This window comes from Acidobacteriaceae bacterium (genome assembly GCA_035944135.1).
Taxonomy (GTDB): domain Bacteria; phylum Acidobacteriota; class Terriglobia; order Terriglobales; family Acidobacteriaceae; genus Granulicella.
On the sequence record DASZBM010000001.1, the window covers coordinates 1 to 230,686 of the forward strand.

160 protein-coding genes and 1 tRNA gene (1 of these 161 cut by a window edge) are annotated in these 230,686 nt (G+C 58.8%); 54 read left to right on the plus strand and 107 right to left on the minus strand.

What is annotated here, in order from left to right; genetic code table 11:
- The first annotated feature begins 14 nt into the window (after positions 1 to 14).
- On the plus strand, positions 15 to 1,445 hold the full coding sequence (locus tag VGU25_00005) for a glutamine synthetase family protein (protein ID HEV2575562.1): 1,431 nt from the start codon (positions 15 to 17) through the stop codon (positions 1,443 to 1,445).
- A 244-nt stretch (positions 1,446 to 1,689) separates the two neighbouring features.
- Here the strand turns inward: VGU25_00005 and VGU25_00010 are convergent, their stop codons facing one another.
- From VGU25_00010 to VGU25_00055, 10 genes are all read right to left on the minus strand, one after another.
- A complete protein-coding gene (locus tag VGU25_00010) occupies positions 1,690 to 3,261 on the minus strand; it encodes a Do family serine endopeptidase (GenBank protein ID HEV2575563.1) in 1,572 nt (523 codons plus the stop codon).
- Positions 3,262 to 3,287: 26 nt separating this feature from the next.
- A complete protein-coding gene (locus tag VGU25_00015; protein HEV2575564.1) occupies positions 3,288 to 4,598 on the minus strand; it encodes a M56 family metallopeptidase in 1,311 nt (436 codons plus the stop codon).
- 3 nt (positions 4,599 to 4,601) lie between these two features.
- Positions 4,602 to 5,021, minus strand: coding sequence for a BlaI/MecI/CopY family transcriptional regulator (locus VGU25_00020; GenBank protein HEV2575565.1), 420 nt, complete (start codon positions 5,019 to 5,021; stop codon positions 4,602 to 4,604).
- Between the two features lie 665 nt (positions 5,022 to 5,686).
- Complete coding sequence (locus VGU25_00025; protein ID HEV2575566.1) at positions 5,687 to 7,468, minus strand: glycosyltransferase family 39 protein; 1,782 nt, start codon at positions 7,466 to 7,468, stop codon at positions 5,687 to 5,689.
- Between the two features lie 18 nt (positions 7,469 to 7,486).
- On the minus strand, positions 7,487 to 8,200 hold the full coding sequence (locus VGU25_00030; GenBank protein HEV2575567.1) for a class I SAM-dependent methyltransferase: 714 nt from the start codon (positions 8,198 to 8,200) through the stop codon (positions 7,487 to 7,489).
- Between the two features lie 172 nt (positions 8,201 to 8,372).
- Positions 8,373 to 9,413, minus strand: a complete 1,041-nt coding sequence (locus VGU25_00035) for a LacI family DNA-binding transcriptional regulator (GenBank protein HEV2575568.1) — start codon at positions 9,411 to 9,413, stop codon at positions 8,373 to 8,375.
- Positions 9,414 to 9,524: 111 nt separating this feature from the next.
- A complete protein-coding gene (locus tag VGU25_00040; protein ID HEV2575569.1) occupies positions 9,525 to 10,739 on the minus strand; it encodes a phosphatidylinositol-specific phospholipase C1-like protein in 1,215 nt (404 codons plus the stop codon).
- A gap of 92 nt (positions 10,740 to 10,831) precedes the next feature.
- Positions 10,832 to 14,353: a TonB-dependent receptor gene (locus VGU25_00045; GenBank protein HEV2575570.1), complete on the minus strand. Its 3,522-nt coding sequence runs from the start codon at positions 14,351 to 14,353 to the stop codon at positions 10,832 to 10,834.
- Positions 14,354 to 14,696: 343 nt separating this feature from the next.
- Positions 14,697 to 18,098 (minus strand): polysaccharide lyase family protein, encoded by a 3,402-nt coding sequence (locus VGU25_00050; protein ID HEV2575571.1) that lies wholly within the window; start codon positions 18,096 to 18,098, stop codon positions 14,697 to 14,699.
- Between the two features lie 55 nt (positions 18,099 to 18,153).
- Positions 18,154 to 19,557 carry a hypothetical protein gene (locus VGU25_00055; GenBank protein ID HEV2575572.1) on the minus strand — a complete coding sequence of 468 codons (1,404 nt, stop codon included), beginning with the start codon at positions 19,555 to 19,557 and terminating at the stop codon, positions 18,154 to 18,156.
- A gap of 661 nt (positions 19,558 to 20,218) precedes the next feature.
- Here VGU25_00055 and VGU25_00060 point away from each other — a divergent pair.
- The 6 genes from VGU25_00060 to VGU25_00085 all read left to right on the plus strand — a co-directional run bounded on the left by VGU25_00060 (position 20,219) and on the right by VGU25_00085 (position 31,244).
- Positions 20,219 to 23,500, plus strand: coding sequence for a carboxypeptidase regulatory-like domain-containing protein (locus VGU25_00060; GenBank protein HEV2575573.1), 3,282 nt, complete (start codon positions 20,219 to 20,221; stop codon positions 23,498 to 23,500).
- 612 nt (positions 23,501 to 24,112) lie between these two features.
- Positions 24,113 to 24,847, plus strand: coding sequence for a histidine kinase (locus tag VGU25_00065; protein ID HEV2575574.1), 735 nt, complete (start codon positions 24,113 to 24,115; stop codon positions 24,845 to 24,847).
- Positions 24,847 to 25,599, plus strand: a complete 753-nt coding sequence (locus VGU25_00070) for a LytTR family DNA-binding domain-containing protein (protein ID HEV2575575.1) — start codon at positions 24,847 to 24,849, stop codon at positions 25,597 to 25,599. Before VGU25_00065 ends, VGU25_00070 begins: the two co-directional genes overlap by 1 nt.
- Positions 25,600 to 27,148: 1,549 nt before the next feature.
- Positions 27,149 to 28,669 (plus strand): carboxylesterase family protein, encoded by a 1,521-nt coding sequence (locus tag VGU25_00075; protein ID HEV2575576.1) that lies wholly within the window; start codon positions 27,149 to 27,151, stop codon positions 28,667 to 28,669.
- Positions 28,670 to 28,814: 145 nt separating this feature from the next.
- Positions 28,815 to 30,314: a glycerol kinase GlpK gene (gene glpK / locus VGU25_00080; protein ID HEV2575577.1), complete on the plus strand. Its 1,500-nt coding sequence runs from the start codon at positions 28,815 to 28,817 to the stop codon at positions 30,312 to 30,314.
- Positions 30,315 to 30,368: 54 nt separating this feature from the next.
- Entirely contained in the window at positions 30,369 to 31,244 is an 876-nt protein-coding gene (locus VGU25_00085; protein HEV2575578.1) for an MIP/aquaporin family protein, read from the plus strand.
- Here the strand turns inward: VGU25_00085 and VGU25_00090 are convergent.
- Together VGU25_00090 and VGU25_00095 are read right to left on the minus strand one after the other, a co-directional pair.
- Positions 31,178 to 32,794 carry an FAD-dependent oxidoreductase gene (locus VGU25_00090; protein HEV2575579.1) on the minus strand — a complete coding sequence of 539 codons (1,617 nt, stop codon included), beginning with the start codon at positions 32,792 to 32,794 and terminating at the stop codon, positions 31,178 to 31,180. The two genes, VGU25_00085 and VGU25_00090, sit on opposite strands and share 67 nt — an antisense overlap.
- A 144-nt stretch (positions 32,795 to 32,938) precedes the next feature.
- Positions 32,939 to 33,559 (minus strand): glycerol-3-phosphate responsive antiterminator, encoded by a 621-nt coding sequence (locus VGU25_00095; protein ID HEV2575580.1) that lies wholly within the window; start codon positions 33,557 to 33,559, stop codon positions 32,939 to 32,941.
- A 200-nt stretch (positions 33,560 to 33,759) separates the two neighbouring features.
- Between VGU25_00095 and VGU25_00100 the strand changes: the two genes are divergently transcribed.
- From VGU25_00100 to VGU25_00110, 3 genes are all read left to right on the plus strand, one after another.
- Positions 33,760 to 34,710, plus strand: coding sequence for an FAD:protein FMN transferase (locus tag VGU25_00100; GenBank protein ID HEV2575581.1), 951 nt, complete (start codon positions 33,760 to 33,762; stop codon positions 34,708 to 34,710).
- 61 nt (positions 34,711 to 34,771) lie between these two features.
- Positions 34,772 to 35,956 (plus strand): Gfo/Idh/MocA family oxidoreductase, encoded by a 1,185-nt coding sequence (locus VGU25_00105; protein HEV2575582.1) that lies wholly within the window; start codon positions 34,772 to 34,774, stop codon positions 35,954 to 35,956.
- A gap of 56 nt (positions 35,957 to 36,012) precedes the next feature.
- The gene (locus tag VGU25_00110) at positions 36,013 to 36,972 is read left to right on the plus strand and encodes a PfkB family carbohydrate kinase (GenBank protein HEV2575583.1); all 960 of its coding nucleotides are present in this window, start codon (positions 36,013 to 36,015) and stop codon (positions 36,970 to 36,972) included.
- 29 nt (positions 36,973 to 37,001) lie between these two features.
- On the opposite strand, the gene VGU25_00115 is transcribed toward VGU25_00110, so the two are convergent.
- Positions 37,002 to 37,874, minus strand: a complete 873-nt coding sequence (locus tag VGU25_00115; protein ID HEV2575584.1) for an inositol oxygenase family protein — start codon at positions 37,872 to 37,874, stop codon at positions 37,002 to 37,004.
- A 278-nt stretch (positions 37,875 to 38,152) separates the two neighbouring features.
- On the opposite strand from VGU25_00115, the gene VGU25_00120 reads away from it, so the two are divergent.
- Positions 38,153 to 39,445: a GRP family sugar transporter gene (locus VGU25_00120; GenBank protein HEV2575585.1), complete on the plus strand. Its 1,293-nt coding sequence runs from the start codon at positions 38,153 to 38,155 to the stop codon at positions 39,443 to 39,445.
- Positions 39,446 to 39,448: 3 nt separating this feature from the next.
- On the opposite strand, the gene VGU25_00125 is transcribed toward VGU25_00120, so the two are convergent.
- From VGU25_00125 to VGU25_00145, 5 genes are all read right to left on the minus strand, one after another.
- Positions 39,449 to 40,993: a CehA/McbA family metallohydrolase gene (locus VGU25_00125; GenBank protein HEV2575586.1), complete on the minus strand. Its 1,545-nt coding sequence runs from the start codon at positions 40,991 to 40,993 to the stop codon at positions 39,449 to 39,451.
- 37 nt (positions 40,994 to 41,030) lie between these two features.
- Positions 41,031 to 41,276 carry a hypothetical protein gene (locus VGU25_00130; protein ID HEV2575587.1) on the minus strand — a complete coding sequence of 82 codons (246 nt, stop codon included), beginning with the start codon at positions 41,274 to 41,276 and terminating at the stop codon, positions 41,031 to 41,033.
- A 140-nt stretch (positions 41,277 to 41,416) separates the two neighbouring features.
- Positions 41,417 to 43,354 carry a beta-galactosidase gene (locus tag VGU25_00135; protein ID HEV2575588.1) on the minus strand — a complete coding sequence of 646 codons (1,938 nt, stop codon included), beginning with the start codon at positions 43,352 to 43,354 and terminating at the stop codon, positions 41,417 to 41,419.
- A 566-nt stretch (positions 43,355 to 43,920) separates the two neighbouring features.
- Complete coding sequence (locus tag VGU25_00140) at positions 43,921 to 46,587, minus strand: M1 family aminopeptidase (GenBank protein HEV2575589.1); 2,667 nt, start codon at positions 46,585 to 46,587, stop codon at positions 43,921 to 43,923.
- Between the two features lie 52 nt (positions 46,588 to 46,639).
- Positions 46,640 to 48,391, minus strand: coding sequence for a beta-L-arabinofuranosidase domain-containing protein (locus VGU25_00145; protein HEV2575590.1), 1,752 nt, complete (start codon positions 48,389 to 48,391; stop codon positions 46,640 to 46,642).
- Between the two features lie 274 nt (positions 48,392 to 48,665).
- Between VGU25_00145 and VGU25_00150 the strand changes: the two genes are divergently transcribed.
- A complete protein-coding gene (locus tag VGU25_00150; protein ID HEV2575591.1) occupies positions 48,666 to 50,813 on the plus strand; it encodes a beta-galactosidase in 2,148 nt (715 codons plus the stop codon).
- A 9-nt stretch (positions 50,814 to 50,822) separates the two neighbouring features.
- On the opposite strand, the gene VGU25_00155 is transcribed toward VGU25_00150, so the two are convergent.
- From VGU25_00155 to VGU25_00170, 4 genes are all read right to left on the minus strand, one after another.
- Positions 50,823 to 52,607, minus strand: a complete 1,785-nt coding sequence (locus VGU25_00155) for a hypothetical protein (protein HEV2575592.1) — start codon at positions 52,605 to 52,607, stop codon at positions 50,823 to 50,825.
- On the minus strand, positions 52,600 to 54,432 hold the full coding sequence (locus VGU25_00160; GenBank protein HEV2575593.1) for a hypothetical protein: 1,833 nt from the start codon (positions 54,430 to 54,432) through the stop codon (positions 52,600 to 52,602). Before VGU25_00160 ends, VGU25_00155 begins: the two co-directional genes overlap by 8 nt.
- Positions 54,429 to 55,694, minus strand: coding sequence for an SGNH/GDSL hydrolase family protein (locus VGU25_00165; protein HEV2575594.1), 1,266 nt, complete (start codon positions 55,692 to 55,694; stop codon positions 54,429 to 54,431). The genes VGU25_00160 and VGU25_00165 overlap by 4 nt, the downstream gene beginning before the upstream one ends.
- A gap of 80 nt (positions 55,695 to 55,774) precedes the next feature.
- On the minus strand, positions 55,775 to 59,218 hold the full coding sequence (locus VGU25_00170; protein HEV2575595.1) for a TonB-dependent receptor: 3,444 nt from the start codon (positions 59,216 to 59,218) through the stop codon (positions 55,775 to 55,777).
- Positions 59,219 to 59,556: 338 nt separating this feature from the next.
- Here VGU25_00170 and VGU25_00175 point away from each other — a divergent pair, with 338 nt between their 5' ends.
- Positions 59,557 to 60,645 (plus strand): LacI family DNA-binding transcriptional regulator, encoded by a 1,089-nt coding sequence (locus tag VGU25_00175; GenBank protein ID HEV2575596.1) that lies wholly within the window; start codon positions 59,557 to 59,559, stop codon positions 60,643 to 60,645.
- Between the two features lie 139 nt (positions 60,646 to 60,784).
- The gene (locus VGU25_00180) at positions 60,785 to 63,130 is read left to right on the plus strand and encodes a glycoside hydrolase family 2 TIM barrel-domain containing protein (protein ID HEV2575597.1); all 2,346 of its coding nucleotides are present in this window, start codon (positions 60,785 to 60,787) and stop codon (positions 63,128 to 63,130) included.
- 91 nt (positions 63,131 to 63,221) lie between these two features.
- On the opposite strand, the gene VGU25_00185 is transcribed toward VGU25_00180, so the two are convergent.
- The 32 genes from VGU25_00185 to motA all read right to left on the minus strand — a co-directional run bounded on the left by VGU25_00185 (position 63,222) and on the right by motA (position 93,204).
- Entirely contained in the window at positions 63,222 to 63,674 is a 453-nt protein-coding gene (locus VGU25_00185; protein HEV2575598.1) for a flagellar protein FliS, read from the minus strand.
- A gap of 33 nt (positions 63,675 to 63,707) precedes the next feature.
- Positions 63,708 to 65,402, minus strand: a complete 1,695-nt coding sequence (gene fliD / locus VGU25_00190) for a flagellar filament capping protein FliD (GenBank protein ID HEV2575599.1) — start codon at positions 65,400 to 65,402, stop codon at positions 63,708 to 63,710.
- A gap of 86 nt (positions 65,403 to 65,488) precedes the next feature.
- Positions 65,489 to 66,640 (minus strand): flagellin, encoded by a 1,152-nt coding sequence (locus VGU25_00195; GenBank protein HEV2575600.1) that lies wholly within the window; start codon positions 66,638 to 66,640, stop codon positions 65,489 to 65,491.
- A gap of 129 nt (positions 66,641 to 66,769) precedes the next feature.
- Entirely contained in the window at positions 66,770 to 67,663 is an 894-nt protein-coding gene (locus VGU25_00200; GenBank protein ID HEV2575601.1) for a flagellin, read from the minus strand.
- Positions 67,663 to 69,033, minus strand: coding sequence for a flagellar hook-associated protein FlgK (gene flgK / locus VGU25_00205; GenBank protein ID HEV2575602.1), 1,371 nt, complete (start codon positions 69,031 to 69,033; stop codon positions 67,663 to 67,665). Before flgK ends, VGU25_00200 begins: the two co-directional genes overlap by 1 nt.
- 378 nt (positions 69,034 to 69,411) lie before the next feature.
- Entirely contained in the window at positions 69,412 to 69,819 is a 408-nt protein-coding gene (locus tag VGU25_00210; protein HEV2575603.1) for a hypothetical protein, read from the minus strand.
- Positions 69,819 to 70,952 (minus strand): flagellar basal body P-ring protein FlgI, encoded by a 1,134-nt coding sequence (locus VGU25_00215; protein ID HEV2575604.1) that lies wholly within the window; start codon positions 70,950 to 70,952, stop codon positions 69,819 to 69,821. Before VGU25_00215 ends, VGU25_00210 begins: the two co-directional genes overlap by 1 nt.
- A 3-nt stretch (positions 70,953 to 70,955) precedes the next feature.
- Positions 70,956 to 71,594, minus strand: coding sequence for a flagellar basal body L-ring protein FlgH (locus VGU25_00220; protein ID HEV2575605.1), 639 nt, complete (start codon positions 71,592 to 71,594; stop codon positions 70,956 to 70,958).
- Positions 71,595 to 71,674: 80 nt separating this feature from the next.
- The gene (locus tag VGU25_00225) at positions 71,675 to 72,262 is read right to left on the minus strand and encodes a flagella basal body P-ring formation protein FlgA (GenBank protein ID HEV2575606.1); all 588 of its coding nucleotides are present in this window, start codon (positions 72,260 to 72,262) and stop codon (positions 71,675 to 71,677) included.
- Between the two features lie 18 nt (positions 72,263 to 72,280).
- The gene (gene flgG, locus VGU25_00230; protein ID HEV2575607.1) at positions 72,281 to 73,072 is read right to left on the minus strand and encodes a flagellar basal-body rod protein FlgG; all 792 of its coding nucleotides are present in this window, start codon (positions 73,070 to 73,072) and stop codon (positions 72,281 to 72,283) included.
- A 39-nt stretch (positions 73,073 to 73,111) separates the two neighbouring features.
- Positions 73,112 to 73,855, minus strand: coding sequence for a flagellar hook basal-body protein (locus VGU25_00235; GenBank protein HEV2575608.1), 744 nt, complete (start codon positions 73,853 to 73,855; stop codon positions 73,112 to 73,114).
- Between the two features lie 121 nt (positions 73,856 to 73,976).
- A complete protein-coding gene (gene fliN, locus VGU25_00240) occupies positions 73,977 to 74,765 on the minus strand; it encodes a flagellar motor switch protein FliN (GenBank protein HEV2575609.1) in 789 nt (262 codons plus the stop codon).
- Between the two features lie 13 nt (positions 74,766 to 74,778).
- Positions 74,779 to 75,708, minus strand: coding sequence for a FliM/FliN family flagellar motor switch protein (locus VGU25_00245; protein ID HEV2575610.1), 930 nt, complete (start codon positions 75,706 to 75,708; stop codon positions 74,779 to 74,781).
- Between the two features lie 58 nt (positions 75,709 to 75,766).
- Positions 75,767 to 77,833, minus strand: coding sequence for a flagellar biosynthesis protein FlhA (flhA, locus tag VGU25_00250; protein HEV2575611.1), 2,067 nt, complete (start codon positions 77,831 to 77,833; stop codon positions 75,767 to 75,769).
- Positions 77,830 to 78,936 carry an EscU/YscU/HrcU family type III secretion system export apparatus switch protein gene (locus VGU25_00255; protein ID HEV2575612.1) on the minus strand — a complete coding sequence of 369 codons (1,107 nt, stop codon included), beginning with the start codon at positions 78,934 to 78,936 and terminating at the stop codon, positions 77,830 to 77,832. The genes flhA and VGU25_00255 overlap by 4 nt, the downstream gene beginning before the upstream one ends.
- A gap of 3 nt (positions 78,937 to 78,939) precedes the next feature.
- Positions 78,940 to 79,776, minus strand: a complete 837-nt coding sequence (gene fliR / locus VGU25_00260; GenBank protein ID HEV2575613.1) for a flagellar biosynthetic protein FliR — start codon at positions 79,774 to 79,776, stop codon at positions 78,940 to 78,942.
- Complete coding sequence (locus VGU25_00265) at positions 79,707 to 79,976, minus strand: flagellar biosynthetic protein FliQ (GenBank protein ID HEV2575614.1); 270 nt, start codon at positions 79,974 to 79,976, stop codon at positions 79,707 to 79,709. The genes fliR and VGU25_00265 overlap by 70 nt, the downstream gene beginning before the upstream one ends.
- Positions 79,976 to 80,722, minus strand: a complete 747-nt coding sequence (gene fliP, locus VGU25_00270) for a flagellar type III secretion system pore protein FliP (protein HEV2575615.1) — start codon at positions 80,720 to 80,722, stop codon at positions 79,976 to 79,978. Before fliP ends, VGU25_00265 begins: the two co-directional genes overlap by 1 nt.
- A 191-nt stretch (positions 80,723 to 80,913) precedes the next feature.
- On the minus strand, positions 80,914 to 81,333 hold the full coding sequence (locus VGU25_00275; protein ID HEV2575616.1) for a flagellar biosynthetic protein FliO: 420 nt from the start codon (positions 81,331 to 81,333) through the stop codon (positions 80,914 to 80,916).
- Entirely contained in the window at positions 81,330 to 81,632 is a 303-nt protein-coding gene (locus tag VGU25_00280) for a FliM/FliN family flagellar motor C-terminal domain-containing protein (GenBank protein HEV2575617.1), read from the minus strand. Before VGU25_00280 ends, VGU25_00275 begins: the two co-directional genes overlap by 4 nt.
- A 305-nt stretch (positions 81,633 to 81,937) precedes the next feature.
- Positions 81,938 to 83,176, minus strand: coding sequence for a flagellar hook protein FlgE (locus VGU25_00285; protein ID HEV2575618.1), 1,239 nt, complete (start codon positions 83,174 to 83,176; stop codon positions 81,938 to 81,940).
- Between the two features lie 427 nt (positions 83,177 to 83,603).
- A complete protein-coding gene (locus VGU25_00290; protein HEV2575619.1) occupies positions 83,604 to 84,758 on the minus strand; it encodes a hypothetical protein in 1,155 nt (384 codons plus the stop codon).
- 469 nt (positions 84,759 to 85,227) lie between these two features.
- A complete protein-coding gene (locus VGU25_00295; protein ID HEV2575620.1) occupies positions 85,228 to 85,698 on the minus strand; it encodes a hypothetical protein in 471 nt (156 codons plus the stop codon).
- 20 nt (positions 85,699 to 85,718) lie between these two features.
- On the minus strand, positions 85,719 to 87,026 hold the full coding sequence (locus VGU25_00300) for a FliI/YscN family ATPase (GenBank protein ID HEV2575621.1): 1,308 nt from the start codon (positions 87,024 to 87,026) through the stop codon (positions 85,719 to 85,721).
- Positions 87,023 to 87,667: a FliH/SctL family protein gene (locus VGU25_00305; protein ID HEV2575622.1), complete on the minus strand. Its 645-nt coding sequence runs from the start codon at positions 87,665 to 87,667 to the stop codon at positions 87,023 to 87,025. Before VGU25_00305 ends, VGU25_00300 begins: the two co-directional genes overlap by 4 nt.
- Positions 87,660 to 88,682 carry a flagellar motor switch protein FliG gene (gene fliG / locus VGU25_00310; protein ID HEV2575623.1) on the minus strand — a complete coding sequence of 341 codons (1,023 nt, stop codon included), beginning with the start codon at positions 88,680 to 88,682 and terminating at the stop codon, positions 87,660 to 87,662. Before fliG ends, VGU25_00305 begins: the two co-directional genes overlap by 8 nt.
- On the minus strand, positions 88,679 to 90,277 hold the full coding sequence (gene fliF / locus VGU25_00315) for a flagellar basal-body MS-ring/collar protein FliF (protein HEV2575624.1): 1,599 nt from the start codon (positions 90,275 to 90,277) through the stop codon (positions 88,679 to 88,681). The genes fliG and fliF overlap by 4 nt, the downstream gene beginning before the upstream one ends.
- Positions 90,278 to 90,290: 13 nt before the next feature.
- The gene (fliE, locus tag VGU25_00320) at positions 90,291 to 90,602 is read right to left on the minus strand and encodes a flagellar hook-basal body complex protein FliE (GenBank protein HEV2575625.1); all 312 of its coding nucleotides are present in this window, start codon (positions 90,600 to 90,602) and stop codon (positions 90,291 to 90,293) included.
- Between the two features lie 9 nt (positions 90,603 to 90,611).
- Positions 90,612 to 91,067, minus strand: a complete 456-nt coding sequence (gene flgC, locus VGU25_00325) for a flagellar basal body rod protein FlgC (GenBank protein ID HEV2575626.1) — start codon at positions 91,065 to 91,067, stop codon at positions 90,612 to 90,614.
- An 11-nt stretch (positions 91,068 to 91,078) separates the two neighbouring features.
- Positions 91,079 to 91,432, minus strand: coding sequence for a flagellar basal body protein (locus tag VGU25_00330; GenBank protein HEV2575627.1), 354 nt, complete (start codon positions 91,430 to 91,432; stop codon positions 91,079 to 91,081).
- Positions 91,433 to 91,510: 78 nt separating this feature from the next.
- Positions 91,511 to 92,305, minus strand: coding sequence for a flagellar motor protein MotB (locus tag VGU25_00335; GenBank protein HEV2575628.1), 795 nt, complete (start codon positions 92,303 to 92,305; stop codon positions 91,511 to 91,513).
- Positions 92,305 to 93,204 (minus strand): flagellar motor stator protein MotA, encoded by a 900-nt coding sequence (gene motA, locus VGU25_00340; protein ID HEV2575629.1) that lies wholly within the window; start codon positions 93,202 to 93,204, stop codon positions 92,305 to 92,307. The genes VGU25_00335 and motA overlap by 1 nt, the downstream gene beginning before the upstream one ends.
- Before the next feature lie 4 nt (positions 93,205 to 93,208).
- On the opposite strand from motA, the gene VGU25_00345 reads away from it, so the two are divergent.
- The 3 genes from VGU25_00345 (at position 93,209) to VGU25_00355 (ending at position 98,214) form a co-directional block, all read left to right on the plus strand.
- Entirely contained in the window at positions 93,209 to 94,360 is a 1,152-nt protein-coding gene (locus tag VGU25_00345) for an alginate lyase family protein (GenBank protein ID HEV2575630.1), read from the plus strand.
- Positions 94,361 to 94,654: 294 nt separating this feature from the next.
- A complete protein-coding gene (locus VGU25_00350; protein ID HEV2575631.1) occupies positions 94,655 to 96,634 on the plus strand; it encodes a hydantoinase/oxoprolinase family protein in 1,980 nt (659 codons plus the stop codon).
- Complete coding sequence (locus tag VGU25_00355; protein ID HEV2575632.1) at positions 96,631 to 98,214, plus strand: hydantoinase B/oxoprolinase family protein; 1,584 nt, start codon at positions 96,631 to 96,633, stop codon at positions 98,212 to 98,214. Before VGU25_00350 ends, VGU25_00355 begins: the two co-directional genes overlap by 4 nt.
- Here the strand turns inward: VGU25_00355 and VGU25_00360 are convergent.
- The 10 genes from VGU25_00360 to VGU25_00405 form a co-directional block, all read right to left on the minus strand.
- Entirely contained in the window at positions 98,211 to 99,593 is a 1,383-nt protein-coding gene (locus VGU25_00360; GenBank protein ID HEV2575633.1) for a Gfo/Idh/MocA family oxidoreductase, read from the minus strand. The two genes, VGU25_00355 and VGU25_00360, sit on opposite strands and share 4 nt — an antisense overlap.
- Positions 99,594 to 99,633: 40 nt before the next feature.
- Positions 99,634 to 100,824 carry a Gfo/Idh/MocA family oxidoreductase gene (locus VGU25_00365; GenBank protein HEV2575634.1) on the minus strand — a complete coding sequence of 397 codons (1,191 nt, stop codon included), beginning with the start codon at positions 100,822 to 100,824 and terminating at the stop codon, positions 99,634 to 99,636.
- A 134-nt stretch (positions 100,825 to 100,958) separates the two neighbouring features.
- Positions 100,959 to 101,882: an aspartate carbamoyltransferase gene (gene pyrB, locus VGU25_00370; GenBank protein HEV2575635.1), complete on the minus strand. Its 924-nt coding sequence runs from the start codon at positions 101,880 to 101,882 to the stop codon at positions 100,959 to 100,961.
- On the minus strand, positions 101,879 to 103,132 hold the full coding sequence (locus VGU25_00375) for an amidohydrolase family protein (protein HEV2575636.1): 1,254 nt from the start codon (positions 103,130 to 103,132) through the stop codon (positions 101,879 to 101,881). Before VGU25_00375 ends, pyrB begins: the two co-directional genes overlap by 4 nt.
- The gene (pyrF, locus tag VGU25_00380; GenBank protein HEV2575637.1) at positions 103,119 to 103,952 is read right to left on the minus strand and encodes an orotidine-5'-phosphate decarboxylase; all 834 of its coding nucleotides are present in this window, start codon (positions 103,950 to 103,952) and stop codon (positions 103,119 to 103,121) included. Before pyrF ends, VGU25_00375 begins: the two co-directional genes overlap by 14 nt.
- The gene (pyrE, locus tag VGU25_00385; protein ID HEV2575638.1) at positions 103,949 to 104,599 is read right to left on the minus strand and encodes an orotate phosphoribosyltransferase; all 651 of its coding nucleotides are present in this window, start codon (positions 104,597 to 104,599) and stop codon (positions 103,949 to 103,951) included. Before pyrE ends, pyrF begins: the two co-directional genes overlap by 4 nt.
- Positions 104,596 to 105,660 (minus strand): hypothetical protein, encoded by a 1,065-nt coding sequence (locus tag VGU25_00390; protein ID HEV2575639.1) that lies wholly within the window; start codon positions 105,658 to 105,660, stop codon positions 104,596 to 104,598. The genes pyrE and VGU25_00390 overlap by 4 nt, the downstream gene beginning before the upstream one ends.
- Positions 105,661 to 105,735: 75 nt before the next feature.
- The gene (locus tag VGU25_00395) at positions 105,736 to 106,713 is read right to left on the minus strand and encodes a type I phosphomannose isomerase catalytic subunit (protein HEV2575640.1); all 978 of its coding nucleotides are present in this window, start codon (positions 106,711 to 106,713) and stop codon (positions 105,736 to 105,738) included.
- Between the two features lie 48 nt (positions 106,714 to 106,761).
- Positions 106,762 to 108,648 (minus strand): alpha-amylase family glycosyl hydrolase, encoded by a 1,887-nt coding sequence (locus VGU25_00400; GenBank protein HEV2575641.1) that lies wholly within the window; start codon positions 108,646 to 108,648, stop codon positions 106,762 to 106,764.
- A gap of 87 nt (positions 108,649 to 108,735) precedes the next feature.
- On the minus strand, positions 108,736 to 112,302 hold the full coding sequence (locus VGU25_00405) for a carboxypeptidase regulatory-like domain-containing protein (GenBank protein ID HEV2575642.1): 3,567 nt from the start codon (positions 112,300 to 112,302) through the stop codon (positions 108,736 to 108,738).
- A 237-nt stretch (positions 112,303 to 112,539) separates the two neighbouring features.
- On the opposite strand from VGU25_00405, the gene VGU25_00410 reads away from it, so the two are divergent.
- Together VGU25_00410 and VGU25_00415 are read left to right on the plus strand one after the other, a co-directional pair.
- Positions 112,540 to 114,747 (plus strand): winged helix-turn-helix domain-containing protein, encoded by a 2,208-nt coding sequence (locus tag VGU25_00410; protein HEV2575643.1) that lies wholly within the window; start codon positions 112,540 to 112,542, stop codon positions 114,745 to 114,747.
- A 122-nt stretch (positions 114,748 to 114,869) separates the two neighbouring features.
- The gene (locus tag VGU25_00415) at positions 114,870 to 116,231 is read left to right on the plus strand and encodes a sugar MFS transporter (protein ID HEV2575644.1); all 1,362 of its coding nucleotides are present in this window, start codon (positions 114,870 to 114,872) and stop codon (positions 116,229 to 116,231) included.
- Between the two features lie 15 nt (positions 116,232 to 116,246).
- Here VGU25_00415 and VGU25_00420 read toward each other — a convergent pair whose 3' ends face one another.
- The 3 genes from VGU25_00420 to VGU25_00430 all read right to left on the minus strand — a co-directional run bounded on the left by VGU25_00420 (position 116,247) and on the right by VGU25_00430 (position 120,125).
- Entirely contained in the window at positions 116,247 to 119,147 is a 2,901-nt protein-coding gene (locus VGU25_00420) for an IPT/TIG domain-containing protein (protein ID HEV2575645.1), read from the minus strand.
- On the minus strand, positions 119,137 to 119,775 hold the full coding sequence (locus VGU25_00425) for a hypothetical protein (GenBank protein ID HEV2575646.1): 639 nt from the start codon (positions 119,773 to 119,775) through the stop codon (positions 119,137 to 119,139). The genes VGU25_00420 and VGU25_00425 overlap by 11 nt, the downstream gene beginning before the upstream one ends.
- Before the next feature lie 149 nt (positions 119,776 to 119,924).
- Entirely contained in the window at positions 119,925 to 120,125 is a 201-nt protein-coding gene (locus VGU25_00430; GenBank protein ID HEV2575647.1) for an allantoinase, read from the minus strand.
- Between the two features lie 86 nt (positions 120,126 to 120,211).
- Here VGU25_00430 and trxB point away from each other — a divergent pair, with 86 nt between their 5' ends.
- Positions 120,212 to 121,165, plus strand: a complete 954-nt coding sequence (gene trxB, locus VGU25_00435; protein ID HEV2575648.1) for a thioredoxin-disulfide reductase — start codon at positions 120,212 to 120,214, stop codon at positions 121,163 to 121,165.
- An 86-nt stretch (positions 121,166 to 121,251) separates the two neighbouring features.
- Here trxB and VGU25_00440 read toward each other — a convergent pair whose 3' ends face one another.
- On the minus strand, positions 121,252 to 123,012 hold the full coding sequence (locus tag VGU25_00440; protein ID HEV2575649.1) for a beta-xylosidase: 1,761 nt from the start codon (positions 123,010 to 123,012) through the stop codon (positions 121,252 to 121,254).
- A gap of 42 nt (positions 123,013 to 123,054) precedes the next feature.
- Between VGU25_00440 and VGU25_00445 the strand changes: the two genes are divergently transcribed.
- From VGU25_00445 to VGU25_00470, 6 genes are all read left to right on the plus strand, one after another.
- A complete protein-coding gene (locus VGU25_00445) occupies positions 123,055 to 123,585 on the plus strand; it encodes a peptide-methionine (S)-S-oxide reductase (GenBank protein HEV2575650.1) in 531 nt (176 codons plus the stop codon).
- A gap of 218 nt (positions 123,586 to 123,803) precedes the next feature.
- Entirely contained in the window at positions 123,804 to 125,417 is a 1,614-nt protein-coding gene (locus VGU25_00450) for a peptidase S10 (protein ID HEV2575651.1), read from the plus strand.
- Positions 125,418 to 125,702: 285 nt separating this feature from the next.
- Positions 125,703 to 126,650, plus strand: a complete 948-nt coding sequence (locus VGU25_00455; protein HEV2575652.1) for a tetratricopeptide repeat protein — start codon at positions 125,703 to 125,705, stop codon at positions 126,648 to 126,650.
- Positions 126,651 to 126,689: 39 nt separating this feature from the next.
- The gene (locus tag VGU25_00460; GenBank protein HEV2575653.1) at positions 126,690 to 128,135 is read left to right on the plus strand and encodes a coniferyl aldehyde dehydrogenase; all 1,446 of its coding nucleotides are present in this window, start codon (positions 126,690 to 126,692) and stop codon (positions 128,133 to 128,135) included.
- The gene (locus VGU25_00465) at positions 128,135 to 128,257 is read left to right on the plus strand and encodes a hypothetical protein (GenBank protein HEV2575654.1); all 123 of its coding nucleotides are present in this window, start codon (positions 128,135 to 128,137) and stop codon (positions 128,255 to 128,257) included. Before VGU25_00460 ends, VGU25_00465 begins: the two co-directional genes overlap by 1 nt.
- 153 nt (positions 128,258 to 128,410) lie before the next feature.
- Positions 128,411 to 129,961 (plus strand): toll/interleukin-1 receptor domain-containing protein, encoded by a 1,551-nt coding sequence (locus VGU25_00470; protein HEV2575655.1) that lies wholly within the window; start codon positions 128,411 to 128,413, stop codon positions 129,959 to 129,961.
- 240 nt (positions 129,962 to 130,201) lie between these two features.
- On the opposite strand, the gene VGU25_00475 is transcribed toward VGU25_00470, so the two are convergent.
- The 4 genes from VGU25_00475 to VGU25_00490 form a co-directional block, all read right to left on the minus strand.
- Complete coding sequence (locus tag VGU25_00475; protein ID HEV2575656.1) at positions 130,202 to 130,654, minus strand: hypothetical protein; 453 nt, start codon at positions 130,652 to 130,654, stop codon at positions 130,202 to 130,204.
- 206 nt (positions 130,655 to 130,860) lie between these two features.
- Complete coding sequence (locus tag VGU25_00480) at positions 130,861 to 131,307, minus strand: VOC family protein (protein HEV2575657.1); 447 nt, start codon at positions 131,305 to 131,307, stop codon at positions 130,861 to 130,863.
- A gap of 81 nt (positions 131,308 to 131,388) precedes the next feature.
- Complete coding sequence (locus VGU25_00485) at positions 131,389 to 131,871, minus strand: VOC family protein (GenBank protein ID HEV2575658.1); 483 nt, start codon at positions 131,869 to 131,871, stop codon at positions 131,389 to 131,391.
- Positions 131,872 to 131,903: 32 nt separating this feature from the next.
- On the minus strand, positions 131,904 to 132,509 hold the full coding sequence (locus VGU25_00490) for a hypothetical protein (protein ID HEV2575659.1): 606 nt from the start codon (positions 132,507 to 132,509) through the stop codon (positions 131,904 to 131,906).
- Positions 132,510 to 132,809: 300 nt separating this feature from the next.
- Here VGU25_00490 and VGU25_00495 point away from each other — a divergent pair, with 300 nt between their 5' ends.
- Positions 132,810 to 133,763 (plus strand): tetratricopeptide repeat protein, encoded by a 954-nt coding sequence (locus tag VGU25_00495; GenBank protein HEV2575660.1) that lies wholly within the window; start codon positions 132,810 to 132,812, stop codon positions 133,761 to 133,763.
- Between the two features lie 16 nt (positions 133,764 to 133,779).
- Here the strand turns inward: VGU25_00495 and VGU25_00500 are convergent, their stop codons facing one another.
- The gene (locus VGU25_00500) at positions 133,780 to 137,349 is read right to left on the minus strand and encodes a carboxypeptidase-like regulatory domain-containing protein (protein HEV2575661.1); all 3,570 of its coding nucleotides are present in this window, start codon (positions 137,347 to 137,349) and stop codon (positions 133,780 to 133,782) included.
- A gap of 278 nt (positions 137,350 to 137,627) precedes the next feature.
- On the opposite strand from VGU25_00500, the gene VGU25_00505 reads away from it, so the two are divergent.
- The 3 genes from VGU25_00505 to VGU25_00515 all read left to right on the plus strand — a co-directional run bounded on the left by VGU25_00505 (position 137,628) and on the right by VGU25_00515 (position 141,670).
- On the plus strand, positions 137,628 to 138,803 hold the full coding sequence (locus VGU25_00505; GenBank protein ID HEV2575662.1) for a glycoside hydrolase family 27 protein: 1,176 nt from the start codon (positions 137,628 to 137,630) through the stop codon (positions 138,801 to 138,803).
- 31 nt (positions 138,804 to 138,834) lie between these two features.
- A complete protein-coding gene (locus tag VGU25_00510) occupies positions 138,835 to 140,577 on the plus strand; it encodes a glycosyl hydrolase family 28 protein (protein ID HEV2575663.1) in 1,743 nt (580 codons plus the stop codon).
- A gap of 76 nt (positions 140,578 to 140,653) precedes the next feature.
- On the plus strand, positions 140,654 to 141,670 hold the full coding sequence (locus VGU25_00515; protein HEV2575664.1) for a LacI family DNA-binding transcriptional regulator: 1,017 nt from the start codon (positions 140,654 to 140,656) through the stop codon (positions 141,668 to 141,670).
- Here VGU25_00515 and VGU25_00520 read toward each other — a convergent pair whose 3' ends face one another.
- From VGU25_00520 to rodA, 3 genes are all read right to left on the minus strand, one after another.
- Positions 141,671 to 142,198 (minus strand): hypothetical protein, encoded by a 528-nt coding sequence (locus VGU25_00520; protein HEV2575665.1) that lies wholly within the window; start codon positions 142,196 to 142,198, stop codon positions 141,671 to 141,673. It lies immediately after the preceding gene.
- Positions 142,199 to 142,375: 177 nt separating this feature from the next.
- The gene (locus VGU25_00525; GenBank protein HEV2575666.1) at positions 142,376 to 145,720 is read right to left on the minus strand and encodes an Rne/Rng family ribonuclease; all 3,345 of its coding nucleotides are present in this window, start codon (positions 145,718 to 145,720) and stop codon (positions 142,376 to 142,378) included.
- A 713-nt stretch (positions 145,721 to 146,433) separates the two neighbouring features.
- Entirely contained in the window at positions 146,434 to 147,537 is a 1,104-nt protein-coding gene (rodA, locus tag VGU25_00530) for a rod shape-determining protein RodA (protein ID HEV2575667.1), read from the minus strand.
- 85 nt (positions 147,538 to 147,622) lie between these two features.
- Here rodA and VGU25_00535 point away from each other — a divergent pair, with 85 nt between their 5' ends.
- Positions 147,623 to 147,853 carry a DUF433 domain-containing protein gene (locus VGU25_00535; GenBank protein ID HEV2575668.1) on the plus strand — a complete coding sequence of 77 codons (231 nt, stop codon included), beginning with the start codon at positions 147,623 to 147,625 and terminating at the stop codon, positions 147,851 to 147,853.
- Positions 147,850 to 148,215 carry a DUF5615 family PIN-like protein gene (locus VGU25_00540; protein HEV2575669.1) on the plus strand — a complete coding sequence of 122 codons (366 nt, stop codon included), beginning with the start codon at positions 147,850 to 147,852 and terminating at the stop codon, positions 148,213 to 148,215. The genes VGU25_00535 and VGU25_00540 overlap by 4 nt, the downstream gene beginning before the upstream one ends.
- Positions 148,216 to 148,217: 2 nt before the next feature.
- Here VGU25_00540 and mrdA read toward each other — a convergent pair whose 3' ends face one another.
- From mrdA to mreC, 3 genes are read right to left on the minus strand one after another with little or no spacing between them, the layout of a single operon-like run.
- On the minus strand, positions 148,218 to 150,161 hold the full coding sequence (gene mrdA / locus VGU25_00545) for a penicillin-binding protein 2 (GenBank protein HEV2575670.1): 1,944 nt from the start codon (positions 150,159 to 150,161) through the stop codon (positions 148,218 to 148,220).
- Positions 150,162 to 150,219: 58 nt separating this feature from the next.
- The gene (gene mreD / locus VGU25_00550) at positions 150,220 to 150,744 is read right to left on the minus strand and encodes a rod shape-determining protein MreD (GenBank protein ID HEV2575671.1); all 525 of its coding nucleotides are present in this window, start codon (positions 150,742 to 150,744) and stop codon (positions 150,220 to 150,222) included.
- 17 nt (positions 150,745 to 150,761) lie between these two features.
- The gene (gene mreC, locus VGU25_00555; protein ID HEV2575672.1) at positions 150,762 to 151,994 is read right to left on the minus strand and encodes a rod shape-determining protein MreC; all 1,233 of its coding nucleotides are present in this window, start codon (positions 151,992 to 151,994) and stop codon (positions 150,762 to 150,764) included.
- Positions 151,995 to 152,097: 103 nt separating this feature from the next.
- Here mreC and recG point away from each other — a divergent pair, with 103 nt between their 5' ends.
- On the plus strand, positions 152,098 to 154,560 hold the full coding sequence (recG, locus tag VGU25_00560; protein HEV2575673.1) for an ATP-dependent DNA helicase RecG: 2,463 nt from the start codon (positions 152,098 to 152,100) through the stop codon (positions 154,558 to 154,560).
- 132 nt (positions 154,561 to 154,692) lie between these two features.
- Here recG and VGU25_00565 read toward each other — a convergent pair whose 3' ends face one another.
- On the minus strand, positions 154,693 to 155,124 hold the full coding sequence (locus VGU25_00565; protein ID HEV2575674.1) for a response regulator: 432 nt from the start codon (positions 155,122 to 155,124) through the stop codon (positions 154,693 to 154,695).
- A gap of 643 nt (positions 155,125 to 155,767) precedes the next feature.
- Positions 155,768 to 156,694: a PhzF family phenazine biosynthesis protein gene (locus tag VGU25_00570; GenBank protein ID HEV2575675.1), complete on the minus strand. Its 927-nt coding sequence runs from the start codon at positions 156,692 to 156,694 to the stop codon at positions 155,768 to 155,770.
- Between the two features lie 356 nt (positions 156,695 to 157,050).
- On the opposite strand from VGU25_00570, the gene VGU25_00575 reads away from it, so the two are divergent.
- The 3 genes from VGU25_00575 to VGU25_00585 all read left to right on the plus strand — a co-directional run bounded on the left by VGU25_00575 (position 157,051) and on the right by VGU25_00585 (position 161,114).
- Positions 157,051 to 157,707 (plus strand): peroxiredoxin, encoded by a 657-nt coding sequence (locus VGU25_00575; protein HEV2575676.1) that lies wholly within the window; start codon positions 157,051 to 157,053, stop codon positions 157,705 to 157,707.
- 77 nt (positions 157,708 to 157,784) lie between these two features.
- Positions 157,785 to 157,860, plus strand: a tRNA-Cys gene (locus tag VGU25_00580).
- Between the two features lie 563 nt (positions 157,861 to 158,423).
- Positions 158,424 to 161,114: a serine/threonine-protein kinase gene (locus tag VGU25_00585; protein ID HEV2575677.1), complete on the plus strand. Its 2,691-nt coding sequence runs from the start codon at positions 158,424 to 158,426 to the stop codon at positions 161,112 to 161,114.
- On the opposite strand, the gene VGU25_00590 is transcribed toward VGU25_00585, so the two are convergent.
- Together VGU25_00590 and VGU25_00595 are read right to left on the minus strand one after the other, a co-directional pair.
- On the minus strand, positions 161,111 to 161,641 hold the full coding sequence (locus VGU25_00590; protein ID HEV2575678.1) for an ECF-type sigma factor: 531 nt from the start codon (positions 161,639 to 161,641) through the stop codon (positions 161,111 to 161,113). The two genes, VGU25_00585 and VGU25_00590, sit on opposite strands and share 4 nt — an antisense overlap.
- A 318-nt stretch (positions 161,642 to 161,959) precedes the next feature.
- The gene (locus VGU25_00595; protein HEV2575679.1) at positions 161,960 to 162,091 is read right to left on the minus strand and encodes a hypothetical protein; all 132 of its coding nucleotides are present in this window, start codon (positions 162,089 to 162,091) and stop codon (positions 161,960 to 161,962) included.
- Between VGU25_00595 and VGU25_00600 the strand changes: the two genes are divergently transcribed.
- The 4 genes from VGU25_00600 to VGU25_00615 all read left to right on the plus strand — a co-directional run bounded on the left by VGU25_00600 (position 162,081) and on the right by VGU25_00615 (position 171,068).
- Complete coding sequence (locus VGU25_00600) at positions 162,081 to 164,702, plus strand: Ig-like domain-containing protein (protein HEV2575680.1); 2,622 nt, start codon at positions 162,081 to 162,083, stop codon at positions 164,700 to 164,702. The genes VGU25_00595 and VGU25_00600 overlap by 11 nt on opposite strands.
- A gap of 66 nt (positions 164,703 to 164,768) precedes the next feature.
- Positions 164,769 to 165,545, plus strand: coding sequence for a prolipoprotein diacylglyceryl transferase family protein (locus VGU25_00605; protein ID HEV2575681.1), 777 nt, complete (start codon positions 164,769 to 164,771; stop codon positions 165,543 to 165,545).
- Positions 165,546 to 166,073: 528 nt separating this feature from the next.
- Positions 166,074 to 169,301 carry a carboxypeptidase regulatory-like domain-containing protein gene (locus VGU25_00610; GenBank protein HEV2575682.1) on the plus strand — a complete coding sequence of 1,076 codons (3,228 nt, stop codon included), beginning with the start codon at positions 166,074 to 166,076 and terminating at the stop codon, positions 169,299 to 169,301.
- A 678-nt stretch (positions 169,302 to 169,979) separates the two neighbouring features.
- The gene (locus VGU25_00615) at positions 169,980 to 171,068 is read left to right on the plus strand and encodes a 3-oxoacyl-[acyl-carrier-protein] synthase III C-terminal domain-containing protein (protein HEV2575683.1); all 1,089 of its coding nucleotides are present in this window, start codon (positions 169,980 to 169,982) and stop codon (positions 171,066 to 171,068) included.
- 82 nt (positions 171,069 to 171,150) lie between these two features.
- Here VGU25_00615 and VGU25_00620 read toward each other — a convergent pair whose 3' ends face one another.
- The 3 genes from VGU25_00620 to VGU25_00630 all read right to left on the minus strand — a co-directional run bounded on the left by VGU25_00620 (position 171,151) and on the right by VGU25_00630 (position 175,073).
- Positions 171,151 to 172,389 (minus strand): caspase family protein, encoded by a 1,239-nt coding sequence (locus VGU25_00620; GenBank protein ID HEV2575684.1) that lies wholly within the window; start codon positions 172,387 to 172,389, stop codon positions 171,151 to 171,153.
- A gap of 35 nt (positions 172,390 to 172,424) precedes the next feature.
- Complete coding sequence (locus VGU25_00625) at positions 172,425 to 173,759, minus strand: hypothetical protein (protein ID HEV2575685.1); 1,335 nt, start codon at positions 173,757 to 173,759, stop codon at positions 172,425 to 172,427.
- 105 nt (positions 173,760 to 173,864) lie between these two features.
- Positions 173,865 to 175,073, minus strand: coding sequence for a hypothetical protein (locus tag VGU25_00630; GenBank protein HEV2575686.1), 1,209 nt, complete (start codon positions 175,071 to 175,073; stop codon positions 173,865 to 173,867).
- Between the two features lie 434 nt (positions 175,074 to 175,507).
- On the opposite strand from VGU25_00630, the gene VGU25_00635 reads away from it, so the two are divergent.
- Genes VGU25_00635 through VGU25_00645 form a run of 3 tightly spaced genes read left to right on the plus strand, consistent with a single transcriptional unit; the run spans position 175,508 to position 181,218 of the window.
- Positions 175,508 to 176,698, plus strand: coding sequence for a GGDEF domain-containing protein (locus VGU25_00635; GenBank protein ID HEV2575687.1), 1,191 nt, complete (start codon positions 175,508 to 175,510; stop codon positions 176,696 to 176,698).
- A 56-nt stretch (positions 176,699 to 176,754) separates the two neighbouring features.
- Complete coding sequence (locus tag VGU25_00640) at positions 176,755 to 178,092, plus strand: erythromycin esterase family protein (GenBank protein HEV2575688.1); 1,338 nt, start codon at positions 176,755 to 176,757, stop codon at positions 178,090 to 178,092.
- Between the two features lie 39 nt (positions 178,093 to 178,131).
- A complete protein-coding gene (locus VGU25_00645) occupies positions 178,132 to 181,218 on the plus strand; it encodes an FAD-linked oxidase C-terminal domain-containing protein (GenBank protein HEV2575689.1) in 3,087 nt (1,028 codons plus the stop codon).
- A 43-nt stretch (positions 181,219 to 181,261) separates the two neighbouring features.
- Here the strand turns inward: VGU25_00645 and VGU25_00650 are convergent, their stop codons facing one another.
- The 6 genes from VGU25_00650 to VGU25_00675 form a co-directional block, all read right to left on the minus strand.
- The gene (locus tag VGU25_00650; protein HEV2575690.1) at positions 181,262 to 183,430 is read right to left on the minus strand and encodes a VWA domain-containing protein; all 2,169 of its coding nucleotides are present in this window, start codon (positions 183,428 to 183,430) and stop codon (positions 181,262 to 181,264) included.
- A complete protein-coding gene (locus tag VGU25_00655) occupies positions 183,430 to 186,519 on the minus strand; it encodes a carboxypeptidase regulatory-like domain-containing protein (protein ID HEV2575691.1) in 3,090 nt (1,029 codons plus the stop codon). Before VGU25_00655 ends, VGU25_00650 begins: the two co-directional genes overlap by 1 nt.
- A 101-nt stretch (positions 186,520 to 186,620) precedes the next feature.
- Positions 186,621 to 186,812: a hypothetical protein gene (locus tag VGU25_00660; GenBank protein HEV2575692.1), complete on the minus strand. Its 192-nt coding sequence runs from the start codon at positions 186,810 to 186,812 to the stop codon at positions 186,621 to 186,623.
- Between the two features lie 52 nt (positions 186,813 to 186,864).
- Positions 186,865 to 187,998: a TIGR03435 family protein gene (locus VGU25_00665; GenBank protein HEV2575693.1), complete on the minus strand. Its 1,134-nt coding sequence runs from the start codon at positions 187,996 to 187,998 to the stop codon at positions 186,865 to 186,867.
- Between the two features lie 198 nt (positions 187,999 to 188,196).
- Positions 188,197 to 189,114: a TIGR03435 family protein gene (locus VGU25_00670; GenBank protein ID HEV2575694.1), complete on the minus strand. Its 918-nt coding sequence runs from the start codon at positions 189,112 to 189,114 to the stop codon at positions 188,197 to 188,199.
- Between the two features lie 247 nt (positions 189,115 to 189,361).
- The gene (locus tag VGU25_00675; GenBank protein HEV2575695.1) at positions 189,362 to 190,180 is read right to left on the minus strand and encodes a TIGR03435 family protein; all 819 of its coding nucleotides are present in this window, start codon (positions 190,178 to 190,180) and stop codon (positions 189,362 to 189,364) included.
- Here VGU25_00675 and VGU25_00680 point away from each other — a divergent pair.
- A complete protein-coding gene (locus tag VGU25_00680; GenBank protein HEV2575696.1) occupies positions 190,179 to 191,030 on the plus strand; it encodes a TIGR03435 family protein in 852 nt (283 codons plus the stop codon). The genes VGU25_00675 and VGU25_00680 overlap by 2 nt on opposite strands.
- A gap of 123 nt (positions 191,031 to 191,153) precedes the next feature.
- On the opposite strand, the gene VGU25_00685 is transcribed toward VGU25_00680, so the two are convergent.
- Entirely contained in the window at positions 191,154 to 192,452 is a 1,299-nt protein-coding gene (locus VGU25_00685) for a carboxypeptidase regulatory-like domain-containing protein (protein HEV2575697.1), read from the minus strand.
- Positions 192,449 to 193,483, minus strand: a complete 1,035-nt coding sequence (locus tag VGU25_00690; protein HEV2575698.1) for a sigma-70 family RNA polymerase sigma factor — start codon at positions 193,481 to 193,483, stop codon at positions 192,449 to 192,451. Before VGU25_00690 ends, VGU25_00685 begins: the two co-directional genes overlap by 4 nt.
- A gap of 94 nt (positions 193,484 to 193,577) precedes the next feature.
- Here VGU25_00690 and VGU25_00695 point away from each other — a divergent pair, with 94 nt between their 5' ends.
- Complete coding sequence (locus VGU25_00695) at positions 193,578 to 195,674, plus strand: beta-galactosidase (protein HEV2575699.1); 2,097 nt, start codon at positions 193,578 to 193,580, stop codon at positions 195,672 to 195,674.
- A 6-nt stretch (positions 195,675 to 195,680) separates the two neighbouring features.
- Here the strand turns inward: VGU25_00695 and VGU25_00700 are convergent, their stop codons facing one another.
- The 3 genes from VGU25_00700 to VGU25_00710 form a co-directional block, all read right to left on the minus strand.
- Positions 195,681 to 199,295, minus strand: a complete 3,615-nt coding sequence (locus VGU25_00700) for a carboxypeptidase-like regulatory domain-containing protein (protein HEV2575700.1) — start codon at positions 199,293 to 199,295, stop codon at positions 195,681 to 195,683.
- Between the two features lie 276 nt (positions 199,296 to 199,571).
- A complete protein-coding gene (locus VGU25_00705) occupies positions 199,572 to 203,093 on the minus strand; it encodes a TonB-dependent receptor (GenBank protein ID HEV2575701.1) in 3,522 nt (1,173 codons plus the stop codon).
- A gap of 431 nt (positions 203,094 to 203,524) precedes the next feature.
- Entirely contained in the window at positions 203,525 to 204,292 is a 768-nt protein-coding gene (locus VGU25_00710) for a DeoR/GlpR family DNA-binding transcription regulator (GenBank protein ID HEV2575702.1), read from the minus strand.
- A 419-nt stretch (positions 204,293 to 204,711) separates the two neighbouring features.
- Here VGU25_00710 and VGU25_00715 point away from each other — a divergent pair, with 419 nt between their 5' ends.
- Complete coding sequence (locus VGU25_00715) at positions 204,712 to 208,287, plus strand: carboxypeptidase-like regulatory domain-containing protein (protein HEV2575703.1); 3,576 nt, start codon at positions 204,712 to 204,714, stop codon at positions 208,285 to 208,287.
- Between the two features lie 17 nt (positions 208,288 to 208,304).
- Here the strand turns inward: VGU25_00715 and VGU25_00720 are convergent, their stop codons facing one another.
- The 4 genes from VGU25_00720 to VGU25_00735 all read right to left on the minus strand — a co-directional run bounded on the left by VGU25_00720 (position 208,305) and on the right by VGU25_00735 (position 216,391).
- Positions 208,305 to 208,961: a CatA-like O-acetyltransferase gene (locus VGU25_00720; protein ID HEV2575704.1), complete on the minus strand. Its 657-nt coding sequence runs from the start codon at positions 208,959 to 208,961 to the stop codon at positions 208,305 to 208,307.
- 285 nt (positions 208,962 to 209,246) lie between these two features.
- Positions 209,247 to 211,184 (minus strand): tetratricopeptide repeat protein, encoded by a 1,938-nt coding sequence (locus VGU25_00725; protein HEV2575705.1) that lies wholly within the window; start codon positions 211,182 to 211,184, stop codon positions 209,247 to 209,249.
- A 255-nt stretch (positions 211,185 to 211,439) separates the two neighbouring features.
- Positions 211,440 to 215,315, minus strand: coding sequence for a carboxypeptidase regulatory-like domain-containing protein (locus tag VGU25_00730; GenBank protein ID HEV2575706.1), 3,876 nt, complete (start codon positions 215,313 to 215,315; stop codon positions 211,440 to 211,442).
- 560 nt (positions 215,316 to 215,875) lie between these two features.
- The gene (locus VGU25_00735; protein ID HEV2575707.1) at positions 215,876 to 216,391 is read right to left on the minus strand and encodes a hypothetical protein; all 516 of its coding nucleotides are present in this window, start codon (positions 216,389 to 216,391) and stop codon (positions 215,876 to 215,878) included.
- Between the two features lie 142 nt (positions 216,392 to 216,533).
- Between VGU25_00735 and VGU25_00740 the strand changes: the two genes are divergently transcribed.
- The 5 genes from VGU25_00740 to VGU25_00760 all read left to right on the plus strand — a co-directional run bounded on the left by VGU25_00740 (position 216,534) and on the right by VGU25_00760 (position 222,620).
- A complete protein-coding gene (locus VGU25_00740) occupies positions 216,534 to 217,121 on the plus strand; it encodes an ECF-type sigma factor (GenBank protein ID HEV2575708.1) in 588 nt (195 codons plus the stop codon).
- A gap of 93 nt (positions 217,122 to 217,214) precedes the next feature.
- Positions 217,215 to 217,664 carry a hypothetical protein gene (locus VGU25_00745; protein ID HEV2575709.1) on the plus strand — a complete coding sequence of 150 codons (450 nt, stop codon included), beginning with the start codon at positions 217,215 to 217,217 and terminating at the stop codon, positions 217,662 to 217,664.
- 221 nt (positions 217,665 to 217,885) lie between these two features.
- Positions 217,886 to 220,405 carry a protein kinase gene (locus VGU25_00750; protein HEV2575710.1) on the plus strand — a complete coding sequence of 840 codons (2,520 nt, stop codon included), beginning with the start codon at positions 217,886 to 217,888 and terminating at the stop codon, positions 220,403 to 220,405.
- 282 nt (positions 220,406 to 220,687) lie between these two features.
- The gene (locus VGU25_00755; GenBank protein ID HEV2575711.1) at positions 220,688 to 221,956 is read left to right on the plus strand and encodes a YcaO-like family protein; all 1,269 of its coding nucleotides are present in this window, start codon (positions 220,688 to 220,690) and stop codon (positions 221,954 to 221,956) included.
- Positions 221,949 to 222,620, plus strand: a complete 672-nt coding sequence (locus tag VGU25_00760) for a TfuA-like protein (protein HEV2575712.1) — start codon at positions 221,949 to 221,951, stop codon at positions 222,618 to 222,620. The genes VGU25_00755 and VGU25_00760 overlap by 8 nt, the downstream gene beginning before the upstream one ends.
- On the opposite strand, the gene VGU25_00765 is transcribed toward VGU25_00760, so the two are convergent.
- The 3 genes from VGU25_00765 to VGU25_00775 all read right to left on the minus strand — a co-directional run bounded on the left by VGU25_00765 (position 222,556) and on the right by VGU25_00775 (position 225,155).
- Positions 222,556 to 223,566 (minus strand): VOC family protein, encoded by a 1,011-nt coding sequence (locus tag VGU25_00765; GenBank protein HEV2575713.1) that lies wholly within the window; start codon positions 223,564 to 223,566, stop codon positions 222,556 to 222,558. The two genes, VGU25_00760 and VGU25_00765, sit on opposite strands and share 65 nt — an antisense overlap.
- Before the next feature lie 233 nt (positions 223,567 to 223,799).
- The gene (locus VGU25_00770; GenBank protein HEV2575714.1) at positions 223,800 to 224,228 is read right to left on the minus strand and encodes a DUF3291 domain-containing protein; all 429 of its coding nucleotides are present in this window, start codon (positions 224,226 to 224,228) and stop codon (positions 223,800 to 223,802) included.
- A gap of 90 nt (positions 224,229 to 224,318) precedes the next feature.
- A complete protein-coding gene (locus VGU25_00775; protein ID HEV2575715.1) occupies positions 224,319 to 225,155 on the minus strand; it encodes a heme-binding protein in 837 nt (278 codons plus the stop codon).
- A gap of 244 nt (positions 225,156 to 225,399) precedes the next feature.
- On the opposite strand from VGU25_00775, the gene VGU25_00780 reads away from it, so the two are divergent.
- Together VGU25_00780 and VGU25_00785 are read left to right on the plus strand one after the other, a co-directional pair.
- Positions 225,400 to 226,344 carry a carboxypeptidase-like regulatory domain-containing protein gene (locus VGU25_00780; protein ID HEV2575716.1) on the plus strand — a complete coding sequence of 315 codons (945 nt, stop codon included), beginning with the start codon at positions 225,400 to 225,402 and terminating at the stop codon, positions 226,342 to 226,344.
- Positions 226,345 to 226,389: 45 nt separating this feature from the next.
- Complete coding sequence (locus VGU25_00785) at positions 226,390 to 226,557, plus strand: hypothetical protein (protein HEV2575717.1); 168 nt, start codon at positions 226,390 to 226,392, stop codon at positions 226,555 to 226,557.
- 738 nt (positions 226,558 to 227,295) lie between these two features.
- On the opposite strand, the gene VGU25_00790 is transcribed toward VGU25_00785, so the two are convergent.
- Positions 227,296 to 228,579 (minus strand): hypothetical protein, encoded by a 1,284-nt coding sequence (locus tag VGU25_00790; protein HEV2575718.1) that lies wholly within the window; start codon positions 228,577 to 228,579, stop codon positions 227,296 to 227,298.
- 580 nt (positions 228,580 to 229,159) lie between these two features.
- On the opposite strand from VGU25_00790, the gene VGU25_00795 reads away from it, so the two are divergent.
- On the plus strand, positions 229,160 to 229,357 hold the full coding sequence (locus tag VGU25_00795; protein HEV2575719.1) for a hypothetical protein: 198 nt from the start codon (positions 229,160 to 229,162) through the stop codon (positions 229,355 to 229,357).
- A 23-nt stretch (positions 229,358 to 229,380) separates the two neighbouring features.
- Here the strand turns inward: VGU25_00795 and VGU25_00800 are convergent, their stop codons facing one another.
- Both VGU25_00800 and VGU25_00805 read right to left on the minus strand, forming a co-directional pair.
- Positions 229,381 to 230,043, minus strand: a complete 663-nt coding sequence (locus VGU25_00800) for a hypothetical protein (protein ID HEV2575720.1) — start codon at positions 230,041 to 230,043, stop codon at positions 229,381 to 229,383.
- Between the two features lie 182 nt (positions 230,044 to 230,225).
- A protein-coding gene (locus VGU25_00805) for an ATP-binding protein (GenBank protein HEV2575721.1) crosses the window boundary here: on the minus strand, positions 230,226 to 230,686 show its 3' portion. The gene runs 1,534 nt beyond the window's last position; the window shows 461 of its 1,995 coding nt (coding positions 1,535-1,995); its start codon lies beyond the right edge, outside the window; the stop codon is at positions 230,226 to 230,228.

The following is a 230,686-nucleotide window of genomic DNA, read 5'->3' on the forward strand; positions in this document are numbered from 1 at the left end:
CCCCAAGGAGTGCTATGTCGAGCGAATACCGCAACTTTCTCGAGCTGTCGTATGAAGAGCTTGAGGAGATGAATCTGAAGGCCAAGGACCAGCGTAAGAAGCGTGTCGCGATCGACAAGCTGCAGGAAGAGCGTGTGAAGTGGCTGACCGACACCAAGGGCGTGAAGGCGGTTACGGTGCTGTTCTCGGACCTTGAGGGTCGGCTGCACATGCTTGACTACGACAAGAAGTTTCTGATCAAGAGCTTCGACAATCTGACCTTCGACGGCTCGTCGATCCGCGGCTTCACCGCGCAGCGGGAGAGCGATCTTCGCCTGGGCCTGGACTGGAGCGCGTTCTACTACGCGCCGGCCGACGTGTTCGGCCCCGGCAAGGTGCTGGTGTTCGGCGAGGTGATCGACAAGAACGGATCGCCCTACACGGGCGATGTTCGCGGCCTGCTCAAGACCTTCGCCAACGAGCAGTTCACCCAGAACGGCTACACCCTCAATGCCGCCAATGAGATCGAAGGCTTCCTGTTCGACGGCATCGACGCCGAGCGCAAGTATCACGAGACGGGCAAGTTCGAATACGTCAACCAGGGCGGCTACTACCACTCGCTGCCCGGCGATCCGCTGCGCGAGTTCATCGACCTCACCGCCGAAGTGCAGCGCTCGATGGGCTTCGAAAACGAGAAGGACCACCCCGAGGTGGCGCCCTCGCAGTTCGAGATCAACTACAGCTACGGCGACGCCATCGCGGCCGCCGACCAGATCCAGCTCTACAAGCTGATCTGCCGCCAGGTGGCCACGCAGATGGGCATGACGGCCAGCTTCCTGCCCAAGCCCGTCACCGGCGTGAATGGCTCGGGCATGCACACCAACGTGTCGGTCACCAAGGACGGCAAGAACATCTTCTGGGATCCCAACGGTCTCGAGAAGGTCTCCGGCTTCGCATGGGACTTCGTCGACCGCATCCTCTCGGCCGGCAATGACATCTGCCTGCTGTTGAACGCTTCCGTCAACGCCTATCGCCGTCTCGACCCGCACTTCGAGGCACCGAACCAGATCATGGCTTCGCCGGTCGACCGTGGCTCCATGGTCCGCATCCCCATCGGCAACGAGAAGTCGGCGCGCGTCGAGGTTCGCTCCGTCGGCCCGGACGCCAACCCATACCTGGTGATGCTCTCGGTCTTCAAGACGGGCCTCACCGGCAAGATCGCGCAGATCCCCAACCTGCGCCAGGCCAAGCGCTATCTGCCGGACAACATCTACACCGCGCTCGACGACTTCCGCAACTCCGCGTGGACCACGGAGCTGCTCGGCGCGGACGTGAAGGCGCGTTACGCCGACCTCAAGCAGGGCTCGGCGGATCGCTGCCCGCGCCTGCTCGGAACCATCGTCAAGGGCTGCGAAGTCCAGTTCCATCACGACGTCTACAACCAGCTCCTCTGGGGTCAGTTCTAAACCCCTGAAAACCGCATCTCAACGGAGAGACCGGATCGTTCGGTCTCTCCGTTTTTATCTCTCGAAACGCCGGAATTCGCGATAAGTCTTTCGGCCTGCAAAAGACTGAGTTCCTGTCCAATTCTTTCTTGGCCGCGACAACGTGCAGGTTTAAAAGAAAAAGGCGGTGAATGGGTTGCACCCACCCACCGCCCGAAGAGGAATTCCGGCGACTGATCCGCGCCGATTTTACCGGTCACACTTGTCAGCCATTCTGGCCGCCATCCGAGTGAACGGTGCGGTAGCTCGCGTTGCCTTTGGACCAGACAAGCAGCAACAAATCGCTACTGTTCGTGTCCTGGTGGATCTGGCTGGCGAACTGGTTCGCCGAGCCGGTTGGCTTGCGGTTTACCTGCAAAATCACATCGCCAGGCTGTAGTCCCGCATCATCTGCCGGGCTGGCCGGACGAACGTTCTCCACGACAGCTCCGTGCACGTTGTCGGGAACCTGAAGCTGCTGACGAACGTCCTGCGTCAGGTCTCCAACCGCAAGGCCGAGCTTGCCGGTCTGAGAGCCACCCTCGCCGTCGTTGTCTGCGACTTCCTGGTGGTCGCCACCGTAGGTTCCAATCTTGACGTCAATAGTCGTCGGCTTGCCATCGCGCAGCACGCCAAGCGAAATCGAGGTTCCCGGCGCAAGCTCGCTGACGGCAACCTGCAAAGCGCTGCTGTTGGCGATCCGCTGGCCATTGAGCGTGGTGATGACATCACCCTGCTTCAGCCCCGCGCGGCTCGCTGGAGAGTCCGGCGTCACCTGTGCCACGATCGCACCGGACGCATCCTGCAGGTTGAAGAACCTGGCGTTGTCCGGCGTCACATCGTTCATTGCAATGCCAACGTAACCGTGCTCCACCTTTCCGTGCTCGATGAGCTGCGTCGAAATCGCACGCGCCATCTGCGACGGAATCGCGAAGCCGGCGCCGGCAAAGGAACCGCTGTTGGAGATGATGAACGTATTAATCCCGACCAGCTCGCCGTGCGCGTTCACCAGTGGGCCACCGGAATTGCCGGGGTTGATCGCCGCGTCTGTCTGGATGTAGCCGCCGGGCTTCCGGGCGTTATCGGAATATGGATTCGGCCGATTGACCGCGCTCACGATGCCGCGTGTGACCGAGAACTGGAAATAACCGAACGGGCTGCCAAATGCGAGCACCGTCTCTCCGGGCTCCAGCTTGCTGGAATCGCCCCAAGAGATCGCCGGCAAATCGTGCGCGTTGACCTTAACCACTGCAAGGTCCGTCAGCTTATCCACGCCCACAACCCGGCCGTTCAGCACGCGACGATCATGCAGCGTTACCTTGATGTCCTTCGCGCCGTCGACCACGTGATCGTTCGTCACGATGTAGCCATCGGGCGAGATGATCACCCCGCTGCCGATTCCATGCTCCAACTGAGGCTGCTGCGGCTGCATGCGACCGCCGCCAAACCCTCCCAACGGTCCGCCAGGTCCAAAGAATTGCTGCAGTCCCGGAGGCAGTCCCTGCATCTGGCCTTCACCGCCACCCTGCTGCTGTACCTCGTCCATGGAAGGTCTCGAGGTCACCGCAATGTTGACGACCGCGGGCGTCACACGAGCGGCCACCGCCTCCATCGCGCTGTCCAGCGCAGTCAGCGCGGCAACACTATGGTCGTCCAGCGGAGAAGCCGTAACTGCCGAAGCATGCACCGCGTTGTGATTCACCAGCGCGACGGCTCCAACAGCCACGGCAGCGGATAGAACAGCAGGCGCCACATACCGGCCAGCGCCTGTAACTAAAGATTTAGTTGATAGAGACATGCAAATACCCCTCCGGGTGGTTGTGGTTAGAGTTGAACTAAGATCCAGCCGCCCTGCACCGGGAAGGCTGCGTAAAGTTGTTGCGAATCGTCAGCCGAAGTGAGCGTCACCACGGGCCTCAGGTTGGTCATACGATCACGCCACACGGGCACTTGCATCGTCGGCTCTGTCTGCCCGGCGCGCAACGTCCGCCGCCGGACGGAATGCTTGTGCATCACCGATGTTGTCAACACTGCATGCGCACCGCCCGGAACTGACATCACAGCCTTGGCCAGCGTGGGCCTCGCGCCCTGAATTCGATTAACTCGGTTCACTGCGAGTGCCGGCGCTTCGAACGAGCTCGCAGCCGCAACGGTCGCTGACGCGCTGCCAAACTGGACCAGGCGTGGGCTTCGCGCGAGCACAACCGAAAAAGCCAGCGCCCCGGCCAGTACAGCTCCGGTTGCAGCCCCCAGGAATTTCGGCGCCGCGCCGGGCTCAGCCGTCGTGAGAATCCGCCGGACGCGGGTCACCAGCTCGGACTCGCGCGCCCGATATCCAAACGCTCCCAACGCCCCGAGCGTGAGCGAGATCCCTCGTCGCAACATCGAGTCTTCTGCCAATCGCACGAGGCAGGCCGCATAGGCCTTCCGCGCCTTTGTGGCCCGCAGAACCCGGTCGTCGCACGCCAGTTCACGCTCAAAGCAAAGCCGGCGGTTCAGCCACAAGACAGCCGGGTTCCACGGCAGCAGCACCAGGCTCACCTGCTGCAGCAGGTTGGTCCAATGATCGCCGCGGCGAAGATGCCCCATCTCGTGCAGAACAATCTGCTCCAACTCCGGCTGAGAAAGACTGCCCAACAACTCTGGCGAGAGGAGGATTCGCGGCTGCAGGAACCCGACGACACTCGGCCTGTCCACAAGCTCGGACGCGCAGAGCGGCACTCTACGCCTGCCGAACTGCAAGAGAGGCGCGATCGCCGGATCTACCTCGACCGGTTGCGCACTCCGGGCCAGCACACGCAATCTCGCGGCGCTCAGGCAGAGCTGTATACACCGGAATAGGGACAACAGACCCCACAGGCACATGAGCCCAAAGCCCCAGGCATCCGCCAGATGCAATGCGCTGCCGCCGCCCGTTCCTGTCCGGGGGACGATCACTGAAAGGCCTGCCAGAAACAGGATGAGCACAAGGACTGCCGTCCACACGGCGGATCTCATGCGGGCCGGCACTCCGGGTACGAGCCGGAAGCAGAGCCCGACAGCTCCCGTCAGCAAAACTCCCTGCCAAACCGACGCTACAAGTACGCCGGCTGCAGCCGGGGAGACCCCATGAAGCACATCGAGAACAGGCGCCATCGCTTACGCCTCCTCCAGCGCATCTGCCGGCTGCTCGTGCTCGCCCGGAGCGGCCTCGGCAATGGCTTTCTTCAATCGCTCCAGCTCTTCCGGCGTGGCATCCGCATCGCCCAATAGCGATAACACCAGCCGTTCCCGGGAGTTCCCAAAGAACCTCTGCAATACATGCCGAATCTCGCTCTGCCGAGCCTCTTGTTCCGCGACACAGGCGCTATACAGGAAGGCGCGCCCTTCCTGCCGATGCCGGACGTACCCTTTCTTCTCGAGGATCCGAATGGTCGTTAGCACCGAGGTATAGGCCAGCCGAGTCTCCTTGGGCAGCGCCTGCACCAAGTCAGAGACTGCCGACTCGCCGCGCGCCCATAACAGGCGCATGAGCCTCAGTTCAGCCTCGGTCAGCGTGTTGGAGCGCTTCGGCGGCAATTTCGTCCCTCAAATGCTCAGACGAGCAACTAATGGATTAGTTAGCACTATGTCGTCGACGTCTTTGAATCCTCTCCGCCGGAGCCCACCAGCAGGGTCGTGTCCGCCCGTGGGTGGTGTCCCACGCTAAGTAGTGAAGCGCTAAGCAGGGCCTGAACCGTGAGCGCAGAGTTTTCCGCTCCGGCCGCGCTCGGCCGAGGCCGTAACACCAGCAAAGTCGGTTGACTCAGCGTATGTAATGCGCGGACCTTACGTTCGAACCCACGCGCCCGCCGCAACCACAGACGCGAACAGAATCGTGAACTCAAAGAGGGAATCAATCTGCGGCAAGATGATCGCCTGTATGCGAAGCCAATGACGCGTGCGCCAAGGATAATATCCGCAAAGCTGCGAGGCGAGGCGCCGGTATTGCCGAGAGCCGTGAGCACGCAAGTAAACGAGATAACAGGCGAGTGCGCTCAGCGTGCGAATCGCATGTGCTCTTTATTTTGTGAACGCGTCTGTTCAGAAAATCGCACAGCGGCGATCCTCGGCGGGTTTGGGCCAGAATGTTCCACGTGGAACATATCTTTGTAAATAAGAAATTTGGAAAGCGCAGATTTCTGGATTGCGGCTCGCGAATAGCCGATTACTGACCAATCCTCTCGTGCTGGCGGGGCCAGCGATTAGCGGCCCGGCGGGAGGTAACGAACGGCGTAGAGGTTGATTGGCTTGCGGAGCGGCCAGGGGCGGTATTGGACGGGAGCAAATGGAGCTTCGCCGTAGCAGATATCCCGGAAAAGCGAGACGCCATAGAGAGCGTGGATGTGAGGCGTGTAGGCATACCAGGTGGCGAGGCAATCATCTGCCGGCTGAGGAGGCGGGGGGATGTATCCGTTCGCGGGGACTTTGAGAAGCCGGTTATTGAGGTGAGTCGCAATGTCCAATTCGGTGTCGAAATTGTAGTCCCAGCTGCCGTCGATGGCGGTGAATGGCACGCCGCTGGCGTGAATCTCATTGGCGAGATCAACGCGTGCGCGGTCAAGGGCGAAGGTGTTGTGAGTGACGAAAATCCCGTACACACACGTTATGGCTACCAGTGGGACGGACGCTAATGAGAGATGAGGTTGCATTCGCTCCTGGTAGAGGCGAACGAGGACGATCATGGCTGGACCGAGAAGGTTGAGGGCGTAGCGGTCGTAGATGTTGTAGGTGGTTCCGACGGTGGCTCCCAAGAGGACCAGGTAGGCGACAGAAAACGGCAAGAGGAGAACACCGAGCTGTTTCCAGGTCGGGCCGCTGCCGGCTGTCAACGGTGCGGACTTAGCGGTTCCCGCCTGAAATGCAACGGCTATGACGCCAAGCAGCCCCGCAATGCAAAGGGCGGTCAGGATGACTCTTGGCTTTGTGTGTAGGAAGTCGGGGATGCCTGCGAGTCCCGAAAAGACTCCAGAGACATTGACGAAGCTGCCCGCACTGGCTGCTGTCGGTTCGAGGCGGATGAGTGGCTCGAGCTCCTTGCGCCAGTGGAAGGCAATGGCGACATACGCGACCAGCACAGCCAAGAGCAGGTAACCGACGTAGCGCTTGGTCTTGAAGATGCCAGGAACAAAAAGTGCGATGACAGGAAAGACGAGGAAAGGGATCTCGAGAAGGATAAGGCTCAACTGCAATAGTGCGACCCGCAGAGGAAACGGCCTGACAATGAGCGGTACGGGAACTGCATAAGGCTGCCTGGCGAGCCAGTGCATGCAGCCAAGAATGAAGAGGAATGAAATCGCGGTGGCTGCCAGACCTGGCAGCAGTACGCGCCTGCGGGCGCGCAGCAACCAAAGTGCGCAAGGCACCATGACGATGTCGCCGAGCCATGCTATCTGACGGGATGTGCCGAAAACGGCACACGTTAAGACGGCAAAACAGACCCAACCGATTGCGGATCGATCGGAGGATGCTTCTATCGCACGAACACAGCCGTAGAGACAGAGAGTTGTGGCAAAGAGACCGGCGATGTCGGTCATGAATGTGACCGACAACATTAGATAAAGCGGCGAAAGGACGACAGCAAGAGTGGCAAGAGTGGCGTTCCGGCCGGAGCCGCCGGTTCTGACCAGCGTGCGATGAAAGACGAAAGCCGTGACCGCGGCAAGCAACAGTGTGCTCATGCGGACGCAGGTGGCGGAAAAGCCGAAGAGCTTTATAAAGACGGCAGCGATGCAGAGCTGAGCGGCCATCAGCGCGGCGCCCCAACCGTTGTAAACGATATGACCTGTATTCGCGAAGGTGTGAGCCATACGAATGTATGGCCCGTCGTCGCAAATGCTCATCGTAGTGAACGGCTTGCTGATCAGTTCGCAGACCACAACGCCCAATGCGCAAAGCACTGCCTCGATGCGAAACTCGCGAACGGCCTTGCCCTTGGTTACGGGAGCGATGAGTGTCACGGTTTGGGCAGCGGTCTCGATAGACATCTTCTAACGGTTAGAACTTCACTCGCCGCTGGGAGTGTTGTCGCTTAATACCGGCTTGCGCCCGACGACAAGAAACTGGCGGCCGAAGAGTTTCCAAGCCAGTGGGAGCTTGAGATAAAGACCGACCTTCCAAAGAGCCGGCTGCTGCCCCATGGACATGGTGTATGGCAGAAATCGATCAACTAACTGCTCGACCTGCAAGCCGCTCAGATTCATCAGCTCTGCAATCGACAGTTCGGTTAAGGGGAGGTAATGATCGAAGAAATCCCAGTAACTTCCGGGAAGAAATTTGACGTTCGGCCCCAGGGCGATCAAGCGGCCGCCGCGTTTGAGGCAGCGGTGGGCTTCCATCATGGTGAGCAGCAGGACTTTCTTGGTCGGGAGATGTTCGAAGAAGTTACTAGTGAAGACGATATCGAGGGAGTTGTCCTCAAATGGCCAGGGCATGCTGCAATCCTGCTCCAGGAACTCCACATTGGGTCCGACCTGCTTCCTGGTCGCTGGATTGAGATCCATCGCGTACTTCTTGTCCGCGGTGATGTTGTTGATGAACTCGCCGTAGCCGCAACCGAGGTCGAGCACGGCATCCGCGGGCTTCACCCACTTCGAGAAGAACTGCGAGGTGAGCAGCTTCCAGATTCGGTTCCGATAGTTCTCGTGACCAGTGAAACGCGTCGTGTATAGCTTTTGAAGGTCTTCGGGCAGTTCTGACCCGGGCCTGATTGGTTTCAAGAAGCCTCCCAGACTGACGCGATTTTCGTCTGTTCTGTGATGTCAGTGAAGATGAACTCGAACTTGTCGTCCCTAGAGAGGCGTTCGAGAACGTTATTCACCTCAGTATAGAAGGGTTCTCAGCAATGGGCGAGCGACCAGGTGTAGCTCCGAACTGCCAATAACTTGCGGCCTAGCGAAGCGGACCGACGGGTGAGCCCGGAAAATCGCGGACACTCGATTCCCGGACAACCAACTTCGGTGGCAAGAGGATGGAGCTGACAGGCAGATCAGGCGTTGCCACAATCTGCAGCGCAAGTTCTCCCGCGCGTGATCCCAGCACTTCGAGCTGTTGATCAACACTTGTGAGCGGCACGCGCAGGTATTTCGCATAGCGCAGATTGCCGGTACCGACGATGGCAACATCTTCGGGAACAGCGAGGCCAGCCGACCTCACCGCCTCGATAGCGCCGATGGCTGTGAGGTCGTTGTAACAGAAAACTGCATCAGGCCGGGTGCGGAGCTTCAGCAACTCCTGCATGGCCTGGTAACCTGACTCGTCGCCTGATTCCTCAACGCGCTCTCGTGTAACGATGAGCTCTTCGGGCGATTCGATTTCATGCCGGTGAAGCGTATCCCGATAGCCTCGCCGCCGCTCAATCGCGGGGCTCATAGAGCGGCCGCCGATGTGCGCGATGCGTTTTCGCCCGGTGGTGATCAGGTGCTCTGTCGCAATGCGGCCAATCTCGTAATCATCCGATCCGACGAAGTGAGCCGACAGGTAGGGGAAGTTTCTGTCAACGAGGAGAAATGGTGTCTTTTCATCGCCAAGCTGATAGAAGCTTTTGAGCTGTGCCTGACAAGATGCGATGAGCAGTACATCGACGCTGCGCCCGAGAAGAGTCCTGATCTCCTGCTGCTCCAGCTCGGGGTTCTCCTCCGAGGAAGCGAGCAGCAGGCCCATCTGAGCATGGCGAAGCGTGCCGGCTAGAGCCTTGGCGAACTCCGCAAAGAATGGATGCACGAGGTCCGGCACAACCAAGCCAACGGTATAGGTACGGCCGCTAGCCAGACCGCGCGCGAGCATGTTGGGCTTATAGTTCAGCTCTCGCATGCGTTTGAGCACACGCGCGCGCGTTCGTTCGCTGACGTCGCGATTGCCGCGGAGGACCTTGGAGACTGTGACTGTCGATAGGTCCAGATCCTTCGCGATATCTTTGAGACGAATGGCCAAGAAAGCTCTCCGCGCGAGGCACGACGAACGCATTGCACGCCGTTCAGACACTCGCAGTTGCTTGGTTACAAAGTATTGACGTCCACAGCGATGATATAGATTCAGCCCCGGTTACCGAGCGACTGTAGGATGATGCTCTGGCGAGGGTACGCCTCCACTCTTTGCACCAGGGGCAAGCAAATCATCCCGGCAACCTGGCGGTGCGTTGATGATGTTGCAGCGGGCAGGCAGGCCACCCGCGAAACCGACGCTATACCCGGTCCATTTCGATGGCTCCGAGAGCGGATAGTCGGTACTGATCATCTGCGCACCGGAGTGTAGCAGCTCATCTCTTCGAGTTGTGTCATTGGTGCGTGCGGCCATTGTGTTCTCGTCGGCGCGCGCGCGAACGATATAGCCCTGGCGGACGAGTTGATCGATAACCTGCGGCGAGCCCTCATTCTCTTCGACAAAAGCAGCGTCCGGCTTACCGGGGTTGGAGTTGGTAAACAACACACGTCCCTGCAGAAGAGGATGACCGGTGGTATAGGGCGGTCCAGCGTTCTTCTGGTCCATCAAAAAGATCACTCGGCCGCGGGATTTTGCAAGCGTGGGCCAATTCCCTGCCCGGACGGCGGCGTCCAGCGTGGGATAGCTTCCACGAACTTCGTCGGGCAGTATCATTTCTCGATCCGGGAAGACCGAACGAATCTCTTTGTCGAGCCGATCAAAGGTCTCGGTCGTGAAGAGCTCGGCTTCTACGCTGTTCGGGATGGATTGCGTGCGTCCATGTTTGGTCTCGATCAACAGAAACAGGGGAACGTGCTCAGGGTGCGCTTTCGACCATGCGCGAATCTCGCGCAGACAATCTGTGAGTAGAAGGCAGGAGCTGCGCTGGTTCAGATCCGCGATGTGAATGACCTTGAAGCCCGGCTTGTCCATCTCGTGATTTGGATCGAAGTCCGGATCGGGCGGCAGACCGGCCTGCTTCGTCAGTTCAACAATCTTGGGATGGGCGAAGCGGCCGCCTTTGGGATCCTGGGCGATGTCGATCTCGAGCTGCCGAACGCCGCCATCGAGCTGGGCGGTTAGCGACGCGTGGTGATACTCGAGACCTTCATATGCTTTCGGGTTTTGCCTGCGCGCGTACTTCTCTTCGCTGGGCGCAAACCCAAGGTTATAGCTGTTGTGCGACCCGATTACCTGGATCTGGTTCAGGTGTACCAGCTTGTCCTGCGCAGCGGTCGTTTGCGCTGCCGCGAACGTCGCGATCCCGCTGAATCCGACTAGAAGCGCAGCCGGAACCGTCCAATTGTTGAGCCCCTTTTTCAGTCGATCTGCAGGCAACGATGCTCGTCCTTTCGTTGTTGATCCAGAGATGTGCCGTGCACCAAGAAGTTTGGGAGCAGAATACTGCTCCCTGAGGAAGTGAATGCAGTTTAGAAGATGATCTTGCCGGCGAACTGCATCTGGCGCGCCGGGAAGTAGCTAGTGATAGAGCCGAACGAGCTGCCATCGGTAATGGCACTGTCGGGCGCCTGCCAATTGGTGACGTTGAACGCGTTGAAAACCTCCGCACGGAAATCGAGCTTCAGCCGTTCGAAGCCGAGGCCGAATTGCTTGTGCAGGCCGAGGTCGGTGTCGAAGTACTTGAAGCCGCGCAGGTTGTTGCGCGAGACGTTGCCATACGCGCTGGTGTTTCCGTAGAGCGCATAGGATGGGACAACGTAGCTAGCCAGTGGGAGGTAGTTTTGGAGGCCGGTGTACTTCGTCGGCTTCGCCCACGAGGACTTCCCGTTGCGCCACGGTGTTCCGGGCAGGTGCTGTGGCCGCAAAGTCGCGAGGTCCGTTGTGAACAGCGGACCGGCCGCGGTAGAGCTCGACGCGGAACTCGAATAGGTGATGTTGAACGGAAGGCCGCTGGTCATGGTGTTGATCATGGTAAGCTCCCAGCCGCCGAGCACCTGCTGCATCAGGCCGTTCGCATCATGCCCCCAACGCTGACCGTGACCGTAAGGCAGATCCCAAACGATCGAGGTGGTGTTATCAATCGGCTGGTCATAGCTTGATGGGCCGTAGTCATTGCGCGGGTTGGCAAAGTTCACGCGCGAGTTGTCGCCGTTGCCGGTTTCCAGATGGCCGGAAGCAAGATCGAAAGCCCGGCTGTAGGTGAATGAATTGAGCAGGTAGAGCGCGCCGAATCGCTTTTCGACTTTGAGCTGTAGTGCGTTGTAGCTGGCAGAGCCTTCATTCAGCGCAATCTCGATGTCACCGAAGGTCGGCACGGGCCGGCGGGCCTGATACGTCTGACCGGCCGCGTTGCACGCCGTGACCGAAGCCAGAAGGCATGGGGCAGCCTGGTTGTAGTCCGCCAGAACCTGAATGTGGCGGCCCACGTTGCCAACATAGGCCAAATCCAACAGGATGTTGCCAGGCAACTGGCGCTGCACGCCTGCGAAGTAGCTCTGCACATAACCGGTCGCAAAGTTCGGCGGGATGTAGCGAGAGGTAACGTTCAGCGGATTGAAGTAAGCGGGGCTGGTCAGGCCGGCGGCATAACCCTGCTGGGTCTGACGGAAGCAGTTCGTCTGCACCTGCGTATCGTTCACGCAGAGGTTGGATCCCACTGGCGTAACGAACGGAGTTGGGTTGTTGATGGAGGCGTTGACTACATCAGGACCGTTGTAGGTCAGGTTATTTTCGCCTCCCTCACGGTTGTACTGTACGAACACCAGACCATAGCCTGCGCGAAGAGCAGTCTTTGAGTCGAGCGCATAGGCGAGACCCAGGCGCGGCGCGAGGTTCTTAGAGGGGACATGCACAAGCGCGCGGTTGTAGATGCTGCCGTTTGAGGCCTGCGTGAGCGTGTTCGTGACTGGATTGAAGTTGGCGAGGTGATTGTCGCGCTCGAACTGAGGGGTCATCACTTCGTAGCGGAGACCGACGTTCACCGTCAGCTTTGGTGAGAGTGAGACGTCATCCTGGAAATAACCAGCGAAGTAGCGCTGACGAAGATTCACAATGGTGTAGTTGGTGAGCGAGTAGGAACTGCGGTTGCCGAAAAGAAAGTCGGCGACCTCCTGAGCCTGGGCGATCTGAGTATCAGTGGAAGCGGCCGGAAGGCAGGCAACGGCGGGGTTCTGGGCGCAGGTGGGGAAGAAGGGATTACCGCCAACCGTCGGCCCCGCGGCGAACCTACTGGCATAGTTGTCCTGACCGTAGCTTGGATTGAAGTCGTTTACCTGGGTGTGTATAAGCTGCTGCTCGTAACCGAACTTCATCGATTGTTTGCCGCGTACCCAGGTGTAGTTGATCTTGGGGTTGAAGATGGTGGGATCCTGGAACTGCGGGCTCGCAGGCTGATTGCCGAGCTGCGTAAAGCCGCTGATCGACTGTGCGTTCAGTGTGCGGACGATGTTCGGATCGGTTGGCAGGCCATCCGTGATGCCGTACTTGGTGAGAAGCGAGGGCTGTCCCTGCGTGTACGGCGATTTGGCACCAATGTTGCGGGTCCAGCCGAAGCGAATGTCCAGCAGCTTGTTCTGGCTGATGATCCAGGTTGCGCCGCCGGCGATCTGGCGGTTCTGGACATTGACGTTTGAGTTTGCGTTGCCGCCTGCAGGACCACCTACTGTGGGAGGATCAAAGATTTCTTCGCGGTGCTCGGTATAACGAGCAAACAGTTGCCAATGCGCGTAGTGCTGGTCAACGCGGATATCACCTTTGTCGTCGTTGATGCTGCCGCGCGGAGCGTTTGAATAGTTGTTGGTGTAGTAGTTGGAGGTGGTCGGATCGGAGCTTACATTATTCGCGGGCAAAGCGGCAAGTACAGCCAAGGCAAACGGCGTTGAACCGGAAGAGATATCGCCGCTCGTGTACGTAACGCCGGTGACTGGATTGTAGAGTGGGATCGGTTTGGTCGGATCGCCGTTGTAGAAGAAGTGACCGAGACGTTGCTGCGCGTTGGGCAGCGATACTGGCGCGAGCTGATAATTGAAGATCTGACGGAGCCCCTCATAGTCGGCGAAGGCGAAGATTTTGTCCTTGATGATGTGGCCGCCGAAGGTGCCGCCGAACTGATTGCGGATGAGCTTCGGCTTTTGGTTCGTGATCGGCTCAATCGGTCCAACGGCATTCAAGCTGGTGTTGCGAATGTAGTCCCAGGCATGGCCGTGGTATTCGTTGGTACCGCTGCGCGTGGACACATTGATGACCGCGCCGGGCATGCGACCATACTCGGCGGAGTAGTTGTTCGTCTCCAGGCGGAACTCGCTGACCGCGTCGGGCGATGGCGAGATGTTCTCGTTTTCGAAGCCCTGGTTCGATGTGCCGTAGTTGGAGTTCTCGAGGCCATCGATCAAAAACTCATTGAACTCCGAGCGCTGGCCGTTGATGTTGAAGGCACCCTCACGACTGGAAGCGGTCTGATTCTCCAACATTGATTTACGCGTGCCTGGCGCTAACAGCACGAGGTCAGCATATGATCTGCCGTTCAACGGAAGATTTTCGACTTCCTTCGTTCCGATGACCTGGCTTCGAGAGCTGGTCTGCGTCTCGAGCAGCTCGGCCGCCGAGGTAACCTCGACGACCTGATTTACCGCCCCTGGCTTCACGTCAATGTCCAGGCGCTGGCGTGCGTCTGTCGACAGATTGAAGGTGTCGGTTTTCGTGCCCTCGAAGCCAGAGGCTGCGGTCGAAATCTGATAATTCCCGATCGGCACGGAATCGAATTCGTACTTGCCTTCTTTGTCGGTCTGGGCGGTCTGGGAGACGTTCGTGCCGACATTGGTGAGTGTCACGGTTGCACCGGGCACCATAGCACCGGTGTTGTCGCGGACATAACCAAGCACCGACGCCGAGCCGAACTGAGCAGACGCGGGCACCAGCCCGCATGCGAGGCACAGCAATGCCAGCACTACCGTCCGTAGGAATCCCAAAACCGGATGCACATTTGCGTCCATGACTGTCTCTCCAAAGAGGTTCATCGTTGAGGCCGTGACACGTCACCGCCCATCTGCGTCAAAGCGCAGCAGCAGGATCGAGCCGACTAAATGCGACGAAACTACGCGCGGCGCAATGCTTCTGTCAAGATGCTTTACCGGTAACGCACAGCCACGGCTGTTGTTTCTTAACCTAAAGAATATGCACGGCTTATAAAACCAATGCAAATTGGAAACCGGTTACAACATTTTCGTAAAAGAAGTTTCGGAGTTCACGCCAACCTGTGTTTGGGTGCATCGACGCGAGTACGACGTCGCCGGAGCGTTTTCTGGCGTCTCAGCAGCGGCGACCACTCTCTGTTCTTTAATGAACGAGCCTTACCGTTACCACCTCGTTGGGCTTCATCGTAAGCTGGATCGATTGATCCTTTACCGGCAGGCTGCTTAGGTCATCTTCCATGGCGTTGCAAAGCGACGCAGAACGCAGGCTGGCACTCGAGAGATGGAGCGCAACCTGTTCTTGTTTGCCTGCGATCTCCTCCAACCGGACGATCGTCCCTTCCCCGTTCTCCGCGAGCTTCCAGGTTGTAAGCAGTACGTCCGGGTTACTTATTTGGAGAAAGCTTCCACCTTCGGCGGGGAGTGATCCGGTGGCGGGGCCAGTTTTGTCCTGGTTCGCGATTCGTTCTGCCGATAAGGCGCGCTGACTGTCGACTCCGAGCCGCGTGAGATTGGCGGGCTCAAAGCTGTGGGCGCTCGTGAGCACGTAACGGAAGTGAAACTCACCGCCCTGACCGGCTCGATAATTCGTATGCCAATAGTTGTTCATCGCATACGAAAACAGCGTGGCACTCTTCGGAACGAAGTTTACTGGCCACAGACCACGGTTAATGTCTCCGAAGGTAGCAAGAGGAGCATTGATGGGAACGATCCCGATCTCTAGGTTCGAATCGTACACCGCCATCCAGTGCTGCACGCTGAACCACTCCGCGTCGCCGCCAGGGAGAATATCGTGTGCAGGGTCAACCCAACCCACCTGCGAGGAATAGGCGAAGTTTGGATGTGCAACGGCGGAGGGAAAGGCGAAGTAAACGCCCTCTTTCTCTGTGGTTCCCGTTTTATTGACGTGATAGTCAAATTCAATCTTCTTCTCGCCGTCGAAGAGACGGATTTCCAGGGAGATCGTTGGAGTATTCACATTCGACGCTTGCAGCCGGATTACATGGCCCCAGAAAGTCTTCTGCTCACCTAAATACTTTCCATTGACCGACTGGTGAACGGTAAGATCCGCTACCGGGAACGCCTTATCCGGGTGAATCATTTGCGATTGCCCGTTGTGGTTCGGATCGCCGCCAGTGACATAGAGATATTCGCCGAACCGGTAGGGGCTGGCTGCATCGACTAACTCACGCTTTAGATCTTTGTCGAAGATACTGCGGATGGCCCCGGTGTCCGGATCGACCACGATCCGGTAGTAGCGATTTTCGATAGCCTTGTCAGGCTCGGTGGCGACTGCGGCCACAGCCTGATTTCCAGCGTGAATCTGGTAGCACTTATATCCTAGCTCTGGAATATCGCTCGCAAGGAACCGCACATGGAGGAAGTTTTCCTGATTCGTCATAATCTCGTACGGGACATCCTGATGCGAGTTCAGATCTTCAATTGCGTCCCCTTTACGAAGATCAGCTTCCACCAGGCCTGATCGCTTCCAATTCAGCGGATTGAATACGACAAGTCCACCGTTCCCGATACGAATGGCTCTTGTGAGTTCGAAAAGCGATCGATGCTGGACATCATCCAGCTCGAAGTGTGCCTGCGTGACAAAGTTGTCTTTGACGGCGAGTTGCTGCACAGCCTCCATGCTGTCGGGCTGTCCGATGGAATTCCCAGCGCCCCATGTGTGTTCGGCGAAGAGAAGAATGTGATTCCATGCAGCCTGAACTTCCTCTGCGGGCGGGTGATACTGCGGATTGATCGTGTGGGCCGCGGCTGATGCGATCTCGGTAGAGATGGCTTCTGACTGATTTTCGCGATCGAGGCCGGCGTAGTACGCGTCAGAGCCGATGCCGTCTTCCCAGTACGATCCGAGGTCACCGGAGCGCACAGGGAGTTGGTCGCCATAATGCTGGTCGATGTAATTGAAATAATCTGCAAAAAGCGCGTACTGCAGCTTTGGATAAGCGTACGCACTATTCCATCCAGGCACGAAGGTCGCAAGCGCAGGATGAAGGGCGGTATTTTCGTCCTGGGCACCGTACATTAACACGGCATCGGGCTTGTAGGACGGCCGATCAAATTGGGCCAGGAAGATCGGGAGTTGTGCGCGGATAATGGTGTTTGTCGGATCGAGCGAGAAAAATCGCCCTATTTGCGCGTAACCCCAGGAGTAGGAGAACAGGACCTTTTCGCCGTCGCGTCCCTTCCACCAGAAGGGCGATAACTGATTCCATTGCTCACCCGACAGAACGGGCGCGCGGTCCTGGTTTCCGCCGACTGCCCAATACTTGATGCCGGAACTGGCAAGAACGGTTGGGTAAGCGCCGGTGTAGGACGGGACATCCGTCGTATCGGCGTAGTTGAAGGGGATGTGTTGCGTAGCAGAGAGCCGCTTTGTATAGAAGAGGGACCGGTAAAGAGATTCCAGTGAAGCGTAACCAGTGAGCAGGTTGAAGTAGTCCGCGGGCACACCGAGCTTACCTGCCCGAATAAGATCGAGCATCTGCGTCTGCTCTGGTTGAGGGCGCGTGTTTAGAAACTGTTGTAGATTCCATGAACCGTCGGTCGAAAAGCGAAAATCCGGATTCTGTTTTATAAATCCCGAGGCCTCCTCCAACGCGACCGCCTGGCCCTCCGCCACTTTGCCCTGGAAGTCGGTGTATCCGATGTCGACATGGGTATGCGGAACGATGAAGACCGTCCACTTTCTCTCAGGCGTCAGAGAAACATGGAATGTCCTACGTGTCGGCGCTGAAACATCCAATGTGGCTGCGCTTGTTCCCTGCCATTCAGGTATCTGGTATTCGACAGCGAAATCCCCGAATCGCGGCTGATCTTCGAATGTTGCAGAGTATGTGTGCCCTTGCAACTTTAAGTCGACATTGCCCGACGGAATCTCGCCATTGAAATGCAAATCGGCATCGACTAGCTCGACCAACTCGCCGTCCGCCGCGCGACGGTAAAAGACCGAAGGTGTGACGGCAGCTTCCACTTCATCCTTTGCATATTTCGCGCGCGGGTCCTGAACGAGGCTCAGGTAGTCGTAGTAGAGCGGGCCACCCGGCGTCACTGTCTCGCCTGTAGGCCGTTTGTGCTCGACGGAGGTAAGAACGAGGGTATTCGTTCCCTTCACAAGGTACTGTGTTGGAAGAACAATGGACTTGTTATCCCATACGCCCACGTTACCGTTGTAAAAGAGCTGCGGATGGATGATTGCGAGTCCACGGTGACCATTAATCTCGACCTGCAGGTCGGGATTTTCATTTCGGAGCAGCAGGGCGGCTCTTAGCTCGAAGCGTCCCCGTGGGGCATCGTTGAGCGAGAATTGGATCTCGTAGGCTGCGCCCAAACGCTGCAGGGTCGGCCAGTCCCGATTCCAATCACTCTCTCCGACTCGATAGAGAATGTGCTGGGCCGGAGTTGCGTGAAACTCGTAAGAGGATTGATCGGGCTTCCCGATCTCCCAGAGCGTGTGATCTTCAGCCTTCGCTGGTTGGACGGCAGCGAAGAGCAAGACAACGAACAATGCAATAGAAAGACGGTAAAGCATTCGTAACCTCGGTTGATGTTGGCCTTAATGGAAGTAGTCGCTGCTGGAGGCTCCGTTATCGGCTGACCAGCTTCACGACGAGTGCCGATGCGGGAGGCACGAGCACCATCGCTCGATCTTCTTTACACCGCCCTAGCCTGCTCCAACGACCCGTCCATCCGCTCGGTGTAATCGCAGCACCTCCGAAGGTGATGTCTTCTCGTGCGGTTACGTTGGCTTGTGGAGCTTCAAGTAACATCCCTTCGGCTTCGCCCGTGAAATGTCCACCGTGGAGGGTTACAGAGGCGCTTCGCGCTCCCGGTCCATGCTCCTTATTGATCAGCGTCACGAAGATTTCATGTTTGGCGCGAACAGCGTACGCCGTGAGGTTGACACCTTCATTGTTCGAAATCGACACCGGATTTATCCGTCCCCGACTGCCAACATCGAATGCTTTGAATGCATACGCCTTTGGATTGAAGTGGAACGTTCCATCGGCTGAACGGTAAATGGTGTCAGTGAAAATCCAGCTCTTATTGTGAAAATTGACACCGGCAGCGCCGTGGGCAGCGTGCCAATGCAGGTAATCCAATGCCCAAAGAGCGGAGACGAACGCATTGCTTGCGCCATCGACGCCGCCCGTGTAGTCGTTCGCCTCGGTCATTCTGTAGGTGAGGCCTTCGCTCTCGACCGGCTCGAGAACGTGGTGAACGAGCACCTCATACCGTTCTTTGGGCCAGTCGCGAGACAGCATCGACTCAACGGCGGTATCGACGCTGACGCCGGCAGCGCTTTGGCCGGGGTAGTCGTGCTGCGTGACGAACAAGATCTTGCCGGAGTTTTTTTCGTCGTGAGCGAATCGCTGTGTCCAGGATTGACCTTCGAAGTCTGTGTCTTTTGTGCCGGGCACCGGATAATCCGACCCAGTGTCAGGGCCGGTGAATTTTGCGGCGGCCGTGGTTCGCTCAATTTCAGATGCGAAGCTTCGCCAATCGTGCAAAAAGGATGGATAAGCCGTGCCCGGTGTGTCAGGCGTGGTCTCTACGATGCGCGGGTCTCGCTCAAGGCCCCGCGACGTATGAAACGAATGCCAGTCGGGTTCATTGCCGATCTGAAAACAGATCAACTGAGGCGCGTAGTGCTTTTCGATGTATTGGGCAATAGCGGCATCCTGCTGCATGTCTCCGTTCAGCAATCGCAAGGTGTAGATCACCTTCACATCGGCCGCCTTTGCGAAGCCGAACAGCTCATCGATATCTGCGGAGCCAGGGATTTTGAACTCCGGACCGTCTGCGGTGCCACCGCCGACGCGCAGATTGCGGATTCCAATTGCGCGGAAAAGCTCAATCAACTGCTTGTCGTCGGGACTGAACAGATGCTGTCCCCGTTTGTCCGGATTAAGGTTTGAAGATTCGAAGCTGAGTCCGGCGAAGTCGTGAGGGATTCGAGGTCCGGGCTGGTCTGAAATCTTAACGGTCACACGTGATTGCGCGAAGGCACAGAAGGCGCCCACACTTGCCCAAACGACGGGCTGTGCAATGAGCTTCAAATTAAAGCGCAAAGAGAACCTCAAACATGTTGGCACTGCCGCGACCAGCAAACCCTCGATGAAAGCATCGTAAGTTCGCGCAAAGACAATGTCAATCTATTGTGATCGATTTTCGCTCTCAATCTCTGCCTATTGGCGATCACAGAAGCAGATCTACGGGTTACTGAATTTCAGAGGTGGACGCTGACAATTGTTGCCATGATGAAAAGCGCTTGTGTCACTCCTCTTCATTAGCAATCGATTCGTCCCAGGTACTGCGGCTTTGGTCCCTGAATCCGTGAATTTATACGCGAGCAGGACCCACCTACAGATATCCGAATGATCGCGGCTTGATTGCGATGCTCATACCCAAACCACAGGTGACGTGTCGCCGACTCATCCCAACGATGTCGCCTCTCGTCACGCGCCTCTGCGGCACGTCACTTCCACGCGCCGATGCGCCCAATAGGCGATATACATGCACAGCGCTTACGCAGGCCAGTGACGGCCCTGCGTACAGCCGCCCCGGGGAGGGAATGGAGTGCTGCTCAACAAAGAGTGCCCAGAGTGCTGTACGCAGGGCAATCAACTGGTGCGTACCCGGAGGGGAAAGATGAAGCCTTCATTCAGAGCACTCAGCCTGCTTTTGTTACTCGCCGCTTGCTCCTTCGCAGCTATGGCGCAAACCAGCAAAGGGATTCTTGCCGGCGTAATCCGTGATAATACCGGCGCCGTGATTCCGAGTGCTTCAATAACCATCACCGAGCAGGCTACGGGAGCCGCGCGCACTTCCCACTCCGACGCGCAGGGAACATTTCGCGTCGACGCGATGAATCCGGGACTCTACACGATACGAGTGGAGATGAACGGATTCGTCACGAAGGTCGTTCAGGACCTCAACGTGCAGCCCTCGATCGTGACTGACTATGACCCTGTGATGATTCCTGGCGGTGTGTCAGAGTCCGTACTGGTTGAAGCAAACTCGAACACGATCAACACGGAGAATGGTCAGCTTGCGGGAACGATCAGCAGCGCAGAGCTTTCGAGTGTGCCGATCTTCACGCTGAATCCTATTGAGCTCGCGACCACGATCCCCGGCGTTCAGGTTGTGGATTCCAATCTTGGACTCGGCGGGATCGGCGGCAACTTTGAACAGATCGAAGTCAATGGCACCCGTCCGCGCGCGAATAACTTCATGATGGATGGGCAGGACATAAACGATACCGGCATCGGTGGCCAGTCTTTCAATCCGCAGATCCCAGATGCCTTTGAAACCGTGACTGCCATCACCAACTCCGCTTCAGCAGAATACGGACGCGCAGGCGGAGCGATTGTGAACCTGGTTACAAAGAGCGGTAGCAGTAAATTTCATGGTGATGCCTGGGAGCTCTATTCAGGTTCTGGGCTAGATTCTCTTGATGGCATCACGCGTAAGGGCAAACCATATCCGAATAACCCAAAGGCACGTTACGACGAGCACCAGCCAGGTTTCACCGCAGGTGGTCCGATTTGGAAAAATAAGCTGTTCGCATTCGGCGGCTTGGTTGTTGAACGGTACTTTGGGAATTCGCAGCCGGGAGCGTTTGAATATCCAGATGCTGCCGGTTACGCACAACTGCAGGCGATCGGCGGACCACAGGTCACGTTGCTCGATAGCTACCTGTATAACGGGTCTTACCTCACCAGCTATGTCAACGTCGGCGAGGCGAATGCGTACGCGATCACTTCACGCCCTGGCTGTCCGAGTGGTTGCACCATCACTACGGCGCTGTTCGAGCGACCTGCCGTTGCACAACAAGCTCCTGAGACACAGTGGATCTATCGCATTGATTTCACGCCGCGGCAACAGGATCAGTTTTCTTGGCGCTATCTTCACGATCGGGCCAACTTCGTGCCCGATCTGGGCGTAAATTTCTCCGGCCTTCCCGGGTTCGATGGCGAGGTCGGCGGTCCTACGGAGCTGGGTCAGGGTGCGTGGACGCACATCTTCACCGCCAAGCTCCTGAACGAGTTCCGTGCGTCGGAAACTCGGCTGGACATTCTGTTCCAGGGAACGCCGCAGTCCCAAGCTAACCCGCTCTATACAGCTCCGAATATCACATTCAATGGACAAGGATTCGGAGGGGCAGCGACGCCGCTTGGCTTCGCCCAGACAATTCTGCCGCAGGGCACCATCCAGGACCTGTATCAGTACCAGGATACGGTGAGCTGGACCCACGGTCGGCAGACGTGGCGCATCGGTGCCGATGTCGGTCGCGACATTGAGATCGACCTCGTGGCTCAAAACGCCAATGGTGGCCTTCTCTACACGTCGGGTGGAGGCGCATCGGCCCTGGACAATTTCCTTGATAATTATCTAGGTTCTTCCGGGCAAGCCAGCAAGACCTTCGGACCTACGCGCGTGGATCCGCACAGCTGGCGCACGGCCACATTTGCGCAGGATGATGTCAAGCTCACACCGGAGCTGACGCTCAATCTGGGTTTGCGTTACGACTATCTGACAAATCCCGAGAACTCTCTGCCATATCCAGCGGTTGATATCAACAACCCATATCAACCCATCACGACCGTCGTTCCTGTGATCAACGACAAGAACAATATCGCTCCGCGGTTCGGCTTCGCCTGGAATCCGCATGGTAGCGTCTTTGCAGACGGCAAGACGGTTTTCCGCGGCGGCTTCGGCGGATTTTACGACACAGACTTCACGAACATCGTCACGAATGGGGCTCAAGCGGCGCCCAATGCGCCCACGGGAACGCTGACCTGCACAGGCAGCACATGCCCACGAGGATTGGGCAACTCCACCGGCCTGCTCAACACGATTTCACCAACCTTGACCGCCATGTCTACGGTGCAAACCGTGTCGAACCATATGGTCAATCCGCTCACATGGCAATGGAACTTCGGGATTGAGCGCCAACTACCGGGCCAGTTTAGGATCGCACTAAATTATGTCGGCAATCGCGGTGAAAAGCTGTTTGCTAACCAGCAATTGAACTACGAGGTGAATGGTGTCCGGATTAATCCGAGCCGGGGCATCATCAACATCCGTTCAAATCGAGCCGACTCCGAATACAACAGTGCGCAGGTCGAAGTTTCGCGGCAGTACTCGCATGGATTGTTCGTACGCGCAGTCTATGTTTACGGAAAGGATCTGGATGACGCGTCGGAGGTGTTTGGCACCTTTGCATCACCGACATCGTATTCGGCAAATCTTGCACCCAACGGTCTCCACCAGGACTGGGGACCCTCCGTCTGGGACCATCGTCAATATGCCTCGTTTATTTACTCCTGGACACCTGGGGGATTCCACTCCAGCAGGAAGGGCGTGAATACGGCACTCAGCGTCTTTACGCGACACTTCACGATCTCGGGAACGACGGAACTGCAGTCAGGTCCTTATACGACTTTCAACTTCAACGGTCTGGATATGAACGACGACGGTAGTTCCGCGAACGATCGTCCGCTCGTTGCCAATGCCAGCCAGCCTATCGATACGGCCGCCTTTGACGGATACTATTTCGGGCCGCCGTATACTCCCGGCGTCTATTATGATGCCGCCACCGGTAACCCTGTCCCTCCAACACAAGAGCATTGGCTTGTGCCGCATGGCGCGCAATATATGCCATTTGAGATCGGTCGGAACAGCTTTGAGAACCCAGGCACACAATATTGGAACCTCAGCCTTGAAAAGGACGTGCCCTCGTCGTGGTTTCACCTCGACCGCGGCATGCTTGTTCTCAGAGTGGAGGCGCAGAACTTTACAAACCACGACAATCTCGGCCCGCTGGATATCAATCTTCTTGATATCGGCACACCCGCTTACATGAATCGGTCGAATGCCACGGAGCCCATGAACCGGCACCTGCTTCTATGGGCCAAGTTCCGCTTCTGACCATTCTGTCGCAACCGCTCAGTGGCCGAAAGAATCTCTTTCGGCCACTCGTGTTTTGTGACGAATCGACGATTGGCGGGGACGAGGCGCCGATCACTCTCTTACGGCGCAAACTTTAAGTGGCCGACTTAATTATTCTGCTATCCGATAGCATGTTGCGTTGGTGACAATGGCTAATCATTCAGAACTACTGGAGGCTCCGAAGGAGGGCATTGTCTGAAACTGTCCTATACCTATTCCGTTGCACGTCGGCCGTTGTATATGCATCCGTTGCTGTTTGCGGCAGCCTGGTTGTTGATGGGCGTTCTGTTCTCTGTGCAGGACTGGGCGGAGATCCATCGCCTCAACGTGCATCTGCATTTCGGACAGATTCTATGGGCGTGGGAGGTGATGTACATCATCTGGGCTGCATTCCTCTGGATTCTGGTTCGGTTCTGGGGGGAATGGCTTCTGCAGGTGAAAGTCCTCCAAACGCTCCTTTACCTTCTTCCGCTGAGCATAGCGCTTACGGTCCTGGAGGAAATGCTTTGGCTGCTTTGTTTCCCGCAATATCCCATCAGCCCATCGCATTTGAGCTATTGGGTTCGGCTCGGGCAGGTCCTTCGCCAGGAGATGATCGATGGCATCATCATCTTTTGGGTGGCCTTCTTTTTCTATCGTGGCGCCACCTACTATACCCGGCTTCGTGAGAAAGAAACTGCCGCGGAGCAGCTCAAGACCGAACTCGTCCATGCCCAGATGAGCGCCCTGCGCACCAACCTCAATCCACACTTTCTGTTCAATACGCTCAATGGAATCTCCAGCCTGATGCGGACCGACGTGGGAAGTGCAGATGAAATGCTGGAACAACTTGCCAGTCTGCTGCGTATTACGTTGCAACGCGAGGACGTTCAGCAGATTCGGCTGAGCGACGAGATCGGGTTTGTCGAAATGTATATGGCGATGCAGCAACGAAGGTTTGCTGGGCGCGTTCGCGAGCACGTGCGAATTGCTCCGGAGCTGCATGATGCCCTCGTCCCTGCAATGCTTCTTCAGCCAATCGTCGAGAATGCATACACACACGGCATCTCGCGTGTGGATCGTGATGGTTTTCTGGAAATCGAGGCGCAAAGGATCGGCGACCGCGTGTGCATCAAGATCACGAACAGCGGCAGCGGGATCCAGGATGTCTCGAACGGTGGCGGCCGAGGGCTGACAAATGTAAAGAGTCGCCTGCAGTTGCATTACGGGGAAAGACAGAGCTTCATTCTGCAGGAGCGGGTGCCTGGGGTCGTGACAGCCATGTTGACCTTCCCCTTCCAGCGTGGCCCCGCTGAAACAGAGATGGCCGTGAACTATGGTGCGTGATGATCCCAACAGTTTTGGCAGATGATGAGGTGCTTGCGCGTCAGAAACTACGCCAGATGCTGCGCGAAGATCCGGAGATTGAGATCGTGGGTGAATGCGCCAGCCTGACGGAAACAATCGAGCTGGTGCGCAGCACAAGACCGCGTCTCCTCTTCCTGGACATTCGGATGCCTGGCGGCGATGCGTTTCAGGTGATCGATGAGCTCTCGAACCGTGGCAATTTTAAGATGCCGCAGATTATCTTTACCACTGCTTATGATAGCTACGCTCTCCGCGCATTTGAGATCGATGCGGCGGACTATCTTCTTAAGCCGTACACAAACGACCGGTTGCAGGTAGCACTGCAGCGTGTCTGCAGGCAGATCAAAGCCGATCAATTTGGGGTTTCCGAGACAACTCACTCGCCGAGGGAAAACGGATATTCGAAGCGCATCGTATTCAAGTCACGAGGTCGCATCATCTTTCTTCCCGTTTCGCAGATCCGGTGGATCGGCGCAGAGGAAAACTACGTCCGCATCTCCACCGACAATGAGATGCACCTATTGCGCGAAACAATGGCGCGGATCGAGGAGAAGTTGGACCCGCAAACATTCCTGCGCATCCACCGTTCGTCGATTGTGAATCTGCAGTTTGTAAAAGAGGTCCGTACTGAGGGGAATGGCGAGTCCGCCGTCGTACTGCTCAACGGGCAAAAGCTTGTGATGAGCCGCAGCTATCGCACACGTATCAACGAGTGGCTCGCGCGAAGTTGATCTGCATGCTTTTGACGCTCGTCACAAAACCAAACGCCCTGTCACACAATGATCGACATAGCTAGTATCGCTCGAAGAAGATGCTTCGCAGGAAGCTTGTCTAGTGCGTGGGGAGCTCTTCGATGAATTCATTGGCGCTCGAGGCCGAATCGATTTCGACTTTTGCCTCCGACCCTCTTAGCAGGCACTCGTTCGCAATTCATCTGTCCACAGAGATCGCCGCCGCCCAGCGTTGCCTCTTCTACGCTCTTACTCTGCCCGAGTACCTTGAAGCGTGGCTGCACATGCCAGACACTACTACCGTTCGTGCCAGCCTGTCGGATTGCCCTGATGAATTTCGGCTTGACCGATACTGTCATCTGCAGCACGTCGGCAGCATCCTGATCCGTTTTCATACGATGTCGGAGAACTCGATACACCTTGCCTGGCGGAGCTTCACGGACGTAACCACATCGTCCACCTCAGTCCAGGTCAGACTTCGGGGTAGGCGGCGGCTTTGTAGGCTCGACCTAACACACAGCGGGTTTCGCAGCGAAGAGGAGATCCACTGGTACGACGACATGTGGACGCGCTCACTCACAGACCTTAGTCGCTTAATGAGCCGCTAGCCGGACGGTGACTCGGTACGTATCGGTGTTTGTGTTACCTCAAAGCACCAGATGCGTGCCTTTTTAATCTGCGACGGGGACCCGATCGTTGATCGAAAGGTCGAGCTCGCGCCGGGCAAGCCTATTAATACCTCAATCGAGCGCATTTCGATTCCGTGAGCATATAAGAAGTTGGAACCGGGATGTCCGTGCCGGAGGCTATAGTCGACGCAGTAATAGCTATTGTGTGCGACGGGAAAATGAAGAGATCGCCCGCTTAGCGTGGTCGGGGCCACTAAGATCACATCCGACGGAAGGAACGCCTGATATTGATCATGGACGCGCACAGCCAGGTTGGCCGACCACAGAAACATCTGAGCGAGCGGCGTGCGATTGTACAGCCGGACCTTAGCGCCAACGATCGCCTCGCCTGGTGAAAGGTGAAGCCCACTATCCCCTTCATGCGGAGCATCGGATCTTGGCTGGCCCGAGAAAGCGTTGACAAGATGAAGAGCGATGCTCTAACGTCCTGTTGCGCGGTAGAGACCAGATAGAACCGCCCACGGGGGCCCTTTTGGGCGCTCTCGTGGGCGGTTTTTCATGCATCAATAGTGTGCGACCATGCGAAGCTAGATCGACTAAGGAATCTTAGAGTTGAATCACGTAAATCGGCGTCAGCTCGTTCAAGGGCCGCTTCGCTGTTCTCCACACAGCGCCATGAAGAAAGATTTGGGCGTCACGGGTTTCATTTAGGCAAAACATTAGGGTAGGCGCGCTAATTTTGCAGGTCGGCGAAGACTCTCTTAGGAGCGTCTTTTCGACGGCATCTTGATTCAGGGGAATAACAACGAATTGCAAGAGGTCCTTTCATGTTCATCTCTCGATCATCGTTGCGAATAAAGAAGTTGAGCTTGTACGTCTTCTGTGGTTTCGTTGTATGTTTCTCGTTGCACTGCAACGTAATGGCGGCTACCCTTCCTCAGCCGACTGCAAAGACCGCGCAAGGAGAGGTCGCGGGCAAGTGGATTCTTGATGACACACAGAAGGCGTTCTTGGGACTTCCCTATGCGGCTCCGCCAGTTGGGCAGTTGCGCTGGAGGGCTCCCCAGCCACCGGCCACTTGGAAAGGGATGCGCGATGCGACGAAGTTTGCGGGGCGCTGCGAACAGTGGCACATCTGGAATGACTACATCTTCCTGGACCCTGGACCTACAGAGGACTGTCTTTATCTAAACGTGTACGCTCCAGCGTCGGCGAATAAAACGAGCAACCTGCCGGTGATGATGTGGATTCACGGCGGCGGATTTGCTGCGGGCGCCAGCTCGGAACCGCGCTATACCAATTCCGCACTTGTCCCGAAGGGTGTCATCCTCGTGACGATCAACTACCGACTTAATGTCTTCGGCTTTCTGGCGAGTGAGAATCTTGCGGAGGAGTCTGGAGGGCACTCCGGCAACTATGGCCTGATGGACATGGTGGCGGCGCTCCGTTGGATCCACGCGAATATAAGCAGCTTCGGGGGCGATCCGGAGAATGTCACGATCTTCGGCGAGAGCGCGGGATCCTTCGCAGTGAATGCGCTGACGACTGCTCCTGAGGCCCGCGGCCTGTTCCAAAAACTTATCGGGGAGAGCGGCGCATTCTTCGGCAGCGCGATTCCAATGATGTCTACCGCTCAGCGGGTGAAACGCGACCAGCAGTGGGTTGACTCGCTTGGAGTAAAGAATCTCGATGAACTGCGGAAGTTACCTGCCGAGAAGCTAATCGAGGCAGCACAGAGGAAGGGGACGATAGGCTTCGCGCCAGTAGTCGATGGAGCATTTCTTCCAGAGCCGGTGGCCGAAGCTTATGCTGCCGGCCGGCAGGCGCATGTGCCGGCAATCATTGGCTGGAACCGTGATGAGAGAAGTGGAACCTTATCCAAGGACATGACTAGCGCGAAATGGAAGGCTTATGCCGATGAGCATTACGGAGAGCACGGGGCGCAGTTCCTGACTGCATTTCCAGGCGACAGCGACGCGCAGGCAGTACGCTCGGCGGACGACTTGACGACTGATTCCTTCATCGCAATGGGTGCTTGGAAATGGGCGGAGGTTGACGCAAAGACAGGGCGGGTTCCGGTGTATCGATACCGTTTCGATCACCCTGCGCCAGCGGAACCGAACCATCCGCAGGGCAAATATGCGTTCCACTCGGACGAGTTGGAATATGTCTTTGGAACGCTCGACGCGAGACAAGGGGCGGCGTGGGAACCTGCGGACCGCAAGCTGAGCGAAGAAATGATTGCGTACTGGACTAACTTCGCCCGAACCGGTGATCCGAATGGACCACGGCTACCGCAATGGCCACGCTACGACAAAGACGGTTTTGTGATTCACTTGGACGATCCGATTACTGCAGGCGCAGATGCCTCACGTGCTCAGTTTGAGTTTCTGTCGCAGCAGCCGCCATCCATGAATACTCCGTCAGCCGACACGAGATAGATGGTATAGAGGACTTGCTGCTGCTATGGTTTACCGGTGGTTACGCGGAGGCTAAGTCAGGCCGGCCAATGCAGCGCGAGACCGCAGGGCCGGATGCATTCCACGATCCGGAATAAGCTTCTTACTCCGCACGGAGGAATAACGGATGGCAAAATATCTGGGGGCGCTCGACCAGGGCACAACGAGCACGCGATTTATCATCTTCGATCGGATTGGGCGCGCGGTGAGCATGGCTCAGAAAGAACACGAGCAGATCTATCCCGCGCCAGGATGGGTCGAGCACAATCCCTGCGAGATCTGGCAGCGCACCCAGGAGGTGATTGCCGAAGCGTGCTCGAAGGGATCTGTGGCGTCCGAGGATATCGCATCAGTTGGCATCACCAACCAGCGCGAAACTACGGTAGTTTGGGACCGCCGAACAGGTGAACCCGTGACCAACGCTCTGGTTTGGCAGGACACGCGTGTAGGAGAGTATGTTGCGGCTCTCACTGCCGAGGGCGGTCAGGATAGATTCCGCGAGAAGACGGGTTTGCCGCTGGCGACATACTTCAGTGGCCTGAAGATCCGCTGGATACTCGACCACATTGACGGAGCGCGAGCCCGCGCAGAACGCGGCGATCTTCTGTTTGGCAACATCGACACGTACCTGCTATGGAACATCACAGGCGGCATCGATGGCGGCGTACACCGCACGGACGTGACCAACGCGAGCCGCACGCAGCTGATGGATTTATCAACCCTTGCATGGGACGACGAGATGCTGCGGGAGTTCGAGATTCCGCAAGCGATGATGCCAGAGATCTGCCCCAGCAGCCACGACTTCGGCGAGATAAAAGTTGGCTGCCTCAGCGGACTGCGGATTGGTGGCATCCTCGGCGACCAGCAAGCGGCCCTGGTCGGCCAGACCTGCTTTAAGCCCGGACAACTCAAGAACACTTACGGGACAGGCTGTTTTCTGGTGATGAACACCGGTTCAAACAAGGTGCTGTCGCAGAACGGACTGCTCACAACGATTGCTTATCAATTCGGCGATCAGCCGGTGGTCTATGCGCTCGAGGGCAGTATCGCAATCACGGGCGCACTGGTGCAGTGGGTGCGGGATAATCTCGGTCTGATCCAGAGGAGCGAGGAAATAGAGCCGCTGGCGAAGTCTGTCACAGACAACGGTGGAGTCTACTTCGTGCCTGCCTTCTCTGGGCTTTACGCGCCATACTGGAAAGATGATGCGCGGGGTGTAATCGTCGGGCTGACGCGTTACGCGAACCGCGGACACATCGCGCGTGCGGTGCTCGAGGCGACGGCTTTTCAGACACGCGAGGTGATCGAGGCGATGGAAGCGGATTCGCATATTCGGCTCGACCAATTGCGCACAGATGGCGGCATGGTCGCTAATGATCTGCTGATGCAATTCCAGGCTGACCTGCTGGACCGGCGTGTACTCCGTCCCTCTATGCGCGAGACCACGGCGCTCGGCGCAGCTTACGCTGCTGGCTTGCACTGCGGCTTCTACAAGGACACAGACGATCTCGTTGCAAACTGGTCTGTCGATAAAACGTGGGAGCCACGCTGTGACGAGCACGAACGTGAGCGGCTCTTCCGCCAATGGAAGAAGGCAGTTACGCGATCTTTCAATTGGGTCGACTGAACCGGTTTGCAAGTATTAGCAACAATAAAAGGCAAGATCACAGGACGAGCGCACATGAGAAAAACATTCTTGGGTGAACTGATATCAGAAGCCGTGGCGGTGGGCATCATTATCGCGATCGGCGACTCTGTCGCTGCGATGTACGGCCTCTACGACCCAAGCCCTTACCAGCAGGCCTACTGGGGCGTCTGCATCGCGTGGGGTCTGGCAGTCACGATTGCAATCTACACAACTGCCTCGGTAAGCGGCTGTCACGCGAACCCGGCTGTCACGCTTGCGCTAGCCCTCTATAGGAAGTTCTCGTGGAGAAAAGTACTGCCGTACTTTGGTGCGCAGACGCTGGGAGGATTCGCGGGCGCGTGCTTCGTGTATGCGATCTACGTCCCTGTTATCAATCTCTTCAACGCGACACATCATATCGCGCGAAATGCCGGCGGGGCTGCAGGCGTGTTTTTCACGCATCCTGGCCTTGCGGTCACGCCGCGCCATGCCTTCATGGATGAGATATTGCTAACCGCGCTCCTCATCTTCGGGATCTTCGCGATCACGGAAAAGTACAATGAACAGGCGCCCGGAGCGAACTCCGGCGCGCTCATCATCGGCTTTCTTGTCGCGGCGATCGGCGCTTCGATGGGCTATCTCGAGGCGTGGGCGTTGAATCCGGCGCGTGATTTCGGACCTCGTCTGTTCTGTTTCTTTGCGGGCTGGGGCGCCGCGGCCTTCCCTTCCCCGCAGAACTATTGGTGGATACCAATTGCCGGGCCGCTGCTTGGCGGGGCGCTCGGCGGCATAGCCTACCAAATCCTGATCCATCCATATTTACCTGCACGTATTCGGGCTTCGGCGCAGATCATCGCAGGCGATCAGCCGATGGGGATTCCCGCAGGTACACCGGAATTAGCATCGGCAGCCCTGCCAGAAACGAAGTAGAACTGCTGTGCAAGTTCGATGAAGCGCCGCGTTTCCCGCTCGACCCATTCGGGGCCACGGCCCAACTCGGCTGCTAGAAGTCTGGCGACGGCAGGTGCCGATCGCTGCGCCGCCCTGGCGTCTAACAGCAATGCACGCGTTCTGCGCGAAAGCACATCCTCGACGGTGCGAGCCATCTCATAGCGTGCAGCGAAGATCACTTCCGCGTGCGTGAAAGGCAATTCTGGATCCAGAAGGGTCGCCATCTGCGGATCGGATACCCACATATCAGAGATCTCGGCGGCTTCAGTGCCATAGCGCGACAACGGAGAAGTCGATGGACTCTGTTCGGGCGCGCCGTGCAGGCGAACTGAACGTGTAACGCAGGGCCGATCAGGTAAAACTCCGTGACCGATCGCAGTGGAAAGAGTGTCTTCCGCCATCCGGCGATACGTCGTCCACTTGCCTCCAGCCACTGTAATGAGGCCGCTCGCTGCAACCTCGATCGTGTGCTCGCGAGAGAGTTTGGAGGTCTTCGCCTGACCGCCAGTGACGAGCGGCCGTAGGCCTGAGAAGACGCTGAGGATATCGGCGCGCTCCAGAGGACGCGCAAGGTACGGATTGATCGTCTCGAGCAGGAAATCGATCTCGCGTGCCTCGTGACCTGGTTCGATCGCAACAGAGGAAGCAGGCAGATCAGTTGTGCCGATCACGACTTTGCCCAGCCACGGAATCGCGAAGATGATCCGGCCGTCGCGAGTTTTGGGCACCATGATCGCATTTCCATTCCCAAGTACCTCACCAGGCACAACAATGTGCGTACCGCGGCTCACCGACAGCATGTGTGGACTCGATGGCTGATCCTGCCTGCGCAAGTCATCTACAAAAATCCCTGTAGCGTTGATGAAAACACTGGCGTGAACCTCGACGGAATGGCCTGTCTCGATATCCTCCACTGTGACACTGCTAAGCTTAGCGCCTTGCTTATGCAGCCCCGTACAACGGGCATAGTTGAGCACGGTAGCTCCGTGATCCTCTGCCGTGCGCGCGAGTGCCAACGCGAGCCGGGCGTCGTCGAACTGGCCGTCGTAATACAACAGACTTCCTCTCAACCCTTTTGTAGCGATGCCAGGCACGCGCTCGAGCGTCTCTCCTGCTGAAAGGACACGCGTCGGACCAAGCGATGATTTACCGCTAAGCACTTCATATGCCTTCAGGCCAATGCTGTAGTAGGGCAGATCGAACCACTTGTAGGCAGGTGTGACGAATGGCAGCGCGTGAACAAGGTGCGGTGCGTTCTCTAGCATGATCTTTCGTTCGCGAAGCGCTTCATAGACCAGGTGCAACTGCCCGCTGACGAGGTACCGCACACCTCCGTGCACCAGCTTGGTCGCGCGGCTGGAAGTCGCCTGCGCGAAGTCTCCGGCCTCGACAAGAGCGGTGCGAAAGCCGCGGGTTGCGGCGTCCACAGCAAGTCCTAGCCCTGTGGCCCCGCCACCGACGATCACAATATCCAGCTTGTCCTTATTCGACTCTTCCAGCCGTGCGAACTTTTCGGCGCGTGTGCTCATTCAACTCTCCGCAATCGCGTGTCCACGGAAAAACAAGAAAGCCGCCCGTGAATTCTGCCAATTCCTGCAGAACTCTCGGGCGGCTTTCAGAACTCTGCCGCAGCAGCAGTGAGGCTACATGCTTTATCCCGTGAAACGCAAGTGCTAGGAGATTGACCATAGTTGCGGATTACCGGTGGAGACAGCATCCAGTCCTTGTCGGATCAGTGAATCTGCCTCTTCCAGCCCCGAGATCAGCCCGCCGCCAACAGCTGCAATGTTTGGATAATCCTGCCTCAATGCAGGCAACATTCGTGGCGCGACGGGAGCCGGCAACAACTCTAGTGCGTCGGGAACAAACCTGTGCAGAGATCGCATAGTGCTGCTCACCGAGTCCGAGTCGATCATGAATGTTCGCTGCACGGCATACAAGCCGTGACTGCGCGCAAGGTTCAACACATCGGTATGCGTGGAGATGATGCCTGCGCAGCCGCTCGCCGCGACGTATGCGACCGACTCACTGTGACGCGAAAGGCCGGCAAACAGGTCAAGGTTGACCAGCACCTCCTTATCCTGCTCACGCAGCGTATGCAGATATTCATCCAACGTCGAAAGGGCCGCGGCCAGCAAGTAAACCACGCGAGACGGTGCGGCAGCAGCAGCTGACAGATCGGTCAGCGAGCGAAGCGCCGGGATCACTGGATACGTGCGCAACAAATGCCGCAGCTGGCCCGGGTCGTGCTCCGAAATTCGCGGGCCGATCGCATCTTTAGTTCGACGAGTCATATCCATTCCTTTTGCACCAAGGTAGCAGGACGACGAAGGCCCATTTGCCGCGCAACGAGCCCGACCTGCAATTCGGGCGCTAACATGTGACCAACGGGAACACATCCCCTGACAGACTAATGAAATCCATGCTCTTCACGTTCGTGCTCCTGCTTCAAGCTTCTGGAGCTCAAGAGCCATTTCGCGAGACCCACTCCGCCATGGGAACCATATTCACTTTGGATATTTATGCGCGTGACGAGCCTAGTGCCGCACAACTCTCGCAGGATGCCTTCGATGTCATAGATCGCATCGACGAGGAGTTGAGCAACTATATGCCGTCCAGCGAGCTATCGCGCATCAGCCGCGACGCCGGCTCGCATCCAGTCACTACTGATCCAGAGACCTTCGCATTCATCGAACGCTCCCTCTACTGGAGCCGCGAGTCGAATGGAGCCTTCGACATCACCGTGGGGCCGCTACTGCGCGCGTGGGGATTCTTCTTCCACAGCGGTCGTGTGCCTTCAGATGCGGAGCTCCTGGCACTTCGCGACAAAATAGGCTGGCGTAACATCATGCTGGATAGCACAACGCGAACCGTGCGATTTCGCAACGGCATGCCGATGGACCTTGACCCCGGCAGCATCGGCAAGGGATTCGCTGTGGACCGAGCTGTTGCGCGTCTGCGAGAAGATGGCGTCACAGCAGCACTGCTTTCGGCGGGAGGCAGCACGCTTTATGCCATCGGTGCTCCGCCGGGTGAATTTGGATGGCCCGTGCTCGTCCCCGATCCACACAAAGCAGGTGCCGTGGCGAGCAAAGTCTTACTCAAAGACGAGTCTCTTTCTACCGGAGCATGCACAGAGAAATTCTTCATCCACGACGGCCACCGCTACTGCCATATCTTCAATCCGCACACGATGCGCCCCGTCGAAGGCATGCTTCAGACCACTGTCATCGATCCCAGTGCGACGGACAGTGACGCGCTATCCACAGTTGCTTTTGTGCTCACACCGGCAGAGTCGAAAGAATTCTTCTCGGCCCTCCCGAGGACACGAATGCTTCTCTTCACACAGACTCCCAATCCTGGTTGCCTGGCCGTCCACTGGCCGGAATCTCCGTGTCCTGATGTCAAACTCCGACCGCACAAGAAAGTATCCCCTCGTGAGTAATGTAATGATCGACCGTCGCGTTTTCCTCCAGACACTCTCTGCTTCCGCCGTAGGAATGACTATGCCGGCAGCCCTCTCGGCCGATCCGCAGGCGAGCCTTCCAGCCGATGTTGAGACAGCGCGCCAGACCGCCATTAACAATGAGAAATCGCCCGTACGCCTGGGTATCATCGGCGCGGGGAGCCGTGGCAAAGAACTTGTGCGCAGTTTCCTCCGAACTCCGGGCGTTCGCATTGCCGCTGCGGCGGACGTTTATCCCCCACGCTTTGCCGAGGTTGATGAAGTTTGTGGGTACGAGGTCCCCCGGCACGCGGACCACCGCCATCTACTGGAACGTAAAGACCTCGATGCAGTCGTTATCGCAACTCCTCTCGGTCTCCATGGAGAACACGTACTCGATTCGATCGCTGCCGGCCACCATGTCTACGGAGAAAAAGTCCTGGCATATACCCTTGCCGAGGCGAAGCAGATCGTCGACGCCACCGAGCAGCAGAAGCGCATCTTCCAGATCGGGCATCAATACCGCTACTCGCCATGGATTCGTGCAGCCGTCGCTCGTGTTCAGCGCGGTGAGATCGGCGAAGTCACGCTCATCCAGGGCTATTGGCACCGCAACAGCGACTGGCGCAGACCCGTGCCCGATCCATCTCTGGAACGCCTCATCAATTGGCGGCTTTACAATCAGTGGTCGCTTGGACTTATCGCTGAACTGGGTTCACATCACATCGATCTAGCCAATTGGGTGTTCGGTGCTACACCGGTAACCGCGCTCGGCTCAGGATCGATCTGTCGCTATCATGATGGCCGCGAGACCGACGACAACGCACAGGCCATCCTCACCTATCCCGGTGGCCGGCACTTCGTCTTCACTTCAGTCACAGACAACGCCAAGATGGGCGACCAGATCTGGTTTTATGGCTCCAAAGGGTCGCTGAACATCACACTTCAGGATGCAACCTTCTTCTACGAGCCGAAGAAGATCGAACGTATCGCGCGGGATGCCAAGGGCGTGATCACCACCGCTTCCTACAATCCCAGCAATGAGATGCCTTATCGCGGTGCCGGCAGTCCTGTGCAAGTAACCAACGAAGATCCCACGACCGCGGCGACGCGCGCATTCATCTACTGCGTCCGGCATAACGTCGATCCAATTGCCAACGTGCACGTCGGATATAACTCTGCCATTGGCGTGATTCACGCCTGCGAATCAAGGAAGACGCACGCTGAGGTCACAATCACGGTTTGAAGCCATTCAGCCGTGTTCTTCGCGGCGGTTGAGCCAGGCGCACTACAATTGAATTAATGAATTACCCCAAAAGCCTTGACCTCGTTGGCGTGGGCCTGAATGCGACGGACACTTTGATCCGCCTATCCGAGTTTCCCCAGCGCGGGTCGAAGCTCGAATATGACGCAGAATCTCTTATGCCTGGCGGACAGGTCGCATCGACCGTCGTTGCGTGTCAGACCTGGGGCCTACGCACGCGCTATGTTGGGAAGCTCGGCGATGACGACGCGTCGCGTTTGCACGGTCGTGAGTTCGACCGGACGGGAGTTGAAGCCAAGCTCATCAACGTAAAAGGCGCCGCAAGCCCAAAATCGCTGATCATGGTTGACCCAGAGGGCGAACGAACCGTGTTGTGCCGTCGGGATGAACGGCTGATTCTTCAACCCGAAGAGCTGCGCCGCGATTGGATTACGGATGCTCGTGCACTCCATGTCGATGGGCACGATACGGCTGCGGCGATCCAGGCGGCCAGTTGGGCTCGCGAAGCTGGACTCGCTGTAATTGCCGACCTCGATGAAATCTATCCAGGTGTCGATGCACTAATCGAGAAGATCGATTATCTGATCGTCAGCCGCGACTTCCCTGCCCGTTTAACCGGCGAAAGAAATCTTGTTAAGGCTCTTCGTGAGATCCAGGCCCGCTATGGATGCCAGCTCACAGCAGCCACTCTCGGGCCGGGCGGCGTGCTCGCGTGGAATGGAGAGAGCGTCCATTACGCGCCTGCCTATCGCGTTCCGGTAGTCGACACGACTGGAGCAGGCGATATCTTTCACGCCGGCTTCATCTTTGCGCTGCTGCACGGATGGCCGCTGGAGCGCCAGCTCGATTTCGCATGCGCCGCCGCCGCGATGAACTGCATGGCGGAGGGTGCGCGAGGCGGGATCAGCAGCGTGGATTCTATCCTCAACTTTATGCAAACAACTCCGCACTATGACGAGAGCGTCGAGCAGGTCCTGCAAACAGAATTGTCATTCTAACTTGAGTTTGCCCGCGCCGACGCGATAACTCACCAAGCGATCTTGTTCGGAAAGAACTCTGCAAACAGCTCGTCGTAATACGGCTTAAGCTCCTGCAGGTTGGGCTTGGTGTGACCCTTTGAATAAAGATCGTATGGGTTGAACTTCAGCACCCACGGCAACATCGCCCGGTCCTGCTCATTGCAAAGATAGTCATACGCACCGTGCCGGTGCCAGGCATAGAACGAGTGATAGCGCAGCATATAAAGCGCTTCCATCGGAAGATAACTCTTCATTACCTCGTAGATGTAGCCATCGTGACCGAAGGACAGCTTTACGTTGTCCAGGCCACAGTTCGGCTCGTAAATGCCGTACTTAGTCTGATAGGCCGGATTGTTATAGTCCGGATTATCGCGGAAATACTCGGGAAATACGACAGCCTCGGAGTACGCGCACCCGGTCGGAAATGTGTCGCCTACAACACCCCACTGCGGCTCGCCATATAGGCAGAGACACTTGCCAAGATCGTGCACGAAACCGGTAGCCACCATCCACCGCGGATGTCCATCCCGGCGAATCGCTTCGGATGTCTGCAAGAGATGCTCGAGTTGCGTGAGATCTGTATCCGGGTCGCTGTCGTCAACCAGTGTGTTCAAATACTCCGCCGCCTCCCAGATGCTCTTCTGCCCTCGGGTCAGCCCGAAATACTCTTTCTCCTTCGCCAGCACGTACTCATGGGTTTGAAACGTGTGGTTCAGGCGATAGAACTCGGCCACGCCAGGATTCGCCGTTGCATCGTATTGCCGAAACTCCTCCTGCGACTTGCCTTCCTTGTATCGACCTTCAAGGAACTCGTCCCACTCCTCCATATCGGCTGACAGGGGGTTCTGCTTGGCTGAATCGAGCTGCGTTGCTGTGCTCATCGATCGACTCCAGGGGATCTCAAAAAGATCCTACGTTACCGGTAACTATAAGGAGTTTGCTCTATAATTGGCAAGCGCTAAATCGGCCCACTAGCGACCTGGGCCGTTCCATTGCGCCCCGAACTGTGCCTGAAGGAGGCTCCGGCTTGCGAACCAGGAACACCGCGAAAGCTGTACTGACTGACGTGCAATTCTGGATTCCTCTCGGCGTGCTCATCTTTGGCATCGTCCTCCTGGTTTGGCTTCATTAATCCGACGGAGCAGATCGCGAACACTCTATGCCGACTCAAATCGACACCTCCTCCTCGCGATTCGCCGGATCCACTCACGTACTTGGAGTGCTCTGCGGCCTGACCGCCGGCGTCTGGCTGGGCGCAGCTGAAGCCCCCACAAAGCTCGTTCACGCTGGTTTTTCTCCTTTCGCGATCTCGCTCTGCATGGTGACTGGCGTCTTCACAGCGCGCTGGACCTTCCCCACCCTGCTTAAGGGAACGAGTTATGTCTTCCGCGACCTGATGTGCAGAGCGCATCTTTTGATCTGGGCAATCCTTGCTGGAGCGCTCTGGGCAGTGGCCAACACACTTACCGTCTTCGCTATCCGCGACGTTGGCCTCTCGATAGCCTTTCCCATGTGGAATACGAACTCCCTCGTCGGGCTTCTCTGGGGACGCGTGCTCTTCCGCGAACTCGATGGCGCCGACGGCCGAACGATCGCCAAAGTCGTCACCGGTGCAGCGTGTATTGTTGTGGCCGCGATCATGCTTGGCTTCAGCACGGTTCACGGAGGAAGTTCAACCGGTCACAACGCAGTCGGCGGCATTCTCGCAGCGTTCGGAGCCAGCCTGATGTGGGGCACAATGTACGTGCCCTACCGCAAGGCGTATCTCAGCGGCATGAATCCTCTCTCCTTCGTGACGGCGTTCACCGTCGGCGAGCTCGTCACCATGCTTCTCCTCACCTGGACACTCGACGGAGGGCGCCACTCCTCCGCTTTCCAGATCGTGCACTCCGGTCAGGTTCTCTTCTGGCTCTTCCTCGGCGGATTCGTCTGGGTCATCGGCGACATGTTTCAGCAGTTTGCCGCAAAATATCTCGGCATCGGCCGCGGCATTCCGCTGTCCAACACCAACCAGCTTTGGGGACTCGCCTGGGGTGCGCTGGTATTCGGAGAACTGGCCGGCGCTGATCATCTCCACAAGCTGCTCGTCCTGGGCGGATCGCTCATCATGATCGTCGGCGCTCTGTTTATCAGCACTGCGAAAGCATCTGCGGGAGAACATTCATCTCGTAATGACGCGCTTGAGCGAGAATGCAATCGTTACGGCCTCAACTATAACGAGGTGCTCGTCGCCCAAAGTGGAGACGAGTTCGGCCATGGCCCCGATCGCCGCCGTTGGTGGGACTACGCCATCGTCATTTCGGCTACCGCCATCTTTATCTGGCTTGCGTGTAGAGCTTCCATCCCTCCGCTTGCAATGAACTTGCATTGGATCGCCGTCCTTGCAGTCATTCTGATCGCAAGTCTGATCGGCTGCGGATACCGCCTCTATACGCAGACCCGCTTCAGCTAAACGCTACCGAGCGTTCCCCGCCGTAACCCAATTCACGTAAATCGGATTCCCTACCAGCGCGACCTGCCCCGACGCATCGTGAACCTCAAGGAGAAACCAGCTTCGGCTTGATCCCGCCGTCACGGTCCAATGCAGCGAAGCGTGATCACCATGGATCGTTTGTGCGGGAGCACTCGTGCCGCCGCCCTCGACGAGTTGCGCCGAATCGCCGTCACATCCGTCGATCCGAACATCAACGGCGATCTGTTCGCCGGCCTTTGCGTCAAGAAGACCGCCCATTACAGCCGAAGCCGACGAAGTGTGGCCGGACATGTCCAGCATCCGATTGCGCGTTCCGGCGACATCAATGAACACTCGCCCTGAGCGAATACCCTCGAGAATCGCAGGTGTCGACAAGTCTCTCGCGTACACCACCGTCGTCGGGTGACCGACCGCGTTGGTCGCATCAGGAGGAAGCAGAGGTTGATGGTTGTCGCTGCCTCCGATCGCGGTCAGCCGATGCCCAAGATTCAACTGCTCCTGCCAGAATGGAATGCCTGACTCCGCCGGATCTTCGCCCCCGCCGTTCACCGCCTCTATACCGGTGAAGTAATGCATCTGGACAGGACTCTCCGGCGTCCACCGACATCCCATACAAATTTCACCGCCCGGCGCGTTCGGGTGGTTAATAGACAGCAGCGCCCCAAGCCTTTGCGCATTCTGGAGGAGAACGTCCAGTGTTGGAACAGCTTTGCTGCCGACGCGGAAATCTAGAAAATCTGTCGTCCCCAGAAAGTTAATATGGCCCTGAAATGTCGTAATCTCGCGCCCCGGGATCAGCAGCACATTATTGAAATAAGGCTGCAGTTCGCGCATCGCGTCATATTGCGACATCGCGTTATGGTCCGTGATTGCAATGAAGTCGAGGCCGCGCCGCTCTGCCGCTTCGACCGTCATGAAGACGGGGCACGGCACCATCTGCCCAGATTGATTCGGGCAATGTCCGTCGCTGTGAGCAGTGTGCATGTGCAGATCGCCGCGGTACCAGGCTGGTCCTGAGCGCAGTGGTTCGCGCAAAATCGCCGGTTCGTCGCTGACCAACCCCGAACGAGAAAGAAAAACCGTAGCCGTGTAATGTGCCGTCACGTGAGCACGGATGTTAGGAACGCCGATAAGAATGTTCCACTCACCCGCCGGAATAGGACCGGGAAGACATGATGGAGTCGCGTCAGCCAGCCCCACCGTGAGTGTAGATTTGTTTCCACCGCTCCAGCATCTCAGCTCGGACGGATCCTCCAGCCCGAGATCAAGCGCAGTCTTCTGCTCGCGCCCCGTGTAGCTAAAGGTTATGGTGACGCGGTGCACGCCGCTCGGAACGTGGAAAGGAACTTCGATGTAACTGTGGTTCTGCGAGCCCAACACCACGCCATGGAGCGTGATGTCCGGCTTCGAAAGATCAGTCGATGAGACCGATTGTGCAGTGGCGACCCGCGCCTGATGCCACGCGAGCGGAAATCCGAGAGCGAGGAGCCACGCTTGCTTTGTCAGGAATCTCGACGAGACAAACATGTTCCTCGCTAACCCGGCCAGGTACTCGTGACGCTTGTTAGTAGACCAGCTTCAACGCGAACTGCAACGTGCGTGCGCCGTTATTGCCGTTGCTGTTCTTTGTACTGGTGATGGGACTGAATCGGCTGCCAATCGTGTTCGAGCCCAGCTTCGGGCTGGTAAAGTTCAGGTTCCCCGGTGTGCGAAGTCCGGCGCGTTCGTTGTGTTTAATGCCTCCGCACGGAATTCCACACGGAAAGATTCCGTTATCGCGAACGACAAAGCCTGAAAGTGAGTGCCGCATCCGACGAATTCTTGCGTTCGCTTTCTTTTGGCAACCCGACCATTAAAAATGGGTCTATATATATATGACTGTCAATAGATTATTTTCTATTCGATTAAATCGAACACACTGACGCGCCGCCCGGCTCTCCAACAATCAATTCAATGGGTTATGCGCCGCACATTATCGGCGCGGAGAGGCCGATACACTTCCGTTTCCACGATGCTGAGGATCGGCGGCTCAGTCTTCCCCACAACTTGGCCGTTGAGCTCGACAAGCCCCGGCGTGGGCGAGTCAAGGATGGGCTTCGTCAGTCCCGCGAGCTTCGGATGCGGATCGTTCTTGAGCAGCTCGAAAATGACAACGTCGTTCTTCCCTTTCTTCAACCACACTCCTGGGACGTAGAGAGTAGCCTGCGGGCCGATGTTCCAGAATCTGCCCAGAGCGTGGCCATTAATCCAGACTGCTCCCATGCCAAGTGCGCGCGTGTCGAGAAACGTGTCACCCACCTTCTTCAACGAGAACGTCCCTTGAGCAAAGTGCGGACCCGCAGCAAATGGCTTCGCATGCGCGCTCACTTGCGGTGCCGGATCCATCGGCAACGAATAAATCTGCCATCCGCGTAGCGGCTCTCCATCGAGAAGCGCGTCGTGGATGCCCTTCGTCTCATCGCGCATCCGCTTCGTTGAGTTCAGCCTGCCCATGTTCTCCACCAGAATGTCGAGCTGGGCTCCAACGGTCGCGCTAATCGTCATCTCGTCCTGGTGATAGTGACGGTTGAGCGTTCCCACTTGCTTGCCGTCAACATACACGACGGCGAAATCCTCCATGTGCTCAAGCATGAGCGTCGCACTCTGCGCAGCCTGCTTTAATCGAGTTCGGTAGAGGATCAACCCATAGGCCTGTCCGATCTGCTCCATCGTCTTCGGCGCGTCGCTCGCAATCGGCGATGGCAGCGCATCCCATAGCGACTCCGTGCGAGTGAGCGTGAACGCCGTTACAGCCAGCACCGCGGGAACCGGAGGAACAGGCTGCGCCTTCTCATGCGTGTATTTCAGAATGACGTCACGATAGGCGAAGAACTTCGCGGTTGGATGGCCAGCTTCATCGATCGGTGCGTCGTAGTCATAGCTTGTGACGTTGCCACGATACGCGCCGGTGGACTCGCTTGCACCAGCCATGAAACCAAAGCTCGTGCCTCCGTGCACCATATACAGGTTTAGTGACGCGCCGCGCGCCAGAATCGTATTCAGGTCCTCGAGTTGCGGACCAATGGGCCGTGTCTGGTGCGGATGCCCCCATAGATCAAACCAGCCCGGCCAATATTCGGTCGCAAAAAGCGGCTGTCCCGGGCGCACACGTTCAAGCTCATCGAGCGCCGCCCCCGCTCTTCCCGTTCCGAAGTTCACTCCGGAGTACACTCCATCAATTTCTCCGCGCTCCAGCGCCTTCGATGGATCGACTGTGTACAGAAGCGAGTGCGTGAAGCCGTCGTCGACAAAAATCTGATGCAGATGATCCAGATAGGCTGGGTCGTTGCCAAAGTTCCCAAACTCGTTCTCGATCTGGACCGCGAGGATCGGACCGCCAAGCCCGATCTGCAGCGGCGCTACCTCCTGCGCGAGCCGCTTCATCCACCGCTCCACGGGCACCATATACGCTGGATCGTTGCTGCGCAGGGCCGTCTTCATGCGCGGATTGGCCAGCAGCCACGCTGGAAATCCTCCGAACTCCCACTCCGCGCATGAGTATGGGCCTGCCCGGAGCAGCACATACATATGCTCCTCCTGCGCTGTCTTGATGAATGCCGCGAGGTCGTTCTGTCCGGTGAAGTCATAAACGCCCGGTTTCGGCTCGTGCACGTTCCAGAAGACATACGTGGCGATCGTATTCAGGCCCATAGCGCGAGCCATTCTGATTCGGTCACGCCAGTAAGCGCGCGGCACGCGAGTGTAATGAATCTCTCCGGAAAGAACCTGGAACGGTTTGCCATCCAGCTCGAAGTGATCCCCGGCGACCTTGAACGTGTGGGCTTCCGTCTGACGCTGCGCAACACAAGTCGGCCCGAGCAGTGCAACCGACGCAAGCAGCGTAGCCAAACAAGTACAAATGCGAAAGATGGGTGGCCTCCCTATAGCGGGATGCCCATATGGGCCCGCGTATTCGCCAACTTCTTGAGCATACCGCTGACGAAGAGTCACGAGCCGGCTGAACGCGCGGCCACTCTATAAATGGCTGCCCACGTGATCGCATTACTGTGCGACCGTCCGTGACGGTCGTGGAATCGCTCCCATACTTCGCTCCGCTCGAATACGTTGCTATGATCTTTTGACTTCCGACCGGAAGCGTCACCGTTGTGTAGCTCGCCTTTCCGCTGCTATCCACTGGGACCGTACTCAGAAGCGTCGATCCGTTGTAGAACGACACGGCACCAGTAGCACTCGGCGGTCCCGGGCTGCACCGTTCCGATCTGCGCCGGCGTGCAAAGCGGCGAAGCCTTGCGGCGCATCACATGCAACAGGTTGTGTCCCCTCCACCCATAGAAAACAAATTCCGAAGGCCTTCATCCTTACCATTTAATAGTGAGGGCAGTGAACACTTAAGTCCGAGCCTAACCCTTTTCATCTGAAGATTTTGCGCAAAAAGTACGGGGAGGGGGTCCCCCTTACTCCCCAAACTTTTTCCGTATCCGGACCGTCCGCTCCAGCTCGTCCGTATTCTCCAGAACCTTCCGTCGCAGGTCCGGATCGATGTTCGGCTGCGACAGCCAGGCGTGCACATCATCCAGCGCCGCCGCGCTTGTCTGTCCGCCCAGAAACGCTCCCAGCCAGGCCCCTAGGAAGAAAATCTTCCGGTCCCGCTTGATCTCCGGAAGCTGATCGAGCGCCCGCCGCAGGTAAGGCTCCGTGAGCTCCTGCTGATTCCACGCATTGAACGGCCGCAGCGACTGGGTCAGCCAGTCCTCCGGCTCCGCGCCCGCATCCTTCGGCGACTCAACATAGCTCGCGAAGTACTGCTGCTTCGTTTGCGCGTCCGGCCGCCCCGCCTGAACCGCCCACGCATACTTCAACCCGTCTGTGGACCTATCCGCCTTCTGCTCGGCAGCAAACGCATCCGCCGCCAGCGGTGAGCCGGACGAAATCAGCTTCCCAACTATATTCCAGCGGTCGAGCGGACGAAGCTCGAGGCCTGGAATCTTTTCCTGTCCAGTCAGAAGAGCGTCGAGGTCCATCCAAGCGCGGGGTGCATCCGCAAGGGAGACGAGACTGCGGAAATTGACGATGCGCAGTCCGAGCGTAGGAGCGTTGAGCATACGATCACGAAGGATCGCGTAGGCGATCACCCGAAGATTTCCCGGCCGGGACATGTACGCGTGGAATGTGGTCGCAAGATGTCCGCCCAGGATCCGGCTGATGGATTCGTCTTCTTCGCCGTCGAGGTCGAGTAGAGCGAGCCGCGCATAATCACTCGGAGAGAAATCGGCTTTGCGGAGGTTCTCCCAAAGTGAAGTCAAGAGTTGCGAGCGCAGAAACGGTTCAGGAATTCGAGTCAGGGGCACGTCGCGCGCATCGGTCTTATCCGCCGGAGCAAGATAGCTCGCCGATTTTGGGTCGAGCAGAAACCGGCCATACGCATAATCGCCGGCATTGGCATACACAAACGCTGGACAGGCAGTATGTGCCGGAATCGGAATCACTGCCTCTGCAGTGTCAAGCGTCGCGTGGACGGTCTGATGAGCGTCACTCCGTCCTTGCAGAAGAATGTTCGTACTGATCGGCCACACGTAGTTATCTGGCAGCACGTCGTGCTGATGCAACGAGAGCTCCGTGAGCTGGCCGTTGCTGCACGTGAACGCGGCGGTCACCTCCGGCATGCCACGACGAAGCACCCAGGCGTCCGCCCACGATTTCACGTCCTGTCCGCTCGCCGTGTGAAAGGCCTCGATGAGGTCGGACCACTCAGCGTTTCCGTAAGCATGCTGCGCGAGGTAGAGCTGCAAACCTCGCCGAAACGCATCCGGCCCAATCCGGAACTCAAGCTGCTTGAGAATGGCTGGCGCCTTCTGATAGACGATCGCGCCATAGGCTGACTTGGCATCCTTTAGATTGGGAATGTCCTGAAAGATCGGCGTGGTTCCCTCAGTCTCGTCGATTCCATAGGCCTGTGGCTTGATGTCTTCAAAGAAGTGCTTCCATGGATCTGTTTCCGGATGAAGTGCATCCATCGCACGGTACGCCATATATTGTGCGAACCCTTCCTTGAGCCACAGGTCGTCGAACCAGCGCATCGTCACAAGATCGCCGAACCATTGATGGGTGAGTTCGTGCAGCGTGGTGATGTCACGGCCGAAGCGATCAGCGGCGGTAGGTGCCTGCCGGAAGAGCATTGCATCTTCTCTGAGGAAGGTTGCGCCTGCGTGTTCCATTCCGCCAAAGGGAAATCCAGGGATAAGCACCATGTCGTACTTGGGAAATGGAAACGGCTGCTTGAAGTACTCCGCGAGCCAGGTCATTCCCTGCTGCGTGATGGTCTGGAGTTCCGGAACTTCCGGCTCGGCCCGCTTCACTTGCGACTTCCGCACATAGACATCCGGCGATCCCGGCGTGTGATGAACGCTCACCCATGGACCGGCAGCGAACGCGAACAGATATGTTGAAATCGGTTTTTTCTCAGAGAAGACAGTCTGGGAAACGCTTCCACTACTCGTTTTTCTAAGCGGTGCTGTGTTGCTGATGATGGTCCATTCGGTAGGAGCATCGATGGTCAGCGAGAAGCGGGCTTTGAGATCCGGCTGGTCGAAGCATGGAAACGCCATGGAGGCGTCCATTGGCACGAAAAGAGAGTAGAGATATTCGCTTCCATCTTCGTTGTCTTCATAGCGCGTAATCGCCGCGCCCGCAGTGTCCACGCGCGATCTGAAGCGAAGTGTGACGGTATCTTCGCCTAAGTGCAACAAGCCTGCGGGCAACAGCAGGTGACCGTCCTTAATTTCGGGCGCGAGTGCATGCCCGTTGAGCACAAGCTGGTCCAGCGTGCCGTCTCGAAAATCTATTGGCAGATCGGTGGATGCATCCGCGAGTTGAAATGTCAGCGTCTCGGTGCCTTGCATCTGCCGCACGCCGCGTTGCAACTCAAACTCAACGTTGTAACGGAGATCTGAAATTCGCGCCGCGCGACTCCGCTCCAGTTCCCGGGACACGCCGGCACCGGGAGCAAGGGATGCGGAGTTCTGGGCGGTCATCGACGCCGTGAACATGATCAGCAGTATGGCGCAACCGATGCTCCAATGCCTGCCATGGGACGGAACAGATCTCACATTATGAGAACGCATTTGACCTGATGCTACTGCACTCTGACTTTAGGCAGATCGCAGACTGTCCGGTTCAGGCCAGATTCAGGTAGGTCGTATAGGGCAGCTCTCCGAGCGCGGTAAATGGCAACAGCGTCAACGGCCCATCGGCCGAACGCACTTGCCACTCCCGCCCACTTACGCGTTGCGCGGCAAGTAGCTGCTCGCGTGTGACCTTTGGATTTGGGGCCTCCTGTTCCCGCTTCACAAGCATCAAGACCAACGGCCCGCGCAGCAGCGCGACCGTGTTCGGGTGTCGCGCATCGAGCGATTCCAGTCGCAATTTCAGCGGGAGTTCGAGCTCCAAGCGGTCGCCGGTCCTCCATTCCCGTCGTACCGCTGCGAACCGGCCGGGCTCCACGGCGGTCTGCTGAATTCTGCCGTTTACACGAATCGCTGCCCCTGCCGCCCATTCTGGTATGCGGAATTGCAGCGTCAAGTCAGTGGGTCGCGAACATGTAAGCGTAAACGCGACGGTGTCTTCGTATGGATATTCGCCTTCCTGCGTCAGGCTGAGCGCAGTTCCACTTTCCGTCCACCGCAGTGTCGACGGGACGTACAGATTCACGTACACAGACCGGGGCTGCCGCAGATAAATATTGATCCGGTAATCCGCAGCGACCTGCGGCAAGGTTCCAGAGCAACACGGCCAATGCGCGGGCTTGTACTCCCGCTTGGCATTGAAGTTGTAGTCGGAGTAATAGAATGCCTGGCCATTGTTCTGCAGTGGTTTCGCGCCGAGAACGGTGTTGTACATGACGCGTTCCATGCTGTCGCCGTACCGGGCATCGCGCGTGACGCGCAGCAGATACCGCGTCAGCTTGAACTGAGCGTAAGAGCCGCACGGTGTCTCAAAGCTGGCGTGCGTATTGGTAAGGCTGGCGTAAAGCTCGTCGCTGTCCGGCTTACACAGCGTTTCATATGGTCCCCATCCGCCAGTGGCGTAGCTTTGCGCAAGGAGCATCGCAAACGCGTTCCGAGCCGCCCGCAAGTGCTTCTCGCTGCCCGCCACCATATATGCCTTCATCGCGGAGCAGAGCGAGTTCACATAGCTGTAGGCGTGCCGTCCGCCGAAGACGTTTTCGTTTCGGGATAAAGGATCAAACCACGTCTTGTCGTCGAGGTACTGAAGACCCATCTCGTAATAACGTCGGCCCGCACCGCGCTCATAGGCGAGAAACAGATTCTCCGGCGACGTGTAGGACTCATCCCAGGTCCAGGTTGGGTCGTCTGCAGGCTTATCATTCCTCCACACGATGTCGTGCTCGATCGCGCGCCCGGGCAAATGCGGCAGTGCCGTTTGCGTCGTCTGCTCGAGAATAGCCATCGCCTGCGGATCTTGAGCATAAGTATGTGAATCGAGCAGGCCGAGCAGAAGTTTGTCGTAAATATAGGCGGGGAACCGGCTCTTTGCGTACAGGTCGCCTGAAATGGTCTGCGCGTATAGACGGTTCAGCCGAAATACTTTCTCGCGGGTCTTCTGGTCTCCTGTGATGGCATACATCCGAGCCAGCGACGAAACCCATTGACCGAATGTGCATCCGGGCGCGCCCACGGCATCAAAGCCGTGCCGAAAGTCCGGATCGGGGTCGTAGTGATACCAGCCGCCAAGGTCTTCACCCGGTGCGGGCATGCCGCCCATCTGACGGAATGGCTTGAGTAGGCTGTCCTCGTTGAGTTCCATGAGGACTGCGTGAGTGTTCATCAACTGCGATTCATGCAGGTCGCTCGAGATGAAGACGTCCCCATATCCAAACTCGGAGAGCGGAAGGCTATTGAGAGTCAACGCTCTTGCGGTTCGTACTCCGGTGCCGGATATCGCGCCCGTTGCCAGTAGAGCCTGCTGAAGAAATCTTCTCCGTGAAGTCGTTCTCAATTGAAATCGCCTCGTCCCGTTCAGCCGGAATCCGAGAATGCCGGGTTCCGGTTTTTTCTTTCCCTTCAGGCAGTGCGCTCACGTGAGATCACCGCAAGGGGCGCCGCGAGAAAACGTTTACTGCGGTCACTTAGCAGTGTACTCTTGACTCGACCAAATGTGGCCCAGGTGCACTCGCATATCCATGAAGAACATCTCTCGCCCGCTGTTTCTTGCTCTTTCCATTCTGCTGGGGACATCGACTGCGGCCTCCCGCGCGCAGACTCCGGCTTCGCCTACGCCCGCTTCCCTGCCCGCTAGTGTAGATTTTCCGACGATTCTTTATGGCGCGGCTTACTACCACGAGTACGAGCCGTATGAGCGGTTGGACGATGACGTGCGCCTGATGAAGCAGGCGGGGCTGAACGTCGTACGTATGGGCGAATCCACGTGGAGCCTTTGGGAGCCGGAGGATGGTCATTTCGAGTACGCGTGGATGGACCGCGTCGTCAACGCGATGGGGAAGGCCGGCATCAAGGTGATTCTTGGCACGCCTACTTATTCCATTCCGACGTGGCTTTATCACGAGCACCCCGAGATTCTTGCACGGCCGCTGGGTGGCGCGCCTGTTTTTTATGGCATGCGCCAGAATATGGATATCTCTGATCCGACGTACCGGCAATACTCCGAACGACTGATTCAGCATCTCGTCGAGCATTATCGGGATAATCCTTACGTCATCGGATGGCAGGTCGACAATGAGACGTCTTCCTACGGCGCGTCTAACCCGGAGGTCTTCCAGGGCTTCGTCGACCACCTGAAGAGAAAGTTCGGAACGCCGCAGAAGATGAACGAGGCTTGGTTTCTCCATTACTGGGGCGAGGACATCAACAAGTGGGAAGACATGCCGACCCGCGACAGTGCGCAGAGTACGGGGTACAAGCTTGAGTGGACACGCTGGGAACAGATGCGAGTGACTGACTTTCTGTCCTGGCAAGCTGCACTAGTGCGGAAGTATGGACGCGCGGATCAGTTCGTCACAACAGACTTCGCGGGTGGCATGAAGCCGGATGTGAATGAAGAGGAGGTCAGCCGCTCGCTCGATGTTGCGGCGATCAACGACTACCACGGCACGCAGGAAAACTATGACGGTTCGCAGCAGGCTTTGGTTGAAGATTACACGCGGTCGTTGAAGCGCAGTAACTTCCTCGTGACAGAGACGAATGCGCAGACGACGGATTGGACGTCCGCGTTCCAGTATCCGCCTTATGATGGTCAGCTTCGCGAGGATGTGTACACGCATATTGCGAACGGCGCCAACATGGTGGAGTACTGGCACTGGGCGTCAATCAACGCGAACCAGGAAACCTACTGGAAAGGCGTGCTCTCGCACGACTACGAGCCGAACCGCGCCTACGCTGAGGTCGCTCGCACAGCACACGAGTTGCAGCGGATTGGGCCGCAGCTCGTCGGAATGCAACATCACAATCAGGTTGCGATTCTGTGGAGCCGCGACTCAATGAACGCTATCAAGTTCATGCCGTTTACGTCGAGCGGACCGCAGTGGAGCTTCGCGCCGCCGACTGCAGACTACGGTTCGCTAGTCAACCAGTTTCACCACTCGCTTTATTCGCTAAATACGGGTGTCGACTTCATTTTCCCTGAGCATGCGGACTTCTCTCGGTACAAGCTCGTCATTATTCCTGCTTTGTACATTGCCGATGACGCGCTGCTCCAGAAGATTTCTGACTACGTGAAGGGCGGCGGCCACGTCGTAATGACGTTCAAGAGCGGATTCGCGAATGAGAACTCAGCGGTGCGGTGGGTTCGCGCACCTGGGCCGCTCCGCGAGGCTGCCGGGTTCAGCTACCAGGAGTTCTCCAACCTGGAGAAGCCGCTCGCGCTGAAAGGTGATCCGTTCCATGTTGGTGACGACAACAAGGTCATGTACTGGGCGGAATTCCTGATGCTGGATCATGCGAAACCGCTCGCTTTTTATGACCACCCTTTCTTCGGCCGCTGGCCCGCAATCGCGGAGAATAGGTTCGGCACGGGGACGCTACTGTACGAGGGCACTTACCTGAGCGATGGCCTGCAAACCGCCATGCTTCGGCGAGAGCTCCAGGAAGCCGGCATTGCTGTTGATCAGTCGTTGCCTGCAGGTGTCCACAGTGTCGATGGAATCGACCGACTCGGCAAGCAGCTCCACTATTACTTCAATTACACGGGATCGCCTGAGACGATTGCGTATATTCACGGCGGCGGAACAGATCTTCTTACCGGCAACCGCATAGCCGCTTCAGAGAAGATCACGCTGCAAGCGTGGGACCTCGCAATTATCGAAGAGCCATAGCGACGACGCTCAGTGGGTGACGGCGTACGCGCGGCCTTTGATCGTCACTGGATCTTTTTCTGTTGTTCGGAATGTGAGCTTCACGGGAGTTCCCGACTTCAAATCGCGATGGCTGATCTCGCCCTCTGCCCAGGAGAGGCCAGCCCAGACGAGGCGGTCATAGTCTTCATGTATTGGAAGCTCGCGTCCATCCTGCTCGGCTTTCAATATGAACACTTTGCCCATGGTTGTTCCGCTTGGTGGTCCACCAGCCCAGGTGCGGCGCAGAGTTCCGTCAGGCGAATACTGCTGCATGATCAGCCGCACGTCAGCGCCTGAAGGCACTTGGACTGTCGCTTCAATAACGCCTTTGCCGATACTGTGAAACTCAGTTGGCAATGGCTGGATCGTCCGAGGAATGACGACATCGTTCTGAACGCCGAGATCGTACTCGGATGCCGCATATTTTCCTAAGCCTATGACGGCCATTTGTTCCGGCCCCAGCACGACACTGTCTCCTGTGAGCTTAGGGACAAAGCCACTATCCCGAAATATTATTCTGCCGGCCTGGTGAGCATGTTGGATTTGAGACAACGCCGGTAGAGTGATCGTCGCAATGGTTTCGGTAGGATTCACAACGGTGTATACGCTGCCTTGGCCATCGAGTGCGCCAAAACCATAAGGCTGGAAGTCGCCGGGGATCCCACCGAACGTCTTAATCCGGCCCACAGATTGGAAGTGCAGAAAGAGCGATTGCACGCGCGCAAACCATCGCGCATCAGTATCACTCAGCAGTTCGAGGTTGCCATAAGTTGTGTTGATCCAGCCTCCACGGGCCAAGGTAAGCAGCAGCGATCCTTTCCATTCCTGAAAAGCGCGGCGGTAAATCGTACCGGTCTTGCCTGGCATGAAGCTCGTGGTGTCAATCCGCTCAAGTGGAACACCGCTTTCCTCGTACCGCCGCATCTGGTGGTCACTATAGGTATCGAGCGACCTCCAGAAGTCCATCGCCGGTATGTCGCTGGGCCTAGGATCACCACAGTACAGCGAATCGAAGACATCGAGCCAGCGCAGATCTACGGGGTCCTTGAATGGAAACGGATATGACGTAGTGTCCATAACGCCGCCAAACCCATTGAATGCTTCGAGCACGACGTCAGGATGTTTTCGGCGAAAATCGGCGAGCGCATTTCGGAGTGCGTTGGAGTTTCGCGCGACGATCTCCTGCTTGCTGAGCGTCGCCTGGGACTTCGGGGTTGCCGCGCTCATGTCTGCAAGGTCGAACAGAAACATGCGAATGCCGCGGGAATACCAGAATTGCAGGACGTCCATGAAGTCGGGCAGAAAGCCGCCCTCAAACATAGACATCGCGGTCCCATTCTTGTTCAGCGAATCTTTCCACTTCGCGGACGCATTTAGATGGACGAGCGTGTTGGTGCTAAACCACAGGCCAGGCAGTATGCCGTTCTTCTGACAGGTTTGTATCCAGCGGTCCGGACCTTCGGGCCAGTTAGGCTTCTTCCACGTGCGATAGCCGCCGTCCGGATCAAACCAGAACGCGTCCATGACGTAGTAGTCAAAGCGCACGCCATCACGCTCCAGACGGAGCACATTGTCCAGCTCCTTGAGAGACAGTTGCTCGGTCAGCGGAACGTTGTCTGAAAGTTCATCGTAGGCCGCCCAGTTGTCATACACAGAAATAGGATCGGGAATGAACGGGGATGCGAGCGCTGTCCGCGAGTAGTTCGCCTGCGCGATCACCTCAGAAGGCAACAGGCTTGCCGCAAGTGCCGCGACCACAAAGCATTTATTCACGGCCGTCTACATTCATCTGCGCGTAAGCAGGTTCTCCGAACACCTTGCGGAGTGCAAGTCCGAGGGGCACGGGTCCAACGGACTCCTTCCATACCGCTACTACCTTATCGGACCCACGGAGTGTAATTCGGATCGCAGCGCTAGCGTCAACCCGCTCGCTCACTTCGATTCCGCGCAGGTTGGCATCCGTGAGCGCGTTTCGAAACGCCTCGGTGTGAAACAGTCTGGAGTCGGCAGAAGACAGTTCTAACTTCACCCTCAAGCCTTGCGGCGCGTATTGCTGAGCAACGCTCTTCAATACGATTAACTGTCGCAGCGATGTGTCGGCTATCAAGCCTTTCTCATCAAGCGTGACGGGCAGCACACAATCTAGAGTCCACGCATGACTCGTCGCGTATGACTCTGGAAACAGCTGGTGCCAGGCGCTGAGCGGCACCTGCGTGAAGCCTGCACCACTCTCTTGCTTGGCATCGTCTTTCAATCCGCGCAGAGCAGAAAAACTCTTCCCGGCGTATTTCCATTCCGGAGCACCCGAGCCGAAGTACATGTAGGAGTTGCCGGACATGGCAAGATTGGCATTGCTTTCCACCAGCGACGGAGAAGTTGAGTAGATCGAATTCTCGTTGAACGCCGCGGTGCCTGCTTTGATGTTGCCTCTGTTGAGCAGCGGCGGCGCATTCTCAAACGGGTTCCAGTAAATTGCGTTCTTCGCCACCGTCAGTCCGTCGATGGAGCCCCCGTTCCAAGTCCACAGAAAGATGGCACCCTGGTATTTCGCCATGCGTGGGCTACGCCCGTTATTGATGCATAGATTGCCTCGCACTACGCTTTCGCGGGTAACAAAGCCCGCACCAAACACCGCAACACAATACCCCTGCGTGTCATGACCGTAACTATCCAGCACAGAGTTCTTCGTGTTCCCGTAATCGATGTCGAACGCCCCACCATCCACGCCCGGGCTGTCGGTCAGGTAGGCCTCGCTGCGCTGCACGGTGCAGTCGTCGCACATCCACGTCCAAATTGCGTTCGGCGTGCCTATCGTCTGCGTGTCCTGCATACCGATACTCCACGCAACGGTCGAATCAATCAGGCCTTTGCGTACTCGAAATAGTACGATCCCGTCACCCTGAACGTCATGAACAGTCGAGTTGCGAATGACGGCATTCGTATTCCATTCATTCTCCGGCGGAAACCCGAGATTGCCTCCGCCGACGAGAATCCCGACCCACTGATTCGTGTGCCAGGCATCGACGCCGTCCACCCGGACATCATCAAAGTGCGCGTTGGCGCTGCTGGGCGAGATCGCTACGAGCCCGCTTTCCTTGTGCTTCATCGTCCCGCCCAGCACATCGTGCACAGCGAGATTGGAGAGATAAATGTGGTGCAGTACTCCCTTGGCTCCGCTAATGAAAATCCCATAGACACTCCCGCCTGCAATGTCTAATGAATCGATCTCCCAGTACTCCTGGTTGAAGAGTCGAAGAGCTTCCTCCACATTTGCACTGGCGATGATCTTGGGCCGTGGTCCTTCACCGTAGGCCGTGATGCGGATGGGCTTGCCATCCGCGCCGAATCCATGAGGCGATAGCACTCCATGACAGGCCGTGCCTCGCCGCAGGTGGACTGTGTCGCCGGGCTCGAGAGTTTGCGTATTCAGCGTATCGATGCTGTTCCATGGTGCTGCCAACGACCCGTTGCCGTCATGAACAAGACTGCAGTCGAGATAGAGCATCCTGGATGGGTTTTGCGCCATTGCTCCGAGACCAGCCACAGCGAAAATGATTGCTGCGGCGGATTTCAGGGTCCACGAAGAAATCAAATTCATCTCGTCACCGCACCCGCGGGTTTAGCATCCGTTTTTGTGAGCACGTAGTGGTGCGTGGCGGGCCGGAGGTCGCCCTTTGCTTTCTGCTCAAACTCGGCCTCGGCCTCACGAAGGACCTTGCTTCCTTCGGCGCGGTCCGGCACGCTTGTTCCCGAGGTCAAAATGAGGTCGGCACTTTCCAGCTCCGATCGTTGTCCGAGTTCACCATCGTACTCACGCGCCTGCTGCCACATGGGCGTCTTCATCGTGGCGAGGTTGACGCCGTTAGCAAGCTCGTCCGCCGAGAAGCTTCCAATTTGCATGGAGTCGATGCGAAGCATGTACTCACCGCCACGGAGGCCAGTCACTCGCAGCATCTCCTGGTCCGACGAAAAAAGATCGCTGACTGAGAGCACGAAGTTCATCAGCTCGTTGTCGAAGTTGAATGGCAGTGGAAGCGCTTCGTCCATCTGGTTCCATTCAAGTTGAGTGTTGTCTCCGGTCAGCCTTGTGACGGTCGTTCGCCTGCTGTCCGTCACCGTGCGGCTGTCAGATGCGATGGCGACGGAACTAACGACGGGATCGACGTGCCACGCTCGCATCACTGCCGCAGCCATAACCCAGTGCGTAGGCTCAGCGGGATGGATCCTGTCCGTGACAAGCAGAGACGCGTAAGACGGGTCGGCGGCTTTCGCTCGCTCCAGCAGTTGCTTCACCGGCGCATCGGTGTCGACCACCGGTAGATGCTCGCGCGCCGCCAATGCCGGCGTTGAGTGAGCGTTCTGTTCGGTGGTCGCCATGAACCCCTTGAACTCGGTTCCATGCGTGATTTCGTCGTACGGAGTGTTTTCGAGCAGAGTAATGCGTGCAGCCGGAGCTGCATCGCGCAACATTTGCAGCAATTTCTCGTAACCGGTCTGATATTCGGCGAATATCTTTTGATCCGGCGGGACATATCCGCCGTCGTTCATGCCGAGCATCGCTGTGATTACCGTCGGATCCCAAGGCTTCACGTCGCGGCTCACGCGAGTCGCTGCATCGCCTGCGTAACCACCCGTTACTTTGTCGCCTGGAACCCCGGCGTTGTGGAACTCAACCTTGAGCCCTGGATATCTCGTCGCAACAAAGTCCTGAATGTCGCGAGTGTAATATCGCTGGGCTGTGATGCTGTCACCGTAAAAGGTTACACGGTCGCCGTCGTGCAGGTAGAACGACTGCGCCGACAACAGCTTCGCCGGCGCCAGGAGGCACGCGACGAGAAACAGGCTGTGGGCCAGTTTCACTCTTCAACTCCTTGCAAAATGGTTCACGAAGAGAAGTGGGGCGGAAGCGTGGGCGTCCGCCCCATAAATCAGAAGGCTTACTAGAAGATGAACTTTCCTGCGATCTGGATGACGCGCGGGTTGTTGTCCGTTGACGTGATGACACCGTAGTGCGTTGTGTCCGTAAGGTTGCCGCCCGGATTGTCGAAATGCGGCGTATTCAGCGCGTTGAAGGTCTCGAGCCTCAGCTGCAGTTTATAGCGCTCTGTCATCGCGAATTCCTTGAAGAGCGAGAAGGCCAAGTTGATATAACCGGGGCCAACCACGAGGTTCCTACCCGCATCGCCGGGGATGATATTGCCCTTTGCATCTTTGTTCTCTACAAAAGCAGCTTCGTTAAAGTACGCCCCCAGCGTGCGCTGGCCTCTCGGAAGGTTCGGATTCCCCACGACGTTGGGCCGCAAATTGATTGGCGACTTCGAATTGCCCTCGTCGACCACATTCACTGGCGTACCCGAGCGCATTGTGAGAATACTGTTGATCTGCCATCCGCCAAGTATCAATTCTTCCGGCCTGCTCCAGGAGTTGAAGAACCGCTGACCCTCGCCAATGGGCAGGCGGTAGAGCCCACTGAACACCATGTTGTGGCGTCGGTCATCGTCCGACGACGCCCACTCTGCACGCAGATTGTTCGGATTCTGAGGAAGATCGTTGTTGACGCCCGCATCGAACGGGGCGGCTCCGTTATCGAGGTTATGAGAATACGTATACGACAGCAGGAAACTGAGGTTACGCGATTCACGCTTGGTGAACTTCATCTGCAGCGAGTTGTAGTTTCCGTCTCCAAGATCGGTCAGCTCTTGCAGAACCCCGAGATTCGGCGTGATCAGGCCGTCCTTGCCAGTCGCGCTGTTGTAGTTGATGTCGCCCAACTGATAAGACAAGTGGTGACTGAGCGACGCTACATACCCAGCCTCAAGCGAAAGAGAGTTACCCAACTGACGCTGCACTGTCAGGTTATACATCTGGGAGTAGCCCGTCTTCATCGTTGGGTTGACGTAGTACGTCGTCACCAGCGGCCCGCTCGGGAGCGTGGACGGAACGATACGCCCGCTCGAAGGGATGTTGATCGCCGTACTGCGCGTCACACCAATGTCATCCTGATATGCGAACGGTGGGCCCGCGTAAACATTGTTCGAGATGGACTGCTGATTCGCCCAGGGAAGGTTCTTCGTGAGGAAGTCTTCGCGTCCATCGTTCTCAGGCGAGTAGTTGATCCCGTATCCGCCCCGAACTACGGTCTTCTGGTTGAGCAAATAGTTGAAGCCGAAGCGTGGCGAAAAGTCATTCTTCCGTGCCTGGATCAGTGCGTCTGAGTTCCCTCCCACACCCGCGACCAGAATGTCTCCACTCGCCGGATCGTAGTTCGACATTTGATTGTTCGCTTCGGTGTAAGGGTTCTCATACTCGTAACGCAGACCGTAGTTGAGCGTCAGCTTGTCGTTGACGCGGAAAGTATCCTGCGCGTACCAGTCGAAGTCCCAGCTCTTCGTATGAGGGTTTGTGAGCTGGAGTCCGCTGTACACATCGAGCGGAAGTCCAAGCAGCAGATCGGCAATGTCCGTTCCCCCATTCCAGAAGAACGCGCCCGCGTTGGCGGAGCCATCATAACCATACCCGTAGTAATAGTTCGGGTCATTGGTCATCGAGTACCCGTAGCTGCCGTAGTACTGGTAGGTCGTCGGGAACAAACTGAAGAGCGGGTGCGAGTTCAACTTCCGGAACACGACACCGAACTTCAGATCGTGGCGGCCAACCTGGCTCACCGTGATGTTGTCATTGATTTCGGTATTGTCGTCGTTGATGAAGAACGGCTTGTACGAAGATCCACCTGCCAGGTAACCCGATCCAAGATAGAGGTCAGGGAACCCGATCGTGGCCGGATATCCGTTCACTGCAATGTTGCCCCAGCCGAACTGAGTTGAGTAGTCATGGCCATTGAGCTGGCTGAATTGCGCCTGATAGTAGTGTGAGTAACCTGCGCGGATTTCGTTCAGTACATGTTGCGTGAACAGGTGAGTCTCAGTTGCCGATAAGGTCTGTCCGCGCACGACCTCTTTCTGCGCCTGGTCCGCATCTCCTGCCCCCGGCACAACTGCCTGGTTATCCCATAGATCCGTCGTGTTCTGGTCCTGGTCGTTGTAGTGGTACACGAGGAAGAGCTGGTCCTTATCGGTCAGCTTCTGATCGAAGCGGCTGTCGACATTGATGTTCTTGGTAACTCTGGGCTGATGAAAGACGTAGTTGTCGAACCATCCGTTTTCAATTCCCGGCAAATTCGGCTTGGGGAAGAAGTTCAGCAGCGCGTTCTTCCCAGCCTTGCTGACCATGTTGGCTGGAATGACGTTACCCGGGAATTGCGTTGCATAGTATCCGTTCGATACGTACGTATAAGGATTGAAGATGGGAACTACAAATCCAGCGGCTGGCCCGACCGGCTTGCCATTACTGTCCTTGCACTGTTTACCGTCGCACGGATCGAACATGTGCGAGAGATCCGCCGAACCGTCCGGCAAAAACGAATACAGGCTGGGGTTTGGCACACTGTCGAGTCCGTTCGCGGCGAGCGATTGCTTAGAGCCCTCGTAAGAGATGAAAAGGAATGATCGGTCCTTCCGGATCGGGCCGCCTATCGTCCCACCGTAGTTGTGCTGCTGCAGATTCGACGGAGTTCCGCCCCCCGCGAAGGAGTAGGTCTCCGCTGCCAGGAACGCGGGCCGGTAAAACTCATAGGCCGTACCGTGAATGTGGTTCGTTCCCGATTTTGTCTGGATGGAAACGATGCCGCCGCCGGCATTGCCGAACTCGGCGTTGTAACTCGACGTGGCGACCTTGAATTCCTGGATCGAATCCACGCTCGGCGTCACGGTGATGTCCTGCGTACGGTTCGTTGTCGACTCAATTCCATCCAGCTGAATCGAGTTCGCAAATTCCCGCTCGCCATTGACAGAGAAGTTGAAAGAGTTCATGTTGCCGGGGGCCGGCGCGACGCCGGGCACGAGGGCTGTCAAGTCATAAAACTGACGGCCCTGCAACGGCAGATCCAAAATGTCCTGCGTTCCGATCACCGTTCCGGTCTCGGCCGTCTGCGTCTGCAGAAGAGTCGGTGCCGCCGTGACGGTCGTGACCGTCTGCACCTCACCGACACTGAGTGTGAAGTCCTGCAGAAGCTGCTGGTCGATCGTTACCGTCGCGTTCTGTGTCGTCTGGCCGGCGAAACCGGCATGCGCAGCGGTGATCTGATAATTTCCTGGCGTCACATGGAGCAGATCGTACGTGCCTGTTTTGTCAGTGACACCATGAAAACTGATGTGCGTATCCACGTTGGTGGCGGTAACGTCCGCGCCCACAATCCGGGCTCCGGAGGAATCTGTAACGTGCCCAACAATGGAGCCCGATGTAGCTTGCGCATGCGCGTGCATCGTCGTCATCGACAGGCCGGAGAGCGTCACGGCAAAGACGACAGCTTGCCCAAAGGCCAGCATCTTTTTCATCCGGAAGGGGCGCAGCCCCGAGGTGCATAGCCTAGCGATACGGTCACAAATTGGAGCGTGCGTCATTTAGTCCTGCCTCTTGATTCAATTCCAAAGAAATGAGAAAACGTTTTCGCAGGCAGATACTACTTCTGCCGGAACGCACCTGTCAATGTCTTTCTGAATGCGGCCACTAAGGTACAAATGGTGAATAAATACAGTATTTTTCGGACGATCTGTGCGGGATCTGTTAGAAATAATTTCTCTATGAAAACGTTTTCTACAAGAGGGTACACTTTAGCCGTGGTCCACATTGTCTGGAATCAAATCAATTCCCGGCGGAACGAGCCATGAAGAATATAAAAAATAACGGTGACGGCTTCACCCGGATCGACATCCGGTCTGTTGCGGCACGAGCAAAGGTGTCTATCGCCACTGCCTCACGGGCGATCAACCACGTCCCTTCGGTCGACCCCGTGCTCGCGAGCCGCGTTTGGAAGGCGGTCAATGACCTTAACTATTTGCCCAACACTCAGGCTCGCGCTCTCGTGTCCGGGAAGAGCCGCCTACTCGGTCTTATCGTCTCGGAGATTACGAACCCATTCTTCCCCGAACTCATCCAGAAATTCGAACAGATAGCGGTTGGCCACCACTATGAAATTCTTATAGGCTCAACCAGCAATGACCCTGACCAGATGGAGCGCTGCGCTCGCCGGATGCTTGAGCGAAAGGTGGACGGAGTTGCCGTAATGACGTTCGGCAACGAAGAGTTCTTTCTTGAGAGGTTCGATGCCGAACAGGTACCAACAATTTTCATCGACTCTCTACCGTCCCGCCCGTCTACCGCGGCGCTCGATGTGGACTATCGCATGGGCATCTATGAAGGCGTCCAGCACTTGGCCGTTCTTGGCCACCGCGACATTGGCTTCATCTCAGGTCCGCTCCTGATGCGATCCTCGCAGGCGCGCAAGAAAGCGTTTCTGCAATGCCTCCGTTCAACTGGCTTGGTGGCCCATCCGTCATGGGTGGTTGAAGGGGATCACACGCTGGACGGTGGCCGCGATGCGATGGAGAGGCTGCTTGGGCTCAAGAAAACACCCACGGCCGTGATGTGCTCGAATGACATGACCGCGATTGGCGTCCAGCATGCACTGTTCGAGGCCCGACTGAAAGTCCCCGACGATCTTTCATTGATCGGCTTCGATGACATTCACCTGGCCGAATACACGATTCCGCCACTCACGACCGTGAGAATGTCCTGCAAGGAGCTCGCGCAAAAGGCGGTTGAAATTCTGCTCGCGAACGTCATTCCGGCCGCGGATCGGCGAGTGGAGAACAGGATCGGCACCCACCTGGTTGTCCGACAGACTACAGGGCATCCTCGCCGCAACTCGAGCAACACAGCACGAGCAAGGGGACGAGTCAACATCTCGAGCTGAAAGGCTCACCCAGGCGAGTGGATTGCCTGCTCTTATAGAATCGATTAGGATTGCTCGCGGACGCAGAAACCGGTCTCTATGTAACCCAACCGCTCGCCTTCTAATCGGACAAAATCTCATGACTCGTCTTAAAAATTCTATGAATCGTCTGACGCGCCGCCGCTTCCTTCAGTCCTCCATTCAGGCTGGCACAGTGTTAGCGATGCATCCCCTGTTGGGAGCCGCCAAGGTCCCGGTCTCTGGGCCCAGCCATTGGGAGACGTCGCTCGACAACGACTGGACGTTTCTTGGCAAGGTCTCCGCGCCATCTGAACCGGTTGCAGTCACCCTGCCGCATTCCGTTGCGAAGCTGTCCTGGCAAGATTGGGATCCTACTTTATGGGAGGATGTCTTTCTCTACCGCAGGACGTTGACTCGGCCAACCGGAAGCGATGGTCTGCGGACCTTTCTGATGTTTGAAGGAGCTATGGTAACAGCCGACGTCAGCGTAAACGGCACTGCCTTGGCTCAACACAAAGGCGGCTATCTTCCATTCAAATACGAGATCACCTCTCTGCTTCAACAACAGAACAGTATTGAGGTGAAGCTTGACGCACGATTCCAAGACGTACCACCGGAGGGATCGCCTCGCGGACGCAGCGCCGTGGATTATTACGTCCCCGGCGGCATGATCCGCGGGGCAAAGCTTTACACAGTTCCTGCGGTGTACCTGAGTGACGTTTTCGCAAAGCCATTGAACGTCCTCTCAAATTCTCGGAGCGTGGAGCTCAGCTGCACCGTTGACGCACTTACCCGCAGTGCCGGAGCTGCGGTTCTGGATGCGGTATTACTCGACGGCCACAGAGTGATAGCTCGCGCTCGGAAGAACGCAGGAGAGCTCGCGGCAGGATCCACGACAATCAATTTCTCTCTTTCTGAGCTTAGCGACGTGAAGCTCTGGGACAATGACAATCCGAATCTGTATACCGTCGTTGTCACAATGCACATTGGGACCAAGCCCGTGCATGAATACCGCAGGCGTATCGGATTCCGCGAAGCGAAGTTTACGGTGGACGGCTTCTATCTCAATGGCAAAAAGATGCAGTTCTTTGGTCTCGATCGCCACGAGCTCTATCCCTACACTGGCTATGCCATGCCTGCGCGTGTCATGCGGAAGGACGCTGAGATCATTCGCCGAGACTTCAACTGCAACATGGTGCGCTGCTCACATTACCCGCAGCATGAGGCATTTCTCGACGCCTGCGATGAGCTGGGTCTGATGGTGTGGGAGGAAACACCCGGGTGGCAGTACATCGGCGATCAGACGTTTCAAGACCAGGTGGTCGAAAACGTTCGCGACATGATCCGGCGCGATCGCAACCGACCTTCGATCATCGTCTGGGGCGTCCGCGTGAATGAGTCTCACAATGATCCGCCTCTCTATAACCGGACGTATGCAGCGGCTAAGGAGCTCGATGACTCGCGGCCGACTTCAGGATCGATGACAGGATTTGGCAATTGGAAGACGGATTGGCACGAGGACGTCTTCGCCTTTGACGACTACCATCAATCTCCTGATGGTTCCGTGCAGATTCACCCTCCTCTGCCGGGAATTCCCTACATGCTCGCCGAGACCGTAGGTCAGTACACCTACACTGCGCCAGGATTCAACAACAAGTACAGGCGCGCGGCTGATGTGACGATGCAGTACCACCAGGCGATCTACCATGCACAGGCACACGATCGCGCACGTGCCTACGACCGCATGTGCGGTGTAGTTGCATGGTGCGCGTTCGAGTATGGCAGCCCAAATAATGGATACAAGGGGGTTAAAAATCCTGGAATCGCTGATGTTTTCCGGATCCCAAAGCTGGGCGCCAGCTTCTATCAGGCTCAGGTAAGTCCCACCGTACGACCGGTCATCGCGCCGAACTTCTATTGGGACTTTGGCACGATGACACCCCATGGGCCAGGCAAGAATCTGGCAATCTTTCATAACTGCGACTATCTCGAGCTCTTCGTCGACGGAAAACATCATGCGACTGTCAGGCCAGATAGCGAGGGCTATCCGCACCTGCTTCATCCGCCCTCATGGGTAGATCTCGAACTCGACGGTACGAATCACCCGGAATTGCGCATCGATGGTTTCGTCAACGGACGAAAGATTGTGACGCGCTCTTTTTCGTCCGATACCTCACAGGACCAGCTCATTGTAAAAGCGGACGATGCCTCAATTCGCGGAGACAGTATCGACGCGACACGAGTGGTCTTTTATCTCGCCGACAAATACGGCGCGCTCCGCCTTCTCAGCGCGGGGGATGTGAGCATCGATATCGCAGGACCATGCGTGCTGATTGGGGATCGAACTTTCTCACTAACAGAGAGTGGAGGTGCAGGCGCGGTCTGGGTAAAATCCGAACCGAATGCCAGCGGCGAAATCACGGTCAAAGTCGCCCATCCTAATGTTGGAACTCACGTTGTAAGCGTACGGATTGAAAGGGTCTAAGAGCTCACCAAGACGCTTCAAGAGCGGTCCGCGCAAAGAATTTGCGCAACCAATACGTTCGCGCAAGAACTGCTTCGTTGGACAGCCTCGTCTATGCTGAGCAGTGCAACCGAGGTCCCTCTACGGAGTTGCTGTGAGCCGGCTGTCCTTCCGACGCGATTGGAATTTCTGAGGACAACAGCAGGCTTTTTTTCTTTTGCCAAACAGCCCTCGTTTCGCAGACGGTCATTGCAAGAGCCAAGAACTGATCCTCTTCGACGCAGGATTGAAGACAGAGCAATTTCTTGCGGAGATATTCGTAAAAACCGGCCAGGCTCACTTCCAAAGTCTCGTTCTCCAAAAGAGGAGCCCAGCTCTGCAAATGACCAAGCACAACAAGCGCATGCTGCGAATACCGGCAGCGTGCTGTGAAATCGCCGGCCCCTGCTGCTCCTCCGGCCAACCGGAGGTCCTCTGCTAAGGCGTCATAGCATGCCAGAAGAACATCAATGTGAGTGGCGCCTTCGACCGCGGACATGCGGTAGGCACGGAGACTGCTTTTCATCCCGTCATCCTTCCTAAGACAGGCGCGAACCGCCTAATTCTTGGAGCTGTTGTTCCCTAACTGTGACTGGATCTGTTGCATTTCAGCAGGGAGTTGCTGCAATGCTATCTCAGCCTTGCTGTACATCGCGGTTAGCACAGTCTGCTGCGATGCGATGTATCCGGACTCATAATCACTAATTTGCGACTGCAAGCCGGAGTACTGTTGATTGAGATTACCGATCTCTTGTGCAATTGCTCCGGTCGCTGGATCAGCGAATTCACTGAGCTCCGTACTGAACTGTTGTGCGAACCCGTTCAGCGCAGTTCCCTGGAAAAGGCTCTGAACTGCACCGGGGTTCGCAACCGCCGAATCGAGAGTCGCCGTATTCAAGGCCAGCGAGCCATCGTCGTTTACCGTGATCCCCAGGTCGCTAAGCGACTGGATCGTCGTAGACCCGCTCGCCGCGCCGGCTGGCGCGGTATAAGACACAATCCCCTCAAGCATGCCCTGGAGAGATCGGACGATGCTGTCACCGCTCAATGCCCCTTGAGACCCGGTCGACGTGCTGTATGTAAATTGCGAGTTCACCTGTGACAGCGCACTGTTGTAGTCCGATACAAATGCTGAAAGCGTTTGGCTAATTTGATTGCTATCGGCGTTGACCGTAACTGTCGCGGAGCTGGTTCCTGCCGTTGTCCCTGTCAGATTAAGCGTCAATCCTGGGACAACACCCGTTACCGTATTGCTCGCGCTGCTCACGGGAATTCCATCCACAGTCAACGATGCATTCGTAGCCGTACTCGCCCGTGTCAGATTGAACGTCGGATCCGCACTGAGGCTCACTGCGCTGCCATCAGTAGAAGCAATCTGCAGGTGAACACCAGAGGAGTCTGTAACGACCGACGCACTGACTCCCGTCGCTTGCGAATTAATGTCGTCTGCGAGACCTGAAAGTGTTTCGCCTGGGTTCACGGTGATAGCTGTATTCGAGCCGCTATCAACAATTCGAAAACTGCCGGCCTGTAGTTGAGTGGATGCGCTCGCGACGGACGCCGATGACCAGGAGCTTGAGCCTGATGCGCCGTAACTCACGCTGAAATCCGCTGCGGAGCCCGTCGTAGAACTTACTAGCGCCAGCCTCGATCCGGTCGCGTCCGTTACGACGCTAGCGTTGATTCCTAACGATGCTGAATTGATTGCGTTCGCCAGATCAGAGATCGAGTCTATACCGGAACCGGTCGTAAATGTGGTCTGAGCGCCACCATTTGCGGATATCGTCAGCGTAGACGTCCCCAGAGCGGAGCCGGCACTGGGCACAGGGCCGGAGTACCACGATGCACTAGTGGCGAGGTTTGCCACGCTTACGGAATGTGTGCCGATTGTAGCTCCAGCCGTCGCAGATCCGCTGATCTGTGTCGAACTAGATGACACTGTGCGCGACGCAAGCGAACCGTCTATGTCACTGAGATTACTTAGATCCTGCGATACAGCTGAGAGCGCGGCCTGTAGTGTGGTGAGTGCACTCACTTGCGACGAAATCGTCGACTGTTGCGCCTGCCACTCCCGTTCAGGCGCACGATCTGCGGAAAGGGCCGCATCGACCGCGGACGTCACGTCGATGCCTTCGCTGCTCGCCCCCGTAGCTGCCTGTAACAGAGAACTCAGATCGACCGCAGAGCTCGTCGAGGTGGACGAACCACTCAAGGCGCTGGAGAGCAACGAGTTGATCGAGGACACTGAACTCATATTAAGCGAGGCCTCTCAGGTAGTTCTCCGGCGACGGCAGAGAAAGCGAGCGGAACGGAGCTGTTTGAACCGTTCCGCTCTATCTACTACTGCAGGAGTTTCAACACGGCCTGCTGCGCCTGGTTTGCCTGCTGCAGAGCCGCCATGCCGGTGGATTGCAGAATGTTGTACTGAGTCATATTGGTGACCGTCTTGCCGATATCGGCGTCCATGATGCCGTTCGAGGCGCTCGTCAGGTTTTGCACCTGTGCGGTCATAACATTTGAGGCCGCGGTGAGCCTGTTGACCGAAGCGCCAATCTGGCCTCGCTGTGCGGAGACGGTGCTGATTGCATTGTTGATCGCCGTCAGCGCCGAGGCCGCGTTCGTGTCATTCTGAAGATTCGCGCCAGAGAGACCCAAAGTGGAGGCCGAAAGCTGACTGATCACGGTCTGGATCTGCGTATCGGCTGCGCCGGTCTGCGTGCCATCGCTAATAAATGTGATGGAGTTGTTCGCTCCGGCCGTGGTGTTCTGCATCGGCCCGAGAACGAAATCATTCGTCGTGACGCCAAGAGAATCACCAGAGGTGCTCGTAGCCACAACGAGCTGTCCACCGGTCAACGTCGCCGTGGTACCGCTGCTCAGCGTTCCAGCCGACACGGCGTTGCCGATGGCTGTCTCAAGCGTCTGAACCGTATCTCCAGCTTGCGCGGTGAAGACGAACGTTCCTCCTGTAGCGGAGTCATTGATCGTTGTCTTCGAACCAGCCGTTAATGCAGTCGTCGCAGCCAGCGAAGCCTGCGTTGAGGTAAATGAGTTGGGTGTAGTCGAAGCAAAGACATTCTGACCATTGAAGTCCGTGGTCTGTCCGATTTGATTGACCTCTGAGAGGATCGACTGGAACTCCGTGTCGAGCGCAGCAGATTGACTGTTAGTTCCTGTGCTCAAACCGCCGTTTGCGGCCTCCGTCGCAAGCGACACCGCACGATTGAGAAGAGTCGTCACTTGGGACAACGCGCCGTCGGCGGTCTGCAACATACCAACACCGTTGGTGGCGTTCTGAGCTGACTGTGTAAGTGCCGCGATGTTCGCCTGCATGCCGTTCGCGATCGAGAGCCCGGCTGCGTCGTCGGCGCCAGAGTTGATACGCAAGCCGGTGGAGAGCTGTGTCAATGTGTTCTGCAGGTTGGCCTGTGTCGCAGACAAAGAATTCTCTGCGCTCATCGCCGAAAGGTTATTAAGGATAGTGATTGCCACTGTGTTGCTCCTTTGAAATGGGGTTAAGGCTGAGCGCCCCGAATGCTTTGCGCCTGTCCATTCCTATCGACGCTCTTCGATATGTCGATAGCAGTGAGTTGGATTTGTTCAACGCAGTCACGCGCGTAACTAATTCAGGTAATCGAGTAACGAGGTGGGCAAGACCTTAGCCGCCGCGGCTAGCACAGCACTGTGAGCGGTCTGCGCCTGCGTCATATTCGTAATAGCAGTCGCCATATCGATGCCGGTCAACGACTGTTGCTGCGCCGTGAGTGAAACCGTTTCCTGCGAAAGATAGCTCTCTTGGCTGTTGATCTGGTTCGCCGCGCCTGCATAGACGACACGTTGCTGGCTCACATTGGTGATCGCTGAATTCACCCCTGCCACCGCAGCACCAATGTCGCTAGCTGTCCCGCTATTCAACGCAGATACGAGCTGCTGAAGAGATCCCAGAACATTCCCACTAGGGTTTGTAAATATCTGATCGCCAGGGATATTGACGTTCACCTGCAGATTGCTGCCGATCGTTGCGCTGTTGACGCCACCGTCTCCCTGATATGTATATCCATTGGGCGAGGAGCTGTCCGCTGCAAAAGCCTCTGTAACACCCGCAGTTCCGGCGAACAGGCTGGTGCCGTTGAATGTGGTATTCGCCTGAGACACCACTTCGGACAGGATGCTTTGCACCTGAGTTGAAATTGACACACGGTCGGCGCTGTTCATCGTGCCATCTGCTCCTTGTGTACCGAGAGCGACTGCCTGGTTCAGTTCACCGATCACGCTACTGAGAGCCGAGTCCGCCATGTGGACCTGAGACAAGACTGCGTCACCATTTCTCGTATAGCCATCAACATTTGCCGAAGACGCAAGACTCTCCAGGTTAGCTGCAGCGGCAGCCGGATCATCTGAGGGGACAGCGACACGCTGCCCGGAAGCAAGCTGCTCAACGGACGCGTTGAGACTTTGCTGGGTGTTCTGAATACCCGCGTTCAGAATTGCGGAAATGTAGGGATCTACGCGCATTAACCGTCTCCGAGGCTTATGTTCATCAACGCTGTATAGAGATCGTTCACAGTCGATATAACTCTGGCCGCAGCCTGATACGCCTGTTGATATCGAATTAAATTCGTCGTTTCTTCATCAATCGAGACTCCGGATTCACTGGCTTGCTGCGTTGTCAGTTGCTGCAAGGACGCCGTAGTTGCCGTGAGTTCGTTACTGACCTGAGAACCCGCCGATCCAATGTTGCCGACTAGATTGGCATACCCAACGGTCGGCGTCGCACCACTCGCCAAAGGACTCGATTGAACAGATAAGAATGCTTGGAGATTGCCACTACTGTTTGTCGACCCGTCTGAGCTGATTGCGATCTCAGAACCATTGGTCAGGACCGCGCTGATTCCAGCCGCGGCTGAACCTGCTGTCGGAACACCAAACATTGGTGATCCCGCAGCACCATGCAGATTGACGCCGGATGCCTGCGCGCTGTTCATCGCGGCCGCGAATTGCGACGCCAGCGAATCCAACTGTGCGGACAGACTTGGCAGCGTACCGTCCCGGACGGTGATCACTCCACCTAACGTTCCACCGGTCAGCGTGCTGGTTATGTCATCGCCCTCTGCATCCTGAACGTGAACATTCCCATCGGAGCCCGTCGTCACTTGCAACGGATAGAATGTGCTTCCAATAACCAGGGGACTTCCATTCGCCGTGGTCAACGTAGGACTCCCTCCAGTTTGCGTATTCGATATGCCGATCAGCTGCGCCACTTGGGTGGTTAGCGCGTCCCTCTGATCCTCAAGTGATCCTCCATCCTGCCCGTCGCCGGCCGAGGATGCCAATTGCGCATTCAGATCGGCTATCTGCTGTGTAAGCCCGTTGATCTCGCTGACACTGGAAACCACCTGTTCGTTCGCGGCGTTTGCAACAGATGACAGAGCCGCGGCGCCCTGGTGAAAGTCGCTCACAAGCTGGTTGGCATCCTGCAGTACGGTTTGGCGCGCCGACGGGTCGGACGGGTTCGTCGATAACGCGGAAAGATCTGAAAACAGAGTTGACAACGACGCGCCAACGCCACTGGTTGCACTCGAAAAGGCAGTGTTGACCTGCGTCAGGAGCGTGTTCTGAGCCGTTAGACTTCCCTGGCCGGAAGTCGCGTTATTGATCGCGAGACTTAGAACTGAATCCCGGACGCTAGTGAAACCATCATAAGAAACACCTTCATCGACGCTCGTTCCGTTCTGGATGGACGCAGCGGAACTAAGTGAGACGATCTGCCGGGAATAACCGGGAGTATTCGCATTTGCAATATTATTGTTCGCCACTTCGAGACCCGCCGTCTGGGCGCCGAGTGCTTCCGTGGCAATAGAAAGCGTCCCATTCAGTCCTATCATTGCTATGCCTCACAACAAAGGGACGACGAATTATTGCTTCTTGACCCCTCTGTTGAATTCCCATACAGACAACAGAGATCCGAAAGAATGGCTCTCGATTGGCTGCACTTGCGCATCACCGCTGCATAAATTTCAGACTGGCTCCTAAGCGCACTGCACAGCTCTTGGACGCGTTGCCGCACTTCTTCATTGCCGGGCGGAAGGGGCGTCGCGCCAATTGCCCGTTTGATTCGTTCGCACAGCATCTCCTGGCGCCAGAGGCTGACCTCGAATTCATGAAGAGCATCCCGCGAAATGCAGTCAATTGCGACCCCCATCTCATCCCGCAGGGCCGAAAGAGAGTCGAAGCAGGCAAGCGCCGATGTCGTATAGGCAGCGCTATTTCGCATTGCCGTCCTCCGAACTGGAACGTGGACCTAACTCTGATGCAATTGATTGTGAGATGTTGATGTTTTTCCCTAATTTCCCACTATCATCTCCAGCAGCTCCGCTTATGCCAGCGGACTTTGTCAATGCCGTTTGCACTATTTTCGCAATGCCGATTCCGCCACTCTTGGTGATCTCTTGAGCGAGGTGTTGCATCGCAAAGTTCTTCATCTGGCTACTATCGGAACTCTCATCCTCTTCACCAGGGACGCTTCCAAAGCTGGCGTCTGCTTGTTGAAGCCACTGCCCAAGCAGCACTGATTCGAATTCCTGTGATGCATCGTCGACCTTGTGCGCCAGGGCCGGCAGCGAAGACGCTAGGTTCGGAGTGGTACGTGGAGATGCGGAAATGCCGTCCATCAGATCACCACCAACTCTGCCTGGAGGCCTCCCGCAGCTTTGACGGCTTCGAGGATCGAGACAATGTCATGAGCTGTTGCGCCGATCGTATGTAAACCTTTGACCAGTTCCTCCACGTCCGCTCCTTGTGCCAAACGGATTGAACTCGCCTCTTTGTCTTGCACCTGCACGGCGGTATTCGTGACCACCGCCGGAGCTGCACTCGAGCCGGGAGCCGCTTGCGTTGCACTGACCACCGTATCCACCTGGATCTGCAAGCCGCCATGGAGCACAGACACAGGCGATAGCAGAACATCTCCCCCCAGCACGATTGTTCCCGTCCGTTCGTTCACCACCACGCGCGCCCGAGGTTGTACACCCACCGACAAGTTCTGTATTCGCGAGATCAAGCGGGGGATGGAGTCCATACCGGTCGTATGTGCATCCACATCAATCTCGCGCGAGTCCACGACATTCGCAACCTGCGCGCCAAAGTCTTTATTAATTGCATCAGCCACATCACGCGAAGCAGTGAAGTCTGCTTGCCTCAGCAAAAACTTCACGCTTTCAAGAGACCGAATATCCATGCTGACTGCACGTTCGATGATTGCACCGTCTGCTATCACTCCGACCGTCGGGTAATTCACCTCCCTGACGTTTCCAGCTGCACTCTCGGAGTACCCACCCGTAGTCAACGGACCTTGAGCCTCGGCATACACCTGTCCGTCCGCGCCACGTAGCGCCGTTAGAAGCAGCACTCCACCTTCGATACTCTTGGCATCACCGACCGAAGATACGGTGATATCTATCTTCATCCCGGGCTCCGCAAACGGGGGCACCTGCGTGGTCACCATTACGGCAGCGACATTCTTTACGATTGCCGTTCCGGTAGGAATCTGGACACCCATCTTCTGCAACATGTTCGCGAGGGTCTGTATGGTGAAGTAAGTCTGTTGTCTGTCGCCGGTCCCGGCGAGACCAACCACCAGCCCATACCCAATCAGCTGGTTATCCCGAATTCCCTGCACATCCGTAATATCGCGGATGTGTACCTGCCGCAGCTGCGCGGACCCGTGCAGAGCAAATGCCAAGAGGATGGCAAATGCCAGTACACGCCAGGAGAAACCGCCAACACCTACTATGTCTTTTCGCATGATCTAGAACCCAAATAGCCAGAGAATGGCTCGCGTTAGAGGATTCGGAGGACGCACACTGTCGGAGATGATCCCTTTTCCCTTCACCTCGATTTGTAATGCGCTCAGCGAAGTCGATGCCACAGAGTTCAATGGACTTATGTCACCAGGTCTGGCAATTCCTCGAACGATGATCTCTTCGTGCTGGTTATTCATGTCGATCCTTCGAGAAGCTTCGATTACGACATTGCCATTGGGTAGGACTGCAATCACCTGACCAGTCAAACTCGTGCTAAACGCTGTGCTTGAACTCGTCGCCCCCGTACCCTTCAATGACGAGGCAGATGAAGCCGCTAGAAGCGGATTTGTACCCTTCGTTGCGAGGTCTCCCGCAAGACCGCTAATTGCCGAGTTCGCTGAGAAATTGCGCTCACTGTCGACTGAACCACTCTGGGCCGCATTTGATTGCACCGAAACCACAACGGTGACCTCGTCATTCAACAAGTGCGCTTTGTAGTCCGACGAAGGATCGACCATCACGCCCCCGGCCGACCACAGGCTTCCCGCGCTGCGTTCCGAAGCCCCTTGTACTGCCGTTTCTGATAGCCCGGAAAGGTACTCGGCACGAAGCTGCGCCGTACTCTTCTTGGGTGGCTTGTGCAACAACGGCGATGCGCTGGTTGTAGCTGCACCGAATGCAAATATTGCAACAGCGGCCCGGCAAGCTACGTTGGCCCGATTTATCACTCGACCACCCCTTGAACCGTTCCGCCGTCCACAACGACTGCGTGAAAGATCTTCTTTCGATCCAACGTGCACACGCGAATCTGCGTTCCTTTGGCCCCGCTGTCTACCGCGATTGCCGGAAGATGAATACGCATGCGCCCATCTGCGATGACGAGAACGACCTGGGCGCCGGCGGCCAGATGATCCGACATTGTCGCAATGGGTTCAACAGGTGAAGAGACCTTTTCAGGAACGGCATGCGCGCTAGGTTGTCGCGCCGATCTATCTAGCGCAGTAATTGTGTTTGCATCGTTGGTATCGACCAAGGCATCGAACGGCAGACACTCACGAATAGCTTGGCAACGTACTTCGAGGTCTAGCTCGTGCTCGGTCACTTTGCGTGCCGCCACGATCTCGAGGTGCGGGTCAGGCGTCGCTGCCGCGAGTTGCATCGGCAGGTGAACCTGCGACGAGGTCACATTCGTCCCGTCCGCATGCAGCAAGTTTGCGACTGTCGTCTCGATAATTGGATAGTGCATGGCTTGGTGTTGCTGCGCGAAAGCAAGCGAAGCGGCCATCGGCAGTGTCAGAGCGAGCAGTTTCATCACACTTGCCTCGCTTGTTTATTGCGTCAACTGGTTGAGCTGTTGCATCATCTCGTCGGCCGCTTTCACCACACGCGAATTCGCCTCGTAGGAGCGCTGTGCCACGATCATCTCGACAAACTGCTCAACCACACTGACATTCGATTGCTCCAGAGAACTTTGCTGCAGAGTGCCGAGGCCATCCGCCCCTCCGGGCTGGCCTACGATCGCATCTCCGGATGCTGTAGTAGGCAGATAGATATTGTTACCAATGCTGTTCAGTCCCCCGGCATTGGGAAAGGTGGCAATCTGTATAGCTCCGAGGTTGGCCGCTTGCGTTTGGCCTGGAATCGAAGCAGTGACTGTTCCGTCGCTGCCGATCGAGATATTCGTTGCATTGGGTGGAACGGTGATCGCCGGTTGGAGCGGATTCCCATCCGGGGTCACTATGTTTCCTTGCGACTCTAGATGGAACGACCCGGCGCGCGTGTAGCCGACCTGTCCGCTCGGCAACTCGATCTGGAAGAATCCCCCGCCCTGAATTGCAATGTCGAGAGGGTTTCCAGTGCTCTGAAGCTCGCCCTGCGTCTGAATGATCTCCGCAGACCCGGGCTTAACACCAAGACCAATCTGAAGTCCCGACGAAACCGTTGTCTGGTGCGTCGAAGCCGAGCCCGGCATTACCTGGCTTTCATACAGCAGGTCCGTAAACTGCATACGCCGCTCCTGAAACCCCGTCGTGCTCGAGTTCGCAAGGTTGTTCGCGATAGTATCCAGATTCATCTGCTGGGCGTTCATCCCGCTTGCAGCGCTATAAAGTGCTCGAATCATGCACGCTTCCTCACTAAAAACGTCTTTTCGGCCGCTACGTTAGTTATTCCGCGCGAGATCCTGCACAGCCGTCTTGTCCATCTCGCCATCGATCAGCGTCAATGCATGCCTCATCGACTCAGCTGCACGCTGCGCAGAAACAAGGTTCACGACCCCTTCGATGGGGCTCACATTCGAATCCTCAAGCGCACCTTGCTGAACACTCGCGCCGCTCGCTGGTCCTTCCGTGCCAGCCGGCGCGCCATATTGTGCAGCGCCGTGATAGTCCAGCTTTGTGCCAGCGGCGAACGTTACGATTGCGAGCTTTCCCGAAATCGCCCCGTTTGAAGAGATGATTCCACTCGATGCAATTGAAAGAGGGCTCTTGCCTGGCACGATTGACCCTCCCCCCTCACCCATTACGAGATCGCCCGTGGTTGTCGTCAATCTCCCATTGGCGTCGACTTGAAATTCGCCGTTACGTGTGTACGCGAATCCAGTTGCAGTCTTGATCTTGAAATACCCCTCGCCCTTGATTGCGAGGTCGAGTTCGTTCCCGGTGCGGGTAATCGTCCCTTGCGTCTCATCTGTATGAGAGCCCGCGAGCTGACTGAAGGCGTTGGTCACCTGGTTTAGCGCGGACATCCGGCCTTGCCGCCCGGTCTCAGCCAGTACGGTGCCGAATGAGTTTTCCTGGCCACGAAAACCTGTCGTGCTGCTGTTCGCGACGTTCGCAGCAACCGTATCAAGCGCTTCCATCCGCGCCATGAGTCCCGCACACGCCCCATAGAGCCCGCTATTCATGCGATCTCCTTCCCAAATGGCCTTCCACTTGTGTCATCGACCGCCAGCGAAAAAGCTTCTCTGTTACTTCCGCACCAGCGCTACAACGATAGGTGCACTTTTCCCGGGGATACTCGGAGTCTCAAGCTACAAGCGCACCATTCTCAACGATCTCCGTCACACGAAGACCATAGTTTCCGTCCACAATCACCACTTCGCCGCGCGCGATCACACGTTCATCAAGAATCAGATCGACCGGATCCTCCACCTGGCGGTCTAGCTCAACCAACGCTCCAGGGCTTAGGTCGAGCACTTCGCGGAGTCGCATCGTTCGTTGCCCAAAACGCAGCGTAACGTTGAGCGGCACGTCGATGACACGGTCCAGTTCCGGCATGACGGACTCTTTAGATTTTGTTCTTGCACGATTGCGGCTCGCGGCCCAGTCAGCAATCTGCAGATTCTCGATCAGTTCATTGTCCGCAAGCACCCGGACCAATATCTGCGTGCTCTCCGATTCCATCAGCTCCATGCGACCGATCTGAACGGCGCCTTCTGACGAGTCCGCCTCACAATAGGATTCGACGCTGAAGGCAAAGACTCCCGCGTCGGCGGCTCGCTTTGGAAGCTGCTTGACTACCGCATCCATCAATGCTTTCCACGAGCTTCCTGCGTCTATTGCCGCACCTTCCGATCCCGCAAACAAGATACGTAGATCTTTCGCACTGATCTCGACCCTTAGTTCTCCGCTAAGGGTTCCTCTCAAGCGCAAACTCGTTACCATTGCGCTCTGCTCAGCCGGAACTGCCGGGCGGTCTCCCGTCATCGTCGACGCTGCGCAGAGCCATAGGCCGCTTCCGCATGCAGCGATAGAGTTCCTCATCGCATCAGCCAGACAGGAGATCAGATTGACCTTCGCCGCTTCATTCATCATCGTTTCCACCTCTTCACACCTCGCGATCGAGAGCTCTATTCAATTGCGCCGCCCTATACTCACCCCGCTTGACTGGCGTGACTTCATACATGGAGTACCCGCTCACCTGAAGCAAAATGGGACGCTGCGATGGTGTCCTCAAATTCACGACGCTTCCAACCTGCAGCGACACAACATCTTCCAGTGGGATACACAACCCGGAGAGTTCAATAGACAGTGGCATCTCGCACTGCAGAATACGTTCGCGAAGCCGGTGCCTCCCGCTCGCCTGCATTTCACCACGGCGTACGGCGTCACTCTGGCCGCTGCGCACTAATCTCCCGGAAAACGCTGTCGGAAGTGCCAGCGCGAACGCCGATGTTGCCGTCGCAAGCCGGATCTCGAAGTGCAATGTGATAACCCGCTCTTCCATCGCAAACAGCTGCCCCATCAGGACTGGCTTAATGGAGGCCAGGGGTGCAACAGAAACATTCGTAACTTTCCAGACGCGCTCAAGCTGAGCAGCCATCAGTTCGGTAACGCTACGGAACAGCTCTTCATCGATCTCTGTAAGCTCACGGCTGCAATCCATCGGCTCCCCCGGGCCACCCAACAAGAGGTCCAGCAGCGGAAACAGCAGCCCGTTATCGAACTTACTTACCACTTTCTCTTGCGTAGGTTGCAGGCCGAATGGAACAAGATACGTGCCGGCGGAGAGCGTCGCCGCGAATTCTCGAGCCCCGACTTGGTCAATTCTTGTTAGCTTCACCTCCACCGGAGACCCTAGGAAGAGATCAAGTGAATGAGCAAAGCTGCGCGCAAAGATCTCGTGCATACTTCGCAATTGTCGCGTGCTTTCGTTCGAGAGAAGTCCCGAGGCGCGGAAGTTGCATCGCGTCACCGTGCGTCCGCGCATTTCGGCAGGCCCTTTGATGTCCGCGTCGCGTTTCACCAGCTTGTTCACCTTTGTCTCCTATCGGCTCAAGTGCTAACTCCATGAGCTGCGATGCCCACCCTCGGCCTCACCGAATGACTCCAAGAGTGCGTATCGGCGTTACGGCTGGAATCTCAGATGGCGACACGACCACCACCTTCGGCAGAAACGGCTCTAACAACCTTCGAAGGTAAAACCTTCCTGGAGATGAGCAGAGGAGCACCGGCGGAGCATTGCCTATGTCTGCTCCAAAGCTGCCCCGCAAATTGTCCAACACTTTGCGCGCAAGTGATATCTGAAGGGAGCTCGAAGTGATCTGGCCTGGCTGCAGATTTCCCGCTCGCGCGCACTCTTCTTCAATCGCCGTATCAAGCGTGACCACCTTCAACTCACCATCAGCCGAGAGCAGCGGGCGCACCAAAGCACGGCTCAACGCCTGCCGCGCAGCCTCCACCAAAGCCACAGGGTGTTTGTTGACCGCCGCGGCCTCAATCAGCGCTTCCAGAATTGAACCCAGATCCCTGATAGATACCTGCTCACGCAACAACGCTTGCAGCACCCGCTGCAGTTCTCCTAACGTGAGCAACTTAGGGATCAGCTCCTCTACAAGTTTCGGGTGCGACTCGTTCAGGCGGTCGATCAGCCTCTTGGTCTCGTTGCGCGAGAGTAAGTCGTGAGCATTCGCCCGGATAACTTCTGCAAGGTGGGCACTCAGAACCGTTGTCGGTTCCACCACGGCGCATCCACGGGCAATGGCCTGCGCCTGCAATTCTGGAGCAATCCATTTTGCTGCGACATTGAAAGCCGGCTCTTGTGTCTCTGTGCCCGGCAAATCGACAGGTCCCGCTTCGGAGCTTACTGCTAACAAAAGTCCGCGCCGAAGCTCCCATCGGGCAATCTCGATCCCGCGCAACAGTACGACGTACTCACTCTCTCGCAACGCGAGATTATCCGTGATATGAATCGGCGGCACTAGGAATCCCATTTGTTGAGCCAGTTTCTTGCGCACGCCTTTTATGCGATTCAGCAGTTGCCCACCTTGCTTCTCATCCACTAGATGGACAAGCCCCGAGCCAACTTCGAGGGTCAGATCGTCCAACTTCAAAACGCGATCCATCGCATCCGTTGGTCCTTTGTTCGCGCCTGCCTCCGCCTTCCCGAGCGCGACGGTCTTTTGCTTGTTTGACCGCGTAATCCTATAACCGCCAAACATCAGCCCACCGCCCAATAGAAAGAACGAAATCTTCGGAAGGCCCGGGATAAGGCCCAATGCCACGAGCACGCCACCGGCAATCCACAGCAGCATCGATTGGCTGACAAGCTGACGGCGCATGTCGATTCCCAGGGTTTGTTTGGAAGCCGCACGCGTGACCACAATTCCACCCGCAACGGACACAAGGAGCGATGGCAGAATCGAAACCAGGCCGTCACCAACGGTCAGGATCGTATACGTCTTCAAGGCGTCCATCAGCGGAACGCCCTGCTGGAACACCCCGATCAGGAGCCCTGCGATGATGTTGATTGCCAGGATCAAAATGGTTGCTATGGAGTCTCGCTGGCTGAACCGAGCTGCTCCATCCATGGCTCCGCAAAACTCCGCCTCCTGCGCCACTGCTTCGCGGCGCGCTCGCGCCTGTTCCTCGTTGATCAGCCCGGCGTTCAGGTCGGCATCGATCGCCATCTGCTTTCCTGGAAGTGCGTCGAGTGTGAAACGCGCAGTCACCTCTGCTGTACGCACGGCTCCGTGGCTCACAACCAGAAACTGGATCGCAACCAGCGCGAGGAACAGAACGAAGCCAACAATATAGTTCCCCCCAATGACGAACTGCCCGAACGCTTCGATGACTGCTCCCGCCGCCGAAGGTCCCTCACTTCCATGCAGGAGAATACGGCGCGTACTCGCCAGATCAAGCGACAGACGCGTCAGTGTAAGCAGCAAAATGAGGCTCGGAAATACAGAGAATTCCACCGGCCGCAATACCTGGATCGCCGTAAGCAATACAAGTACCGAAGCCGCAATGCTGCATGTCAGCAGCAAATCCAGCACGAAACTCGGCAACGGGACAAGCAGCACAAAGATCATGCACACCGCAGCCAAAGGGACGGCCCACTCCGCAAGGCCATGGAGAATCTTGATCAGGCTTTTGGACTTCATATTTGCCTTATGGCCTCTCCTGCTGCATTACGAGCTCTGCGCATCGCTTCGCGCTCGCGCAATTCTGCCTGCGCACGAAAGACAACAACCAGAATCTCTGCTACCGCCTGATAAAGCTCAGAGGGAATCGCCTGCCCCACCTCAACCGTGGCATACAGCGCTCGCGCCAACGGCTTACTTTCCATCACCGGCACATTGTTGTCTTGAGCAATACTCTTTATTCGTTGCGCAAGCAGGTCGCACCCTTTTGCGACCACCTCAGGCACCTGCATCGAGTGCTCATACCGCAGTGCAACAGCAAAATGAGTTGGATTCGTTACAACCAGCGTCGCTGTCGCCGCGGCTTGCAGCGGCTTTCGCTGCCGCATCGTCCGCTGCCGTTTGCGAATGCGGCCTTTTGTGAACGGATTGCCGTCGTTCTCTTTATGCTCGCGCCGTACTTCATCGTGGCTCATCCGCAGCCTGCCTTCGGCTTGCCGCCATGTCAACACATAATCGACCGATGCCCACACAAACAGCACGAGCGCAGCCTTCCACCCGAGGCTGCCAATGAGCGCACCTACCCGAAGAATCAGCGTGCGAATATCTTCACCCGACGCCCGCGTCAACTCGCTCCAATGAGCTTGAATCGTGCTAATCCCAAGAATCGCTATTGCTATAAATGGCAGCAGCGACTTGGCCAGGTTGTTCAGCGTCGCAAAGGAGAACATCTCGCTCATCCGGCTGCTCCCACTGAGGCGCTCGAATCTAAGCCTCAGTGCGGCTGGCGCGAAGTTCAATCCTCCTTGTGCCAGAGTGACTCCGACCGATAGCAACATGGCCACCAGGAGTACTGGCACAATCCATCGCAGCACTTCGACGCTGCTCCAGAACAATACGGGACCGCTCGCGCTGAAATCCGAATCGGACGCAGCGACCAAAAGACCTTCATAGAATCTCGACCAATGTGCGGCCATGTCACCACTCAGTGCACAGAACGTGATCGCGGCTCCCAACACCGCTACGACGCTGCCGAATTCGCGTGATCGAGCAAGCTGGCCTTGTTCACGCGCCTTCTTACGTCGGTGGGGTGTCGCCTTTTGTGTCTTATCCGACTCAGGCATAATTTACCGGGCCACTAGCAGAAGGTGATTCGATAAGTTCATCGAGCTCTCAAAGAAATTGGCTAACATCGCCGGCCAATACTTGAGTGCGGCAAATAGGACAGCCAGACCCAGCAGCATCTTCACCGGAGGTCCAAGCAACATCAAAGGCATGTTTGGAGAGGCTCTACCGAGCAGGCCAAGAGCGAAATCCGTCAACAACGTGGCAGAGAACACCGGCGCTGCCATCTGCAGCCCGAGCACGAATACTTCTCCCCCGGCGCGTACAGCCAGCATCGTGAATGCAGCGGTGAGATGCATTGCTCCTGGCGGCAATAGCTCAAAGCTCCGACCGATCGCTTCGAGTAGCCATAGGTGGACGTCCATCCGCAGAAAGATGAGCATGGCAATTGTCTGATGAAACATCGCGACAACCGTCGAGTCGGCTTGGGTCTGTGGATCAAGTAGCGTCGCCAGTGAGAATCCCATTTGGATGCTCAAGACCTGTCCCGCCATCTGCACCGCATCAAACACGAGGTTGGTGGCGATTCCCATCGCGGCACCGATCAGCAGCTCACCAACTACAACCGCGGGCCAATGGCCGAGATCGAGAGTCATCAGCCTTCGAGAAGCGATCGGGTATAGCAACACCGAAAACGCAACGACCAGCCCAGCCTTGATCTGGGGTGAAACCGACATACTTCCGAAGAACGGAGCGAACAGCAAGAGGCCGGTGATGCGAACGGAGATCGCAAGAAATGCAACGATGATCTTCAGCAGTGGAATTTCGATCACCGTAACACTCCGTGGAAATCCGACAGCAGGCTGAGCGTATATAGTGCCAAATGGCGCCACATCCATGGCATTAGCAGAAACAAGGCCATTCCAGTGGCAAGCAATCGAGGCACGGACGATAACGTCTGGTCCTGCAAAGATGTAAGAACCTGCACAATATTCACGACGAAGCTGACTGCAACGGTAACAAGAAGTAACGGCGCAACAAGCAGCGCAACCTCTACAAGCATCGCGCGGGCCAGCATAATGACCTGGTCGGTCCCCATTAGCTGAAGCTCCGCATCAACGCACCAACGAGCAGGTGCCAGCCATCCACCATCAGAAAGAGCATCAACTTCAAAGGCGTTGAGATCACGACTGGAGGCAGCTGCATCATTCCAATCGAATTGGTGATCGACGCTACTACCATGTCGACAACCAGGAAGGGCAGGAACAGCACTGCTCCGATCTGGAATCCAGCCCGCAGCTCCGACACGATGTAGGCAGGCATCATGACCCTCATTGGAATGTCATCGACCGTCCGCGCGCGGGGTACATGCGCGAGATCCACAAACAATGCAGCATCCTTCTCACGCACGTAGTGGGCCATGAAGTGGCGTAAAGGCTCCGCGCCCAGCGAGACTGCCTCGAGCGCAGTAACCCGGCCACTTTCGAAAGGCACGAATGCATCCTGGTAAATCTGTTCGCCTACCGGTTGCATGATGAAGAACGTCAGCACCAGCGACAACCCGATCAGCGTCTGGTTCGATGGAGTTGTCTGCAATCCAAGCGCCTGCCGAAGAAAGTGAAAGACCACCAGCAGTCTTGCGAAAGGCGTCAGGCAAATCATCAAGGACGGAATCAGCGCCAGGATCGTCAGCAACACAACGATCGTCCATGGCGCAGAACTGCTTCCCAGTCCAGTGATCTTGATACCTCCAGCAGACGCGGCTGGCACATGCGACGCCGGCGAACCGCTCGATTGTCGATTAGGCGATGCCGACGCCGCACTTCCATCGGACCATGCCGGCATGGCCCCCCGCATACCAGCATCAGTGCCAAACAAACCTTGCGGCTGAACACCGAGCGAGGCGGGCGCTGCGTCCTGCGGACTTAAGAATGGCGTTGGGTTGTCTGCCCGCGACTGCGCGAACACTTGTACACCTGTAAAATAGACGAACGACATTGCGAACCAAACGATAACCCACTGGCAGCGGTCTATCTTCATAGGCCAGCCCCTCGGTCTACGACCCTCGGACTAACGTTTCGCTTTTCATCCCCTCCTGCGCGCGAGATCATTTCACTGAAGGACTCGCCGCCGTTCGTCCGGTCACTGCCCGCTGCGTAACTCTTATCCAGCTTTGCGAGCAGGACAACGTTTGATGAGCTACCCCCCACGAGGAACTGCTCTCCGTCGACACACAGAATCGAGACGAAGCGCTTCTCACCTAGCGATACCGTTTCACTAACGCTTAGCCTCCGTGAAGCACGTCCAGCCATGAGTGCACGACTGCGCGAACGCATCCACCGAGATACAAATCCTAAGGCGCTCCCTAAGCTGTACGATGATCGGCCTGCTCTGCTTGATGTCGCTGCTCTCGTAAACATCACAGCGTGATCCGATGTTTCTGCCTGGGCACTCATGCGACACCTGTCAATCTGACTGCCAGGCGATCTCGCGTAACATCAAACTTCACGGTACCGACAAGCTGTCCGTTGACGTGCAGCAGCAGATCCTCGTTGTGTTGCGCTGTCGTTTCGACAATCGATCCCGGTTCCAGACGCATGAGCGTCCCTACGCTGAAATCGATCACCGGAACTTCGAGGACCAGTCGGCACGGAAGCATTTGCACTCTCATCAGGGGATCGGCATCGTCTTCCACGATCGTGTGCCCCGAAGCCAGTTCCAACACCGGCTTGTCCTCCGCCACAACATTCGCCATAGCGCTCAGCCCTCCATCTAGCATTCGCTATCCGTCTTGCATGCAATGGACGTGCCAGTCGCGCCGCAAGAAATCCAAGAAAGCTCTGAATTAGGCGACGCGCATCCGATTGCGGGAGGGCGAATTGAGCGGAGATCAACACCCACAGTCTCATCCTGCCGTCGCAGGTTCTCGCGCTGCATTAGGAAAGACTTAGCCTTCGAAGGCTTGCAGCTTCGAGCACCCGCTTCAGCGGGCGGACGACGCTCCGGGACTACAGGGATTTCCGGCGAGTTGAATTAAGAGGGCTCGAATCTTTTCTGCCCTCAGCTCTTCATCTGAATCGTTGCCTGCTCCATCTGATCGAACGCCGTAATCGCTTTGGCGTTCGCCTCATACGCCCGCTGGTACACAATCAACTCAGAGAACTGCGTTGCCATATCTACGTTCGACTGTTCGACCGACGAGCCGGCAATCGTTCCTCGTCCCGCTGTACCCGCCGCTCCGATCACCGCGGCGCCAGATGCCGCCGTCGCGGAATACTGGTTGTCGCCATCAAGCGTGAGCCCCTCTGTATTGGCAAAGCTCGCGACCGCAACTTGGCCGATTGCGCGTGTCTGACCATTCGAAAACGTACCATCCACTGTGCCGTCCGACAGCACCGAGTAAGAACTCAGCACTCCTGAGGCAAAGCCATCCTGACTGGTCGCGTTGTTGCTCGACGCACTGGCTGTCTGAGTCAGCAGCGAGTTACCGCTCGCATCCGTGAGCTGCCAATTCAGATTCATGTTGGATGCGCCATCAGCGAGAGATCCGATCGAAAGCGCAATCGGGCTCGCGGGAGATACCAGTTGGCCCGAGTTGTTGAAGTTCAGCGTGCCCGTTGCTATTTGCGTTGTGGAGCCCGTCCCCCCTTGAAGGTCGCTGGATGGAACCGTCACGTTATAGCTCCATGTATTTGGCGCCGTAAGTGTGTAGTTAATCGTCAGCACGTGTGAGTTGCCGAGCGAGTCGTACACGCTGATGGGCGACTGGAATGTGCCATTCGCCGCTGTGCCCGCGTTCAGATTCGCAGTCACTGAAAAGTTCGCGGTTGGCGTCGCGGGCGCCGACGTTCCCGACCCCACGTTGATCGGTTGCAAAGCACTGCTCGCCGATACAACGCCGTTCATCACCGGATATCCCATAACCAACTGGCCGCCGAGTGTAGTCAGTTGACCTGAGGCATTCGTCGTGAAATCGCCGTTGCGCGTATATGTCTGCGCTCCGGAACTATTCTGCACAACAAAGAAACCCGCGCCATTGAGTGCCATATTCGAGCTCACGCCCGTCGATGCTACGGCGCCATTGCTGAAGTCCTGGGAAGTACCCGTGACCTGCACTCCCAGCCCGGTTTGAATGGGGTTCCCACTTCCACTGTTTCCGTACGTTTGGTAGAACAGATCTGCGAAGGTCGAGGTCTGAGACTTATAGCCATCCGTATTCATGTTGGCCAGGTTGTTTGAGATCGTTTGAAGTGCGGTTTCTGCGGCATTAAGGCCTGAGAGCGCTGTGGACAATGACATTGCTGTTTCCTCCCCGAAAAATTTGCGTTCCCGTGCCGCTCAGTTTGTCGGACCGACACCCTGCGCAACGCTTGAAGTTGTTCCTGTCGCCGTCGTCGATCCTTGCCCGAACGCGTTCGTCACAACTTGATTGATACTTGCTAGCTGGTCCAGCTGATTCAGTGAGATCATTTGTCCGACCATCTCAGTGCTATCCATCGGCGCAGTTGGATCCTGATTCTGCAGCTCTTGAGTGAGAAGTGAGAGAAAGGTACTCTCCATCGATTGGAGGCTGTTTGTTCCACCGCTGCTACTCGAGTTTTGGGTGCTGGTCGCCTGTACTGGATTGCTGCTCTGACTAACTGGCTGTACTGACATAGCGAATTCCTCCTTGGTGCTTCGATCTCTTTCTTCTTGGACCGCTGATTAGCATCATTTCGCCCGCACATCAAACGGTTACATCGAGTCGCCCCAATGCCGCGTTCCTTCCCGCCCGCTCACTTGCAATCTCTCCAACGGCTACTCTGCTCCTGCCCCCGATGCTCTGCTCGAATGCTCTACCGCTGCGGCGTTCCCCCCTGGTTTCATCGTTTGCACCAGAGCCGTGCTGGCTATTTCCCGTTGAATTGCCGCCCGTAGCAGAATGCGACTCACTCACGATGCGCACGGACGCATCAAGTCCATGCTCCTGCAGGATCCGCTGTTCGACTGCGGGAAAATGTGCAGCGAGTGCGGCGCTTTGTTTCGAATCCTCAAGAGACACCTGCGCCGAGAATTGCCCAAGTGCCGTGTTGGTCTGAATCGTTACGCGTCCAAACGCCTCTGTATGCAACCCAACATGCAACTCGCCGCGCATCGCATTTGTCAGCATCCTGCTGGTACTTGCATCCGCGGCATGCTGCATTACGGCCTCTCTCGACGAAGGCTCCGCTGCTGCGTTCGATTTGCTTGACGAACCATCCGCTGGCACAGACCGCCGCTGAATTCCTGCCGCCTGTCCAGCTCTCACGAGTTCGCCCGCAGCGCCCTCCATGTTCCGCGGCGCTGCGCCGGCCACTTGCGCAGCTTTCAGCACCTGACCCGACGTGTCATGACGCGCCTGTGCATTGTGCACATCGGGCTGATCAACTGTTCCCACTCCGGTTCCGCCGACATCAACAGCCTGCGGGCTAGCTGGCTTTGCGTCCGCCTCATGCTGCTCGGACCCGCCGACGGTCAGATCGTTCTGGTTCATCAATTGCGCCGGATCTATCTCGCCACTCTGGCGAATGCTCCTGACTACAAGCGCCGGCTTGAATCCGGTTCCAGGCCTGCTCTCCAACACACCCGCTTCCACTTCATCGCCGCCAGGCGCCATGCCAGGATCCGGCACGCTGGTTGCCAAGCCATCACCTTCGGGCTCTGCGGGGATCCCATCAACCGAGCTCCAATCCTGCGCTCGTGACGAGCTAATCAATTCCGGAATCTTCGCCCCGCTCGCCTCTACACTGCCACGCATCGCCTCTTCTGTCGGGTCAACCTTCACAGGCGATACGGTTGTCTCTGTACCTTTTGCATCGCCCGAGGGGAGCGCTTCAGTATTGCTCTCTGTTCGAGTTGGCATCGCATGTCCCTCAACCGAGAACGCAAGGTCTGCCTTGGATTGGCCAACCGAAACCCCGCTGCTCTGCGCATTAGGCTTGCTATCCCCGTGAGAGACTCCCGACCGGAGTCTCGATGGCGGTTCGACCACCATTGCATTTACTTGGGGTCGCGCAATCCCAGCCGAGTCGCCGCGATCGTCGGACGATCGAGTGTTGCGCGTATGCTCGTGTCTTTGATCTTGGGATTCTCGATGCCGACCACCGCCTTGCTTGGCCTCTAACAGTGCTGGATTCTTCAACTCTCGCTGCACTGCCTCATCTCCATCAAGCAAGGACGCAAAGCTTTCCTTCGGAGCTCCCATGAGTAATGCGGCAAGTCCGCCCGCGGGGGGATTCATCGTGCTCTCCATATGCACACCCACTCTCACGGAATAGTCCGCCTCCATGCGCTCCGGCGCATTCCCTTGTTATCGACGAACACGTGGAGATCTACGCTGACTCTTTCGTCCCAAACAAGTGTCCTGAACTCATGCTTCTGTTTGAATTCGATACCTTGCGTGCAAGGAACATATCCTCGTTCCACTTCTGTTCCCGCAAAGCAACCTCGGCCTCATGGGCCGCGCTGCGTTCCTCCTCCAGCTTCTCCGCCACCTCGCGATTGCGCCGCGCGGCAATGTAGGCAGCCATCTGCTCCGCCCTTGCCTTCTCCAGCTTTTCGATTTTTTTTGCAGCTTCAGCGGACTCGTGCACAAGAGTTCTATATCGGGCGTCGCTGGATTGATAGTGCACCGCGTTCGCCACGCACTGTATCTCCCGGATCCGCGACGCCGCAAGCGCGGCTAATCCGGATCTCGCCTGTTCGGCATGGATACGCCACTGCAAAATCTCTCGCCCGATCGCGGCCAACGCGCGATCGGCGGCATCCTCTCGCTGTCGCCGAACCATGAGAATGACGTGCAAAGAATTAACAGGACGCATCGTTAGCTCGGCAAGGCAAGCAACATCCGCGCGGCATCATCAAAGCTGGACAGTCCCGCGGTGTCCTGTCGCAGATAATCTTCTATAGCTGGCATCACCTCCAGCGCGCGATCCAGAACTGCGTCGCTTCCACGCTGATATGCGCCAATCCGGATTAAGTCTTCGGATCGCGCATACGCAGCAAGCAGTGCTCGCACGTCCGCAGCCTTCCTCAGGTGTTCCTTACTCACAATCTGCGGCATCAGCCGGCTAAGGCTGTCCAGAACCGCGATCGGTGGATAATGCCCTTTCGTTGCCAGCGCGCGACTCAGAATAATGTGCCCATCAAGCAGCGATCGCACCGTGTCCACAACTGGGTCCTGCTGATCGTCACCTTCCATCAGCACCGTATAGAACCCCGTGATGCTTCCAGTTCGAAAACGCCCGGCACGCTCCACAAGGCACGCGAGCTTGTTCAATACCGACGGCGTATATCCCTTCGCAGTCGGTGGCTCACCTGCCGCGAGACCAATCTCGCGCTGCGCCATCGCAAAGCGCGTCAGCGAATCCACCACAAGCAGCACGTCTCTTCCTTCAGCCGCAAATGCCTCCGCAACCGCCGTAGCCAGCAACGGAGCCCGCAAGCGCAACAGAGGCGGCTCATTGGACGTCGAAACAACCACCACACTCCGCGATCGGCCCTGCTCTCCCAGGACCTCGAGAAACTCTCCAACCTCTCGGCCGCGTTCGCCCACCAGCGCCATCACGATCACATCTGCCGCTGTTCCCCGCGACATCATTCCCAGCAGCGTGCTCTTGCCGACACCGCTTCCCCCAAAAATTCCCAGCCGCTGTCCACGTCCGCAAGGAACAAATCCATCAAGCGCCCGAATCCCGCAGCCCAAGTGTTCCCGGATCGGCAGTCGTTCGAACGGCTGCGGCGCCGGCCGTTCAATCTCCATCACCCGCGTCGAGCGATAACTCCCCATCCCATCCATCGGCTTGCCGCTCGCGTCCAGCACACGTCCCAGTAAGTCCGCGCCAACGCGCACCGACGGTCTTCTTCCTACCGCAGTGATCGCATCGCCCAGACGGACTCCCGCTGGAGCCTCCGTCATCATCGATAAAACAGTTCGCCCACGAAAGCCAATGATCTCGCCAGCAAACGCGACTCCATTCGCACTCTCGATCTCACACGCCTCGCCAATGCAACCAAAAGGCCCATCCGACTCAATGAGGTTACCCGTCACTCGACTCACCCGTCCCTTCCATCGGATCGGCGAGCACTGGTTCACATAATCTTCGAGCTGTCCAAGTACCTGAGATCTCATGCAGCCGGCCTGTGCGCCAGCAGCTGCGCGAAGCTCTCTTCCACATCGCGCAACTGCGCTTCAAAGCTAAAGTTCGCAGTCCCCAACTCCGTCTCAACGATGCAATCGGTTGCCTGCAGCTGCTCATCGGCAACAACATCCCATTGAGCCCGACTGCCATCGTTTCTTCCCAATTTTCTCCAGCGCTCCGCCTCAGCCGGTGCAACACGAACCCGCACAGCGGTTCCGCATTGCATTCTGTCCAAGGCAATCCGAACTAGACCTGACAGTAAGGTCGGATCCACCTCAGCTTCGCGCTGGATAATTTTGCGTGCAATTGCGAGTGACAGTTGAACCACCTCGCGCTCCACGGACCGCAAGTAATTGCTTCGCTCAAGCTCAAACTCCCGCAACCGCTGCGCCAGTCGCTCTTCTGCTTCTTCTCGCGCGCGATCCCGCTCAACACGAATTCGTTCCTCGGCCTCTGCCTTCGCCTCCTCGCGCGCAGATTGCACTCGCCGGGTGACCTCCTCTTCCGAAACCCCCGGGTTCTGCTCCGACTCAATGAGCTCAGGCGCGGGCACGGCGGCCGCTAACGCGTTGCCATAGCGGCCCACCTCCCGATACTCAAGCGCCTGGATCGAAATCAATCCACTAGACAAACGCGTCCCCTTCATCCATACGCAGGTTCATCTTTCCCTGTTCTTCTAGCTGCCGCGCAACGCTTACCATCTCTCCGTGAGCGCGCAGTGCGTCTTTGCTCCGTACCGGCCCCAGCTGCTCCATCTCTTCCTTCAGTAATTCCACCGCGCGAACAGACATCGTCTTGAAGAAACGTTCTCTCAGATCCGGACTCGCCCCCTTCAATGCCATCGCCAGCAGGTTTCGTTCAACCGCGCTGGACAGCTCGCGCAATTGGCTGTCATCCAAACGCATGAAGTCCTCAAACGTGAACATCAGCTCGCGAATATTCGAGGCGAGCTTCGGATCCTGCCCCTCAATGTTCTCCAGAATCTCGCGAGACGTCTCCGTATCTACAATGTTCATCAATTGCGCGACGTTCTGAAACCCGGAATAGGTTCGCTTGTTCAGCTCTCCCGCGGAACGCAGACGACGATGAAATGCCGCCGAAATGCGCTCTGCCATCGCCGGAGAAAACTGCCGCAGATTCGCGAGTCTGCGCACCGACTCTGCTCGCGCCGAGCGCGGCAAATGCGTCAGCAGCGCCGACGCCTGCTTCGGTTCAAGATGGCCCAATACCAAGGCGACTGTCTGCGGATGCTCACCTTCCAGCAGTCGCGCGAGCTGCTTCGGATCCGCCTTCTGCAGCGACTCCGCACGCCCGGAGTTCAGCTCATCCGTTCTCACCATTGCGCTCTGCATCTCCCTGGCGCCGCTTTCGCCAAAAGCCTTCACCAGCAGACGCGTCGCTGTATCCGATCCTCCCTGCGTCACAAACTCCCGTGACGCAGTCATCTGTTGATACTCACGCAGGACCTGCTGCGATGTTTGCGGGGGAACGCGGCCCAGATTCGCGATCTCCTTGGTTATCAACTTCAGGTCATCTTCGGGCAGGTTCCGAAAGAAGACCGCCGCCGCATCATCACCTAGCACGGTCATCAGGATGGCAGCCTTCTGCACTCCCCGGAGGTCGCTGTAGTCCGTTAGCGCGGTCATCCTTCCGACTCCCGCAGCCATGTCTGCAATGTCCTCGTCATCGTCGCTGGCTCCGCCTGGACCATCTCATTCAACCGCCGCTTTAATCCGACCGTATTTGTGTCCGCTTCCAACAGATGGTCCAGATCATCGACTGCAAGCTGCGGCACGCTGGTCATCGCGAGCGACTCCGCTCGCTCCCCCGTTCCGGCGCCGAGTTCCCGCACCACACCCGCCACCTGCTTCTGCACCGGCCGAATGACAAGTGCCCACGCAAGCAGAAACAGCACCAGCAACGACGCGTATCGAAGCGCACTTGTGTTTTCAGTCAACGTCCTCTGCAGACGCTCTCCAAACCCCGGCAGCACATCCTCATCTCCGTTATTCGCAAAGGTCATGTTCTCCACCGTGACAACGTCGCCCCGTTGCGCATCCAACCCAATTACCGATGCCGCCAGATCCTGCAGCTGCTTCAACTGCCCTGGTGAACGTTTGTAGGTGGATCCCACCATTTTTCCGTCCACCATCTTCCTGTCCGAAAAGTCGTTCACCAGGATCGCTGCTGTGATCCGACGAATTCGTCCGGCAGGCGCAATCGAATGCCTGGTCAACCGATTCACGCCGTACGTCGAATTCTCTGAAGTTGATGTCTGCGTTCCCCCGTCGGCATTCGCATCCTGCGACTGCGTCGTTCCTTGACCTGGCGTCAAAGGCACATTGCTTGCCGTTCCCGCGACACCGCCATCCGCTTGGTCGGCCGTGTGCTCCATCGTCTTCTGCGTCGTCAAAAGTGCGCTCACCGCCGGATCATATTTATCTTCGTTCTCTTCCGAGCTCGTGAGGTCATACTCCACATTCACACTCGTTCGCAGATTGTCTTCTCCCACCACGGGACCCAGCGTTGCTGTCAGCCTCTTTGAAAGCTCGTCCTCAAGTTCGCGCCCTTCCATCGTGGAGCTATGCCTGTTCAGCAACTCATTCGTATCCGCGTCAATGATCGAGACGTCTGCCGGCGCGAGATTCTCCACCGCACCGCTGACCAGCCTTGCAATCGCGTCCGTTTGATCCTGCGTCAGCGCACCCCGCTTCATTCGCAGCGCCACCGAAGCCTTCGCTGGTTGCGCCCGATCCAGGAACACCGAGTCTCGTGCCATCACAAGATGCACGCGCGCGCTCTTCACATTGCTCAGCGTTCCAATCGTCCGCTCCAGTTCGCCCTCGAGCGCACGTTGATAATTCACCTTCTCGTCAAACTCCGTCTGTCCCCATGACGTCTTGTCGAAAAGCTCGAACCCCATTCGCCCGCTGTGTGTCGTCCCCTGCGACACAACCTCCATCCGTGCGGCGTCCAACTGGCTCGCAGCGACATCAATCTCCTTGCCGTCCGGCGACATCTTGTAATCGATCTTCTTCGCCGCGAGCTGCTGCGCAACCGTCTGCGCATCGTCAGGCTCCATCCCCGTCATCAATGGCTTGTAATCCGTGGAGCTCATCGCCATCACGATCACGCCCACTCCCACCACCGTCGCCACTGTGCCGCCTGCAACGACGAGCCTCTGGCGCGGATTCATCCGCAGCCATAGCTGCTTCAAATGTTCCACCAACTTGTTCTGCATTGGTCAGCGCCCTTCAGAACTGCATCTTTTCCATATCTTGATAGGCGCTCACGACCTTGTTCCGCACCTGCATCATCAACTGGAACGCCACATCCGCCTTCTCAACGGACACCATCGTCTTCCCGATGTCTCCGTTTCCGCCGCCCTGCAATAGGTTCGCGACCTGCTGGTCCGCATTGTTCTGCAGCGTGTCAACATCGTTCACTGCGGACTGAAACACGTCCGCAAAGCTTGATCCCGCGCCCTGCGTTGTTGCCGGGCTCGTCGCAACATTACCCAGTTGTGTCGCGATCGAAGGAATTGCCGATCCAATGCCGTCTATCATTTCAATCCTCTAACTCTTCAGAACATCAATCGACTGTTGAATCATCTGCTTGGACGCCGCAATCGCCGACGCGTTCAGTTGATACGCCCTCACCGACCCCATCAAATCAACCATCTCTTCGGCAGGATTGATCGCCGGATACGAAACATAGCCGTCCTTGTCTGCATCGGGATGCCCCGGATCATATCGCCGTATCGGCTCTGCACTGTCCTCCACCACGCGAGTCAGCTTCACACCACCTGCCGGAGTCGCGCCAGCTTGCAGATCCGACACTCCACTCAGCACCGACTGAAACGGTGAGCTGCCGCCGTTCTGAATCACCACTTCGCGCCGCCGATACGGCCCTGTGCCCGAGGCCGTACGAGTTGTATCCACATTCGCCAGATTCGATACCGCTACCTCTGACCGTTCCCGCTCCACCGAGAGCGCCGACGCGCTGATATCCAGTGCATTGAAGATGCTCATTCGCTCGCCCCTTACTGGTCGCCGTTGATCGCCGACAGAATCTGGTGAAACCGATCCTTCATAAGCTGCGTGCCCATCTGGTATTGCAACTGCGCCTCCCCCAGCTCGAGCGACTGCTTATCGATGTCCACATTGTTCCCATCCGGCCTCTCCAGCAGCCCCTTCACATCGCGAACTGCAACAGTCGGAGAAGAACTCCCCGCCGGCGCCGCCATCGCGCGCGCGAGTTCGCCCTGAAAATCAATGTCCTTCGTCCGATAGCCCGGCGTGTCGACATTTGCCATGTTCGACGCAAGCACCGTCTCACGTTGATTCGTCAGCGCCAGGTAGTTCTCAAGTTGTGAGAGAACTGGAATAGTCGGCATCGAAAATCGGCCTCCATCTCGCCCGCTGGCGAGTCCGCGTTGTCTCCTCTATCGGCGGGGACGCAAAATCCTTGAGCTTTATTGGGACACTTTTGGGTGATTGCTGATCCCCAGCGCAGCTTGACTCGGAGCCAGGTGAGTGAGCTCACCCGGAACAACAATCAGCGTGATTCTGCGGTTCGATGGATCGCCGGGATTGCCTGCAACCCGCGGAAGTTGATCCGCGAAACCACGAACCTCCTTCACCTGACCCGCCGTAATCCCATTGCCTTGCATCAGCCGCCGTGCCGCATTCGCGCGGTCCGCGGAAAGTTCCCAATTCGTGTACAGGCTGCCGGCGCTATAGGGCACTGAATCCGTGTGGCCCTCAATTGAAAGCCGGTTGGGCAGCTTCCCCAGCTCCGGCGAAATCGCTTTCAAGAAATCCCGCAGCGCGGGCGTAGGCTCCGCGCTTCCCGACTTGAAGAACGTTCCGCCCGGCTGTTCCATCAGTTCGATTCGCAGTCCATCCTGCTCCGCTGTAATCTCCACCTGGTTCTTCAATTTGTCGAAGTTCGGCATCTGCTGCGCCGCTTGCAGCAGTTGCTGCTTCAACCGCTCCATCCCATTCTTATCGAGCGGCAGCGCGTTCCCGCTTCCATTCCTGTTCGTCCCCTGCAGCGTCGACGTTCCATTCGGATCATTGAAATACAGCGCCACCGACTTCTTCACCTGGTCGCTCGAACTCGTCAACCACAGCACAATAAACAGGCTCATCAGCGCCGTCACAAAATCTGCATACGCAACCTTCCACGCACCTCCATGATGCCCGCCATGAGACGCCTTCCTTCTCTTGATCAGGATGACCGGCTCACCCTTCATCTCATGCATCATCAGGCTGCGGCCTCCACGGCCATCGATTCCCTCGCACGGCACGCGTTCTCCAGTTCCGCAAACTTCGGCCGAACATGCTCCGGGATCGCCCTTCGCCCAATCTCCACCGCCATAATCGGTGCCGTGCCTTTGACGAACGCCAGCAGCGTCGTCCTCAGCACGCCGTAATACGCATGTTTCTCTTCAACCGCCTTCGACATGTTCGCAGCCAGCGGCCCAATCACGCCGTAACACAGCAGGATTCCCAGAAACGTACCCACCAGCGCCGCAGCTACCTTATGTCCAATCTCCGCGGGCGGCCCGCCGAGCGCCCCCATCGTCACCACGATCCCCAGCACCGCGGCCACAATCCCCAGCCCTGGCAGCGCATCCGCCATCGACATCATCGCCTGCGTCGCCGCATACGACGTGTGGTGATGCACCTCCAGATCCAGCTCCATCATCTGATCCAGGTCAAACGGCTTCACGCCGCCCGTAACCGCCATCCGCATCGTGTCGCACACGAACGCCGTCCCGTGATGGTCCTTCAGAAAGTTCGGGTATTTCGAAAAGATCGCGCTCTTCTCCGGCTCCTCAATGTCTCCCTCAATCGCAATCAACCCCTCTTTGCGCGCCTTCGTGAACAGATCGAAAAGCATCTTCAGCGATTCGACATACAGCTTTTCCGTCACACCGCTGCCCGTCATCACTCCTGCGATCCCCGCGCCAACTGCCTTCAGCACCCGCATCGGATTCGCCACAATCAGCGTGCCCACCGCCGCGCCCACAATCGTCACAAACTCCGAAGGCTGCAAAAGCACCGGAAGCTTCCCCTTCTCCATCAGAAAGCCACCAACCACCGACCCAAGAACAATGACAATCCCAACCAGCGAAATCATGGAGCCCTCAACCTTGAGCACAGAGATGCCTCCTCTCTCTATCGGCGTCAGCCGCGACTCCATTAGCGCCTCACGTCCGCCGGGCAGCGGAATATCATCATTCCATCTCGCTATTGAGGAGATTTCGTTGAAGTTTCATCTCCGCTCGATCCTTTTTCTCACCGCGCTCCAATCCGCATCTCTCCTCGCCGCGGCACCGCTGCACTCACCCTGGGACACCCATCCAGTCCACGCCACCAACGCGTCCTACGCCTGTCCCGCTTCCGCGCACCTGCCCGTCGATTTCGTCACCAATGGCTTCTATGCCGACAACGATCCCACGCACTCCATCATCGATCCCGTAAAACAGAAGGCTTACAACGAGACCTCTGGCCCCATAAAGCACGAAGGCAATGTCATCGTCGCCGCAGCTGACGCCTTTCGCACCACCGGCTCCGCCGACGCAGCCCGCTGCGTTCTCCAGCATCTCGAAGCCGACGCGCGCGACAACGCACTCACCGGCAAAATGTCCTCCAGCCAGGCCTACTATGTGCAAGGTTGGGTCGCCGGCGCCGCAGCCATCGGCTGGCTCAAAATCGACGCCAACGCACGCGCCACAGCAGCACAACGCAGCCTCATCCTCTCCTGGCTCCAGAAGGAAGCTGACCTGACCCGCGACTATTACGACGAGCATCAGCGCAAGACACACACCGACGCCCAAAATCACTTCTACTGGGCCGCCGTTCAAGTCGCGGCCACCGGCATCGCCGCAAACAACGAAAGCGACTTCGACTGGGCCATGCAGCGCGCAAAGGACGGCATCGACGCCATTCAGCCCGACGGCACGCTCCCTGAAGAGATGCGCCGCGGCAAGCGCGCTCTTCACTACCATCTCTACGCCGCCTCGCCACTCGTCATGCTCGCCGAGCTCGGCCTCCCCAACGGCGTCGACCCCTACGCCGAAAATCACGGCGCGCTCAGGAAGCTCGTCGAAGTCTCCACCCACGGCCTCGTCGACTCTTCCCTCTTCGACAACCGCACCCACCTCCGGCAGGAGCGCCCCGACCCTCCATCCGCCGAAGCCATCGGCTGGGCCGAGCCCTACAACCGCCGCTTCCCTGACCCCGCCATCACCAAGCTGCTCGCCTCACAGCCTGATCACAGCTACATGTACCTCGGCGGTCTCCCTCCTCCTTGATTTCGCTGTCAAGCCCCGGCAACTGTTGAAATCCTCGTAATCCAAACAAACCAAACCGCAACCGCCTCGTGGAAATATCCGGAATTAATTTCGCTCGATTTCGTACAATAGATATATAGAGATAGAAAAGTTCAGAGGCTGCCATTGGCAGCCTTTTCGTTTTGCCCTGGCAGGACCGCTGGCGCGATACTTAGGTCCGAACCTAAACTCAATGTCCTGAAGATTTTGCGCAAAAAAGGTACGGGGGGAGGGGGGTACCCGATCCTCAGGTAAAGTACTCATGAGCGACCTGGTTTGCGCATAGCCATCGACACAGGCGGAACCTTCACCGATTGCGTCTACCTCGACGCCGGAACACTCCGCGTCCTCAAACTCCGCTCCACACCTTCGAACCCGGCCACAGCCGTCGTCAACGGCCTCCGCGCCATCGGCCAGCCTCACGGTCTCGAGGTCCGCCACGGCACCACCGTCGGCACCAACGCCATGCTCGAGCGCAAAGGCGCCCGCGTGGCCTTCGTCACCACCGCGGGCTTCGAGGACACCATCGCCATCGGTCGCCAGGCCCGCCCCCGCCTCTACGACCTCTTCAGTCCCGGCCCCGCCTGCCTCGTCCCTGAAGCCCTCCGCTTCGGCATCAACGAACGCGTCACCCCGGAAACCGATCTGCTCCACGAACCCGACAAGAGCGAGTTGAACGAACTCGCCCAACGCATCGCAGCCACCAACGCCGAATCCATCGCCATCTCCACGCTCTTCAGTTTCCTTCGCCCAAACAACGAACTCCTGATTGAAACCGCTCTTCGCAAACTCAACCTCCCGATCTCGACCTCGCATCGCATCCTTCCCGAGTTCCGCGAGTACGAGCGTGCCTCCACGGTAGTCACCAACGCCTACCTGATGCCCCTCATGCAGAGCTACCTGCTGTCGCTCGAGCAGCAGATCGCCTCAGAGTTCACCGGCAGCACCGTACACGTCATGCAGTCGTCCGGCGGCATCATTCCGGCCGCAACCGCCGCCGCCGAACCCGTCCGCACCATCCTCTCCGGCCCCGCCGGCGGAGTCATCGCCGCCTCCAAGATCGCAACCGCCGCCGGCTTCCCTCGCCTCATCGGTCTCGACATGGGTGGCACCTCCACCGACGTCTTCCTCATCGACACCACGCAAGGCCCACTGCAGCTTCGCAGCGAATCTCAGATCAGCGGCCTCCCCGTCAGCGTCCCCATGCTCGACGTTCACACCGTCGGCGCGGGTGGAGGCTCGCTCGCCCGGTTCGACTCCGGCGGCCTTCTCCGCGTCGGCCCCGAATCGGCCGGCTCCGACCCCGCACCCATCTGCTTCGGAAACGGTGAAAAACCCACCGTAACCGATGCAAATTTGATCCTTGGACGCCTCGACGACCAGCGCTTCGTGGATGGCACCGTCGCCCTGAATATCGATCGTGCCCGCGAGGCCTTCTCGCAACACAAAGGTCTTCTCTCCAGCGTCGAGGAGTTCGCGGAGGGCATTCTTCGCGTCGTCGAATCGAACATGGAACGCGCCATCCGCTTCGTCTCCATCGAGCGCGGGCACGATCCGCGCGACTTCGCTCTGCTCGCGTTCGGCGGTGGCGGACCGCTCCACGCCTGCGCTCTCGCCCGCTCGCTCCGCATCTCGAGGGTGATCGTCCCCGCCATCCCGGGAGCGCTCTCCGCGATGGGCATCCTGCTCGCCGATACCACCCGCGAACTCTCACGCACCGTCATGCTTCCCGGCTCCATGCTCCACGAACTCAATCGACACTTCGAAACCCTGCAAGCAGATATTCCCGCAGAGTTCTCTTCAGAAGACTCGCTGAGTCTCGAGCGCAGCCTTGATCTGCGCTACAAGGGCCAGGGCTACGAACTTAACGTGCCCTGCACCGCCGATGCAGCAGAAGCATTCCACGCGCTGCATCAACGCCACTTTGGGTTTTCAGACCGTAACCGCCAGATCGAAATCGTTAACCTGCGTCTGCGGCTTCGCATTCCTGCAGAACCATTCAGCTTTCGCGAAACGCCGCCGCGAAAAAGCGATGGCTCACAAGCTCTTCGCGGCACGAAACAGATCTACTTCAGCGGTGCATGGTTCGCCTCGGCAACCTATGATCGTGACCTGCTGCGGCCCGGCGATTCGATCTCCGGTCCCGCTCTCATCGGCGAGTACACTTCAACAACCGTGCTTCCGCCCGATTGCTCGCTCGAAGTGGACGGCTTCAGCAATCTGATCATTGCCATCCCGACTGGAGATACCCGATGAGCGCAGTCGATCCGATCGAGCTTGCGGTCTTCCAGAACGCGATGACTTCCATCGCCGAAGAGATGGGTGCGGCTCTGCGGCGCTCCGCTGTTTCGCCCAACATCAAGGAGCGCCGTGATTACTCCTGCGCGATCTTCGATGGCAAAGCTCGCGTCGTCGCGATGGGCGACCACATGCCCGTCCACCTTGGCTCCATGCCAATGTCTGTACTCGCCGCTGTCGGCGCCATGCAGTTCAGCAAAGGCGATATCGGGATCCTGAACGATCCGTACGCCGGAGGAACCCACCTTCCCGACATCACCATGGTGATGCCGGTCTTCGCGAACGCGCACGAACCGATCTTCTATGTTGCCGCACGCGCGCACCACTCTGATGTCGGTGGCATGTTTGCTGGATCGATGGGACCGGCCCGCGAGATCTTCCAGGAAGGCATTCGCATCCCTCCTGTCCACATCGTGCGCCATGGCGAAACGCAGAATGACGTGCTTCAACTTATTCTGCACAACGTTCGCACCCCAACCGAGCGCGAGGGCGACCTCGCCGCGCAGATCGGCGCCTGTCGCATCGGTGAGGAGCGGCTGATTCATCTCAGCGAACGGTACAGCTCAACGCACCTCGCGCAACTATGCGAAGATCTGCTCGACCACTCCGAACGCCTGGTCCGAGCTGAGCTTCGATTGATGTCAGCGGGCGAGTACTCTGCCGAAGACTTCCTCGATGACGATGGCATTTCCGCCGATCCCGTCAGGATAGCGGTTGCGCTGCGGCTTCATCCCGACGCAGAAAGCTTAGAGCTGGACTTTGGCGGGAGCTCGGCACAGGTGAGCGGCAGCATCAACGCAGTGCGCTCGATCACGTTATCGGCTTGCCTGTATGTCCTCCGCTGTCTCCTGCCAGATGGCTCACCGACAACTGCAGGTACACTTCGCCCTCTCACTCTCAAAACATCTACCGGCACAGTCGTCGACGCACAGTCACCAGCCGCGGTCGCGGGCGGCAATGTCGAGACCTCACAACGTATCGTCGACACAATCCTGCGCGCCTTCGCACAAGCGGCCCCGGATCGCATTCCCGCTGCGAGTGCGGGAACCATGTCGAACCTGACGATTGGCGGCGTCGACCCGCGAAAACATCTGCCATTCACCTATTACGAGACGATCGCGGGTGGAATGGGAGGAGGCCCATCAGGCAATGGAACATCCGGCGTGCACACGCACATGACGAACTCGCTGAACACGCCGATTGAATCGCTGGAGTTCGAATATCCGCTGCGCGTGAAACAGTACAGCTACCGTCGTAGCTCGGGCGGAAATGGAAGGTTCCGCGGAGGAGACGGCCTGATACGCGAGTTCGAACTCCTCGCGGATTCGCAGCTCACTTTGCTTTCCGATAGGCAGAGGTTCGCGCCATACTCTCTGAGCGGAGGCTGCCCCGGTTCATCAGGAGCCGCAACTGCGATGACGCCAGGAGATTCTGCCTCGACGAAGCTTTCAGCAAAGTCAAGCCAGCATCTTCCTCGAGGCACGATCGTGCGCATCGAAACGCCAGGCGGCGGCGGATGGGGACAACCGAACAGCTAAGCCAGTTCGTAGCCTTCGCGGCGCGGCCGGCTCAGCATTGCGTTCGCGCCATCATCGTTCACAAAGCGCTCCGTCTCGGGATTCCAGTGCAGACGCCGCTTCGTCTTCATCGCGATCCAGTGCACAAGACACGTCGAGCAAGCGCGATGTCCGATCTCCGGCGGAGCGGTCGGTGGCTTGCGGCTGCGAATGCAATCAAGCCAGTTACCATGCTGATCGTCACTTGTGTACAGATGAATCTCGTTCGGCCCGATCACGCTTGTCAGAATTTTCGGATCGCTCGCCTGCAGCACCTCAACCTTCGGCACGGGGTCACCCGGCTTGGCCGTCGGCGAGTTCATTCCATCGCGCTGCACGAAGATCCATCCCTTCGTGCCGTACCACTTGATGCCATTCTGAAACTCGCCCGAGATTGTCATCTCGACGCCGTTCGCGTATCGGCCGTAGGTCTTGAACGGCCCATGAACATTCCACAGCCCGTGCGTCGGGAACTCAGCCGAACCCCACACCTCGATCGGTCCAGTCAGTTCCGTGTCCATTCCCCAGTGCGCTGTGTCGATGTGGTGCGCTCCCCACCCCGTGATCATGCCTGCGCCAAACTGCTCCATGCGCAGCCAGCCCGGCCGATCGAATCCCTGCTGCGGCATCACACGATCGACCGTGTAATAAACATTGGGAGTTGAGCCAAGCCAGTGGTCGTACTGAAAACCTGTCGGCACTGGCATTGGCGCAGGGTTCCCACCCGCAGGATCTCCGGGCAGTCCAATCTCGACACGTTGTACTTCACCGATGCGTCCGTTCCTCACCAACTCGCACGCGCGATGAAATTGCTTCCAGCTTCTCTGCTGCGATCCAATCTGCAGGATACGCCCGGTCGCATTTACATCATTCACCATGGTGCGCCCTTCGCTGATGGTGAGTGACGAGGGCTTCTGCAGGTAAACATCTTTGCCTGCGCGCGTTGCCGCCACCGCAAGCTGTGCATGCTGATGGTCCGGCGTGGAGATCAGCACAGCATCAATCTCTTTGTTCGCGAGCAGCTCACGATAGTCGCTGTATCCGAGCGTGCTGCTGTACGACTTGCCCAACTTTTTGGTGTAGGCGTCGTTCACGAACTGTTTACCGGATTCAACACGGTTGGCATCAAGGTCGCATACAGCAACGATGCGATTGTTCCTCGGTCCCGCAACGCCGGTGTACTGCAACACCCCGGGCATGTCGTGCACTCGCGATATACGTCCCACACCAATCGCCGCGATGTTGATACGATTCGACGGCGCATCCTGGCCCAGCACGCGCGCGGGCACGATCGTCGGGAAACCGGCCGCCGCGGCCATCATTGATCCCTTCACGAACGATCGACGATTAACCTTTTTCATGGCCGTCTCCAAGTGCGGCGTGAGTCAGAACTTGCGCCGCTCAGGCTTCGAGTTTCACAAACTTCGCATTCTTCTGCGCCTTGATCGACAGCTCTGCCGCGAGCAGACACTGCGTCTGATCCTGCGCGGTGTGCGTACGATTCACAACATCCGACACAAACTGCGGACCAAACGGCAAGGTCACGTTATTGCAGTCGATGTAGCGTGCCTGTTTGGCGTCGACGATGAAAAGATTGTTGCCCTGTTTGCTGACCGCAACGTTCGTGTACTTGCGCACCTCGATGTAGCCCTCAGTGCCGAGGATGAACAGGCGTCCGTCGCCCCATGTGCCGAGCCCCTTCGGCGTGAACCAGTCGAGCCGGACATAACCGAATCCGCGATTGCCGCGCAGCATCATGTCGCCGAAGTCCTGAAAGTGCGGGTGATCCTGATGCGCGACGTTCGCAATCTGCGAGGCAACTACCTCCGCTTCGCTGGAGCGCGTGTAATACAGAAACTGATCGATCTGGTGTGATCCGATGTCGCAGAGAATGCCGCCATACTGCGCATCATTCCAGAACCAGTCCGGCCGGCCTTCACCGCCTCCGCTATCGCCTGCTCCCTGATGAATCTGGTGCGGCGCAATGTTGATCGTCTGGATCACGCGGCCGATCGCACCAGCCTGCACGAGATCTCCAGCCTTGACCGCTCCCTTCACCTCGAGCCGCTCGCTATACATGATGGCGTAGATGCGCTTGGTCTCGGCGATTGTCCGGCGCACTTCAGCAAGCTGCTCCAGCGTGGTGATGCCCGGCTTGTCGGAGAGGAAGTCCTTGCCCGCGCGCATCACGCGAACGCCGAGCGGCGCACGTTCGCTTGCGATCTTCGAGCTCAAGACGAGTTGAATCGAGGGATCGTGAATCACCTCGTCTTCGGTCGCGGCCCACTTCACATCGGGGAAGCGCTTCTTGAATGCTGCCACTTTGTCGGGCTCAGTTCCCTGCGCCAACACCAGTTCGCCGCCGCCCCGCTGAATCGCGCCGACCATACCGTAGATGTGGTCGTGACTCATGCCGGCAACAGCAAAACGGATCTTGTCTTTCGGCGTGGCGAGTTGCTGATCAACCTGCGCAATCTCGTGCGCGATCGGCCCGTTGTACCCGCCGGCGAGCATCTCCTGCGGAAGCGCGCAGCCGAGTCCTGCCGCGCTGACACCAGCTAGAAAGGTTCTGCGATCAAAGCCTCTGTGCATTCGCTAAATTCCTTTGTAGAGAAGATATTTCTGGACGCGAACAAACGCTTCCTGCCTCGTGGATATTCACACTACGCTTCTCCCGAAACGATGTGCAAGCTCGATTCTGCGAGCCTTCCTAGAAAAGCGAATCGCTAGCTCATCAGATACTTCAGCAACGCCATCCGCACGTAAAGTCCGTTTCTAGCCTGGCGGAAGTACGCTGCTCGGGCGTCCTGATCAACCTCAGGCGAGATCTCAGTGGTGCGCGGCAGAGCGTGAAGGATGATCGAGCGCGCTTTCAGAGAATCGGCTACGTGCAGATCAATACGGTAGGAGTCCTTCACAGCATCGTACTCAGCTTCTGAAGCGAAGCGTTCGCGCTGCACTCGCGTGACGTACACGACATCGGCGGGCTGAACGCGCGCGAGGCGCGTGGTCTCTGCAAACCGCGTGTCGGCCTCCTGCAGCATGCGTACGTACTTGCCGGGCAAGCGGAGTTGTGGCGGTGAGATGAGCGTCAGCGAGATTCCGGGAGCGTGCCGGAGAAACGGGAGCAGCGAGTGAATCGTGCGACCATTCTTCAGGTCTCCTACGAGTGCGATATTCAATCCCTCGAGCCGGCCCAGCTCCTTGCGAATCGTGTAGACGTCGATCAGCGCCTGCGTGGGATGCTCGCCGGCGCCGTCTCCAGCATTGATGATCGGGACTGGTGAAGCCTGAGCGGCCGCTTCTGCCGCTCCAACCTGCGGATGCCTCAGAACGATCGCGTCCGCATATCCACTCACCACACGCACGGTGTCCGCGATCGTTTCGCCTTTTGAGGCTGAAGAGTTATCGAGTGCATTTTCGGCTGTGAGAACGCCACCGCCCAGCTTTTGCATCGCGGCTTCGAAGGAGAATCGTGTGCGCGTGCTCGGCTCATAAAACATAGTCGCCAGAATGCGGCCGCGCAGCGGAAGTTCTAACTTGCGTGCCTTGTCATCACGCTCCAATGTGCTGGCGGAGTTGAATAACTCGTCGAGCAGCACTGGATCAACCAGTTGCTCGGCACGAACGACGTGTCGCAGCCTGCTCATCGCCCAGCTCCATCCTGCGTGTACACGCGCCCGCGCACGACCGTATGGCGAACGCTCCCGGGGAACGTTACGCCTTCAAAGGGCGACCAGCCACACTTCGTCTTCAACGAATCGCGTGTGACTGAATACGGTGTTTTGAGATCCAGCACGGTCAAAGAGCCGACATATCCTGCTTCAACACGGCCGAATCCCTTTGAATAACCGTGCGGCAAATAAGGCTGCACGAATCGTCCGGGGTTTGCCGCGCACACGCGCGCAATCTGCAGCGGCGTGAAGCCGTGCTCCATCATCAGCCATGTCGTGAACGCGCCGTACGTATCCAGATGCGGAACCCCACTGGTGCCCTTGCGCTTCTCTTCGAGCGAGTGCGGCGCGTGATCGGTAGCGAGATAGTCGATAGCTCCGGTGCGCAGAGCTTCGATCATCGCCAGACGGTCTTCGCGTCCGCGCAGCGGCGGATTCATCTGCAGCCAGAGGCGATTCTGCTCGTTGAGCATCGTGTCGTCGAAGAACAGATGATGCGGCGTGACTTCACAGGTTACGCGCACGCCGCTTGCCTTTGCGGCGATCAGGTCTTTCAGGCCCTCGCCCGTAGAAAAGTGGCAGAGCTTTCCTTCGAGGCCATATCGCTCGATCAGTTGCAGCGCAAACTGTGTCGCTGAGATCTCCGCCTCTGCAGGCCGGCGCTGCTCGTGCGTCGCTGCTCCGCGGCTCGCATTCAGAATCAGCGGATCCTCGCAGTGGAAGCTCACGTTGCACCCTCGATAGCGTGCGATCGTTTCCTCCAATTGCTCCGGCGAAGAGAAGAACAGCTCGCCGACGGACGGGCCCATGAATGCCTTGTATGGAACCGCACGGGCGAGTGGGCGCGTGCCCGGCCCAATGCCGCCGTACAGCGTGATATGAACCGCGGTACCTTGTGTCAGCTTTTCTTTGGCCGCGTAGCTGGCGTCGTCGATCGGCGCGATGGGATTGTTGGGCATATCGGCGAAGTGCGTCACGCCACCATGAATCGCTGCAGCCGCCGCAGTAGTGAAGTCTTCCTTGTACAATTCGCGCCCGCTCACGTCTTCGCGTGCGTGCACATGAAGGTCGCCAAAGCCCGCGAAGATGATGCAGCCATCGGTCTTCACATCACTGCGCCCTTCGACTGCGCCCACGTGTGTGATGAGGCCAGTACCTGGGTCGATCTCGATTGCGCCGTCGAACTCCCGATCCTCATTTGCAATGCGGCCTTCAACGCGCAGCATGCACACCCTCCCTGGCCCGTTTTACAGCGTCGCGAATCTCATCACGATGCCCGCGAGCAGCTGCCGCCGGATCGTCGCTGAAGAGAATCGATCTCGAAGCCGCCAGCAACAAACCTGCACCGCGCGTGTCGAGCCCAGTCTCGATGACTGCCCGCACGTCGCCACCCTGCGCTCCAATTCCCGGAACAAGAAATGTCATGTCAGGCGCGGCCGCTCGAATCGCTCGCATTTCCTCCGGGTATGTCGCGCCAACCACAAGTGCGCAGTTACCATCGATGTCCCATGCAGAACTGATGCGCTGCGCGACTGCAAGCCACAGCGGCTTTCCATTCACATCCAAATCCTGAAACTCACCCGCGCCGGGATTCGAAGTTCGACAGAGTACGACGCACATCTTGTCGCGCCGGCTCAGAAATGGCTCCAGCGCCTCGCGCCCGAGATACGGATGCAGGGTTACCGCATCGAAGCCCATGCGGTCGAAGATGGCCTCCGCATAACCTTTGTTCGTGTTGCCTATGTCCGCACGCTTTGCATCGCAGATCGTGACCAGTTCCGGGTGCTGTGCGCGCGCATACTCAATCGTGCGCTCCATCGCAGCAATTCCCTGCGCGCCGCGCGCCTCGTAAAACGCAGTGTTCAACTTGATTGCGGCCGCAAATTCGGCGGTCTGGTCCACGATCCACTTGCCGAATCTCTCCTGCGCATCTGGCTGCTCGCGAAATCGCTGCGGCAGCTTTTCAAAGTCAGGATCAAGTCCAACGCACAGTAGCGACTCCACGCTTTGGATCCGTCGCGCCAGTTTCTCGGCGATCGCGTTCAAGCCGTCTCTCCACGTTGCATCCGGGTTGCGGCCCATCCGTGCGGATCGTGCAGCCACGCCGCAACGCTCTGGGCCTGTTCGTCGGTCACTAACTCACGCTTCCGCGCCAGTTCCAGGATCTCGCCAAAGCTGGTGAGCGTGTGCAGTTGCACACCCGCTCTCTCGAACTGTTCTACCGCATCCATAAAGCGGTAGCTCACAATGGCAACGCAGTCGCTGACGATCGCTCCCTCATCGCGCAGCGCCTCCACACCAGCAAGGCTGCTGCTTCCGGTCGTGACGAGATCCTCGATGAGCAGCACGTGCTTTCCGTACACATCGCCGCCTTCGACACGCCGCTTCGTTCCGTGCTCTTTTGCCGCCTTGCGGATGAACACCGATGGAGTCGCCGTGACAAAACCAAGCACGGCGCTGTGCGGGATTCCGGCCGACTCAATGCCGCCAATCACGTCGAAGTTCAATCCCGCCGTGGCCATTAGCTCGACGAAGCCCTCGATCACTTCGCGCCACTCGCGCGGATGGAATGGAAACTTGCGGTTGTCGCAGTACACGGGCGAAATGATGCCCGATTTGAATGTGATGGGGTCATCCGGCTGGAATCTGACTCCGCCGATATTCAACAACGCTGAAGCGATTGTCTCGCTCAATTCAGCGCCTCCTTAATCTCCTGCGCCAGCCGGGGATTCCACATCGCAGCGGTTGCCATCATCGCCGCGTCCGCTCCGGCTTCGCGGTAGGCCTTGTAGTCGTTCGCGTCACTCAGCCCGCCAACACCAATGATCGAAAATTTCAGCCCAAGCTCTTCGCGCAGCCCTGCAAGACGGCGGCTCATCTCGAGCCCGGCCCACCGAATCGAGCGCCCACACACACCGCTCGAGAGCCTGCCTTCTCCAGGCAGCGCCTGCTGCCCATCGCCATCGAGTACCTTTGCCGGAAGCGTGTTGATCGCAACGATGCCGTCGACCAGCGGACCGATCTCGCGCACAAACGTACGCAGCCTCTCTTCATCGCGGAAGTAGGCGGCCTTCACCATCAGGCCGAGCGAGCCAATCTCATCGCGAATCCGTTCGACCACGCGCCGTGCGCGATCGGTGTCGAAGCAGAGCAGATTCGCTGTGCCCTCATTCGGGCAGCTTAGGTTGGCCTCGATAATCTTTACGCCGGTTTCCTTCAGCAGCCGCGCGGCGAGTGCGAAGTCTTCGATGTACGCTTCCACATCGCCGTGGCCGGAGGTTGTGCCCTGAAAGCTCGCGACGACAACCTGCCCGCGCCGCGCATGAGCGACTGCATCGGCGATGTCCGGCTGCCAGAACTCGGGGTCGAACGAGGGAACGCCGAAGGAGTTGGTGATCGAAAGCGGCTCGCTGTAATTCTCATCGCCGACAAGCGGCGCGGTGTCCAGCGGAAGGTCGCCTTTGGGATGCACGGCGAGAACGTTCGGCCAGGCATGCGCCGGATACCGCCGCGTCCGCACCGTCTTATACACGGGAAGATCGAATCCCTTGTCCAGCGCGGCTTTCACGAAGCGTCCGTTCAGCAGCGGGCCCGCCGCGATGCCGAGCGGCAGATTCACTTCATGGCCAAGAAATCTGTGTCGGGGCTCGCCGCGGTCCTGATAGACGGAAGGTTCGGCGAAGGAAGAAAAAGGGCCTTGCTCGAAGTTCTCCAGGTAACTCCTGGCCGGGTCGTAAAACGGCTCGGTGAGCATGCGCAAATCCCTTTCTTTCGAGGGTAACAGATTTGCGCAGCGCTGCAGTTGAAGTTGGCCGGAAACCGCGCGCCGTCAGCTCACGGCTGCGGATGCGCGAATGACCTCGGCCTTGCTGCCGCCTTCGAGGATGTAGCTCACGCCCTCTCGGCCGGGCAGCACGACGGCGTGGCCGGCAGGAAGCTGCACACGGCTTCCGTCGTGCGTCCGCACCGAGGCGCCGTCGTGCAAGGCCACCAAAATTTGCATCTTGCCGCTCAACCCCAGATCGTTGCTGCCGCCGGCAACCGTCTGAAAGCGGTCCACGATGAAATACGGCGAACGGATGAGCCGCGTGAATCCCTCCTGCTCGACCGGGGCAACCAGGCCCGAGCTGGTGCGCGACTTGGTGACAGCGAGCCCGTCCTTCAGGTGCAACTCGCGCGGACGGCCGTAGTCATACAGTCGATACGTCGTGTCGCTGTATTGCTGGGTTTCGAGCACCACCATCCCGGGTCCGATTGCGTGGATGGTTCCCGCTTCCACGTAGACCATGTCGCCGGCCTTCACGGGAACGTACTGCAGCTTGCTTTCGAGCGTGCCCTCGTGAATGGCGCGCTCGATCTCCTCCGGCGTCAGTTCCTCGCGAAAGCCGAGCGCAAGCTTCGCACCCGGTTCAGCGGAGAGCACGTACCAGCACTCGTTTTTTCCGCGCGGCTGGCCGATGGCCTGCGCCTCAGCGTCGTTCGGGTGCACCTGCACCGAAAGCCACTCGCGCGGAAAGAGCAACTTCATCAGCAGCGGAAACTCGCCCGGCTTGTCGGCGCTGAACTCCTGCGGCCATTTCCGAGTGATCTCGCCGAGCGTGCCGTCACCCTCGACAGCGCAGTCGACGGAAGTCAGCCATGCCTCGCCCACCGGATGCCCCGGCTTCGGCTGCTCCAAAAACGCGGGTAACTCCGTAGACCCCCAGATGCGCTCGGAAAGCCAGGGCCGCAAAACGACGACCTCCGGAGAATTTTCGCTTTGCCGTTCATGACCTTCTGCCGCGCGGATGTTGCTCGATGCCATCATGCCCTCTGTCGTCAGTTATATGACAGTGGCAGGCATCGCGTCGCGCCCTCACTCGCACGCTGCGATAAGAACGTCGTTTCCGTTCAGGCTCAGATGAAATCCCTCGGGTGAGGAGCTGCTTGTGATGCGGCCCTCGCCGAGCAGAGGCCGCGAGAGCCGGCAGCCTTCGGCCCATGTCTTCGCCGTCGGTACATCGAGCGCAGCCGCGCCGGTTCCTCGGTGGAGCGCGACAATCACTCGCTCGTGTGGATGCGCGCCGCTCTTCGCTTCGCAACGCTCGGCTGGATTGTGTTGCATGTCGCGTAGCGTAACCAGCCAGTCATTGTCGGCCGCGAGCACCTGTTCGCCGCCGCAGGCCAGCGCAGCGTAGTCGCGCCGGAGTTTCGTAAGTGCTCCAATCCACGAGAATTCGGTTTGCTCTTCAGGAGTGCGCCCGGCCTGAGTGAAGGCATCCTGGGAGGCGCCGGGAAATCCTCCCGGAAAGTCACGCCGGTTATCGGGATCGCTGCCACCCTTCATCGCGATCTCGTCGCCTGCATACAACTGAGGAGTTCCCCGCATCGTCAGCAGGTAGGCGAACGCCACGCGATCGAGCGATGCATCCGGAATCTGCTCCGCGAATCGCTTTTGATCATGGTTATCGAGGAACGGCACGAGCCTGTCCGGATGCGGATACAAGCTGTCCTGTCCGAGGACATCCGCGAGACGCTTCATCGGTGCGCCCTTCACGAACGTATCCTGCGCCGCGTAGTACTCCGGATAGTCGAACGGTGTATAGAGCCCAGTGTCTACACCTGCGCGCGTAACTCCGCCGGCAAATGACGAGTTAATTACCGGGTTGCCATCCGAGACCTCGCCGACCGCTGTGACACGTGGGTACAGCGCGGCGATCTCCGCCATGAACTCGTGCCAGAATTGTCGATCCACATACGGAAAGGTATCGATTCGAAGCGCATCGGCGCCCGTCTCCTCAATCCACCACACCGCGTTCTGGCGAAGATACTTCGCGACCGTCGCGTCGTCTGTGTCCATGTCGGGAAGTGAGTCTACGAACCATCCATCCAGCGTTCCGATGCGATCGCGCTCCGGTGCATGCGAATCGATCAGTGCCTCGAAGTTAGTCTCTCCCGCGATGTGGTGCGCCGCGGTGCCGTGGAACCAGTTGGGTGTCGGCTCATCCTGCACCCAGGGATGCAGCGGTCCGACATGGTTCGGCACGGTGTCGAGCACCAGCTTCATGTGACGCTTGTGCAGCGCGTCCGCCAACGCCTGCAGGTCCACCATCGACCCCCAGTGCGGATCCACGCGATACATGTCGGTCGCGTGATAGCCGTGATAGCTCTCGGCGCCGAGATTTTCGTAGGGCGGCGTGATCCAAACGGCCGTCACGCCGAGCTGCTGCAGATAATCGAGATGTTGCTCGATACCCCGATAATCTCCGCCGTGCCATCCTCTTGGCTTCGCGCGTTCTGCCGCAGCCGCTGAACTGGACGCGGCATCTTCCGCGTGCGGCCCATCGTTCTTCAGGTCACCGTCGGCGAAGCGGTCCGTCATGATGAGATACATCACGTCCGACGAAGAGAATCCTGCGAAGCCCGCAGTTGGTGATTTGCGCGCGCCAAACTCATACATCGCGTCTGCATGTTCGCTGCCGCGCGAGACACGAATCGTCACCCTCTCCGGACGCACCGGCGCCTTCATCAGCCATAGTTGCGCCCAGTGCCCATTGTCCGAAACAACGGTCTTCTGAATCCCCAGAGCGCCATCGCTGAACGAAAACCTGGCGCCGCTCAGGCCTTCGCCGCGCACCAGCAGCATCGGTGCGGGCATCTCCACCCACCAGTTCGGCGGATCGATCTTGTCAATGCGCGGTGTTTGCGCGGGGAGCAGAGTGGCGCAGCAACAGCCGAGAAGAGCAGCGAAACGCAACAACATACGGGCTCGCAGAGGTGAAACGGTTTTGGGAAAAAAGTGGCACTGCAAGCGCAGCCTGCAGTGCCGTGTTGAGGAGTCGGTGCCGAGCTAGAACTGAATGCGGAACGCAAGCTCCGTCAGCCTCTGGCTGAAGTAGTCGACGTTCGTCAGGTTAGCGAAGGCATACGGCGGCTGACCGGGCTTTTGCGCCGAAAGGCCGGCCGGCAGCTGCGTGTTGGACGGCGGAGCAAAGGCCGGCGAGTTCAGCAGGTTGTAGAACTGGCCGCGCAATTGCGCCACGATCCGTTCGTGGATGGGAAAGTCCTTGAAGATCGACATGCTCAGGTTCGAGTAGCTCGAACCGCGCCACTCGTTCTTATGCGTGTTGCCCGGCGCGATGTAGAAGCCCCCCGCATTTGTGGCCGGAGCCGCAAAGTCGTAGGGATTCAGCACGTCGTAGTTGTTCGCCGCGGTCGGCGTCAGGTACAGGTTGCTGTGGCTCACCAGGTTGGGCCGCACGGACGGACCTCCGCTGCCGGGCGAGGCAATGGTGACATCGAATGGCGAGCCGCTGCTTAGCTGGAGGAACGGAGAAACCTGCCAGCCGCCGATGAAATAGTTGGTGAACGTATTGATGTGCGAGGCAAACATTTTGCCCCGGCCGAACGGCAGTTCTCCCAGCATCGCGAAGGTAAAGACGTTGCGGATGTCGTTGTCGGAATCGCCGCGGTTGAGGTTGAACTGCGGTCCCGCGGAGGTTGTGGGGACAGAGCTCGCACCGGCCTCAGAGAACGGCCCGATGGAGTTGTCCGTGGCGTGCGACCAGGTGTAGGCAGCCGTGAACTGCAGGCCGTGGACGAGTTTGCGATCGAGCTTCGCCTGCAGACCGTTGTAACGCGAGCTGCCGTTATCCTCGTTCAGCGTAATGGTCTGGCCGGAAGACTGGCCAAAGTATACGTTGGTGCCAAGCTGCGGAGCAGAGTAATTGACGGAGTTGAAGAGGTGATCGCTCTTGGTGCCGACATACGCGATGGTCAGCGCTGTGGAGCTACTGAGGGCTTGTTCGATGCTCATGTTGTACTGCTGGACCATCGAAGTGGGATCTTTGACCGGATACGAGATGAGCGACACATTCTGCGGGTTGGTGAGGCTGACCGTCGGCGTGGCGCTCGGGAGAGCCCCTGTCGCCAAGGTTGGGTTGTTGCCCGCATAGGGACCGGGAGTGGTGTTGCTGCTGTTGGAGGCGTTGGCCACCATCGGCGCCTGTCCGCTCAGGTTGATGCGATAGCCTGCGTACGAGCTGTAATCAGAAGTGCCGTTGAAGTCCGGGTTGTTGGACAGTTGGTTGCCGACGCCGCCGCGGTCGAGGAAATAGAAGATACCGTAGCCGCCGCGCAGCGCTGTTTTGCCATTGCCTAACAGGTCGTACGCGAAACCGACACGGGGTCCGAAATTGTTGAAGTTGGTGTTGATCAGAGCGCGCGAGTTGCCATTCTGTCCCGCGACTTCCAGCGTGTTGGTCGCGATGTTGTAATTCGACTGCTGATTGCTGGCTTCGTACGGGTGCGTGTAGAGGTCGTAGCGCATGCCCAGGTTGAGGGTCAGGCGACGGCTGGCCTTCCAGTCGTCCTCTGCGAAGTATCCAGTCTCCCACGACATGGTGCGGAAGAAGCCCGGACTGGAAATGTCATAGTTGTTGACGAACCCGCCGGCCAGTTCCGACGTGTCGTAGCCGGTGAAAGCTCCGTTGTACATGTTGAAGAAGCCCTTCGCGGAATACGCAGCCTGGAAGAAGTCCACTTCGCGGTGGATGATCATCGCTCCAAACTTGAAGGTGTGTGCCCCATGCGCCCAGCTCGCCGTATCGTTGCCCTCATAGGAATACTGCGGCACGGAGTACTGGCCGCCGTCCCCCGTGTACGAAAGCTGCGTGTTGTTGTCGCCGATCAGCGAGATGCCGCCCAGGAGTGAGTTACGGTTGCCGTTCGGGATGCCGAGCTGCGTATCGATCGCCGTGCCATTATCCGGGTTCAGGTAGGAGTAGTAGTCACGCGTGTAGCCAAAGCGCATATCGTTCACGATGTTCTGCGTGAAGATGTGGGTTTCGCCCGCAGCCAGCTGACGGGGGTGCGTATCGTTATTGCCCGAACCGTAGCCCGAGGGGATACCAGGCAGGGCCGTCGTCAGGATCGAGTCGTAGGTGTCGGTCGATCCGCGAACGAAGAAGTTGTCCCGGCTGCCGATATGCCCGTCCAGGCGCGCGTCGAACTCGTTGTCCGTCACCGTGCTGATCTGCTGGTTCTGATAGTTGTTAATGACGTTATTGATAGCAGTGCGGTTGGGTGCGGGAAAGTAGTTCAGGTACTTCATCGCGATGGAATTCTGCTGCGCCGACGGAATCACGTTCGGTGCAGAAATCGTGCCGAACTGAGAGCAGGTAAGCGGATTGAAGATCGCGCCGTTGTCGACACTCGCGTTCAGCGCGCCGGTCGGATTGTTGTTATCCGAGGTCGGCGTGATCACGATTCCATGGACGGTGGTGAAGGATGTGCAACCGTCAGGGCTGTACGATCCGGGACCCGAATACATCGCGGGCACGCTGGTCTGGCTCGATCCGAGCAGATCGGAAAAATCACCAGTGCGCATCTTCACTGTCGGGACGGTATTAATGGAAAGGCCGGAGTTCGGAATGGCCTGGCGGGAGCCATGGTAGTCGCCGAAGAGGAAGAGACGGTTCTTCCAGAGCGGCCCACCTAGCGTCGCGCCATACTGGTTTCGGTGGAAGCTTGGCTCCGGAGTTCCGGGGCTGAAGTAGTTCGGGTTCGCTGACCCCAGCGCGGAGTCGCGGTAGAAAGTGTAAAGGGAGCCGTGAATCTGGTTGGTGCCGCTCTTGACGGCGGCCTGCACGAGAACACCGCCGACGCGGCCGAATTCAGCCGGTGCGAGCGAGTTCGTGGCGCGGAACTCTGCCAGCGCTTCGACGTCCGGATACAGAACGATGGTGTTGACCAGCGAATCGTTATCGTCGATACCGTCCAGAAGGAAGCTGTTGGCCTGCGGACGCAGACCGTTGGCTGAAAGTGAGGCGCCGCCGGTTTCATTGAAGCGGATCGTTTCCACCGGCTGTTGGCCCTTGTTATAACCTGAGGCCGAGTTGTTGCTCTGGCCGCGGGTGACGCCGGGCTGCAGAAGCGTCAGCTGAGTGAAGTTGCGTCCGTTTAGCGGCAGATCTGACAATTCCCGCCCGGTGATGACCTCACCTGTCTCCGAAGTCGCCAAGTCAACCACCGGGGCGGCGTCGGTTACCTCGATGGTAGTGCTCTCGGCGCCGATGCCGATGTGGAAACTCATCTGCTGCACCTGGCCAACGTCGAGCTTCACGTTCTGCTCCTCGCTCGCAAAGCCGGACGCTGTGACTTTAACCTTGTAGCTGCCGACCGGCAGGGCCGAGACGGAGAAGTCACCGGTAGAACCGCTGGTCACCTTTTGAACCGCGCTGGTTCCCAGGTTTGTCACCGTGATGCTCGCCCCGGGGATCGCTGCCCCACTAGTGTCGGTCACGGTGCCGGAGATACGGGCGAGGTCGCTTTGCGCCCGGACGGACACCGGAGCCGCCAGGAACAAAACCAGTAGCAATCCCGTAAATGCCTTAAGAGCGCTTCTTATCAGTTGCATAGTGCTGCCTCCAAAACACTGCCGGGCTCCTCTACAGAAAATTGGAAATCCCAGAAGCAATGAGGCCCACGGTGCTCAAACCGACTCCGCCTTCGCAATCCTTTGCTGTCCCTTTGTCTCTCAATTTTTCATCCTCTGATAACTCCCCGTTCCTCTTTGACTTACCGATAGCATGTCAACTCTGGCGGTGCAGCCGGGTGAGTGATACATTCAAGTGCGCGAGGTTCTTTTCGCGCGATGCCGGCCCCCGTATCCAACTCGAAACTCACCTTCGGACTCTTTGAAGTGGACCTCGAGAGCGGTGAACTCTGGAAGGCTGGTTTTCGGATCAAGCTGCAGAGTCAGCCCTTTAAAGTTCTAACCGCGCTCCTCGAGCGCCCCGGCCAGATCGTTACCCGGGAGGACCTGCAACTGCGCCTCTGGGGCCGCGACACCGTCGTCGACTTCGACCATTCCCTCGGCACAGCTATTAATAAGATCCGCGAGGCCCTCGGCGACTCCGCCGACAGTCCCCGCTATATCGAGACACTCGCGAAACGCGGCTATCGATTCATCGCTCCGGTCACTTTCTCCGAACCGCCCTCGCGCCCACCGACCAGGGACAACCCCTCCGCGGCGACGATCTCGGAAGTCGCCCCTGCCGAAATCGTCGCCTCACCGAAATACATTGCACCCGAGTCCACGACCGCCGCGCCCGAGTCCGTGCTACCCCACCGGACGTCTTCGCCCTCGGCCGGTGTTATCGTGCTCCTGGCCCTCTTCTTCATTGCGGCCCTGCTCGCCAGTTATCTCATCGGATACGACCGGGCCTCCACACCGCCACCGCACATCGTGCAGCTCACCCATAGCGGCCACCTTGCGCCGGGCGTCGACAGCATGGAGAGCCTCGCCGCGGCAGTCACCGACGGCGTCCACCTCTTCGCGGGTACCATCGACAACGGACGCGACGGCATAGCCGCCGTCGCCCTCGCCGATGGCTCCGTTACACCACTCGGCGTTCCCGACGAGGTCGCCGGTCCCGCTCTCGGCGACATCTCCCCTGACGGCGCGCGCCTCCTGCTGCGAGACCACCTTTCCCCGGAATCTGAACAGCCCCTCTGGGCTGTCCCCACCATCGGCGGCTCCGCACTCCGCATCGGCAACGTCCTCGCCCATGACGCCACGTGGATGCCCAATAACGGCGGCATCCTCTACGCCAACGGCAACAACCTTTATCTCTCGGTGATCAGCAGCGGCACGCCGCAGCTTTACGCAACCCTCCCGGGCCGCGCCTTCTGGCTGCGCTGGTCACCCAACGGAAAGCTGCTGCGCTTTACCATCCTCGACCCACTCACACACACCACATCGCTGTGGCAGTTGTCTGCCTCTGACCGCAAGCCGCATCAGCTGCTTCCCAACTTCAGTCAGCCCGCATCCGAATGTTGCGGCGTCTGGACCGCCGACGGCCGCTCCTTCATCTTCCAGTCCAGCCGCGGTGGCAACTCCGACCTCTGGCGACTCTCGGGCGACTCAACCTCGGACCCGGTCCGTCTCACCAATGGTCCCCTGCAGTTCCGTTCGCCTGTAGCCGCCCGTTCCGGCAATCGCATCTTCTTCCTCGGCGTCGACGCCCGCTCCGATCTCCAGCGCCTCGATGCCTCCGGCAATCTCGTCCCCGAAAAAGGCTTCCTCAGCTCCGCCGTGCGCGTCGATTACAGCCGCGATGGCCAGTGGGTCGCCTGGACGGACCCGACCGGTCTGCTGTGGCGAGCCCGCTCGAACGGGGACGAAAAGCTTCAGCTCACCCCCGATAGCCTCGATGTCTTCCTCTCTCGCTGGGCGCCGGACGGCAAACACCTCGCCCTGATGGCTCGCGAGCCCGGCAAAGCATGGCAGATTTATCTCGTTGGCTCCGAGGGCGATAATCTTCAGCCACTGCTTCGAGAGTCCCGCAACGCCGCCGACCCATCATGGGCGCCGGACGGCAAGTCCCTCGTATTCGGCCGCGTCAACGACTACATGGGCAAGGAGAACGCCGCGCGCACGCTCCACATTCTCCACCTCAATAACAATCAGATCGAAGAGGTTCCCGGCTCGAACAACCTCTTCAGCCCACGCTGGTCGCCCGACGGCCGCTGGATCGCCGCCCTTACCCTCGACCAGCGCCAGGTCCGTCTCTTTGATGTCGCCAGCCACACCTGGACCACCCTCCCTGTACCCTCCGGCGCCGACCCCGTCTGGTCCTCCGACAGCCGCTTCCTCTATCTACACGCCTCGCTCGACCCCGCCCAGCCTATTGACCGCGTCAGCATCCCCGACGGCAAGGTCACCGAACTCGTCCGCCTCGCCGACTCCCGCGAGAACGACGCTGTCGACTTTGTCTTCGGCGGCCTCACCCAGCACAACGAGCCGCTTATCCGTGCGCGCGTCTTCACCGGCAACTTCTTCTCCATGGATCTCCACTAGGATTAGCCAGCCGATATATCTGCCCAACCACGGTGTCCTGCAAAACCAATTACTCTTACTTTGGCATGCGCCGACATCCCGCAGCGGCGGACCGCATTCAAACCTGTTTGTAAGGAGCCACCTTGGCCGTCCCTCTCAAAAACGTCAGCGCGCCGGGTTACGGCGAAGACACCTACCTCAAGACCGACACGCGCGCGATGAGCGTCGCCACCGCCCTCTTCTTCATGGTCGGTTTCCTCACCTGCCTTAACGACGTCATCAGCCCGCACCTGAAATCGATCTTCGCGCTCGACTACTCCCAGCTGCAGAACGTTCCCTTCTACTTCTTCAGCTCCTACTTCGTCTTCAGCTATCCCGGCGGCAAGCTCGTCGAGATTTACGGCTACAAGAAGACGATGGTCGTCGGTCTGCTCATCATGGCGCTCGGCGCTGTCGGATTCCTTCCCGCCGCGCACTACGCGAAGTTCTCCCTCTTCCTCACCGCGCTGGTGATCCTCGCCGCCGGAATGACCGTCGTGCAGGTGGCCATCAACCCTTATGTGACCGTCATCGGTCCCTCCCGCACCGCGGCCAGCCGCCTCAATCTCGCGCAGGCCTTCAACTCCGTTGGCACGTTCCTGGCGCCGTTCTTTGGCACCTACCTCATCCTTCGCCACGCCGCCGAGCCACTCTCCGCCGCGCAGCTCAAGGCCATGAGCGCTCTGCAACAGCTCCACTATCGTGCCGATCAGGCCTCCACCGTGCGCGTACCTTACATGCTCATCGCGCTCGCGCTTGCCCTCCTCGCACTCGCGCTCGCGCTCACCAAGCTCAAAACTCAGACCGGAATCTCGCAACACACGCAGGACTTCCGCCCCGGTGCCTTCGCCGAAGCCCTCACGCCGAAGCCCGACTCCATCTGGCGCCACCCCTGGCTGCTCTGCGGAGCCATCGGCATCTTCGTCTACGTCGGCGCAGAGGTCTCCATCGGCAACCTGCTGGTCAGCTACATGGGCCTGCCCCAGATCGCCGCTCTCCCCGCCGCCACTGCCGGCTACTTCCTCATGGTCTATTGGGGAGGCGCCATGGTCGGCCGCTTCATCGGCTCCGCGATCCTGCAGAAGGTCCGCACCGGCTGGCTGCTGGGCCTGGGCGCCATCATCGCCTTCTGCCTGGTCATTACCACGCTCCTGACCACCGGCCACGTCGCCATGGGAGCCGTGCTCGCCGTCGGCTTCTGCAACTCCATCATGTTCCCGTCGATCTTCACCCTCGGCATTCAGGACCTGGGTCCGCTTACCAGCAAGGGTTCGAGCCTGCTCATTGCAGCAATCCTGGGCGGCGCCATCGTTCCGAAGATCCAGGGCACACTCGCCGACCACATTGGTCTGCAGCCAAGCTTCATCGTGCCGGCAATCTGCTACATCTACATCGCCGTCTTCGGATTCATGGCCATCCGCCGTCCCATCGCGCACGACATGCTCATCCCCGCCGAACCTGTCTAGCCGACAAGGCCGCCGCTACGGGCTCACCGGCAGAGACAGCGAGACAAACCCCTGCGTTCCAGTGACCGCCGCAATGTTCACCACTTGCGGCAGTCCCGGGAGCTCCATCGGCGTGATGCTCACATTGCCGTTGCTGTCCGAAACCGCAGAACTCCTCCCTGATGCAAGCACCGCGCTGGCCGCGCATCTTCCCTGCGCCGGGCACGCACCCTCCCAAGCGTCCACCGTCTGATAGACCGACACCGTCGCCCCTTGCAACGTGTGACCCACAGCGTCCGTCACTCCAAGACTCACCGGAGCGAGCGCCGTTCCCACACTCACGCTCTGCCCTGCTCCCGTGCCCACCGCGATCTTCCACTGCGACGGATCCACCGCATTCACCGTCCAGCTCGAGCACACCGTCCCCCACAAACATCCGGTGACGGTCGCGACCCCGGCAGGGATGCCAGTCGCGCTCACCGTCGGCGCAGCCGTTCCGCTGCCATCCGTTACCGCGCCTCCACTCACCGAAAGCCCCGAACTCGCCGTCCAGACCACAGGCACTCCCACGGCCGCTAATCCATCCTGCGTGGCTCCCAGTGAGATCGTCCACGACGCCGACGCTCCCGCCGCCACATAAATCGGTGCACTCGCAATCGAGACCACGCGCACCGGATCCATATCCATTACGGTCACCTGCACACCGGCGCTGCCATTTACGTCGGTCGCGTTCAACACCACCGGCCCCGCTCCGCCGCCCGTCACCGTTGTCTGGACCAGTCCCGTCGCATCCGTAGTCAGAGTGCACGTTGTTACATTCGTACATGCTCCCAGTGTGGCTAAGCCCGACACAACCGACACCTGCACCGGCTCACTGATGATCGGTGTCACTCCATCCGGCTCGAGCAATCGCACCGCAAATGCTTTCGCCGCTGTAACGCCTGTCTCCAGAGACGCCGGAGCCGAAACCAGCACAGCCATCCCAGGCTGCACATTCGAGTAGCTGAAACCGCTGCCGACGTCCGTCGTTCCTCCTGTCGCAACGTCCATCACCATCACATCCACCGGCGTTCCCATCGACGCACCCGCTGTCGCCATGCTCGGCACTCTCGCGATAATCTGGTTCGCGCTCGAGCTCAAAACAGTCGCCGGCACACCATTCACAACGACCTGGTTACCCTGCCGGAAGCCCTCACCCGTGATCACAATCTGTCCGCCCGCTGTGTTCACCTGTGCCGGGCTTACGCTCTGCGCATACAGCACCCGCGCCTTGTATGCGAAGTCCGGCCGTCCCGCTCCATACTGGTCGGCAACCACGAACGTATAGTTCTTCGCAGTCGTACCCGCCAGCATCTGCAACTGCGTCACGCCCGGCTGCAATGCGTTCATCGAAAATGGCTGGCTCGCCACAGTTGGCAAACCGCCGTCGCCCGTGTTCCACACTCCGAGCACCGGCTGTGCCTTGTTCATCGTCGGCGCTCCCGTCTCATCCAGCGCCGTCACCTCGATCGTCCACGTGCTCCCCGGATTAATTTTCACGCTCCACCAGGAACTGTGGCCTACCGGGCAAAGCTGCCCGCTCCACCATCCGCTCGCGTCCGACTGCGCCGGCGCGCTCTGCGTTCCATCGCCGTTCCCTGGGCACGTCGAAGCCGCATCCCAGGCCGTCGCTTGAAAGGAAGCTCCTGTCCCGGCAGGGGCAGACCACGCGATCATGATCTGCGGTGAGCCGGAGGGCGCTATCGGTGGACGTTCATACATTGCGATCGCATAGTCGCCTGTATATAGCGGGTCGATAGGCTCCGTCACCATAAACAGGTTCTCCACGTAGGCGTCCGGCGTTCGTGGAACCCAGGTCCGGCCTTCGTCAGGCGGCCACGTCGTTCCCAGATTCTCCGATGAGCTCTCCGGCCCCGTGACCGGATTGCCCGTATTCTGCGCGTACAACTGTCCTGTCACCCCCGAAGTAAGCTGCACGGCTCCGCTTCCCGGCGGCCCCATGGCCACAGTGGTATTCAGCAGCTCCATTCCCTGCCCGGTTGGAAATTGCGCCTGCCCCGTGAGGTTCACTGCGCTCACTGAGCTCAACTGCTTCACGTTGCCCAAATAATTCGCGCTGATATTCGAGTTCGTAATCGGATACAGAATCGCCAGTGAACTCAGGTCATCTGCACGAAGCTGAAACGGCTTCGTGATGCACTGGTAGCTGTACGTTCCACAGAGAACGTCGATCGGATGCATAATCGGCCAGTAGCTGATCTCACTAGCCGTCGGCGGCGTTGATCCCGTAAACAGATTGTCGTTAACCTGAGACCAGGCCAGCCCCAGAATCCTTCCGAACGAGCGTTCCAGCTGATACTGCATCTGGAGCAACTGCTCTGGCGCAGAGCCGACGCAGCGGCCGTTCAGAATCAGCATCGCATGATGAATTGTTCCCTCCGGCCCGATCGAGTCGACACTGTCCACGACTCCCGTTTGCCGGCAGCCGCTCGGATCGCTTGCTCCCTCACCCAGCAACGTATCGATCACACTGCCATCGGTGTCATAAATCACCGCAATCGGAATGTTCTCGTAGTTCGTCGATGAAACATCGCTCGGAAAGACCATCGCCGAGCCGTTGAAGTAGACGTTCGCGGAGCTCACGTGCTCGGCCAGTTCGCCGCCCTGGCGCAGCACCAGCGACGACGACGGCACATTCCAGGTCGCCGCCGCAGCAGCCACCATCGCGTCTGCCTGAGCATGTGACACCGTCGCGCTCAAATTCCCCGGATCCGTGTAATACGCCGGCGACGACGTGTAAAACGGAATCGTTATTCCGCCCTGCACCTGCCAGCCGGCACCTGTAACAAATCGCGGCCCGCCGGCGTGCGCTGCCAGCGACCCATACACGCACCCAACGAACAGCAACGCCCTCGACATCCATCCCTTACTGCGCATCCGGCACCTGCTCCACAATCGGCTTTGGCGGCAGCTTCGTTACCTGGCTCCAGGTTGAAAGAATCGGCGTGGTCCCCGGCGGAAGCGGACGTCGCACCGGCCGCATGCTCACCGAGCCTTTGCTCTGAACGATCGGCAGCGCATCCTTCAGCGCAATCGCTCCGTCGCTCACATCGGCCAGCGGCTCGCCGATCCGGCGCTGCACGCGCGTGCTCAGCCGGCGCACATCCAGCAGCAGCGTGCCCTTCTCATCGGCCATCACCGGGACCATGCCCTCGCTGCCGTCAACCACCGAGCTCAACCCAGCCCTGCTTGTCCCATGCAGAAACACCAGCGCGTGTTCGCCGACCCGGTAGCGCATCTGTCCCATCGGCCACATGCCGGCCCACTCACGCAGCGTGTAGCTTCCAGCCGTCTGCCCCACCAGCGGCGTATCCACTCGAAACTGAATCTCAACCACTCCGGCGTCGCGCCGGATGCCCACCACCTGTCCCACAAAAACCGTCGCCGCCCGCTTGCTCAGGTTCTGGAGCGCCGCTGTCACGCTCGCATCCGGACCGGCCACAGCCTGCTGCTGCGCGCCCGCGGCAATCGCGGGCCACAGCAGCCAGATCAACCATCGAGACATCGGTCACTGTCCTCCTATACGACACTCTTCGTCGTTTCAGAGGAATCTCAGCTCTCGTGTCCCACCGCGCCGCGTCGCCGCGCACACGCTCACCCGATCAGGTCAGCGAGGCCACCACTCGGGTCATGCTCCGGATATAAGAAATCCAGTCAGATCTCTGGATAAAAATCGAAGAACGCTTCGATGCTGTTGCGCAACTGCGATTCAATCGACTCGCGGCTGCCTTCGAGCACGTGCATCGTCACCCGCGCCTCGTTGCCGTTCTTCAACTTCACCGGAGCCGCATCTACCGCCACAACCTCGTCCGCCGGCAGCAGCCTCATTCCATACACCAACACCAGATCAGCCATCCCAAATCTCCTTTTTTCCTCTACTCTCTATCCTCTACCCTCTGATCCCCCCGCATCGAATACGCACCCTCTACAATCAAATAGCTATGTCTGAAAACCACGTCCGCGACTGCGTCATCCTGGGCTCCGGCTGCGCAGGACTCACCGCCGCCATCTACGCCGCGCGCGCCAACCTCAAGCCCCTCGTCCTCGAAGGCCACGAGCCCGGCGGCCAGCTCTCCATCACAACACTCGTCGAAAACTTCCCCGGTTGGCCAGACGGCGTCCAGGGCCCCGAACTCATCGACAACATGAAGAAGCAGGCCACGCGCTTCGGTGCCGAAATCACCCACGGCCACCTCTCCGCCGCCGACATCTGCCGCACACCCTTCGAACTCACCATCAACGGCGAAATCGTCCTCTCCCGCTCGCTCATCATCGCCTCCGGCGCCTCCGCGCGCTGGCTCGGTCTGCCCTCTGAGCAGGCGCTCATCGGCCACGGCGTCAGCTCCTGCGCCACCTGCGACGGCTTCTTCACCCGCGGCAAAGAGATCGCCGTCATCGGCGGCGGCGACTCCGCCATGGAAGAAGCCCTCTTCCTCACCCGCTTCGCCACCAAGGTCACGATCATCAACCGCAGCGAAAACTTCCGCGCCTCCCGCATCATGCTGGAGCGCGCCATCGCCCATCCGCAGATCGAATTCCTCCACAACACTCTCGTAGAAGAAGTCCTCGGCGTCGAAGAGAAGGACGTTCGCGGCCTCAAGCTCTTCAACAAGAAAACCGGCGAGCGCTGGACCCTTCCTCTCGGTTTCATGTTCCTCGGCATCGGCCACGAGCCGAACGCCAGCATGTTCAAAGGCCAGATCGATCTCGACAACGACGGCTACATCAAGTCCGAGCACAACGTCTTCGTCACTCGCCAGGGCATTCAGCTTCACGGCGTCTACGCCTGCGGAGACGTTCAGGACCGCCGCTACCGCCAGGCCATCACCGCCGCCGGCACCGGCTGCATGGCCGCCCTCGAAGTCGAAAAGTACCTCGAAGAACTCGGCCGCTAAGTTCCTTTAAGGACAAGCGACGCGTGGGTGCCCCATTCATGGCGACAGCTTTATCGTCGTCATGGGTGGGCTCCACGGAGCTTACCTCACCAACTAACTCCGAACAGCGACACCGACTCGCCCGGCAGCGTCTCCTCCAACCTCACCGCGCCATCCTTCACCGCAACACTCCTCACCGCACCCATCTCCTGCAACTGCCCCGCAGCCTCCAGCTTCACCGTCTGCTCGGCGTCAGGATGCGCCGGCGATCCCATCGCCTTCCACACCGTGTACGCATTGCTGTGCGTCTCATCGATCCGCCACTCGCGCACCTGCACGCGCTTCACTCCAGCAGGCACGCCCCGCACGATCACGCGCGCGCCCACAGCCGGATCCTGCGCAACCGTGTCCTGATAATTCCAAACCATCACCATCGCCTTATTCGCGTTCACCGTCGCCAGCCCATCCACATCGGGCGCCCCGCGCACGCCCGTCTCGCGAATCACATCCAGCGGCACCGCGCCCGTCGACTCCACGCTCACCCTCTCGCCGCTCATCTTCGCCGCCATCCGAAAGAAGTTCAGCACCGGCTTGTCGATCCCATTCGTCGCCAGCGATCGAAACCCCTCAAACGTATCTCGTCCCTCAAACTCAAACGCCCACGACAACATCGCAATCAAATTGATTCCATGCTCGTCCGCCAACTGAAAGATCCGCGCATACGCCGCCGCCGTATACGCCGGATACAGCGTTCCATTGCGATACGCATTCGCTGGATTCATCTTCGCCGAGCACGCCGCGCATCCCTCCGGATCCGCCTCGCTCAAAATCACCGGGAGATGCCGAAACTCCGGAAAGCTCTGGATCACCTCAAACCCCGCCTCTACATCTCGCAGCTCATGATTGATCCCCATCGTGACTGCGCCGTTCGCAATCCTCGGCTGACCCTTCGCATGAAACGAGATGAAATCCAGCGGCTGCTTCGTATCCCGCACGTGCTCCAAAAATCCGCGCAGCATCTCATACGACTTGCCCCTGCCTCCCGGCCCTGTCGTCGCCGGCCCACCCACACGCGCTCCGGGCAATGCTGCCTTACCTCCCGCCGCCGAAGCGTCATACAACCGGTAGTATTCCTCCGGCGTTCCGTGCCAGTACGAAATGTCCGGCTCGTTCCACACCTCGAAGTACCACGTCAGCACTTCATCCCTCCCATAGCGCTCGACAAGGTGCGCAACCACCGCCTGCACCAGCGCCTGCCACTTCGCATAATCCTTCGGCGGATTATTCGAAGCTCCTCCCAGCACATCGCCCGGAAAGTGCATCTGGTACGGCTGATCCGGCTTATTCGGCAACTTCGCCGCCAGGTCCTTCGGCATAAACCCGAGCTCCACCATCGGCTTCACACCCGCAGCCTTGTACGCGTCGAAGATCCCATCCAGAATCTTCCACTCATACACCGGCCTGCCCTGCGCATCCTCGCGATACACGCCCGTCGAGCTCCACTTCAACTCCGGCGTCCCATCGCCCGACGTCAGCAGATGATGCATGCGGATGTACACCGGCACCGGACTCATCGCGTGCAGTTCGCCTAGCAGCTTCCGCCCATTAGGCGCCGTCGCATAATTCGCCTCGTCAAAGCCGAACCACCGGTAGATCGGCTCGTATCGCCCAATCTTCTTTCCCAGATCAACCTTGATCTCAACTGCCTTGGACCTATCTCGCGCCGAGTCCTGCGCCACCGCGAGCCGGCCGCCGGCCGCCATCACCACACCCATCGCGACCAGCCAGCTCAACCATCCGCGCTTGCGCATGCCCATGGCAAGAACTCTAATCCTCTCCTGACAACCCTTCACATCCAGAAAACTCAATCCGCGATCCACCCTCGCACGTCATATGGATGAGGTCTTCAAATGATGCGCCTACGCTCTACCGTGACTGCCGTCCTCGCTTGCACGCTCTCGCTCTCCACCCTCGCCTGCAACGCACAATCCGAGACACAGCACGGCCCGATCCCCTCGCCGCAAACCGACGCTCCCCTCGCGTCATCTCCCGGCCGAGCCACCGCAGTCTTCGCCGGCGGCTGCTTCTGGGGCACGCAAGCCGTCTTCGAGCGCGTCCGCGGCGTCCTCTCCACCACCGCAGGCTACTCCGGCGGCTCCTCCTCCACCGCGCACTATGACGACGTCACCACCGAAACCACCGGCCACGCCGAATCCGTCGAAGTGATCTACGATCCCTCGCGCCTCACCTACGGTCAGCTCCTCCGCGTCTTCTTCACTATCCACGACCCCACCACACTCAATCGCCAGGCCCGGACGTCGGCACCTCCTACCGCTCCGCCATCTTTTTCTCAACCCCGGAGCAGCAGCGCATTGCCACCGCCTACATCGCGCAGCTCGACTCCGCGCATGCGTGGCCTAAGCCCATCGTCACCCAGGTAGTCCCGCTCAAAGCCTTCTACCGTGCCGAGGACTACCACCAGGACTACGCTCTCAAAAATCCAAACAATCCCTACATCATGGTCTGCGACCGCCCCAAAATCTCCACGCTCAAGGCCGATTACCCAGACCTCTACGTCGAGTATCACGGCCACTGAAACCCGCGCCTGGCTTCCAACTCCACTCTCGACATCACCCACAAATCCATTAGCATTCTCCACATGACCTTCAGCCGAACCGCTCCCGCGATCATCCTCGCCCTCACTCTGCCTGCACTCGCAGTTCCCGCACAGGCCCAGCGCGGCCAGCGCAACTCCCAGGCCCCCTCGCAAGCTTCGACAGCCCCGCAATCCACGCCGGCCGCCACGCCCGCGCCCAGCGAAACCACACCACCTGCGCCCGGAGCTCCCACTCCGCCTCCCGGCACGCCGCAGCAGCCCACGCACACCAACGCCCTTCCCAACCCGCTCCCGCACGACAAGTCCGTCGAGCAGACCGTCGCCGTCAACGGCCACACTCTCCACTACACCGCCACCGTCGGCACCATCGCCCTCGAAGGCAAGGACGGCAAGCCTACCGCCGAAGTCGTCTACACCGCCTACACGCTCGATAATGCACACGACCGCCCCGTGATGTTCGCCTTCAACGGCGGTCCTGGCGCCGCCTCCGGCTTCCTCAACCTCGGCGCTGTCGGCCCTAAGCACGTCTCCTTCGGCAACGCCGGCGAGTCCCCCTCAGACCCCGCCATCCTCACCGACAACCCCGGCACCTGGCTCGACTTCACCGACCTCGTTTTCATCGACCCCGTGGGCACCGGCTTCTCCAAGTCTCTCGTCGACGACAACGAAGCCAAAAAGCTCTTCTACGCCCCCACCCCCGACATCGAGTACCTCTCATTCGTCATCTACAAGTGGCTCGTCAAAAACCAGCGCATGCTCTCCAAGAAGTACGTCATGGGTGAGAGCTACGGTGGCTACCGCGGCCCGCGCATCACGCACTACCTCCAGACCCAGCTCGGCGTCGGCGTCAACGGCCTCTTCCTCGTCAGCCCCTATCTCAACCCCGACTTCGGCGACCGCAATCTCTCGCCCATTCCCTGGATGATCACCCTCCCCTCCATCACCGCCGCGCATCTCGAAAACGAGCACAAGCTCACCCCTGACGCCATGCACGATGTCATCGCCTACACCGAAGGTCCCTACGCCTCTGCGCTCATCTCCGGCCCCGAAAACTCCTCCGCCACCAACGACATGATCGCCCACGTCACCGAGATGACCGGCCTTGACCCGCAGTTCGTCAAGTACTCCGGCGGCCGCCTCTCCACCCAGGCCTACCTCCGCGAAGTCCACCGCGAAAAAGGCGAGATCGGCTCCGTCTACGACTCCAACGTCACTGACCCCGACCCCTTCCCCTACTCGCCCGAGCAGGAAGGCTCCGACCCTATCTTGGAGTCCGGCATGGCCCAGATCACCCAGGCCATGGTCGACTTCGACACCCGCGTCGTCGGCTGGAAGGTCGAAGACCGCTACAACCTGCTCTCCTTCGACGTCAACCGGCTCTGGGACCGCCAGGGCCCTGACCTCCGCCGCGGCGCCGTCGCCGATCTCCGCGAAGCTCTCGCCGCCGACCCCAAACTCCACGTCGTCATCATGCACGGCTGGAACGACCTGAGCTGCCCCTTCATGGGCTCCATCCTCACCCAGAACCAGCTCCCCGCCACCATCGCGCCACAACTCACCGTGCACGAATTCCCCGGCGGCCACATGTTCTACACCCGCCCCTCCAACTCCGCCGAACTCCACACCCTCGGCGAACAAACCGTCGCCTCACACTAACTCGCTTTCGTTTTCTTTCTGTCAATCCCGAAGGGAATCTGCTCTTCTAACTCACAGCTCGAAGCTGAACGACAAACCCCAAGGGCGGCTCGCAAGAGCCGCCCTTCTTTCGTTCGTCACACACAGAAACAATTTCGGAACCACCAACGCCCTTCAGCCGTAATGAGAGAGACCTGCTGAGCAACAGGGCCCACTCGAAAATCAACCCCCATACACCACACAACCTGTCTTCACAGGCTGCAGCCCAACGTCGCACAAAATTCGCCGCACAAAGGATTCCCCTCCATGAAGCGAATCATTAGTGTGCTCCTCGGCCTCATCTCCTTCGTGGCTCTTCTCACCGCGCAGAACAACAACCCCGGCCTCGACTCCCTTTCACAGCTCAGCCGTCACGGCCAGCTCCCGCAGCTCATCCAGGCTGCGAACTCGCTCCTCGCCGGCGGCAACCTGTCATCCTCCGACAAAGGGATCGCCCTCACCTACCTCGCCTACGGCTATCAGCAATCCGGAGACCTGCACCACGCCGTCGCCTCCTACGAGCAGGCACTCGCCGTCATCAATCGTGACGGACTCCACACCGCCGAATACGCTACTGCGCTCGCCGCACTCGCCACTCTCTACGCTGAGAGCGGCGCAATCGACACCGCCAAACACGTTCTCCTTCGATCGATTCATATCTTTGAGCAGCAAGGCGACCACGCCGCCATCGCCGGCCTCTGGAACGATCTCGCCACCATCGCCGCCGACGAACATTCCAGCCGCGACGCGCACAAATATCTCGCCCACGCCCTCGCCGAGTCCCAGCTCGCCGGCAACATCACACAGGACCAACTCGCCGCAATCACATCTACGCAAGCGCGCATCGCCCAGCTGGACGGCGATCCCACCTCCGCCATATCCGACTATCAGCGCTCACTCGCTCTCTGGAAACAATCTCACGGCGATCAGCAGCCCCAAACCGGCTGGCTTTACGTTCTCCTCGGCGAAGCCTGGCTGCAGTCCGGCAACATCGCCGCTGCGCACGACGCCACCCTCCACGGCCTGCAGATACTACAAGCTACTTCCGGCGACCGTACTCCTCGATTCTTCGCCGCCCAACTCGCCTACTCCAAGATCCTCGATGCCTCCGGCTCGCACGCCGAAGCCTCCACGCTCCGCACCTCCGCCAACTCCGGACTCACCGACCTTACCCGCGCCAGCCAAAATCAAATCAGCATCTCAGCCTTGCGCTAAGTCGTCAGCCCGAGCACCGTCCGCGCTACGATATCCGCTGTGTCACACCTCCAAGAGATCTTCGATCGCCAGCACACCAGCTTCCGCCGATGCGCGCCGCTCCCACTCCGCAAGCGCCTCGAAGCTCTCGACCTCCTCCTGCAGAGCGTCATCAACTACCAGGACATCCTCATCGAAGCCCTGCAGCAGGACTTCGGCCAGCGCTCCGCCCGCGAAACTCGAATCCTCGAAATCTTCCCCCTCCTCGACGAGATCCGCCACATCAAGCGCCACCTCCGTCGATGGATGCGCCCGCGCCGCGCCCCCGCAAACTGGCAGTTCCTTCCCAGTCGCACACAGACGATCTATCAGCCGCTCGGCGTCGTCGGCATCATCGGCGCCTGGAACTACCCACTCTTACTCACACTCTCCCCGCTCGCCAACGCCATCGCCGCCGGCAATCACGTCCTCATCAAACCCTCCGAGCACGCACCCGCCACCGCCGAAATCATCCGCCAGCTCGTCAGCGAAGCATTCCCCGAGGACTACATCGCCGTCATCATCGGCGACAGCGAACTCGCCGCCGCCTTCTCCGCCTTACCCTTCGACCACATCCTCTTCACCGGCTCGCAAAACGTCGGCAAGCTCGTCATGAAGGCTGCCGCCGAAAACCTCACCCCCGTCACGCTTGAGCTCGGAGGCAAGTCCCCTGCCCTCGTCCACGAATCCTTCCCTCTCGCCACCGCGGCCGACCGCATCTGCTCCGCAAAATTCTGGAACGCCGGACAAACCTGCATCGCTCCCGACTACGCGCTCGTCCCCGCCACCAAAGCCGACGCCTTCGCTCGCGAATGCCAGGCCGCCCTCGCGAAACGCTATCCTCAGCCGCACTCCAACGCCGACTACACCCACCTCATCAGCCACTGCGCCCACGCACGCATGCAGGCCCTCGTCGACGACGCACAACAGCACGGCGCGCAAATCATTCAGCCCGATTCACCACCCGCCTCCGCCGCCACAACTCGCTTCTTCCCTCCCACGCTCATCCTCGGCGCAGACAGCTCCATGCGCGTCATGCACGAAGAAATCTTCGGCCCCATCCTGCCAATCGTCACCTACGCCACACTCGACGACGCTCTCAGCTTCATCAACGCCCGCCCCCGCCCGCTCGCTCTCTATTACTTCGACCGCAACAAATCCCGCATCCGCCACACCCTCGACCACACCATCTCCGGCGGCGTCACCATCAACGACTGCATCTTCCACTTCGTTCAGCACGACCTGCCTTTCGGCGGCGTCGGTCCCAGCGGCATCGGCGCCTACCACGGCTTCGAAGGCTTCAAAACATTCTCGAAGCACAAGGGCGTTCTGCTCCAAAGCTCCCTGGTCGCAAAGTTTCTCGCCCGCACCCTCAAACCACCCTACACACGCCTCTCCGACCGAACCATCCGCTTCCTCCTCGGCAAAACCACCCGCCGCCCCATCCACAAAATGACCCTCCCCTGATGGCCACCATCGTTCCCAAATTCACTGTGCACGAACTCCGCGGCGGCCACATCTTCCACACCCATCCACAACAGCGCCGAACTCCCACCACCCTCGGCGAACAAGCCGTCGCCGCCCATTAACTCGCTTTTGCCTTTCTTTCTGTCATTCCCGCAGGGAATCTGCTTTTAGAGCTCTGCCAAATCAAGGTTGAACGCAAACCCCAAGGGGGGTCGACCGTCATAACCCTGTTTTGAACAGCCCCTATGAGCTTTTTGCCACGCTAGAATCCTCGAATGCGTAAAAGGAGCTTTGACGTTTTTGTTTCACACGCATCTGAAGACAAGGCCGCATTCGTGGAACCACTGGCTACGGAGCTCCGAAAATGGGGGCTGAACGTTTGGTTCGACAGATTCGAACTACGCGTGGGAGACAGCTTAAGGGAGTCGATAGAACGAGGCCTCGCAACATCCCGATACGGAATTGTTGTGTATAGTCCCGCCTTCCTAAAGAAGAAATGGCCGCGCAAAGAATTGAACGGTCTTTTTTCGAGGGAGATTTCTGGGAATAGGAAACGCATTCTGCCGATCCTGCACAACCTTTCGATCGCAGAACTTCGTAAGAGCTACCCTATCCAGGCGGACAGATATAGTTTGTCTAGCAAAGTCCCCTTGGACGAGCTCTGCAGGGAGCTGATCCGGGTCATTAAACCGGAACTTCTCGAACTCCAGGAGCTGGAGCGACGGAGCTTCGATTCCGCTGAGGTCTTCCTAAAAACTGCGGGCACTAAGTACCCGAATTACGAATTCTCGGTCTATGTTGCAAACTCTTCCGGCAAGCGAATTGAAATCCGGTCTAAGGTCCCTGTGACGTCAGAAGACGCACCTACAATCAACTTGAGATTTCTAGGAGAGGGCGTGCGTAAGGCCATGGAGCTTCTGCGCACAGGCAAAGCCCAGAGTTGGAGCAGCAGTGAGTTCACGCATTTGAGCTCGGATATTCCGTTTTTTCCGGGTCCGCAGGAAGGAATGCTTCTGAGTGCTGGCCCCCCAGTAGACCCAGATCCCCGAGCGGTGAGAATTGAAATCGAGGATGCCCCCGAAACTCGCTTCGAGCTTATGACAATGAGCGTCGTACGGAGGGGCAGCGAAGAAGGGGAGCTTCGAATCGCAGACGACAGCCAGCCGCTGTCAATATCCCTTGTGAACCAATTTGCCGAGAACGCGGAAATAAACATATCCCTCTCGTGGCGAATCTCGGGTTTTCAAGCAGGCAAATGCCAGCGGATGCTCAGCTTTGTGGACGCCGCACTCGCCGGCGGGAGGATTAAAGTCACCGATTTGAAAGGCGAGCGACCAACGATTACGTTGCCGCCGATTGAAGGACCAGCGAAATCAGGGTCTCTCGACCCCAACACACGAAAATTGATCGCCTTGTGTGCAGAAATCGAAGAGCGGCTCAAATGCACCATCATCATGCGCAAGAATCTCACTGAAGACGACATCGAGAATCTCGAGATTCTCGATTCCCTTTTGAACGGAACAGAAAGTGACCGCGACGCGAGCGGGACGATGTCCCTAACAAAGGGGCAGTATCAACAGATTGACGACCATATTTGCCAATCCACGGCTTTAGCCCTGCGCATGTTCCTTCCCGTAGCAAATTTCTCCGGCTATTTCGAGGTAATGGGCACCCGAATTAAAGCGCCAGAATGGGGCTACAGCGCGCCCTGCGATGTGGCCGTTTCAGAAAACGAAAGGCGGGCTTTCTGCGAAGCAAAACCCGGGTATGCGACGAAGATGAGGGTGAAGAGCGTAGGATCCGGCCGGTTTGCGTGGAAGGCTTAGCATTCTCCGGTTGGCCCACCGATAAGGATTTCGCGGGGACCACAAAACCCTTGGGTGGGCTTCGACAACCGGCGGGTGGCCCACATCTGACCTACTCTCCAGTCGGGTGCCCGCGTCTCGCTTCTGAGACGTGGGTTTGCAAGACGCGTCCGTGAGCACCTCACTCGCGCGATGCCGCATTCATGCGTTTCCACGATTCGTTCATTCGGCTACTTTTCAGCGACTGCTACGTAACGTGTTCTAGCCAATGCAATCTTCTGCAGCCGTGTAATCGATCTGCTTTCCCGATTCAGCTTCCCGGGCCGCCAACGCGACGAACTTCTCGATCGCTTCTGGAACGAAACACAGCTGCCACGGAACGTATTGGGCATGCCAGGACTCGGTATCAGCACTCAATATTTCCCAGGCAGCCGAAATGTCGAGCCGGTCAATCTGCTCTTCCCCCAAACGTGACATCCCTGGCGAAGCCACGCAGGTAATGGTTACAGTCACACCCCAGTCGTCGGCTCTAATATCGCTTACGCGCACGAGAGTCGCGTCCGGCCGTTCCATAAAAATCGCGAGAGCACCCTCACACTTCGCAGCGATCGCAAGAAAGGAGTCCCTCTGCCACTGGTCCATCGATTCGAAGGAGTTCTCCGCCACGAAATCACCATACGCCGGCTGGCTCACCCAAACAACGATCCAGACCACAGCTCGACGCCATTCCCATCCGGATCGCGCAGGTAGAGATCCTCACTCATCCAGCGGCGCAACTCGGCTTGACAAACCCCGCCTCCGCAAACCCCTCACGGAGAGCTTCGCGCCACTCGCCGAACAAAGTGCCACACAAAGGTCCACCCCTAACTCCAATCTTCTGAAGATTTTGCGCAAAAACAGGGGGGAGGGGGCCCCACCGCTCAACCGTACTTGAACTCCGGTTTGCTCTGTCCGACCTCGATAATGTAGCCGTCAGGATCGCGAATATAGCAGCGCCACTCGCCGTACTTGTCCATCGGCTCCGTGATGAACTCCGCTCCCCGGCTCTTCCATTCCCGATAGCACGCCTGAATGTCCGCGACCCGGAAGTTCATAAAGCTGCTGATGTGGTTCGGGTCCGGGACGCTGAGCGTGACCGTCGGCTTGTCCGGCGTACCCCCACCCCCCACGTTCATAATCATCCAGATATTCGCGAGCCGGAGGTACCCAGGCGCATTGCCGTCGCCCCTGCTCAAAATCTCAGCCCCAAACACCTTCGCGTAGTAATCAAGCGACCGCTGGATGTCCTTCACGGTGAGAAAGTGCGCGATGCTGATCCCGTCCTTCGGGGGCATCTCATAACTCTTCTGTTCAACAGTTACGCTCATTGACGACTCCATTCCAAAACAGAGCCCGTCTCGAGATTAAACACCCCAAAGCGCCGGTTGAGACATCTGCTGGATGAAATCTCACTTCGCCGCCGCCAACAGCCCCTTCAAATCCAGTGGCCTCGTCACCATCGCGAGTTCCCCATCCTTTGTCCGCGGCCACTCCTTCTGCGGCTTATCCCAGTAAAGCTCCACGCCATTCCCATCCGGATCCCGCAGATACAGAGCCTCACTCACTCCGTGATCTGACGCGCCATCCAGTGGCACCCCCGCCTCCAGCAGCCGCCGCAGCGCATCTCCCAGCTCCGCTCGCGTCGGATACAGAATCGCCAGGTGATAAAGCCCCGTCGCCCCAGCCGCCGGAGCCTGCCCCCCATAGCTCTCCCAGGTATTCAGTCCAATGTGGTGGTGATATCCGCCCGCCGACAGAAACGCCGCGCTGTTCCCCATTCGCTGCGTTACCTCGAACCCCAGCACATCGCGATAAAACGCGATCGCGCGTTCCAGGTCCGCAACCTTCAAATGCACATGCCCAATCCGGGCCTCAGGATGAATCGTCTTCATACCTGTTGGATTTCATCCGAGCCGCCAAGGATTCAGTGAGTCATCGCGGGCCCCGGCGTCCCATCCGACCACTTGTCGACCACATCAAACAGAATCGTCACATGCTCTTCCGGGTCATTCGCCGCTATCACCGGTGAGTCCGCCAGATCCGCTCCCCAGGTCTTTATCTGATCCCCCGAAACAAAGAACATCACATGCGGGTGCCAGTGCTGATCGCGGTCCCCCAGGTACTGCTGCTTCGACATCATGTAGGCTTCGGCGCCGCGCTCCAGCGGCGGCAGCTTCCCGCTCTTGAACGCCGCCTCCGTCGCCTGCAGAATCTTTTCCTTTGACCTCTCGCCGGCCATCACCAACTTCGTTTTCATCAGGTAGATAGGCAGAAACGTCCTCGCTGCGGGCGGATTGAAGCAGTGCGGCGCGCGCAGGTTCGGATTCCAGTAGTCCGGAGCCGTCGTGTTATTAGCCCACCCGCGCTCCACCATGCACGTCCATCCATTTCCACCATCCGCTGCTGTGCCGTACCCATCCCGCCGCAGGACCAACACTTTCGCCTTTCCCGAAATCGAAGTCGGAGCCGCAGTGCGAGCCAGCGCCACCTCCGCCCCCTCCGGCATCATGTACTGCTCAAGCGGGGCCATCTGAGGGTAAGGCGTCTTCACCGCCTGCGCCCTGGCGGAAGCTCCCCAACAACCCCACGCCACCGACAAAACCAACACCAATCCAAAAAATCGTCTCGAGATCATCGTGGCCGAATTATAGAGCGCGAGCTAACCTCTGCACTCCAATTCACGCGACACTCCGATTCGACATCCCGTCCCGGCCCGTCAACGATTCGTCACAATCGGGAAACATCCCTTGAATTCCTGCGTATACCGTCTCCAAGCCAGCGATCAAGCGCGGACCGCAGGCAAAATCGCCACGCAAAAGGAGCTATTTCCATGCGGCGAATCCTGCTTTGTGCGCTTCTCGCAATCATCAGCGCGCCCTCTCTGAGCGCTGAAGATCCAAACACCGCGCTCGCCAACCTGTCCGACTTAAGCCGCCGCGGCCAACTCCCGCAGTTGATCCAGGCCGCGAGTTCTCTTCTCGAAGCGGATCAGTTAAATCCAACGGACCGGGCCATGACGTTGACCTATCTCGGCTACGCCTACCAGCAAACAGGAGAGTTCACCAAAGCGACCGCTAACTACGAGAAGGCCCTTGCGGTCCTCGAGCGCGACGGCCAGCACCCGTCGGAATACGCCGCAACTCTCGGTCCCCTGGCAACTGTGTACGCACAGATCGGCCAGATCGACACGGCCAAACACCTGCTGCTTCGATCGGTTCATCTGTTCGAGAACGAAAACGATCACGGTGGCGCCGCAATGGCGTGGAATGATCTCGCGGCCATCGCCGCCCAGCAGCATTTACGCCATGAGGCTCATAAGGATATGGCGCGCTCGAACGACGAACAGCAACTGGCGAGCAACATGACTCCGGGTGAGCTCGCCGCCATCACAACGACCGCGGGGCGGATTGCCGAACTCGACGGAGATGCCCGCACTGCCATCCAGGACTATGGGCGCGCCCTCGAGCTCTGGAAGCAGACCAACCAGGACCAGCAGCAGAGAACGGCGTGGCTCTACGTGCTTCTCGGTGGCGCTTATCTGCAGGCTGGGGACATCGCGGACGCACGCGAAACGGCCGGCCGCGGTTTAGCCCTGTTCGAAGCGACCTCCGGCCGCCAAAGTCCGCGGTACTTTGCCGCACAGCTCACCTACGCGAAAGTGCTTGACGCCTCCGGCGCCCACAACGAAGCGGCCACGCTGCGCAAGGAGGCGCAAGAGAGCCTAAATACTGCGACAGACCGCCAACGCGCTCAGTCAGAGATCAGCGTCTCTGCATTGCGTTGAGAACAGGCGGCGGTCCCTAGAAATTGATCCTCAGCGCCAGTTGCAACAGCCTCGGATTCAGTGTTGAACTCAACTGCCCGAACGTCGCGTCCGTCTCCGGATTGCTTGACGAGTTGGCATTCGCGAAGGTCGCGGTATTGTTCAGCCCGCTGAACTCTGGATGGTTGAACGTGTTGTAAGTCTCGAGCCGGAACTGCAGCACTGCCTCGCGGTAGAACGGAATGTTCTTGAACAGCGCCGTATCGAAGTTGGTATCTGCCGGCAGATAGTAGTTCACCTTCGGTGCATTCCCCGGATCGCCCGGCGTGTATCCGCTCGTCGCACTTGTCGCTGCCACACCCGCAATCGGCACGGTGACGCACGCAGGGTTGAACCAGTGACCGAAGCTCCGCGGTGCGCGCGCCATCGGGTCGCACGTCAGCCGCACGCGCGCTCCGTCCCCGCCGCCCGTAATGTTCGCACTGTTACTCGTCTTCAGCGCGATGGCGCCCGGTGCCCCACTCACTCTTGAAGCGATCCCGGAGATCTGCCAGTTGTCCAGCACCGCGCGGGTGAAGAAGTTGTTCCATGCATGGCTCACCTTCGGAATATTCCAGAGGTAGTTCACGACCAGGTTGTTGCGAATGTCCCAGCCTGCGGGCCCGTAGTTCCATGCGCGCAGATTCTGGTACATCGCAACGGTGCCGTTATAGCTGTCGGTGTAATCCATCGCGCGCCCCCACGTGTACGCGACACCGAACTCCAGTCCCTTGTTGAAGCGATGCGTCATCTGCACCTGGAGCGCGTTGTAGTTGGACGTGAGGTTGAAGTACTGCATGTTGATTGTGTTGAACCCTGGATACGGACGGAAGAAGTTATCCGGCAGAATGCCGCCCGCAGGGCTGTGACTCGACCAGAGGAACTCCGCGTTGTAAGGAACTTCATTGATCGGCGTGTAGTCGCTGAGGTGGCGGCCAAAGGTCCCGACGTATGCGAGATCGAATACGGTGCCCCAACCTAACTTCTGCTGAACGCCGATGCTCGCGTTCTCGGTGTAGATGGTCTTCTGGTGCAGCGGAATGGCATGACTCACACTGAAGGGACCGTTCAGGCCGCTTGCGTTCTGGAAGGTGTTGATATTTCCGTAGAACTGCTCCGGCGAGTTTGTCGTCGGCGCGTTGTTCGTTAGGTCGCCCTCCTGCCCGCTGCGGGCGCGAACGTTGTAGAAGATGCCGTAGCCGCCGCGGATGACCGAATTACCGCGGCCTGTCGGATCAAACGCGAAGCCCACGCGCGGCGCAAACAGCACTCCGTTGCCGTAGACGGTGCCTTGCGGGAACCCTTTTGTGTTCACGTTGAGGACGCCGTTGCTCAGGTTGCCGGTGTTCGGGACGAAGAGGCCGGCATAGGCGGCCGGATACTTGTTTCCGGTAGTTGGATCGACGGAGTTGGTGCTGTTGAGGGGCTGATACAGAATGGGGGCGGCCGATGCGCTGTACAACTCCGGCGCGAAGTTGTTGCCTGCCGACAGCCGCTGCGCGATGTCCCAGGAGTAGCGCACACCATAGTCCAACAGCAGTTTCTTCGTGGCCTGCCACTGATCCTGCGTGTACCACTCGAAGGCGTTCGTGCGCGGCTTGTAGTTCACCAGCTGCGTGACCTCGCTCATGGTATCGAAGTAGCCGAGCAACGTGTTCGCATAGGCGAAGTTGAAGTTGTTGGGATTTTTCGTATCGGTTGCGTAGGAGAAGTTGCCTACGCGATTGTGATTCACCTGCAGGTAGGAGTCCGTCTGCGCATCAACACCGCCTTTGAGCGTGTGGCGGCCGAGGATCCATGTCACGTTGTCGGTCGCACTATAAGAGCGGACCTGATCGGTCATCGGAAACCGGCTGTCCCAGCCGAAGTTCGCAGAGTTCGTAAGACCGAAGCTGACGGCCGGCAGAAGGTTCAGAGGATTGACGCCCGGATACAGTGCCGGAACGTTGTACCCGCCCGAACTGAGCTGCGCCTTCGTGAGGTCCGCATTACTGTAGAGCTGCGTTTCGCTCCATCCTGCAGTGCCGAGATTCAGTTCGTTCACAAGATTCGGCTTGAACGTGTAGATCAGGTTGTAGACGAAGTTCGGATTTGTGGTGCGGTAGTTCACGCGCATCAGCCACGGAAGGTTGTTCGCCGGAGATGAGAAGTCGTTGTCGTTCACCGTCTCGAGATCGCCGCGCCCGAACATGTGGATCTTCTGTGTCGGAGCGTAGTCGATTCGGAATATCTCCTGGTTCACAGGTTTATCCGCCGAGTAGTTGGTGATGTAGTTGTAGTTGTTATTGCTGATCGTGACATTGTTGAACGCGAACTGCGGGTTCAGCACAAGGGTGTTCTGGTAAATGATGTTCAGCAGTGCTTGTTCCTGCTTGTTAATGTCGGCCGGCGGAATCACGTTGTTCTGAAAACATCCAGGCCCGGGTGTAGCCGAGTTGACCGCGCATGCGCCAGACGCGTTGGGGTCCTTGATGCGGACAAGCGTGCTGGCGTTCTGCGTTGCTGTGCCCTGGTTGTAGGTCTGCGAGAAGTCGCCGCTCACCTCGAGCTGTGTGGGCACGCGGTAGTACTTCAAGCCGTCGGGCGTTGTGATCGGTGAGTCCTCGACCGAGATGAAGAAGAAAAGCTTGTTCTTATTACGGTCAAAGTGACCCGGCCAGAAGATCGGGCCGCCGAGCGTGCCGCCGATGGTGTTGTAACGATAGCGGGCGCGCGGAGCGCCGGTGTAGTTGTTGAACCATGAGTTCGCGTTCAGGTCCTCGTTGCGGAAGTACTCGTAGGCCGTGCCGTGGAAGCGTGACGTTCCGTTCTTGGTGACGATATTGATGTTCGAACCGGCGGTCTTGCCGTACTGGGCCTGGTAGTTCGCGGTCAGGATCGTGATTTCCTGAATCGCGTCGAGGTTCAGCGGCGTGTCCAGCGTGCTGAGGCCGCGCGTGTTGCCCGTGACCCCGTCAACAGTCGCGGAGTTGTATTCGCTGTTGACGCCGTTCACTGTTGGCGTCGCTTCCGTGCCCAGGCTCGAGGAGCCGTATCCGCCACCGCCGCCGCTGACCACAACGCCGGGCATCGTGCGGGTGAGTGCCATTGCGTCACGACCAACGGCGAGAAGGTTCTCCATCTGCTTGGTGTCGAGCACCTCAGAGCGCTCGGAGCTCGTGGTCTGAATCGGAGTGATGTCCGCGGCGACGGTGACCGACTCGTTGACCTCGCCGACGTCCAGCACGAGCGTGCCGGCGGAAAGATTCTGCGAGGCGCTGAGGATGAGGTTCACCTTGCGCAGCTCCTTGTATCCCTGGGCATCGACGACAACGGTGAAGGTGCCCGGCTCGACGTCTGGGAAGACGAAGTCTCCGTCGTGGCGAACACTGGTTTGCACGCGAACGTTGGTGAGCTGGTTGATGAGCGTCACCTTCGCAGCGGGGACAGCTCCATTGCTTTTGTCCACGACATGCCCGCTGATGGTTGCGCTGGAGGTCTGAGGATGGGCGGTTGTTTCGAAGCCCAGGAAGCTGACGCACAGCAGGGTCAGAGCGGCACTCTTCCAACGAGGAGATTTACGCATCATGGTTTTCTCTGCCTCCTGAATTTTGCTGGTAATCGGTGCAACTTATACGTATCGAATCCCGGCCCGGAGAACGCTATTTATACGTGTCAATTCCGAGCGGCCTTACATTAAGAGCACGCAGGAATGCTTGTCAAATGCTTTTTTGATTGCGACATTAGCGTTTTACTATTTGAAATTCTCAAACAACAGAGCTGGCGCAGCTGAAAACAAAGGTTGACCGAATCGTTATATATACGTATAAATATCTCCGCTTGTCACCCTCCCTTTAAAGGCATCGCATGAGTTTGCTTTCGCGGCTGATCGGCCCGGTTGTTCTGGCCGCTTTCTTTGTCTCTCCGCTGGCCGTTCGGTCGCAGAAGCTGGCGCAAACGCCTCCGATGGGCTGGAACAGTTGGAACCACTTTCACGAGAAAGTGGACGACGCCACGATCCGGGCGACCGCGGATGCGATGGTCTCCTCCGGAATGCGCGACGCGGGCTACGTGTACGTCAACATCGACGACACGTGGGAGGGCCAGCGCGACGCACAAGGGGTCATCCATTCGAACGCGAAGTTTCCGGACATGAAGGCGCTCGCGGATTATGTGCACTCGAAGGGGCTGAAGCTCGGGATTTATTCATCGCCGGGCGCGAAGACCTGCGCGGGATTCGAGGGCAGCCTGGGGCATGAGGTTCAGGACGCCCAGACGTACGCCGCGTGGGGAATCGATTACCTGAAGTACGATCTGTGCGGGCTGCGCGATCAGATGAAGGCTGCGCCGTCGCCCGAGGCAGCACACAAGATCATGATCGAAGCCTACGTCAAGATGCGCGATGCGCTGCGCGGGACGGGGCGGCCGATCGTTTACAGCCTGTGCCAGTACGGCGAAGACGCCGTGTGGGAGTGGGGCGCGAGCGTGGGTGGGAACCTGTGGCGTACGACGGGCGATATCTCCGACAATTACGCACGCATGGCTGACATCGGCTTCAGTCAGGCGGGCCTTGCGCGCTTCGCGGACCCGGGGCACTGGAACGATCCGGACATGCTCGAAGTGGGCAATGGCAAGATGTCGAACGAAGAATATCGCACGCACATGAGCCTGTGGGCGATTCTGGCGGCTCCGCTGCTCGCGGGCAACGATCTCGCGACCATGACGGACGAGACCAAGGCGATCCTGATGAACAAAGAGGTGATTGCCGTCGATCAGGATGCGCTGGGCAGGCAGGGCGACCGCGTGTATACGGAAGGGCCGATCGAAGTGTGGTCGAAGCCGCTAAGTGGCGCAATAGCAGTAGGCATCTTCAATCGTCAACCAAAGATGCTTACGGCGCATGTCAATTTCGCGAAGCTTGGATTCAGCGGCGCCGTGCGGGCGCGCGATCTTTGGCTGCACGAGGATCTCGGAACGCTGCCGGTGAAATATGACGTTGCGATTCCTGCGCACGGCGTGCTGATGCTGCGCGTTACGAAGTAGAAATCAAAAACCGCTCTCGAGAGGTTTTGCTGTGAACGATTCCTCATGTTCTGTAACTGGACTGCTCACGCGTCGTCAGTGGCTTGGGAATGCGCCTGCGGGGGCGATTGCTCTGGGTCTGCTGGGCACCAAGACGCTGAAAGCGCAGCCCGCGCATGCCTCGGGCAGTGACCTGGGCGCGCGCGTATACAACGTTCGTGACTTCGGCGCGAAGGGCGATGGCAAAGCGATGGACACGGCCGCGGTACAGGCGGCGATTGACGCATGCGCGCGCGATGGCGGAGGAACGGTGCTGGTGCCGGCAGGCACGTTTCAGATTGGTACGACAGAGTTGAAGAGCAATGTGACGCTGCACATCGCGGCGGGAGCAACGTTGCTGGGAAGTGCAGATGGCAAGCAGTATCACGCGGTGGATGCGATTCCGCTGCACGGCGATACGACGCTGGTGGACGGCAACTGGGCGCTGCTGTTTGCGGTTCACGCGAAGAATGTGACGATCGAGGGACCGGGAACGATCAACGGTCAGGGCAACGAGTTTCATTCACCGGTGCGCGGGCAAACTCCGCCGAGCGGAATCGGCGGAGGCAAGCGGCCGTATCACGTCCTGGCGTATCAGTGCGAAGGGCTGACAATCCGGAACCTTGACCTTATCGACTGCGCGTACCACAGCATCCGCGTGATTCAGTCGCAGCGCGTACACATGGACACTTTGTACATCCATAATCGCGTGAACGGAAATAATGATGGCTTTCATTTCATCAGCGCAAAGTATGTGACGGTGAGCAACTGCGTTGTGCTGTCGCAGGATGATGCGTGCGCGCTGTTCGGAAGCTGCCAGAACGTTACGGTGACGAACAGTTTCTTCTCGACACGCTGGTCCGTGTTTCGCTTTGGCGGCGGTGATGTGCGAAACATCGCGGTTTCGAACTGCATTCTGCACCAGGTGTACGGCTGCCCGATTAAATTTCAGGGCAATCCTGGCTCGACATACGAGAATCTTTCGTTCTCGAACATCCTGCTGGATGATGTGACGGGGCCTATCCACGTGGGCGTAGGCCCGCGCGCGCCACGGCGCACACCGCCGGATGCGCCTCCACCTGCGGTGAAGGATGACATGATGGCAGCGCACGAAGGTGAGTCGACGACGCCTGCCGTGCTGCGCAATCTTTCGTTCTCAAATATTCACGGCAATGTGACGACGAACCCCGGGCAGATCGATGAGGCGAAGGTGACGTCGAACGCTAACGAGGGTGAGAAACTTTCGGCGATTGTCTTCAACTGCGTCGGCGGCGCGACGATGGAGAACGTATCGATGTCGGATGTGCATCTGACGTTCGGGGGTGGAGGAACAGCTGAGGATGCGGCGCGGCGCGAGTTGTCGGAGTTTGCAGGCGAGTACTTCATGCTGGGGCCGATTCCCGCGTATGGGATCTACGCGCGCGGAGTGTGCGGCCTGACGTTGCAGAACATACGGCTTCAGACCGCGACGCAGGACTTGCGGCCTGCCGTCATGTTTGATCGCGTGACTGACGCGGCGGTGTCTGGGCTGAGCGTCATGGCGGATGCTGGCGCGGAGTCGGCGCTCCGGTTTCTATCGAGCAAGCAGGTGCTCGTCTCAGCGCCTCGGCTGCTGAACGATACGAAAGTTTTTCTATCGCTCGAAGGAGCTGCGAATGAGCGGATCGTTATCGATGGCGGAGACATATCGTCCGCTGCGCAACAGGTTGTCGTGAGAGATGGAGCCAGCAAGGAAGCGGTGAAGTTTCGCGAATAGGAACGACCAGAATTCAAGTGCAGCACGCTTAGCTTCCGCTTTCCCCGTGCGCACGCTAGAGTGAACTGCAATGAACATGCGCGACATCGCGAAGCTGGCCGGCGTTTCGAGCGCCACGGTGTCGAACGTCATCAACGGCTCAAGCGTTGTGCGGCCGGAGACTGCGGAGCGTGTGCGCAAGGTGATCGAGGAGACCAGATTCGTTCCGAATGGAAGCGCGGCGACACTGAAGTACGGCCGCAGCAGCAGCTACGGGCTCATCATTCCGGACATCACAAATCCGTTCTTCCCTGAGTTCATTCGCAGCTTCGAAGGCATCCTGGCGAACAACAACCAGGATATGTTCCTCGCCACGACAGACCTGCACGTCTCACGCATGCAGCAGACGATTCGTCGGATGCTGATCCGGCAGGTGGATGGTGTGGCGCTGCTGGCAGCGGAGATCGAGACGGAACCAATTGAGGCCCTGATCCATCACCGTGTGCCGCTCGTGACGATGGACAGGCGCGTGGTCGGGCCGGGGCTCTCCGATATCGTGATCGATTACCTCAGCGGGTTGCGTGAGGCTGTGAGACATCTCCGTGAGTTGGGCCACGAACGCGTTGCATATATTGGCGGGTCGTCGGGGCTTACGATTTCGGATCATCGCATCAGCGCGTTTCATGAGGCGATGAATGATGCGGGTCTGAATGTGCATCCGGAGTACATTCTCGCCGGCAACTATCGGATATCCGGCGGTGAGAGCTGCATGGAAGAGCTGTTTGGCATCGACGCGCGACCCACGGCGATCATGTGCGCGAATGACCTCACCGCGATCGGCGCACTGCGGGTGATTCGGCGGCACGGCTTATCGGTGCCGGACGATTTCTCGGTCGTCGGGTTCGACGATATCGAAATGAGCGACATCATTCAGCCGCCACTCACAACCATTCGGCTGTCGCGGGAAAATCTTGCCCAGGCGTTCTACACAGCGCTGTCGGATTTCGGGAAGGACCCGCACGTAGTGGGCCGGGAGTACACGGTAACGAGTTCGCTGGTGCTGCGAAGCTCGACTGCAGCACCAGCAAACGAGATGCGCTCATTACGCCGCTGACTAGTTGTGGGTCGCCGCTGGTTGTGCGTCTCCGGCGGGCGCCGCCTTCGTCGGCATGTCTTTGCCGTGCTCAGGGTCGTAGTCATGCACGACCATCCAGTGCTTGAAAGCATCCACCGACTCCGAGCCCATCCGTCCGTTACCCGCTGTATATGCGAAGTCCTTCACATCCGTGTCGATGGTGCAAGTGAAGAAGCTGCCGGCCTTGCCGAACTCTGGGAACAACACCGTCAACTGCCTGCCCGGCTTCTTCCACTTCGCCGGATACGTCTCAAACCCAAATGACGCTTTGATCTTCTTCGAGCAATCGAAGTTGAAGTCGATCCCGCGCGCCTCACCATTCTCAAAGAGGTTCGCGCGTCCCTCGCCTTTCGACTCGTCCGGCCAGCGGTTGTGATAGAAGGTCGTCTCGTTCCTGCTGAAGATATGCAGCCGCAGCGGATAGTCAGCGATGTTCTTGCTGTCAGCATGAATGGCGGCGGCAGAAAAAACGAGGGCGGCGGCAACACAAAGACGCGTCAGTCGCACAGACGAACTCCTTATTCGAGCGGAAGCGGATTCTGGTGCACGACCATTATCGGAATGCTTTCCCCTCGACACAAGACCTTTAAGTAACTATGTCCTGGGAGTGGTATCCCGCTCCGGGTCACCAACAAAAAGAGGGAGGGCTTCCCCTCCCTCTCCATTGCTCTTGCTTAGCTGGGTCTAGTGGATGTCGAACTGCTCCGGATGCAGGCTGGGATCGGATTTGACGAGGATAGTCTTGCCGCTCATCTCCTCCATCTCCTGTAGCCACTTGCCGCCGGCGGACTTGAGTTGCTTGACGACCTCCGGGTTCACGCGCAGCATGATGTCGCCCTTTTCGAGGTGGCGGTGCATCTTGCGGAGCTCGACGAAGATCTCGTTGCAGACCGTCACGGGCGACTTGGTCATACCGGTGCCCTGACAGATGCCGCAGGTCGTGGAGAGCGTACGCTCCAGCGACTGCTTGACCCTCTTCCGGGTGATGGCGACCAGGCCGAAGTCATTGAACTGAAGAACCTTCGATGGAGCCCGGTCCTTCTTGAGCTCCTCCTCAAGCGCGATGAGAACCTTCTGGCGATTCTTGCGCTCGTCCATGTCGATGAAATCGATGACGATGATGCCGCCGAGGTCGCGGAGGCGAATCTGACGAACGATCTCCGGAATGGCATCGAGGTTCGTCTTGACGATGGTGTCCTCGAGGCGCGCCGTCTTGCCAACGTACTTGCCGGTGTTGATGTCGATCGCGACCAGGGCTTCGGTCTGGTTGATCACGATCGATCCACCGGACTTGAGCCACACCTTCGAGCGCAACGCCTTGTTGATCTCTTCCTGGAGGCCGAACTGTTCGAAGAGCGGTGTCTCCTTGGAATAGAGCTTGACGCGGCGGATGAGTGACGGCTGGAAGCGCTGCAGGAAGCGCAGCACGCGCTCGTACTCGGTCTCGGTATCGACCCAGATCGCCGAGAAGTTGTCCGTAACCTGGTCGCGCAGGATGCGCTCGACCAGGTTGAGATCGTGGTAGATGAGCGCGGGCGATTTTGAGGAATCGGAGCGCTGCTTAATGTCGGCCCAGAGGTTCAACAGGAAGCGGAGGTCGCTGCGGAGCTCGTCTTCGCTGGCGCCCGATGCCGCTGTGCGCACGATGAATCCGCCGGAGGCGTCGCCCTTTTCGCTGAGCAGAATCTCCTTGAGGCGGCGACGCTCACTGTCGGATTCAATCTTGCGCGAGACGCCAACGTGGTTGACGGTCGGCATGAACACGAGGAAGCGGCCCGGCAACGCGATGTGCGAGGTGATGCGCGCGCCCTTCTTGGCGATGGGCTCCTTCGCGATCTGGATCAGGACCTCCTGGCCGGGCTTCAGCAGGTCGCTGATTGCGGGCAGGTCCGTGGTCTGCATGGAGTGACGCCCTGCGCGTCCGCCGTTCCGGGAGTGCCCGCCGCGCCGCTCGCCGCCGCGTTCACGTCCGCGGCGTCCACGATCGCGATCGCGACGGAAACGGCGACTGGGTTCGCGCTCGGTTGAGGTCTCGCCTTCGGCCTCGGCAGATTCGGTGGCTTCGGTGTCGGGAAACTCCTCGTCTTCAGCAGCCTGCTCTTCTTCGACCTCATCGATGTCGCTGGCGGCGATGGGCCCGTCGGCTTCGAGCTCGTCCTCCTCCATCTCCTCCTCGGAGATGTCGAAGTCCTCATCGTCGTCGAGTTCGGGAAGTTCGGCTCGCGTGTGCTGGTCGATGGACATTTCGCGGATCATGCTGCCGAGGTCGGCCGCATTGTCGAGCGTCTCCTCGTCGTAGTCCTCAGTCGCAGCAGCGTGGATCTCGGGAAGATCACCATCCTCTTCGTCGATCAGCTCTTCCTCCAGCTGACCTTCGCCGGGGGCAAAGCTCTGTGAAGAGCCGGACTCAAAGCTGGCGGGCGCCGGCTCGGCGTGGGCCAGATCGACCGACTGCACAGCACTCTCGTGCTCGATGGGAGCGGCTGTTTGCGCTTCAGCGGCGCTCGCGTTCTCCGGCGTGAGCGGCCATTCGGAGATCATCTCTCCCGTGGGCTGCACGTTGGTGAACTCGTGTGCGTCGGCGCCGGCAAAGCCGTGCGTCTCGTCGAAGCGGGGCTCAGCCACACCTTCCGCATCGACGGGCTCGATGGCTTCGTCGACCGTGCCGCTCTGGCGGAACTCGCTCTGACCGGCGGGAGTGACGCGATAGGATGCCGAAGCCTCTTCACCGGGCTCGTACTCGGCGACGGTCTCGTGGAACTCCTGGACGGCTTCGAGAACGGACTCGCTGGATGTCTCGGCGCTTACGGGCGCGACGTCGGTCTCGGGGGCGTAGACGCTCTCTTCCGCGACGTGGTGCTCGAGTTCGAGGCGGGCCTGCGTCTCGGCAACTTCAAAGGAAGGAACGTCGTCGCTGAAGGGCTGCGGTGCAGGCTCTGGCTCATGCTGCGAGGTGACGGCGGGGATCACCGCCTCCTCGGGAGAGAGGCGATCGCGTTCACGACCGGAGCGGCCGCGGCGGGCATCGCGCTCACGGCGGCGGTCGCCTCCACGCGCTGAACCTGATGGGTTGAATTCCTGGGGCTCGGCGGCGTGGGCCTCCGTGCGTTCGGCGCCGCGATGACGCGAAAGGGTCTCGCCGGGAAGGGTGAGGCCGCCATCCCAGGAGCCCGGGAGCTCAAACTCGGTGGAAGGCTTCGCATGGCTGCTGGCTTCGTGCGTTGCGAACGGGCGAGATTCAGCAGCCTTCTGGTCGTTCTGCTCGCCGCGGCGGTACTTGGAGAGCGATTCGCCTGGGAGGATGAAGGGCTCTGCCGATGCATTCACATCGACGGATTCTTCAGCAACAGTATGACGGTGGCCGCGTGCGGCGAAGCGTTCACGGACGGAGTCCTGGCGTGCCAGTATTTCTCGGTCGCGATCACGATCCGCCCGGCGACGGTCATGGCGACCATCAAACTCGCGCGACTCGGTCGGCTCCGGCACGTTCGTCTCTGTGCCGGCTTCAACGTGCGAGCTGCCTTCAGGGCGATCTTCGCTGCCGCCACGTCCGCGGCGGCGCCCGCGACGCCCACGCCAGCGGCGGCTGCCGTCATCCGTCTGGTCGCCGGTGTCGGCCGAGCCTGCTTCGCCCTGCAGGGTGACTGGCTCTTCTTCGATGACGGTGGTCTGGGGCTGCGGTGTTCCGCGGCGGCGGCCTTCGCCGCGCTCGCGACCTTCGCCTCTGCCTTCGCCACGCTCGCGGCTTTGACCGCGGCCGGAGCGCGAACTCTCGGCCTCGAAGTCGGCGGCGTCGCCCTGCTCCTCCATGAAGTCGGTGATGTAGAGGAAGGCGTCGCGCTCGAGACCGATGTCCACGAAGGCGGATTGCATGCCTGGGAGGACGCGGGTGACGCGGCCGTTATAGATGGATCCTGCGAGGGTGTATTCGTTCTCGCGCTCGTAGTAGATTTCGGCGAGTTCGTCTTTCTCGACGATGGCAAGCCGCGTCTCGTGCGGCGTGCTCGATATATAGATTTCTTTCGACATTTGCTGCTCTGCTTTCTGCCGTGCCGGAATCAGAGTCCGGGCACAAGCTGGCAGAACAGGCAGGGTCAAGGCCCCGGAGCGTTAGCTCGCGAGGGCGAACCTCCCAGGAGCGGACGAGGTATGCGCTGCGAAAACTGGCGGTGAATTCAACGAGCTCAACAAACGGCCTGCCAACTTGCAGGCGCTGCCTGCGGGAGGCGCGAGTGGCGTCCCGAGGAATTCGTTGAGAAAGAACTTGTCCAGTGTGGCGCTGCGTGCCCGGGAGTCCAACATGTTGTTCTCGGGCAGAAGCTGCCGTGCGGAGTTTGTGACCAGATCAACCTCAGACTGAGGCGGGGCCGTTAGCCGTCCGCATGGCTGCATTCTCAAAACCTGTCCGGCCTGCGGAAGTTGATCCGTGCCTGGCCGGCCTTCTAAAAGATCTTGCCTGGCCGCCGGCAGGGAATGGGTGACATCCTGCGAGCGGTCAATTCGTTTGGGGCTGGCCTTCCGGCCAGAACCTACCTTCTAGTATGCACCATCCGCGGGAGATGCGAGAAGCCAGATGCGAGGAATGAGGGAGTACATAATGGTGCAGGGCGGGGGTGCCCCCTCCCCCCCCATTTATTGCGCAAAATCTTCAGAACATGAGAGTTAGGTCCGGACCTTATGCCGGAGTTATGAAGGAGCTTCGAAAATTCCCGCCTCTCCGGGGGAGCGAATTGTCAAGCGGGCTAATTCACGAAACGGCGCATACGGACGTTCATGACGATGCCGAGCGCGAGGAACGTGAAGAGGACGGAAGAGCCGCCGTAGCTCATCAGCGGCAGGGGGATGCCGGTGACGGGCATGAGACCGATGCACATTCCTATATTGATAGCCACCTGGAAGAGCAAGACGGCGAAGATTCCCATGACCAGCAGACCTCCCGGCGCGTCGGCGGCGGTCTGGGCGTTCTGAACCAGGCGTATCAATATCAGGAAGTAGAGCAGGAGGACGATGACAGCGCCGACGAAGCCGTGCTCCTCGCAGAAGGCGGCGAAGATGAAGTCGGTGTAGGGAATGGGGAGGAAGTCGCCCTGGGTCTGGCTGCCTTTATTGGAACCCTGGCCCCAGATGCCGCCGGAACCGACGGCGATGAGCGACTGCCGGATCTGGTAGCCGGAGCCCTTGGGGTCGGAATCGGGGTTGAGGAAGGCGTCGATGCGCTTTTGCTGGTAGGGCTTGAGGTGCTTGCCTGTAGCAAAGGCGATGCCACCGAGCATGAGCAGGCCGAGGAGGATGATGGCCGCCTGCTTCCACTGCATGCCGCCGAGAAACATGCCGACTACGAGCACGGGAAGGTAGGTGAGCGCGGTGCCAAGGTCCGGCTGTTTGAGTACGAGCGCCATGGGGATGCCGATCAGGGCGACGACCTTGGCGATGTCGACCCAGTTCATCTCTTCGCCGACACGCGTCCAGAGGAAGCGGGCGGCGGCGAGGATGAGCACGAGCTTGACCCATTCGGAGGGTTGGAAGTGGACACCGCCGCCGAGGTTGATCCAGCGGCGGGCGCCGAGGACTTTCTGGCCGATGTGCGGGATGAGCACGGCGACGAGCAGGAAGAGACTGATGCCGTAGGCCCAGGGAGCGATGTCGAGCAGGCGGTGGTAGTCGATGACCGAGACGACGAACATCAGGACGAGACCGACGGCGATGAACTCCACCTGCTTGACCTGGAAGCCGTGGAACTTGGTGGTGGCGGTGGCAGAGCGAATCTCGATGACGCTGATCACGCACATGATGAGCACGAAGACCAGCAGGGTCCAGTCGAAATCGCGGAGTCGGGTACGCAGCATGGGTTCCTAACCTATGGGCGCTGCTTCGCATTTCCCGACAAAAACGGGAAGCGAGCACGTAAGATAGCGGTGAGCGAGACCCGCCATGGACGAACTTGACCGGATAACCCACGACCCAGCCGTGATGCAAGGTAAAGCCTGCATTCGGGGCATGCGCGTTACGGTAGGCATGATTGTTGGCCTGATGGGTACTGGAGTAAGCATTGAAGAGGTTCTTGATGCGTATCCGTACCTCGAGCGCGAGGATGTTCTGCAGGCATTGCGGTACGCGGCACTATCGGCACAGTCCAGCGAGCTTATGCCCTTAGCCGGATGACGATCGTCGTTGACATGAACCTGAGCCGGCTGTGGTGCAACTTCCTGTCGGAAGCCGGATACCCTTCGATCCACTGGTCTTCTATCGGACATGCAGGGGCGCCCGACGAGGAGATCATGTCCTATGCCCAGCGGCACGGGCACATTGTTTTCACCGAGGACTTGGATTTCGGAATTCTCCTTGCGCGCAACCGGCTGACCGGTCCGAGCGTGGTCCAGTTGCGCACAGGCGCGAACCTGCCGCGCCAAGTTGGTGTGCGAGTGCTGGAAGCCCTCGGACGAGGACGACCTCAACTCGAGGCCGGGGCCCTTCTGAGCATCAGACCCAGCAACATTCGAATTACGCTCCTGCCGTTCAACTAGCATCACTGTCCACCCGGAGCAGAACCAGATACACCCGCTGTGGTGTTCGCAGCCGGGGCGGCGCCGCCGAGGCCGTCAGGTTTGGCAGCGGGCGTTTCGGCGAGCTTCATCAGGTTGCCGGCGCGGGTGCGCTGCTTGGTGATGTAGGCGTTGATGACCTGCGCGGCGAGCTTGGCGGAGTTGTTGCCCCAGTTGCCGTGCTCCCAAAGGACAGCGACAACGATGTCAGGATTGCGGCGGGGAGCGATGCCGACGAACCAGGCGTTGGGGATGGTGTTGTGGCCGTGGGCGAGCTTGGTGTCGTGGCCGACGACCTGTGCGGTACCGGTCTTGCCGGCGAAGTCCACACCATCGAGCCGGGCTTCGGCCGCCGTGCCGATGGGGCTCTGCGTGACGTTGGCCATATCGTCGGTGATGATCTCCCAGTTTTCGGGCGTAAGGGGAATCGTCTTGTTGCCTGAGCCGGGATAGTTGTTCTGAATCGCGGTGAGCTGTTCCGGTGTGAGCTCGTTGGGGAAGACAAGATGCGGCCGGCGGAGAACACCACCCGAGGCGATGCCGCTGAGAGCGCGCGCAAGCTGCAGGGGCGTGACCTCGATGGCGCCCTGGCCGATGCCGACGGAGATGGTCTCGCCGGCGTACCACTTGTCGTGCTGGGTCTTGAGCTTCCACTCGGTGGAGGGCATGACGCCGGAGGCCTCGTCGGGGATGTCGACGCCGGTCTTCTCGCCGATGCCGACGCTCTCGGCGTATTTCGCGATGGTGTCGATGCCGAGCTTGTTGGCGAGCGTGTAGTAGAAGGTGTCGCAGGAGTATGGCAGCGCGCTGTGGATGTCGACCATGCCGTGGTGCTTGTCGCAGGCGAAGAAGTGGCCGAAGAACGTTGCGCCTCCGTTGCATTCCACGTGCATGTTCTGCGCGGCGTTCTCCTGCAGCCCGGCGAGCGTCATGATGACCTTGAAGGTCGAGCCGGGGGCCAGTTGTGCCTGGATGGCCTTGTTCATCAGCGGATGGTCGGGGTTGGTGATGATGGACTGCCAGTAGGCATGGCTAAGGCGCACGGCGAACTGGTTGGGATCGAAGGTGGGGCGCGAGGCCATGGCGAGAATCTCGCCGGTGTGCGGGTCCATGGCGACAATGGCGCCGGTCTTGCCTTCGAGCGCGCGCTCGGCGGCTTTCTGGAGGTCGAGGTCGATGGTGAGGCGGAGGTCCGTGCCGGGCTTGGCCATCTCCTGGCCTAACATGCCAACTTCTTTACCGTGCGAGTTGACGATGACGTCGCGGGAGCCGTCGGTGCCGCGAAGGATTTCGTCGTAGGCTTCCTCGACGCCGGACTTACCGACGACGTCGCCGGGCGAGTAGAAGGCGTACTTGGAGTTGTTGAGGTCGGCCTCGGAGACCTCGCCGACGTAGCCGATGACGTGGGCCATGAAGCCGTTGTCAGGGTAGAGGCGGCGCTGCTCGTCGAGAGTTTCAAGTTCGGGGAGATCGTCGCGGTGGGCGGCGATGAAGGCCTGCTCGTCGGGCGTGATGTCCTGCTTGAGCGGGATGGGCTGATACTTGGGCGCGGACTGGTAGTGGCGGATCGTCGACTGAATCTGATCGACGGTCATGTGCAGGCCGCTGGCGATGAGCGGGAGATCCTGATCGAGATGGGCCTGGCCTTCGCGGAGAAGGAAGCAGCTCACAGACGGATAGTTGTCGACGATGATGCGGCCTTCGCGGTCGAAGATGCGGCCGCGCGGGGCGAGGACGGGGACTTTGCGGATGCGGTTCTGCTCAGCGAGGACGCGGTAGTTGGAGGCGCCGAGTACCTGCACACGCCAAAGGCCGGCGCCGAGGACGAGCAGCACGAGCGCGACGACGTACTGCGAGGCGGAGAGCTTTATTGCAGAAAGCTTTTCGCGCCGGCTAAGGGCATCCGTATTGTCGTCGTTGAAGATCAAGACCGTGTTCCTCTGATTTGCTGATGGCGTGAACGCGTGGTTGTCTGCGTGTTCATCGCTACTCGCGGAGCTTGAAGCGGTCCAGCAGGAGGAAGACCGGGATAGCGACGACTGCGGTTACGACCGCGCAGATAAGCTGATGGACCGGCTGTAGATGGACGCTTGGATCGGCCAAAAGTCGTCTCGAAATGAGATAGAGAAGGCCGCTTTGCATGAGGCTGAAGCCGAAGTTCAGCAGAACGCGATTGACCATGTTGTCGACGTCGACGGCGAAGCCAATGCTGGCAGCGATGTAGCCGATGATGCCTTTGGCGATGCCGAAGACGCCGAAGGGATGGTTCGTAAGGCCGTCCTGCAAGAGGCCGATGATGGTGCCGGTGATGGTGCCGGTGATGGGATTGCGGCGGGCGACGGCGAAGAAGATGACGGCGATGAGCGGCAGATCGACGTAGTTGAACTTGGCCCAGGTCTTGGGAAGCATCGCCTGCAGCAGGATGCAGAGCAGCGGCGCCAGCACGGTGACGATGGGTCGAAACGCGTACTGGTCAAGCTCGGCTCGAGATGTGTAACTATGCTCAGGCATCGGGGTCTGCGTTGGGTTTAGGGGGCTTCGGGCTTTGCTTGCGTAGAGGTAGAAGTGGCGGGCGCGCCGGGTTGCAGGTCGGCGGCGGGCGGTGTGGATCCGGGTGTGTAGCGATCAGGATGAAGCGGCGGCTGAGCTCTGGGAAGTCCTGAGTTGGGCACTCCGGGCTGGCCGCCGACGAGGTTCTGTCCGGTGGTGTCGATGGGCTTGCCGTTGGCGGCGGTCGCGGCAGGGGTTTGCGTGGTGTTTGACGCGTTGGGTGAGTTGCTGTCAGTGGTCGGCTGGTCGTAGATGCTGGGCAGCTTCTCGGCGAGGACCTCGGCAGCGCGCTTGTTTTCCTCGGCAGTCGCTTCAGCCTGGGCGGCGTCGGCCTGGGCCTGTGCGGGCAGCGTGGACGAGGTGCCGGTGATTACGAGGACCTCTTCAAGCTGGGCGAGGTTGGCGGCCGGCTTGATGGTGATGGCCGTATAGGGCTGGTGCTGCGGGTCCGGGACAACGGAGACGATGGTGCCGACGGGAAGGCCGCGCGGAAAGACCTGGTCGCCGCCGGAGGTGATGACCTGCTCGCCGGGCTTGATGCGCTGGTCCGGGGTGAGGTTGTTGATCTGGATTTCGCCGGCGGTGGTGCCGCGAAGGATGCCGCGGATGCGCGTGGAGGCGAGCAGGACGCCGGCACCAGAGCTGGAATCGTTGATGAGCAGAAGCTGTGAGGTGTGCGGGAAGACGTCGCGCAGCTTGCCGACGACGCCGTAGGGGGTGATGACGGCTTGATTGGGGCGCAGGCCGTCGACGAGGCCTTTGTCGAGGTAGAGGACATGCGAGCGATCCGAACCGCTGGTGCCGATGACCTGGGCGGCCACGGTCTTGGAAATATATTGCTGCTGGAAGCCGAGCACAGCCTGGAGGCGGCGGCCCTGGGCGGCGTCTTCGGCGAAGGCGGCTTCTTCTTCGCGGAGCTGGGTGATCTCCTGCTTGAGCTGCTGATTCTGCTGGCGAGTGTGGCGGAGGTCGATGTAGTTGTCCCAGACGCTGCGGGTGTGCAGGCTTGAGCCGTGCGTAAGGCGCTCGACGGGGGTGACGAGGGCGACGGTCCAGCGGCGAAGGAGCGTGACTTTTTTGCCGTCGGGGGCGCTTCCGGGAATCGCGCCTTCGATCGGGCGCTGCACCTGAACGGCGAGCGCGACGACCTGAAGCAGCACGATGACGATCAGGACAAGCGCGTTTCTGAAACGGAAGAAGAAGGAATCCATTGCCGAGCTTAGAACTGGGGGGCTCTACCTCTTATTATCCCATTCTGACGGTACTAAAGCTGTAGTGGAATCCCCTGCTAGCATCAAGGCCGTGACCCTTGAAATGCAGACGCCGGTTAAGTTTGTGAAGCGAATCGGTGCGCGTATTGGCGAGGGTCTGCACGAGCGGGGCATCGAGACGGTGGAGGACCTGCTGTACCATTTGCCGTTCCGATACGAGGATCGTCTACATCCCAAACCACTTTCGGCCTACATGCCGGGCGAGATGGCGTCGGTGATTGGCGAGGTTCGTGGATCGGTGCTGCTGCGGACGCGCTCGGGGCCGATCTTCGAGATGACGGTGGGGGTGGCTCCGCTGAATGCGGCGGATCAGCAGAGGGAGCCGGGCATGGATGGGCTGCTGCGGCCTCCGCCGATATTTGAAACGGTGAAGTGCCTGTGGTTTCACGGCTCGTATCTGAAGGACAGGTTTCGGGCGGGGCAGCGCATTGCGCTGTATGGGAAGCTGGAGGGCTCTCGGAGCGGGAATGCACTGAACGCACCGCCGGGTTCGACGAAGTTCAAGATGGTGCAGCCGACGTTCGAGATTCTGCCGGATGCGAGCGCGACGGGTGAGGACGCGGAGTTCACGACGCTCGAGATGGGCAGAATCGTGCCGGTGTATCCGTCGGTGGGAGGGACGACGCCATGGGGATCGAAGCTGACGTCGCGCTGGCTGCGGCGGGTGATGTGGACGATCTTTCGCGAGTTGAAGGAGAGCGGGGCTTTGGAATCCGGTGCGCGCGGCGCGGCCGAAGAGACGCTGCCTGCGGCGCTGTGCGAACGGCTGGGGCTGCCCTCGCGCATGGAGGCGCTGGAGGCGATTCACTTCCCTGCTGCGGGCACGCCGATGACGGAGCTGATGTCGGCGCGCACGCCGGCGCATCGCAGGCTGATCTTTGAGGAGCTTTGGTATCTCGAGCTTGGGTTGGAGCTGAAGCGGAGACGATTGCGCGAGCGCGAAGGAACGGCGTTCGTCACGAACGACCAGGTACGCACCGCCTTGAAGCAGGTGTTGCCGTTCAAGCCGACGGGCGCGCAAAAGCGCGTGCTCGGCGAGATTGTTGCGGACATGCGCGCGCCGCGGCCTATGCGGAGATTGCTGCAGGGCGATGTGGGTTCAGGCAAGACGATTGTGGCGCTCGAGGCAGCGCTGGTGGCGATCGAGAACGGATACCAGGTCGCAATGATGGCGCCGACGGAGATTCTCGCGACACAGCACTATCTCTCCGCGCGCAAGTTGCTGCGCGATGCGGTTTCGCCGAGCAAGCAGCGGAGTTATCGCGTGACGCTGCTGACAGGCTCGCTGGATGATCGCATGAAGCGCGATGCGCGCGGGCGCATCTTTCGCGGCGAGACGGATCTCGCAATTGGGACGCATGCGCTGGTCGAAGAGAAGGTGGACTTCGACAATCTGGGGCTAGTGATCGTCGATGAGCAACATCGCTTTGGCGTGCAGCAGCGTTTCAAGCTGATGCGCAAACCCGGAGCAAGTGGAACGGCGACTGAACCTGATGTGCTCGTGATGACGGCGACGCCGATTCCGCGCACGCTGGCGCTGACGATCTATGGCGATCTTGAGGCGAGCGTGCTCGACGAGTTGCCGCCGGGACGAACGCCGATTGTCACGCGGCGCATGCCCGAGGAGCGGGCGGATGAGGTGTGGGAGTTCGTGCGCAAACAGGTTGAAGCAGGCAGGCAGGCGTATATCGTTTATCCGATCATCGAAGGCGAACGCGACGATCAGCCGGAGCTGGATTTTGCGAAGGATGAGACGAGCGAGTCAGCGGCAGGTCCGGGCTTCAGCCCGGACTCAGCGAGTCAGCAAGTCAGCGAGTCAGCGTCGAAGAGCAGAAGAAGCGCGACGAAGAAGCTTGCGCTCGAGACGAAGCCGAAGCGGACGGTGTCGCGAGCGAAGCTGCGGTCGGCGTCGGAGATGTTCGATGAGCTGAGCAATGGCGCGCTGCACGGGCTGAAGCTGGGACTTCTGCACGGGCGCATGAGTGCAGACGATAAGGAAGTGACGATGGCACGCTTCCAGCGCGGCGAGATCAACGTGCTGGTGTCGACGACCGTGATTGAGGTTGGCGTGGATGTGCCGAACGCGACGGTGATGGTGATTGAACATGCGGAGCGTTTCGGGTTGGCGCAGATGCATCAGCTTCGCGGGCGCGTGGGTCGCGGCGCGGCGAAGAGCTACTGCGTGCTGCTGACGGGAAGCAGGATATCGCCGGAAGCGGAGCTGCGACTGGATGCAATGGTGCAGACGCAGGATGGGTTCGCGCTGGCCGAGATGGATCTGGCGCAGCGGGGGCCGGGCGAGTTCTTCGGCACGCGGCAGGCCGGCCTGCCGGAGTTTCGCGTCGCAAACCTGGCGCGCGATCGTGATCTGCTGGAGCTGGCGAAATCAGAGGCCGCGCGTTTTGTGGAGTCGCCTGACCCAACGATCTCGCGCGAAGAACGCGATGCTGTGTGGACGCGGCTGAAGCGGCAGTGGCAGCGCCGGTATGGACTGGTGGAAGCGTGAGGCTCTGCTGATTGCGAAGTCCGGAGAAGCAGATCCCTGCGGGGATGACGGGAAGAAATGCAAGGGCGCAAAAAGGGGGCGAGTCGATGTGCGACTCGCCCCTGGTCTTAGGAGGAGGAGGAGGAGGGTGGATCAGCTTGCGATTGCGATCGCGACTTCGGGGGCGGGTACCTGAATCTGCTTCTTCGGTCCGCGCTTGCGGGCGACGAGGATGCGAATGCGATCGAGCATCTCGGCGGGTGTGCAGGCGCCTTTGGGGAGGAACGCGTCGGCCGCAGCGGCGCGGTCAAAGTTGGAGACCGTGCCGGAGATCAGAAGCGTGGGGAGACCGGGGTGAAGTTGTTTGGCGCGACGGACGAGCTCATTGCCGTCCATCTGCGGCATGATGACATCTGCCAGCAGAAGATCCACCGAGCCAGGGATCGCGCCGCGCAAATAGTCCAGCGCTTCGGCTCCGGAGCTCATCGCCAGGACACGATATCCGCGGGTCTCCAGGAGGAACTTCCTTACGGAAAGAATCTGCTCGTTGTCTTCTACACACACAATCGTCTTACGAGGGCGCATCGTCGAATCTCTCTTTTTGCCGGGGGTTACCGGCCTTCCTGCTGGTGCGTTGTAGTCCCCACTTCCATTGAGGAAGCGTCGGCCGTTGCGCGATGCCGCAGACCTCCGAGCCATGCGAGCGCACGGCCTGAGCATCGGCGGGTTGTGGCACCGTGGATCCCGTTTCGGGCGCGCGAGTCCTGTCCGGCGCAGGCGGTCGTGCCACCGGCACGGCAGGTTGGGCGCCGAGACTCTGTGGAAAAGCATCGAAGAGCCGACGCTTTCTGCAGTCAGACGGCGCGCCTCGCAGCACTTCCACCCTTTCTCGAAGGCGGCGATTTTGCGGTCGCGGCCGTCCTCGTGAAAGGAAACGAAGATCCTACCCCTGTACCCTCTCTGGAGCGGTTTTAGCCGCAGGAAGGCTTAGAGCGGTGAATCCGCTCTAAAGGGTTCAGCGCAAATTGTTTGAAAAAATCAGGCGAAAACTTTACGTCCCTGAGCCCGAGCCCAACGACGATTTGCTGAGCATACGGAGAGGAACCTCCCGCAGCAACGGCGAAATTATGGCGAAAACGCAACCAATTCCGTGTCGCGCATCCACTGAGCCTTATGGAGTGCGCATCAATGTTGAGGTTTGTTGTCTTCAGTCCTGTGTAAATCTTCGTTAAATGGGCAGGAAAAAGGCACCCGTTGCCACAGGGATGGTGCTGCCCGAGACCGTTATGGAGCCGACACCCCCGTCTTGTCGGGCAGCGCGGACCACGATACGGCTTGGACGCCCTAGTTCAAGCCCTTGCCGCAGTATGACTTCGCGCCCTGAGTGGGCGAGTCCATGCTGCACGAGCCAGGCGATTGCGCAGCCTGCCGCGGAACCGGTGGCTGGGTCCTCGCCGGAGTAAAACTGCATGCGCGCGCGCCAGACGGCGGCATCCGCGAGGGGCTTTTTTACATTGTGTTGATCTGGGGCAATGCAGTAGAACCAGCGGGTTCGGTTTTCCGCGAGCCAGGCGGAAGCTTCCCATTGGGGAATCGCGAGCCGCTGCAGAGCTTCGAGCTTGAGCGCGACTATGCAGAAGGGGTTGCCGGTAGAGACGGTTTGCGGCGGCGCGTCTTCGAGGAGGTCGGATTCCTGAAGGCCGAGCACGCGGGCGACTTCGGCCCGGTCGTGGGGACGGCTGAACTCGGCGTCCTTCTGCCACATCGTTCCGAAGACGCCGCTTTCGGCGGCTGATTTTGGTTCGATCTTCACGGCGATGGGACCGACGTTGAGCAGAAGCTTGAGGTCCGCAGCTCCGCGCAGAGGAGGATGGTTCAGGTACAGCCAGCTCGCCGTGCCGAGCGTGGGGTGGCCGGCGAACGGGAGCTCCTCCTGTGTGGTGAAGATGCGGACGCGGACGCCTTCGGCGCGGTCGTGATCGGCATCGCCGGAAGGCAAGACGAAGGTGGTCTCGGAGAGGTTGGTCTCTCGCGCGATGGCCTGCATCTGCAGGTCGGAGAGGCCGCGGCCATCATGGAAGACAGCCAGCGGATTGCCTTCGAGCGGGCGCTCGGCGAAGACATCGAGGATGGTGTAATCCAGCTTGCGATTCATGCAGTTGAGTCTACCGATTTAGCGCAGGGCTCGATCGTCGTCCGGTTGACATGACGGATGGGCGGACGTACCTTGAGGACAGCTGCAAGTGGGGCAAACTGCTTCCATGCTGACGCTTGGCGCCAGCGGCGGTAAAAGATTTGAGACACGAACCGATGCTTCGCTCGCACATGTCCGCTCACCTCTGCTGCTGCTGTTGCTGCGGGGTCATGCGGGTGAGCAGATGAGCGAGTCGAGGCCGTAAAAGCGCAAGAGTGAATCGACGCTCAGAACCCACCCAAGGCCCTGGCCCGGTGGGTTTTTCAGTTAGGACAAGCACTTCAACGAAATAAAAAATACAAGGCAGGTATAGAACGATGTCTCTCCGCATCAACGATATTGCTCCTGACTTCACCGCTGATACCACGCAGGGACCGATTCACTTCCACGAGTGGCTCGGCAACAACTGGGGCGTGCTCTTTTCTCACCCCAAGGACTTCACGCCAGTTTGCACGACGGAGCTCGGCGCGGTTGCGACGCTCGAGGACCAGTTCGCCGCCCGCGGCGCGAAGGTCATCGGGCTGTCGGTCGATCCCGTCGAGTCGCACAAGCGGTGGGAGAAGGACATCGAGGAAGTCTGCGGATCTCCGGTGAAGTTTCCGGTGATCGGCGACCCCGAGCTGAAGATTGCGAAGCTTTATGACATGCTTCCGGCGGATGCCGGCTCGAGCAGCGAAGGCCGTACACCGGCGGACAATGCGCCGGTGCGCACCGTGTTCGTCGTCGGCCCGGACAAGCGCATCAAGCTGCACCTAGCCTACCCGATGTCGACGGGGCGCAACTTCGATGAGATTTTGCGCGTCATCGATTCCATGCAGTTGACGGCGAAGCATAAAGTATCGACGCCGGCGAACTGGAAGCAGGGCGACGATATCATTATTGGAGGAGCGGTAAGCAACGAAGAGGCCGACAAGCTCTTCCCCGGCTACAAGACCGTGAAACCTTACCTCCGCACGGCAGCGCAGCCGAAGTAAGAGCCGCTCAAGCGGCCTTCTAGTTGCAGTGTCGAACAGTTATGCGTGCCTGTTTCTGAGATACAGGCACGCCGAGAGCACCGGTGGCGAAGTGGCTAACGCGCTGGTCTGCAAAACCAGTATTCGCCGGTTCAATCCCGGCCCGGTGCTCCAAATCTTTCAATAGTTTGCCGTTCCATTCCAAGCAGGCCGTTTGTGGCAAGTGGCTGATTGTGGCCACTCTAGTCCGAGTTGGCGGGACGCGAGACGTCGCGGGCGAGCCCTTGTCTATTTCCGCTCAAAATCTGCCGGCAATCGGCGGTTGCGCCAATTGCCACGCGCCTAGTTTTTTTCCATTCTGCTTGCAGAAACTACGCGATCTCGGTGGCATGAATCGGCGCCTCGGATCCGGACGTCGTCGACCTGGCGGCGCGAGCTTGAGAGGTTTTTCCCGCGCGCGCTGCGTTATCGGATAGCACTCGCTCGATCGCAAAAGGAAAATGATGTCGACAGCAATTTTTACTGAAACTACCTTCATGTGGCGTGCGCGATCGCCATATGCTTGAATGTTTTCGATCCCAGTAGTTATCCGGACACGTCCGCCGTTCTGCGTTTCGTGATGTAGACGCAGCGGTCGAACGGCAGCTCTCGTGCAATCAGCGGAGAGCGCGCTGCCTTCCCTGTGCCTCTGGATAGCTAAGAGTCGACAAGGAGCAACGAGAGCTGACGTGGAATCAATGACGCCGGAGCAGTGGTCGAAAGTGCGCACCGAGCTTGAAACGGTACTCCTTGTCGACGGCGCAGATCGCAACGCCTACCTGGAGGGCTTGGCGGGGCGATCGACGGAGATGCATCGCGCCGTTCTCGACCTGCTAGGGGCTGAGCCCGAATGTCAGCGGCTCTTTGATGTCGACCGCTGGAGAGACGAGATTGAGCGGGCTGTTGGCCTCAGCGGCCTGATGATTGGAAAGTATCGCGTGCTGCATGAGATTGGCAGCGGCGGCATGGGTGCCGTCTATCTTGCCGAGCGCGCGGATCAGCAGTTCGAGCAGCGTGTCGCGCTGAAGCTGATGCGCGAGATACTGCCGGGCAGGGGCGCCCTCGAACGATTCCGACGCGAGCGGCAGATTCTCGCGAAGCTCGAGCATCCGGGCATCGCGCGGCTGCTCGATGGAGGGGTGACTGACTCGGGTCAGCCGTACGCCGTGATGGAGTACGTCGAAGGTCTGCCCATCGATCAGTACTGCGAGCGCCATAAGCTCTCCGTCGCGGACCGTCTGCGCCTCTTTTTGCAGGTGGCTAAGGCTGTAGAGTTCGCTCATAGGAACCTGGTGCTCCATCTGGACCTCAAACCAGCCAACATACTCGTAACAGCCGACGGCGCAGCGCGCCTTCTGGACTTTGGAATCTCGCGCATCCTCAATGAGACGCACACCACTGAGCTGACCGCGCCGCTGTTGACGTTGCAGTACGCCAGCCCGGAGCAACTCAGCGGTCAGCCGGTGGGAATGGCGAGCGATGAATTCTCGCTGGCGACCGTCCTCTACAAAATGCTGACGGGGACTCTGCCCTATCCCATCGAGGGGATGTCGAGCTTCGAGGCAGCACGCGTCGTCCGGGAAACGGCCGCGCGCCCGGCGAGCGAGGTTGCGCCTCCGGAGCGCAAGGCTGAACTGCGGGGGGACCTCGACATCATCCTGCTTCACGCATTGCGCAAAGAACCAGAGCGCCGTTACGGCACGGTATCCGACTTTGCCCGGGATGTGGAGCGTTATCTCGCTTCGGAGCCCGTTGCGGCGCACGCCGACAGCGTCCGCTATCGCGTATCGAAATTTGTGCGTCGCCATCGCGGTTACGTTGGGGTGGCTGCTGCGGCCCTAGTGATTGCGATGGTGAGTGTGGTGTTCGTCGTTCGGTACGCCATCGTTGCGCGCCGCGCGGAAAACGTCGCTGAGACGCGCCTGAAAGACGTGCACGACCTCGCGCACACCTTCATCTTCGACGTCGACCCGAAGCTTGACGGAATTCCGGGCACCGTAGAAGCCCGGGGCGTCATTCTGAAAACGGGCATGAAATACCTTGACGTCTCCGCGGCGGCCTCCGGCAACGACGATAAGTTGAAGATGGAGCTCGCGCAGGGATATGCGCAATTGAGTCAGGAGCAGTACAACTTCCTCAAGCAGAGCGAGGGCGACGTAGCCGGCGCTCACGTCTCACAGGCCAAGGCGCTGGCACTCGCCGAAAATGTGCTGAGCCGGCACCCCAAAGATCCGAAGACGATTCAGGATTTCATCTTCGTCGACCTGCGTAACGCGCAGGCGATCGACGAGGCTCAGGGCGATATTCCCGCTTATGACGCGCAACTGAAGCATATGTGGGAGGTGGGACAGCCGCTGCTGACCGGGAAACCGACCGCGCGAAGCCTGAATACGATGGCCTCGATCGCCGGTGAACTCGCGACCAATCGCACTGGCAACGGAGCGATGTGGAATTTCGCCGACCCGCGTGGCGGCATTACCTGGGCCGTGAAGTCGCGTGAGCTCGCGGACCGCGTGGTACGCGAATATCCGAATGACGTCGTCGCGACCTGGTCGACGGTAAATGCGATCTACGCCGAACTCACGATCATCGACAGTTCCATCTACCTGGGTGATGAAAACGGAGTGCGCAACGCTTATGCGGAGCTGGAACGCCGGGCGCAGGATCCCCGGGTGCAGGATCCCCGCCTTGCCCAAGTACGGCATGTGATTCGGGATTACGAACTCGCCACGGCAGTGCTTTTGCGCGATCTGCCAAAGGCAGACAGCCTGCTTGCCAATGAGAGTGAGAAGGATCGCCCGGAAGCGGGTAACAATGCGAAGCTCGATCAGCAGTACGCAATGCAACTCGAGTACCGGGCTTTGCTCGAACTTGCAGAAGGCCAGAAGCGTGGCGCTGACGAGGCGATGCGCTCCTTCGATGCAATGGAGGCCCTCGAACGCACGTCACGCGGAGACGTCGGGCCGCGGGTACAGCTGCTGTGGATGGGGCAGCAGTTGGGATGGGAGCCACTCATTCCTGCGGTAGAGCGCCGTCGCATCCTGGAGCGTGCGCTGGCCATCGCAGAGAACTACGCGCCCAGGTATCCGCAGGTCCTCAGCGCGGAAATCCGAATCGCCATGTGCAATCTGTTGCTCGGGCGGCTCCTCCGGGAGGAACGCAAATTCACAGAGGCGGCGACGAAATTCGAAGCAGCGCGCCAAGCCCTGGTCATCGCTCGCAAAGGCGTTCCGGATCCGCAGGAGGTCGACCTGGTCGAAAGCCAGGTGGAGGCGGAGGCGTCGGGAAATCTAGACCGCACAGACGCTTGTATTCAGCGAATTGGTGCGCGCTATTTCTACTCATTCCTGAACGGGCGGCAACAGATCGCAGCCTGTGCAGCCCGTTAGCTCGAGGTAAGGGCGTGGGCCAGCCATAGCCGGCCGGAGGCCCAGTCGCGGTGCACGGTAGCTACGGATATGCGGAGAAACTCTGCGACTTCATCGACCGTCAGACCGCCGAAGACGCGCAACTCCACGACCTTAGCCTGCCGCTCGTCCATCGCGGCCAGCCGGTCGAGAGCCTGGTCAAGCTCATCGAAGAGCACGGGGTCGGATTGCGCTACGTCAGGAGAATCCGAGAGATAGACCATCGTGCAGTCTGCACCGCGCTTGGCTGCGTTCTTGCCCTCGCCATGATTGACCAGGATGCGGCGCATCATCTGCGCGGCCACGCCAAGCACCTGCGCGCGGTTCCGGAAATCGACGCTGTGCTGTCCCAGCATCCGTAGATACGTTTCGTGGATCAGGGCAGTGGGCTGCAGCGTGTGTGACCCTCGCTCGCGGCTCATGTAGATATGGGCGATCCGGTGCAGCTCTTCATAGAGCTGCGGCATCGCCGCGTCGAGAGAGATCTTGTCCGGTTTGGGCCCGCCCATCTTCGCCTTCAGCGTAGCGCAGTTCCTGGAGTTTGAGAAGGTGAGCGGGCGGCACGCCGCAAAAGGAATTTGGGCTGGGTGAGAGGTTTCTGCGGGTCACGCTGCGTTTTAACGGTGAGCCCCACCACAGGCTGACTTCCTTTGAGGTTCCATGAGCCTTCCCATGCCCGTTTCCTTCCTTCGTCGCGTCTCTTCCCTGTTCCTGGCTGTTTCGGGCCTAGTCGCCTGCATTTCGGCCTCAGGTCAGGCAAATATCAGCTCCGTAACATTACCAAAGCCTTCGGTCGCCCTGGTTGCAGATACCAATTCCGGTGCGGTTTATTCACTGAACAGTGACTTTTCGGCGAGCGCCATTGACGGCTCCTCGAATAGGGTCACGACCACCTGCCCTGCGCCGAGCGGGGTTGCGCTGGGGACATCGACGAGTTCGTCTGCGGTGATGAATGCCATCGCGCCAGATTCACCGAACCAGGCTCTGTACCTGCTGGGGCAGGATACGGCCACGGCGCCGGATGGCGGGGTGGTGGGTTTGGGCACCACGAGCTGCGCGGCTACCAATGTCGTGGACCTGATGAACGGCGCGAATTGGAATGCGCTAGTGACGGTGGATTCGATGCATCACCTGGTGTACGCGCTTTCGGACGCCGGGGGTTCCTCGGGCGGCGTGACGCTGACGGTTATTGATACGACAAAGTTCCCGGCGCTGACCTCGACGAACTACTCGCTGGCGAATACGACGGGGCCGTTCAGCGGTATGGTGGTCGATCCCTCGACGGGCAAGCTGGCCATCTACGGCCAGGGGCTGTATGTGTACGACCCGTCGGCGAAGGCTGTGTCGCAGGTGTACTCGCAGGCGTTTATGACGATCGCGAACGCGTTCATCGTGCCGACGTCGTCGACGTCGACGACGACGCGGCTGGCGATCATCCCGAGCTCGCAGAGTATTGGCGGGAAGACGATCATCGAGCTGATTGATTTGAGCAAGGTGAACGGCAGCTTCTATACCGCCGACAACGACAACCCGGTGGTGATCAACAGCAACGAGGGATTTGCGCTCGTCAGCGGTGGAGGGTACAGCGCGAAGACAGGGCTGATCTATGTGCAGGTGGAGCTGACGGACAACACGACACAGGAGCTGCTGAGCTACAACTACCAGACGCCGGCTTCGCCGAATGAGACGGTAGTGGCGGATACCTCGAAGACGAAGGCGGCGGGATCGCCGCAGACGCAGATCATCTTGAACGACAAGGCGGGTGCGGTGTTCGAGGTAACGCCGGACGTCACGTACGAGTACAACAACCCGGGCAGGCAGGGGATCGTGGCCTATGCGGTTCCGCTTGCGGGCCTGGGGACGGCGGGGATTCCGGTAACGCTGCTGGACGGGAGCGCGATGGGCGACCCGGGCACAGAGGTGACGGCGTTCGCGACGAACCAGGTTACGGGCAAGAGCTACGTGGCGACCAACGACGGGAACGTGTTTATCATCACGCCGAGCGCGTCGAGCACGACCTCGGTGAACCTTGCGGTTACGGGAGCGAGTACGGGAACTGTGGGCGTGGCGCAGACGTTCAATGTGACGCTGTCGCTTCCGGCGAACTCCACGACGACGGAGATGCCGAGCGGCAACATTACGGTGACGGCGACGAACGGAAGCAACACGGTGACGCTGGGCACAGTGAGTGCGTCGAGCGCGTACAGCCCGAATGGAGCGACGGTCAGCGGAACGTTCCCGAGCGCGGGGACATGGAATGTTGTGGCGTCGTATGCGGGGGATTCGAACTTTTCGGTTGGAGCGTCGAGTCCGCTGGCGGTAACGATAGCGCCGGCGGCGGTTGGTCTCAGCCTTAACATCTCCGGCAACGCGTCGGCAATGACGAACGTGCAGCAGACATACACGATCAAGCTGAGCCTGCCTTCGGGGGTCACAACGACGAACACGCCTACAGGAACAATTGCGGTCTCGGCGAACATGGGCGGCAATTTCACTTCGCTGGGAACGGTTTCTGCGGCGAGTGCCTTCAGTGCGAATGGAGCGACGGTTACGACGACGTTCACGACGGCAGGGACCTATGTGATTGCGGCGACGTACAGCGGCGACGCGAACTTCACGTCGACGAGCGGCAATGCGTTCACGGTGACGGTGTCAGCGGGTCTTCAACCGCTGAACTTGGCGCTGACGGGACCGACAACAGCGAACGTAGGAAGCACGCACAACTACGTAGTGCAGTTGTCGCTGCCGGCGAATGCGATGACGACGTATACACCGAGCGGAAACGTGACGCTGAGCGCGGTTGGGCCGAACTCGACCACGCTAACGCTGGGCACGGTGAGCGCGGCGACGGCGTTCAGCGCGAATGGCGGAACGATTGCGGGGATTTTCCCGCTGACGGGAAGCTACAGCCTGGTGGCGAGCTATCAGGGAGACGCGAACTTCCAGGGGGTGACGTCAGCCACGCTGGCCGTGACGGCCACGGCGACGACGACTACGCCGGCGTTCCAGATTGTCGCGAGCGACATGGAGAATGCCACGGCGACGGGTGGACCGATGGATTCATCGAGCAACTTCCCGACGCTGAACGGCAGTGTGCCGGACACGGTGACCATCACGGTGGCGGCGGTGAATAGCTGGACGGGCACGCTGAACCTGGGTGCGTCGGGACCGGCATCGGGCGCGAACATTGCGTTCTATGACAAGTCGGGCAGTGCGATTACGCAGATCGTTCTGCCGGCGGTTGGATCGGTTACGGTGACGGCAAAGATCACGCCGGGTGGATCGGCGGCGCTGAAGAAGCCCGGGTTGCCATGGAAGAGCTATGGCGAGCGGGGATCGGCGACGCTGGCGGCATGCATGCTCGGGCTGCTGTTTGTTCCGCGTGGGCGGCGCCGGCAGGCCGCGAAGCTGTTTGCGGTGGTGGTGCTGCTGGTGACGATCGCGACGACGTCGAGTGGATGCTTGCAGTCGAACGGCGGCACCAAATCGTCATACGTGAATTTGACGCTTACGCCGACGACTCCTGCGAGTTCGCCGGCGGTCGGGGTCACCTTCCAGTACAACCAGTAATGGCGGACTAACCGGGCTGGGAATGGCCTATTCGGCATTCCCAGCACCTCCTTTAGAAGAGCACCAATGTATCCGTTCTTCGATATCTTCGGCGTACGCGTCTACTCGTTCGGCCTGTTGGTGGGTCTCGGAACGATCGGCGCCATGATTGCGGCTCACCTTGATTTCAAGCGGCGTAGCCTTCGGGTTTCGGTGCTAACCGCAGGTGCGGTTCTGCTTGGCTCGGGTGTCATCGGAAGCAAGCTCGACAGCGTCTTGATTTCGTCACTGCTCGCACATGGCACGTCGCAAGCAGATCTCCTTTCCAAATCCGGATTCACATGGTTCGGCGGCGTAGTGACCGCGATGGTTGCTGGCGTCGGGCTGGCGCGCTACTACGACGTAGGCCTCCTGGAGGGCTTCGATTCGATTGCTTTTCTCAGCCTGGGGCTGGCGATCGGGCGCATCGGATGTTTTCTTGCCGGCGATGGCGACTATGGTCCGGTGACACGCGTGCCCTGGGGTGTTGACTTCAGTCACGGCCTTGTTCCAGCAGCGGGCCTTCGCCACCCCACCATGCTCTACATTTCAATGTTTGAGCTGGCGATCTTTGCGTGGCTGTGGCCACAGGGACGCCCTGATGTGTACGCTCGAAAGCCATCGGGATCGATCTTCGCGCAGTGGCTTATGCTAACCGGGCTCGCTAGATTTGTGACGGAACACTGGTCGCTGAATCCGATAGTCGCGTTCGGATACACGGAGGCAGAACTGGTCGGACTGGCGTTCGCGGTGTGTGGGTTGCTGCTTTTGATCTTCTGCCATCTGCGGACAACGCAATCTGTGCCAGAGAAGGCTATTGGTTAAATTGAGCGACTATCAAGACACACCATCTGAATCAATCTTTTCAGCAAGCCGGACGACCCGCTGTATCTGAGTAGAGGACCAACGACCGCCGCGTGGCGCACAGATTCCCCGGCGATCGAGTTCCACAGCAATCGCTGGCATCGAATCGTAGCCGCCAGCCTATACTTCACGCACTCGTTCTATGAGATCACTTGCGCGTGCTGAAGCTGCTTCTTTCGAGACCGGCGATCAGGTTCGGGTTCAACTTTGAACCTGCAAGAATTGTCATCTGCTCGTAACGATCGTGTCATTTTCTGATCTGGTGAATGGATGCCCGCACGTTAAGAGCGATACTTTCAGCCAGTTTACCGGTATTTCACCGGACCGAAAGCCTGGGGTGTGGTGTGGGAATTGTGACGAGCTGTTGTTAATTCCTGTCAGACATGCGGCGGAATTGGTCTATAGTTCGACTATCACCGCTTACCCTAACGTCGCTTCGCGACGACTCCACAAAGCACGCGAAAAGTCGTGTATCCACCGGAGGACCAAATGAAACATAAGTTACAGATACTCGCAGTATTTTTTGCCGCAACCACCGTTGCGGCCTTTGGCCAGTCCACAGCAGCTCTCTCAGGAACCGTAACCGATCCGACAGGAGCCGCAGTTCCCAATGCGCACGTCGTTGTTCATTCTCTCGGCACCGGAGCGGACCGCAACGTTGATACGGACGCGTCGGGTCTCTACGCGGTGCCTTCGCTCGAGCCGGGTGACTACTCGGTGCGGGCTTCGGCAACTGGATTCGCCAATGACACGGTGCCCAAGGTGACGCTGAATGTCGCCAGCTCGGTCACGCTGAATTTGAAACTTGCGATCGCGTCAACGGGCGAGACCGTGCAGGTAGAAGGCGAGGCGCAGAACCAGATTGAGACGCAGACGATCACGGTCGGCGAGGTGATCGACAATCGTCAGGTTCAGGACCTTCCGCTAAATGGGCGGCACTTTCTCGATCTGACGGTGCTGACGCCGGGCGGAGTGGTGGCGCCGACGAACGGCAGCCTGACGGCAACGAGCCGCGGACTGGGAGCGAACTCGTTTATTACGGGGGGCAATCGCGAAGACTCGGTGAACTTCCAGATCAACGGCATCAATCTAAACGACATCAGCCAGAACCAGATTACGTTTCAACCGTCGATCGCAACGACAAGCGAGTTCAGGATCATCAACCAGACGTTCAGCGCGGAGTACGGGCGCAGCGATGGATCGATCGTGACGGTGGCAACGAAGTCGGGAACCAACCAGTTCCACGGCGAGGCGTTCGACTACTTCCGCAATGAGGCGCTGGACGCGCGTAATTATTTCAACCGGAACTATAACCCGGCGACCCTGGTTCCATTGCCCTTCGGCACGGGAGCGAAGGCACCGCTGAAGCGCAATAACTTCGGCGGCGATCTAGGCGGCCCGATCTTCCGCAATCACACATTCTTCTACTTCAGCTATGAGGGATTGCGGCAGCACCAGGGCATTCTGCAAAACAGCAATGTCTTTACGTCAGCACAGCGCGCCGCCTTTATTCCGGGCACTGTTGGAGCCAAAATTGCGGCGCTGATTCCGCAGCCGAACAGCGGCTCGACGTACGTCTCCTTCACACCGGGACCGGTGCAGATCGACCAGTACACGGGTGATGTGCTGCAGAAGATCGGCGACTACGACACGTTGCACGGGTTCTACGCGTTCCAGAAGGACGTACGCACCGAGCCCGCGCTGCAGGGCGATACGCTACCGGGATGGGGTGACCACCGCGCCGCGCACCGGCAGATCGGCACGCTGCAGTACGTGCACATCTTCTCTCCAAAGATCACGAACGAGGCGCGTCTCGGCTTCAATCGGATCTCGATCTCATTCAATCCGGCGAACACAATTGATCCGACGAGCGTGGGCCTGGGCGATGGATTGAGCGGCCCGGTCGGGCTTCCGCAGATCACGATCACGGACGATAGCTTCACGTTCGGTGGACCGTCGGGCTTCCCGCAGGGCCGCGACACGACGACGGGTGTGCTCGCAGACACAGTCACGATGCTCAAGGGCAATCACCAGATCAACTGGGGCGGCGAGTTCCGTCGCTATCTGCTGTACAGCTTCACGGGCAACATCGGCAGCATGAGCCTGACGTCCGCGAATCTGGCGGGAGTTGGCTATAACGGCGTGGCCGTGACGCCGGTCTTCGCCATTCAGCCGAACATCATCGACTACCGCGTCTACGCGGATGCCGCGGGGGCGTTTGTTCAGGACCATTACAACGTGACGCCGCAGCTGATGTTCGAGTACGGACTGCGGTTTGAGTGGAACGGCACACCGGTTGAAGGCGAAAATCGTATTTCGATCTTCCAGCCGGCTACTTCAACACTGGTCCAGGCGGGCACGAACGGCATTCCCGCTGACGGCGCCTACAAGCAGAACTACAACCTGGAGCCACGGCTGGGTTTCTCGTATGACGTCTTCCATAACCAGAAAACTGTTGTGCGTGGAGCGTACGGTTTGCTGGTGGATCAGCCGGTGGCCGGCACGGTAACTGTTCTGACCGCTAATCCGCCATTCACCACTGCGGTTTCCTACAACAACAGCGCGAACCCACAGCCTCTGAGCAACATCTACGCGGCGGCGGCGGGCGCGTCAGGGTTCGCGCTTGGGTATGTCAATCCGCACTTCCGCAATGCGTACGTAGAAGACTTCAATTTGAACATCCAGCAAGCGTTGCCCTGGGCGATGGTCGGCACGATCGGGTACTACGGATCGACGGGTCACCATCTGCTGATCAACACGAACTTCAACCAGGCCTCCGGACCGCCGAGCAGCCCCAGCCCGCGTCCGTACACTACGCTCGCTTCAACGAGTCCGATCGCTAGAGGCGCCTCAATCGCCTCCAACATAAACGAGCGAAACAGCATCGGCTACTCGAACTACAACTCAATGTGGGTGACATTGAACAAGAGCTTCGCCCATGGCTTCCAGTTCAATACGAACTACGAGTGGGCGAAGTCGATGGACATCAACTCACTCGGCTCACAAGGGACACTTACAGCTAACGGAGGGCTCGAAGACGCCAATAATCCGGCCTTGAATTATGGTCTGTCGGACTTTGACGTGCGGAATCACTTCGCTGGCACGGCGATCTACGCGCTGCCGTTCAAACGCAACCGGTTCGTGGAGGGCTTCCGGTTGGAAGGAATCTTCCAGTACCAGACCGGGAACCCGGTGAATATTCTGGCTTCGACCGACGGCTATAACGGGATCGCCGGCAACATTCGGCCGAATCTGCTGGGTAAGTTCGGGCGCAGCAGGGTGCAGGTTCCGGGGCAGTCGTACATTCAGTACTTCAACGTCCCCGGGGGACAAACCTATGGCGGATCGATTTGCGATCTGACGAACTACACCCCAGCTTGCCTTCTACAGGTTGTGGGAACACAGCCATCCGCGACAGGACCGCTGGCGGCCACCCAAACCACCTATCCGGGATTGGGCAATATCCAGCGCAACTACGGTACCGGACCGGGTTTTGCGGACTGGGACATGTCGGGCGAGAAGGAGACGCGGATCACGGAACGGGTAGCGTTCACCCTGCGCGCTGACGCGTTCGACATCCTGAACCACCCGAACTTCGGTCAGCCGACCGGCAATGTGCAGTCGGCTGCGTTCGGGCAGATTACGGCAACCCGCTTCGCGACAAGTGACGGCGGGTCGTCGCGTCAGTTACAGATCAGCGGAAAATTCACCTTCTGAAGATCGAAAGAACCCTTGGCGCCAGCGGGCTTGCAAATGACGCTGGCGCCATTTTTGTCGCAGGTGCGCGTGCCCGAGCGATCGGCTGGGGAGATTTAGTTTTCGTGTTATCAACAAGAATTGTTGCAAGAGCTTCGGTGTCATGGGATGGTCTCTTGAATCCACGAGCGGTGGAAATGTGCATCGCATCCCGCAGCTAACTACATCGATTTCCAGTAGTTTTGGACATGCGTATTCATTGGATGAATAAGGAACTAAGCTGGCGCGACGCGTACTACCGAGATGAAGTTATTGAGCCTCATGGAGATCCACCTGAGTAGTGGCTTGTGCACGGATCAGCGGGACTTCGAAGTTTGCGGGAGATCAATGATTTACAGCTCAGCGTGAGGGATCTAAAAAGATTCCCGAGATAGACTGTAAGTCGGATTACGAAATTGAGAACAGCACGTCCAAAAGAAAACCGGATACAACCATAGCGAACCGGATAACAACTAAGGTCCCCCGTTCCACAGCAGATTGGGCCTTATACTCGAAACCGTTGCCCACCGGGCCTATCCTGTCTGTGCTGCGTGCCCCCGTCACTCAGCATTCGATGAACAGGTTTGCTGTACTCCTGCCAGATGGCATTGGCTGAGTTTGTTGATCAGCACCCCATCTCCATGAGAGGTCGTTCATGAAATGCGAATTGCATCCGTAGCCACGGCGTATCCTCCTTATCGGTATCCTCAGTCGGTCATCACAGAGGCGCTGAAGACTTTCCGCAAAAACAAGTCCACTGAATCGAATGAAACACGTTTGATGGACCGCCTGCATTCGAACTGCGGGGTGGAGTTCCGTCACCTGATGTTCCCGATAGACAGCCTTGGTCGCTTCTCTGGATTCGGCGCGTCGAATGACGCGTGGATCGAAGGAGCACTCAAGCTGGGTCAGCAGGCGGTTACGACCGCTCTGGACCGCGCGGGTTTGAAGCCGTCAGATATCTCCGCGATCTTCTTCTGTTCTACGACTGGGCTGGCGACACCGAGTATCGATGCGCGGCTCACGAACCTGATGAACTTTCCCACGAACATCAAGCGCACGCCCATCTTTGGGCTGGGCTGTGTCGCGGGAGCTGCAGGGATTTCGCGCGCAGCGGACTATGTGCGCGCATATCCGAAACAGTATGCGCTTCTCCTGGCCGTTGAGCTCTGCTCACTCACATGGCAGGAGACGGATGAATCGATCGGCAACCTGGTGGCGTCAGGCCTGTTCGGGGACGGCGCGGCCGCTGTGGTTCTAGCCGGAGACGCAACGCCTCATGCATCGAAGCCGCGTTCAGAGACGGACAGTCCCTGCCCGCGTGTGCTCGATACACGTTCCACGCTCTATCCGGGGACCGAGCACCTCGTTGGGTGGAAGTTCAGGGATAACGGCTTCAACGTTGTGCTGTCTTCTGAAATTCCTGACCTGGTAAATAAGTACCTGCGCTCTAACGTGGATGAGTTTCTCGCCGACAATGATCTTACGGTGAAAGAGATCTGCAGCTTCATCTTCCACAGCGGGGGCCCAAAGGTGCTGGAAGCGATGGAGAAGAGTCTCGATCTTGCTCCAGGTGCACTTGAATCCTCATGGACGAGCCTGCGCGAAGTCGGCAATCTGTCATCGGCTTCCGTGCTTTCGATCATGGAAGACTACCTGCTTCACAAGCCGGGAAAACCGGGCGAACACAGCGTATTGGCAGCTATGGGGCCGGCGTTCTGCTCGGAGCTCGTTCTTCTGCAGTGGTAGTACCGGGCCGCAATTGGGCCTAATCGCACAACTGATCTGATCGTGAGGAGCGCATTGATCAGGTGCGCTCCCGTCGCGTGGCCTACTCGGCTGACGCGGGCGCGTGGGTGCGTTCGAGGTTGGCGTGTGCGGGCTGGATTCCGAGTGAGAAGTCTGTGGTATCTTCGCTGCGGCTCAGCACGGGGTTCTGCTCCGCATGCGCTTCCGTCTGCGCCCGCATATGCACGTGCTGCTGCACGTATGCGAATGCCTGTGACAACGGTATGGCTCCGTTTTGTTGTTCGAGCGCCTGCACCAGGTAGTAAGTGAAATAGCCATGCTTGATGGCATCGCTCTCCAGCGACTCCTCATTGACGCCGCTTGCGGTGAAGATCATGCGGCCGCTGCCCTGCTTGATGTGATCGAGCGTTGCAGATGAGATTGATCCGGAGGCGAGACCCGGCAGCATCAATTTCTTATCTGTCGCGTTCCCGCTATAGCAGGTGTCGAGAAAGATCGCCGTACGCTCAGCGCGTACGCGGGTCGCAACGGCATTTGCGACGTCAACCATCGGTAATGCAGTGGCATAGAGACTGTCCACGTCAGGATTGTTTATGTCTGTTCCGATATCGGTGTCGTTGGTGATGATGTAGCTCACGCCAGCGGTGTCTACCTCGCGCGGGGATCCGTGTGCTGCGATGTAGACCACCACAAGGTCATCGGGCCCTGCGCTGCGGGCCAGCCAATTCAGTTGCTCCTTGATGTGGCGGGTTGTCGCCTCTTCGTTCACAAGAACGTGAACGTTCTCCTGCTTGAATTGGCCGTACTGCGGACTCAACAGGACATCAGCAAAACTCTTCGCGTCGTTCGCCGTGTAACTGAGCGGAGGGATCACCTTGTCCTGAAACGACGCGATGCCAACGACGAGCGCCCATTTCTGCGGTGGTGCGCCGGAGGGTTTCGCAGGCTGACCGGGTGCAGGAGTTTCCAGCCCGCGAGCGCGCGGCGTGGCGAGTACGAACGGAGTCAGACGCTGTGAGAGCGCGTCGGACGGGAAGAGCTGCGCCTGGCGCATGGCATAGCTGGCAATCTGCGCATGCCCGAGTTTGGCTTCAACGAGTGACCGGTAGTACCACGCCTCACCAAGGTCGCTGCAGAGCTCGATCGCACGCTTCAGTAGCTGATCCGCGTCCTCCAGTTGATCCGCTCCGCTATCGGCCTGTACGCGCTCCAATGCCTGCACAACGAGGTCCTTGCCTGCACCGCAGCGCGCCTGCGCGTGCATCGATGCACACGGCACGCTCGCGCTCAGGAAAGCCAGGACCCAGGTGACTCTACGCACGACCCGATGCTCCAAGTGAAGTTAGAAATCCTGCATCAGCGCGAGGCGCGATGGGCTCCGGACGGTCCACCACGTTCTCGCGCCTTCATTGCTGAAAGAAGACGGCCATTGACGCCGTGCTGCGAAAGATAAACCTGGCCTTGCACGGAGAGATCGAAGTGCACATCCGGGGCATGCTGGATGTTGTCGATGATATTGGCTTCATCAATGTGTGCAGCGACCATCTCGATTACCTGATCGTTGGTCATGGAGTCACCGGATGGATCCGCGGCCCCATGAGTTGTCGAAGTGTCGCTGACGGTGCGTCCAGGCGTACTGCGCGCTGATGCAGTTTCCATGGCCGGCATCTTCGACTGCTCACTCAAAGATTTGTAATGGGCGAGCGCTGTATCAATGCGGTTCTGTGGCTCGAGGAAATTCTTCTCGGTCGGCTTGGCGTCGATAGCCTTACCGTAGTTGATCGCTGCCTGCTGTAAGAAAGTTCTCGCCTTGTTCACGTCTTCGCTGGAGTAGGCGAGCGCCTCGTTTGCGACGCCGATGTCATAGAGCCGATAGGCGTCCTCCTCAGGAGAGGAGAATGGCGGCATTGTCTCCAGCCCTTCCAGCGCCCGCGAATAGAGCTTGTTCTCCATCAGCTTTACAGGTTCATCCAGGCCGGCGCCGCGCGCGAGATTCACGGTAACCTGCTCGTTCGTGTTGACGAGATTAGAAGCGATCTGGATGGCCGCATCCTTAATCAGCTGATCGCGTAGTTCGAGTGGTGTTGGCGGCTGATCCTCGTTGTTGCTCTTCGATGTATGGCTCGTAACGGAGTGAAGAAGGCTGCTAGTAAATCCCGTGTTCGTGCTGCCATTCGCAGCAACGCTGAACTCGCGATCGTAGTTGGCCTTCACATTGTCAGCCGCGAGCGAATGACCGCTGCGCGAGGCCGCTTTGAAACCGACTGTGAGTGTCCCCGTCATGCGCTCCTCATATTGCGGCTGCGCGGGCTTCTTCTTATCCAGCGAAACCGTCGATTGCTGCGTGCGCGTGGGAGCCGGTTGCGCATAACTCGTGATCGTGCAGGTGATGATCGTGTCAGGATGTACGTCCTCGCTGCGCAGCCGAGGATCGTTTCGCAGGAGAATGTCTTCCAGGGTCGTGCCTAACGTCGTTGAGATATCGCCCGGGACACCCACACCGTTTACCACAACCTTGATTCCTGTTCCCTCAATATGCCCGGTGGGCGGAAGCTTTCGTTCGAGCACAATCTTCTTACGTGTAAGGGATAGCGCCGAGCCGAAATTCTGACCCGAGACTGCCAGAGGCAGCAATAAAGCTGTGGCTCCCGTCAGCGTGATCACTTTCCGAATTGCACGAGTGTTGCTCATAACCCCTCTCCATGGGCCCATCGACGCACGAGCCTCTTTTATCTGCTTCTGCTCTGCCACTTCTGACGGTCTCACAATCGCAGCCCGCTCATCACGGGTGGATCATCAACTCTTCTTCGTTGCTCCGGAACTCTTGCTGGCGCTACTCCCGCTGCTTCCGGAACCCTTCGAGGATTTGCCACCGCCGCCCCCGCTGCCGCCCTTGGAGCCACCGCCGGATGGCGTGTCACTCGCCTCCGAGACTGGAGACAGCTTCAGGTTCGCCGTCACGTAGGTGACATCCGGCGTGAATTTGCCGGCAAGGTCGTAGATCGACGAGTTCGCACTCGATCCCTTCGGAACAAGAAACCCCTGCCGCAGTTCGACCTTCTGGAAGTAGGGCTCGAGCTGCGAGGCATACGCGTGCGGCAGAAGCACATAGTCACCCGGCACAAGATTCAGGCCGGCGGTGGTGTTTGCCGATGCACGGGCGCCGCGAGTTGTATATGCCTGCTGCGGAAATCCGTTCAGCAGAAAGGTCGTCCGCTGTTCGAGCGCTCCGTACAAGGTGCAGAATGAACTCAGCGCCGTTGTGCTGATCGCAGGCAGTCCAAGAATCGGTGCGAACCGGCCAATTTCGCTGTTTATATTCTTCAGGAGCACTACGAACGCCGATTCACGATGCGCCATCGATACGTTCACCGCGAGTTGACCTGAGCCGCCGGGAAGAATGATCTTCTGCATCTTGTCCCAGGCGCTTCCAGGGTCGAAGCTGAGATTCTGCAGCGGCGGTAGACTGCCGGCCTTGTCGGGATAGAGCGCGGCGAGGCATGTCCATGCCATCGGGTCCAGTAGATTCAGCAGAGATTTGCGCTGCAAGACATCGATACGCAACTGTGCGGACTGCAACTTCTCGAACTTCTGCTGGTCCTCGCCCGCCATGCGGAAACCGCCAACGTTCACGCTCGCGGTCATGTCCGTATCTTCGGGATACTCCGCCAGCTCGCTGGGATCGACGGCCGAGGCATAGCGAAGCCCCTGGTCCGGATCGTAGTGAAGCCAGTCAATCTGACGGTTTACGTCAGCCGCGCCCGTCGCCTCTTTATGCGAACCAAATAAACCGCGGCTGTGTACACCGGTTGAAGGCTCTTCAGCCTGCGCGACGAAGCTCGACCAGAAGCTCTTCGAATCGTGTTCACCCGTAGGGGGGACATCGTCGTTTTCGTTCAGCGCACTGACTAGACTCTCGGCAATACCAGGGCGAGCGCTCAGCAAACCGCCCAGTGATCCGGTGAAGAGAAGGTCTCTAAAGAATTCCCGTCTACTCGAAGCCATGACGCGACCTCAACTTGGAACCATAGACACGCAAGATTGTCAAGTGTTCTGCATAATACCTTAGAACCATTACCTATGATCGAAAATTCACGCTGGTTGCAGAGCAGACCTCCCATTGGTGCCCTGTTGGTGCCCAACGCGACCCCTTCGTGAAACCACGAGGTAGCGCCTAAAGTAACCAAGGAAAGCGATAGCTCTTACGGGTTTGAATCGAGTCTAAGAGGGTGTCTAAGTTATTGAATATAAGGTAGTCAATCGATTTCGGACAGATACCCCCAGAGCACGTAAGCCGCGCAACCGGGAGGAACGGCCTACCACTTCTGTGTGGTGGCGTTTTTCGCTCGAATTGCCGATAACCAACCTAGATCAAACTCGGCATTCAGAAGATCGGTTCAGGGGTCACAATTCTGATACTTCCCTTCTGAATTCCGGATTTGCACAAACCCATGGCGATTCGAGTCATTCTTCTTCTCGGTGCAATCTTCCTGGCCTGCGGCAGCGTGGGACTCGTTATCGTACGCCTGAGCAATCCCCTGCTACGGGGTGTGGGGTGGCTGGGCGGCTGCTTCGCCTCAGGCGCAGCCGGCGCACTCCTTCTGGCGCTCCATGGCAGTTTGCCTCGCGTTACTACGGTGGCGCTGGCAGATGTTCTGATTCTTGGTTCCTTCGTGCTGCTGCATACCGCAGTGCTGGAACTATCGGAAAGTTCTTCCTTGTTTCCGACGTTTGGCGTCGCGCTTCTTGTATTGCAGGCGGCGGCAGACCTCACGTTAATGTATTCACCGGTCGGCTTTGGGCCGTCCGGCTCACGAATAGTCCTGGCGGGACTCCTGATTGCAGTGGTCTGCGGCCACACAGCTTTCACCCTGATCGGGGTCGCACGGCGAGCGATCCGCACCTCCGCATTATTTAGCGCTGCCCTGCTGTTGGCCTTCGCTTTCTATAATGTGGTGCGCGTGCTGGCCGTCGGACTCGGTCTGCTTTCGCGACCGGAGATGTTTTACAAAGAAGAGACGTTTACGTTCGGGCTCTTTGTCGCGGTGGCGCTGGGTATCGCGTTCGGCTTCTTCTGGATGACCACTGCGATGCTCACCACGGGGCTCGAGCAGATGGCCAGCACCGATCCGCTTACCCGCATCTACAATCGGCGCGTCTTCCTGATGTGGGCGGAGAAAGAGCTGACACGGGGACAGCGAACGGGAACACCGTTTTCGGTCCTCATGGTCGATCTCGACCATTTCAAGCAGATCAACGACTGCTTCGGGCATCAGGCGGGCGACCAGGCGCTGTGCGCGGTTGTGGAAAAGATGCAGGATTCTGTTCGTGGCATCGATGTGCTGGGCCGGTGGGGCGGCGAGGAATTCGCCGTGCTGCTTCCCGGTGCCGCGGCCGATGCCGCCCTGCTTGTCGCTCAGCGTGTCCGTCGCAATATTGAGCGGATTCTGCTGCCCGGCAGCGGCATTCGCAATGGCGAGCGCGTTCAGATGATCAGCGTTACGGCCAGCGTCGGCATCGCGACGTACCGCGGCGTCGATGATAACGTGCACACCATGATGGAGCGCGCCGATATGGCGCTTTATCAAGCCAAGGCTGCGGGACGCAACTGCGTGCTTGCTACCGCCTAACTTGTAAGTCGACAACACTTCAGCCGCTCATCGTCATCCCATAACCAGGGGGAGCGATGGGATCGGCGTTTAACACCAGCCAGGCGCTCTCGCAGATCGCCCGCAGCGCGCAGCCCCTTTCCTTCATCAACCCGACTCAATATGATCCGTTGCTTGCAGCGATCGGCGATGCCCGGGTTGTTCTGATTGGCGAAGCCTCACATGGCACGCACGACTTTTACCGTGAGCGCGCGCGAATCACGCGTCGGCTCATCGAGGAGAAGGGCTTCAACGCTGTTGCTGTCGAGGGCGATTGGCCTGACGCGTACCGGGTCAACCGCTTCGTCACGGCGCAAGTGGGAAATGAGCAGCAAACAGATCAAGCCTTCGAGGCACTCAGCGGATTTCGCCGCTTCCCCGCGTGGATGTGGCGCAACATGGACGTGCTTGCGTTTTTGGAGTGGCTCCGAGGCCACAATCAACGTCTCGCAGCGTCTGTAGGCTTCTTCGGTCTCGATCTTTACAGCCTCTATGGCTCCATTCAGGAGGTCCTCCGCTTTCTCGATCGTAACGACCCCGAAGCTGCTGCGCGCGCTCGCTTTCGCTATAGCTGCTTTGACCAGTTCGGCGAGGATTCCCAGGCTTATGGCTATTCCGCGGGATATGAGCTTACTGAGAGCTGCGAGCAAGGGGTGGTCGAACAACTGCTTGAAATGCGGCGCAAAAGTTCGTCCATAGCCGGGAGCGGTGAACTCGCGAATCAGTTTTTCTCTGCCCGCGAGAATGCCGAGGTCGTTCGAGACGCAGAGCGCTATTACCGGACGATGTTTGGTGGGCGCGTGAGCTCCTGGAATCTGCGCGACCGTCACATGGCAGAAACGCTGGATCGGCTGCTGGCTCATCTCGGCCCTCATTCGAAGGTGGTCGTGTGGGCCCACAACTCCCACCTTGGCGACGCGAGAGCGACGGAGATGGGGCGAATCGGCGAGCTCAACCTGGGTCAACTTGTGCGCGAGCGGTACCCCAATGCATCCTTCCTGCTTGGGTTCACCACATACTCCGGCGAAGTCACGGCAGCGTCGACCTGGGATGAGCCCGCGCAACGGATGATCATTCGGCGGGCGCTGCCTAACAGTATCGAATCGCTGTTCCACCAAACGGGGCTCGGCGACTTCCTCCTGCCTTTGCGGGGGGAGGCTATACGCAACGTGCTCTCAAAACCATTACTGGAGCGCGCAATCGGTGTGATCTACCGGCCGGAGACAGAGCGGGTAAGCCACTACTTCGAGGCTCGGGTGCCGGAACAATTTGATGCGGTCATCCATATAGACCGGACGCTTGCTCTCATCCCGCTCGAGACAACGGTTCCATGGCACGAGGGTGAGGTACCGGAAACCTTTCCCTCCGCAGTTTAGGTTCCACCGCCAAATCCAGACCGAAGAATGGAGGTGCCGATGCCGGCTGTTTCCGTTGAAGTCTCTTCATCTCTCTCCGAGGATATGGCCCGGCAACTTGGCAGACGAACCGAAGCCGAGGTTCGTTTCGATCCTGGTTCGCGCGCCATCTACGCGTCCGATCTCTCGCACTACCGGCAGGTGCCGATCGGCGCAGTCATTCCGAGAACCATTGACGACGTGATCGCGACTGTGGCCGTATGCCGTGAATATGGCGTTCCAATTCTAGGTCGCGGAGCAGGAACGAGCCTCGCTGGTCAAACATGCAATGTTGCGGTAGTCATCGATTTCTCCAAGTACCTCAATCGTCTGATCGAGCTCAATCCGAGGCAGCGTTACGCGTGGGTGGAGCCCGGACTGATCAACGATCACCTGCGTAATGCAGCCGAGAAACACGGCCTCACGTTTGCGCCTGACCCTGCGACGCATCAGTACTGCACGATCGGCGGCATGATCGGGAATAACTCTTGCGGCGCGCATTCGGTATTGGGTGGAAAGACATCCGAGAACATCGAGGAGCTCGACCTTCTCACATACGATGGACTGCGTTTCACGGTAGGCGCCACGAGCGATCGTGACTTCAAGAAGACCCTGCAGGCAGGCGGTCGTACCGCGGAGATCTATCAGAGGCTTCGCACATTGCGCGACACGTATGCGGATGAGGTTCGGAGAAAATTTCCGAAAATCCCGCGCCGCGTTTCGGGCTATAACCTTGATTATCTTCTGCCAGAGAATGGCTTTCATATCGCACGCGCTCTCGTAGGAACTGAAGGCACGTGTGTCCTCGTTCTTCGCGCGAAGACCAAACTGATCCATAGCCCACAACACCGCGTTCTGCTCGTTATCGCTTACCCGGATGTCGCTACCGCAGGCGGCCATGCTTCCAAGATCGCCGAGCTGGCTCCGATTGCAATCGAAGGCTTCGAGCGCCACGTGATTGAAAATGAGGAATTCAAAGGCAAGCCACTGCCCGGCTTGCAACACTTCCCCAATGGAGGCGCATGGCTGCTGGTGGAGTTTGGCGCCGATAGTGAGAGCAAGGTTCTTGCCTTGGGTGAGAAGGCAAGAAAGTGGGTCGAGTCTCACGATCGCGATCACCTCGGCCTCAACCTGCTCACCAAAAAGAAAGATCAGTATGATGCGATGGACGTCCGCGAGCGGGGGCTCGGCGCGACACGTGTGCCTGGCAAAGGGCTTGAAACGTGGCCTGGGTGGGAAGACGCGGCTGTGCCGCCGGCAAAGCTAGGCAACTATCTTCGTGATTTCGTCGACCTGTGCAAACACTATGGGTACTACTCCGTGATTTATGGCCACTTCGGCCAAGGCTGCATTCATGCCCGCATGGACTTCGACCTGAAGTCGACGGAGGGTGTCGCTAAGTATCGCCGGTTCGTGACCGAAGCCGCACATCTCGTTACGGACTACGGCGGCTCGCTCTCGGGCGAACATGGTGATGGCCAATCGCGCGCGGAACTCCTGCCGATCATGTTCGGCGACCGCCTTGTGAATGCCTTCCGTGAGTTCAAGACCATCTGGGATCCGTCAGGAAAAATGAACCCAGGCAAGCTGGTCGATCCCTATCCCCTGGATTCGAACCTGCGGACTGGCCCCGACTACAAGCCGAATCCCGTGCTTACCATCTTTCAGTTCCCGGACGATCACGGCAGCATGGCCGCGGCTACGGAGCGCTGCTTCGGCGTGGGCAAATGCCGCAAGATCGACGCCGGAACGATGTGCCCGAGTTTTCAGGTAACACGCGAAGAGCAGCATTCGACGCGCGGGCGGGCGCGCATGCTGTTCGAGATGCTCCGTGGCGAGGTGATCGACGACGGTTGGCGCGATCCGCATATTAAAGATGCGCTCGATCTTTGTCTCGCATGCAAAGGCTGTAAAGGGGAGTGTCCAGTCAGCGTCGATGTGGCGACATACAAGGCCGAGTTCCTCGCACATTATTATGAGGGCCGTACGCGTCCACCTTCTGCCTACACGATGGGCTTCATCGACAAATGGGCACAGCTCGCGTCGGTTTCGCCGGCGCTTGCAAATCTGGCCACACAGACACCTGGGCTCGCGTCCGTCGTGCGAACGCTGGGTGGAATAACGCCGCATCGCAAGCTTCCCGCGTTTCCTCCTCGCACGTTCAAAAATTGGTTCTTCGATCGAGATTCAAACGACAGCAGCCCGATGAACATCCGCGGCGACGTCATCCTCTGGGCAGATACGTTCAATAACTTTCTCTTTCCCCACACCGCGAGCGCCGGCGTCGAGGTGCTTGAAGACGCTGGATTTCGAGTGCACGTGCACAAACAAAATCTCTGTTGTGGCCGCCCTCTTTACGACTTCGGGATGCTCGACGATGCGAAGATCTACCTGCGCACGGTACTTGATGCTCTCTCTCGAGAGATCGCCTCCGGTGTACCCATCGTCTGCCTTGAGCCTAGCTGTGCGTCCGTCTTTCACGACGAGCTGACTAATCTTTTCCCGCATGACGAGGCCGCGCAGAAACTGCGCAAGCAGGTCGTTCTATTCTCCGACTTTCTCGAGAGCGTGGGTTACCGGCCTGCACAACGCAACCAGCAACTGGTTGGTCGTAAAGCAATCGTTCACGGTCACTGTCACCACAAGGCTCTCTGGAGCATGGCTCCTGAAGAACGATTGCTTCGGGAAGCCGGACTTCAGCCGCAAGTGGTGGATTCCGGGTGCTGCGGTCTCGCGGGTTCCTTTGGCTATGAGACCGAGCACTATGACATCTCTATGAAAATCGGCGAGCGCGTGCTGTTGCCTGACGTGCGCTCCGCGGACCGGGATACCGTCATCGTCGCCGACGGGTTCAGTTGCCGTCAGCAGATCTCGCACGGAACTTCACGTCGCGCCATGCACCTTGCCGAGGTCCTGCAGATGGCCATGCGGCCGTCCGCTCCGCGCCCAAGGCGCGGCTACATCGAAGACGGTCACACCGAGCCTAAGCACGGCATTCCTGCCCTGCCTATCTTTGCAGCCGCTGGATTGGTGTCCGCCGCAGGGCTGTTCCTGCTCACACGAACTCGCCGCTCAAACACGACGCATGCACTCCGCGAGGGCCGTTGATCTCGGAAGAGGCGGAAGTAAGGAAGTCGCGTCGCAGCGATTTTCATGGAATAACTCGCAGAGGACCTTGCCAGAATGCAACGCGGTGCTGTTCGGCATCCAGCAGCGTAACCTGGCACCTATAGTTCCCTGCTTTCAGCGTCCCGAGTGGCAGCGTGAACATAAACGGGGTCACTCCCAAACGAGTATTCGATAGTGGAGTAGCAGCAAGCAGCTTGGATGAGAAGGCAAGCTGTCCCTCCGAATACAGACTCACGTAGCCAACGAGCGGCTCGGTCTGCGCTGGCACTGAAGCAGTTTTTTCTGCTTGCGCTGCATATGCCTGCAGGAATACATAGAGGTCTTTATCCGCTTTGAATACTCGCGTGACGCTGGGAACAAGCTTTTGGCCGTCCTGCACGAGTGGATTCGCCGCATCATTCTTGGCCGCCTGCTTCCCTCGGACTGTGTTGTACAACGCATCGTCCATGTTTAAGCGCTGGCTGCTCAACACAACTGAGCTGATAGGGATCTGCGCGGTCACTTTATTAAGGTTCGGGATGTAGAACGATGTCTGGAACGTTCCTATACGCCCGGTTTCATCGTCACGCGCGAGGAATTTAATCGTGTAATGTCCTGGCAGAAGCGTTACGCCAGCGTCATACTCAATTGGCTGGTGCGCCAGCTGGGCGGCCGTCTGGTCACTCAGCTTGATGTTGACACTGTCGCGGATGTTGCTCACCGTCGTACCGCCGAAATCGTCTTTGATCTCGCAGACGAAGTCGATCAGCGTGTGCTCGGATCCCATCTTCTTCGCGAGCGCGAGTTCGCGTCCGGGAATCTTTACTACGAGGGGCACGTAATACTCTGCTCGATTCAGCTGAAAATAGTTGATCTCCATCGAAACAGTGAGGTCGGTGACGGGATCACCTAACATCAGGGCGTCCTCAAGCTGCCTCTCCTTGTCTGTTTCGTTGAAGTGCGCAAATTCCTTATTCGCGTAATACCCCTGCCGGTAATCCAGCGAAGCAGGCGTACCGCTATTGAGCATTAGCTTTATCTTCCTAAAGTGCCCGTTCTGCGCAGTATTCGTTGTGTAATAGCCGATTACGTAATAGTCAGTAACTGCGCGTTGAGCCTGCGTGATTCCACGCGTCAGGTCGTTGTTATCCAGGAGCGCCTTTCCTCCGGTATCTGACGCAAGCGAATATAGCGTGTCCTGCGATTGCGCAAAATTGTTGTTCACTGCCTGCACCGACGCACCTGTATACATCGCCTGGCCGCCCGGGGAACCCTGTGTCGCGTCGCCGAGCGGCGCACTCGCCACAAGACCACGCGCGTCCACGGCCCAGAAGGTCACGCCTGCACGGATCGCTGCATCGACGGTCGCGTGCAGTTGTGCCTGATTGTCGATGCCATGCAAACGCAACCCACTGGCAAAGTAGATCAACGACTTCTTCTCATTCATGCCTGCGAGCATCTGCGCCGCAGTCTGCAAAGCTGAGAGCTGCCGGTCATTGTTGAAGACATTAAATTCGCTGTCGTCCTGACCAAACGCCGCACCCGTGTCTGCGCTGCTGGCGTCATCGATCGAGTCTTGGGAACCCTGTCCTTCCCCGACCAGCATTGTCTGGAGGATGCTCAACAGCCGATTGCGATCGGCAGAAAAGTCCTGGAGCACATCCACAGAACCACCCTGATACCGCATGATAGAAATCAGATCGGCCGCTGTCATTTGCTTGCGGATGAAAGTCTCTGCGGCGGTGATTGCCCGCAGTTGGTCCTCCGGCGGCATCGTCGTCATGTCGAAGTACAGAACAATCAGTCTGCGACCCTGATACCGGCTCTTGCCCGTATCTCGCTGCGTGTCCTCCGGAGCGATAGAGGTCCGCGTCAGCCGATGGTAGATGGTGATGTTTTCGTCCTCATCCTGCATCGGAGGCAGTGCTTCTGAGTCGGTCGGTAAAACCTCGTGCTCGCAGAACCGGATCTTCTGCGGCACACCGTCCTCCGTGATCGAGAAGTCTTTTGCCGACAAGCCATTGATGAAATGATCCTGCTTGTCTTTCGCAACTACGGTCTCGACAACGAGCTGAGATGTAACGCTCAGCTTGTACGTCCCGTTGTTGTCGCTCTGCGCCGAATTGCTCCCAATCTGCTGCGCGAATAGCGCCGGCGCGGCGAGCATCAGACCGCTCCACATAACAAACCGCAAAGGTCGACGGCAGTTCATCAGAACCGGAACCTCCCGTTAAGCTGGACAGTCCTCATGGCGTTGACAGAGGCCGGCAAACCAAAGGTCGTACTGTTCGTGATCGTGTTCCAGGCCGTGAATGTTGCGCGGTTCAACACGTTGTCCGACTCGAGCCGCAGATCGAGGCTATAGTTCCCACGGATTCGCAGAGTGCGTGCGAGCGCGGCATTCATCGTGAACGTCGCGGGACCGCGAATGGAATTCCGCCCCGCGTTTCCCCACTGTCCGCTCACTGGCGCAGCGTATGCCGCGCTATTAAGGAAGTATCCATCAGCGGCGGTATACAACGGTGCGCTCGTGCGATCAGGGCGAATGGTGTTGCTAAAACCGGTGCCGGGAACTGTTTCGAAATACACCGGCGTCTCCGGAAGACCGGAGCCTGCATTTATCTGTGCCAATACGGTCCATTCTTTGAACGCTCGGCCCCGCCAGCCGCTCATCAATGTGCCGCCGCCTTTTCCCATACCCGTCGTGTACTGCAGAATAACGTCCAGAAGGTGGCGTTGATCGAAGCTTGAAAGACTTCGCTCTGCGCGGGGATCCAACCAGTTTTGCGCCACGATCGGTGTGCTTGTGGGACCTGTCGAAGCGCTGCTTGTCGAGATCGCCGTCGCCGAGTTCGCCACCGTGTGGCCCTGCCCACCCACCTGTGCGTCATCATCTACAGATTTCGAGAAGGTATAGTCGAGCGTTGCCGTCAATCCCGCCCTCAGCCTTCGCCGCAGTTGCAGCTCTGCAGCGTTTCGCTCCAGATTGCCTCCCGAAGTCCGGTAGATGAAGCCCACCGGACATTGCGGACATGGATTGGTGGCTCCGATCGGATACGTATTCGGCAAGAACTCCTGCGTTCCGTGCGTGCCTTTTGTGCCCAGGTACGTGGCCGTCATCACAAGGGCGCCCGGTAGATCGCGCTGCGCAGACAGTTGCCAGATCTGTGAGTAACCGACCCTCAGGTTCGGATCCACCGCGAAGTTCTCAGGGGTCGTTCCCGGGCAATTCAGAAATCCGTCCGCCAGGGTGAGCGGACACGTCGCACTTCGCTTCACATTAAGACTGTTCGACAGTGGTGCCTGCTGTGACATGCTCTCCGCCGCCGCAACATAGATCGACGTATCGTCATAAATGCCATAACCTGCGCGGACTACGAGCGTCGAAGCAGGAATCGGCCGCCATGACAGCGCCACGCGCGGCTCCAATCCGTGCAGATCTCCGTGAATCAGCGAACTGGGATACTTTTCACCGGTCAGCGGGCCCTTCGGTGCACTGGCCAAAACCGGCGCAGCCGCCGTGAAGCCGGGCGCTATATCCAGATTCACCAGTCGGCCCTTTAACTCCGTAATTGGCGCACCATACTCCCATCGCAGGCCTGCATCGATTGTGAGCTCCGGCCGCACCCGCCAGTCGTCATTCACATAAAGGTCAGACACTGTCTGCCTTAAATACTTGTCTGCGTTCCCGTACGCCAGCGCACTAGTGTCCGGAAAACCCAGTAGAAAATCGGCCAGGTCCGACCCACTCGTCGTCGACGCTGTTCCGTCGGCAGATGTCGCCGCGCCGGTGAATGTGAAGCTCCCGCGCGGGTTCTGCTGCTGCAGCAGGTTATATTCCTGCCTCCGCAGATCGCCGCCCGCAAGAATGTTGTGCCGCCCGCGCGTCGTTGAGATCCGCAGCAGACCCTGATCCGTGCGATTTCGGTTGAACTCGCTGTTTCCATCCGTCAGGACGGCAATCCCGCTGGAGAACGTGAGAGACGGCGGTCCCCATTCACTCGGGTCCTGATCGTTCCCCGTAATTCCCGCATTGCCTGATATGTCGGTCACGTACGCGAAATACGGCAGCAGCTGAGTGCGAAGTCGCGTGAAGTGATAGCCCAGAGTCGTGAAGATCTGCCGCTCAAAACGATGCTGCCAATTGATGTTGGTGTCCAGGCCAAGCGTGTCTGTTCTGTCAACGAAGCCAAACAGGTTTTGACTATTCGAGCGAACACTCTGAAAGCCGAAGCCGCCATACAGCGAATCCCGATGACTGACCGTCTTATCCAAGCGCGACTGCAGAGCATCCTGATGCGTGTCGCTCAATAAAGACGTCTCGTAGTTGTACCGGGTGCTTCCCTCGAGATTGGGCAGCGGATACAGCGCCGGACCCCCGTTGAGATTCCCGAGCAGCGCCTTTGCCTGCGGCGAAATGGGCACCGTTGCGTTGGCCAGGTTGTTGCCGGGAATCGGCTGGCCGGTTCCCGGATCGTAGATCGTGAGCGGTTGACCTTGCGCATTTGTTAGACCACTCAAATCGCCGTTGCGCTCTGCTGCAGTTGGCACCAGGCCCGTGCCGGTGCTCGCGCTGCCATTGCGTGTCCATTGATAAGCAATGAAAAAATTAGGGCCGTGATAGAAAAGCGGCGGAATGCGTATCGGCCCGCCGAAGGTTGCCACCATCGTAATGCGGTTGTAGCTATCCTTTGGCAGCACAAGTCCGGTGAGCGAATACGGCTTCGCGTCAAAGATCGAGTTCTCAGCAAACGCCCCAAGACTCCCGTTGTATAACGCCTTCGTTCCCGGGCGATGATTGCCGATCGCCGGGGACAACGAGTACTGCGATGTGGCCGCATTGCTCTCACTGCCATTGATCAACATCCCGGCCGCCGCGCGTTCCTCATCATCATTCGGCTGAGCCGCCTGCGGCGTGGGCTCTTCCGGCTTCTCGTTCTTTGCGCTCTGCTTCTGCTGTTCCTTGTCGTGGACCTTCAATGGACTGGATGTGGCCGGCTGCGTTTGCGCCATCGACAGCAAGTCCTTCAGGCCCAGCATCTGGAGCGTCCACTCGCCCTGGTCATTCGTGGGCCCAATTGTCACCGAGCCGCGCATGGGCGCGAACCCACGCAGCTCAATGCTGATCTTCCAACTCCCCTCGGCAATCTTCGGAAATTCGTACACACCCTGCGAGTCCGTAACGGTGGACAACTCGTCGGCTCCCTGCGTCAGGGTCACCGTCGCTCCGGGAACCGGCACGCCGCCATAACGCACCCGTCCGTGATATTCCGCAGCCCACAACGTTTGCGCTGCAAGCACAAGACAGACGCAAGCAATATGCACCCCAATGCGCCGATGCCTTGAAAACAAGCCCACGCCTCCGTTCATTCGATCTAATACGCTTTGGTGCAGAGCACAGTTCAATTCTCGATGGGCGGTTCGATGTTGTCGACAACCAGCACATTCACGGGGCCTTTGCCGGACTTCACTGTGGAAACGTCATAGTCGGGTGCCGCGGAATTGGCGTGGCTCGCTGCTGATTCCGATTGCGCCGCAGCCACCCACTTACAACTCGTCGCTAAGACCACGAAGGCAAATAGACTTCGCATCATCCATCCGGCGCCGCCCATTCTCCTCACCTCGGCTCAACTCTGTTCAGGTCCACTAATTTGCTGACGGATGATCGACATGATCAATCACCAGCACCCGCACCGGCCCCTTGCCTGCTGAGAGCTTCAATCCGATCTGCTCACTGATTGCGGTGTACAGGGGCGGTGGTGCATCGGCTGCATCACTCGGCGGCGGGACCTTAATCCCCATGCCGCCAAACTGCGACTCATCCGGCGTCCATTTCAGCAGAAAGTTGTAGCGCCCCTGCAATTCAGTCTCGTCGACTACGGGACGATCCAGTACCGCGGATTGCATCAGCTCACAAAAGTCCTGCATCGTCGCATTCCGCACTGTGAGCACGCCCAGGCCGCGGAAGAACAGCCCCGGCAGCGCACCCGCATCTGGGGGAGCTTTCTCCATCTTCTCGCCACCCTCCGCGATAGAGAGCATATATGCCGACATATCCTTCTTGTCCTCGTGGAGCTTCAACTGAAAGCGATCAGCAAGTGACTGCCTCACCATGTTGCGGAGTTGATCCGGATTCGGCGTTCCAGGAACGTCCGGTTTACCGTTGAGATCGTATTTCTGGCTCGACGCCCAGTCCGGCAGATTCGTAACCTGCTTATCCTGCACGCCATAAGCAAATTTGATCAGATCCATCAGAGTCGTATTGATGGTTACAAAGCCTCCTCCACGGACCCCGAAGAGCTTGCCTTGCTCGTCCGGAGGGCTTGGCTTTATGGTCAGAACTTCAAAGACCGGCTTTGCATCCGCGGGCATCGGCGGAATTGGCTTAGGGGCTTCCGGGATCGTCCATGCCGTCTCCGGAGTAGAGCGCTCCAGGACCAACTGCATGGGCTGGCTTCCTTGGGTAAACGTGCCTGTGATCGACTTGCCGTCAGCCGACAGCTTCCCCTCATACGTCATGTCCAGCATCTGAATCGCGACCTTCAGCGTCCCGTCCGCAAAGCTGATTGAGGACGCATTCATTCCCTGCCCACCTTGGTCAATGGAGTACATCGTCCCGGCCAACGCGCCGTCCGCGCCATGGGACACCTTCAGCACAATACGAAGATCCCTTTGCTGCAGGTGCAGCGTTCCCTGCCAGCTGTCATCGATATTCTTCGCAGTCGGCGCCTGGGCCTTGCCTGTCCAACTCGCGATCAATGCAACTGTGACAAAAACCATGAACGTCAGGCATGCTCTCGCAATCTTGCGAGGCAAAGTCTGAGAAGCAACATAGGACAATGTCATATCAATCCGATCGCTAAGACACTGAGTTGTACAAACGGAAGACTTTACTTTAGACGGTATACGTCAAAGCAGGTCACCCAGGATGCACATTTTCAGCTTGGAGCGGCGGGACCGCGAACACCGAGGTGGTAACTAGTTTGGCGAAGGTGGTTCGATATGGTCGATTACCAGGTACTCAACCTGGTCCTTCTGCGCCTCCAGCTTCAACCCAAGCTGCTCCCGCAGCGATGAAAAGACCGAAGGTCCTGCGTCCGCTGAGCCATCCGCAGCAGGTGGGCCTGGCTGTCCCATGTCCAGGTGCATGTCGTAGATGCCGGTCAGCCCCGTCTTGTCCACGACCGGTCGGCCGGCGGGCCCGGACAACAGCAACGCCAGGGTGCCCATGGCTGCACCATAGATATCGATGTGCCCATTTTTCCCGCTGCGGACAAAGAATCCGCTTCCGCCCGGAACTCCCACCGCGTCTGAATGCTTCGCCCGAATAGAGACCGTCTCACCCCTTTCAGCAGCCTTCAACCTTGGGCCATTCTTCGCCACGACCAGCGCATAGACCGGCCTCTCCCTCATCGCGCGATGAACCACCAACTTGCACCGCTCAGCCAGTAGCGACTGCATCATCGCGTGAAGCATCTCGCCTCGCTTCACCGGGTCCCGCCAAGCCTCAGCATCTGGGTCCGCGACCCGAGCGTCGATGTCGTACCGTTCCTGTGATAGCTCTTTCGGCATCCCCACAATGCGTTGTTGCACTAGGTAATCGAGCGGATTGCCCGTGGTTGGAACATAAGCCGCACCCACCGCCATGAGCAGGGGGCAGTTCGTCATGTGAAATCCGTCTTCCGTAGGCTCAATCTGGCTCGGACTGCAGGTGCCGATGTTGTCCACATTCCTGTGAATGGAAGACACGTCGAACGCGAACGGCTTACTAGCCGTTTGCGCACAAACGTCCAACGATACAAAGGCCACCGTAACGAACAGTCCAAACCACTTCAGCGTCTTCGCGCCGGATGTCGGGTCGGCGCATTCCTTCAGCGTTGCCCGTAGCCTATTCACACTTCCTCCCTCACGTTGTCCCAATCGTCCATTTTGTTCTTGATCAGATTTCATGACGATTTCTTGTGCGACTTTGACCGCACATGAGACGAGAAGTTTCAGCCTTGAATCTTTTGACTGCGGCGACTGGCGGGTCAGATGCGGAGCGTCATTCGCGGACCGCTTCAGCCCGGCAAGTCATGCATCGTGATGGGGCGCTTTTGTTTCGCGATGGTGCGGCAGCTCAAAGACTTGGCAAAAATCCCGGTTAGTTAGCGGTCGGCTTTTCGACCTGGTCGATCACCAGGTGGTCGACAGCGCCGCGCGTCGCGGTAAGATGCAGGCCGAGCTGGGTACGCAGCGCGTCGAAGAGCGTCGGAAGGTCGCGTTCTTCGGGCGGAAGTGAATCGGCCGGTGCGTCGGGCGGAAGGATCGGACGGTAGCTGAGGATGAAATCGTAGTTGCCGGTGAGGCCGGTCTCATCCACAACGGGACGACCGTCGTTCTGGAGAATCTGTGACAGCAACCAGGTTAAATAGATCATTGGTACACGGACCCCGGTCGTGCGTGCCGGTCCACCATTGACGGGAATCTTGTCATCGTCCGGGGATATGTTCGGCTTAAGCTTGAGGCCGGAGGGGTCGATAGTGAGGGCATAGATATTCCCTTCGCGGACTTCGTGGTGAAAACGCAGACCAAAGCGATCGACCAGAAGATTCTGGTACATAGTGTGGAGGTCGTCAATCGAGTGCGGAGCATCTGCGCGAGCCTCGACGTCGAAGCGATCCGTATCCAACCAACTCGGTCCACCTTCGATCTGTCGGCCAGGGACCTTGTACATCAGCGCGATCATCAGGCGGACCGGAATGTTCTCCGCCGTATAGCCGTAATTGCCGGGAATCGGCTTGATGCGGCCGAAGGTCGCAGTCGGGTTCGAGGGATGGATTGCGATAACGTCGAAGGTGAGCCGCGGCGGCGCGGGCGTTTGCGCTAGCACGCAAGCCGCAACTAGGAGCGCAGAGAGCTTCACGCCGACATTGTAGCTATATGGCTGCCGTATTATCCCCACAAGGAGTCCTACGCCCATGCTCCGCATCGTTCAGAGATATTTCGGTGTGCTCACGGTTCTTCTCGTCTTCGTGCCTTGCCTTCGCGCGCGCTCTCAGACCCCCATCGTCGAAGAACCCAATTACAAGCCCACGCTCACCTTCGACGTCGCCGTCATTCGCCTTGCACCACCGCCGGACGCCAATTTCCACGTATCGGTCTCGAGCCCGCCGCACTCCAGCCGTTTCGAAGCTACGAACCTTCCGATGAAGGCTCTCCTCCAGATTGCTTACGGCTTCGATGCCCCGGTTGTGGGTGCTCCAGACTGGGTAGCGAACACCTTCTACAACATCAACGCCCGCTCCGACGAGGCCGCTGATGCGAGGCTCGCCAAACTCACCGATAACGAGGTTCGACTGGAGAAGCGAAACGCAATTCGCGTGCTGCTCGCCGAGCGCCTGGGGCTGAAGACACACCTTGAAACTCGCAACAGCTCCATCTACAACCTCGTCGTGGCTAAGGGCGGAGTCAAGATGGAGGCAGTGCCCCGGCCGCCTGAAGGCGAGGTCCCGGGCGCGCCGCCACCGGCCAACGTCCAGGCCCATGGTTCTCGGCATGGCCTCGAGTTCGTCGGATCGAATGCGCCAATGCGCGCCGTTACCGGCGCGCTGAGTTCGATGGTGGAAGCCCCCGTGGTCGACAAGACCGGTCTCACCGGTACGTACAATTACACGCTTCAGTTCGGGCGCGAGTGGTCCGCCAACGATCCCGAAGGCTGGCCCTCGATCTTCACAGCGGTACAAGAGCAGCTTGGCCTCAAGCTCGAAGCGGTGCATGAGGACGTGCCCAATCTTGTGGTCGACCACATCACCAAACCTACCGAAAACTAGTACTCGACGACCGCGACTTCAGGTCGGGTCTCCTGGCGCTGCAGTTGGGCAGCGCGGTGGTTCTGCTCTCAATGCATGGAACGCACTGAAACCGGAAGCTTGCAGGAAGTTTTTGGGTTGCGTCTAGTTCGTCGAGCGCCAGTGCTCCCCGTCGCTGCTGAGCCACGAGCCCTGCGCAGACGTCACCTTGAAGCTTTGCTCTGCCGTGAGGTTGAGACTAGTGACTGCCGACTTCTTCCATGGACCGTGTACTGCCTTCCATGGCTTGCCGGGTTTTTTGGAGACAAAGAGCTTGCCGGCTGTATCGAGGGCGACCGTGCGTATGCCGTTAGTCACACTGGTTTGCAGTGGTTGTTTGTCCGGCAGAATGGACTGCACCGATCTGGATACCGATGCGGATTCTGTGTCCATCGCAGGAGCCGCTGCCTGCACCTCAACCGTCTCCGAGACCGCGCCAACCGCAAGTTTCGGGTCGGCCTTTGCAAACTGAGTCGTGCCGACCTCAACTTCACGGACCTGTGACTTGAACCCGGGCGAAGAAATTTCCAGGCGATATTTGCCGGGCTCCAGAGAGCTGATGGTGAAGCGGCCCGCAGAGTCTGTGAATGTCTCGCGATGCATTGTTCCCGGAGTCTGGTCCAACGTGACTTTCGCATGCGGGATCGTCGCTCCAGCGGAATCCGTGATGGTGCCCATAATGCCGGGTGGCGCACCCGCAGAACGCATATAGGCCTGGCTGTAGGCATGGAGCGTCGCGCTAGGCGCCGCGGCCTTCGCTACTCCGCCGGACATGACCTGCGCGGACTGGCTTTGTTGAGGCGCCGCAGCCGGCGGGGCTAAGGCTAGGTAGGAAGCTCCATGGAGCGCCCTGTTATCCGCGGTCGCTTGCGGAGAGGCGGTCACGACCGGTGCTGCTGTCGTTGCTCTCGCTGCCATCGCCTCGTCCATGGTCTGCGGTTCCTTCAGGGCTGCCTCCGGCTTTGGAGGCATTTGTTGTGCCGGCGATGGCTTTCGCGGCACGTGCGGATTCGGCTGGGCCGGGGCCGGTCGGTCGGTCGGCGCTGTGGCTGCGAGCGGCGCTGGCGGAATGACAGACGATCGAGACGCCATCTGAATCTGTGTCGATGGTTTGCTCTGGCGGGTGTGGTGGAGGAACAACACAGCGATTACAAGAGCCGCGAGCGTGGCGCCTCCCAGCGACAGCACCGGCCACCATGGCAACGAGAACATATGCGCCGGCGCGGACACAGGCTCGTTTTCCGGCAGCGCCATGCCGGCCAGAAAAGCAACCTCGCGGCAATGCGCGCACTCGGCGAGATGCTGCAGGCAGAGCGCGCGCTCCGCTGCCGGCAACGCGCCTTCTGCGAACGCAGCAAGCTGGTCTGCGTCTAGGTGCGATTCGGATTGTGGCCTTGTCGTCATTCGTTTTGCCGTTTGTGCGCGCCCTTCTCTGAGAACGGAGGTCCGGTGGCAGTTTGCAGAATTTTTCGCAGGTTGAGACTCAAGTCTCCCGGGTCGACACCCAGCGCTTCCTCCGCCGCCGCCTTCTTCAAGCCGCGGTGTTGAAGCTCGCGAAGCAGCTGTTTGCGAATGGACTCGGTGAGCCGCTTGAGTTTGCGGCTGACGGTCGCCTCATGAACACGAAGCAGACGCCCAATCTCCAGAAGCGTTCGGCCGTCGAGAAAGTATGAGGCCAAGAGAAAGCGCTCTTCCGATTCGAGCGAGCGCAGAGTTGCGTGAATGGCCGATTCCAGGCGCAAACGCGTCGCGTCTTCGGCCGGAGGCGAGGTTTCCGCCGGCGCTGGAAAGTCAGTCTCCTCGAGAGAAGCTTCGCGATGCGTGCGTCGGAAACGGTCGACATAGTGCTGTGCCAGGGTCGCACGGAGCCAGCCCATCAGCGATCCGCGGCCACTGTAGGAGGCCAGGGGTGAGCGGCGTTGTCCCTCGCGATCCTTCAAGCCGAAGAGTTCTGCGTACAGAGAGTCGGCGAGTTCTTCTCCTATCGACGATGATTTTGAAATGGCAATCGCTGCCTGTTTGAGCGGGCCGCGATACGCTCCGATGAACTGCGCCCAGGCTGGTTCATAACCACGCGCGCAGGCCTGCGCAAGCGCAAGATCTCGAATGTGCAGCCCGCGAAGGTAAGTCGCCGTGCTGGTGCCCTCCGGACGCCGGGTGGCCGCCGCTCCGATCATCGCGGCAAACTGATCGAGCGTCCAGCCGAGCTGCGCGCCTCCGCAGCTCGAGTAGAGCTCTTGGATGAGTTGTGTTTCAGGAGCCGCAATGACCAGCCCAGCTTCGTGTTGCAGCGTCTCGGCTACGTCCACCGGTGAGGTTGGCTCCACGTTACTCACGATCATGGAACGGAAGTATCGATCTGTCCAGTTTTGACGCCCCATGAAGTCAATCGGTACGACCAGGTGCCACAGGCTGTAGCCGAAAACGCGCTTCACTATTGGGTTCCAATTCGTAATTGCGGAGTGCGAAACAAGGGTTGGCCCTGATACCGGCCAATCGGTTGTAATTTATTAGCGAGGGCCAAACTTCTTGAGCTACCGTTTCCGGCTATATCTCTCATTCCTGCTCTTTGCTGCCGCATTTCTCTCGCCGATGCGATCCGCTTCGGCCGAGACTCAGCCTGCCGCAACAAAGCCTCCCGCCCTCTTGCTTGGCGCCGCCTGGTATCCGGAGCAGTGGCCGGAGTCTCGCTGGCCTGCTGATATCGAGCTGATGCAGAAAGCCCATCTGCATATGGTGCGCGTGGGCGAGTTTGCCTGGACCGCAATGGAGCCGAGCGAAGGAAAATACGACCTCGACTGGCTGGAGCGTGCCATCAATCTTGCCGGACAGCATGGCATCTATACCGTACTTGGCACGCCTTCCGCCGGACCGCCCGTGTGGATGGAGAAAAAATACCCGGACATTATGGTCACAGACGAGAACGGGAAGCTGTTCACGGGTGCGACGCGTAATCACGGCAACTGGAATAGTGAGCGGTATCGCGGTTTCGTCCGCGAGATCGACGAACGGCTGGCGGAGCGATTCGGCCACAATCCATACGTCATCGGCTGGCAGATCGATAACGAGTTCTCGAAGCAATCGTTCGACGCGGACACGCAGGCGCAGTTTCATCATTGGCTGGAGCGCAAGTACGGCTCAATCGCAAAGCTGAACGCCGCGTGGACTACTGCCTACGACAATCAGACTTACTCGAGCTTCGATGAAGTTCCGCTCGTCAATGGTGCGGTCGACAACAACCCTGGGCTGTGGCTCGACTCGAAGCGCTTTATTACGGACTCGCTGCATTCGTTTGAGCGCATTCAGATCGATGCGATCAGGAAGTATGCCGATCCGCAGCAGAAGATCACCACGAATTTGATGGGCTGGTATGACCTCTTCGATCATTACGAGATCGCGCGGGATCTCGACATTGTTGCCTGGGACAACCCGCAGGTGCAGGGGGCATATTTCCCGATGCAGAATGGCGCTGTCCATGACCTGATGAGGGGCCTGAAGGGTAGCGGCGACTACTGGGTGATGGAAACCACCGCCGGTCCGCGAGGCGGAGGCAATGCGAGCGCCATGCTGCGCAAGGGCGAGATGCGCGCCGCCATCTGGGAATATGTTGGGCACGGCGCCGACCTCGTAAGTTACTGGCAGTGGCGCGACGCCCTGAACGGCGGCGAGGCGAATCACGGCGCTCTTGTTGATGTCGATGGCGCGCCGGATCCAATCTATAGCGAGTACGCGCAGGTCGGAGCGGAGTTTGAGAAGGCAGCTCCGGCGCTCGCTGGCACCCATGCGCACGCCGAGGTTGCGCTTCTGCATTCGTATCCCAGCCGCTGGGAGATGAACTGGCAGAAGATGACACCGGAATATGATCCGATCGCAGAACTGATGAGCTACTACACGCCTCTGCGGCAGCTCGGCTACAGCGTGGACATCGTTCCGCCGGACCGCGATCTGAGCCACTACAAGCTGGTCATCGCGCCCGGGTTGATGGTGCTCCAGCAGTCAGAAGCCGAGAACCTGACGCGGTATGTGAAGGGCGGCGGACACCTTGTACTCGCTCAGCGCTCCGGCATGAAGGATGACAATAATTCGCGCTGGCCGCAGCGTCAGCCTGGTCCTCTGGTGGATCTTCTTGGCGCTCGTGTGGAGCAGTACATGACACTCAACGAGCCTGTTGCGGTGGACGGCACGTGGGGATCTTCCTCTGCGAAGCTATTCGCCGAGCAGCTCAAGGTTATGAGCCCGGATACGAAGGTGCTGATGCGCTGGAAGGCGCCGAACTCCTGGCTGGATGGCGAACCGGCAGCAGTGACGCGCAACGTCGGCCAGGGCTCTATTGCCTATGTCGGCGCCTGGATGGACGACTCCGCGACGAAGCGAGCTGTCGATTGGATGCTGAACAGCAGCGGCGCACGCCTTGACCTCTTCCCTGTTCCTGCCGCGGTCGAGGTCTTTCACCGCGCGGGTGCTGGTAAGGATGTGTTCATCCTGGGCAACTACTCAACCTCTGCCACGAGCGTGAAGCTTCCAGAGGCTATGGAAAACGTGCTCACAGGCAGCCGCTCCGGCAGCGTCGATCTACCGCCGTTTGGCATAGCTGTGCTTTTGCAGGCACCGACCGCTGCGAGATAGTTGGCTCTAGAAGACGTACTTCGCGGATAGTTGGAAGAAGCGCCCGTTCGGCGTGTCGAGTTGCAATTGGCGCGCGGTCGTAATCTGGCCGCCCGCCGTGTTGTTGCTCGCCGTGCTGGGTTGTCCGAGAATCGGCGTGTTCATGAGATTGAAGACGTCCGCGCGCAGTTCAAAGTACTGCGACTCGAACGTGTGGAAGTGCTTGAACAGGGACATGTCCAGCTTGCGGAAGCCCGGGCCATAGATCTGATCAGCGCGGCCGCCGAGGAAGAGCTTCGCAACAGCGTCGGTGGTCGGCGCGTTCGACGACGGACTGGCCGTGTTCGTCGCAGCCTGGTAGTTGTTCAACTGCGATGCCGGAAGCGGATTAGAGAAAGCACAAGGGTTATACCAGTGCGCGTGCGTATGCGTAGCAGTTGCGCATGTAATGGACGGGTTCGTGGGGTTGGGAGAGCCGCCTGCACCGAACGGATCACTGACCGCGAAGGCATACGTGGTGCCACCCACAACATTGGTCTGATTCGAAGTGCTCACAGAAAACGGATTGCCTGTCTGCGCCTGGAAGGTGACATTCGTCGACCATCCGCCCAATAACGCATCGGCAACGGCGTTGCTGTGGCTGAGGAACGCTTGACCACGTCCGAACGGCAAACTATAGAAGCCGTTGAACGTGAAGCGATGGCGTGTGTCTGAGACGTCGTTCGTCATGTCCTCGCGGATCGGAATGATGTTTGCGTCCCGGTATCCGATGCCATCGAGCGGGTTGGATGAATCCGTCAGCGCATGAGACCAGGTGTAGTTGGCGCTGAAGTCCAGGCCATGGGACAAACGCTTTTGCAGTTTTGCTTGCAACGCGTTGTAGGAGGATTCGCCGACATAAAGCAGGTTGCTCGATCCGCCAAAGTCCGGGAATGGAAGATACTGCTGGTTGCTGCCGGATACGAGCAGCCTCATCGTTGCATTGGAATTGAGTCCGGTCGGCAGATGGCGCGCTACGGTGCCGACGTAGCTCAGTGTGAAGACAACGTTGTTGGAAAACGCCTGCTCCACTGCCAGGTTGTAATCCATCGCGTAGGTAGTCTTGATATTCAAGCTGGTGCCGACAAGGCCGGGCGTCGAAAACGCACTTGTAAGGCCTTGAGCAATCAGGCTGGAGAAGCCTTGCTCGAGAGTGTAGCCATTGTTCGCGCAGGGGTTGCCCACAGTGCAGTTTGTTCCGCTGGGGACCGGGAAGCTGTCGCTGAACAGGAACGGGTAATTCGTCGCCAGGTTTTCAGCCGCACCGGCCTGCTGCTGCCCCTGGTAGAACAGCCCATAGCCGCCACGCACCACAGTTGTCGAGTCCGGCGTGAAGGCAAAGCCAACACGCGGCGCAAAGTTGGCACTGCTGACATTGGTGAGCCGCACGTTGTTCGTGTACTGCAGCGCGATATTGTCCTTTGCGAGGGTTGACACAAACAGTGGGTTCAAGGGATAAGCGTTCTGGTCTTGCGCTGGAAGCAGATAAACTCCCGAACCAGTACCGACACCTGTGCTATTGGCATAGAAGTTTCCCTGTTTGCCAATCATCTCCTTGTACGGCTGGAAGTATTCGTAGCGCACACCTAGATTCAGCGTGAGCTTGCGGGTCGCTCGCCAGTCATCCTGCACATACCCGGCCGGAAGGACGCCCGCGTCGTTGAACGTGCCGTAGGGGCTGATGGAGCCGCCGGACATGTTGTCGGTCAGGAAGTCCGCGACACCACTTCCAGTATTGGCCGTGCCTGGCTTCGACGTGATGCTGCCGTTATAGGTGTACGCCGGGTGCGACGAGGGAGGCTCCAGAACAAAGGAGCGGATTGCCTGATACGAGAACCCGAGACGAAGCGAGTGATTTCCCAGCGTCCAGGAAACGTTATCGAGCAACTGGTACTCGTCCGCATACTCTAGCTCGGGACGATACGCGTGCGAGCCGAAACTCGCGATGCCGCCGCCACCCGAGATCGTCGTCGTCGGAAGGCCGCCGTTCAGCGGAGCGCTCGGTCCTTCGGGAACGCCGCCCAGCCCGAGGCTAGATGCCGCATTCGGGTTGTTGAAACCCGGATTGAGGATGCCGAAGTGGCTGTAGTTGAAGGCGTAGCGAATCTCATTCACGATCGTTGGCGAGAATGTGTGAGTTTCACTCACCAGGAAATTATTGCCGTAATTGATCTGCGTTCCGCTGACGTTGCTGGACCCATTGCCACCGCCGCCGTCCAGCAATGGACCAAGCGGTGCTTCGTTGGCGCCGCGCGAGTTCAGGAAGCTGAACCGGAAGAATGCCTGGTCCTTTGACGTCGGGTTGTAATCGGCGCGCGCGTCCCACTGCCACACATACAGGGGCTGCTTCAGCGAGTAGTTATAGTTCTGATTGTCCAGACCGAACTGAGTCGAGTTCGGCAGCGGGTAGGCGTCCAGCACCTTCTGCGCCGCCGAGCTGATCTGGTTCATGCAAAGCACATTGTTGCCGGTGGGGTTCGCCGCAGTCGCGCGTGCGGCGCAGGTCAGCGGCGTGATATTGTTCTGCGGCTCATAGAGCTGAATACCTTTGGCCGCGTTCAGGTTTGCAGGAACCAATAATTCGCTGAAGTCGCCGGTGCGCTCAAGCTGCGTCGGCACCGTGAGCGGTGACTGCGGAACCTGAATGATGATGCGGTTGTCCTGCGCGTCGCCAAAGAAGAACAGCTTGTCTTTGATGATAGGAAAACCTACCGTCCCGCCAAAGAGATTCTGACGATATTCCGGCGTTTTCTGCCCAAACGACGATGGCTGCCAGTCATGCGTGTCGAGGTAATCGTTCCGGAGATATTCCCAAAGATCGCCGTGCACTTTGTTGGTGCCGCTTTTCACACTGGCCTGCACCAGCGCGCCCGCAGAGTGACCGAACTCGGCACTGTAGTTCGAGGTGGAGACCTGGAACTGCTGCAGCGCATCAGGCGGCGGATTGATCACGTAGCTGGCGCCACCAAGGAAGTCCGGAGTGACCGCGTTGTTGTCCACCCCATCGAGTACGAAGTTATTCTCTTCGGGGCGCATGCCATTTGCGCTGAAGTCTCCCGTGCCTTTGGCGCGCGATCCATTGGCCGGGGTCGTGCCCGCGCTTAGCTGGGCAAGGTAGATGGCGTTACGGCTGTTCAGCGGCGTGTCGTTGATCTCCCGCGTCGTGAAGGTCTGCCCCGTGGAACTATCCTGAGACTGAAGCAATGGCGGAGCGGACGTGACGGTCACCGTCTCGCTCACAGCACCGGGCTTCAAAGTAATATTCAAGTTCGCCCGTTGACCGATATTTACAGCAATATCCTTCTGCGTAATCTGCTCAAAGCCCTGCGCCTTCACCGTCACGGTGTAGGTTCCGATCTTGATCGGCGAAAACACATACACGCCGCTCTCGTTTGCTTTAGTTGTTTGCGTGAACGACGTGTCGGGATTCATCAGTGTGACTTCAGCCCCAGCTACAGCTGCACCTGAAGCGTCCTGCACCACGCCGGTGAGTGCACCTTGATCGAGAAATTGCGCTCTTGCGGTCAGGAAAGAGCCTAATGCGAGAGCGAAGACGATGATCGGAGTCACACGACGCAACAACAGGATCAAGAGGGATTTCATGCATGTCCTCGTGGGGGTTTAAGGGTCGAGACGTCCTGCTTCTCGACAAAATGGAAGCGCTCGAGCGTTGAATCAGCCATCGAGCGATCGCGATGATTACCACCAGCCGTCGCGTATGCGACCGAATTCGGAAACCACCGTATCTATATCAATCGATTGTTGTCAACCAGAATCTATTACTCGTCCGAATTCCGCCCTCAGCGCGAAAATTTTCATCTCCTCCTAAGAGAAATGCCCGCCGAAATGGCGGGCATCTTCTCTTCTTAATGCAGTCGGCTAGAAGCTGATTTTGGCCGAGAGTTCAACCTGTCGGCCAGGATTCGATCCATCGACTAGACCGAACAGACCGACCGAATTCGAGTAGCTGACATTAGGGCCGGTGGTGCGAACGCCATTGCACGCGCCGCAGGAGCTGTACTGTCCCCACCAACTTGCCGGCACGCTGAAGATCGGCGTGTTGGTGAAATTGATAAATTGCCCCGTGAGCTGCAGGTTGACCCTTTCGGTGATCGGAAAATGCTTGGTCAAGCTGAGGTCAGAGGTCTTCAGCCCCGGACCTCGCAGAGCACCGGTCTGGCAGTTGCCGAACTGATAATCCTGCACTTCAGTCACGGCCGCTGGATTGAGGTTTACCTTGCCGATGCTGCTGCCGATCTGCACAGTTTGCATCGGCACGCTTGTTGAGACACCCGAGACGCAATCGGGACGCGGGACGTAGGAAGGGGCCGTGAGTTGTGACGCTGCCAGGCCGTCCGTCTTTTGATCTCCCATGTAGGAGCCGGCGAAGGGCGTGATGCCGAATCCCGTATGGAAAGTGACGTCTCCCGCCACCTGCCAGCCGCCGATGACCTGATTCACCAGTCCGTTAACGTTGTTGCCAAGTGCTTTCCCATGACCGAACGGCAGGTTGTACACGGCATAGCCGGCGAAGTAGGAAGCTACGTCGGTTGTGCAGCGTCCCCAATCGCCCTTCGGGTCGTATTCATTCTGGAAGAAGTTCTGCGTAGCCTGCGTCTGCGATTCGCCGATGCCTTCTTCATCACCGTATGAGCCGAAATAGCCGAGATTATTGGTCATGCACTTCGACCACGTGTACGAGAACTGATAGTCCAGGCCATGGAACTCTCGCTCAGACAGCATCGTCTGCAGTGCGTTGTAGCGAGATATACCGTCGGAATTGTTGTAGCGTGCCTGCCCCACACCAGCAGCAACCAGCTTCGTCATATAAGGGCCCGGAATAACCTGGTGTGTCTGTGTGAGCACCTTCTGGTTGTACCAATAGATGTCGGCTAGATGATCCGTCTTATTCCCCACGTATCCGATGGTCACCGTCGTGTTGCCGCCAAACTGGTGTTCAAACGTTGCGTTCCATTGTTGATCGACAGCGGGTTGAAGATGCGGGTTCGTCGCGTGCGTCACCGCACCCGCAACGCAGTTTGCTGCCAGAGCCATTAACTGTGCAGCGGTGCACGCGGAGGAGAACGTTGAGTAACCTTGGTCCAGCGTCGTTTGCGGCAACGCTGTTGAGATAACGTTGTTGATGTTCGTGTCAACCACATTGGGTGGGTTCACCACGGCCATGTTGTTGACGCCGTTTCCTTCCATGTACGACGAAATGTCATACGCGCCACGGAAGACCGAGCTCTTGTCCCAGCCCGGCCGCCACGAGATGCCGAAGCGCGGCTGGAAAGTGTCCGGCCCTTTGTAGGTGTCGTAGTTCGTTCCGATCTCCGGCGTGCCCGTCACGAGATCGAAGTTCACATTGTTGTTTGAGTTCTTGTCTCCGCGCGCCGTGGTCACCTCATAGCGCAGCCCGGCGATGATCGTCACACTGGGCGTCACCTTATAGGTGTCGGTGGCAAAGCCCGCGAACAGGCTGTTGCGCAGGTGGAAGTTCAGCGGGATACCCTGCTGCACGCCGCTCGGAAGACCGAGCACGAAATCGGCAAACGCGTTTCCGGACGAGGTGCCTGGCTTGTTCGGATCGCCGATGTTGCCTGTGTATTGGCCGGAGAAGGCGAACTGACCCGACGCGCCGCCGTTGCCGGGGTACACGTCGTTCATCATGTACTTGTACCACTGGAATCCAGCATGGATCTCGTGTCTGCCGCGAGTCCAGGTGATGTTGTCACTCAATAAGATTGTGTGGTCGTGGAAGATCTCGACTCCATTTGAGCTTCCGATCGCCTGAAAGCCGAAGTTCATCAGCGGCAGAATGCTTCCAGGAACTGAGGGAATATTGAATTGCTGTGGAAGATTCCCTCCCGACGCGTTGGTATAGATCTGGTCATTCGCCGGAAACATCTGTCCGCCGAGGCGCGCTTCATTCACAAGCGTAGGTGTAATCGACCGGTCCCAGATCAGCACGCCATTCTTCAACGGATACTCACGGGTGAGGTTCGGCGTCAGCACATCCGATCCGTAGCTCGTCTGATTGATCGTGTACATCTGCGAATAGCGGCCGACAACATGATCTTTCGGCGAGAGCTGCCAATCGATCTTGAGATCGCCCTGCCAGCTGTGGATGTAGCCACTCTGGTAATAGGTCTGTTGCTCCTCCTGCTGTTTGAAGTACGGTGATGCGATGATTGCGGTCGCAACTTTGCTCGAGACCGGCACCTGATTGTTCAGGTACGGCTGACGATTGCCCGGAGTGACGCCCGCGGCAGGTTGATAGAGTTGCAGCGCCGAATTTGTGCATAGGCCACTCACGAAGCTGTCTCCCTGGCTCGTACAAAGAGCGCTGAAGTCGCCGGTGAGAAACCCGCTTTCCGAAGACGGAATGACATTGTTGGTCTGCGCAGTCTTCGGTGTGTTGTTGATCATCCCCTGAAAATCCATAAAGAAGAAAAGTTTGTCTTTGAAGATAGGACCGCCGAGTGTCCCACCGAATTCATTCCACTGAAGTACCGGCCGTGGCAGCGTACTCACAGTGCCGACTCCTGTGAGGAACGCGTTCGCCTTGTTCTGCCATGAGTTCGCGTCCAGAATCGTGTTGCGGAAGTATTCATACACGTTGCCGTGGAACTGGTTCGTGCCCGACTTGGTCGTCTCTACGATGACGCCGCCGATGTAATTCCCGTAGTCCGCAGGCGCATTGCTCGTGATGATGTTGAAGTTCTGAATAGCATCAGGATTCGGCACGTAGGCAACGTCATTGTTATCCGCCTGGTTCACGTCCATTCCGTCCAGCGTGAAGTTGTTGTCCTGCTCACGTGCACCATTCACGTAGGGACGTCCGGTCCCGAACGTAGTCTGCGCCGACTGGAATGCGAAGATGTTCGGACTGATCACGCCCGGAGCGAGCAGCGTCAACTGGTTCACGTCCCGCGACGCAAGGGGAAGGTTCGCTACGGCGTTCGCATCAAGCAATGTAGAGATTTCCGTCGAATCCGACTGCAGGAGCGGAGGCGCGGTCGTCACCTCAACGGTTGCACTCGCCGCTCCCACGGCCAGGTGAAAATCGAGAGTCGCCACCTGGTTCACCGCGAGACTGAAAGCGTGGCGAATCTGGGTGGAGAACCCGGACGCCTCAACCCTGACCTCAATGTTGCCCACAGCCACCTGGGGGATGTCGTAGACGCCGGCGCCGCTCGTCTTGGTGCTCCACGTGGTCCCGCGGTCAACATCCCGGGCTGTCACCTTTGCGTTAGGAACCGCGGCGCCCGTCGGATCGAGTACGGTGCCGGTTATGGCTCCAGCTGACTGCTGAGCCAGGCTAGGCTGTGTCGCCCCCAACAGCAGAACGCCACACAGCGCGCAGATTCGAAGAAGGGAGTTAAGGATTTTCGGCGTCACGGTGATCTCCTCAGAGTCGTTAGTGCAACGCCCTCGGGCGCCTGCTCAGGATTGAGCAGCGCTCCAGTATTGAGGGAGGTTGACTTTGGACGTGGGGCCCTATGGCCGGCAGTGGTCGAGTGTCCACCGCACGGGGACAGCTAGGCGCGAATCACGCAAACATTTGCAGCTTGTCGCCTGCTGATTTCGCTCAGCAGAACCTGCAACGAAGTGAGCTTGCTTCGGTTCTCCGAAGCTCGGTTTTGATCAAACTAGCCCGAACTGCTCAAAAATTTGCCCGATTGGAGGAAATTTAGACCTATTTTGAGTTTTTTACAAGAGGAAAAACGATTATCTAGAAAGTTTTTTCAAAGCTCTTGGATCGCGCCACGACGACCAAATCACGCACGAATATCCGCCGCCCGGATCGTTAGCGCCGCTCGGCCAAGCTCTCACGCGAGGATGACTTCGATGCCTCTGGCTTCCAGTTCCTGACGCAAGTCGGGATCGATCCCCGCATCTGTGATCAACACGTTCACTTCCGAGACTGGACACATGACTGCCGGGCTCACATGCCCCAGCTTCGACGAGTCTGCTACGACGATCACCTTCTTCGCATTGCGCAGCATCGCGACCGAGACTGCAGCCTCGTCCCATTCAAGGGTAGTTAGCCCGCGCTGAAGATCGAAGCCCGTGACGGCAATGAACGCCTTGTCCATGTAGAAGTCGCTGAGAAATTCCACTGCTTGCTTTCCGGCTAGCGCAAACGTCCAGGCCCATGCAAGCGTTCCGCCGGTCAGCAGCGTTTTGATCGAGGGCTGGTTACAGAGTTCCATACCAATGTTCAACGCATTGGTGATGACAGTAATTCCCTTGCGGTGTCGCAGCGAGCGCCCCACTTGGGTCGTTGTAGTGCCGGCGGTCAGCCCGATGATGTCCTTTTCGCCGACCAATTCTGCCGCGGCAAGACCGATGCGACGCTTCGCCTCCGCCGCGCGCCGCTCACGCGACTGGAACGAAGTGTCGTGGCGGAACGGCTCATAGAGCAACGGCTCCACGAGCGCCGCTCCACCGTGCGTCCGCAGGATCAACCCGCGTTTCTCAAGGCGTGCTAGGTCGCGACGGATGCTCGGAGCCGACGTCGAAACTTCGTCAGACAGCTCTTTGACCGTAACCTCGCCGGCCCGGAGCAAAATCTTCATGATCTGATCGCCGCGCAAATCAATTTTTTTGGACATGGGATTGGAGAGTGTCGTCCAGCGGCCCGAACTTCGTCGGATTCTTTATATATCCGTGAGGGCGATTCTGATCAAATGCAACGAGAACAATCACTGAGAATCGCCGAAAATACCCGCTTTGTTCCTTTTCACTTCCTTCCCTGAACGCTGAGTCTCGTCCCCAGACCAGCTTGTGTGCAAGAGACTTCGGGAGAGCAATCAATCTCGGTGAGCACATCGTGCTCCAGGTTTGCTTCACAGCTATCGACGCTCGTACCGTGAGCCAAACCTCCGTTGACACCAAATTGTTCCCCTCCTACAGTGAATACAATTCAGCCTGCACATCCCTTCGGACAGCACTTGGGCCAACCCGCACCTTCGCACCTTGGTTGATCTGGGGGTTAGCTATGCGATTCAGCTTGATGGGGCTCTGTTGTCTTCGGAACTACAGGACACACGTTGAATCACGAGCTATAAAGACGTGCTCTTCGGTAGCCGCTTTCCTTCTTCTGGTTGCGTTCAGCCACGCCTCCTATGGGCAGGCTCGAGGAAGCTTCTCCGGGAACATTGTTGACAAGGCTGGAGCCGCTGTTCCAGGCGCTTCCGTCACGGTGACGGCACAGAGTACCGGGCTGGTTCGTACTGTGAAAACCGATGGCGCCGGACATTACGAAGCTCCGTTGCTTCCGGTCGACCGGTATGACGTACGTGTCGATGCAAGCGGCTTCCAGAGTACGGAAACGAAGGGTCTGCAGCTTCAGGTTGACGAGGCTCGTGAGCTCGATTTCAAGCTCAGTCCGGCAACGGTCGCGACCACAGTGGAGGTCTCAGGTGCTGCCGTCACCATCGAGACAGCCAACGCTTCTCTGGGACAGGTGGTCACTGCTCAGGAGGTGGCACAGCTTCCGCTGAATGGCCGCGATTTCGTTCAGCTCGCCACGCTCACGGCGGGCGCCACGGCCGAAACCAATCCCAACAGCTTTTTCACTTCAGGTAGCGACAGCGAGGTAGCTGCTCGCGGATCGTATTCGCTATCTGTGGGTGGGTCGCGTCCCAACAGCACCGACTGGTTGCTCGACGGTGTGGACAACAACGAGCTGACCGCAGGCGGCATCGGCGTGTTTTCCTCGATCGACGACATCCAGGAATTCAAAGTCCTCACCTACACCTACTCCGCCGAGTTTGGAACACGCGCTGGACCTACTGTTCTGGTCAGCACAAAATCGGGATCGAACAACTTCCATGGATCGCTCTTCGAGTTCGTCCGCAACACCGACCTCGACGCAAAAGGCGACTTTGACACGACAACCCCGAAGTTCAATTTGAATCAGTTTGGCGGCTCCATCGGAGGTCCGATCCAGCACAACAAGACGTTCTTCTTCGTGGACGCCGAACAAAAGTATCAGCGCGAGGGAATCACCTTCACCGGTCTGGTCCCTTCACTCGCCATGCGCGGCGGCGACTTCTCCGCCGATCCGTTCGGCAATCAGCTATCTGGAATCGGCGCTAGCTTTGTTCCCGTAATTGCGAACCCCAATATGGTCGGCGCAGCCAATCCGTACTTCCAATGCAACGCCAGCACCGGCAATCCCCTGCCCGCGAACGCCGACGGTAGCCAGCCCACGGGAGCCAACTGCAACAAGATCCCATCGAACCTGATCAACAGCGTTGGCCAGGCGATGATCAATATCTATCCTGCACCGAACGCCAACAATGCCACCGCGGGATACAACTACGTGAACGAGCCGGTCCGCAGCCTGAACGAAACCAAATTCGATGTTCGGCTCGACGAGACACTCACCACCTCAGACAACCTCTTTGCCCGCTTCAGTTATGACCAGGCGTTCTCTTTCGTGCCCGGTGGCGCACCCACTCTTGCCGAATCCAATCCCTTCGGCAGCAATGAAAACCTTATCAACCACGCACGAAACATCGGCCTCGGCTGGAGCCACGTATTCTCGCCCACCACACTCAACCAGGCGTCCTTCGGGTACGACCGCATCTTCGATTACATCGCCTCGCTCGGTAACTTCACCTGCGAGTCGACCAAACTTGGAATTGCGAACGCCGATCTCGGCTGCTCCTCCGGCGGATCTCCAGTGTCCGGCGGCTCGTACAGCCAGGGTTTGGTTTCAACAGAATTCACCGGCGGCTATTGGGCTCTCGGCGATCGCGGCTACTCCCCATTTCAGGGCGGAACGAACATCTTCTCCTTCAAGGATGATCTCGACCTGATCCGCGGTAAGCACGACATACATGCCGGCATCGATCTCCGTGCCAATCAGATGAATGTCGGCACAGCAGCTTTCGGAGCCGGCTTCTGGCTCGTCGGTACGTTCGGAAACTTCACCGGCGTCGGTTCGGCCGCCGGCAATCCCGAGGCCGACTTCCTGATGGGGATTACGGGAGGGGCCATCCATGACCAGACATACGACGGCGCAGTCACCGGGCGCCGCTGGAAGATCATAAGGCCCTTCGTCGAGGATGACTGGCGCATCCTCCCGTCCCTCACACTCAACCTCGGCCTTGCCTATGACATGACGACTCCCATCACCGAGATCCATAACCGGATGTCAGATTACATACCCTCGACCGGACAGCTTCTTATCGCCGGCCAGAACGGAGTCAGCAGATCGGCCGGCATCAATATGTACTGGGGCGCGTACGAGCCCCGCGTAGGCTTGGCCTGGAAAGTTTTGGGTAGCGACAAAACAGTTCTCCGCGCGGGCTTCGGCATTTATCACGATTCGACTTGGAACCAGGGCGCGCAGGGCCTCTGGCAAAACCCGCCTAACCTCGGCGAGTCTGATCAATTCCCCACTACCTTCTCGGCGGGTTGCGCCTTTGCGACCTCATACTGCGCCGTCACTCTCGGTCAGACACCCGAGTTGAGTTTCAACCTCACCAGCGGCTTTACCCCGCTGCCCACGCCGCAGAACGCGAGCACATTCGTCGGCACGTTCGTCTACGAGCCCACCAACTTCCAGCCAGGCAGGGTTCACCAATACAACGCCGACGTCGAACGCCAGCTGCCCGGCGATATTTTGCTCACCGCTGGCTATGCCGGTGCCGTTGGCGGCCACATCCTGGTAATTGGCAATGATCTAAACACCAGCAGCCCCTCTGGTTGTGGAACCATTCCCGGCTATACGCTCGGCTGCCTGCCCGGCGGCGCGCCTTACATCTATCCCTACAACCCTCCGAACTTCAACGCGATCCTGCTCTATGGCGATCCGGGCAAAACCCACTACAACTCACTGCAGGTGAAAGCTGAGACCAAGACGCCCAAGCACGGTCTTTACGCGCTCGTCGCTTACACCTACTCGCGCACCTACGACAACGGTCTATCCGACGGCCTGGGTTCGGAACTGAGCGCGCCGTATTTCCCACTACCCAACTGGCAAAATCTCGATTGGTCACTGTCGCAGATCAACCTGGACCACAGCTTCACCGGCAGCATCATCTATGACCTTCCCATCGGCAAGGACAGAGCGTTCGGAAGCAACTGGAACTCTGCGACCAACGCAATTCTCGGCAACTGGCAGGTCACGTTGATTGAAAGAATCTCCTCCGGTTTCCCCGTTCCGCTGATCGACAGCAATAACCAGTCGGGCACCACCTTCAACACCGGCGGTGACGATTTCAACTACAACCGGCCCAACCAGGTCGCCGGCTGCAATACGAATCCCTCAAATCACAGCCAGTACCGCTATATCAATGCTGCTTGCTTTCCCGCCGCGCCTGCAGGCGAGCTAGGCAATGCCGCACGCGTCCCCGTTTCCGGACCCGATTTTGTTAACACTGACTTTTCGTTGATCAAACAATTTGCTTTGCCTCGGGAGGCCGGGTTGAACTTCCGCGCCGAGTTCTTCAACCTCTTCAATCACCCCCAGTACGGCTCGCCGATCGCCGACATCAATCAGGTGGGATTCGGCTCGGTGAATTCAACTGTCAACAATCCACGGCTCATTCAGCTGGCGTTGAAACTGACCTTCTGATCAGTCGCTCTTCTTCATCACGCCGGCGAGATCGGCGTCGCGAGACAGCGCTCGAAATGCTCCACAAACTCAGCCACATGAGAGCCATCCACTAGTCCGTGGTGTACGTGAATCGAAACAGGCATCGTGCAGCGGCCACCAGCTTCCGTGATCTTCCCGAAAGTAATCTTCGGCGCCGAGTCGCGCCGGACGACGTCCGTCGCATGCGAGATCGACGTAAAGTCGAACCATGGCAGAACCGAATAACGGATCAGGTTCTGCTCCGGATAACGCTCGAGATCACGTCTGCTCTTAACTCGATCTATCGCCGCAGAAGACTCACTCACAAATTCGATCAGATCCTGGTAATAGGGATGATGAGCGAATCCGATCGTTCCATTGGGCCGTCCCACCGCACTCCCACCATGAATCACGTCGTAGATCCAAACTGAACCATCGACTACCCGCGTTTTGAAGTTCTCAACCTGCTGAGCTGCCACCAACGATCGATGCATAAGCGAGAGGAACACAGACCGCCCGTGATCTTTGGCGTACCGGAATGTCTCCGTGCAATCGATGCGTAAGCAAACGCCATGATAGGGTTCGCTGAAGTTATTGAAGAATTCGAAGAGCGGCCGCCGCTCCCACGTCTCCAAATCAATCTTGATCGCATCGGTCGTGAGTGTCTGTTTCATCCGTCACGAAGAACATTCAGCGTAGAGCGAACTCCTGAAGCCCGAATGTAACGCGGCCAGGGAAGCTCTCACACAGTCTACCTTCGCTGCCGCCAGAGGCACACAACCGACACCCAACGAGGTCGGCAGTATCATAGCGACCGTCGGAGAACTCTCTGGCCTTCCGGAAAGATCGACAAGCTCAACAATTTATCCGCCGACAGCTTCTACTCCGTACTCGAAGGTCAGGGGATCGTTCCACCCGAGCGCATTCGCCCCTCCAAGAAGCAGTAATCTGTTCAGCAGTCACGGCCGTTTAGCCGTCGCCGCCGCGCTTCCGCTGAGTGCGGCATACATCTGCAGTTGTTTCTCTGCATCAGCCGTCCGATGAGCCGCGGTATAAGCTTCCGCCAGCGCGTGATGAAACTCTTTATTATTCGGCGACAGCCGCACCGCGGCCTCAAGCTCCGGAATCGCCTGCGCCGAATTGCCCCCAGCCAGCTCTATTCTGCCGAGATCATAGTGCGCCTCGCCATCCTGCGGACTTAGCTTAATCGCAGCCGCAAGCTCCTCAACCGCGCGCCTGGAATCTCCTTGCCGATCAAATGCCTCTCCTAACGCGCGATGAACATCCACAACATCGGAGTGGGCTCGCTCGATCGCGAGCAGCCTTTCTGTGCCCGCACCAATCTCTCCACTCTCCACAAGCGACTCCGCATACGCATATTCCACCTGCACCGCAAGATCTGTCCGCTGCATTACTGGCTTCAGCGTCTCAACACAGTCGGGATACTTGCCGGACAAAAATTGACTTAGACCCAGCACACTCCTTCCGCCAACATCATCCGGGTGCGATTTGACATAACGCGACAGCGGCGCAATCGCAGTAGCATACTGGCCCCCTGCAAACGCCGCTCGTCCCCAGTTATAGTCGAGCCCCTCAAGCGATGGGTCCCACTCCGATGCGCGCTCAAAGTAAGTCGACGCGGAGGAATAATCATTGTTCGTCGCGGCGATAGCACCTAAATTGTTGTAACTATCAGCCACCGCAGGTTTCACCTTCTCCCGCATTGCTTCGACCCTCCGCAGCGCGGCCTGATCTTCTCTTCCCGCGGTCACAACCGCTGATGCAGCCGCAGATGTGTCCTCTGCTCCCGCTGTATCCATCAGTCCCGAGAGCTTGCTCTTGTCCTGCGCCAGAGTTCTGTCGGCCAGGTCTCGCTCAATCAGCATCTCCGCATGCGCCGCGTCCCGCTCTCCCTTCTTCATCAGAATTCTTCCCAGCACATAATGGGCCTTCTGCACCTGGTATCGATTCCGCGAAATATCTGTCGTTAGAGCAATGCTTTTCCGTAGCGCACCCTCCGCCTCATCCAGGCGATTCGTGTCAAAGTACATTTGCCCCAGATACAGATAAGCGTCGGGACTTTGCGGATCAAGCGAGATTGACTTCTTCAGATATCCCTCCGCCTCAGCGTAATTTCCCCGAGTTACAGCAATCTTTCCCAGTGCCGCATAAGTCACAGGATCCCGAGGAGAATTAACTAACTCTTTATTTAGTTCCGCCTCTGCGCTACCCAGAGGATCGTTTTCATTTCCCGTTGCAAGCAACACCGCAGCCAGCAAATAATGCGCTCCCGGCAGACGCGGGTTCTCCTCGATCGCTCGTCGGAATTCCGCAACCGCTCTCGGCTGAAAGTCCGAATCGCCATACGCGCGCCCGAACGCCAGATGAATCTCCGCCGTATCCCCGAACGACCGCTCCATCTCGTCGAAAATCTGCACCGCACATTTTTCGTCATCGAGATCAAGACACGCGACCGCCAGGTCATAGCCGTTCGCGAAGGTTGGATCGAGCGCCACCGCCGTCTCCAACTCCTTCCGCGCCTGCTGATCCAGATTCAGCTTCAGCAGGGCGCGCCCAAGCAGCTGGTGCGCCTCTGCAAGCCGCGCACGATTCTCTGGATACTTCTCCACGAACTCCGACGCCAGCGTCCTCGCGTGAACAAAATCGCCGGACTTCAACGCCGCGCGCGCGTAGTCCAGAAGTAATGTGGGAGAGTTCGGCTCGAGCGCACGGGCCTCGTCAAACATCGGCGCGGCACGCGCGTAATCAGGCACCATCGCGTACCCAACCGCCAGTTCGCCGAGTGCGTCACCAAGAAACGCCCTGTATTGATCCGCGGCCTCAGTCAGCCTGCCGGCTCGTTGAAACGCCTGCGCTTGATCAAATCGTGTCTGCAAGCTTTGCTGCTTGCCCGAGTCCGGCTCGCCAGTCTGCCCCAAAAAATCTGCAGCAAAGATCAGCGCAAGACACACACACGCAAGCCATGCTCGGAGACACAGGATAGAGTCCCGGTTCGATGGCATACCGCCCTCGATCTGAAATCCTATCGCATCAGGCACACTTCTATTCTCGAACCCCTGCTGAACCATCATGCATGCGAAAGAAAATACGGAAGGTGAGCGATTACCCTCACCTTCCGTTGGAGGAGGCTGCTAGAAGAAATACTTCACATTCAATTCGATAATCCGCTGGTACGGAGCCTGAGACTTGGTGTCCATCACGCCGAACTTGGTGGTGTCATAGTTCTTCGTGATTGCCTTCGATGCGTAGTCGACCTTGTACAACAGCGTGAGCGGCGTAAGCGTGCTGTACTGCGGCAGCGGATGGTTAATCCAGTTGAACGCGCTGATCCGGAACTGGATCTGGTTATTCTCGTGGATTGCGAACGACCTATACAGCGCAAGGTCGTTGTTGAAGTACGCGGCCATGCTCATGTACGGGTAGTTCTGTCCGCCCTGCTGACCGATCGCCGGCGCGTTGAAGCAGTTGCCGTTGACGCGCTGGTAGGTCTTCAGGTTTTGCGTTGGATTGCAGGTGAGGACAGGCATGATGGGCAATGGAGCATCGGTACCAAAGTAAGTGGCGGAGCCGATCCCGGTACCGACGCCTTCTGCGGCTGTGAGGGAGTTTCCGTTGGCGTCCACGGGCTGATTGACGTAGGTGAGCCCGAGCCCGAAGTTCGGAACTCCGTTGCCGAGGAAGGACGGAATATAGCCGCCCGCCTGCCAGGTCGAGATACCAGAGATGGTCCAGCCGCCCAGAGTCCCGTTGATGAACTCATTGAAGGCGTGGATCTTTCCGGTGGAGTAGAAGTAGCTGGCGTTGAAAACGAAGGGCCGGTCCACAGACGCCGGTCCGTAGTTCAGGCGAACGTTATACGGATTCTCCTGAAGACTGGTCGCCAGGGTCTTCGACCAGGTTCCGTTGATGTTGTAGCCAAGGTGTCCCGTGTTCTTCGACCAGGAGACCTGCAACGCGTTGTAGTTGGTGTAGTCCAGCCCCTGATTCATGTACACGTTATTGGTTCCGTAGGCATAACCGTACGGGTGATAGTCACCGAGCTGGTTGTTGGTCGCGATATAGCACCCAGTTGCGACTTTGGTAACGGAATCGATGGTGCACGTACCAGGAGTCGGATTCTTGGTGACGTTCTCCGGATTCGTGGCGGTGATGCCGGTGTACGGGTCCGGGTTGAACAGCGCGCCGATGGGAGTCTTGTTCTGGTCAGCGAGAGCAGAGAAGTTGCTGCCTTCAATGCCTTCGCTGTTATCGGAGAGCTGGTGAGTCTGGCTGCCGACGTAACCGATCTCCAGAAGCGAGTTCCACTTCAACCGGCGGTCAATCGTCAGGTTGTAGGACATCGAGATGGGCTGGCTATAATCGCTGGGATCAAGACCGGTCTGGGAGCCGGAGCAGGTTGCCGGCTGGTTGTGAGAGCAAGGAATACCAACCGGCGGAGCCGAGGCGTTCGGCGGCGCGAGCTTGCTGATCTCCGATAGCATCACGTCCTTGCCGCCTGGCAGGTTATAACCGAGCACGTGCTGGGCAGTAACCAGGGCCGCCGCTACGTCGTTGGTCTGTGTCACCCAGCGGTAATAGCCAATGCCGCCGCGGAGAACAGTGTTGCCGTTGCCCTGCAGATCATACGCCACTCCGAAACGCGGATTAACATAAACCGGTCGGTTTGGCTGTCCACTTAGAGGAACGCCCTCATCGATAGCATGCCAGTAGAAGCCCGGCGCGTATTTGCCGGAATTGTAGTCGGAGAGCACGCGGTCAGGATAGAAAACAGCCATACCGATGCCTCCACGGTCGTACCAGTGCGTGTCGTGCTCGAAACGGAGACCGAGATCGAGTGTCAGCCGGCTTGTCGTCCTCCAGTGGTCCTGCACGAACAGTGCATTGGATTGATAGGCCGTATCAGCGATCGGTGAAGCATTGTTTTCGCTGTAATTGGAGGCGATGCCCATCACGAAGTTGGCGGTGGGGTTGTGTGGCGAGCCGATCAGGTTGCCGGTGATCACGTCCGGATTCTGGCCACCGAACGAGAGATTGCCATCCTGATACGTAGAGAAGGTGCTCTGGTAGTTGTCGGTGTTCTGCGCGAAGGCTCCGAACTTGACGGTGTGTTTGCCCCACACCTTGGTGAAGGTGTCAGCGAACTGCGGAGCCTGCTTCTTGACCGCGTACTTGCCCGGAGGGTTCTCGAAGATTGATGCCTGCGAGAAGTCAGGGAAAGTCTCGTTTCCAGCGCTGCTATAGGCGGGAATCGCGATGGACGAGGTCTGGTAGATCTTCCCATACGTGTATCCCAGATTGGCGCGAGACGCGGCTGCCGGATTCGGTTGAACGAACGGGAAGCTGCCGTAAGCCCATGCGGCCATCAGGTCGTTAGTCGCTGAGGCGCTGAAGCTGTGGACGAAGTGTCCGGCGATGGTCTTGCCGTCGAAGGACTGCGTTTCGCCGCCGCCCGGATACGGGATGGCGTTGCCTGGAGTCCAGTAAAGATGGGCGCCGTTGCCCGAAGCAAGGTCAGAGTTATACGCCTGCGAGTACGTGCCATAGATCTTCGTGTTTTCGCCGAGCTGGTAGTCGAGACGAACTCGATACAGCCAGCCATTATTAATGTTGACGATCGGCTGATAGTAGTTGACGCCGCCCGGGCTGGTGGCCGGGTTGGCGTTCGCCTTGGGCCAGATCTTCGCAAGCGCAGCAGCACCCGGGTCGACGAACTGGGACGGAATCTTCTGGCCTACGTCTCCGCCGCCGCTCCCGTAGGCTGCCAGCGCGCTGGACGCAACGGCATGGCTGCCGTCAGGATAGATGGTGCCACCGAGATCGCTGCACCAGGGACCCTGCGGATAGCTGGAGGTTGGCGTGGGGAAGAAGCCGTTCGGGCAGAGCGCCAGGTTGTCAGGATTGTCCGTCGAGAAGTCGCCCGCCATCATCTCCGGTGTCGGGATGTAGGACGTGAGTTTGTTCGCATTGCCCTGGTTCTGGAGGAGCCGCTCATACCCGCCCCAGAAGAAGAAATGCTTGTGGGTGAAGGGAACTGGCCCGCCGAAGTTGCCTCCGGGGTAGTAGTAGTGCTGCGGTCCCTGCGGGACGCCTTGGTGGTTATCCTGCCAGTCGTTGGCGTTGAGCACACTATTGCGAGCGTCAAAGTAGGCTTCGCCGTGGTCCTTGTCGCCGCCGGATTTGCTGATGGTCGAAACCACGACCGGGCCGAACGCGGTGTCGGCGCCAAAAGCTGAGGCCTGCACAGTGACCTCGGCAGTCATCTCAGGGTTGATGATGGTGAGCGACGAGGCCATGTCGCCGGGATCGATGACATTGGCTCCGTCGGAAAGCAGTGCGGTGCCACCGCGGTTGACGGCGCCATTGATGTTGATGCCGGAGCCCACGGCACTCTGCTGCACCGTGACATTCAGGTCGCTGTACGAGGGAGAAGTCTGCGTAAGGCCGCCCGACATGGTTGTTGCGCCCGGAAGCACCTTCAGCAGCTCGGTAACATCGCGTCCCTGTAGCGCAAGGTTCTCGATCTGTTTGGAGTCGAGGTAGTCAGAGCGGGCGCCAGTGTCAGTGGCGATCATCTCGCTCGCAGCTTCGACGGAGACAGTAGTGTCCTGCGCGCCGACCGCCAACGTCATCGTTGGCACGGCGCCCACGTCTCCTGCGTGGAGAACGATGCCCGTGACCTCTTTGGACTGGAATCCATTCGCAGTCGCCCTCACCTTGTACACGCCAGGTGTGAGCGCGGGAAACGCGAACAGACCGGCGCTGTTCGTCTTCAGGCTGCGCGACAGACCGGTCGCCTGATCGGTGAGCGTAACGTCCGCCCCTGGGATCACAGCGCCGGACGCGTCGGCGACTGTTCCCGTCAACTGTGCCGTGGTCTGCGCATAGCTCAAACGTCCCGAAACAAGGAACAACACCACTCCGAACACGAGCCATCCACCCGCCCGGCTGAGTCGTCCCAGATTCCACTTCGTTCTCAATCCACCATGAATGCGCGCTGCACTGATCATGGGTATGCCTCCTGAAGTTTCCCTTCAAAAATCGATAGGGGGATGAAACAGGGCCCTGACCTTTTCCGTTTTTCGAGCTTTGCGAACCCCGGATTTCTTAGGCGACCGGAACTATAGTCAGCCAATTTCGTACTTGTCAACAAAGAATCTTGCAATTCGCAATGATCACTTCCGGCCGGCGGGCCGGCCACCCCGTCAGCTCTGCCCCAGCGCAGCGCTCCCCTTCCACCGTCGAACGCTCCACGACAAAACCGTTTCAGAAAGCCGCATTGAAGTGAAAAACCCTGCAAATCACGGGCAGTTTCACCCCCCTTACAAGCTGGGGTTCCGTGTTAACAGGATTTCTTTCTTGAAAATAATAAATACGGAATCCGCCATGCCGGCTCGCATGTGAATCCGTATAAAAACCACTAGTTTGTTTTTTGATACCGCTACAGAATCTAGCAATCCTCAACCACCCGCGCTGCGAGCGCACAGAGGCATTCGCCGGACGGGCCGCTCCCCAGCCTGCCTTGCCCCTTCAGAAACGTACCGACGAGATCGAAATCCATACCCCAGCGCTATTGGCCGGACAACTCCACATAGTCGCGCCCGAGATACAGGCGATAGTGCCCGCCCGCCGTCGCCATCACCTGCAAAGGCCGCGGCCGCTGCATTCCAGCGTCGTGCTGAACAGCCGCATGGAACAGCTCCGTGCCCCCGAGATCCATCACCTCAAACCCCCGGTCGCCGAGAAATCCCGCGCCATACGCGCCCGCCGGCAGACGCTTCCCACCAATCTCCACCGGCACGTCAGTCAAAATGTAGAACTGGTACCGCTCCCGCATCCCGCTGGAGTAGCCCCCCGCATCCACCATTCCGAACAGCGTCTGTTTCCCTTCGCGCCAGCGCACTCCACCCGTGTTGCGCAGCTGCACCGTCGTCATCTGTCCACTGAAATAGACCGTCGCAGGAAACACCGCCTGAAGCTGCGTTGGGCTTAGCAAACCGGCCTGTTGATCCGCCTGCTGCGCTCCCGCCCACCTCACCGGCATGAACAGCAACAGCAGAAGAAAAACAATCGGTGCTCTCCTCATATTCGCTCTCCGTTCCCGCTGATCTCATCAACCCGGCCCATACGTCCAACCCAGCCTTTCTAGCATGATTCCCCATCACATCGCTCCGTCCGTAGGACTAGAATGGCTCCGTTCCTCACGCGGCCCACCCCCAGGTCTTCTCATGGACGACGATCGAGGTCAAACTACCCGGCTCCTCAAAGCCATGCATGCTGGCGACGCTGCAGCGGCCGAGCAACTCCTCCCGCTCGTCTACGCAGAGCTGCATCGCATTGCGAACGCCTGCATGCGCCGCGAGCGCCCCGACCACACCCTGCAACCGACCGCCCTGATCAATGAAGCCTATCTCCGCCTAGTCCAGCAGGACGTCGACTGGAACGATCGCGCCCACTTCGTCGGCTTCGCCGCCCACGTCATGCGCCGAGTCCTCGTCGACTACGCGCGCTCCCGCAACACCGATCAGCGCGGCGGAAAGATGGAACGCGTCGAGCTGCAGGATCAGTTCGCCATCTCTCCCGAGCGTCTCGATGAAGTCTCGATGCTCGATGAAGCGCTCCAAAGACTCGAGAAGAAAAATCCCCGCCAGGCCAAGGTCGTCGAGCTCCGATATTTCGGCGGCCTCTCCATGGAGCAGATTGGTGCCATCATCGGCATCGCTCCACGCTCCGTTAAGCGCGACTGGGCTCTCGCCCGAATCTGGCTCTACGAAGAGTTGAAGCCGGGCAGCCCGCGCGCCCAACCCGGCGAATAAAAATAATTCTTCAAAGGTGGCCCCTTTTGCGCACGCGCTGCGCATTTGGAGGTGAGGGCAGATAAGCCCGCCCCCAGAAAAAGGAGAACCACCATGAAAAACCTTTCGATCTTCCGCACAATCTTCGTCGTCGCGAGCCTCGTTGCTGGTTGCGTTTCACTGCCCGCGCACGCACAGGGCGAGCCTCACACCATGACGGTCAACGTGCCGTTTGGCTTTGAGCTTGGCTCCAAGCATCTCGCTCCCGGCAAGTACACCATCAGCCGCCCACTGTCCGACATCGTCGAAATCCGCAACAGCACAGACGGCGCTCTGCTGATGACCCACGACGGACAAAGCAACAAGGCAACCAGGACCAGCAAGATCGTATTCGACAGATATGGCGACCAATACTTTCTTCGCCAGGTCTGGTTCAACGCCGAAGACAACACTTATCTGGAAACCGCGGAGTCGAAGGCTGAGAAGCAGGCGAAGAGGTCGGAACTCGCGTCGGTCACAAAGAAGGCTTCTAACGTGGAAATCGCGCTGCTGCGCCTTCCGTAACAAGCTCACAGCCTTCACAAACAATTTCGTCATCTGGTGATGAGCAGGAAGCACGCAAACCTTCGAGCTTCCTGCTCAATCTTTTTGTGAACTCATGAAACCAAAACCTTTACAGGTGGAAATCGCATGGCGCTTGTGTAATCATTGTCCGCATTACCTGCAGCACTGATTGTTAAGGTCAAACGTTCGTTTCGCATCTGCCAGAGGGCTGGATGGAAACAATGGCCGACTCCCAGAAATTCGTCGAAGACCTCTTCGAGGCAGCTCTCGCCCGCCCGCGCGAAGAACGCAGCGCGTATCTGGATTCCGCCTGCCCGGATTCGCCCCAGGTCCGCGAGCTCGTAAGAATGCTTCTCCTCGCCGACGAGCGCGCCGGAGACTTCCTCGAATTCCCCTTTCTATCGCCCTCAGACACCTCGTCACAAGAACCACCCTTAACCTTTGAGGCCGGATCAACCGTCGCCGGCAGGTTTCAGATTCATCGCTTCATCGCAGGCGGCGGCATGGGCGAGGTCTACGAGGCATGGGACACCGAGCTCCGCGAGCGAGTCGCCATCAAGACCATCCGCCCCGAGCTCGCGCAAAGCCCCTCAGTCATTGATCGCTTCCGCCGCGAAGTCAAGCAGGCCCGCGCCATCTCTCACCCAAACGTCTGCCGCATCCACGAGCTCTACTGCGATACATCGAACTCCGAAACCAAAGTCTGGTTCCTCAGCATGGAGTTCCTCGACGGCTTCACGCTCAGCGAACAAATCCAGCACGTCGGCCCGGTTGACCCCGCACAAGCTTTCGATCTCCTCCAGCAACTCGTCAGCGGACTCAATGCTCTGCACGCCAACGGTGTCATCCACCGCGACCTCAAATGCGGCAACATCATGCTCGTCAGCGGCGCGCCCGGCCAGCTCCGCGCCGTCATCACTGATTTCGGCCTCGCCACAAACGTGCTCCATCGCGAAGGCGGCCTTCACGAAGCCGGCGGCCAGGGCACTCCCGAATTCATGGCGCCCGAGCAGGTGCATACCGCCGACGTCACCGCCCTCGCCGATCAATACGCCCTCGGCGTCATCCTCTGCGAGATGCTCACCGCGGCGCGCCCCAAACACAAAGACGTCACCTCCGGCCGCGCTCAACTCGAAGCCCGCCTCGCCAAAGCCCTCGGAAAATCCGTAGGCCCGCGCTGGTCGCGTGTCATCCTTCGCTGTCTCGAACAGAAACCCGCCGACCGCTTCCCCTCGCTCGACGAAGTCGTTCTCGCCCTCAAGCCGCATCAGCCGCGCACGCGCCTCTGGCTCGCGGTCGCCGCCGCCATCGCTCTGCTCATCGCCGGCGCGCTCTGGTATCGCGCCCGGTCAGCCCCGCCTGCCACGTCACTCGCCGTTCTCCCGCTGGTCAATCGCTCCGGCGACCCCAATCTCGACTATGTCGGCGCAGGAATCACCGAAGCCCTCACCGACGATCTCTCCAGCATGCCCGGGCTCCAGGTCGCAGCCGGCAGTGTCGCTCGCCATTACCAGACCGGCGACACCGACCCCGCCACTGCAGGCTCCGACATGCACGTCGGCTCCATCGTCACCGGCTCCTTCCAATCCTCCAACGGCAAGCTCCTCATTCCCATCGAGCTCATCCAGGTTCGCTCCGGCAAGCAACTCTGGGGACAGACCTACCAGGGCACCACCGCCAACCTCGCCGACATGCAGCACGAGATCGCCACCGACGTCGCCTATCACCTCAAGATCCAGCTCGACGCCGAAACTACCGCTCGCCTCAAGCGCCAATACTCCACCAACCCCGCCGCCTACGACGCCTATTTCAAAGGCCGTGTCCTGCTCGGGAGCCGAACCCATGACAGCCTTCGCGAAGCCGTCGCCGAATTCCAGCGCGCCGTCACCGCCGATCCCAACTACGCTCCCGCACTCGCCGGTCTCGCCGATTGCTACAGCCTCCTCGCCTTCTACGATGTCGAACCCTCCGTTGCCCTTCTGAGAAATGCTTTCAAGACCTCTCAGGATGCTCTCCAGATCGACAGCACATCAGCGGAGGCCTACACCTCGCGAGCCTTCGCCCGGACACGTCTGAACTTTGACTGGGACGGAGCCGAAGCCGATTACAAACGAGCCATTCAACTCGATCCCAACTATGTGCAGGCGCATACATGGTATGCACTCGATCTCCTGACACCGCAGGGTCGAGACGCAGAGGCCAGGGCTCAGTTGAAATACGTGCAATCTGCCGACCCGCAATCTCCCGTCGCCACCGTTGGCCTCGCGATGATGGAGCGCTTTGCCGGCCGGACAACAGAATCCATCCGGCTGCTTCAGCCACACGTCAACGAAGCCCATTTGTTCGACCCCGCGATCGGAATATTGGCTGAAAACTATGTCCAGCAAGGAAAGGCCAGGCAGGCAATTGAGCTTCTGCGTCCCATGCCGGCTGCTCCCGAGGACGCCGATTCAAAAGATGGCCTTCTTGCGATTGCTTACGCGAGCACTGGCGAAACAGCAAAGGCGACAGAAATTGTGCAGCGGCTGACCGAAAAGGTTCACGCCGGCGAACCGTGCGCCTATGTGACGGCGCAAGTCTTCACAGCTCTGCGCAATCACCAGAGGGCGATAGAAATGCTCCAGATTGCGTTGAACAGGAGAGAGCCCGCACTCTTGTTCCTCAAGGTCGATCCCCTCGTTGCTCCCCTACGTAGTGAGCAACAATTCCAAACGCTCCTCCAACAGATGAACCTCCAATGACAATCCGAAAGGACTACTGCCAATGACAACCCGCGAAGAATTGCTAAGGCGATTGGGCCTCACAGACAAGGAGCTTAGGGATTTTCTTTCGAAGTTCATGGCGTTCTACCGTTCGCTGAATGAACCACAGAAAAGGGTGATCGAGCGGACGTTGCCAACTCTTGAACAGGCTGCCCGATCATTCGGCCCGGATGTGACAGTGCAGGACATCGAGGCGCTCGTCGGATCCGAGGTACCAGGAGGCAGTTCGGGTTGTGTCATCGCGGTCATAGGACCATCTTGTTGAACCGCCTGGCTAAGGTCGACGGTATCGAGCGATTCGTGCCGGCAGCAGAGACGGTTTGCCTTGCCGCCGGAGTTGCCGAGTCGCTCGGAGTAACCCGGGTCGCCGATATTACAGGTCTCGACCGCGTCGGTATCCCGGTTTACTCCTCCGTCGTTCCCAACTCTGAAGACTTGATTTCTGTGTACAACGGCAAAGGATTACGGCCCATCGACGCCAGGGCCGGCGCGCTCATGGAGGCAATCGAGCGTCAGACCGCACTGAACGTGCGCCTTCCTCTCGTCGAGGACAGCTACGCACATCTCAGCAATACGGCCGCAGTGTTAAATCCGCGCTCCGTCAATTGCGAACTCGCCGCTGACTACTCCGAAGAGAAAACCTACTCATGGTGCGAGGGTGTTGACATTGTCACGGGGCAGCAATGGTATGCCCCGGCCAAGCTGGCCGGTTATAGCTGGCACAACGTTCCGCACCCAACTAGTTTTGCCACCACCGACACTAACGGTCTTGCCTCCGGCAACTCCCGCGAGGAGGCCACATGTCACGCACTCTGCGAACTCGTCGAGCGCGATGCCTGGACCTTCGTAGAACTCGGCGCTCATCTCATGCCCAGAGCCCGACGCGCCTTCGCTCTCGGGCCCGACGCAAAGAACGGTCCCGATGATCTCGAAATGTTTCCGTGCGTCGACCTCGGCGCACATGATCTGCTCATCAAATTCTGGAATGCTGGCCTTTTCCCAGTCGTTCGCGACATCACCTCCGAGCTCGGCATCCCCGCCTTCTTCGCGTCCGTCTGCGATGAAAGCATCACCGGTCATCCCATGGCGCACTGCGGCCTCGGCGCGCACCCCAACGCCGCAGTCGCCGTTCGTCGCGCGCTGCTCGAGGTCGCACAGTCGCGCTGCGTTGACATCCAGGCCGTTCGCGAAGACATCACGCCTCCGGGCGCCGCTATCGGCCGCTTCTCCGCACACACGCGCCGCGTCGATGTGATCAATCGCGAAAGTTGGTGCTTCGGCCCGTCAAAACATCTCCGCAAATTCGCCGACATTGCTTCGTACCACTTCGCCACCATAGAAGAAGATCTTCAATTCCTCCTCGACCGCTTCACCGCCGCCGGCCTCACCCAGGTCATCGTCGTCGACTTCACTCCCGACCAATCCACCTACTCCGTCGTTCGCGTCATCGTTCCCGGCATAGAAAACTGGGCACTGGACCACGGCCGCTTCGGCCCGCGCGCGCTGGAGTTCTGGAAAAAATATGCATGACACCGCCATCTTCCTCGGCCCCACACTCGCGCGTGCAGACGCCGAGCCCATCCTCGACGCCGACTTCCTGCCTCCCATCTGCCGCGGAGACCTCGCCCGTCTTCCCGACCACATCCGCTTCGTCGGCATCATCGACGGCGAGTTCTATCAAAGCCTCTCCGTCTCTCCCAAAGAAGTCCTCACCCTCATCCGCCGCGGCGTCACCGTCTGCGGAGCCTCCAGCATGGGAGCCCTTCGCGCCGCCGAGACCTGGAAACTCGGAACCATCGGCGTCGGCAAAATTTTCGCAATGTATCGCGACGGCATCCTCGATGCCGACGACGAAGTCGCACTCGTCTACGAGCGCGAAACCTTCCGCAAACTCTCCGATCCTCTCGTCAATCTCCGCGCCGCGCTCTCGCTCGCCGCCGCCGCCAGCATCATCACCGAGCGCGAAAAATTCGACCTCACCCTGCGCATGAAGTCCCTCTACTTCCCCGACCGCTCACACCGCGCCCTTTACGCTCTCTGCCCCCCACTCCGCGACTTCTTCGCGCACACTCCTTTACCCGACCCCAAGCGCGACGACGCCCTCGAACTCCTCCACACCATCCGCGATCTCAAGGCTGCGGACGCGCCGGAACCTGGAACGGCGGTGCCGACGGTGGCGGCGGCGGCGCCGTAGACGACGGCGTTGCCTTCCCCGTCACCGTGTTCGGCTCCATAAGCTCTACTCGCGTTCCATCCGGATCGTACAAATTCACCTGCCGCTTTCCATTCACTCCCGTATGGATCGCCAGCGGCTTCCCATACACCTTGTAGTAAGGCCGCGACTCCAACTCCGCCACCGCCTTCTCCATGTCCGGCACCACCAGCGACAGATGGTTCTTCGTCCCCCACCCCGTGTCACTCAGCGACCGATACAGCATCAGCTCCACATAATCCTCGCCATCCGGAACCTTCATGTTGATCCAGCTCAGCTCCTTCGGATTCGCCGTTCCGCGCCACGTCTCCGTGAAGCCAAGCATCTTGTAAAACTCCTCGGTCTTCTCCGCATCGGCGACCATGTATCCCACGTGATAGATCCGCGGTGAAATCCGCGACTCCGGCATGAACTTGCCCGCGGCCTGCATCTCCTTGCCACTCGGCAGCCGCTGCACAAACTCAATCAACATTCCGTTCGGGTCCTTGATCTCGAACGCGTAATCACCGGCCATCGTCTTCGCGCCATTGCCCGGCGTCACGTCATATCCCTTCGACCGCAGAAACGCCCGCATCTTCTCGATGTCATCAACCGCGAAGCACACATGACTCATAAAGTTGTGCGGTATCGTCGACGCCTCATTGAACAGCTCCACATGCTGCGCATCATTAATCTTGATGAACGCAATCCGTACATCCGCGCTGTCCTTCTTCGGCAGCGTATACATCTCGTCGAAGCCCAGAAGCTCATGCCAGAACGCCACCGTCTTCGGCAGGTCCGACACAAAATACCCCACATGCGAAATCCCCGTAATCCGCGGCCTCTCCACCTGCTGCTGCGCCCCCGCGCACACGCCAACCACACCGCACACCACAACGAGCGCAAACTTACAGCCCCGAACACCAATCTTCCGCAACCTCAAATCCATCCCTACCTCACTTACATCTCTCAAAACCTGGAACCCAACCTAAGCGAACCAATAACAACTGTCATCGCACGCACGGCACTAAAGAAACTAACGAAGTACCGTCATCCTGAGCGGAATAATTTATGCCGTCATCCTGAGCGAAGTTAGCTCACAAAGTGAGCTGCGCAGTCGAAGGACCCCGATGCTGCTCGTTTCACCAAAACCACCAAACTCTTTCCACCAAAGATCAATCCCTACTCCCGCCGCAACACCGACCCCCGCGTCGTCCGCGGCTCCCGATACCGCAACGCCGCATGCCTCTCACTCGGATGCCGCACCTTCGACGCCCTTCCCGTCGCACGCATCCTTCGGTCCGCCTCCTCCCACGACACCACCGTCTCCCCTTCCTGCTCCCAGTGCGCCACCGACGCCTCATCGCACCATTCCAGCAGCTTCACCATCGCCTGCTTGTGCGCGCCCGCCGTCATAAACGCCCGCATCGCCGCCTGGCTCTCCCACACCGTCAGCGTCCAGAACGTCCACTCCCTGTCCCCCAGCAGCGCCCCACCTAAAAACCCCGCCGCGCGCTTCACCTGTTGCGTCGACCGCCACGCATACCACGCAAATCCCGGCAGAAACCTCACCGATCGCACCCTCAGCCGCGTCACGCTCACCCAGTTCATCGTCTGTTCGCCCCCAGACCGCAACACCAATCTCGCTCAAAAAATGCGGGAGAGGGCCTCACCCTCCCCCGCATTTTCCCAAGGCCCCTCTCACGGCCTCACAGCCGGAAGCAGCGACGGATCCCCCGTATTGATGCACATCGGGTGTCCGAATCCACTCTTGCTGATCCCTGTCCCTCCATTCGGGTTCGGCGTGATGTCATAAATGATGTTGTCCGGCCGCGCCGCATCGCCCGAAACCCCACCCACTCCCGCCAGGTGGTCCAGCTTCAGATTGTTCCGCGTGCGCCACGCAATATCATGGTCCGCGCAGCTCGTGTCTCCGCTCACGCCAACCGCTCCAATCAACTTCTTGCCCGGCCCATACAGCGCCAGCCCTCCGCCAAACACATTCACTCCGCCAATCTTCTGCCCAACCATCGGGTCCCCCGGCGTCCCATACGCTGACGACGGCCCCGCATACGCCACACCCGTATCCACCGGATTGCTCGCCTGCAGCCCATACAGACTTCCGCCCGGCTGCACCGCCGAATACAAGTTCGCCGTCGACAGCGACAACCCATTCGCCTGTCCCGACCCTCCACTGCTCGACGACGAATCCAGACTGAACGCATTCGCCGTATTCGCCTTCTGCGCCGAGATCGCCCTGCTCCCCGGCCACTGCGCGCCGCGATTCACACCCGTAAACGCCACCGCGCACACCACGCCATCGCGATCCACAATCGTTCCCCACATCTGGTTATTCAGCCCGCTCGTCTCCGTAGCCGTCGCTGCAGCCAGCGCCGTCTGCAGCTGAAAATAATTCGGCAGGTTCGAGCACCCATTGCTCTCACCCGCATCATTCGCATGAACCACACCTCCGGCCGTTGTAAGCGCCAGAGCCAAAGCGGCCGTTGCCGCTCCATACAATACGCGATGTCCTGCCATGGTCGACTCCTTCGTTGCAGCAATTGAGTCCCGCCAGAGAGCCGGGAATCCCGAAGACCCGAATCCTGAGGCCGAGTTCTGGACCTGTTCGCACCCGATAAGAATCTCCCAAAATCTACGCCCCACTCCCCCGCCCCGCAATCAAACGTCGTGACGCGTAGCCACTGCGCTCCCCTTGCCCTCTCAACCCACCAACAAAAACCGGCAAACTCACCATCGCTACAATCGTCTGCACGAGAAACACATGGGCCAATCTCTAACCGTTTACATCCTCGACCAAACCACCGAACAACCCGTCACCGGGTGCGATCTCGAGCTCTGGGCCTCTAGCGGCCCACCCACCCGGCTCGCCATCTTGCGCCCGGTCACAAACGCAGACGGCAGCTACTCGTTCTCTGACCTTCCCACGGGTGACCACTCATTGTTCGTTGGCGATCCAAGCCACCGCTACCCAAAGCTCCACCAGCGCATCGCCATCCACGGACCCGGACCCCACCTCCTCAACGTCCGCATCCCGCCCGGCACCTTCATCTCCGGACGAATCGTCGACGAAGAAGGACGTCCTCCAAAGGCGTGCCAGATCAGCCTCCTCAGCCTCCAAGAGAAAGCCGGAAGGACCGGGTTCACCAGGGGCTGGGGCGGCCATCACGTCGCCGAGGACGGACACTTCACCTCCGCGCCCCTCTTCCCCGGTCGCTATCTCCTTCAACTCTCGGGCGTCCTCGCCCGCAACAATCCACCGGACGTGCGCCAGCGGATCTTCAACTTCCTCTACCCCAACTCCCGCACCATTGAAGGCGCAACCGGCTTCGACCTGGCCCTCGCCGAGCACCGCTCCGGCCTGCTGATTTCAGTCCCGCGTCCCATTCTGCACAGCCTCCACGGCAAACTCACAGGCGATCTATCGCTCGATGCACTCGAGCATCCCATCGGCGACGCAAGCCTTTCCGTACGCTTCTACTGGCACCCCGTAGGAGCACTCCTCTCGCTTAGCGCCGACATGACCCTCGTTCAGCCCGACCGCACCTTCACCATCATGCTTCAGCCGGGCCGCTACTCCGTCGAGGTCATGTCCGACCCACGCCCGGATGGCGATGACAACGCCCGCCGCGGCGTTCTCGACAAAGCGATCGTTGAGATCCCCGATCTCGACGTGAACGGCATCGAGCTCGCGCCTCTCACCCTGTAGTGATCCGCGCCCGCATTCAGACTCCTTCCACCGGATGCCCCATTCATGACGCGCACCGCGGTCCCCGGCAAACTCGTTCGCTGGGGTGGCAAGCGGCATGAGTGGGCTCGGCACTTTCCTGAGCGCACAAAAACAGCCGCCATCATGCTGCGCGAAGCACGCAGCGCGAAGCCGAACAACCCCGACGCTGCTGGCATCCCAACAGCCGCTTAACCCTTCGACCTATGGCTTTCATCCTGAACGCGCAGTCGAATCATCTCCGACACCGCTCGTCTCGCCACAAACGGGGCAAGCTTTTTTGAATCGGAAGGGGACCGACTTCAGTCGGGCCGAAAACCAGCCGCGCGCAGCGCCTTCCGCTCTGCCGAAGGCCTGGGGTCCCCGGCCAGCTTGCTGGCAGAGGTGGGAGGCCCAAGCGAAGCCCAAAGGACGAAGCGCCTGAATTGCCTTCCTCCGCCGAGCCACGGCCGCCACCTCGAAGCCCGCGCCGTCCTCTACGCCGAACTCACCGACGAGCTCATCACCGCCAAACGGGCTTTAGCCACTGACCCGAGGTTTCGTCAGGGCACGGCTGGTAGCCCCACGCTGGTAACTCCACGCTTTAACGTGGGGTCTCCCAAGATCTCCGTGTCATAAAACCCGCGTCGCAGACGCGCACCGCTCTGCCGAAGGCCCAAGCGAAGTCCAAAGGACGAAGCGACTGAATTGCCTTCCTCCGCCGAGCCACGCCGCCACCTCGAAACCCGCGCCATCCTCTACGCCGAACTCACCGACGAACTCTCCCCGCCAGGATGCTGACCCCACGCATCGGAAGCCTTGGACTTGGGACAACACCCATGGCCCAATCCAGAACGGCAAGAACGGTTAGCGTGGCAGCGCGCTGGACTAGATACACCGCCCATGCGTCACGCGGCAGCCGAAACCCTGCCAGATATCTGTAGCATTTGCGGATCAGCCCTGCTCACGAAGCCGCCCCGACCACCGCAGATAGAACATGAAGTAGGGATCAGGCACGTCAAACACCTGCTTACTTTCATCCCAATCAACTGCGCGCTCAGAGGGGAACTTCTCCACGGCCAACTTAGACATATGTAGGCAAGTGCCCGTCACACTTGAACCCACCGGCGACTCACCCTCACAAACCGCTACCGTCCTTGCGAGCAATTCGTCATACGTGAACGATAGCCTCGGCGGATTCATCGCCAGCGCTCTCAACACCACGCTGTAAACATCGCCGCTCATACCATCCCTGAATTTGTAGGTCTTGCGCTCAGTACCGCGGGTACGCGGTCCAGCGTCTAGAACGTCCACCAGGGAACGGAAATCGGTATTGGAACTTGTCTGCTCGAGAATTCGCTGCAACTCAACCGACCCAACATTTAGTACGGCGGGGAACATCCCTTCGTATGTCTCGCGCAAGTTCATCACGAAGCAGGTATTCAAGCAAAGTAACTGCATCAGCTGCGGCGAACCTGCGGATTCAGTCACGAACTGTTGAATAATTGTGGGGTCGAGGTCAGCGTTCAGAACTCCGAACCCCGTTTTAGCGATAGCCGTGAGTTCCTCGCTATCCCAATACTTCAAATCGACCGCACGCACCCGTCCCCTCAACTCGTTGTTGGCCCGAAGGAGATCATCGCCACGATGCGTAACCGCCGCCGCGACAATCTTGATGTTTAATCGGACTGCCTCCTTGAGGGACTTAGCCACCTCCGACTGGACATCGCGAGGCATATAGTGGAAGTCATCGACCAACACCACAAAATCACTATTCGCGATCTCGCCTACAACTTGGGGAAGACCACGACGGTCTCGCACCTCCTCGGCGGCCTTCTCGAATGAGCCGCCAAGTTGCACTCGCCCGCCCGCCTCGCCCTTTGCCACGAATGGAACACCCGCGGACCCCTTCCCGCTAAGCTCAGCTTCACTGGCAATTCCATAGGTTTTCGTCGCTGTGGCACTTGTCGGAATATCCATCCAGTCCAAGACTTTGCGCCAAACATCATCAGGATGGCCAATTGAAACGCCCGAAATCGGAATAAGCTGATCCTGTCCGACTACCTTCTCGACCAACACCGTCTTTCCGGATTTCGAGGGCCCCGAAAGCGAAACGACCTGCCCGGGTGTGCTTAGGGCATCCGAAAGAGCGGTCTCGAAGCCCTCCTGTGCGCGCTCCACGTAGGTATGAAGCGGAAAAGCCCCAGGTGTAAATACTTCCGTTGCTCTCAATCCCATGCATGAACTCCTGAACCATATTAATCGTTCACGCCATCTCTCCAGCCGAGCAATCGAGGTGGATGGCCCTAAGCCCCGGCTACCGCGGCTCGCCCACTCATGCCCGACGCACTTCACCCCGGAGCGACCCCTCATCGCGGCATCGTCACGATGAGCGGGCTATGCCCCCGCCAATCTCCCATTCCAACCACAAATCCGAAGGGGCACGGAGACCCCGGGCTGAAACCCGCGGTCTCCATGCCCTAAAAACCGCGTCGCAGACGCGCTTCCGCTCTGCCGAAGTCGTCGTGAAGTCCGAAGGACCAACGACCGAATCGTCTTCCTCTACCCACCCGCCGCGCTCCACACCGCCAAAAATCTTGTCAAGTCCCCGCAACCGTGGAAATCCCCAGAACCCCAACAAACCAAAGCCACAACCCGGCCGAACAATATCCGGAATTAATTCCACCCGATTTTATAAAATAGAGATACAGACAAATTTCAAGGCTGCCGCAGGGCCGGAGTCCCCAGCAAGTGCTGGGGCGAACTTCCAGCCCGCCCGGCAGCCTTTCCCTTTTAACCCGAAAGCACGGAGCCACCCATGAAATCCATCAAGGTCCACAACCACGCCCCATCCACCCGGCGCGCGACACTCCCCGATCACGAACACTCCGCCCGCCGCGCCCGCGCCAAAACCCTCGGCCTGCCCCGCAAATCAAAACCCACCCCGCCGGCCGCAAAATCCGCCCTCTTCCTCTCCCACCGCCTCGCCCAACCTGACCTCGGCACCTTCGATTAGCCATCCACCTTCAGCGCACGCACTTAGAACCTAGAACCTGGAACCTGGAACCTAGAACCTAGAACCTCGGAGACCCCATGACACCCGAACACCAGACCCCCGAAGACGAAACCCGCCTCCAGTGCCGCCACATCTTCGCCGACGGCCGCCGCTGCGGCAGCCCCGCCCTCCGCAGCCCCGAAGGTGGCTCCGAGGCGAGCCTGCCCTTCTGCTACTTCCACCACAACTCCCGCCGCCCCATTCAGGACGCCCCCACGCGCAAGCGCCGCCAGTCCCGCTTCACTGTCCCCAATCCCGAAGACCGCAGCGCCATCCAGGAGGGCCTCGCCGTCGTTCTCCAGAAGATCGCCTCCAACGAAATCGACCCGCGCCGCGCGGGGCTGCTCCTCTACGGCCTCCAGATCGCTAGCCTCAACCTGCCCAAGCCCGATCCCAACGCCAAACCCAAACAGCCGGTCTGCGAAGTCATCCACGACCCCGAACACGGCCTCCTCGCCCCACCCGCCGAGCTCGGCCACGATGAACCCAAAAGCTCCGTGCAGCTCCTCCTCGAAGATTTCGACGCAATCGATGCGGCCGAGCTCGAGCGCAACCGCGAACACGAAGCCGAACTCCGCCGCGCCTCCGCTGACGCCGCCGCCGAGGCCGCTGCAAGGGCCGCCGTCGAAGCGAGCGCCGCAGCCCAAGAAATAGCCAGCCTGGACATCCAGGCCAGCGCGGTCTCACCTGCACCCGGGGACACACACCAGGACACACTAAGGTCCGAAGCTAACTCACCTGCTCTGAAGATTTTGCGCAAAAAGTACCGGGGGAGGAGAGGCAGTCCGCGCCTTGGCTTTATTCACTATTCACTACTCACTCGTCCCGCTCACTTGCCCGCCGCATGCGTCGGCAGAAACACGTGGAACGCCGTCACCGCGCCACCCTCGCCAAACACGCTCCGGAACCGCAACGTGCCTTCGTGCTTCTGCACGATGCCCCTGCTGATCCACAATCCCAGGCCCGTCCCCTTCGTCGACTTCGTCGTAAAGAACGGCTCGAATAGCCTCTTCGCATTCTCCGGCGTAATCCCCACACCCGTATCCGAGATAAACACCCGCACACCCGCCGGCCGCCCCTGCCACCCCGCCGTCTCCGTCAGCCTCACCCGCATCCGGCCACCCTCCGGCATCGCCTGAATCGCATTGCTCACCAGGTTCATGAACACCTGCTTCAGCTCCGACGGGAACCCGTGCACTGTTCCCTTGCTCGAATACTCCCGCTCAAGCGAGATATTTGCGCTCTGCATCGGCCGGTGCTGCAGCTCCAGAACATCATCCAGCAACTCCG

Bases quoted from the DNA above. Each gene is read 5' to 3' on its own strand.
- VGU25_00005 (HEV2575562.1), top strand. From the start codon at position 15: ATGTCGAGCGAATACCGCAACTTTCTCGAGCTGTCGTATGAAGAGCTT.
- VGU25_00010 (HEV2575563.1), bottom strand. From the start codon at position 3,261: ATGTCTCTATCAACTAAATCTTTAGTTACAGGCGCTGGCCGGTATGTG.
- VGU25_00015 (HEV2575564.1), bottom strand. From the start codon at position 4,598: ATGGCGCCTGTTCTCGATGTGCTTCATGGGGTCTCCCCGGCTGCAGCC.
- VGU25_00025 (HEV2575566.1), bottom strand. From the start codon at position 7,468: ATGTCTATCGAGACCGCTGCCCAAACCGTGACACTCATCGCTCCCGTA.
- VGU25_00045 (HEV2575570.1), bottom strand. From the start codon at position 14,353: ATGGACGCAAATGTGCATCCGGTTTTGGGATTCCTACGGACGGTAGTG.
- VGU25_00050 (HEV2575571.1), bottom strand. From the start codon at position 18,098: ATGCTTTACCGTCTTTCTATTGCATTGTTCGTTGTCTTGCTCTTCGCT.
- VGU25_00060 (HEV2575573.1), top strand. From the start codon at position 20,219: ATGAAGCCTTCATTCAGAGCACTCAGCCTGCTTTTGTTACTCGCCGCT.
- VGU25_00065 (HEV2575574.1), top strand. From the start codon at position 24,113: ATGATCGATGGCATCATCATCTTTTGGGTGGCCTTCTTTTTCTATCGT.
- VGU25_00070 (HEV2575575.1), top strand. From the start codon at position 24,847: ATGATCCCAACAGTTTTGGCAGATGATGAGGTGCTTGCGCGTCAGAAA.
- VGU25_00075 (HEV2575576.1), top strand. From the start codon at position 27,149: ATGGCGGCTACCCTTCCTCAGCCGACTGCAAAGACCGCGCAAGGAGAG.
- glpK (HEV2575577.1), top strand. From the start codon at position 28,815: ATGGCAAAATATCTGGGGGCGCTCGACCAGGGCACAACGAGCACGCGA.
- VGU25_00085 (HEV2575578.1), top strand. From the start codon at position 30,369: ATGAGAAAAACATTCTTGGGTGAACTGATATCAGAAGCCGTGGCGGTG.
- VGU25_00090 (HEV2575579.1), bottom strand. From the start codon at position 32,794: ATGAGCACACGCGCCGAAAAGTTCGCACGGCTGGAAGAGTCGAATAAG.
- VGU25_00095 (HEV2575580.1), bottom strand. From the start codon at position 33,559: ATGACTCGTCGAACTAAAGATGCGATCGGCCCGCGAATTTCGGAGCAC.
- VGU25_00100 (HEV2575581.1), top strand. From the start codon at position 33,760: ATGGGAACCATATTCACTTTGGATATTTATGCGCGTGACGAGCCTAGT.
- VGU25_00105 (HEV2575582.1), top strand. From the start codon at position 34,772: ATGCCGGCAGCCCTCTCGGCCGATCCGCAGGCGAGCCTTCCAGCCGAT.
- VGU25_00110 (HEV2575583.1), top strand. From the start codon at position 36,013: ATGAATTACCCCAAAAGCCTTGACCTCGTTGGCGTGGGCCTGAATGCG.
- VGU25_00115 (HEV2575584.1), bottom strand. From the start codon at position 37,874: ATGAGCACAGCAACGCAGCTCGATTCAGCCAAGCAGAACCCCCTGTCA.
- VGU25_00120 (HEV2575585.1), top strand. From the start codon at position 38,153: ATGCCGACTCAAATCGACACCTCCTCCTCGCGATTCGCCGGATCCACT.
- VGU25_00125 (HEV2575586.1), bottom strand. From the start codon at position 40,993: ATGTTTGTCTCGTCGAGATTCCTGACAAAGCAAGCGTGGCTCCTCGCT.
- VGU25_00130 (HEV2575587.1), bottom strand. From the start codon at position 41,276: ATGCGGCACTCACTTTCAGGCTTTGTCGTTCGCGATAACGGAATCTTT.
- VGU25_00140 (HEV2575589.1), bottom strand. From the start codon at position 46,587: ATGCGTTCTCATAATGTGAGATCTGTTCCGTCCCATGGCAGGCATTGG.
- VGU25_00150 (HEV2575591.1), top strand. From the start codon at position 48,666: ATGAAGAACATCTCTCGCCCGCTGTTTCTTGCTCTTTCCATTCTGCTG.
- VGU25_00160 (HEV2575593.1), bottom strand. From the start codon at position 54,432: ATGAATTTGATTTCTTCGTGGACCCTGAAATCCGCCGCAGCAATCATT.
- VGU25_00170 (HEV2575595.1), bottom strand. From the start codon at position 59,218: ATGCTGGCCTTTGGGCAAGCTGTCGTCTTTGCCGTGACGCTCTCCGGC.
- VGU25_00175 (HEV2575596.1), top strand. From the start codon at position 59,557: ATGAAGAATATAAAAAATAACGGTGACGGCTTCACCCGGATCGACATC.
- VGU25_00180 (HEV2575597.1), top strand. From the start codon at position 60,785: ATGAATCGTCTGACGCGCCGCCGCTTCCTTCAGTCCTCCATTCAGGCT.
- VGU25_00185 (HEV2575598.1), bottom strand. From the start codon at position 63,674: ATGAAAAGCAGTCTCCGTGCCTACCGCATGTCCGCGGTCGAAGGCGCC.
- fliD (HEV2575599.1), bottom strand. From the start codon at position 65,402: ATGAGTTCAGTGTCCTCGATCAACTCGTTGCTCTCCAGCGCCTTGAGT.
- VGU25_00200 (HEV2575601.1), bottom strand. From the start codon at position 67,663: ATGCGCGTAGATCCCTACATTTCCGCAATTCTGAACGCGGGTATTCAG.
- flgK (HEV2575602.1), bottom strand. From the start codon at position 69,033: ATGATAGGACTGAATGGGACGCTTTCTATTGCCACGGAAGCACTCGGC.
- VGU25_00210 (HEV2575603.1), bottom strand. From the start codon at position 69,819: ATGGACGGCATTTCCGCATCTCCACGTACCACTCCGAACCTAGCGTCT.
- VGU25_00215 (HEV2575604.1), bottom strand. From the start codon at position 70,952: ATGCGAAAAGACATAGTAGGTGTTGGCGGTTTCTCCTGGCGTGTACTG.
- VGU25_00225 (HEV2575606.1), bottom strand. From the start codon at position 72,262: ATGAAACTGCTCGCTCTGACACTGCCGATGGCCGCTTCGCTTGCTTTC.
- flgG (HEV2575607.1), bottom strand. From the start codon at position 73,072: ATGATTCGAGCACTTTATAGCGCTGCAAGCGGGATGAACGCCCAGCAG.
- VGU25_00235 (HEV2575608.1), bottom strand. From the start codon at position 73,855: ATGAATAGCGGGCTCTATGGGGCGTGTGCGGGACTCATGGCGCGGATG.
- fliN (HEV2575609.1), bottom strand. From the start codon at position 74,765: ATGATGAATGAAGCGGCGAAGGTCAATCTGATCTCCTGTCTGGCTGAT.
- flhA (HEV2575611.1), bottom strand. From the start codon at position 77,833: ATGAAGTCCAAAAGCCTGATCAAGATTCTCCATGGCCTTGCGGAGTGG.
- VGU25_00255 (HEV2575612.1), bottom strand. From the start codon at position 78,936: ATGCCTGAGTCGGATAAGACACAAAAGGCGACACCCCACCGACGTAAG.
- fliR (HEV2575613.1), bottom strand. From the start codon at position 79,776: ATGGATGTGGCGCCATTTGGCACTATATACGCTCAGCCTGCTGTCGGA.
- VGU25_00265 (HEV2575614.1), bottom strand. From the start codon at position 79,976: ATGGGGACCGACCAGGTCATTATGCTGGCCCGCGCGATGCTTGTAGAG.
- fliP (HEV2575615.1), bottom strand. From the start codon at position 80,722: ATGCCGGCATGGTCCGATGGAAGTGCGGCGTCGGCATCGCCTAATCGA.
- VGU25_00275 (HEV2575616.1), bottom strand. From the start codon at position 81,333: ATGAGTGCCCAGGCAGAAACATCGGATCACGCTGTGATGTTTACGAGA.
- VGU25_00280 (HEV2575617.1), bottom strand. From the start codon at position 81,632: ATGGCGAATGTTGTGGCGGAGGACAAGCCGGTGTTGGAACTGGCTTCG.
- VGU25_00285 (HEV2575618.1), bottom strand. From the start codon at position 83,176: ATGTCATTGTCCACAGCGCTCTCAGGCCTTAATGCCGCAGAAACCGCA.
- VGU25_00290 (HEV2575619.1), bottom strand. From the start codon at position 84,758: ATGCCAACTCGAACAGAGAGCAATACTGAAGCGCTCCCCTCGGGCGAT.
- VGU25_00300 (HEV2575621.1), bottom strand. From the start codon at position 87,026: ATGAGATCTCAGGTACTTGGACAGCTCGAAGATTATGTGAACCAGTGC.
- fliG (HEV2575623.1), bottom strand. From the start codon at position 88,682: ATGACCGCGCTAACGGACTACAGCGACCTCCGGGGAGTGCAGAAGGCT.
- fliF (HEV2575624.1), bottom strand. From the start codon at position 90,277: ATGCAGAACAAGTTGGTGGAACATTTGAAGCAGCTATGGCTGCGGATG.
- fliE (HEV2575625.1), bottom strand. From the start codon at position 90,602: ATGATAGACGGCATTGGATCGGCAATTCCTTCGATCGCGACACAACTG.
- flgC (HEV2575626.1), bottom strand. From the start codon at position 91,067: ATGAGCATCTTCAATGCACTGGATATCAGCGCGTCGGCGCTCTCGGTG.
- VGU25_00330 (HEV2575627.1), bottom strand. From the start codon at position 91,432: ATGCCGACTATTCCAGTTCTCTCACAACTTGAGAACTACCTGGCGCTG.
- VGU25_00335 (HEV2575628.1), bottom strand. From the start codon at position 92,305: ATGATGCATGAGATGAAGGGTGAGCCGGTCATCCTGATCAAGAGAAGG.
- VGU25_00345 (HEV2575630.1), top strand. From the start codon at position 93,209: ATGCCTCCTCTCTCTATCGGCGTCAGCCGCGACTCCATTAGCGCCTCA.
- VGU25_00355 (HEV2575632.1), top strand. From the start codon at position 96,631: ATGAGCGCAGTCGATCCGATCGAGCTTGCGGTCTTCCAGAACGCGATG.
- VGU25_00360 (HEV2575633.1), bottom strand. From the start codon at position 99,593: ATGAAAAAGGTTAATCGTCGATCGTTCGTGAAGGGATCAATGATGGCC.
- VGU25_00365 (HEV2575634.1), bottom strand. From the start codon at position 100,824: ATGCACAGAGGCTTTGATCGCAGAACCTTTCTAGCTGGTGTCAGCGCG.
- pyrB (HEV2575635.1), bottom strand. From the start codon at position 101,882: ATGAGCAGGCTGCGACACGTCGTTCGTGCCGAGCAACTGGTTGATCCA.
- VGU25_00375 (HEV2575636.1), bottom strand. From the start codon at position 103,132: ATGCTGCGCGTTGAAGGCCGCATTGCAAATGAGGATCGGGAGTTCGAC.
- VGU25_00390 (HEV2575639.1), bottom strand. From the start codon at position 105,660: ATGCTCACCGAGCCGTTTTACGACCCGGCCAGGAGTTACCTGGAGAAC.
- VGU25_00395 (HEV2575640.1), bottom strand. From the start codon at position 106,713: ATGATGGCATCGAGCAACATCCGCGCGGCAGAAGGTCATGAACGGCAA.
- VGU25_00400 (HEV2575641.1), bottom strand. From the start codon at position 108,648: ATGTTGTTGCGTTTCGCTGCTCTTCTCGGCTGTTGCTGCGCCACTCTG.
- VGU25_00405 (HEV2575642.1), bottom strand. From the start codon at position 112,302: ATGCAACTGATAAGAAGCGCTCTTAAGGCATTTACGGGATTGCTACTG.
- VGU25_00410 (HEV2575643.1), top strand. From the start codon at position 112,540: ATGCCGGCCCCCGTATCCAACTCGAAACTCACCTTCGGACTCTTTGAA.
- VGU25_00420 (HEV2575645.1), bottom strand. From the start codon at position 119,147: ATGCGCAGTAAGGGATGGATGTCGAGGGCGTTGCTGTTCGTTGGGTGC.
- VGU25_00425 (HEV2575646.1), bottom strand. From the start codon at position 119,775: ATGTCTCGATGGTTGATCTGGCTGCTGTGGCCCGCGATTGCCGCGGGC.
- VGU25_00430 (HEV2575647.1), bottom strand. From the start codon at position 120,125: ATGGCTGATCTGGTGTTGGTGTATGGAATGAGGCTGCTGCCGGCGGAC.
- trxB (HEV2575648.1), top strand. From the start codon at position 120,212: ATGTCTGAAAACCACGTCCGCGACTGCGTCATCCTGGGCTCCGGCTGC.
- VGU25_00445 (HEV2575650.1), top strand. From the start codon at position 123,055: ATGATGCGCCTACGCTCTACCGTGACTGCCGTCCTCGCTTGCACGCTC.
- VGU25_00450 (HEV2575651.1), top strand. From the start codon at position 123,804: ATGACCTTCAGCCGAACCGCTCCCGCGATCATCCTCGCCCTCACTCTG.
- VGU25_00455 (HEV2575652.1), top strand. From the start codon at position 125,703: ATGAAGCGAATCATTAGTGTGCTCCTCGGCCTCATCTCCTTCGTGGCT.
- VGU25_00465 (HEV2575654.1), top strand. From the start codon at position 128,135: ATGGCCACCATCGTTCCCAAATTCACTGTGCACGAACTCCGCGGCGGC.
- VGU25_00470 (HEV2575655.1), top strand. From the start codon at position 128,411: ATGCGTAAAAGGAGCTTTGACGTTTTTGTTTCACACGCATCTGAAGAC.
- VGU25_00480 (HEV2575657.1), bottom strand. From the start codon at position 131,307: ATGAGCGTAACTGTTGAACAGAAGAGTTATGAGATGCCCCCGAAGGAC.
- VGU25_00485 (HEV2575658.1), bottom strand. From the start codon at position 131,871: ATGAAGACGATTCATCCTGAGGCCCGGATTGGGCATGTGCATTTGAAG.
- VGU25_00490 (HEV2575659.1), bottom strand. From the start codon at position 132,509: ATGGCCCCGCTTGAGCAGTACATGATGCCGGAGGGGGCGGAGGTGGCG.
- VGU25_00495 (HEV2575660.1), top strand. From the start codon at position 132,810: ATGCGGCGAATCCTGCTTTGTGCGCTTCTCGCAATCATCAGCGCGCCC.
- VGU25_00500 (HEV2575661.1), bottom strand. From the start codon at position 137,349: ATGATGCGTAAATCTCCTCGTTGGAAGAGTGCCGCTCTGACCCTGCTG.
- VGU25_00505 (HEV2575662.1), top strand. From the start codon at position 137,628: ATGAGTTTGCTTTCGCGGCTGATCGGCCCGGTTGTTCTGGCCGCTTTC.
- VGU25_00515 (HEV2575664.1), top strand. From the start codon at position 140,654: ATGCGCGACATCGCGAAGCTGGCCGGCGTTTCGAGCGCCACGGTGTCG.
- VGU25_00525 (HEV2575666.1), bottom strand. From the start codon at position 145,720: ATGTCGAAAGAAATCTATATATCGAGCACGCCGCACGAGACGCGGCTT.
- rodA (HEV2575667.1), bottom strand. From the start codon at position 147,537: ATGCTGCGTACCCGACTCCGCGATTTCGACTGGACCCTGCTGGTCTTC.
- VGU25_00535 (HEV2575668.1), top strand. From the start codon at position 147,623: ATGGACGAACTTGACCGGATAACCCACGACCCAGCCGTGATGCAAGGT.
- VGU25_00540 (HEV2575669.1), top strand. From the start codon at position 147,850: ATGACGATCGTCGTTGACATGAACCTGAGCCGGCTGTGGTGCAACTTC.
- mreD (HEV2575671.1), bottom strand. From the start codon at position 150,744: ATGCCTGAGCATAGTTACACATCTCGAGCCGAGCTTGACCAGTACGCG.
- mreC (HEV2575672.1), bottom strand. From the start codon at position 151,994: ATGGATTCCTTCTTCTTCCGTTTCAGAAACGCGCTTGTCCTGATCGTC.
- recG (HEV2575673.1), top strand. From the start codon at position 152,098: ATGCAGACGCCGGTTAAGTTTGTGAAGCGAATCGGTGCGCGTATTGGC.
- VGU25_00565 (HEV2575674.1), bottom strand. From the start codon at position 155,124: ATGCGCCCTCGTAAGACGATTGTGTGTGTAGAAGACAACGAGCAGATT.
- VGU25_00570 (HEV2575675.1), bottom strand. From the start codon at position 156,694: ATGAATCGCAAGCTGGATTACACCATCCTCGATGTCTTCGCCGAGCGC.
- VGU25_00575 (HEV2575676.1), top strand. From the start codon at position 157,051: ATGTCTCTCCGCATCAACGATATTGCTCCTGACTTCACCGCTGATACC.
- VGU25_00585 (HEV2575677.1), top strand. From the start codon at position 158,424: ATGACGCCGGAGCAGTGGTCGAAAGTGCGCACCGAGCTTGAAACGGTA.
- VGU25_00590 (HEV2575678.1), bottom strand. From the start codon at position 161,641: ATGGGCGGGCCCAAACCGGACAAGATCTCTCTCGACGCGGCGATGCCG.
- VGU25_00600 (HEV2575680.1), top strand. From the start codon at position 162,081: ATGAATGCCATCGCGCCAGATTCACCGAACCAGGCTCTGTACCTGCTG.
- VGU25_00595 (HEV2575679.1), bottom strand. From the start codon at position 162,091: ATGGCATTCATCACCGCAGACGAACTCGTCGATGTCCCCAGCGCAACC.
- VGU25_00605 (HEV2575681.1), top strand. From the start codon at position 164,769: ATGTATCCGTTCTTCGATATCTTCGGCGTACGCGTCTACTCGTTCGGC.
- VGU25_00610 (HEV2575682.1), top strand. From the start codon at position 166,074: ATGAAACATAAGTTACAGATACTCGCAGTATTTTTTGCCGCAACCACC.
- VGU25_00615 (HEV2575683.1), top strand. From the start codon at position 169,980: ATGCGAATTGCATCCGTAGCCACGGCGTATCCTCCTTATCGGTATCCT.
- VGU25_00625 (HEV2575685.1), bottom strand. From the start codon at position 173,759: ATGAGCAACACTCGTGCAATTCGGAAAGTGATCACGCTGACGGGAGCC.
- VGU25_00630 (HEV2575686.1), bottom strand. From the start codon at position 175,073: ATGGCTTCGAGTAGACGGGAATTCTTTAGAGACCTTCTCTTCACCGGA.
- VGU25_00640 (HEV2575688.1), top strand. From the start codon at position 176,755: ATGGGATCGGCGTTTAACACCAGCCAGGCGCTCTCGCAGATCGCCCGC.
- VGU25_00645 (HEV2575689.1), top strand. From the start codon at position 178,132: ATGCCGGCTGTTTCCGTTGAAGTCTCTTCATCTCTCTCCGAGGATATG.
- VGU25_00650 (HEV2575690.1), bottom strand. From the start codon at position 183,430: ATGAACTGCCGTCGACCTTTGCGGTTTGTTATGTGGAGCGGTCTGATG.
- VGU25_00660 (HEV2575692.1), bottom strand. From the start codon at position 186,812: ATGATGCGAAGTCTATTTGCCTTCGTGGTCTTAGCGACGAGTTGTAAG.
- VGU25_00665 (HEV2575693.1), bottom strand. From the start codon at position 187,998: ATGGTTTTTGTCACAGTTGCATTGATCGCGAGTTGGACAGGCAAGGCC.
- VGU25_00680 (HEV2575696.1), top strand. From the start codon at position 190,179: ATGCTCCGCATCGTTCAGAGATATTTCGGTGTGCTCACGGTTCTTCTC.
- VGU25_00675 (HEV2575695.1), bottom strand. From the start codon at position 190,180: ATGGGCGTAGGACTCCTTGTGGGGATAATACGGCAGCCATATAGCTAC.
- VGU25_00685 (HEV2575697.1), bottom strand. From the start codon at position 192,452: ATGACGACAAGGCCACAATCCGAATCGCACCTAGACGCAGACCAGCTT.
- VGU25_00700 (HEV2575700.1), bottom strand. From the start codon at position 199,295: ATGAAATCCCTCTTGATCCTGTTGTTGCGTCGTGTGACTCCGATCATC.
- VGU25_00715 (HEV2575703.1), top strand. From the start codon at position 204,712: ATGGGGCTCTGTTGTCTTCGGAACTACAGGACACACGTTGAATCACGA.
- VGU25_00720 (HEV2575704.1), bottom strand. From the start codon at position 208,961: ATGAAACAGACACTCACGACCGATGCGATCAAGATTGATTTGGAGACG.
- VGU25_00730 (HEV2575706.1), bottom strand. From the start codon at position 215,315: ATGATCAGTGCAGCGCGCATTCATGGTGGATTGAGAACGAAGTGGAAT.
- VGU25_00735 (HEV2575707.1), bottom strand. From the start codon at position 216,391: ATGAGGAGAGCACCGATTGTTTTTCTTCTGCTGTTGCTGTTCATGCCG.
- VGU25_00740 (HEV2575708.1), top strand. From the start codon at position 216,534: ATGGACGACGATCGAGGTCAAACTACCCGGCTCCTCAAAGCCATGCAT.
- VGU25_00745 (HEV2575709.1), top strand. From the start codon at position 217,215: ATGAAAAACCTTTCGATCTTCCGCACAATCTTCGTCGTCGCGAGCCTC.
- VGU25_00750 (HEV2575710.1), top strand. From the start codon at position 217,886: ATGGCCGACTCCCAGAAATTCGTCGAAGACCTCTTCGAGGCAGCTCTC.
- VGU25_00760 (HEV2575712.1), top strand. From the start codon at position 221,949: ATGCATGACACCGCCATCTTCCTCGGCCCCACACTCGCGCGTGCAGAC.
- VGU25_00765 (HEV2575713.1), bottom strand. From the start codon at position 223,566: ATGGATTTGAGGTTGCGGAAGATTGGTGTTCGGGGCTGTAAGTTTGCG.
- VGU25_00770 (HEV2575714.1), bottom strand. From the start codon at position 224,228: ATGAACTGGGTGAGCGTGACGCGGCTGAGGGTGCGATCGGTGAGGTTT.
- VGU25_00775 (HEV2575715.1), bottom strand. From the start codon at position 225,155: ATGGCAGGACATCGCGTATTGTATGGAGCGGCAACGGCCGCTTTGGCT.
- VGU25_00780 (HEV2575716.1), top strand. From the start codon at position 225,400: ATGGGCCAATCTCTAACCGTTTACATCCTCGACCAAACCACCGAACAA.
- VGU25_00785 (HEV2575717.1), top strand. From the start codon at position 226,390: ATGACGCGCACCGCGGTCCCCGGCAAACTCGTTCGCTGGGGTGGCAAG.
- VGU25_00790 (HEV2575718.1), bottom strand. From the start codon at position 228,579: ATGGGATTGAGAGCAACGGAAGTATTTACACCTGGGGCTTTTCCGCTT.
- VGU25_00795 (HEV2575719.1), top strand. From the start codon at position 229,160: ATGAAATCCATCAAGGTCCACAACCACGCCCCATCCACCCGGCGCGCG.